This is a genomic window from Enterococcus sp. LX10 (genome assembly GCF_023539285.1).
In the GTDB taxonomy this organism is placed as follows: Bacteria; Bacillota; Bacilli; order Lactobacillales; family Enterococcaceae; genus Enterococcus; species Enterococcus faecalis.
The window spans coordinates 265,172-495,857 of record NZ_CP092784.1 but is presented as its reverse complement, the minus strand read 5'-3'; the positions used below and the strand labels follow the sequence as shown (position 1 = coordinate 495,857).

216 protein-coding genes, 1 tRNA gene and 3 other annotated features (2 of these 220 cut by a window edge) are annotated in these 230,686 nt (G+C 37.9%); of the genes, 54 read left to right on the top strand and 163 right to left on the bottom strand.

Annotated elements, in window-relative coordinates:
- On the bottom strand, positions 1-278 hold the beginning of the coding sequence (uvrB, locus tag MKZ30_RS02440; RefSeq protein ID WP_033601197.1) for an excinuclease ABC subunit UvrB. It extends 1,720 nt beyond the left edge of the window; only the first 278 of its 1,998 coding nucleotides appear in the window; the start codon lies at positions 276-278; its stop codon lies beyond the left edge, outside the window.
- Between the two features lie 278 nt (positions 279-556).
- On the opposite strand from uvrB, the gene MKZ30_RS02435 reads away from it, so the two are divergent.
- Both MKZ30_RS02435 and MKZ30_RS02430 read left to right on the top strand, forming a co-directional pair.
- Complete coding sequence (locus MKZ30_RS02435; RefSeq protein ID WP_016614567.1) at positions 557-2,725, top strand: amino acid ABC transporter substrate-binding protein/permease; 2,169 nt, start codon at positions 557-559, stop codon at positions 2,723-2,725.
- 1 nt (position 2,726) lies between these two features.
- Positions 2,727-3,464, top strand: a complete 738-nt coding sequence (locus tag MKZ30_RS02430) for an amino acid ABC transporter ATP-binding protein (protein ID WP_002355616.1) — start codon at positions 2,727-2,729, stop codon at positions 3,462-3,464.
- A 47-nt stretch (positions 3,465-3,511) separates the two neighbouring features.
- Here MKZ30_RS02430 and MKZ30_RS02425 read toward each other — a convergent pair whose 3' ends face one another.
- The 15 genes from MKZ30_RS02425 to MKZ30_RS02355 all read right to left on the bottom strand — a co-directional run bounded on the left by MKZ30_RS02425 (position 3,512) and on the right by MKZ30_RS02355 (position 19,662).
- Positions 3,512-4,231 carry an MgtC/SapB family protein gene (locus MKZ30_RS02425; RefSeq protein ID WP_002361276.1) on the bottom strand — a complete coding sequence of 240 codons (720 nt, stop codon included), beginning with the start codon at positions 4,229-4,231 and terminating at the stop codon, positions 3,512-3,514.
- A 35-nt stretch (positions 4,232-4,266) separates the two neighbouring features.
- The gene (locus tag MKZ30_RS02420; RefSeq protein ID WP_002391769.1) at positions 4,267-6,171 is read right to left on the bottom strand and encodes a heavy metal translocating P-type ATPase; all 1,905 of its coding nucleotides are present in this window, start codon (positions 6,169-6,171) and stop codon (positions 4,267-4,269) included.
- A gap of 109 nt (positions 6,172-6,280) precedes the next feature.
- Positions 6,281-7,729: a helix-turn-helix domain-containing protein gene (locus MKZ30_RS02415; protein ID WP_033601196.1), complete on the bottom strand. Its 1,449-nt coding sequence runs from the start codon at positions 7,727-7,729 to the stop codon at positions 6,281-6,283.
- Between the two features lie 3 nt (positions 7,730-7,732).
- The gene (locus MKZ30_RS02410) at positions 7,733-8,182 is read right to left on the bottom strand and encodes a hypothetical protein (protein WP_002420007.1); all 450 of its coding nucleotides are present in this window, start codon (positions 8,180-8,182) and stop codon (positions 7,733-7,735) included.
- A 201-nt stretch (positions 8,183-8,383) separates the two neighbouring features.
- A complete protein-coding gene (locus MKZ30_RS02405) occupies positions 8,384-9,478 on the bottom strand; it encodes a WxLIP family cell surface protein (protein WP_033601195.1) in 1,095 nt (364 codons plus the stop codon).
- Positions 9,479-9,553: 75 nt separating this feature from the next.
- Positions 9,554-10,294 carry a WxL domain-containing protein gene (locus MKZ30_RS02400; protein ID WP_010816341.1) on the bottom strand — a complete coding sequence of 247 codons (741 nt, stop codon included), beginning with the start codon at positions 10,292-10,294 and terminating at the stop codon, positions 9,554-9,556.
- A 22-nt stretch (positions 10,295-10,316) separates the two neighbouring features.
- On the bottom strand, positions 10,317-12,416 hold the full coding sequence (locus tag MKZ30_RS02395; RefSeq protein WP_010827169.1) for a lectin-like domain-containing protein: 2,100 nt from the start codon (positions 12,414-12,416) through the stop codon (positions 10,317-10,319).
- 19 nt (positions 12,417-12,435) lie between these two features.
- Positions 12,436-13,215: a WxL domain-containing protein gene (locus MKZ30_RS02390; RefSeq protein WP_002420004.1), complete on the bottom strand. Its 780-nt coding sequence runs from the start codon at positions 13,213-13,215 to the stop codon at positions 12,436-12,438.
- Positions 13,216-13,231: 16 nt separating this feature from the next.
- Positions 13,232-13,963, bottom strand: coding sequence for a WxL domain-containing protein (locus MKZ30_RS02385; protein WP_002383012.1), 732 nt, complete (start codon positions 13,961-13,963; stop codon positions 13,232-13,234).
- Positions 13,963-14,301 (bottom strand): LPXTG cell wall anchor domain-containing protein, encoded by a 339-nt coding sequence (locus MKZ30_RS02380; RefSeq protein ID WP_010715042.1) that lies wholly within the window; start codon positions 14,299-14,301, stop codon positions 13,963-13,965. Before MKZ30_RS02380 ends, MKZ30_RS02385 begins: the two co-directional genes overlap by 1 nt.
- 224 nt (positions 14,302-14,525) lie before the next feature.
- Entirely contained in the window at positions 14,526-15,476 is a 951-nt protein-coding gene (trhO, locus tag MKZ30_RS02375) for an oxygen-dependent tRNA uridine(34) hydroxylase TrhO (protein ID WP_002355603.1), read from the bottom strand.
- Between the two features lie 154 nt (positions 15,477-15,630).
- Entirely contained in the window at positions 15,631-16,341 is a 711-nt protein-coding gene (locus MKZ30_RS02370) for a DUF1003 domain-containing protein (RefSeq protein ID WP_002355601.1), read from the bottom strand.
- A gap of 98 nt (positions 16,342-16,439) precedes the next feature.
- Positions 16,440-17,606 carry a serine hydrolase domain-containing protein gene (locus tag MKZ30_RS02365; protein WP_002419999.1) on the bottom strand — a complete coding sequence of 389 codons (1,167 nt, stop codon included), beginning with the start codon at positions 17,604-17,606 and terminating at the stop codon, positions 16,440-16,442.
- 153 nt (positions 17,607-17,759) lie between these two features.
- The gene (locus MKZ30_RS02360; RefSeq protein WP_002363195.1) at positions 17,760-18,140 is read right to left on the bottom strand and encodes a VOC family protein; all 381 of its coding nucleotides are present in this window, start codon (positions 18,138-18,140) and stop codon (positions 17,760-17,762) included.
- A 130-nt stretch (positions 18,141-18,270) separates the two neighbouring features.
- Positions 18,271-19,662: an L-cystine transporter gene (locus tag MKZ30_RS02355; RefSeq protein WP_033600688.1), complete on the bottom strand. Its 1,392-nt coding sequence runs from the start codon at positions 19,660-19,662 to the stop codon at positions 18,271-18,273.
- A 297-nt stretch (positions 19,663-19,959) separates the two neighbouring features.
- Here MKZ30_RS02355 and MKZ30_RS02350 point away from each other — a divergent pair, with 297 nt between their 5' ends.
- The gene (locus tag MKZ30_RS02350; protein ID WP_002419997.1) at positions 19,960-20,295 is read left to right on the top strand and encodes a hypothetical protein; all 336 of its coding nucleotides are present in this window, start codon (positions 19,960-19,962) and stop codon (positions 20,293-20,295) included.
- 46 nt (positions 20,296-20,341) lie between these two features.
- Here the strand turns inward: MKZ30_RS02350 and MKZ30_RS02345 are convergent, their stop codons facing one another.
- From MKZ30_RS02345 to ptcA, 9 genes are all read right to left on the bottom strand, one after another.
- Positions 20,342-20,728: a DUF1149 family protein gene (locus MKZ30_RS02345; protein WP_002358717.1), complete on the bottom strand. Its 387-nt coding sequence runs from the start codon at positions 20,726-20,728 to the stop codon at positions 20,342-20,344.
- A 112-nt stretch (positions 20,729-20,840) separates the two neighbouring features.
- Positions 20,841-21,272: a hypothetical protein gene (locus tag MKZ30_RS02340; RefSeq protein WP_002355595.1), complete on the bottom strand. Its 432-nt coding sequence runs from the start codon at positions 21,270-21,272 to the stop codon at positions 20,841-20,843.
- Between the two features lie 349 nt (positions 21,273-21,621).
- On the bottom strand, positions 21,622-22,266 hold the full coding sequence (locus MKZ30_RS02335; RefSeq protein ID WP_002419996.1) for a deoxynucleoside kinase: 645 nt from the start codon (positions 22,264-22,266) through the stop codon (positions 21,622-21,624).
- Positions 22,267-22,274: 8 nt separating this feature from the next.
- Positions 22,275-22,973 carry a nicotinamide riboside transporter PnuC gene (gene pnuC / locus MKZ30_RS02330; RefSeq protein ID WP_002355593.1) on the bottom strand — a complete coding sequence of 233 codons (699 nt, stop codon included), beginning with the start codon at positions 22,971-22,973 and terminating at the stop codon, positions 22,275-22,277.
- A gap of 557 nt (positions 22,974-23,530) precedes the next feature.
- Positions 23,531-25,117, bottom strand: a complete 1,587-nt coding sequence (locus tag MKZ30_RS02325) for an amidase family protein (protein ID WP_033600687.1) — start codon at positions 25,115-25,117, stop codon at positions 23,531-23,533.
- A 196-nt stretch (positions 25,118-25,313) separates the two neighbouring features.
- Complete coding sequence (gene arcC / locus MKZ30_RS02320; protein WP_002366182.1) at positions 25,314-26,243, bottom strand: carbamate kinase; 930 nt, start codon at positions 26,241-26,243, stop codon at positions 25,314-25,316.
- Positions 26,244-26,254: 11 nt separating this feature from the next.
- The gene (gene aguA / locus MKZ30_RS02315; RefSeq protein ID WP_002383005.1) at positions 26,255-27,352 is read right to left on the bottom strand and encodes an agmatine deiminase; all 1,098 of its coding nucleotides are present in this window, start codon (positions 27,350-27,352) and stop codon (positions 26,255-26,257) included.
- Positions 27,345-28,721 carry an APC family permease gene (locus MKZ30_RS02310; RefSeq protein WP_249958779.1) on the bottom strand — a complete coding sequence of 459 codons (1,377 nt, stop codon included), beginning with the start codon at positions 28,719-28,721 and terminating at the stop codon, positions 27,345-27,347. The genes aguA and MKZ30_RS02310 overlap by 8 nt, the downstream gene beginning before the upstream one ends.
- 66 nt (positions 28,722-28,787) lie before the next feature.
- The gene (ptcA, locus tag MKZ30_RS02305) at positions 28,788-29,807 is read right to left on the bottom strand and encodes a putrescine carbamoyltransferase (protein WP_002355587.1); all 1,020 of its coding nucleotides are present in this window, start codon (positions 29,805-29,807) and stop codon (positions 28,788-28,790) included.
- Positions 29,808-30,206: 399 nt separating this feature from the next.
- Between ptcA and MKZ30_RS13300 the strand changes: the two genes are divergently transcribed.
- Complete coding sequence (locus MKZ30_RS13300; protein WP_016614110.1) at positions 30,207-31,052, top strand: helix-turn-helix domain-containing protein; 846 nt, start codon at positions 30,207-30,209, stop codon at positions 31,050-31,052.
- 42 nt (positions 31,053-31,094) lie between these two features.
- Here the strand turns inward: MKZ30_RS13300 and MKZ30_RS02295 are convergent, their stop codons facing one another.
- The 8 genes from MKZ30_RS02295 to MKZ30_RS02265 all read right to left on the bottom strand — a co-directional run bounded on the left by MKZ30_RS02295 (position 31,095) and on the right by MKZ30_RS02265 (position 37,969).
- Positions 31,095-31,412: a thioredoxin family protein gene (locus MKZ30_RS02295; RefSeq protein ID WP_002383003.1), complete on the bottom strand. Its 318-nt coding sequence runs from the start codon at positions 31,410-31,412 to the stop codon at positions 31,095-31,097.
- A gap of 139 nt (positions 31,413-31,551) precedes the next feature.
- On the bottom strand, positions 31,552-31,680 hold the full coding sequence (locus tag MKZ30_RS13295; protein WP_002355577.1) for a hypothetical protein: 129 nt from the start codon (positions 31,678-31,680) through the stop codon (positions 31,552-31,554).
- The gene (gene rlmD, locus MKZ30_RS02290) at positions 31,681-33,054 is read right to left on the bottom strand and encodes a 23S rRNA (uracil(1939)-C(5))-methyltransferase RlmD (protein ID WP_002355574.1); all 1,374 of its coding nucleotides are present in this window, start codon (positions 33,052-33,054) and stop codon (positions 31,681-31,683) included.
- Between the two features lie 199 nt (positions 33,055-33,253).
- Positions 33,254-34,342: a diacylglycerol kinase gene (locus MKZ30_RS02285; RefSeq protein WP_002383001.1), complete on the bottom strand. Its 1,089-nt coding sequence runs from the start codon at positions 34,340-34,342 to the stop codon at positions 33,254-33,256.
- A gap of 18 nt (positions 34,343-34,360) precedes the next feature.
- Positions 34,361-35,791 (bottom strand): Asp-tRNA(Asn)/Glu-tRNA(Gln) amidotransferase subunit GatB, encoded by a 1,431-nt coding sequence (gene gatB, locus MKZ30_RS02280; protein ID WP_002358703.1) that lies wholly within the window; start codon positions 35,789-35,791, stop codon positions 34,361-34,363.
- Positions 35,791-37,260, bottom strand: a complete 1,470-nt coding sequence (gatA, locus tag MKZ30_RS02275; protein ID WP_002419989.1) for an Asp-tRNA(Asn)/Glu-tRNA(Gln) amidotransferase subunit GatA — start codon at positions 37,258-37,260, stop codon at positions 35,791-35,793. Before gatA ends, gatB begins: the two co-directional genes overlap by 1 nt.
- Positions 37,260-37,565, bottom strand: a complete 306-nt coding sequence (gene gatC / locus MKZ30_RS02270; protein ID WP_002355569.1) for an Asp-tRNA(Asn)/Glu-tRNA(Gln) amidotransferase subunit GatC — start codon at positions 37,563-37,565, stop codon at positions 37,260-37,262. The genes gatA and gatC overlap by 1 nt, the downstream gene beginning before the upstream one ends.
- 317 nt (positions 37,566-37,882) lie before the next feature.
- Positions 37,883-37,969 carry a hypothetical protein gene (locus tag MKZ30_RS02265; RefSeq protein ID WP_306173767.1) on the bottom strand — a complete coding sequence of 29 codons (87 nt, stop codon included), beginning with the start codon at positions 37,967-37,969 and terminating at the stop codon, positions 37,883-37,885.
- Here MKZ30_RS02265 and MKZ30_RS13345 point away from each other — a divergent pair.
- On the top strand, positions 37,935-38,150 hold the full coding sequence (locus MKZ30_RS13345; RefSeq protein WP_002382998.1) for a hypothetical protein: 216 nt from the start codon (positions 37,935-37,937) through the stop codon (positions 38,148-38,150). The genes MKZ30_RS02265 and MKZ30_RS13345 overlap by 35 nt on opposite strands.
- On the opposite strand, the gene ligA is transcribed toward MKZ30_RS13345, so the two are convergent.
- Entirely contained in the window at positions 38,147-40,177 is a 2,031-nt protein-coding gene (ligA, locus tag MKZ30_RS02260; protein WP_002375948.1) for an NAD-dependent DNA ligase LigA, read from the bottom strand. The genes MKZ30_RS13345 and ligA overlap by 4 nt on opposite strands.
- 125 nt (positions 40,178-40,302) lie before the next feature.
- Positions 40,303-42,561, bottom strand: coding sequence for a DNA helicase PcrA (gene pcrA, locus MKZ30_RS02255; RefSeq protein WP_002363179.1), 2,259 nt, complete (start codon positions 42,559-42,561; stop codon positions 40,303-40,305).
- A 164-nt stretch (positions 42,562-42,725) separates the two neighbouring features.
- Here pcrA and MKZ30_RS02250 point away from each other — a divergent pair, with 164 nt between their 5' ends.
- From MKZ30_RS02250 to MKZ30_RS02235, 4 genes are all read left to right on the top strand, one after another.
- Complete coding sequence (locus tag MKZ30_RS02250; RefSeq protein WP_002368023.1) at positions 42,726-44,285, top strand: ClC family H(+)/Cl(-) exchange transporter; 1,560 nt, start codon at positions 42,726-42,728, stop codon at positions 44,283-44,285.
- 138 nt (positions 44,286-44,423) lie between these two features.
- Complete coding sequence (locus tag MKZ30_RS02245) at positions 44,424-45,176, top strand: DeoR/GlpR family DNA-binding transcription regulator (protein WP_002381250.1); 753 nt, start codon at positions 44,424-44,426, stop codon at positions 45,174-45,176.
- Positions 45,173-46,090: a 1-phosphofructokinase gene (gene pfkB, locus MKZ30_RS02240; RefSeq protein WP_002363177.1), complete on the top strand. Its 918-nt coding sequence runs from the start codon at positions 45,173-45,175 to the stop codon at positions 46,088-46,090. The genes MKZ30_RS02245 and pfkB (MKZ30_RS02240) overlap by 4 nt, the downstream gene beginning before the upstream one ends.
- A gap of 23 nt (positions 46,091-46,113) precedes the next feature.
- Positions 46,114-48,036: a PTS fructose transporter subunit IIABC gene (locus tag MKZ30_RS02235; RefSeq protein ID WP_249958778.1), complete on the top strand. Its 1,923-nt coding sequence runs from the start codon at positions 46,114-46,116 to the stop codon at positions 48,034-48,036.
- A gap of 47 nt (positions 48,037-48,083) precedes the next feature.
- Here MKZ30_RS02235 and MKZ30_RS02230 read toward each other — a convergent pair whose 3' ends face one another.
- Both MKZ30_RS02230 and tig read right to left on the bottom strand, forming a co-directional pair.
- Positions 48,084-48,746, bottom strand: a complete 663-nt coding sequence (locus tag MKZ30_RS02230) for a DUF2238 domain-containing protein (protein ID WP_002366175.1) — start codon at positions 48,744-48,746, stop codon at positions 48,084-48,086.
- A gap of 111 nt (positions 48,747-48,857) precedes the next feature.
- Positions 48,858-50,141, bottom strand: coding sequence for a trigger factor (gene tig, locus MKZ30_RS02225; RefSeq protein WP_002355556.1), 1,284 nt, complete (start codon positions 50,139-50,141; stop codon positions 48,858-48,860).
- A 421-nt stretch (positions 50,142-50,562) separates the two neighbouring features.
- On the opposite strand from tig, the gene MKZ30_RS02220 reads away from it, so the two are divergent.
- From MKZ30_RS02220 to MKZ30_RS02210, 3 genes are read left to right on the top strand one after another with little or no spacing between them, the layout of a single operon-like run.
- The gene (locus MKZ30_RS02220; RefSeq protein ID WP_033600689.1) at positions 50,563-52,779 is read left to right on the top strand and encodes a hypothetical protein; all 2,217 of its coding nucleotides are present in this window, start codon (positions 50,563-50,565) and stop codon (positions 52,777-52,779) included.
- A gap of 54 nt (positions 52,780-52,833) precedes the next feature.
- Positions 52,834-53,571, top strand: a complete 738-nt coding sequence (locus tag MKZ30_RS02215) for a WxL domain-containing protein (protein WP_249958777.1) — start codon at positions 52,834-52,836, stop codon at positions 53,569-53,571.
- Between the two features lie 35 nt (positions 53,572-53,606).
- The gene (locus MKZ30_RS02210) at positions 53,607-54,686 is read left to right on the top strand and encodes a WxLIP family cell surface protein (protein ID WP_033600684.1); all 1,080 of its coding nucleotides are present in this window, start codon (positions 53,607-53,609) and stop codon (positions 54,684-54,686) included.
- A gap of 44 nt (positions 54,687-54,730) precedes the next feature.
- Here the strand turns inward: MKZ30_RS02210 and ptsP are convergent, their stop codons facing one another.
- The 3 genes from ptsP to ykzS form a co-directional block, all read right to left on the bottom strand.
- Positions 54,731-56,458, bottom strand: a complete 1,728-nt coding sequence (gene ptsP, locus MKZ30_RS02205; RefSeq protein WP_002382988.1) for a phosphoenolpyruvate--protein phosphotransferase — start codon at positions 56,456-56,458, stop codon at positions 54,731-54,733.
- Positions 56,458-56,724, bottom strand: coding sequence for a phosphocarrier protein HPr (locus MKZ30_RS02200; protein WP_002355551.1), 267 nt, complete (start codon positions 56,722-56,724; stop codon positions 56,458-56,460). The genes ptsP and MKZ30_RS02200 overlap by 1 nt, the downstream gene beginning before the upstream one ends.
- 170 nt (positions 56,725-56,894) lie before the next feature.
- The gene (gene ykzS / locus MKZ30_RS02195; protein ID WP_002366170.1) at positions 56,895-57,086 is read right to left on the bottom strand and encodes a protein YkzS; all 192 of its coding nucleotides are present in this window, start codon (positions 57,084-57,086) and stop codon (positions 56,895-56,897) included.
- 301 nt (positions 57,087-57,387) lie between these two features.
- Between ykzS and MKZ30_RS02190 the strand changes: the two genes are divergently transcribed.
- Together MKZ30_RS02190 and MKZ30_RS02185 are read left to right on the top strand one after the other, a co-directional pair.
- Positions 57,388-59,628, top strand: a complete 2,241-nt coding sequence (locus MKZ30_RS02190) for an ATP-dependent Clp protease ATP-binding subunit (protein ID WP_010816332.1) — start codon at positions 57,388-57,390, stop codon at positions 59,626-59,628.
- 194 nt (positions 59,629-59,822) lie between these two features.
- Entirely contained in the window at positions 59,823-60,137 is a 315-nt protein-coding gene (locus tag MKZ30_RS02185) for a DUF1827 family protein (RefSeq protein WP_002355547.1), read from the top strand.
- Positions 60,138-60,178: 41 nt separating this feature from the next.
- Here MKZ30_RS02185 and MKZ30_RS02180 read toward each other — a convergent pair whose 3' ends face one another.
- The 6 genes from MKZ30_RS02180 to MKZ30_RS02155 form a co-directional block, all read right to left on the bottom strand.
- Positions 60,179-61,249: a hypothetical protein gene (locus tag MKZ30_RS02180; RefSeq protein WP_010715038.1), complete on the bottom strand. Its 1,071-nt coding sequence runs from the start codon at positions 61,247-61,249 to the stop codon at positions 60,179-60,181.
- Between the two features lie 66 nt (positions 61,250-61,315).
- Entirely contained in the window at positions 61,316-61,963 is a 648-nt protein-coding gene (locus MKZ30_RS02175; RefSeq protein ID WP_002382984.1) for a DUF421 domain-containing protein, read from the bottom strand.
- Positions 61,964-61,978: 15 nt separating this feature from the next.
- On the bottom strand, positions 61,979-62,422 hold the full coding sequence (locus tag MKZ30_RS02170; RefSeq protein WP_002355544.1) for a DUF3290 domain-containing protein: 444 nt from the start codon (positions 62,420-62,422) through the stop codon (positions 61,979-61,981).
- Between the two features lie 175 nt (positions 62,423-62,597).
- The gene (locus tag MKZ30_RS02165; protein ID WP_002355543.1) at positions 62,598-64,172 is read right to left on the bottom strand and encodes a peptide chain release factor 3; all 1,575 of its coding nucleotides are present in this window, start codon (positions 64,170-64,172) and stop codon (positions 62,598-62,600) included.
- Positions 64,173-64,345: 173 nt separating this feature from the next.
- Entirely contained in the window at positions 64,346-65,725 is a 1,380-nt protein-coding gene (locus MKZ30_RS02160) for a hemolysin family protein (protein ID WP_002363168.1), read from the bottom strand.
- A 174-nt stretch (positions 65,726-65,899) separates the two neighbouring features.
- Positions 65,900-67,114: an AI-2E family transporter gene (locus tag MKZ30_RS02155; protein WP_002384914.1), complete on the bottom strand. Its 1,215-nt coding sequence runs from the start codon at positions 67,112-67,114 to the stop codon at positions 65,900-65,902.
- A gap of 75 nt (positions 67,115-67,189) precedes the next feature.
- Between MKZ30_RS02155 and MKZ30_RS02150 the strand changes: the two genes are divergently transcribed.
- Positions 67,190-67,621, top strand: a complete 432-nt coding sequence (locus MKZ30_RS02150; protein WP_002358682.1) for a GNAT family N-acetyltransferase — start codon at positions 67,190-67,192, stop codon at positions 67,619-67,621.
- Between the two features lie 87 nt (positions 67,622-67,708).
- Here MKZ30_RS02150 and bph read toward each other — a convergent pair whose 3' ends face one another.
- From bph to pfkB (MKZ30_RS02125), 5 genes are all read right to left on the bottom strand, one after another.
- Positions 67,709-68,242, bottom strand: a complete 534-nt coding sequence (gene bph, locus MKZ30_RS02145) for a biofilm phosphatase Bph (RefSeq protein WP_002355538.1) — start codon at positions 68,240-68,242, stop codon at positions 67,709-67,711.
- A 188-nt stretch (positions 68,243-68,430) separates the two neighbouring features.
- Positions 68,431-69,408, bottom strand: coding sequence for a tagatose-bisphosphate aldolase (lacD, locus tag MKZ30_RS02140; RefSeq protein ID WP_033600683.1), 978 nt, complete (start codon positions 69,406-69,408; stop codon positions 68,431-68,433).
- A complete protein-coding gene (locus MKZ30_RS02135) occupies positions 69,405-69,866 on the bottom strand; it encodes a PTS sugar transporter subunit IIA (RefSeq protein WP_002382981.1) in 462 nt (153 codons plus the stop codon). Before MKZ30_RS02135 ends, lacD begins: the two co-directional genes overlap by 4 nt.
- Before the next feature lie 26 nt (positions 69,867-69,892).
- The gene (locus tag MKZ30_RS02130; protein WP_002355535.1) at positions 69,893-71,311 is read right to left on the bottom strand and encodes a PTS fructose transporter subunit IIC; all 1,419 of its coding nucleotides are present in this window, start codon (positions 71,309-71,311) and stop codon (positions 69,893-69,895) included.
- Positions 71,312-71,315: 4 nt separating this feature from the next.
- Positions 71,316-72,242 carry a 1-phosphofructokinase gene (gene pfkB, locus MKZ30_RS02125; RefSeq protein WP_033600682.1) on the bottom strand — a complete coding sequence of 309 codons (927 nt, stop codon included), beginning with the start codon at positions 72,240-72,242 and terminating at the stop codon, positions 71,316-71,318.
- Between the two features lie 178 nt (positions 72,243-72,420).
- Between pfkB (MKZ30_RS02125) and MKZ30_RS02120 the strand changes: the two genes are divergently transcribed.
- A complete protein-coding gene (locus MKZ30_RS02120; protein ID WP_002363162.1) occupies positions 72,421-73,167 on the top strand; it encodes a MurR/RpiR family transcriptional regulator in 747 nt (248 codons plus the stop codon).
- Between the two features lie 192 nt (positions 73,168-73,359).
- Here MKZ30_RS02120 and trmB read toward each other — a convergent pair whose 3' ends face one another.
- From trmB to MKZ30_RS02100, 4 genes are all read right to left on the bottom strand, one after another.
- Entirely contained in the window at positions 73,360-74,004 is a 645-nt protein-coding gene (trmB, locus tag MKZ30_RS02115; protein ID WP_033601287.1) for a tRNA (guanosine(46)-N7)-methyltransferase TrmB, read from the bottom strand.
- 72 nt (positions 74,005-74,076) lie between these two features.
- Positions 74,077-74,856: a phosphotransferase family protein gene (locus MKZ30_RS02110; protein WP_002355531.1), complete on the bottom strand. Its 780-nt coding sequence runs from the start codon at positions 74,854-74,856 to the stop codon at positions 74,077-74,079.
- Between the two features lie 128 nt (positions 74,857-74,984).
- A complete protein-coding gene (locus tag MKZ30_RS02105; protein WP_033601285.1) occupies positions 74,985-76,196 on the bottom strand; it encodes an ABC transporter permease in 1,212 nt (403 codons plus the stop codon).
- Position 76,197: 1 nt separating this feature from the next.
- Positions 76,198-76,935, bottom strand: a complete 738-nt coding sequence (locus MKZ30_RS02100; RefSeq protein WP_002363160.1) for an ABC transporter ATP-binding protein — start codon at positions 76,933-76,935, stop codon at positions 76,198-76,200.
- A gap of 215 nt (positions 76,936-77,150) precedes the next feature.
- Between MKZ30_RS02100 and MKZ30_RS02095 the strand changes: the two genes are divergently transcribed.
- The 3 genes from MKZ30_RS02095 (at position 77,151) to MKZ30_RS02085 (ending at position 79,113) form a co-directional block, all read left to right on the top strand.
- Positions 77,151-77,576, top strand: a complete 426-nt coding sequence (locus MKZ30_RS02095; protein WP_033601283.1) for an HIT family protein — start codon at positions 77,151-77,153, stop codon at positions 77,574-77,576.
- On the top strand, positions 77,577-77,921 hold the full coding sequence (locus MKZ30_RS02090; protein ID WP_129225989.1) for a YtxH domain-containing protein: 345 nt from the start codon (positions 77,577-77,579) through the stop codon (positions 77,919-77,921).
- A gap of 163 nt (positions 77,922-78,084) precedes the next feature.
- Entirely contained in the window at positions 78,085-79,113 is a 1,029-nt protein-coding gene (locus MKZ30_RS02085) for a peptidylprolyl isomerase (protein ID WP_010816327.1), read from the top strand.
- Between the two features lie 39 nt (positions 79,114-79,152).
- Here the strand turns inward: MKZ30_RS02085 and MKZ30_RS02080 are convergent, their stop codons facing one another.
- From MKZ30_RS02080 to MKZ30_RS02060, 5 genes are all read right to left on the bottom strand, one after another.
- Positions 79,153-80,097, bottom strand: a complete 945-nt coding sequence (locus tag MKZ30_RS02080; protein WP_033600735.1) for a 3'-5' exoribonuclease YhaM family protein — start codon at positions 80,095-80,097, stop codon at positions 79,153-79,155.
- Positions 80,094-82,805: an ATP-binding protein gene (locus tag MKZ30_RS02075; protein ID WP_033600736.1), complete on the bottom strand. Its 2,712-nt coding sequence runs from the start codon at positions 82,803-82,805 to the stop codon at positions 80,094-80,096. Before MKZ30_RS02075 ends, MKZ30_RS02080 begins: the two co-directional genes overlap by 4 nt.
- Positions 82,802-84,037 carry a DNA repair exonuclease gene (locus MKZ30_RS02070; protein WP_010816324.1) on the bottom strand — a complete coding sequence of 412 codons (1,236 nt, stop codon included), beginning with the start codon at positions 84,035-84,037 and terminating at the stop codon, positions 82,802-82,804. Before MKZ30_RS02070 ends, MKZ30_RS02075 begins: the two co-directional genes overlap by 4 nt.
- Before the next feature lie 155 nt (positions 84,038-84,192).
- The gene (locus MKZ30_RS02065) at positions 84,193-84,534 is read right to left on the bottom strand and encodes a YlbF/YmcA family competence regulator (RefSeq protein WP_002355518.1); all 342 of its coding nucleotides are present in this window, start codon (positions 84,532-84,534) and stop codon (positions 84,193-84,195) included.
- 62 nt (positions 84,535-84,596) lie between these two features.
- Complete coding sequence (locus MKZ30_RS02060; RefSeq protein ID WP_033600737.1) at positions 84,597-86,783, bottom strand: PBP1A family penicillin-binding protein; 2,187 nt, start codon at positions 86,781-86,783, stop codon at positions 84,597-84,599.
- A gap of 342 nt (positions 86,784-87,125) precedes the next feature.
- Between MKZ30_RS02060 and MKZ30_RS02055 the strand changes: the two genes are divergently transcribed.
- Positions 87,126-87,989 carry an RluA family pseudouridine synthase gene (locus tag MKZ30_RS02055; RefSeq protein WP_010827153.1) on the top strand — a complete coding sequence of 288 codons (864 nt, stop codon included), beginning with the start codon at positions 87,126-87,128 and terminating at the stop codon, positions 87,987-87,989.
- A 123-nt stretch (positions 87,990-88,112) separates the two neighbouring features.
- On the opposite strand, the gene MKZ30_RS02050 is transcribed toward MKZ30_RS02055, so the two are convergent.
- The 5 genes from MKZ30_RS02050 to MKZ30_RS02030 form a co-directional block, all read right to left on the bottom strand.
- Entirely contained in the window at positions 88,113-88,667 is a 555-nt protein-coding gene (locus MKZ30_RS02050) for a GNAT family N-acetyltransferase (RefSeq protein WP_033600739.1), read from the bottom strand.
- A 23-nt stretch (positions 88,668-88,690) separates the two neighbouring features.
- Positions 88,691-90,199 (bottom strand): phosphohexomutase domain-containing protein, encoded by a 1,509-nt coding sequence (locus tag MKZ30_RS02045; RefSeq protein ID WP_033600740.1) that lies wholly within the window; start codon positions 90,197-90,199, stop codon positions 88,691-88,693.
- 33 nt (positions 90,200-90,232) lie between these two features.
- Positions 90,233-90,688, bottom strand: a complete 456-nt coding sequence (argR, locus tag MKZ30_RS02040) for an arginine repressor (protein ID WP_002355509.1) — start codon at positions 90,686-90,688, stop codon at positions 90,233-90,235.
- A 141-nt stretch (positions 90,689-90,829) separates the two neighbouring features.
- Entirely contained in the window at positions 90,830-92,347 is a 1,518-nt protein-coding gene (locus tag MKZ30_RS02035; protein ID WP_002419969.1) for an ABC transporter permease/substrate-binding protein, read from the bottom strand.
- Positions 92,348-93,301: an ABC transporter ATP-binding protein gene (locus MKZ30_RS02030; protein WP_002366153.1), complete on the bottom strand. Its 954-nt coding sequence runs from the start codon at positions 93,299-93,301 to the stop codon at positions 92,348-92,350.
- A 235-nt stretch (positions 93,302-93,536) separates the two neighbouring features.
- Here MKZ30_RS02030 and MKZ30_RS02025 point away from each other — a divergent pair, with 235 nt between their 5' ends.
- A complete protein-coding gene (locus tag MKZ30_RS02025; RefSeq protein WP_010816321.1) occupies positions 93,537-94,556 on the top strand; it encodes an acyltransferase family protein in 1,020 nt (339 codons plus the stop codon).
- Positions 94,557-94,738: 182 nt separating this feature from the next.
- Here the strand turns inward: MKZ30_RS02025 and MKZ30_RS02020 are convergent, their stop codons facing one another.
- The 4 genes from MKZ30_RS02020 to MKZ30_RS02005 all read right to left on the bottom strand — a co-directional run bounded on the left by MKZ30_RS02020 (position 94,739) and on the right by MKZ30_RS02005 (position 99,157).
- Positions 94,739-94,972 (bottom strand): hypothetical protein, encoded by a 234-nt coding sequence (locus MKZ30_RS02020; RefSeq protein ID WP_033600770.1) that lies wholly within the window; start codon positions 94,970-94,972, stop codon positions 94,739-94,741.
- Between the two features lie 143 nt (positions 94,973-95,115).
- Complete coding sequence (pepV, locus tag MKZ30_RS02015; RefSeq protein ID WP_002358655.1) at positions 95,116-96,531, bottom strand: dipeptidase PepV; 1,416 nt, start codon at positions 96,529-96,531, stop codon at positions 95,116-95,118.
- Positions 96,532-96,664: 133 nt separating this feature from the next.
- A complete protein-coding gene (locus MKZ30_RS02010) occupies positions 96,665-97,399 on the bottom strand; it encodes a pseudouridine synthase (protein WP_249958776.1) in 735 nt (244 codons plus the stop codon).
- Between the two features lie 108 nt (positions 97,400-97,507).
- Positions 97,508-99,157, bottom strand: a complete 1,650-nt coding sequence (locus tag MKZ30_RS02005) for a putative polysaccharide biosynthesis protein (RefSeq protein ID WP_002364837.1) — start codon at positions 99,155-99,157, stop codon at positions 97,508-97,510.
- Positions 99,158-99,360: 203 nt separating this feature from the next.
- Between MKZ30_RS02005 and MKZ30_RS02000 the strand changes: the two genes are divergently transcribed.
- Entirely contained in the window at positions 99,361-100,887 is a 1,527-nt protein-coding gene (locus tag MKZ30_RS02000) for a UDP-N-acetylmuramoyl-L-alanyl-D-glutamate--L-lysine ligase (protein ID WP_002371461.1), read from the top strand.
- Positions 100,888-100,952: 65 nt separating this feature from the next.
- Here MKZ30_RS02000 and MKZ30_RS01995 read toward each other — a convergent pair whose 3' ends face one another.
- Positions 100,953-101,525, bottom strand: a complete 573-nt coding sequence (locus MKZ30_RS01995; RefSeq protein WP_002358653.1) for an alpha/beta hydrolase — start codon at positions 101,523-101,525, stop codon at positions 100,953-100,955.
- A 30-nt stretch (positions 101,526-101,555) separates the two neighbouring features.
- Here MKZ30_RS01995 and MKZ30_RS01990 point away from each other — a divergent pair, with 30 nt between their 5' ends.
- Positions 101,556-102,530, top strand: a complete 975-nt coding sequence (locus MKZ30_RS01990) for a ring-cleaving dioxygenase (protein WP_249958775.1) — start codon at positions 101,556-101,558, stop codon at positions 102,528-102,530.
- A gap of 112 nt (positions 102,531-102,642) precedes the next feature.
- Positions 102,643-102,816 (top strand): hypothetical protein, encoded by a 174-nt coding sequence (locus MKZ30_RS01985; protein ID WP_002355495.1) that lies wholly within the window; start codon positions 102,643-102,645, stop codon positions 102,814-102,816.
- A gap of 74 nt (positions 102,817-102,890) precedes the next feature.
- On the opposite strand, the gene MKZ30_RS01980 is transcribed toward MKZ30_RS01985, so the two are convergent.
- The 3 genes from MKZ30_RS01980 to MKZ30_RS01970 all read right to left on the bottom strand — a co-directional run bounded on the left by MKZ30_RS01980 (position 102,891) and on the right by MKZ30_RS01970 (position 104,781).
- Positions 102,891-103,361 (bottom strand): C-GCAxxG-C-C family protein, encoded by a 471-nt coding sequence (locus MKZ30_RS01980; protein WP_080279970.1) that lies wholly within the window; start codon positions 103,359-103,361, stop codon positions 102,891-102,893.
- Between the two features lie 52 nt (positions 103,362-103,413).
- On the bottom strand, positions 103,414-104,142 hold the full coding sequence (locus tag MKZ30_RS01975) for a YebC/PmpR family DNA-binding transcriptional regulator (protein WP_002361233.1): 729 nt from the start codon (positions 104,140-104,142) through the stop codon (positions 103,414-103,416).
- A 129-nt stretch (positions 104,143-104,271) separates the two neighbouring features.
- Complete coding sequence (locus MKZ30_RS01970) at positions 104,272-104,781, bottom strand: VanZ family protein (RefSeq protein ID WP_002366143.1); 510 nt, start codon at positions 104,779-104,781, stop codon at positions 104,272-104,274.
- A gap of 127 nt (positions 104,782-104,908) precedes the next feature.
- On the opposite strand from MKZ30_RS01970, the gene MKZ30_RS01965 reads away from it, so the two are divergent.
- A complete protein-coding gene (locus MKZ30_RS01965; RefSeq protein WP_016614127.1) occupies positions 104,909-106,735 on the top strand; it encodes a M3 family oligoendopeptidase in 1,827 nt (608 codons plus the stop codon).
- A 24-nt stretch (positions 106,736-106,759) separates the two neighbouring features.
- Here MKZ30_RS01965 and MKZ30_RS01960 read toward each other — a convergent pair whose 3' ends face one another.
- From MKZ30_RS01960 to MKZ30_RS01925, 8 genes are all read right to left on the bottom strand, one after another.
- Complete coding sequence (locus tag MKZ30_RS01960) at positions 106,760-108,100, bottom strand: MATE family efflux transporter (protein ID WP_002367982.1); 1,341 nt, start codon at positions 108,098-108,100, stop codon at positions 106,760-106,762.
- Between the two features lie 174 nt (positions 108,101-108,274).
- Complete coding sequence (locus MKZ30_RS01955; RefSeq protein ID WP_002355481.1) at positions 108,275-108,925, bottom strand: uracil-DNA glycosylase; 651 nt, start codon at positions 108,923-108,925, stop codon at positions 108,275-108,277.
- A gap of 87 nt (positions 108,926-109,012) precedes the next feature.
- Positions 109,013-110,413, bottom strand: coding sequence for a M24 family metallopeptidase (locus MKZ30_RS01950; RefSeq protein ID WP_033600766.1), 1,401 nt, complete (start codon positions 110,411-110,413; stop codon positions 109,013-109,015).
- 12 nt (positions 110,414-110,425) lie between these two features.
- Positions 110,426-111,187: a DeoR/GlpR family DNA-binding transcription regulator gene (locus MKZ30_RS01945; protein ID WP_002375902.1), complete on the bottom strand. Its 762-nt coding sequence runs from the start codon at positions 111,185-111,187 to the stop codon at positions 110,426-110,428.
- A gap of 129 nt (positions 111,188-111,316) precedes the next feature.
- On the bottom strand, positions 111,317-112,162 hold the full coding sequence (locus MKZ30_RS01940) for a VOC family protein (protein ID WP_033600765.1): 846 nt from the start codon (positions 112,160-112,162) through the stop codon (positions 111,317-111,319).
- Between the two features lie 42 nt (positions 112,163-112,204).
- On the bottom strand, positions 112,205-112,801 hold the full coding sequence (locus MKZ30_RS01935) for a nitroreductase family protein (RefSeq protein ID WP_002355475.1): 597 nt from the start codon (positions 112,799-112,801) through the stop codon (positions 112,205-112,207).
- Between the two features lie 136 nt (positions 112,802-112,937).
- Positions 112,938-113,876, bottom strand: a complete 939-nt coding sequence (locus MKZ30_RS01930) for a LacI family DNA-binding transcriptional regulator (RefSeq protein WP_033600764.1) — start codon at positions 113,874-113,876, stop codon at positions 112,938-112,940.
- Between the two features lie 4 nt (positions 113,877-113,880).
- On the bottom strand, positions 113,881-114,165 hold the full coding sequence (locus MKZ30_RS01925; protein ID WP_002382953.1) for a hypothetical protein: 285 nt from the start codon (positions 114,163-114,165) through the stop codon (positions 113,881-113,883).
- A 290-nt stretch (positions 114,166-114,455) separates the two neighbouring features.
- On the opposite strand from MKZ30_RS01925, the gene MKZ30_RS01920 reads away from it, so the two are divergent.
- Both MKZ30_RS01920 and MKZ30_RS01915 read left to right on the top strand, forming a co-directional pair.
- Complete coding sequence (locus tag MKZ30_RS01920; protein ID WP_033600763.1) at positions 114,456-114,734, top strand: hypothetical protein; 279 nt, start codon at positions 114,456-114,458, stop codon at positions 114,732-114,734.
- Positions 114,735-114,916: 182 nt separating this feature from the next.
- Positions 114,917-115,771, top strand: coding sequence for a M48 family metallopeptidase (locus MKZ30_RS01915; RefSeq protein ID WP_080279968.1), 855 nt, complete (start codon positions 114,917-114,919; stop codon positions 115,769-115,771).
- Between the two features lie 70 nt (positions 115,772-115,841).
- Here the strand turns inward: MKZ30_RS01915 and lplA are convergent, their stop codons facing one another.
- The gene (gene lplA / locus MKZ30_RS01910; protein WP_033627530.1) at positions 115,842-116,855 is read right to left on the bottom strand and encodes a lipoate--protein ligase; all 1,014 of its coding nucleotides are present in this window, start codon (positions 116,853-116,855) and stop codon (positions 115,842-115,844) included.
- 187 nt (positions 116,856-117,042) lie between these two features.
- Positions 117,043-117,660, bottom strand: coding sequence for a nitroreductase family protein (locus MKZ30_RS01905; protein WP_002355466.1), 618 nt, complete (start codon positions 117,658-117,660; stop codon positions 117,043-117,045).
- A gap of 111 nt (positions 117,661-117,771) precedes the next feature.
- On the opposite strand from MKZ30_RS01905, the gene MKZ30_RS01900 reads away from it, so the two are divergent.
- The gene (locus MKZ30_RS01900) at positions 117,772-118,122 is read left to right on the top strand and encodes a winged helix-turn-helix transcriptional regulator (RefSeq protein ID WP_002415976.1); all 351 of its coding nucleotides are present in this window, start codon (positions 117,772-117,774) and stop codon (positions 118,120-118,122) included.
- A 151-nt stretch (positions 118,123-118,273) separates the two neighbouring features.
- Here the strand turns inward: MKZ30_RS01900 and MKZ30_RS01895 are convergent, their stop codons facing one another.
- On the bottom strand, positions 118,274-119,233 hold the full coding sequence (locus MKZ30_RS01895; protein ID WP_033600730.1) for a GDP-mannose 4,6-dehydratase: 960 nt from the start codon (positions 119,231-119,233) through the stop codon (positions 118,274-118,276).
- A gap of 22 nt (positions 119,234-119,255) precedes the next feature.
- A complete protein-coding gene (locus MKZ30_RS01890; protein ID WP_002355462.1) occupies positions 119,256-120,224 on the bottom strand; it encodes a TDT family transporter in 969 nt (322 codons plus the stop codon).
- A 141-nt stretch (positions 120,225-120,365) separates the two neighbouring features.
- Here MKZ30_RS01890 and MKZ30_RS01885 point away from each other — a divergent pair, with 141 nt between their 5' ends.
- Positions 120,366-121,193, top strand: a complete 828-nt coding sequence (locus MKZ30_RS01885) for a LysR family transcriptional regulator (protein ID WP_002355461.1) — start codon at positions 120,366-120,368, stop codon at positions 121,191-121,193.
- 46 nt (positions 121,194-121,239) lie between these two features.
- Here MKZ30_RS01885 and MKZ30_RS01880 read toward each other — a convergent pair whose 3' ends face one another.
- On the bottom strand, positions 121,240-121,650 hold the full coding sequence (locus tag MKZ30_RS01880) for a DUF4809 family protein (RefSeq protein WP_002382942.1): 411 nt from the start codon (positions 121,648-121,650) through the stop codon (positions 121,240-121,242).
- 15 nt (positions 121,651-121,665) lie between these two features.
- Positions 121,666-122,028, bottom strand: coding sequence for a DUF4809 family protein (locus MKZ30_RS01875; RefSeq protein ID WP_002382941.1), 363 nt, complete (start codon positions 122,026-122,028; stop codon positions 121,666-121,668).
- A gap of 167 nt (positions 122,029-122,195) precedes the next feature.
- Here MKZ30_RS01875 and MKZ30_RS01870 point away from each other — a divergent pair, with 167 nt between their 5' ends.
- The 3 genes from MKZ30_RS01870 (at position 122,196) to MKZ30_RS01860 (ending at position 124,376) form a co-directional block, all read left to right on the top strand.
- Complete coding sequence (locus MKZ30_RS01870) at positions 122,196-123,149, top strand: L-lactate dehydrogenase (protein WP_002355458.1); 954 nt, start codon at positions 122,196-122,198, stop codon at positions 123,147-123,149.
- Between the two features lie 131 nt (positions 123,150-123,280).
- The gene (locus tag MKZ30_RS01865) at positions 123,281-123,787 is read left to right on the top strand and encodes a phosphatidylglycerophosphatase A family protein (RefSeq protein WP_010710809.1); all 507 of its coding nucleotides are present in this window, start codon (positions 123,281-123,283) and stop codon (positions 123,785-123,787) included.
- A 139-nt stretch (positions 123,788-123,926) separates the two neighbouring features.
- Positions 123,927-124,376 (top strand): YehR family lipoprotein, encoded by a 450-nt coding sequence (locus MKZ30_RS01860; protein WP_002382937.1) that lies wholly within the window; start codon positions 123,927-123,929, stop codon positions 124,374-124,376.
- A gap of 51 nt (positions 124,377-124,427) precedes the next feature.
- Here MKZ30_RS01860 and MKZ30_RS01855 read toward each other — a convergent pair whose 3' ends face one another.
- The 12 genes from MKZ30_RS01855 to MKZ30_RS01800 form a co-directional block, all read right to left on the bottom strand.
- The gene (locus tag MKZ30_RS01855) at positions 124,428-125,345 is read right to left on the bottom strand and encodes a hypothetical protein (RefSeq protein ID WP_002382936.1); all 918 of its coding nucleotides are present in this window, start codon (positions 125,343-125,345) and stop codon (positions 124,428-124,430) included.
- 355 nt (positions 125,346-125,700) lie between these two features.
- The gene (nhaC, locus tag MKZ30_RS01850; RefSeq protein WP_002419959.1) at positions 125,701-127,107 is read right to left on the bottom strand and encodes a Na+/H+ antiporter NhaC; all 1,407 of its coding nucleotides are present in this window, start codon (positions 127,105-127,107) and stop codon (positions 125,701-125,703) included.
- 124 nt (positions 127,108-127,231) lie between these two features.
- Complete coding sequence (gene tyrP / locus MKZ30_RS01845) at positions 127,232-128,650, bottom strand: tyrosine-tyramine antiporter (RefSeq protein WP_002355453.1); 1,419 nt, start codon at positions 128,648-128,650, stop codon at positions 127,232-127,234.
- 202 nt (positions 128,651-128,852) lie between these two features.
- Positions 128,853-130,715, bottom strand: a complete 1,863-nt coding sequence (gene tdc, locus MKZ30_RS01840) for a tyrosine decarboxylase (protein ID WP_002355450.1) — start codon at positions 130,713-130,715, stop codon at positions 128,853-128,855.
- A gap of 298 nt (positions 130,716-131,013) precedes the next feature.
- Entirely contained in the window at positions 131,014-132,270 is a 1,257-nt protein-coding gene (gene tyrS / locus MKZ30_RS01835) for a tyrosine--tRNA ligase (RefSeq protein ID WP_033600691.1), read from the bottom strand.
- Positions 132,271-132,461: 191 nt separating this feature from the next.
- Positions 132,462-132,676 (bottom strand) — a binding site (T-box leader).
- Between the two features lie 291 nt (positions 132,677-132,967).
- On the bottom strand, positions 132,968-134,413 hold the full coding sequence (cls, locus tag MKZ30_RS01830) for a cardiolipin synthase (RefSeq protein ID WP_002361214.1): 1,446 nt from the start codon (positions 134,411-134,413) through the stop codon (positions 132,968-132,970).
- Positions 134,414-134,578: 165 nt separating this feature from the next.
- Positions 134,579-135,061, bottom strand: coding sequence for a VOC family protein (locus MKZ30_RS01825; protein WP_002382933.1), 483 nt, complete (start codon positions 135,059-135,061; stop codon positions 134,579-134,581).
- Between the two features lie 22 nt (positions 135,062-135,083).
- The gene (locus MKZ30_RS01820; RefSeq protein WP_002382931.1) at positions 135,084-135,959 is read right to left on the bottom strand and encodes an aldo/keto reductase; all 876 of its coding nucleotides are present in this window, start codon (positions 135,957-135,959) and stop codon (positions 135,084-135,086) included.
- A 277-nt stretch (positions 135,960-136,236) separates the two neighbouring features.
- A tRNA-Lys gene (locus MKZ30_RS01815) sits at positions 136,237-136,310 on the bottom strand.
- An 81-nt stretch (positions 136,311-136,391) separates the two neighbouring features.
- Positions 136,392-136,529, bottom strand: coding sequence for a hypothetical protein (locus MKZ30_RS01810; protein ID WP_002383714.1), 138 nt, complete (start codon positions 136,527-136,529; stop codon positions 136,392-136,394).
- 6 nt (positions 136,530-136,535) lie between these two features.
- Entirely contained in the window at positions 136,536-138,686 is a 2,151-nt protein-coding gene (feoB, locus tag MKZ30_RS01805; protein WP_002355363.1) for a ferrous iron transport protein B, read from the bottom strand.
- On the bottom strand, positions 138,683-139,156 hold the full coding sequence (locus MKZ30_RS01800; RefSeq protein WP_002355361.1) for a ferrous iron transport protein A: 474 nt from the start codon (positions 139,154-139,156) through the stop codon (positions 138,683-138,685). Before MKZ30_RS01800 ends, feoB begins: the two co-directional genes overlap by 4 nt.
- 512 nt (positions 139,157-139,668) lie before the next feature.
- Here MKZ30_RS01800 and MKZ30_RS01795 point away from each other — a divergent pair.
- The 4 genes from MKZ30_RS01795 (at position 139,669) to nrdF (ending at position 143,578) form a co-directional block, all read left to right on the top strand.
- Positions 139,669-139,893: a redoxin NrdH gene (locus MKZ30_RS01795; protein ID WP_002355360.1), complete on the top strand. Its 225-nt coding sequence runs from the start codon at positions 139,669-139,671 to the stop codon at positions 139,891-139,893.
- A 1-nt stretch (position 139,894) separates the two neighbouring features.
- Entirely contained in the window at positions 139,895-140,272 is a 378-nt protein-coding gene (gene nrdI / locus MKZ30_RS01790) for a class Ib ribonucleoside-diphosphate reductase assembly flavoprotein NrdI (protein ID WP_002355359.1), read from the top strand.
- On the top strand, positions 140,253-142,412 hold the full coding sequence (gene nrdE, locus MKZ30_RS01785; RefSeq protein WP_002355358.1) for a class 1b ribonucleoside-diphosphate reductase subunit alpha: 2,160 nt from the start codon (positions 140,253-140,255) through the stop codon (positions 142,410-142,412). Before nrdI ends, nrdE begins: the two co-directional genes overlap by 20 nt.
- 200 nt (positions 142,413-142,612) lie before the next feature.
- On the top strand, positions 142,613-143,578 hold the full coding sequence (gene nrdF, locus MKZ30_RS01780) for a class 1b ribonucleoside-diphosphate reductase subunit beta (RefSeq protein ID WP_002355357.1): 966 nt from the start codon (positions 142,613-142,615) through the stop codon (positions 143,576-143,578).
- Positions 143,579-143,617: 39 nt separating this feature from the next.
- On the opposite strand, the gene MKZ30_RS01775 is transcribed toward nrdF, so the two are convergent.
- The 7 genes from MKZ30_RS01775 to MKZ30_RS01745 form a co-directional block, all read right to left on the bottom strand.
- Positions 143,618-144,904, bottom strand: coding sequence for a TPM domain-containing protein (locus MKZ30_RS01775; RefSeq protein ID WP_002381196.1), 1,287 nt, complete (start codon positions 144,902-144,904; stop codon positions 143,618-143,620).
- A gap of 44 nt (positions 144,905-144,948) precedes the next feature.
- The gene (locus tag MKZ30_RS01770) at positions 144,949-145,518 is read right to left on the bottom strand and encodes a LemA family protein (protein WP_002383709.1); all 570 of its coding nucleotides are present in this window, start codon (positions 145,516-145,518) and stop codon (positions 144,949-144,951) included.
- A gap of 299 nt (positions 145,519-145,817) precedes the next feature.
- Entirely contained in the window at positions 145,818-146,519 is a 702-nt protein-coding gene (locus MKZ30_RS01765) for an MgtC/SapB family protein (RefSeq protein WP_002355354.1), read from the bottom strand.
- A 94-nt stretch (positions 146,520-146,613) separates the two neighbouring features.
- Entirely contained in the window at positions 146,614-147,315 is a 702-nt protein-coding gene (gene nagB, locus MKZ30_RS01760) for a glucosamine-6-phosphate deaminase (protein WP_002355352.1), read from the bottom strand.
- A 130-nt stretch (positions 147,316-147,445) separates the two neighbouring features.
- Positions 147,446-148,654 carry an LCP family glycopolymer transferase gene (locus MKZ30_RS01755; RefSeq protein WP_002383706.1) on the bottom strand — a complete coding sequence of 403 codons (1,209 nt, stop codon included), beginning with the start codon at positions 148,652-148,654 and terminating at the stop codon, positions 147,446-147,448.
- 149 nt (positions 148,655-148,803) lie between these two features.
- Complete coding sequence (gene dapF, locus MKZ30_RS01750) at positions 148,804-149,784, bottom strand: diaminopimelate epimerase (RefSeq protein ID WP_002361202.1); 981 nt, start codon at positions 149,782-149,784, stop codon at positions 148,804-148,806.
- A 147-nt stretch (positions 149,785-149,931) separates the two neighbouring features.
- Positions 149,932-150,540 carry a superoxide dismutase gene (locus tag MKZ30_RS01745; RefSeq protein WP_033601174.1) on the bottom strand — a complete coding sequence of 203 codons (609 nt, stop codon included), beginning with the start codon at positions 150,538-150,540 and terminating at the stop codon, positions 149,932-149,934.
- Positions 150,541-150,733: 193 nt separating this feature from the next.
- Here MKZ30_RS01745 and MKZ30_RS01740 point away from each other — a divergent pair, with 193 nt between their 5' ends.
- Positions 150,734-151,543 carry a DUF1189 domain-containing protein gene (locus MKZ30_RS01740; protein ID WP_002383704.1) on the top strand — a complete coding sequence of 270 codons (810 nt, stop codon included), beginning with the start codon at positions 150,734-150,736 and terminating at the stop codon, positions 151,541-151,543.
- Positions 151,544-151,576: 33 nt separating this feature from the next.
- Here MKZ30_RS01740 and MKZ30_RS01735 read toward each other — a convergent pair whose 3' ends face one another.
- From MKZ30_RS01735 to MKZ30_RS01705, 7 genes are read right to left on the bottom strand one after another with little or no spacing between them, the layout of a single operon-like run.
- Positions 151,577-151,996, bottom strand: a complete 420-nt coding sequence (locus tag MKZ30_RS01735) for a PTS sugar transporter subunit IIA (RefSeq protein WP_002363016.1) — start codon at positions 151,994-151,996, stop codon at positions 151,577-151,579.
- A gap of 9 nt (positions 151,997-152,005) precedes the next feature.
- Positions 152,006-152,995 carry a serine hydrolase domain-containing protein gene (locus MKZ30_RS01730; RefSeq protein ID WP_033601173.1) on the bottom strand — a complete coding sequence of 330 codons (990 nt, stop codon included), beginning with the start codon at positions 152,993-152,995 and terminating at the stop codon, positions 152,006-152,008.
- A gap of 12 nt (positions 152,996-153,007) precedes the next feature.
- Complete coding sequence (murQ, locus tag MKZ30_RS01725) at positions 153,008-153,898, bottom strand: N-acetylmuramic acid 6-phosphate etherase (RefSeq protein WP_002361198.1); 891 nt, start codon at positions 153,896-153,898, stop codon at positions 153,008-153,010.
- A 14-nt stretch (positions 153,899-153,912) separates the two neighbouring features.
- Entirely contained in the window at positions 153,913-154,764 is an 852-nt protein-coding gene (locus tag MKZ30_RS01720) for a MurR/RpiR family transcriptional regulator (protein WP_002355339.1), read from the bottom strand.
- Positions 154,765-154,780: 16 nt separating this feature from the next.
- Positions 154,781-155,257 (bottom strand): PTS sugar transporter subunit IIB, encoded by a 477-nt coding sequence (locus MKZ30_RS01715; protein WP_002355337.1) that lies wholly within the window; start codon positions 155,255-155,257, stop codon positions 154,781-154,783.
- Between the two features lie 30 nt (positions 155,258-155,287).
- Positions 155,288-156,106 (bottom strand): PTS system mannose/fructose/sorbose family transporter subunit IID, encoded by an 819-nt coding sequence (locus MKZ30_RS01710; protein ID WP_002355336.1) that lies wholly within the window; start codon positions 156,104-156,106, stop codon positions 155,288-155,290.
- The gene (locus MKZ30_RS01705; protein WP_002358431.1) at positions 156,099-156,902 is read right to left on the bottom strand and encodes a PTS mannose/fructose/sorbose/N-acetylgalactosamine transporter subunit IIC; all 804 of its coding nucleotides are present in this window, start codon (positions 156,900-156,902) and stop codon (positions 156,099-156,101) included. The genes MKZ30_RS01710 and MKZ30_RS01705 overlap by 8 nt, the downstream gene beginning before the upstream one ends.
- A gap of 169 nt (positions 156,903-157,071) precedes the next feature.
- Here MKZ30_RS01705 and MKZ30_RS01700 point away from each other — a divergent pair, with 169 nt between their 5' ends.
- Entirely contained in the window at positions 157,072-157,842 is a 771-nt protein-coding gene (locus MKZ30_RS01700; RefSeq protein WP_225581367.1) for a sulfite exporter TauE/SafE family protein, read from the top strand.
- 43 nt (positions 157,843-157,885) lie between these two features.
- Here MKZ30_RS01700 and MKZ30_RS01695 read toward each other — a convergent pair whose 3' ends face one another.
- Positions 157,886-158,287, bottom strand: coding sequence for an organic hydroperoxide resistance protein (locus tag MKZ30_RS01695; RefSeq protein WP_002355332.1), 402 nt, complete (start codon positions 158,285-158,287; stop codon positions 157,886-157,888).
- A gap of 220 nt (positions 158,288-158,507) precedes the next feature.
- Between MKZ30_RS01695 and MKZ30_RS01690 the strand changes: the two genes are divergently transcribed.
- A complete protein-coding gene (locus tag MKZ30_RS01690; RefSeq protein ID WP_002366111.1) occupies positions 158,508-160,034 on the top strand; it encodes an AMP-binding protein in 1,527 nt (508 codons plus the stop codon).
- A gap of 251 nt (positions 160,035-160,285) precedes the next feature.
- Entirely contained in the window at positions 160,286-160,984 is a 699-nt protein-coding gene (locus MKZ30_RS01685) for a glucosamine-6-phosphate deaminase (RefSeq protein ID WP_033601172.1), read from the top strand.
- 56 nt (positions 160,985-161,040) lie between these two features.
- On the opposite strand, the gene menC is transcribed toward MKZ30_RS01685, so the two are convergent.
- From menC to menB, 6 genes are read right to left on the bottom strand one after another with little or no spacing between them, the layout of a single operon-like run.
- Positions 161,041-162,144: an o-succinylbenzoate synthase gene (menC, locus tag MKZ30_RS01680; protein WP_002373222.1), complete on the bottom strand. Its 1,104-nt coding sequence runs from the start codon at positions 162,142-162,144 to the stop codon at positions 161,041-161,043.
- A complete protein-coding gene (gene menH, locus MKZ30_RS01675; protein WP_002392503.1) occupies positions 162,145-162,969 on the bottom strand; it encodes a 2-succinyl-6-hydroxy-2,4-cyclohexadiene-1-carboxylate synthase in 825 nt (274 codons plus the stop codon).
- Complete coding sequence (gene menD, locus MKZ30_RS01670; protein ID WP_033601171.1) at positions 162,957-164,690, bottom strand: 2-succinyl-5-enolpyruvyl-6-hydroxy-3-cyclohexene-1-carboxylic-acid synthase; 1,734 nt, start codon at positions 164,688-164,690, stop codon at positions 162,957-162,959. Before menD ends, menH begins: the two co-directional genes overlap by 13 nt.
- On the bottom strand, positions 164,690-166,057 hold the full coding sequence (locus tag MKZ30_RS01665) for an isochorismate synthase (protein ID WP_002364946.1): 1,368 nt from the start codon (positions 166,055-166,057) through the stop codon (positions 164,690-164,692). Before MKZ30_RS01665 ends, menD begins: the two co-directional genes overlap by 1 nt.
- Positions 166,054-167,511 (bottom strand): o-succinylbenzoate--CoA ligase, encoded by a 1,458-nt coding sequence (locus tag MKZ30_RS01660; RefSeq protein WP_002364948.1) that lies wholly within the window; start codon positions 167,509-167,511, stop codon positions 166,054-166,056. The genes MKZ30_RS01665 and MKZ30_RS01660 overlap by 4 nt, the downstream gene beginning before the upstream one ends.
- 4 nt (positions 167,512-167,515) lie before the next feature.
- The gene (gene menB, locus MKZ30_RS01655; protein WP_002391106.1) at positions 167,516-168,385 is read right to left on the bottom strand and encodes a 1,4-dihydroxy-2-naphthoyl-CoA synthase; all 870 of its coding nucleotides are present in this window, start codon (positions 168,383-168,385) and stop codon (positions 167,516-167,518) included.
- A 110-nt stretch (positions 168,386-168,495) separates the two neighbouring features.
- Between menB and MKZ30_RS01650 the strand changes: the two genes are divergently transcribed.
- A complete protein-coding gene (locus MKZ30_RS01650) occupies positions 168,496-168,876 on the top strand; it encodes a PaaI family thioesterase (RefSeq protein ID WP_002361187.1) in 381 nt (126 codons plus the stop codon).
- Positions 168,877-168,945: 69 nt separating this feature from the next.
- Here the strand turns inward: MKZ30_RS01650 and apf are convergent, their stop codons facing one another.
- Complete coding sequence (apf, locus tag MKZ30_RS01645) at positions 168,946-169,545, bottom strand: aggregation-promoting factor (protein ID WP_002355317.1); 600 nt, start codon at positions 169,543-169,545, stop codon at positions 168,946-168,948.
- Between the two features lie 813 nt (positions 169,546-170,358).
- On the opposite strand from apf, the gene MKZ30_RS01640 reads away from it, so the two are divergent.
- Complete coding sequence (locus tag MKZ30_RS01640; RefSeq protein WP_033601170.1) at positions 170,359-171,840, top strand: peptide MFS transporter; 1,482 nt, start codon at positions 170,359-170,361, stop codon at positions 171,838-171,840.
- Positions 171,841-171,945: 105 nt separating this feature from the next.
- Entirely contained in the window at positions 171,946-172,146 is a 201-nt protein-coding gene (locus MKZ30_RS01635) for a hypothetical protein (RefSeq protein ID WP_002383691.1), read from the top strand.
- An 83-nt stretch (positions 172,147-172,229) separates the two neighbouring features.
- Here the strand turns inward: MKZ30_RS01635 and MKZ30_RS01630 are convergent, their stop codons facing one another.
- From MKZ30_RS01630 to rhaB, 6 genes are all read right to left on the bottom strand, one after another.
- Complete coding sequence (locus tag MKZ30_RS01630; RefSeq protein ID WP_002355313.1) at positions 172,230-173,066, bottom strand: sugar phosphate isomerase/epimerase family protein; 837 nt, start codon at positions 173,064-173,066, stop codon at positions 172,230-172,232.
- A 1-nt stretch (position 173,067) separates the two neighbouring features.
- Positions 173,068-173,946, bottom strand: coding sequence for an AraC family transcriptional regulator (locus MKZ30_RS01625; protein ID WP_050444158.1), 879 nt, complete (start codon positions 173,944-173,946; stop codon positions 173,068-173,070).
- 251 nt (positions 173,947-174,197) lie between these two features.
- Positions 174,198-174,509: an L-rhamnose mutarotase gene (gene rhaM, locus MKZ30_RS01620; RefSeq protein ID WP_033601169.1), complete on the bottom strand. Its 312-nt coding sequence runs from the start codon at positions 174,507-174,509 to the stop codon at positions 174,198-174,200.
- On the bottom strand, positions 174,506-175,354 hold the full coding sequence (rhaD, locus tag MKZ30_RS01615) for a rhamnulose-1-phosphate aldolase (protein WP_033601168.1): 849 nt from the start codon (positions 175,352-175,354) through the stop codon (positions 174,506-174,508). Before rhaD ends, rhaM begins: the two co-directional genes overlap by 4 nt.
- 27 nt (positions 175,355-175,381) lie before the next feature.
- A complete protein-coding gene (rhaA, locus tag MKZ30_RS01610; RefSeq protein ID WP_033601167.1) occupies positions 175,382-176,668 on the bottom strand; it encodes an L-rhamnose isomerase in 1,287 nt (428 codons plus the stop codon).
- Complete coding sequence (gene rhaB, locus MKZ30_RS01605) at positions 176,665-178,176, bottom strand: rhamnulokinase (RefSeq protein ID WP_025186230.1); 1,512 nt, start codon at positions 178,174-178,176, stop codon at positions 176,665-176,667. The genes rhaA and rhaB overlap by 4 nt, the downstream gene beginning before the upstream one ends.
- Before the next feature lie 119 nt (positions 178,177-178,295).
- On the opposite strand from rhaB, the gene MKZ30_RS01600 reads away from it, so the two are divergent.
- Positions 178,296-179,168, top strand: a complete 873-nt coding sequence (locus MKZ30_RS01600) for a helix-turn-helix domain-containing protein (protein ID WP_002355307.1) — start codon at positions 178,296-178,298, stop codon at positions 179,166-179,168.
- Between the two features lie 147 nt (positions 179,169-179,315).
- Here MKZ30_RS01600 and MKZ30_RS01595 read toward each other — a convergent pair whose 3' ends face one another.
- From MKZ30_RS01595 to MKZ30_RS01550, 10 genes are all read right to left on the bottom strand, one after another.
- Entirely contained in the window at positions 179,316-180,611 is a 1,296-nt protein-coding gene (locus MKZ30_RS01595; protein WP_002355306.1) for a TRAP transporter large permease, read from the bottom strand.
- 35 nt (positions 180,612-180,646) lie between these two features.
- Positions 180,647-181,123 carry a TRAP transporter small permease gene (locus tag MKZ30_RS01590; RefSeq protein ID WP_033601166.1) on the bottom strand — a complete coding sequence of 159 codons (477 nt, stop codon included), beginning with the start codon at positions 181,121-181,123 and terminating at the stop codon, positions 180,647-180,649.
- A gap of 14 nt (positions 181,124-181,137) precedes the next feature.
- Positions 181,138-182,145 (bottom strand): TRAP transporter substrate-binding protein, encoded by a 1,008-nt coding sequence (locus tag MKZ30_RS01585; RefSeq protein WP_033601165.1) that lies wholly within the window; start codon positions 182,143-182,145, stop codon positions 181,138-181,140.
- A gap of 20 nt (positions 182,146-182,165) precedes the next feature.
- Complete coding sequence (gene bglB / locus MKZ30_RS01580) at positions 182,166-183,272, bottom strand: beta-galactosidase BglB (protein WP_033601164.1); 1,107 nt, start codon at positions 183,270-183,272, stop codon at positions 182,166-182,168.
- A 228-nt stretch (positions 183,273-183,500) separates the two neighbouring features.
- Positions 183,501-184,289 (bottom strand): gluconate 5-dehydrogenase, encoded by a 789-nt coding sequence (locus MKZ30_RS01575; RefSeq protein ID WP_033601163.1) that lies wholly within the window; start codon positions 184,287-184,289, stop codon positions 183,501-183,503.
- A 21-nt stretch (positions 184,290-184,310) separates the two neighbouring features.
- Positions 184,311-185,150 (bottom strand): 5-dehydro-4-deoxy-D-glucuronate isomerase, encoded by an 840-nt coding sequence (gene kduI / locus MKZ30_RS01570; protein WP_002355301.1) that lies wholly within the window; start codon positions 185,148-185,150, stop codon positions 184,311-184,313.
- A 12-nt stretch (positions 185,151-185,162) separates the two neighbouring features.
- Positions 185,163-186,170, bottom strand: coding sequence for a sugar kinase (locus tag MKZ30_RS01565; protein ID WP_002419219.1), 1,008 nt, complete (start codon positions 186,168-186,170; stop codon positions 185,163-185,165).
- A gap of 4 nt (positions 186,171-186,174) precedes the next feature.
- Positions 186,175-186,822 carry a bifunctional 4-hydroxy-2-oxoglutarate aldolase/2-dehydro-3-deoxy-phosphogluconate aldolase gene (locus MKZ30_RS01560; RefSeq protein WP_002367887.1) on the bottom strand — a complete coding sequence of 216 codons (648 nt, stop codon included), beginning with the start codon at positions 186,820-186,822 and terminating at the stop codon, positions 186,175-186,177.
- A gap of 160 nt (positions 186,823-186,982) precedes the next feature.
- The gene (locus MKZ30_RS01555) at positions 186,983-187,735 is read right to left on the bottom strand and encodes an IclR family transcriptional regulator (RefSeq protein ID WP_033601161.1); all 753 of its coding nucleotides are present in this window, start codon (positions 187,733-187,735) and stop codon (positions 186,983-186,985) included.
- Between the two features lie 130 nt (positions 187,736-187,865).
- Positions 187,866-188,333, bottom strand: coding sequence for a MerR family transcriptional regulator (locus MKZ30_RS01550; RefSeq protein WP_002383688.1), 468 nt, complete (start codon positions 188,331-188,333; stop codon positions 187,866-187,868).
- Between the two features lie 100 nt (positions 188,334-188,433).
- Here MKZ30_RS01550 and MKZ30_RS01545 point away from each other — a divergent pair, with 100 nt between their 5' ends.
- Both MKZ30_RS01545 and MKZ30_RS01540 read left to right on the top strand, forming a co-directional pair.
- Positions 188,434-189,951, top strand: coding sequence for an MDR family MFS transporter (locus tag MKZ30_RS01545; RefSeq protein WP_002389910.1), 1,518 nt, complete (start codon positions 188,434-188,436; stop codon positions 189,949-189,951).
- On the top strand, positions 189,951-190,655 hold the full coding sequence (locus MKZ30_RS01540) for a DUF4811 domain-containing protein (protein ID WP_033601160.1): 705 nt from the start codon (positions 189,951-189,953) through the stop codon (positions 190,653-190,655). The genes MKZ30_RS01545 and MKZ30_RS01540 overlap by 1 nt, the downstream gene beginning before the upstream one ends.
- A gap of 54 nt (positions 190,656-190,709) precedes the next feature.
- On the opposite strand, the gene MKZ30_RS01535 is transcribed toward MKZ30_RS01540, so the two are convergent.
- The 3 genes from MKZ30_RS01535 to MKZ30_RS01525 are packed head-to-tail and all read right to left on the bottom strand — an operon-like array spanning position 190,710 to position 193,834.
- Entirely contained in the window at positions 190,710-191,939 is a 1,230-nt protein-coding gene (locus tag MKZ30_RS01535) for an ABC transporter permease (protein ID WP_033601159.1), read from the bottom strand.
- Positions 191,936-192,646 (bottom strand): ABC transporter ATP-binding protein, encoded by a 711-nt coding sequence (locus tag MKZ30_RS01530; protein ID WP_002383683.1) that lies wholly within the window; start codon positions 192,644-192,646, stop codon positions 191,936-191,938. The genes MKZ30_RS01535 and MKZ30_RS01530 overlap by 4 nt, the downstream gene beginning before the upstream one ends.
- Positions 192,647-192,655: 9 nt before the next feature.
- On the bottom strand, positions 192,656-193,834 hold the full coding sequence (locus MKZ30_RS01525) for an efflux RND transporter periplasmic adaptor subunit (protein WP_002355284.1): 1,179 nt from the start codon (positions 193,832-193,834) through the stop codon (positions 192,656-192,658).
- A 320-nt stretch (positions 193,835-194,154) separates the two neighbouring features.
- Here MKZ30_RS01525 and MKZ30_RS01520 point away from each other — a divergent pair, with 320 nt between their 5' ends.
- A complete protein-coding gene (locus MKZ30_RS01520; protein WP_002383681.1) occupies positions 194,155-194,793 on the top strand; it encodes an NAD(P)H-binding protein in 639 nt (212 codons plus the stop codon).
- 78 nt (positions 194,794-194,871) lie between these two features.
- Positions 194,872-195,987 (top strand): NAD(P)/FAD-dependent oxidoreductase, encoded by a 1,116-nt coding sequence (locus MKZ30_RS01515; RefSeq protein WP_033601158.1) that lies wholly within the window; start codon positions 194,872-194,874, stop codon positions 195,985-195,987.
- Between the two features lie 68 nt (positions 195,988-196,055).
- Here MKZ30_RS01515 and MKZ30_RS01510 read toward each other — a convergent pair whose 3' ends face one another.
- The 3 genes from MKZ30_RS01510 to MKZ30_RS01500 are packed head-to-tail and all read right to left on the bottom strand — an operon-like array spanning position 196,056 to position 199,449.
- Entirely contained in the window at positions 196,056-197,210 is a 1,155-nt protein-coding gene (locus MKZ30_RS01510; protein WP_002355280.1) for a mannitol-1-phosphate 5-dehydrogenase, read from the bottom strand.
- A gap of 14 nt (positions 197,211-197,224) precedes the next feature.
- Positions 197,225-197,662, bottom strand: a complete 438-nt coding sequence (locus tag MKZ30_RS01505; protein ID WP_002355279.1) for a PTS mannitol transporter subunit IIA — start codon at positions 197,660-197,662, stop codon at positions 197,225-197,227.
- 14 nt (positions 197,663-197,676) lie between these two features.
- Complete coding sequence (locus tag MKZ30_RS01500) at positions 197,677-199,449, bottom strand: PTS mannitol transporter subunit IIBC (RefSeq protein WP_033601157.1); 1,773 nt, start codon at positions 199,447-199,449, stop codon at positions 197,677-197,679.
- A 245-nt stretch (positions 199,450-199,694) separates the two neighbouring features.
- Between MKZ30_RS01500 and MKZ30_RS01495 the strand changes: the two genes are divergently transcribed.
- On the top strand, positions 199,695-199,790 hold the full coding sequence (locus MKZ30_RS01495) for a type I toxin-antitoxin system Fst family toxin (protein WP_015543884.1): 96 nt from the start codon (positions 199,695-199,697) through the stop codon (positions 199,788-199,790).
- Positions 199,791-200,059: 269 nt separating this feature from the next.
- On the opposite strand, the gene MKZ30_RS01490 is transcribed toward MKZ30_RS01495, so the two are convergent.
- Genes MKZ30_RS01490 through MKZ30_RS01480 form a run of 3 tightly spaced genes read right to left on the bottom strand, consistent with a single transcriptional unit; the run spans position 200,060 to position 204,277 of the window.
- Complete coding sequence (locus MKZ30_RS01490; RefSeq protein ID WP_002355276.1) at positions 200,060-200,494, bottom strand: PTS mannitol transporter subunit IIA; 435 nt, start codon at positions 200,492-200,494, stop codon at positions 200,060-200,062.
- A 10-nt stretch (positions 200,495-200,504) separates the two neighbouring features.
- Positions 200,505-202,538 carry a BglG family transcription antiterminator gene (locus tag MKZ30_RS01485; RefSeq protein WP_033601156.1) on the bottom strand — a complete coding sequence of 678 codons (2,034 nt, stop codon included), beginning with the start codon at positions 202,536-202,538 and terminating at the stop codon, positions 200,505-200,507.
- Entirely contained in the window at positions 202,529-204,277 is a 1,749-nt protein-coding gene (locus MKZ30_RS01480; protein ID WP_033601155.1) for a PTS transporter subunit EIIC, read from the bottom strand. The genes MKZ30_RS01485 and MKZ30_RS01480 overlap by 10 nt, the downstream gene beginning before the upstream one ends.
- 183 nt (positions 204,278-204,460) lie before the next feature.
- Between MKZ30_RS01480 and MKZ30_RS01475 the strand changes: the two genes are divergently transcribed.
- Entirely contained in the window at positions 204,461-205,294 is an 834-nt protein-coding gene (locus MKZ30_RS01475) for a Cof-type HAD-IIB family hydrolase (protein ID WP_002383674.1), read from the top strand.
- A gap of 42 nt (positions 205,295-205,336) precedes the next feature.
- Here the strand turns inward: MKZ30_RS01475 and MKZ30_RS01470 are convergent, their stop codons facing one another.
- The 6 genes from MKZ30_RS01470 to MKZ30_RS01445 form a co-directional block, all read right to left on the bottom strand.
- Entirely contained in the window at positions 205,337-205,972 is a 636-nt protein-coding gene (locus MKZ30_RS01470) for a nitroreductase family protein (protein ID WP_002358386.1), read from the bottom strand.
- Between the two features lie 4 nt (positions 205,973-205,976).
- Positions 205,977-206,411 carry a MarR family winged helix-turn-helix transcriptional regulator gene (locus MKZ30_RS01465; protein ID WP_002362972.1) on the bottom strand — a complete coding sequence of 145 codons (435 nt, stop codon included), beginning with the start codon at positions 206,409-206,411 and terminating at the stop codon, positions 205,977-205,979.
- Positions 206,412-206,562: 151 nt separating this feature from the next.
- Positions 206,563-208,008, bottom strand: a complete 1,446-nt coding sequence (gene nhaC / locus MKZ30_RS01460; RefSeq protein WP_161633703.1) for a Na+/H+ antiporter NhaC — start codon at positions 208,006-208,008, stop codon at positions 206,563-206,565.
- An 89-nt stretch (positions 208,009-208,097) separates the two neighbouring features.
- Positions 208,098-208,273: a binding site (T-box leader), on the bottom strand.
- 136 nt (positions 208,274-208,409) lie between these two features.
- The gene (pcp, locus tag MKZ30_RS01455; protein WP_002355269.1) at positions 208,410-209,051 is read right to left on the bottom strand and encodes a pyroglutamyl-peptidase I; all 642 of its coding nucleotides are present in this window, start codon (positions 209,049-209,051) and stop codon (positions 208,410-208,412) included.
- 15 nt (positions 209,052-209,066) lie between these two features.
- On the bottom strand, positions 209,067-210,011 hold the full coding sequence (locus tag MKZ30_RS01450; RefSeq protein WP_002355267.1) for a DUF979 domain-containing protein: 945 nt from the start codon (positions 210,009-210,011) through the stop codon (positions 209,067-209,069).
- Complete coding sequence (locus tag MKZ30_RS01445; RefSeq protein ID WP_002355265.1) at positions 210,008-210,694, bottom strand: DUF969 domain-containing protein; 687 nt, start codon at positions 210,692-210,694, stop codon at positions 210,008-210,010. Before MKZ30_RS01445 ends, MKZ30_RS01450 begins: the two co-directional genes overlap by 4 nt.
- A gap of 192 nt (positions 210,695-210,886) precedes the next feature.
- Between MKZ30_RS01445 and MKZ30_RS01440 the strand changes: the two genes are divergently transcribed.
- The gene (locus MKZ30_RS01440; RefSeq protein WP_002381189.1) at positions 210,887-211,402 is read left to right on the top strand and encodes an HdeD family acid-resistance protein; all 516 of its coding nucleotides are present in this window, start codon (positions 210,887-210,889) and stop codon (positions 211,400-211,402) included.
- Positions 211,403-211,417: 15 nt separating this feature from the next.
- On the top strand, positions 211,418-212,602 hold the full coding sequence (locus MKZ30_RS01435) for an AI-2E family transporter (RefSeq protein ID WP_002383671.1): 1,185 nt from the start codon (positions 211,418-211,420) through the stop codon (positions 212,600-212,602).
- A 186-nt stretch (positions 212,603-212,788) separates the two neighbouring features.
- Here MKZ30_RS01435 and MKZ30_RS01430 read toward each other — a convergent pair whose 3' ends face one another.
- Positions 212,789-213,916, bottom strand: a complete 1,128-nt coding sequence (locus MKZ30_RS01430; protein ID WP_002383670.1) for a 5-methyltetrahydropteroyltriglutamate--homocysteine S-methyltransferase — start codon at positions 213,914-213,916, stop codon at positions 212,789-212,791.
- Positions 213,917-213,976: 60 nt separating this feature from the next.
- Positions 213,977-214,206 (bottom strand) — a binding site (T-box leader).
- Positions 214,207-214,323: 117 nt separating this feature from the next.
- A complete protein-coding gene (locus tag MKZ30_RS01425; RefSeq protein ID WP_033601274.1) occupies positions 214,324-215,709 on the bottom strand; it encodes a PcsB-like coiled-coil domain-containing protein in 1,386 nt (461 codons plus the stop codon).
- Between the two features lie 185 nt (positions 215,710-215,894).
- On the opposite strand from MKZ30_RS01425, the gene MKZ30_RS13340 reads away from it, so the two are divergent.
- A complete protein-coding gene (locus MKZ30_RS13340; protein WP_033601272.1) occupies positions 215,895-216,074 on the top strand; it encodes a hypothetical protein in 180 nt (59 codons plus the stop codon).
- Positions 216,075-216,135: 61 nt separating this feature from the next.
- On the opposite strand, the gene MKZ30_RS01420 is transcribed toward MKZ30_RS13340, so the two are convergent.
- Positions 216,136-218,271 carry a vWA domain-containing protein gene (locus tag MKZ30_RS01420; RefSeq protein WP_033601275.1) on the bottom strand — a complete coding sequence of 712 codons (2,136 nt, stop codon included), beginning with the start codon at positions 218,269-218,271 and terminating at the stop codon, positions 216,136-216,138.
- 74 nt (positions 218,272-218,345) lie between these two features.
- On the opposite strand from MKZ30_RS01420, the gene MKZ30_RS01415 reads away from it, so the two are divergent.
- The gene (locus tag MKZ30_RS01415; protein ID WP_033601270.1) at positions 218,346-219,857 is read left to right on the top strand and encodes a helix-turn-helix domain-containing protein; all 1,512 of its coding nucleotides are present in this window, start codon (positions 218,346-218,348) and stop codon (positions 219,855-219,857) included.
- Positions 219,858-219,996: 139 nt separating this feature from the next.
- Here the strand turns inward: MKZ30_RS01415 and MKZ30_RS01410 are convergent, their stop codons facing one another.
- The 8 genes from MKZ30_RS01410 to MKZ30_RS01375 all read right to left on the bottom strand — a co-directional run.
- On the bottom strand, positions 219,997-221,220 hold the full coding sequence (locus MKZ30_RS01410) for an amidohydrolase family protein (protein WP_002383666.1): 1,224 nt from the start codon (positions 221,218-221,220) through the stop codon (positions 219,997-219,999).
- 24 nt (positions 221,221-221,244) lie between these two features.
- Entirely contained in the window at positions 221,245-222,666 is a 1,422-nt protein-coding gene (locus MKZ30_RS01405; protein WP_002383665.1) for a hypothetical protein, read from the bottom strand.
- Complete coding sequence (gene allD, locus MKZ30_RS01400; protein WP_002413499.1) at positions 222,666-223,727, bottom strand: ureidoglycolate dehydrogenase; 1,062 nt, start codon at positions 223,725-223,727, stop codon at positions 222,666-222,668. The genes MKZ30_RS01405 and allD overlap by 1 nt, the downstream gene beginning before the upstream one ends.
- A gap of 89 nt (positions 223,728-223,816) precedes the next feature.
- Positions 223,817-225,037 carry a dicarboxylate/amino acid:cation symporter gene (locus tag MKZ30_RS01395; protein WP_002361159.1) on the bottom strand — a complete coding sequence of 407 codons (1,221 nt, stop codon included), beginning with the start codon at positions 225,035-225,037 and terminating at the stop codon, positions 223,817-223,819.
- A gap of 6 nt (positions 225,038-225,043) precedes the next feature.
- Positions 225,044-225,982, bottom strand: coding sequence for a carbamate kinase (gene arcC, locus MKZ30_RS01390; RefSeq protein ID WP_033601268.1), 939 nt, complete (start codon positions 225,980-225,982; stop codon positions 225,044-225,046).
- A gap of 134 nt (positions 225,983-226,116) precedes the next feature.
- Positions 226,117-227,370 (bottom strand): MFS transporter, encoded by a 1,254-nt coding sequence (locus MKZ30_RS01385; RefSeq protein WP_033601267.1) that lies wholly within the window; start codon positions 227,368-227,370, stop codon positions 226,117-226,119.
- A 9-nt stretch (positions 227,371-227,379) separates the two neighbouring features.
- A complete protein-coding gene (locus MKZ30_RS01380; RefSeq protein WP_033601265.1) occupies positions 227,380-228,213 on the bottom strand; it encodes an oxamate carbamoyltransferase subunit AllH family protein in 834 nt (277 codons plus the stop codon).
- Positions 228,206-230,686 carry the 3' portion of a bifunctional FdrA/YlbE family protein gene (locus tag MKZ30_RS01375; protein ID WP_002355249.1) on the bottom strand. 531 nt of this gene lie beyond the right edge of the window, so the window shows 2,481 of its 3,012 coding nt (coding positions 532-3,012); the start codon falls outside the window, past its right edge — the gene reads right to left on this strand; it ends in the stop codon at positions 228,206-228,208. Before MKZ30_RS01375 ends, MKZ30_RS01380 begins: the two co-directional genes overlap by 8 nt.

Genomic DNA, 230,686 nt, shown 5'->3' with positions numbered 1-230,686 from the left:
TACTCGACCGCATTATCTGGGAAAAATTCTTTAAATTCCCCGTATAATTGTCCAGCTAGTGTTTTATTATGTGCAATCACTAATGTTGGTTTGTTCACTTCTTGAATCACATTAGAGATTGTAAATGTTTTACCTGTTCCGGTCGCTCCAAGTAAAATTTGAGCTTTTTCTCCACCTTTGACACCGTCAACTAGTTCAGCAATAGCGGCTGGCTGATCTCCGGCAGGCTCATATTTAGAAGCCAAATGAAAGGTATTGGAAGTTTCTCTTTCGATCATTTATAACTCCCCCTCAAAGTGTCTAATTTCTCTTAAATTATCGGCCCATTCTGGCAGAATGTCCACTTATTAGTTTAACATACCGAACATATTTTCGCCACTTTTGCTGTTTCGGACTTCAACTGATCTTAATCTTTTGTTCTTAATTTCTATGTCATATTTTATAACATGAAATGTAAGGAAATTAGAGTTTTTTTCTCTTTTTAGCGTTCAAATACTTGTCAGCTTCCTATTTCTTACTATATAATTGTTCAATATGCAAAACTAGGAGGTATTTTATGAAAAGGAAACACTTTTTACTTTCTTTCTTTGTGATGATGGTAACTCTGCTAACATTCATTAGTGGCACTTCAGCGCATGCAGAAGGAAAGAAATATACAATTGGAACGGATTTAACATTCGCCCCTTTTGAATTCCAAGACTCAAAAGGAAAATACATTGGTATTGACGTTGATTTATTAGATGCGATTGCCAAAGATCAAGGTTTTGAAGTGGATTTAAAACCATTAGGCTTCGATAGTGCAGTCCAAGCGATTCAATCTAAACAAATTGATGGCATGATTGCTGGAATGAGTATTACGGATGAGCGAAAAAAATCCTTTGATTTTTCAGATCCATACTTCGATAGTGGTTTACAATTAGCGGTTAAAAAAGGAAATGACAAAATTAAATCATATGATGATTTAAAAGGCAAAACGGTTGCGGCTAAAGTTGGAACTGAAAGTGCCAATTTCCTTGAAAAAAATAAAGAGAAATATGACTACACCATCAAAAATTTTGACGATGCAACGGGTCTTTATAAAGCCTTAGAAAACGGCGAAGCGGATGCAATCGTTGATGATTATCCTGTATTGGGCTACGCAGTTAAAAATGGTCAAAAATTACAATTAGTTGGCGATAAAGAAACAGGCAGTTCTTATGGTTTCGCAGTGAAAAAAGGCCAAAACCCTGAATTAATCAAAAAGTTCAACGCTGGTTTGAAAAATCTTAAAGACAATGGTACTTATGATAAAATTTTAAACAACTACTTAGCGACAGGCGATGAAACAAACACACAAGACGCTGGCGAACAGATGAAAAAAATCACTCCTAAAAAAGAGAAATATGTGATTGCCAGTGATTCTACGTTTGCTCCGTTTGAGTTCCAAAATGCTCAAGGCGATTATGTCGGAATTGATGTTGATTTAGTCAAACGTGCAGCTGAATTGCAAGGTTTTACTGTTGAATTTAAATTTATTGGTTTTAGTTCTGCTGTCCAAGCTGTTGAATCTGGTCAAGCAGATGGGATGGTTGCAGGCATGACGATTACGGATGATCGTAAAAAAGCCTTCGACTTCTCTGTTCCTTACTTTGATAGCGGCATTCAAATTGCGGTCAAAAAAGGCAATGACAAAATTAAATCGTATGATGATTTAAAAGGCAAAAAAGTCGGCGTAAAAATTGGTACTGAAAGTGCTGATTTCTTAGAAAAAAATAAAAAGAAATATGATTACTCAATTAAGTATTTAGACACAACTGATGCATTATACAGTGCGTTAGAAATTGGCGAAGTTGATGCCATGATGGATGATTATCCTGTCATTGGCTATGGGGTTGCGCAAAATCAACCACTAGCGACACCAATTCCTCGTGAAAAAGGTGGTTCTTACGGTTTTGCTGTCAAAAAAGGGCAAAATCCTGAACTACTTGAAATGTTTAACGAAGGCTTAAAAGAAATGAAACGTACAGGTGAATACGATAAAATTATCGGTACTTACGTGAAAGATGGCAGCGAAACCAAAGAAGAAACAGCTGACGAATCTACATTTGTTGGCTTCATGCAAAACAACTGGAAACAATTGTTACACGGTTTATGGATGACGATTCTATTAACGTTGATTTCCTTCGTACTTGCTTTAATTGTCGGCGTTATTTTCGGATTATTCAGCGTTTCACCAATCAAAGCATTACGTGTACTTTCAACCATTTATGTTGATTTAATTCGTGGAATTCCTTTAATGGTCTTAGCGTTCTTCATCTATTTCGGATTACCTGGTGTGCTTGGCTTTAATATCCCGGTCTTCATTGCTGGGATTATCACATTAACTTTAAATGCCAGTGCCTATATTTCTGAAATTGTGCGCGGCGGAATCAAAGCTGTTCCAGTTGGCCAAATGGAAGCTTCAAGAAGTTTAGGTCTTTCCTATAATCGGACAATGCAAAAAATTATTTTACCACAAGCGATTCGCATTATGATTCCTTCATTCATTAACCAATTTGTTATTTCATTGAAAGATACAACTATCCTTTCAGCAATTGGCTTAATCGAACTACTACAAACAGGAAAAATTATTGTTGCTCGGACATTACAAAGTACAATGGTTTACTTCGTTATTGCGTTAATCTACTTAATTTTAATTACTAGCTTAACTAAATTAGCGAAAAACCTTGAAAAGAAGGTGAACTAATATGACTGAAAAAATCTTAGTTGAACATTTAGTAAAAAAATATGGTGACAACACGGTCTTAAACGACATTAATGTTTCTATTAACGAAGGCGACGTAGTCTGCGTCATCGGTCCTTCTGGTTCTGGTAAAAGTACTTTTTTACGTTGCTTGAATCAATTAGAAGAAGCTTCTAGCGGAGACATTATTATTGATGGTGCGAACTTGACAGATAAAAATACGGACATCAACCAAGTCCGTCAACATATCGGCATGGTTTTCCAACATTTCAATTTGTTTCCACATTTATCTATTTTAGAAAATATTGTTTTAGCACCAACCGATTTAGGTCGCTTGTCAAAAGACGAAGCGGAGAAAAAAGCGTTAGAACTTTTAGAACGTGTTGGGTTGGCAGATAAAAAAGATGCCTATCCAGATTCTTTATCTGGTGGTCAAAAACAACGTGTCGCAATTGCACGTGCGTTAGCGATGAATCCTGATATTATGCTTTTCGATGAGCCAACATCAGCTCTTGATCCAGAAATGGTTGGCGATGTTCTTGGTGTAATGAAAGATTTAGCAAAACAAGGAATGACAATGGTCATAGTTACTCACGAAATGGGCTTTGCAAAAGAAGTGGCTAACCGAGTAATGTTCATTGATGGCGGTAACTTCCTAGAAGATGGTTCGCCAGAGCAAGTCTTTGAAAATCCTCAAAACCCTCGAACAAAAGATTTCTTAGATAAAGTATTAAATATTTAAACAAAAGCACTTGGCGCGCGCTAGCGCCCAAGTGCTTTATTTTATGGTTAAATTGTTTCCGTGACAGAGACAGATTGAACGTGCCCTTTTTCTTTTAAGAGATGGTGCAAGTTGGAATGCCAGAAATCTTCTTTGCCTACATAAGAAATCTTTGCTGTCACTGCCTCTTGTTCGGATTCCAAAGTCAATTCTACTAAGCGCTCCCCTTTTTCTAAAGAAGCTTGAAGTTGTTCATGCAGGCGGCTTTCTTTAATCATGGGTTCCTTCATTTTTACGATAAGCTGCAATCGTTTTAAAGGAGTTTTTCGTTTAAAATGGGCCAGAGCTAATACTAGCAAAGTCGCCACGAGATTGATAAACGCAATGGTTAAAAAGCCCATTCCAATGACTAAACCAATAATAGTAACATTCCACATCATTACTGCTGTCGTTAACCCAGAGACTTTCCTTTCTCTAAAAACGATAATCCCCGCACCGAGAAAGCCTACACCACTAATCACTTGGGCGCCATATCGTGTAATATCCATAGAAATAATGGACGCCAAGGCGCTATTTTGTTTCACCACATCGACTAAAATATCCACCGATTGAATCTGTAAAATGGAAATCGTACAGGAGGCCAAACATAAAATGGCATTACTACTAATACCGAAGCCTTTTCTTTTAATACTTCTTTCTAACCCAATCAAAGCTCCAAAAACCACGGCTAGAGCCATCCGAATGACAACGTCTGTGAGAGAAAGTTCAATCATTTTTAAAGAATTCATCGCTTTCTCTCCTTTCTTGCAAGTGACTATTTGGCTTATTTTGTATTAACTAATAAACGCAAGCCATTAAAAATGACCACTAAGGTACTTCCTTCATGAATAAGTACGCTAAATGCGATATTCGCAATACCTAAAAAGTTCAAGATAATTAACGTTGCTACCACTAACATTGAAAAAATAATATTTTGCTGCACAATTTTATTCAAGCGTTTTGAGACACGGTGAGCATAGCCTAATTTAGAAAGATCATTTTTCATCACTACCACGTCTGCAACATCGATAGCAATGTCTGTGCCATCCCCCATTGCCACTCCGATATCAGCATTCACTAAAGCCGGTGCATCATTAATGCCATCACCAACCATCCCTGTCATTCCTACTTCGCGTTTTAATTGATCAACAATCGCTGATTTTTCCTCAGGCAAAACATTAGCATAAACTTGGTCCACGCCTACTAAGCGGCCAACTGCTTCACCCGTAAGTTTTGCATCTCCTGTAATCATTGTTGTTTCAATATTCTGTGACTTGAAATAATGAATGGCGTTCATTGCTTCTTCATTAGGAACATCCATCAATGCCACTAAACCAATCACTTGTTCATTTTCGGCAAAGTACACTACCGTTTTGCCTTCACTCGCTAATTTCGTTGTTTGCTTCTCAATGATTGTTGGCACTTGTTCGAAACTAGATGGTTTACCAATTCTAAAAGTTGTGTCTGCAATGGTCGTTACTAAACCCACCCCAACAATATTTTCTACTTCTAAATTTAAAGCCGTTGTTTCTGCTTCAAAGCGATTAACAATCGCCGTCGCCAATGGATGATTGGATTTTTTCTCCATATTTGTTAAAACAGCTACTAATTCGTCTTGGCGATCTTCTAAGCCATCAACAAAAAGATAATCTGTTACCTCAGGTTTGCCTTTTGTTAGCGTGCCTGTTTTATCAAAAGCGAGTGCTTTCACTTCAGCTAAATTTGATAAGAATGAGCCACCTTTAAACAAAACGCCTTGTTTCGCTAAATTGGAAATTCCTGATAAAGTTGCCGGAACGGCACTCGCTGCTAAAGCACAAGGTGAGGCAGCAATTAAGAAGACCAAGCCTCTGTAAAAACTTTCAGCCCAAGTCAATTGGAAAAGTAATGCGCCACCTAAAACAATTAGTGGAAAAACTGCTAAAACTAGTGTGACATATTTTGGTTCAAATCGTTTAATTTTGCTTGCAATTTCTGATTGATTTTCTTGTGATTGGTTCACGAGCTGTACGATTTTTGCAAAAACTGTTTCTGAACTATCTTTCGTTACTTCAACAACAATTGTGCCTGAACCGTTCATGGTACTACCAAAAACTGGGTCCCCACTATTTTTTTCTTTGGGAATACTTTCCCCATTAATAGATGATTCATCCACAGCGGTACTTCCTTCAATCACGACGCCATCTGTCGGGATTTGCGCACCATTGAGGACTTGCACGCGGTCACCAATCTTCAATTGTTCAACTGACACAGTTTGAATTGAGCCATCGTCTGTTATCAAGCGAGCTTCTGTTGGATTTAAATTTAATAGTTTTGTAATTTCACGTTGGCTTTTGCCTTGGGCATAATCTTCAAGGAAATGCGCCGCCGCAAAAATCAAAATCAACAATGCTGATTCTTCAAAACTTCCCATTAATGCTGAACCAACTGCAGCTAAGGTCATTAACAAATGAATATTAGGTGAAAACTTTCGATTGTTTTTCGTATCCCGATACGTATCTCCAAAGCCTTCCCCAATAATATGATAACCAGCTAAAATAGCAGCTAACGAGAAAAGAATATTTTTCACTAAGAGCATGTTCCCTAAAAATAAACCGATAAAGAAAAGAGCCAATCCTGTAAAAAAGAGAATAACTGGAACGTTTTTACCTTTTTCTTCATGTGTGTGTGCACCTGTTTGTTTTGACATTGTTATGCGCCTCCTCATTAATGTTTTTCTATTCATATGAATGTATATTCATATTATAAAACACTTGGGTGGTTTTGTAAAGACTTAAACACAAAGACAAGCGATGATTCTATTCGATAGGATCACCGCTTGTCTTTGTTGATTCTTTTTGTTGTTGATATTTTTCTTCTTGAATAGTCAATAATGATTGCGTTAAATTGACCCAATCAATCGAACGAGGTGGATCCAGCCAAACCATAACTTTACTCTGTTCTTCTTGATACAAGTTATTTAAATTGGTAATCACCACATCTGGTAAGGTATCTGATAACGGGTCAATAATTTCTACATTTAAATTCACATAGACGGATAAATTTTTTTTGATGAATTGGTTATACTCTTTTCCATAAGAAAAATCAATTAGGACCTTGGCTGGCTCTGCAATTAAATGAACCGGAACATGATTAATTAGCAACAATAGATAGTTAAAAAACAAACAGTGATTGGCTTTCGCAATTTTTTTATGTTTTGCTGTTAACCAACGAATATATTCAATTAAATAAAAATAAAATTCCGGATATGTTTGCTTAAAAAACTGTAAATCCATTTCAAAATCGTCAAACATATTAAGCGGAAAGTAAATAACATTGAAATGAATAATTGCTAACCCTTCTTCTAGAGTATTCCTTGTTGACTCCTCTAAACAATTAAATGCTTTTTCAAAACTTCCAATGAAAACACGAGTTAGGCTTTCAATCGTAGGATCTTCATGAATGACATATTTTTTCTCTAGTTTGCCATGCAAATACAAGAAAAAAACAATCGTATACGTTAATGATTTTGAGGACAATGCCCATGCCACTTGCGATTTTTTTATTAATTCTTCTGAAAATGTATTTAGTGCACGTGTATCGATCCCTTCCACCGCACGTCCTTCGTTGTTAATCATAATAGCTAAATAATGGAAAAAATTGCGTCGCTCATAGGTGGTGAAAGTATAGTTTAACTCAACAGACTGTAATACACGTTTCGCTTCATTATAGACTTTTACCGAATATAGTTCGGAAATTGGTTGATTGGAAAGCGTGAACAATTTATACAAAAAAAATGAAATTGCTTTTTGATTGCCGACAATTTCCCGTTTACTAAAATAGATCTGATACTCCTTTAAGGCTTTTTTTAGCCGCTGTAAGGTACTATACGCCACAGAGGTGCTGACATGATTACATTCAGCAAACTTTGTCAAACTATAATTTCCTCTAAAGTAAGACAACACTAATTTAAAAGAGAGCGATTCTGTTAAGTATTTCGTGAGCAAAAGTTTACTTGAATAGTTTCCATCAATTTCAAGTGTAACATCTACATCAGAAACGACTAAAGTTAAGCTGTCGCTTAACTTTAGATTGTCAATATCTGCTTTTAATTTTTCTAATGTTTTTTTGACTAAAAAATTCGACATTGATAATTCTTCGCGAAGTGCAATAAAAGTACCTGATAGCGTGGGACTTTCTTCTAAATGCCTTAGCAAGGAATAACTTCGTTGATCTTCTTTATTTAAAAAAATTTCATAATTCATCATTTATCAGTTCTTTCTCCCATAAATAGCCGTTCCTACTAATTCCCGTATGAAATTCAAGTAAAAAGTGTTTTGCCCCTCCGTTCCAGCACCGCCTGTGCTATTTGGTACAATGGTGATATGGCTAGCATCAAATAATTCATCCGTGAAAAATACTTGATGCTGACTTTTCTTGGAAGAAGGCCTTTCTTCATTTGTTTTTGGATTATTGGTTTTCACTTCTTTTTTACTAACGTCTTCGTTACTTTCTTCCGCTTGCGTTTCGCTAGTAATGGTACTTTCATTTGTTTCTTCCATTTTTTCTGGTGTGCCAGTATTCTCAATCGGATAAATTTCTTCTGTTGGATTGGTCGGATTATAAATTGGATTCCGTTCTTCTGCTGCTTGCACATTGGTTACTTGAAAAAACGAGAGTAACAACGTACTCCATAATAGTAAATGTTTGTATTTATCCATTTTTCTCACATATATTGCCAAATACTTTAGCTACATAACAAAACAAAAAATATAACTAGTAAAGTGGTATCAGACGATATTTAACAATACTCCTTCTTATTATTTCTTTTTTTGAGTTAGGTTTGTTGAATAAACTGCATGTTTGATAAGTAAAAACAAACAAAAACGTTGCCGATAATCAAATCAAAAATTAACTACTCTTTATATTTCTCTTTCGTTTTGTTCCTGTTTCTTTTTTCGCCAAATCAACCAGGCAATGATTAAAATCACTATCAATAATAGTAGTAAGCCAATCAGCAAATATAAATTTGAATGATTTTCTTTTAAGGTCACATCTTTTTCATTTAATTCTTTGGCAACTTCGCCATTAATTGTAAAGTCTTTTTCAAATTGCCATTGATTTCTAAAAGATATCGATTCATTGTTTATTGATTTTTTAAATGAGCCTGCAGCATCTTTATTCCCAACAACGGTCATAGACAAATGGTAATCTCCTGGCTTAAGCGGTTGCCCTTTTAGCGCAATGGGAACAGAAAAATTGGTATTTGGTGCAATTTGCATGTTTGCTTTTTCCTCTTTATATAAAACTTCTTCATGCCCCTTTTTGGTAATCTCTGCCGAAAAGGCAACTTGGTTAATATATGTTTTTTGATCATTTTGTAGATTGACTAAAATCACATTTCTAGCATTAATCTGTCCTGGTGAGACTTTTTTCAAAAGTAAATTCGGCTCAACCTTTTTTTTATTTTGTTGCATCAATAATGCAACGACATACGAATATTCATTTTTAATGGATAACCCCTGACTCTTATCGTCTTGGCGTTTACCTTCATCCGACGTTTCTTCTTTAAAAGTGATACCACTAGCTAACACTCCATCAAAGGGGGTATTAGGCATTTTGACGTTAATAGAAACCGTTTGTTCACTTTTCGGTTTTAAACGAACTGAGCTAGGGTATTGAACGTAGTCTTTTATATCAAACGCTAAACTTTGATCTTTTTTCCCCTTATTTTCACCATACTCCACGATTACATTTGAATTGGTAATGGCACTATTGATGGAAATACCTACCTTTACTTCTTTATCTGTATCATTGCGCAAGTTCACTTTCAACTCAGTTTCTTCATTTGGTGCTAGTAATAAATCAAAGTAAGTTTTTTCTTTATCTACTTGTTTTTCTGATGGAATAGGCGTAACCGCAAAATTAAATTCACTGGCAAAACCATTGCTAGATACTAACGCTAAAAAAATTAGTAGTATCGGAAAAAAAAGAAATCGTTGTTTTTTTCTGTTCAAATTATTTACTCCTTTTCTATATGTAGTGAATAGCAGGTAACCATGTTCCCCGCTATTCTTCTTTTTAAAATTCGTTTAATTTCCTGGAGCGTCTGTCAACGTCCATGTTAATTTTGTGGCGTATTTTTCAGCGTATTTGGTTGTAGAACCTGGAACAGTTAACTCAATACTTTTAGCAGCTGTAGTTGCATCTGTTCCCCAATCAAATAAATAAGTTCCTGCACCTTTTCCTTTCGCTGCGCTCATTACATCTGATTGACTACCATCTGAATTTAGCGTGATTGTGGCTGGGCCTGTTGGTTTGCCTGAATCTGAAGCAGTCACTACATTTCCGTTTTTAAACGTGATAGCTGCCCCAGTCAATTCTTTACCAGAAGTTGATTTAAATTGTCCTTCTTGTTTCACTTTTAATGACCAGCCAGCTTCGGTTCCACGGTTATCTGTTACTTGGACATAGTTAGGCCCTTCTTTGACTTCATCGGTTGCGTCTACCGTCTTGTATTTTTGGGTAGCAGCAAAATAAGTCTGATCCTTCGACGTGATTTTTTGAACACCGAAGTCTAGACTTGACGCATAATCAATTGACAACGGACCGTTTGTTCCTGGATTAGGCCCTTCAGGATCTGTTGGGTCAATAGGATCAACTGGATTAGTTGGATCCGTTGGGTCAACCGGATTAGTTGGCTCTTCACTTGGTGTAAATTCTACGATACCATTAGATGTATAACTACCGCCATCTTCTGCAAAGGCTTGAGAAGTCATGCCTAAGCTCCCTAAAATAAATGTGGATAAACATACTGTTGTTACTTTTTTCATTTTCTTTTCTCCATTCTTTTCTTTAATTTCCTGGTACGTCTTCTAACGCCCAAGATAAACGAGCTTTAAATGTTCCAACTCTTTGATAAGCTACAGGAACATTGATTTGAATTCCTTGTTGTTTTGATTCATCAAGTAATGCTGTTAAATCTGTTTCACCTTTCTGATTACTTTCTAAAAGCGTAATTGCCTCATTTGTAATCTGAGAGCTTCCAACAGTTGAAACGAAAGAAAAAACATCTGGCATTACAATTGAATCATTTGTTAACGGTTGCGTTTGCTTTAGTTGCAAGCGCCAATTATTTGCGTTACGTTCATCCACGACTTTGAGTCCTTCGGTGGGATGCCCAAGTTTAATTAGTGGTTGATTACGTATCTTTTCCGTACCAAAAGTAATCTGTTTTGGTGCCTCTTTAAAATATAGTTCCCCTAAACGATAGTAAAAATAAATATCTTTTGTTTCCTCTGTCATTATTCCTTCCGTATTGCCCGAGTCTTTTGTAAAAACATAGCCAGAAATATCTAGGGGTTTTTCTTGATAGGGTGCACCAATTTTCCCTGTAACACTTTTAGGTGGGGCAATATCTTTACCTTCCGCGTCTTTATAAAAAACGGTTACTGTTTTTTCTGTTGGTTTAGGAATAGTAATCGTTACATTATTTGACTTTTGCAGTAAGGTTCCTTCTTCATAATAGTCAAAGTTCATAGTTAAAACTTTTTCGGGCGTATTATCTTGAAGGGTTGTTTTTAATTCAATCATCATGTCCTTCTTTAAAACTAGGTAGTCATTTAAAGCAATTGTTAAGTGATTCCCTGTTTGTGTCAGATCTTTGGCTGCTACCTTTTTACCATCAATCGTTAATGAATTTTCTTCATATGCTAATTCATCAGGTAAGTCAATGCTTACTTGCGGTTGACGATCTTCGATAAAGTCATTGTCAATATTCAACGTATTCCGTAGTATCACCTGATCATTTTTCACTGCTTCAACAGCTGAACTAAACTCCTGACCATTCACGCTAAGGGCTGCTTGTGACGTAACGTTGGTAGGAATTTGTGTCATTGCTAAAGCATTCTCTTGGTATTTGCCACCTGTGGATGATGTAAAGCCCCAATAAACTGTTGTTGCGCCAAATTGTGCATTTAAATCTGAAACTACATACGTATTCGTGCCCACACCTTCTAAATCATATGTTAATGCTTTGGCTGCGGCATTCCAATGAACAGTCAACATGCGCCAGGTTCCATTAGATAGATAGGTTGGCGCAACAGTGACGCCTGAATGCTCCCCTGTATAGTTGTTGTTATTAGCTTTCGGAGTGACAAAAGCTAAATGTCCATTTCCCTTATCTTGTGAAATTTCTCGGTCCATTCGGTTGGAACTACCAGTATTTTTATAGGTATCAAACTCAATCGATAAGGCATTTCTAACGTAGGGTTGACCCGCTTTCGTGGAGTATGCGCCGATTCCCATCCCAGGTGAACCAATGACTTCTTGAGGCATTGTGGACATTCTAGGATCATTCGTTAAGGTAAAGGTCATACCATCACCAGCATTTGCATACTCGTTTCCTAAATACAAATAACTTTTAAAGGTAAAATCCGACAATAAACTGATTGGTTTTTTTGACCAAATAGCGCCTTTTTGTGATTTAACAGCTGGGTTTAGTTGTAATAACTTCCCACCTTCTAAAATACTTGTTGCATTTCCAATTGGCTCTTGAAACACCTTGTCGATTGGAATGATATTAGGATCATCCGGCAATGAAGTAGCGTATGGCGCAGCCAACATGCGCGGCTGTGGTTCAACTATCACCGATTCCGTTGCACTGGTATCGTCATCCTTTTGTTGTTTGCTAGGTTCTAAAGTAGCCGTTGATTGGTCTGTTTCTGCTGGATGATTATCGGTTGTTGTTGTCGTTTCTAGGGAAGGTTCTTGCTCTAATGTTTCCGAGTGAGAAGGAGCGCTAGTTGCCTGATCATTGGCCGATTCCTCCACTATTTCTCGATTGACTTCGTTGATATTTGTCGAAGGATTACTAATCGCTTCGCTAGTAATAGGCGCAAGGAGTAGTAAGAATAAACTACTTGCCAAAAAGACTAGGCTTTGTTTGTTTCGCATCTCTCTTCACCTCTACTTTTTAAATTCCTGGTACATCCGTCAACGTCCACAATAATTTTGTTTGATATTTCACGGCATCTTTAGGGGTTGACCCTGGTACTGATAGCGCAACATCTTTTGTAACATTAACATTGTGTACCGTATTGGTTTCATCGCGTTCTGCAACCACTTCTACTTTTCCCCAATAAGTAGCCCAAGTTCCTGCACCGGTTCCTTGCTTCGCAGCTGCCACCAGCGATGCGGTCCCTGGAACAAGGGCAATCTTATTTGTTGCCTCTGGTTTCACAACATTTTGCGCATTACTATTAACAGTCGGGTTAGCTAAAGAAATTTGCGCACCTGTCAACTGACTGTTTAAAGTCGCCTTTGTTGCTTTAAATTGCTCCTTTTGCGTAACCGTTAAAGACCAACCACTATTGGTTCCTCTATTATCAGAAATTTGCACAAAATTTGGTGTATCTTTTTGATTTTCTTGATATTGCTGTGCTCTTGCAAAATATACTTGGTCTTTATTCGAAATACGATTTTTCCCAAAGTCAAAACTTGAAGCATAATCAATAGACAGCGGTCCTTGGGTACCAGGATTGGGACCTTCTGGGTCTGTTGGATCAATTGGTTTGACTGGCTTTTCTGGATCGGGATTTTCTGGATCAACCGGCTCTGTCGGATCTACGTTCGGAATAAATTCTACTAAACCATTCGAACGATACTCTTTTGGCTCCTCTGCCTTCGCTTGCAAGGACCAACCAGCAACTGCAAATGTACTGCATAGAACGATTCCTGTGAATTGTTTTTTCATTGCTTTTCTCCTTTATTTAATTATTAGCGGGAGTATCTTCTAATGCCCAAACTAACTTCGTTGAATATTGTTGTGCAAGCTTTACTGATTTTCCAGGAACGAATAGTTGGACAGCTTCTTTATTTGTTGCTTCATTTGAACCAAAGCGATAAACCCAAGTCCCAACACCTGTTTCTTTTTTAGCGTTCATCGCTAGATTATTATTTACACCAGGTGTTAAGGAAATAGTACTACTGACTTCAGTAGGTTTATATTTTTCATCCACCATTGAGGCAGCTTCTGCCTTTGTAAACGTTAATTGAGCGCCGACTAGTTCCTCTCCAGTAGCTGTTTTAAATTGTTCAGGTTGGGAAAGCGTTAGTTTCCATCCTGCTAACGTTCCTCTTTTATCAGTTACTTGTACATAGGTTGGTTTTTTTGAACCATCTTTCATTTCATCTGGCGCAGCATAATACGTTTGATCTGCCGTAGAAATCTTTTGTGTGCCAAATTTAAATTTTGAACCATAATCAATTGATAAGGCACCACCCGTTCCTGGCCCTGGAGGATCAATTGGGTCTACTGGATCAGTAGGATCGGGATTTTCTGGATCAACAGGTGGTGTGATTTCGTTATCGCCTGCTTCAAAAGTAATTGTGCCTTCCGTATTGTATTCTTTCGGAAAAGTTTCTGCTGCTGATGCGTTTATTGCTTGAAACCCTACGCCTAAAAGTATGGTTGCCGATGTAAGTAAAATAGTTTTTTTCATTAAATAAGCTCCTTCTCTCGTTTCATTTTATTAATTAAATAAATGACTACCCCCAACAAACTAACTCCTATCAAGGAATACAGCGGATTTTCAGACTCGCCTGTTTTAGGTAAAACTGCTTGTCCAGAAGCAGCTAAATTGTTTCTTCCCTGTTCTTCTGATTGTTGGGTATCCGCTACGTCATTTGACTCTTTTTCATTCTCATAAACGTAGGTGCCATAGAAGCTCGCTTGACCATTTGATTCATAATTATTTTCTTCAGCCATAACGCTTTTTGTTTGCAACCCAATGATCAATAGCCCTAAACATACCAAACTAAACCCTCTTATGATTTTCATCTGAATTCCTCCTTCCCCATTTTCAACATTGACTGGCCCAGCCAATAAACATTATATAAAAGAAATATTTATTAGATTTTTTTATTTTTTTCAAACGCTTTTAAAAAATAAAATGGTTTTAGCTAAGAAAGCTTTAAAATCAACACTTTTAAAGACAAAAAAATAAACAAAAAAAACTTCAAAAAATAATTTTCGAAGTTTTTTTGTTTATTTTTTTATTATTTTTATACTTCAACCGCTTCTAACAAAGCCAAACGTTCAGCAACTTCTGCTTCTGTTAAATTATGTTTTTTTACATAACGGTTGGCAGGATGCTGGCTACACTCTAATGAGCAGCCACCTAAATGTTTATGTTCATTTTCTTCTGAAGTTAAGATTTGACGATTACATTCTGGGTTTGCACAGTTAATGTAGCGTTCGCAAGGTGTTCCATCAAACCAATCTTTCCCAATAACTTTTTTATCAACGTGATTAATTTCGACACTGATTCGGTCATCAAAGACATACATTTTGCCGTCCCAAAGTTCGCCACGTGTTTCTGGATTTTTTCCATAGTTGGCGATACCACCATGCAATTGAGCAACATCTTCAAATCCTTCTTTTAATAACCAGCCAGAAAATTTTTCACAGCGAATCCCGCCAGTACAATAGGTAACAATTTTTTTATCCATAAATTGTTCTTTGTTCTCGCGAATCCATTGTGGTAACTCACGGAAGCTACGGATATCTGGGCGCACGGCACCACGGAAATGGCCTAAATCATATTCATAATCGTTACGAGCATCGATTACAACAGTGTCTTCGTCTAATAAGGCTTCTTTAAATTCTGCAGGTTCCAAATATTTCCCCGTCGTTTCCAATGGATCAACGTCTTCTTCTAAGTTCAACGCCACTAATTCAGAACGTGGGCGAACAAACATTTTGCGGAACGCCATTTCTTCTGCTGGATCAATTTTAAAGAATGTATCCTTAAAGCGCTCATCTGCTTGCATTGCTTCCATGTACTTTTCTGTTTCTTCGACAGTACCAGATAACGTTCCGTTAATCCCTTCTGTCGCTACTAAAATACGGCCTTTTAAATTTAATGATTTGCAAAAAGCTAGATGCTCTTTCGCAAAAGCTTCTGGATCTTCAATTGTTGTATATTTGTAATAAAGTAATACTTGGTATTTCATCTTGTTTTCCCCTTTTGTATAAAGTCATTCTATCCCATTATACGGTGAATAAAAAAGGGAAAGCGATTATTTTGCTTGTGTATTTACACACAATAAAAAAAGTAGCTCGTTGTTGCGTAATAATTATTACGCAACAACGAGCTACTTCTATATACTACTCCTTTTCAGAAGTCGCAGCGAGTTGTTCTTGTAACTCACCTAAAAGTTCAATTTGAATATTTTGGATTTTTACCAAATTTTCTAGTTGATTATTGATAATATAATCCATTTTCTCATGTAATAAATTAATTTCTACTTCTGCTTTTAAGTTAATTTTATAATCATTATTCGCTTGTTCTCTGTCACGGGCTTCTTGTCTGTTTTGACTCATCATAATAATCGGTGCTTGGATAGCTGCTAAACAAGATAAGGCGAGATTTAGCAAAATATAAGGATATTTGTCAAATGGTTGTCCCAATAAAGTGGTAGAGTTAATCACAATCCAAGCAATCAACACGAAGCAAAAGAAGCCAATAAACACCCAGCTACCGCCAAATTTAGCAATGGTATCCGCTGCTCGTTGGCCAAAGGTTAATTTCTTTTCCATCTTTTCATTCATATTATTGGAAATCAGCTTATCTTCTTTGATATGTTGAACCACCAACTCATTCAGTTGTTGGATTTTTTCAGAATCATTTGCGACTAATTGTTTCATGTAATCCAAACGATAATTAAGTAACTCCGCCAATGTAATCATCGATTCAGCTGTCAATTGTGGATTGTTTTGGAGAATAAAAGCTTGCGTTTCCTGTTCTATATCTTGAAGATAAATGTTTTTTTTCGTTGATTCACCAATAACAACTTGTTTATTTTTTGATTGCTTCATCTTCGTCACTCCCTTTGATTGTTCTTCCCTTTATTTTAATATAAAGTCTCTCAGAAGAAACCTAAAAAGGCTTTGGAGTGATCGTCGTTGCTTCTGCTTTAAAATTTCACAGTTAAATTGGTTACATCATGGAACAACGAACCAATTAATTCTTTGTATTTCGCTGGATTCACACAATTAGTTAGCAATATGACCCCGGTTTTCATATCTTTTGAAAATAAAGCTAGGGCTTGTTGACCTGCTTCAACGCCGTGTAAGCGTAAATAATTATCATGAACATAGATGCCCCCATGATAAGAACTTTGCTGAGAAGACGTCCATAATTTTTGCAAAAGTGCGGTGGAAACTAAATGTCCACTCGTTAATTGATGTAAGTACCAATACAAATCACCTGTCGTCATATCCACATTACCAGTCCCAAATTCATGGGCAAAACTAGCTGCGGGAATTGAGAGCACTTGATTATACGAATTGTCTTCTGTCCATTTATAGCTTGTTGAATTATTGGGTTGTTCCAATAAGGTTTCAAAGAAGCCAAAATTCTTTAAACCAGCTGTTTTATGATAAAAATTATTAAATAATTCTTGATAGGTACGTTGATACATTTTCTCTAACATTCCTGCTAAAAGGACAAAATTTACTGGGGAATAATTGTATTTTCCTTTATTGACTTGAATGGTATTTTGTTTAACAAATTGAATAATTTCTTCATCGGTAACGATATTATTAGGCATTGCTGATAACTTTAAACCGCTTGTCATATTCAACATATCGCTAATCGTAATGTCCTCAGCACCTTGAATTTGCGGATAAAACGTAGCGAGTTTTGTATCTAATGTAAGTTTACCTTCTTCAATCGCTTTTAAGATCAAGGTTGTGGTAAAAGATTTTTGAATTGAACCAATCTGAAACCTTGTGTTTGGCGTGTTGGCTTGTTGCTTTTCAAAATTGGCAAAGCCATATCCTTTATTTACTAAAACCTGATCATCTTTAATGATCAAAGCCGAACCAATATAATTTGTTTCTTGAATTTTTTGATCAAGTTCGCCACTATCTGGTGCAACTATTTCTTTCGTTAAATTCGCATAATTATCACTTCGGCGATCTTCTTCCAAGACCACTTTCGATTCTTGACTAACTTGTGAATCTCTAGTGAAAAAGAACGTTTTTATTAAATAACCACTACCACCAATCACCACCAACAAACATACTATAAAAAGCCAATTCACTCCTCCATGTCTTTTCTTTGCATGTCGTTTACGCATACCGCTTACCTCCGCCTATTCTATTAACAGCATTATCATACGCTATATTTTCATGAAAATTACAGATTTTAGTAAAATTTATAAAACTTTCAACTTTTATAAAAAACAGCTTGGCACCAGAATCAATCTAGATTCCGGTGCCAAGCTGTTTTTTTATTTACTTTCTTGCCCCATCACAGCAAAGTAATTATCATCATTATCTGCAAAATTAAAAACTAAGCCTGTTGGCAATTGAACCATTTCACCGACAGTAACGCCAGCCTCTTGCATTTTTTTATAGAGACCAATGATATCATCGCTAGCAAACATTAGAGAAGGGGTATTCCCCGCCACTTCTGGTGAATGTTTTTGAATAAAGGCCAAATCATATAAAACAATAATCGTCTCTGCTGATTCACTTGGCGCAATCTCTACCACCAATGTGCCGTCAACTTCCTCCCTTTCCTTTTCAACAAAGCCAAACGTTTGCCAAAATTGACTAGATTCCTCAACATTATTCACATATAACATAATCTTTACTTGGTTTGAAAACATTCCTTCACGTCCTTTTGAATTTAGTTAACAACTTATTATATACGTTCTTTTAAATAATTACTGCACTTTCGCTTAAAATCAAAAAAGTGTTTGAGCAAGACATTGCTCAAACACTTTTCGTTTTATTGATTTAGATATTTGCATCTAAGACAACGTCGCGATCATTTAAGACATCACGATCTAATTCATGAATACGAGCACTTGTTAACACACCTGCAACCATACTATCGTTAACGTTAACAGCTGTCCGCGCCATGTCAATAAGTGGTTCAACCGAAATTACTAAACCAACAATTGCAACTGGCAAGTTCATTGCGCCTAAAACGATTAGAGAAGCAAAGGTTGCTCCGCCGCCGACACCGGCTACGCCAAATGAACTGATTGTGACAACTGCTACTAACATTAAAATAAATTGTAAACTAAAGACATCAATTCCAACAGTTGGTGCAACGATGGTTGCTAACATAGCTGGATAAACGCCGGCACAACCATTTTGTCCAATAGATAAACCGAAACTACCAGCAAAGTTTGCTGTAGCATCATCGACACCTAATGCTTTGGTTTGTGTTTCAATATTTAATGGTAAAGCTCCTGCACTTGAACGAGAAGTAAAAGCAAAGCTCAAGACTGGAAAAACTTTCTTTAGATACGTAACTGGATTGACTTTTAAAGTAATTAAAATCAGCATGTGAATGGCAAAAACAATGAGTAAGGCCACATACGATGCCAACACAAATTTACCTAAGTTAATAATCGCAACAAAATCACTTGTTGCTACAACATTAATCATTAACGCTAACACGCCATAAGGGGTCAAGCGTAAAACTAAGGTAACAATTCGCATGGTAATTTTATATAAACTATCAATTAAATTTGCAAAAAATTCAGCTTCTTTTGGCGCTTTACGACGAACGCCTAAATAAGCGACACCAACAAACGCAGCAAAGATTACCACCCCAATGGTACTCATTGGTCGTGTTCCCGCAAAGTCAGCAAAGACATTTTTAGGAATGAATGAAACAATTTGTTGGGGAATCGTCAAATCTTGAATCGCATCTTGACGCGTCGCTAACTCGGCAATTCTTGACGTTTCTGCAGCACCTTGCGTGAATTTTGCCCCTTGAAGACCAAACGCTAAGGTTGTTCCAATCCCCACCAAGGCAGCTACTGCTGTTGTTCCTAGTAAGGTGGCTAACACATTAAAGCTAATTTTTCCTAATTTATTGGATTCTTTCATTTTTGTAAATGCACCTACGATAGATACAAATACTAACGGAATTACGAGCATTTGTAGAAACGCTACATAACCATTACCTACAATCCCGATCCATTCCATTGATTGCGTAGTAATTTTACTGTCTGTACCAAAAGCAAATTGAATAATTGCACCTAAAACAATCCCCACGCCCAATGCTGAAAAGACACGTGTTGAGAATTTTAAATGTTTCTTTTGCATTTGGTAGAAACCGAATAACACAGCAATAAATGCAAGGATCACTAATACAGTGATGAATGTTGTCATTTTAGTTCCTCCCTATGTTTTTAATGACAAGTACATCAAAGGAAGTAAAGGTTCCCGGTACTCACTCTCCAGTAAATACCCTGAAAACAGCAAACTGTTTCCAGTGATAGTTCTATTGTACCTTATTTTATAGCAAATAGTGGGATAATTTGCTTACTTTTTGATAGAAAATAACCGCTGTGATAGTTTAAAACTATCACCAAGCGTTGTTTTACTAGTCACTGTAAAAATAAGTTGTTTTTTGTCCTCTTTCTTTTAAGCTGACGTGGTATACTTAGTTCTAGGAGGTGTAAGCGTATGCAAAAAATTTGTTGGATCCTTTCTGTCAACCGTGATGGAGCAATGTTGTATGTTGGGAGCCCTGCAAATGGAGGTCCTTGGCTCTTTTCAAATAAAGAGCAGCAAAACATCAAAGCCTTTTTTCAACCAACCTATGAAATTGACTTTATCAGTTATGATGTTCTTTCAGAGAAAGTACCAGAAGCTGCGTTCATTTTGTACAATGAAATGCTCGCTCCCTATCTTCCCGAAAAAATCACCAAAGTTGGTCAGCCGATTGCTTATGTGGATATCGCTACAAAAAATTATGAACAGTTTAAAAAAGCTTTGGTTGCTAAATCTTCACAAGAATAAAAACAGCGTTTGTAACGGAATCCGTTACAAACGCTGTTTTTAAAAGTTAAGCTTCTTCTGATTGTTGAAAATTCAATTGAACACCTGGACGATCCAGAGCAATTTCAGTTACTTCATAAGATAAACGTTCGACGATGCTAAATAAAGGACGCACAAGTTCATCGACTTCTTCTTGCGAAATATCTTCTTGTTTTTCAATTTTACGATCAATAATGTGATTAATTTGGCTAATCGCCCCTGATAAAACAAATTCGTCAAAGACAATTCGAAATTCTAAGCGAGCAACAAGTGCTGAGCTATTTTCTGGATAATTTTCTTCTTCTACTTCAATTGGTGAAAAACTGACACGTAAATCTGTCTCTACTTCTGAATCAGGTACTCGCATATCATAGTGATACGCTTCAACAATTTCTTGTTGGCGTTTAATTTCCATTGTTTTTTCTCTCCTTTTTTAACAAGATATTCCCCTTTTAGAATATCCAATGGTTTCTTTTCTCAAGTATACCACAAGTCCGAAAGTTGCCTAGACCAAAAAACACAGAAGGTCAGACTTTTTTGATAAATTGATTTTGGCAGTTTGAACAAGTGACTTTGATTGTTCCTCGTCCTTTCGGCGCACGTAATGACTGCTGACATTTTGGACATTTAAAATAACGATACTCTTTCTGAGTCATGTGTCGCTTGCGAAAAGCATGAACCTTTTGCATTAGGCGTTGTTTTCGAAGAATAAACCGTTGATTTTCATTCAATCGCGGGTGAATATGTTTTGAAAAAAAGCGATAATACACGTAGGCGACTGTGATTAAAATCAATAATCGAACCCAAAGATAGCCAGTAAAAATATTGATGAGCGCCAGCACAACACTTGTTAGCAACAGCGTTCGATTCAATTCATCAAACCGGGCATAACGTCCTTGTAAAAATCGTTGCGCTTTTTTGCGCCAACGTAGAATGCGTTCAAACCAAATTTGGCCCATTTATCTTCCTTCTTTCGAGCATTATTTTTTGAATAAATGATTGATTTACAGAAACTTTCAATCAAAATTTACACTTACTAAGTCCAAATTTTGAACAACTGTTGGTTATTTTCGATGGTATACTTCTAGAGAAGTCAGGTCAACCGATGAATGACTTCGTTGATAATAGCTACCGCTATTTTATACAAACTTAAACTGTCGATGGATAGATTATCCGATTTTAACTTAGGGGAAGGTTAAAATCCGATTCTATAATTTAGCACTACACTCCTTTATTTAGTAGCAACTTTAGCCTATCTATCCACATTTTAAGTCAAAAAGAAGCAAGTCCGGACTTGCTTCTTTTTATTTATCTTTCTAATTCTTCAATTTTCTTCTCAATTAACGCCAAGACATATTGACACGCTTCAGGATCTTCGACAAAATCATATTTATCGCCATCAATTTGAATTTTAGGACTTTCATCATAGTCTTCGTACCATTGATCATAACGCTCGTTCAACATTTGATAGTAATCATACAACGTTGAATCTGTCTCAATTTGTTCATAAGGACGGCCACGTTTTTTGATGCGTTCTAACATTTTGGGAAATGAAATACGAATGTGAACTAACAAATCAGGTCTTTTTTTATGCGCAGCATAAGGCAATTCTTGGAGCATGTTTTGTAATAAGTCATCGTACACTTTGACCTCTGTTTCGTTGGCACGACCTAAATCTGCATTTAAATGAAAAAGTAATGAATCTTCATAAATCGAGCGATCCAATACATTATTTTCATGCGTTAATGCTTGTTTAATACTATCAAAACGTTTATTTAAAAAATAAATTTGTAATAAAAATGCGTACTTTTCCGGTTCCGCATAAAATAAAGGTAATACCTCATTATCATCAACTGATTCGTAAAAGGCTTCTGAACCTAAACGGTTTGCAATTAAAGCTGTTAAACTAGATTTACCAGCGCCAATCGTACCTGCTAAAACAATCACTGCCATCGAACTCCCTACCTATTTTTTTCCATTTTATTTTTTATCTTCAACCAATTAAACATACCAAAAATTGAGTTAAAAGTATACATACAATACATAACAAATATCGCATAATCACCACCAGCGTGCGTCCCTGCTCGGAACCATAACAAAATTGAAAAAATATTTCCTAGTAGCCAAAACACGAATTGCGATTGATAACGTTTAATCATCAATAACATTCCTGTCGCTGAAACACTGAACGTGATTGCATCTAATGTTTGTTGCGCATCATTTACAAAGCCTAACAAAATATATGCAGCTACGCCAATGAGCAGCCACGTGAAAAAGGCATACAACCACTGAATACCTTTTAAAACTTTTACTTCGGTTACTTGACCCGAGCCATCTTCGCTAGCCCGAAGCCAAGCATAAAGCCCTGTAATGTCCATAATAATATAGAAGCTTTGTAAAAGAACTTCCGCATATACCCGTGTTACTAACCCAAAATAGCCAATAATCACTGCACTGATTAAGCCAAAAATGTAATTGCTGACTTTTCCTTGGGCAATTAAATTCACACAAATGATGCCGGCTAAACCACCTACTAACGTAATCCAATTCGATGGATTGATAGCAAATGCAATCAACTGTACCCCCACCATCAAAGCTAAAAACAAGTAACTTCTCGTTTCCCAACCTTTAAAATCATTCACCAAAAAATTCTTATTCACGACAAATTTCCGACCTTCCTAAAACCAAACTTTTCTCTGTTGACGTCTCAATAAGAGTACTCCGTTTTAAAAAACAAGTCAATCAGATTTCGGAATAAAAAGAAGATTTTAATACTATATATTGATTAAAAAAATAAAAAGACACTACATATAGTTATTTCTTAAGCTTTCTGATATCTTTTATTGCCACAATATTTTCTTCATCTTGTTTTAATCTTCTATGTAGTCATGGATTTGTTTCCATCTAATAATTCCTGCTGCAGAACCCTTTACGACGGTAGCGCTCCAAATTAATGTTGCGAAAGCGGAAGCAACCACACATATTTATGCTTCAAATACAGTCATCGTTCACTCTTTTTATTGAAATGCTTAAAAATTGACGGCCTTATTTCTCGAATCTGGCCACTTATTAACTTATTACATGAAAACATTCGCCTAAAAAAGCAAAAAAAAAACGACTCACCTAAATAATCGACCTACAAATAATTTTCTTTCATTTGTAGGTCGATTATCTTTATTAGGTTTGATACGGATGTTTCGCCATTCCTAGTTTCCCTTTACTGCTCATCTCTACTTATTTTTTTACTGTTTGCCAATAGCTCGTTGTCTGAAAGCACTATCCGTCCTTTGGTACTTTGTTCAAAGCTGTAAGCTTGCTCAAATAACGTTTGCTCTTTATTGGCAGTTTGTGTAAAAGTCAGCCCATAAGGTTGTCCTTCACTGTTTTTCGCCAAAGGAACCGTCAATTCAGGATATCCTGCCACGGCACTTAAACCCGTACCTTCAGAATCAATAAAAGCATATCCGTCTAATTGTTGTTTTTTTAGCAACGCATCAAACGTTTGCTGTGCTTTTTTAATGGTTGCTTGAATGACTTCTTTATCTGGTTGTTTCTTTTTAACATCTGCTTCTAATAAATCTTGCCCATACTTGGCACGAACCTTTTTATCTTGTTGATTATACGCAATTAGTTCCTCCAGTGTTTTAAATGGTAAATCATAACGTTTCGCAAATTCTTCCAATGCAAACTTAAATTCATTGGAAATAACTTTCCCGCCATCAATCCCTTCCATATCTGGTGTTACCGGAATCACTTCTGCTCCTGCTTTTTGGAGGGCCTTTTTAGCAGTCGCAAATTCTTCTTCAGCACTTGGCATTTCTAGCAACCCAATGCGTTGGCCTTGTAAGTTATTTTTAGTAAATTTCGTTGAATCAATGCTCGGAACCGTGTCTTTCTTAAACGCATTATAGCCTTGTGCAGCATCAACGACACTTCGGGCAATCGGGCCAACTGTATCTAATGACGGTGCCAATGGCAAAACACCTTCGCCACTTACTGAACTGTGGGTCGGTTTAAAACCAATCACTGATTGATGAGAAGCGGGGGAAACAATCGATCCCATCGTCTCAGTGCCTAAAGAGAAGGCGCCGATATTCATCGTCACACTGGCCGCACTCCCAGAACTTGAACCTGAAGGTGTTATTTTGAGTGGCCCATAAGGATTAAGTGTTTGTCCATGTTTGGAACTATAGCCACTTGGTGCTTTCATTGACATATAATTCGCTAGTTCAGATAAGTTTACTTTTCCTAAAATCAAAGCTTGCGCCTCTGTTAACTTCTTAACTACTTCCGCATCTTCCTTAGGCTTGAACGTGCGTAAGGCATAAGCTCCTGCACTTGAAATCATGTTGGTCGTATTTATATTTTCTTTCAAAGTCACAGGAATACCATACAAAGGCTTCTTCGGTGTTTGAGAGGCTTGCTGGTCAAATGCCTTTGCTTCCTTAATTGCTTGCGGATTGATTTCAGAGATGCTGTTCATACCATTATCTATTTGATCGAACTGTAAAATACGGTCCAAATAAAACGCCGTAAGTTCTTCATAGGTCAATGTTCCGTTGGCAATCGCTTGCTGTAATTCAGTGATATTTTTTTCAATAATCAACGGTGCTTTGGTACGAGCTTTTTGTACATCTGTTTCTTTTAATTGGTCTTCAATCGTTTTAACGATTCTCTCTTGATTGTACATTGCTGGGGTTTCTGCCTCAGGAGTGAACTTTTTGAGTATAAACCAATACGCTGCAGCGCCTATTATGACTAACAAAACAGCAATTATTCCGATTACTTTAAAAAATTTAGACATTTTTATCCTCCTATACCATTTAAAGATTATCTTACTATGTTTATTTTTGCATGACAACTAACAGTTTTGTTCGTTAAAAAGACAAAATAAAGAGTAGGACATCCGTCAAAACGACCGATGTCCTACTCTCTAACGATTAAGTTAGTCCGCTAAATGCGTATGTTTTAGTCTTTTGTGAAAGTTAAATACTGAGAATTTATTGTGTAATTCGTGTACCACTTTCTCCTTTGATTGCTTCCGAAGCTAATTCTAAAAGCCCGATAATCGCCTGGCGGTTTGGTTTACTTTCTGCAAAACTGATGGCCGCTTCCACCTTAGGTAACATACTACCTGGCGCAAATTGATCTTCTTCTATATATTGTTGCATTGCCGTAACCGTAACATCGGTCAAAGCTTGTTGATTTGCTTGACCAAAGTTAACAAAAACATGTTCTACTGCAGTTAATACCACAAAAACATCTGCTTCAATGAGTTCAGCCATTTTAGCTGCCGCAAAGTCTTTATCAATGACTGCATCTACACCATGATAGACTGGACCATCATAGGCAATAGGAACCCCGCCACCACCACAAGCAATTACGATCTGTCCTGCATCAACAAGTGTTCGCAAGCTAACCTTTTCGTAAATATCAACTGGTTTTGGCGAAGGAACTACCCGTCGCCAGCCTCGACCCGCATCTTCTTGATAGACGTTCCCAGTTTCCGCCATCAATTGTTTGGCTGTTTCTTCGTCATAATAACCACCAATTGGTTTTGTTGGTTTTGTAAACGCTGGGTCTTTTGGATCCACCACGACTTGTGTAATTAACGTAACAACTGGTTGTTCCCCTAAATTTCTGGCTACTAGTTCTTCATCAATTGCTTGTTGTAAATGATAGCCAATATAGCCTTGGCTCATTGCTGTGCATTCAGGAAACGGCACGACATCTTCTGGAGATTGACTCGTTTCCTCAAAAGCTAAGCGAATTTTGCCAACTTGTGGCCCGTTGCCATGAGCAATCACCACTTGATGGCCTTGTTCAATTAAATCAACAATGGATTTTGCAGCGGTTTGTGCTTTTGCCAATTGTTCTTTCGAAGAATTTCCTAACGCATTTCCACCTAATGCAATCACTATTTTTGACATCTGTTTCCCTCCTAGCGCTTTGGTTCTTGTTGTGTGATACAGTGAATATTGCCGCCCCCATAAACAACTTCTACCGTATTAACGCCGACAATTTTTTTATCTGGGAACATCGTTTGAACTTGCTCTAAAGCCAAACGATCATTTTCATCACCATACTGTGGCACAATCACGCCATCATTTGTAATTAAAAAGTTCATATAGGATGCGATACAAATATCGCCATCTTCTCGTGGCATGGTTCCTTCCACGAAATCAATTTTGAAGGAGCCTTGAATGGTTACATTTTTGACAGGACAGCATAATTTGTGGACTTTTAATTGGCGTCCTTTAGCATCAGTCATTTTAAGCAAACGTTGATACGCATCTTGTGCCGCTTCATAAAATGGGCTATTTTGATCTTCGGTGTAAATACAAGCCACTTCACCAGGTGCAATAAAACAAGCTACATCATCCACGTGACCATTAGTTTCTTCTGGGTCAATTCCATCACCTAGCCAAAGAACTTTTTCAACATTTAAATAGTCGCATAATTTTTGTTCGATTGCTTCTTTTGAAAGTTGTGGATTTCGACCTTCACTTAATAAGCACATTTCTGTAGTCAAGACTGTTCCTTGTCCATCTACGTGGAATGAACCGCCTTCTAAAACAAAATCATCTGTACGATAAGAATCTACATGCTCAATTTCACAAATTTTTTGTGCAACCAAATCGTCTTGGTCCCAAGGGAAATATAAACCATCTACTAATCCCCCCCAAGCATTGAATGTCCAATCCACACCACGGATTTCTCCATGGTCGTTAATGACAAATGATGGTCCACAATCACGGACCCAGGCATCATTGTTTGACATTTCGTAAACCGTAATTTCTGGCGGCAATTGGCGACGGCAATTTTGAAATTGTTGTTGAGAAACCACCACATTCATCGGTGTAAACTGACTAATTGCTTTGGCCACATTAGTAAAAGCTTCTTGGACAGGTTTACCACCATCACGCCAATTATCCGGTCTTTCTGGCCAAATCATCCAAACTTTCTCTTGTGGTTCAAATTCTCCTGGCATTCTAAAGCCATCTTGTTTAGGGGTACTTCCTACAATTCGTTTAGCCATTTTCTTTCGTTCCCTTCTTAATTTTTTTCACGTAAATAATTACTTCACCAAACAGAATAAAAATGATTGCCCCAATTGTAATTGGTAATTTTTCATTTAATGCTGCGGGACTAAAATCTAAAGGTACTGCTGTGAAAATCAGTGAAATAATAATCATAATCATTGGTAAAACCACTAAAACTTTTAAAAATCCTGGTTTTCCGTTAACTTTAAACGGACGTGGTGTATCGGGATCAATTTTTCTAAGCTTATAAAAAGCTGGGAAAACTGGGATATACGATAACAAGAATAGGACGACATTCAAGGAGAAAAAGGCCCAGAATAAATCTTGATTAGGTAAAATTGGTGCTAATACAATGACAATTGATGCCACAATACCATTCATCAAAGCAGCCCCAATTGGCATGTCATTTTTCTTACTACGTTTTTCAAAAAACTTAGGCATGTCACCATTTTCAGCAGCATAACAAGCTGTATTATTGACTCCTAATGACCAAGAAATCATGTTGCCGAACAACGTAAGAAGGAAGAGGAAAGCCATCAACATAATGAACCAACCTTCTGTCGAGCCTGTTAATAGTTTAAAACTATCCATCATACCACTGCCGGTACTAATTTGATCGGTGGGAATCGCTACCCCAATTCCAAAGGCTGAAAAAATATAAATGGCAGCAATGACTAACCCCGCTGCTATAATAGCTTGTGGAATTTGCTTCTTAGGATTTTCCATATCATCTGCAAACGTACAGATGACTTCAAATCCTAACAAATTAAAAATGATTACAGAAATAAAAGATAAACTCCTTAAGTCAAACGTTGGTAGCATTGATTTCAAGGTAAATTCATTGGCAACACCTTTCGTCAAGGCTACATACAATCCTAGCCCACCAATTAAGACTGCTAAAACCATCTTGATTACGGCAGCACCATTTAGAATCCAGATACTGTCGCTGACTGGATAAAAACTAATCCAAACCACAATCCAAATAAAAATTAATTCAACAATAATCATCATCGGTGTTGAAAACTTAATACCTGTAATTGTCGTTAACAGTTCTGGCGTCATAACGGCTAATGAAGCTAGCCACAATGGATAATTAATCCAATAATACCAAGAAACTCTGGCACCCCAACGATGACCATATGCTTTGGTCACCCAATCATAGATGCCCCCTTCACCAATATAAGTTGTTCCTAATTCTGATGAAATTAACCCATATGGCAATAGGAATGCAATTAATAAGAAAATCCACCAAAAAAACTGAGAATTACCAATTGCAGCAACAGGCGCCGCTGCTTCAGCAACGAAAACCACACAGATCACTGATAAAATGGCACTCGTTAAACTAAATTTCTTTTTCCCCTCCATGAAGACTCTTCCTCTCTTTATAAACTGTCCACTGATTCATTTTTTCAATCAGTGGACAGTTGGCCGTTAAATGCTTTGAGTGTCTAAGAAAACTTCTAGTTCTTTTTTCGCTTCTGCTTGCTTGATTAAATCATAAGGATTTTTTGCTTCATAATCATTCATAAGATATACTAATAAGCCACGAATAGATGTTAAACGGTTTTCTGCTTCATCGAAACAAATAGAATTTTTACCGTCAATCACTTCATCAGTTACTTCTTCCCCACGTGTTGCTGGTAAACAGTGCATGAATTTACAATTGGCACCTGCCCGATCCATCATTTCTTGATTCACTTGATATTTTGGATAGAAAACCTTCATACGTTCTTCTTCAGATAATTCCGCTTCGTACAAGCCATACCAAACATCCGTGTACAAGAAATCAGCGCCTTCAACAGAACTTGCATCATCTGTGACCAAAAAGCTACCGCCTGAAACTTCACAATTTTTTGCTAATTTCGCTTGATGCTCTTCATTTAATTGGAAGCCTTCTGGACCGAAGTGAACAAAATTCATGCCCATTTTTGTTGTGATTAATCCTAAAGAAAAACAAACTTGTGTCGCATCTCCGACAAAGACAACTTTACAATCTTCTAATTTTTTGCCTTCTGGTAAATGCTCAACCATGGTACACAAATCACCTAATTCTTGGGTTGGATGATTGTAATCAGACATACCGTTAATGACTGGGATGGTAGCACAATTAGCTAAATCAACAATACTATGGTGACGTTCCACACGAGCCATCAAAATATCTACTAAACGTGACAATACGCGGCTGGTATCTTCAATCGTTTCATGTCCCCCTAATTGAATTTGACCAGGTGCTAAATATTCACCATGTCCACCTAATTGTTCCATTGCAGTTTCAAAAGATACTCGTGTTCGAGTTGAAGATTGTTGGAAAATCATTCCTAAAGATTTGTTTTTTAACAGTTGCGGATAATACCCATTTTTAATCGCTTCTTTAATTTTTAATGATAAATCGACTAAGTAGTGCATTTCCTCTTTCGTATATGTTTCTGTTGTAACGTAATCTCTTTTCATGATGTGTTCCTCCTAAAAGTTGTTTTTGTTTACACATTGACTTTACCAAGTTTAGCGAAGAGTTTACTATCCGCCAAAAGTTAGAAAACGCTTTCTTTTTTTGGCGTGATTTTTCATTAAAAAAAGTTTATTTATGGTTATAAACCGTTGGTACACCAGGGGTTTATAAAAGTTTAGGCGGATTTCTCTCTAATTTCTGACCAATCATAGATTTGAAAATGGTATAATTATTTTGAAAAATCATTCACTTAAAATAAAAGATGAAAGGGGTTTCCAATCGTGACATTTGTTTTTATTTATAACATCTTGTTGATTATTTTATATTCATTTACTTCAACCTTTACCTTAAATCTTTACTTGAAAAATAAACAACCGATTTTTTTATTGCTTCTCTTTTTAATGGTTATTTTTATTTGTGACAATGTGATTGTTTATATGACTGAGTTCATTAATTCGTTTGCAACCGAATATAATCAGACCTTTATGACCGCACCTTTTTTAAAGACCATCATTTTTATTTGTTGTAATTTTGCCTATCTGGCTATTATCAATACTGTTAGTGGTCGTCCTTTTAAAAATTATCAATTTGTCTGGTTATTTTTAATTGGTTTATGGATGCTAGCTATTCCATTTTCACAAAATTCCGCCTTAAAAGTTTGGTTGTACTATTTACCCAATCAGTTATTTTTAATTTACCTTGGTTTCTATGCGCTCTATCAATTACGAATAGATCCTTTATCAGCCCTTGCGAAAAAATATCTTCGTTTTATTGGTTGGCTAAGCATTGGTTTCGGTGTGGCAATTCTTTTGGAAGATACCTTCGTTATTTTTAACATTGACCAATATTCTGATATTGTCTTTAAAATTAACAACCGAAACGTTTCTGAAGATATTTATACAATCATTCTCTCCATCGCCATTATCTACTTCTGTAATCGTGATTTTCCTCTGTCGGTTCTTGAAAAAGACGCTGCTAAATTGGAAGAAAATCAATCAGATGAATCCGTACTTTTGGCGCCTTTTTGTGATGCCTATCAATTAACGCAGCGAGAAAGAGAAGTGCTTTCGTTACTTTTAGAGTGCAAAACAAATCAAGATATAGCCAACGAACTATTCCTATCAATCGGGACAGTAAAAACACATATCCACAATATTTTCGTTAAATTAGAAGTAAACAAAAGAGCAGAAGTTTTTGTCAGTTATCAACTTTTTTCTCAACAACAAACTGAACATTTAGCGAGATAATCAAAAAGGAAGCCTCTCCGTGATCGGTGGCTTCCTTTTTGATTAACTATTTTCTTGTACTTGTCGAACTCTCTTTTCAATTTCTTGAAAGTTAATAATTTTAGCTTGGCGATGAATTTCTTTTCCTTCATAGTATAAGATAATGGTCGGTGCAGAAAAAGCATTTAATTGTCCAATTATTTCTGGACTTTTATCAGCTTCTGCAATGTATGTAGGAAATTCATATTTTGTTGAAATTTTTTCGACAATCGGTTTATCAACTGTACAAACACTACAATTTTTTGCTGTCAAAAAGACGGCTTGTAGACGATTGTCTGTAATTTTTTCTTCTAATTCTTCTAATGTTGTTACATATTCCACTGAATAGCCCTCCTTGTCTTTTGTCTAAAATAACAGATTTACTAGCAAAAGAACAACTTATTTGTTTGGCTAGGAATACTTTAACAAAAAAGTTGCCGCCCATTTCATTAATGGGCGGCAACTTTTTACTGATAACCGCTTATTTATTAAAAATTTTAGGCCCTTTGCGCATGTTTTTACGATCATTTTTGGGAGTTTCCATTTTTTTAGAACGGCCACCACCTTGTTTCTTTTTAATTAATTCTAACATTTTTTCTTTTTCATTCATTTAATCCACCGCCTTTGTTAATAACGTGACAGATTCAATGTGGGTCGTTTGTGGGAAATTATCCACTGGTTGAATTTCTTTTGCTTCATAGCCACCTTCTGTTAATAATGCAATGTCGCGAGCGAGTGTGGCTGGATTACAGCTGACATAAACAATTCGTTCAGGTTGCGTTTCAATTAATGTGTTTACTAATTGACCATCTAACCCTTTCCGTGGTGGATCCACCACCACAACATCTGGTTGCAAGCCATTTTCAACTAATTTTGGCAATAATTCTTCCGCTAAACCAGCCGTGAAAGTGGCATTCTCAATGTTGTTTAATTTAGCATTATTTTCTGCATCTTTGACCGCTTCTTCAATTACTTCAATACCGTAAACTTGCTTTGCATCTTGGGCTAAAGTTAAGCCAATCGTCCCAATCCCACAATAGGCATCCACCACAATTTCATTGCCTGTTAAAGCCGCATACTCTTTGACTTTTTGATACATCACTTCTGTTTGTTGTGGATTTACTTGATAAAATGAACGCGCGGAAATTTCAAATTTCAAATCAAAAATAGTATCTGTAATTTTTTCAGACCCATGTAATAAGATGGTTTCGTCGCCAAAAATGACATTGGTTCGTTTTGGATTTACATTTTGTACAATGCTGACTACTTCCGGAATAGCTTCCAAAATATCTGGCACAATTTTACTAATTGGGAATAATTTCGGTGTTCTCGTAATTAGAACAACCATCATCTCCCCAGTATGGTAGCCACGACGAACGACAATATGGCGTAAGTTCCCTGTATTATCAGATTCGTTATAAGGTTTTACGCTATATTTACGCATAATGTCACGGATTTTAACAATTGCTGCATCAATTTCTGGGTCTTGAATATAGAAATGTTCCATCGGAATTAAATCATGGCTATTTTTCCGGAAAAAACCTGTTTGTAGTTGGTTGTCAATTTTACGCACGGGAATTTGTGCTTTGTTCCGGTAATGCCACGGATCGTTCATCCCAATTGTTGGTAAAACAGGGACTTCTGGCAATTTAGCGACACGTTGCATAACATTTTCGACTTGTTGCGTTTTAAATGATAGTTGGGCGCCGTACGCTAAATGTTGCAACGGACTGATCCCGACTTTTGTAAAGTTTTCATCTTTCACGGGCACCCGCTGTTCACTGCTTTTTAGGACAGTCAATACTTTCCCATAACCAAAACTTTTGCCTGTTTTTAAGACTTTGATTTCAAGTTTTTCACCTGGTAAGGCATTTTCAATAAACAATGGATAATGGTCCACTTTTGCCACGCCTAAACCTTCATGCGTCAAGTCAATGATTTCTACTTCAATGACGTCATTTTTCTTTACTGGATAATTTTTCATAAGTCGCTCCTTCTTTTTATACACTTCACTCATTCTAATGAAAATACCTAAGAAAAGCAACAACGAATTTTCATGGCGATTTAGCAATTCCGTTTGAGCTTTTTGGGTAAATAAAAGAATGAGACCCTTTCCCTTAGTCAAAAAATAGCCAATGAAAGATCTTATCAACTAAATCTTTCATTAGCTATTCACGGACTACTTAGTGCTTTTCTTTTTCGGCAATCTTTCCATCGCCATCAATATCTTCGTCTGTTAGTCGTTCAACTTCTTTGACAAATTCTTTGCTAGCTTCGTTATATGCTTCTTCCTCTTCGTCTTCTGATTCTACGACAATTTCATCGCTGCCAGTTAAGACAGAACCCATAATCGCATTGGACGGCAGTGCATCACCATTTGCAAAAATTTCAATGTGTTGATGCATATTTTTAAAGGTCATTGGAGCATCGCCTCCATATTCACCATCTAAATTAATCATCATTTTATTGTTCTTTTCTAACGTTTCTGCATGTAAATAGCTGGTCTTTGTATAGATTAGTCGATGATCTTCAACATGCTTTCCACCATTTAACATTAACGCAACTAAATGAAGAATCTCAAAAATATTGGCTGTTTTTACAATGATTAATGAAAACTTACCATCATCTAATTTAGCATCTGGTACGATTTGCTCGAAACCACCCACCGAGTTAGTCAGCCCTAGGAAAAACATTGATGCGTTGCCTTCGTACACACCTTCATCATATGTCATGCGCATTTTAATCGGCTTCACTCGCGGCAACATTTCGGCTCCTTTGGCTAAGTACGCTAAGTAGCCAAAAATACTTTTCAACTCTGACGGAACTTCATAAGTCAGTTCCGTTAAATGACCACCCGCCGCAATATTGATAAAGTAATTTTTGCCGGCTTGACCAATATCCATTTTGACAGTTTGATTTTTTTTAATCACTTCTGCTGCCTTAACGATATTATCACGAGGAATCTTCAAGGCCCGTGCATAGTCATTCGTCGTTCCAGCAGGAATAATGGCCATTTTAGGGCGCCGCTTCAACGGAGCAATCCCATTCACGACTTCATTAATGGTCCCATCTCCACCTGCTGCTACTAGTAAATCAAATCCTGCACGCGCAGCACGATGTGCTTCATTGCGTGCTGAATTTTCTTCTGGTGTGGTCGCAAATGCACTAGCTTCATAACCACATTCTTCTAAAATAGATAAAATATCGGCTAAGTTCTTTTTAACTAACTCTTTTCCTGACGTTGGATTATAAATCACTCTAGCTTTTTTCATGGTTTGCCTGCTACTTTCTTATCGTTTTGAAAGCTCTTCTTGCAATAACTTGTTAACCACACCTGGGTTTGCTTGTCCACGAGTTGCTTTCATAATTTGTCCAACAAGGAAACCAACTGCACGGTCTTTGCCGTTTTTAAAGTCATCAATTGATTGTTGGTTGTTGTCTAAAACTTCGTTAATCATTGGTAATAATTGCGCTGGATCAGATAATTGAACAAGGCCTTTTGCTTCGACAACTTCTTTAGCGTCTCCACCGTTTTCAATTAACTCTTTGAACACTTTCTTCGCAATTTTCGAGCTGATTGTGCCATCGTTAATCAAAGTAATCATACCCGCTAGATTTTCTGGTGTTAGTTTAGTATCGGCTAATTCAACTTTTTCACTGTTTAAGTAAGCAGAAACTTCGCCCATTAACCAGTTTGATGCTTGTTTCGCATCTGCACCGTTTGCTAAAGTTGCTTCAAAGAAATCTGACATTTCTTTCGTTAAAGTCAAGACCATTGCGTCGTATTCAGGTAACCCTAATTCACTGATATAACGGGCACGACGTGAGGCTGGCATTTCTGGCAAACTAGCGCGAACTTTTTCAATCCATTCATCATCAATTGAAAAACGAGGAACATCTGGCTCTGGGAAGTAACGGTAGTCACTTGAGCCTTCTTTAACACGCATAAGCAACGTTGTACTAGTTGCTTCATCAAAGCGGCGTGTTTCTTGTTGAATTTCGCCACCAGATAATAGGACTTTGGCTTGGCGTTTTTCTTCATAAGCTAAACCTTTTTTTACAAAGTTCATAGAGTTCAAGTTCTTTAATTCCGCTTTAGTACCAAATTCTTCTTGACCATACGGACGTAAAGAAATATTGGCATCACAACGCATAGAACCTTCTTCCATTTTCACATCAGAAACTTCTGTAAATTGGATAATTGAACGCAATGCTTCTAAATACGCATAGGCTTCTTCTGGTGAACGCATATCCGCTTCTGAAACAATCTCAATTAAAGGCGTTCCTTGACGGTTCAAGTCCACATAAGAGTACCCATCTGTGCCATGAATGTTTTTGCCGGCATCTTCTTCTAAATGCACCCGTTCAATGCGAATTTTTTTCTTTTTGCCTTCGACTTCAATTTCAATCCAACCATCATGTCCGATTGGTTGATCAAATTGAGAAATTTGATACGCTTTAGGATTATCTGGGTAGAAATAGTTTTTACGATCAAAATGTGTTTCTTTTGAAATTTCACAGTTCAAGGCAAGTGCTGCTTTCATGCCAAATTCTAAGGCACCTTTATTCATGACAGGTAAAACACCTGGGTAACTCCAGTCAACCACATTTGTGTTGCTGTTTGGTTCTGCTCCGAAATGCGCTGGCGCAGAGGAGAAAATTTTAGAGTTGGTTTTCAATTCTACGTGGACTTCTAATCCAATGACAGTTTCAAAGTTCATTAATCGTTCCCCCCTAAAATGACTGGTTTTTTCGTATGGAAATCTGTCGCTTGTTCAAAGGCGTACGCTGCTTTGTACATTGTATGTTCGTCAAAATGTTTCCCGATAATTTGTAAACCAACTGGCAAGCCTTCTGAGAATCCTGCTGGAATTGACATACCTGGTAACCCAGCTAAGTTGACAGGAATGGTTAAAATATCATTCATATACATTGTGATTGGATCATTGATGTTTTCCCCTAGACCAAAGGCAACTGTTGGTGTGGATGGGCCAATGATTAAGTCATAATCCGCAAAGACATTCTCAAAATCTTGTTTGATTAGTGTACGGACTTGACCAGCCTTTTTAAAGTGCGCATCATAATAACCAGCACTTAAAGAGAAGGTTCCTAACATAATCCGACGTTTAACTTCTGTTCCGAAACCTTCAGAGCGTGAATTAACATAGACATCTTCTAGATTTTGGACATTTTCGGAACGGTACCCGTAACGAATGCCATCAAAGCGTTGTAAGTTTGAACTTGCTTCTGAAGAGGCAATAATATAATAGACCGCTACGCCGTATTTAGAATGTGGCAAACTAACTTCTTCCACCGTTGCTCCTAAAGATTTAAATGTTTCTGCTGCTTTTAATACCGCTTCACGAACATCCGATTGTACCCCTTCACCTAAGTATTCTTTTGGTAAAGCAATTTTCATGCCTTTGATGTCGCCAGTTAAATCTGCCGTAAAATCAGGAACAGAAACACCTGCAGAAGTGCCGTCTTTTTCGTCATAACCACTAATTGCATTTAAAGCTAAGGCATTGTCTTTAACATTTCGTGTCAATGGACCAATTTGGTCTAAACTTGAAGCAAAAGCAATCAAACCAAAACGAGACACACGTCCATAAGTTGGTTTTAGGCCCACAATACCGTTGAATGCGGCTGGTTGGCGGATACTACCACCTGTATCGCTCCCTAAAGAAACTGGGACTTGTCCGGCTGCGACAGCAGAAGCTGAACCACCAGAAGAACCGCCAGGAACTTTGGTTTGATCCCAAGCATTTTTTGTTTTCTTGAAGTAAGACGTTTCCGTACTTCCGCCCATGGCAAATTCATCCATGTTCAATTTTCCGACTGGAATCATATCTGCTTGATAGACTTTATCCATCACGGTCGCATCATAAATTGGGTCAAAATTGTGTAACATTTTTGATCCAGCTGTTGTCAAAATGTCTTTTGTGACAATATTATCTTTAATCCCAATTGGAATTCCTGCTAAAGGATTACTTTCAGTGATGCCTTTTAAGTCAATCGCTTTGGCTAATGCCATTGCTTTTTCTTCACTAACTGTGATAAAAGAACCTAGTTGTTCTTCTGTATCTTGAATACGATTTAATGTTTCTTCGGTTAAATCAACTGCAGTGATTTCTTTTGAGACCAATAAATCATGTAACTCTGTTAACGATTTGTCGTATAATTTTTCCATTAGGCTCCTGCCTCCCCGTTATCCATAATTGCAGGCACTTTAATGTAACCATTCTCTGATTCCGGAACATTCCGCATTAATTCTTTACGGTCCATTCCTGGTGTCGCTACGTCTTCACGCATGACATTGATTGATTCATTCACATTTGAAGTAAAAGGAACCCCTGTTGTATCTACTTCTTCTAGTAATTCCACCATATCAATAATTTTATCTAGTTGATTGGTAAAGTCCGCTAATTCTTCTTCGGAGAAAGATAATTTTGATAATTTAGCGACATGTTTGACTTGTTCTTCTGTAATTGCCATAGATACCCTTCTTTCTATCATTTACTGAAATTTTCATTTTCAGATTAATCAATTGGATTGTATTTCTTTAAACAGCTTAGCACAGCTGTTCACTCTGTTCCCATTCTACCATAAAATGGTCGGATATTTTAGATGAAACCTTGAATTTCATTGATAATTTGTCGCTCGCAAAAATGACGGAAATATGTTATTATGAAAATGAAAAGAGAGATATGCAGGAACATACCTCTCTAATAGCCACTACCAGTTATAAGAACTGGTGGCTTACTGAGTTATTGGTTTTATTTCAAACGCTTAACCGTTCAGCTCCTCAAAGCTTATGAACGGTTATTTTTGTTGTCTAAGACAAGCGCTAAGATACCGAAGATAATGGTCACAACAAGCGTTGCAAAACCAATCATCAGTCCTAGCGCTGCTTCAACGGACAAAAACATTGCTCCTTTCGTTAAAGTAAGAAGAATTGCGCATAAGCATCAACCTCCTTTCTCAACTCAGAAAGTCCTCGTTCATATAACTTTTATGACTAAAATAAGTATACCATCAAATTACTACATAAAATCTGACAACGTTAATTTTTCTTCTTAAAAATGACTTGCATCTAACGCATCGACCATTTCTTGTTCATTCCAAACGGTCACGCCTAAGCTTTCAGCTTTGGTTAATTTACTGCCAGCATCTTCGCCAGCAACCACAATGTCAGTTTTTTTCGAAACGCTCCCTGTAACTTTTCCACCAAGATTTTCAATTTTTTCTTTAGCTTCTTCGCGAGTGTACTGCGTTAATTTCCCTGTTAAAACAACTGTTTTGTCTTTGAAAGGTGACTCCACTTCTGCTAATTGTTCTGTCCGGAGACCTTTATATGTCAAGTTCACTTGGGCTTTTTCCAGTTCAGCCATTAATTCATGAACTTCCTCATTTTCAAAATACGTCACAACGCTGTCGGCGATTGTTTCACCAATTGAATCCAAAGCCACAATTTCTTCCGCAGTTGCTCGACTTAAGGTTGATAAATCACCAAAATGCTCCGCTAAAATTTTCGCCGCTTTCGCCCCCACATGGCGAATCCCTAAGCCAAAAATCAAACGTTCGACAGAGTTTTCTTTACTCCCTTGAATGGCAGTATAAATGTTGTTTGCTGATTTTTCTTTGATTTTATCCAAAGTCATTAACTGTTCTTCTGTTAAGAAATACAGATCCGCTACGTCTTTCACTAATCCTTTGTCATACATTTGTGCTAACACTCTTGGCCCCAAGCCATCAATGTTCATTGCGTTTCGTGAGACAAAGTGATTCAGCCCTTCTTTAATTTGCGCAGGGCATTTGGGATTAATACAACGTAACGCCACTTCCTCATCTAAATGCACCAACTCACTATGACAAATTGGACAATGTGTCGGCATTTCATAAGGCTGACTATCGGCTGCACGTTTTTCAACTAGGACTTGCGCTACTTCTGGGATAATATCGCCGGCTTTGTAAATAATAACATGATCATTTAAACGGATATCTTTCATTTGAATAAAATCTGCATTATGCAAACTTGCCCGACTAACCGTGGTTCCCGCGACTCGTACAGGAGCCATGACCGCAGTAGGAGTGACCACCCCCGTGCGCCCAATTGTCCATTCAATATCTTCCACTACTGTTTCTGCTTCTTCTGGTGGAAATTTGTAGGCAATCGCCCAGCGAGGTGCTTTGACAGTGAAACCTAATTCATCTTGTAACGCAAATTCGTTCACTTTAATCACAATTCCATCAATTTCGTATGGCAAAGTGCTCCGCTTTTCATGGTATTCTTCAATGTAGGCCCAAACTTCATCGATTGACTGACATAATTGCCGTTCGGGATTGGTTCTAAAACCAATTGCAGAAAGCTCTTCTAATGCCTCAAACTGCGTCTTCGCTTTCATTGGTCCAAAGTCAGCAACTGTGTATAAAAACGTATTTAAGTTCCGTTTCGCCACAATTTTTGTATCTAATTGGCGCAAGCTGCCCGCCGCTGCATTCCGAGGATTGGCAAAAATATCTTGGCCATTTTCTTCACGTTCTTCATTCAATGCGACAAAGGATTGTTTAGGCATGTAGCACTCGCCACGAACTTCCACTGAAATAGGCTCCGTTAAGCGCATTGGTACAGAGCGAACCGTTCGTAAGTTCTCTGTAATGTTTTCACCAACCGTTCCATCGCCTCGTGTTGCTCCGCGTACAAACACCCCGTTTTCATAACGTAATGAAATTGCTAACCCATCAATTTTTAACTCGCAACAGTAAGCAACAGGTTTACCAATCGCCTTACGAACACGTTCATCAAAAGCAAAAATGTCTTCCTTGCTAAACCCATCATTTAAACTATACATTGGAATGTCATGCGGAGCTTTTTCAAAACCAGATAAAACTTTGCCACCTACACGTTGTGTCGGCGAATCTGGCGTGATTAAATCAGGAAACTCCGTTTCAATATCGACTAACTCTTTATACAAACGATCGTAAACATAATCTTCTACGGATGGTTGATCTTTGACATAATATTCATGGGAATATTGATTGAGTTGTTTTCTTAATTCTTGCGCACGAGTTGTCGCCGCCGTTAATGTTAATGGTTGTTGTTCCATCGTAGAACTCCTCCTCATAAGTGTAATGCTCTTATCGTCTTTTTAACACATTTACACTAAGATAGAAAATAAAAAGAATTTATCTAATGATGATTTCTCATTAAATCGCTGACCTATTTTGCATGTTAAATTTTTTCAATTGGTGCAAATGCCGCTAACAACCGTTTAATGCCTTTTTCTGGGAAAGCAATGTCCAACTCTAAGTCTTTGGCCGAACCGCCTACACGAACGACTGTACCAACGCCCCATGCTTTATGTTGGACCTTATCACCTGCTTGCCAAGAAACTTTTTCCCCACCACTTGCCACTTTGTTGCTAACTGATTTTGTAGCTGGCTGTGTATAAGCTGGTTTACTTGCGCTGGGCTTGAATACTTTAGGATCAAAGGTGCGCGCTGGAGCTTTCTGTAAATTGGCCGCCGCCCCTTGTTTCATTAAACGCTCCGCCTCAATTTCTTCTAAAAAGCGACTTGGTCGATTATATTGCGTGCGACCATATAATGTTCTCGAATAAGCATTCGTTAAGAACAGGGCTTCTTCCGCTCGTGTGATACCAACATAAGCCAAGCGCCGTTCTTCTTCCAGTTCACTTTCTTCTAGCATGGCACGTGATAATGGGAAAACCCCTTCTTCTAAGCCCATTAAAAAGACCACTGGAAATTCCAGCCCTTTGGCCGCATGCAACGTCATTAAGGTTACTTGTGAAGAGCTCTCTTCTAAATTATCTAAATCAGAAACCAAGGCTAAATCTGTTAAGAAATCTGCCAATTTTGTTTCTTCGCCATTTGGATCGTCGTTATTTTGCGCTTCAAAACGTTTATCAAATTCTTGAGTCACAGATAAAAATTCGTCCAAGTTTTCTAAGCGAGCTTGAGACTCTAAATTATTTTGCGCCATCAAAGCTTCCCGATAACCACTACGTTGTAAAGTTTCTTTCACCAATTCTGTAATCGTTAAATAGGGCACTGTTTTCGTTAAGTCTTGAATCATCATGCCAAAATTACCAAGCTCTTTACCCGCTTTTCCTGAAATATTTGCCAAATCAACATTTTGGGCAGCTTCCAGCAAAGCCCAACCATGCGTATCCGCAAATAGCCGTAATTTTTCAATTGAACTTTTACCGATTCCTCGTTTTGGTTCATTGACAATTCGTTCAAAACTAATCGAATCATCTGGATTGGCAATCAAACTTAAATAAGCCAAAATATCTTTAATTTCTTTACGGTCGTAGAATTTATGTCCGCCCACCATGGTATACGGAATATTAGATTTCAAGAGCATTTCTTCCACTACACGGGATTGAGCATTGGTCCGATATAATACCGCAAAATCACCATAAATTCGGTCATTTTCCCGCATTTCTTTTTGGATTTGGCTCACAATAAATTGTGTTTCATCCCGTTCTGTGTCTCCACGATAATAGACAATCTTTTCACCGTCTATATTTTCTGTCCACAGTTCTTTCTCGCGGCGGTTACGGTTATTTTTGATGACATCATTCGCAGCCGCCAAAATGTTTTTGGTGGACCGATAATTTTGTTCTAGCAAAATTACACTGGCATCTGGATAATCTTTTTCAAAATCCAAGATATTTTGCATATCCGCCCCGCGCCAACCATAGATACTTTGGTCGGCATCACCTACGACACACAGATTTTTGAAACGTGCAGCCAATAAATTGACTAAGGTATATTGTGCATGATTGGTATCTTGGTATTCATCCACATGAATATAGTGAAATTTATTTTGGTAGAAAGCTAACGTATCTGGTTGTTCATTGAATAAACGAATCGTATTCATAATCAAATCATCAAAATCCATACATTGGTTTTTGCGTAATTCTTTTTGATAGGCTTCATAGCATTTTGCGACAATTTCTTCATATAAGGAACCTTGCATTTCAGCAACTTTTTCAGGCGTTTGTAATTCATTTTTGGCATTGCTAATCGTACCTAAAATTGAGCGAGGATCATATTTTTTTGAATCAATATTTAAGTCGTTTAAGATGCGTTTCATTAATGTTTTTTGTTCCGATGGGTCAATAATTGTAAAATTACGGTTGTAACCAATCTGATCCACATCACGACGTAAAATTCTTACACACATGGAGTGAAAAGTGGAGACCCATACATCTTCGCCACCCGTTTCCAGTAATTTATTTACACGCTCTTTCATTTCTTTAGCAGCTTTATTGGTAAACGTAATCGCCAAAATATTCCATGGATTTACTTCTTTTTCCTCAATTAGATAGGCAATTCGGTGTGTTAAAACCCGCGTTTTTCCACTACCAGCACCAGCCATGACTAACAGTGGTCCTTCTGTATGCAAAACGGCTTCTTCTTGTCGAGGATTCATTCCCTGAACCAAGGCATGTTTTTGTGTCATATTAAACGTCCTCTCTCTTTTTTCAATCTTATACAGTATACCAAAAATCCCTTTGAAGTTCTTTAGAAAAGAACAAAAAATCTTTTTCTTTTTATATGAAATTTTCTTGTAAATCAAGTCAAACCGCAGTACATTAGTAAGTAGTGATGGAGGCTAAAAATGAAATGAATAATGATGTACATGAAATTAAACAATTAGATGGTACCCGAATCGGCTTTATCCTTAAAGGCATCGTCGTCGGAATCCTGGTCGGCTTTGTTGTCAGCTTATTTCGCTTAGGCATTGAAAAAATTGGCGAACAAGTCGTTCATCTGTATCAAACGTTTCACGAAAAACCCTTTTGGATGATTCCTTGGTTCTTATTTTCTCTCGTACTTGCTTATTTATTAGGACGACTGATTAAGAGCGAACCAGCAATTAAAGGCAGTGGCATCCCCCAAGTGGAAGGACAACTCCAAGGTCAATTAGAAATTCACTGGTTTCCAGTGCTTTGGAAAAAATTTATCGGTGGGATCTTAGCGATTAGTCCTGGGCTATTTTTGGGACGTGAAGGTCCTTCAATTCAACTAGGTGCAGTGGTTGGACAAGGCTATAGTCAATGGCGGCAAAGCACCAAGTCTGAAGAAAAAATTTTAATCAGTAGTGGTGCCAGTGCTGGTTTAGCCGCCGCTTTTAACGCACCAATCGCAGGACTTTTATTTGTTCTAGAAGAGGTTCACCATTCCTTTTCACCTTTAGTTTGGTTAACCTCTTTTTCTGCGGCCATTTCCGCTAACTTTGTTTCTTTGCATTTCTTCGGATTGCAGCCAGTTCTTTATATTGGTCCGGTTAAATCTTTGCCTTTAGAGTACTATTGGACATTAGTCCTGCTGGGCGTTTTGCTAGGATTATTAGGTTGGATATATCAAAAAACATTGTTGTCCTTACCAAAAGTATATGGAAAAATCAAAGGCCTTTCTTCTAATTATTATGGTTTTATTCCTTTTATTTTGATTTTACCGATTGGTTATTTCTTTCCACATTTACTTGGCGGTGGGAATCAAATTGTTTTAGCTTTAGGCAATCAACCGGCCACGATTTGGGCTTTAGTCGGCTTACTGGTTTTACGTTTTGTTTTTTCAATGGTTTCTTACGGATCGAATCTCCCTGGTGGTATTTTCTTGCCTATTCTAACTTTAGGTGCCATTATCGGAACATTGTATGGTAGTCTACTTGTCCAATACGTAGGGATGGATCCAATTTTTGTGAAAAACTTTTTAATTTTTGCCATGGCTGGTTATTTTACTGCGATTGGTAAAGCACCGTTAACAGCGATTATTTTAGTAACAGAAATGGTCGGCAATTTTTCTCATTTAATGTCTTTAGGGGTTGTTGCTTTAGTTAGTTATATTACCATCGATAGTCTTGGCGGCAAGCCAATTTATGAAAGCTTATTAGAACGTTTGGTTCCTTCTAAAGTAAGTAATATTCGTGGCCACAAAACGATTATCGAATTACCTATCACTGCAGAAAGTTCCTTAGATGATACGATGGTACGTGATTTTGTCTGGCCTAAACAAATGTTGCTCACTTCCATTCGCCGTGGCGAATCGGAAATTTTAACACATGGTGATACTGTTATGCATGTTGGCGATGTGCTCATTATTTTGACCGATGAAAAACTCGCTTACCAAGTCAAAAAAGAGATTTATCAAAAAACTTTACCGAATGATTTAGTGAATTAAAGAAAGCTGCTGAACTCAGGTTCAGCAGCTTTCTTTTTTTCTTATGACTGTTTTTTAATTTTTTTGAATGTTTTTGACCGTTTTAGATTGATTAGCGTTTTCATTTGTGCTATTATATCCATGAAATGAGGGATGAAAATGCTTACGGAAGAACGACATCAAAAAATTTTACAATTGTTAGATCAAAAATCAGTCGTCAAATCACAAGAACTTGCTAGCTTATTCAATGCTTCAGAATCCACAATACGCCGCGATTTACAAGAATTAGAAGACGCCAATTTGTTAGAACGCATTCACGGCGGCGCTAAGCGTATTCTTAATTTAGGCTTTGAACAAAACATGACGGAAAAATCAATCAAAAACACGCACGAAAAGCAAAAGATTGCTTCTTTAGCCGCTAGTTGTGTACAAGATGGCGATATGATCTATTTAGATGCTGGTTCAACCACGTTAGAAATGATCCCTTTTTTAGTTGGGAAACAAATCCATGTAGTGACGAATTCCGTACATCATGCTGCAAAACTTAGCGATATGGAAATTCCCACTATTATGCTTGGTGGTACTTTGAAGCTCTCCACTAAAGCAATCATTGGTGCCACTAGTATGGAACAGCTACAACATTTTCGTTTTAACAAAGCTTTTTTAGGAACTAACGGCGCACATTTAGAGTTTGGTTTAACAACGCCTGATCCCGAAGAAGCAGCGCTAAAAGCCTTGGCTATTCATCAAGCAGAAACAGCCTATGTTTTACTGGATCATACAAAATTTAATGAAGTAACGTTTACCAAAGTGGAAGAATTAGAGTCAGTTACTTTACTAACTGACTACTGCCCTGCTGAATCACTTCAAGGATTCCAGCAAAAAACTATTTTAATGGAGGCAAACAAATGATTTACACAGTGACTTTAAACCCTTCTATCGACTTTATCGTTCACGTCGATCATCTACAAATTGGTGATTTGAATCGGATGACGAATGATTTTAAATTACCTGGCGGCAAAGGAATCAACGTTTCACGTATTTTAAAACGTATGGAGACAGAATCCACTGCCTTAGGTTTTTTAGGTGGTTTTACAGGCTCATTCATTGCCGATTGGTTGAAAAAAGAAGAAATCCAAACGAATTTCACTCCCGTGTCTGCTGATACACGAATCAACATTAAATTGAAATCAGATACTGAAACAGAAATTAACGGCTTAGGACCTGCTCTAACAAACGAAGAAATTCAAGAACTAAAACAAGCAGTTAGTCGTGTTCAGGCTGGTGATATTGTTGTTCTTTCAGGAAGTACACCTGCTTCTCTACGCAAAGGATTTTACGAAGAATTAATCCAAATTGTGAAGGAAAAAGGCGCAGAATTTGTTATTGATACGACAGGTGAAGATTTAATGAACGCTTTGTCACAAAAGCCTTTATTGGTCAAGCCAAATAATCATGAGTTGGCAGAATTATATCATACAACCTTTACAAGTGTTGAAGACATTTTACCTTATGGACATCGGTTACTAGAAGAAGGAGCACAACACGTAATTATCTCAATGGCTGGTGATGGTGCATTACTTTTCACAACAGAAGGTGTTTATCGTTCCAACGTTTTAAAACGTCCACTGAAAAATTCTGTCGGCGCTGGCGACTCAATGATTGCTGGTTTTATTGGCAACTTTTCAAAAACACAAGATCCTTTAGAGGCTTTCAAATGGGGTGTCGCTTGCGGTAGCGCGACCGCTTTTTCTGATGATTTAGCCTCAGAAGATTTTATCCAAGAACTTATTCACGAAGTAACAATTGAAAAAATTTCAGAATAAATCCACTAAGGGAGGAAAATAGAGTGAACATTAATGATTTATTAATAAAAGATGTCATGATTATGGATTTACAAGCTACTGATAAAAAAGGCGCGATTGATGAAATGGTCCAAAAATTATACGATGGTGGCCGCATCTCTGACATTGACACTTACAAAGAAGGAATTTTAAAACGCGAATCACAAACATCGACTGGTTTAGGCGACGGCATCGCTATGCCTCACGCAAAAAACAGTGCCGTAAAAGAACCGACAGTTCTTTTCGCTAAAAGTAAAAAAGGGGTTGATTATGAAGCACTAGATGGACAACCTACTTATCTATTCTTCATGATTGCTGCTCCAGAAGGCGCTAATGATACACATCTCCAAGCGCTTGCGGCCCTTTCTCGATTACTTATCGATCCAGACTTTGTTGGCAAATTGAAAGAAGCGGAAACTCCAGAAGCAGTCCAAGCTCTTTTCCAAGCAGCAGAAGATCAAAAAGAAGCGGAAGAAAAAGCAGAACAAGAACAAACAACGCCAGCACCAGAAAGCAATCGTAAATATATTATTGCTGTGACTGCTTGTCCTACAGGAATTGCTCACACTTACATGGCTGAAGATGCACTGAAGAAAAAAGCAAAAGAAATGGGCGTAGACATTAAAGTAGAAACAAACGGTTCAGAAGGAATTAAAAATCGTTTGACTGCTGAAGATATTGCTCGTGCTGATGGCGTAATTGTCGCAGCCGATAAAAAAGTAGAAATGAATCGTTTTGATGGTAAAAAATTAGTCAATCGTCCCGTCAGTGATGGAATTCGTAAAACCGAAGAACTAATTAACTTAGCCATTAGTGGTGAAGCTCCTACTTTCCATGGCGGTGACTCGGCTGCAAGCGACCAAGAGGATTCAGCGGAAGGTTCAATCGGTTCTCGTATCTATAAAGATTTAATGAATGGTGTTTCTCATATGTTACCTTTCGTTATTGGTGGCGGAATTGCCATTGCTCTTTCCTTTATGATTGATCAATTTATCGGAGTTCCTCAAGATCAATTAGCCAACTTAGGTAATTACAATGACGTAGCTAGCTGGTTTAACCAAATTGGTGGCGCAGCATTTGGCTTTATGTTACCTGTCTTAGCTGGTTTTATTGCTTCTAGTATTGGGGATCGGCCAGGCTTAGTTGCTGGTTTCGCCGCTGGTGCGTTAGCAAACGCTGGAGGCGCTGGGTTCCTTGGGGCCCTAATCGGTGGTTTCTTAGCTGGTTATGTAGTGGTTCTTTTACGTAAAGTCTTCAAAGGCTTGCCAAAATCATTAGATGGAATTAAAACCATTTTATTCTATCCAGTTTTTGGTTTGATTATTACGGGCTTATTAATGTTAGTCATTAACATCCCGATGAAAGCAATTAATGATGCGTTAAATCATTTCCTACTTGGCTTAGATGGCACAAATGCAGCTTTACTTGGTGCTTTATTAGCTGGTATGATGGCCATCGACTTAGGTGGACCAGTTAACAAAGCTGCTTATGTTTTCGGTACAGCTACGCTAGCAAGTACTGTTGCAGAAGGTGGCAGCGTGGTCATGGCTTCTGTAATGGCTGGCGGAATGGTTCCTCCATTAGCAATTTTCGTAGCAACTCGTTTATTTAAAAATAAATTTACAAAAGATCAACAAGATGCCGGCTTAACCAATATTGTAATGGGCCTTTCTTTTGTCACTGAAGGAGCAATTCCTTTTGCAGCAGCTGACCCATTACGTGTGATTCCAAGTTTCGTGGTAGGTTCTGCCTTTACTGGTGCGTTGGTTGGTGCGTTTGGTATCAAATTATTGGCACCACATGGAGGAATCTTTGTCGTATTCCTATTAAGTAATCCATTACTATATCTATTGTTCATCTTAATTGGGGCGATTATTTCAGGAATTGTCTACGGACTTTTGAAAAAACCTGTCGAAGTACCTGCTTAAAAAAAACAGCAAAAAAGCGATTCAACCATGGTTGAATCGCTTTTTTATTATTTTCTCTTTATCGCATAATTTTCTAAATACTCAGGATTTCCTTTGCTTCTGATATACGTATACACGCCCATCACAAAGGCCCCAAGGGTATTGGTAAATAAATCCCCCATCGTATCCATTAAAGCAGCACGCCCAATAAACGGTTGACCGTTGGACATATTATAGCGTTGTAAATTCATGTTCCCTAATGAATCGCAGATAAATTCCCAAAATTCCCAGAAGACGCCACAAAGCCCTGCAAATGCAAACCCAAATAATAAAAATAACCACGGGGAAACATCGGCGTACTTCGTTTTCTTCAATAGGAAACCAGCAATACCATAACCAACAGCAGTTAACAGCATCGGACTAACAAAGTGTAAAATTTTATCCCAGAACGAAATGATTGAAATCATATGCAACGAGGTTCCTAGGAATACTGAAATAAATAAGAAAAACCAGTAAAAATAAACGATGGTCGGTGGCATAATAATTTTTAAAAATTTATTGACAAGATCCGGTAAAAAGATCAGCCCAATTCCAAGTAAACATTCGATAACAAACGTCACACCTTGTTTTGTTGAATACTTGGCCGTAAAAAATTCCCAGAGATTGTACGTCAAGCATAAGATGCCAAACACCACTAATCCATATTTAATTTTCGAATAATTTTTATCCATTTTGACACACCCTTTCAAAAGTTATTTTATATGAAAAAAACTGTAGATGAAAGACACCTTCCATCTACAGTTTTAGAAAACTCTATCGAATGAAGAGCTTATTAAAAATGTTTATTTTTCAACAGCTGTTTCAGTAATTGTTTCAACAGCACGTTTCATACGAATATCGTGTTCTAACATGTCGTTGTTTAATACTTTACGTACTTGCGCTTCAGGCATGTTGTATTGTTCTGCTAAATCTTTCACTTCAGCATCGATGTCTTCTTGTGTTACTTCGATGTTTTCAGCTTTGGCAACTGCTTCAATCACTAAGTTTGTTTTTGTGCGTGTTTCTGCTTCGCCTTCAAATTGTTTGTGTAAATCTTCTTCTGTAGAACCAGTTAATTGGTAGTACATTTCAGGAGAAATTCCTTGGCGTTGCATGTTGTTTAAGAATTCATCCATTGAACGGTGAACTTCGTCGTGAACCATTACGTGTGGTAATTCAACGATTTCAGCATTTTCAACAGCTAAACGAATTGCTTCTTCGTCTTTTGCTTCTTCAGCTGCTGCTTCTTTTGCTTCTGTCAATTCTTTACGGAATTTTTCTTTTAATTCGTCTAATGATTCTACTGAATCGTCAACGTCTTTTGCAAATTCATCATCCAATTCTGGTAATTCTTTTGCTTTTACTTCATGAACAGTTACTTTGAAGACTGCTTCTTTACCAGCTAAATCTTCTGCTTGATAATCTTCAGGGAAAGTAACATTTACTTCTACTTCTTCGCCAGCTTTTTTGCCAACTAATTGGTCTTCAAAGCCTGGAATAAATGAATTAGAACCTAATTCTAATGAGTAATTTTCGCCTTTGCCGCCTTCAAATGCTTCGTCGCCTAAGAAGCCTTCAAAGTCGATAACTACAGTGTCGCCATTTTCAGCAGCGGCATCTTCTTTGATTACTAATTCAGCTTGAGATTCTTGTTCGCGTTTCAAACGTGCTTCCACGTCTTCATCTGTTACTTCACGGTCTTGTTTAGACACTGTTAAGTTTTTGTATTCGCCTAATTTTACTTCAGGTTTTACAGTTACTTCAGCAGTGATAACCCAGTCTTCCCCTTTATTCATGCTTTCAACATCAATTTTTGGTTGTGCTACTGGTTCAATTCCTGCTTCTAATACAGCCGCTTCATATGCTTCTGGTAAAACAGCGTTTAACGCATCTTCGTATAACGCTTCTTCTCCATACATACGGTTAAAAACAGTACGTGATACTTTTCCTTTACGGAAACCAGGTACGTTTAAGTTTTTTTTCACTTTATTGAACGCTTGCGTTAATCCTTTTTCGATTACTGCTTGTTCGATTGAAAAAGTTAATACACCATCATTAGTGCCTTTTTTTTCCCATTTCGCAGACATTTGTTTCCCTCCGAATAACATTTAATTTTATACATCAAACTTTATTTATGCATACCTTTAAATAGTACACTATCCCTAGGAAAATGTAAATATTTTAAGTGCTAAGAAGTGAAAGAAAGACTCGATTTTTAGCAAACTATCAGTTTTTTAATTTTTTCGGATTAAAAAAGCATAGAATTTCGAGAAATTTCCTTCTTAAAATCCTAAAAGATTGTGAACAAAATATCTTGTTCATCGTCGGATGTAATCGCTTTACTTTATGAATGGCCCATTATAGAATGTATGTACTCAATATTTACGCATTATATATTTTCGTCATTATACATATAATATCAAAAAAGGAGGGGATGTTTTGAATAAGTTCGTCTGGGGAATCTTTTCTTGCATCATATCATGGCTTTTTTTATCGCTGACTCAACCTTTGATGGCTCATTCTGAAACACTGAACCCTACAACTCACGCCTCTACTTTTAGTGAAACATTTACCTCAGTTTCAACAGAACAACAAACAACTCAAGCAACCGATATCGTGGAACAAGAAACCGAGCAAACCCATGCTTCCTCTGAAAACGATGAACCTATGGCACCTATGCCAGCTAGTGTTTCTGTTGGTAATAGCACCTTGAAAAGTACCTTAAGTACGGGAACGTATAACCAAGATATTATCACACTTTCATATGAATACAGTGTGACACTTATCGGCTTAGCAATTAATGATCGGCCGATTATTGCTATTCAACTTCCTACAGAAATTTCAAGCCAGTTAGATAACGACACTCTAAAGCAACAAGATTTTCTGACTCTTTTAACAGGGACCGTCAGTTATCCAGGAACAGCCACTCAAGATATTCACAGTTCAACTAACGGCGTCAGTCTCTCTTATAGTAGCACTTATCATTCTGTTTATCTGACTTTTCCAAGTAGCACCTTGGTGTTACTTCCCGGAACCAAATGGTCTGCCGCCATTTCGTTTGATGTGGGCGCACTTTATAAACGAGGAATTTCAATCCCTCCTGCTCTTAACGGCAAAGACTATCCGATTCGAGGAACCTTTACAGATGTCGGCACTGGATTAGGTGCAATTAATATTATTATTGGAAACAATACAAAAACAGGCGTAATTAGCAAAGCTCAACTTAGTTTAGGGAATTACCCCGTTCCTCAAGTCACACCAGCCAAACTAACTCAACCAAATCATCTGGACACTACTGTAACAGGGACCATTCAACAAGTACAAGACCCAAACTATAACTACTCTGTTCAATTAACCTTGAACCGCCATGATGGCACCACTACCCCCATTGTGGTGAAAGGGATTTCTGTCGATGCAGCCGGAAATTTCTCGACATCTTTAGCTTCACCATTAGAATATGGCGACACGCTCTCTACAATTGTCTTTGCTCGTTCAAAAACGTCAACCGACTATATTCAAAGCAGCCCCTCAGCTGACCAAAGTGTCAATTGGTCAATCCAACCAGTCACAAACGTAGTCGCTAATGCCGGATCAACTCAACTTTCAGGTAAAGCTTCTCAAGCATCTAACGGAACCTATCAAGTTAAAGTACAAATAAATGGTGGTTCTATTTTCACAACGTCCTTAGATTCCAATGGCCATTTTCAATTTGCTAATTTACCCACTTTCCAAGGGGGAGAAACGGTCAGCTTGTGGGTCCAAGGTCTCAGCAATCGCACTGGCCTGCCTTTGCTAACCAGTTCTACTGTTTCTCAAACAGTTGCTTATCCTGTGCCTCAACTAACGGTCACGCAAACCATTGAGCGGAAAAATGCACAAGGGCTCTGGGAAGCTGCAAACTCTGCCGTAAGTGGTCAAATCATTCGTTTCACGTTAATCACACGTTTAACCAATCAACCAGCAACGTGGATGAATCAGCAATTACGAGCAACGGTGCCTAAAGGACTGGCTCAACTTTCAGCTGCTACATTAACAAAACAATCAGCAGCAGGTTTAAGTACGCCAATAGCTGGGCTTCAACTTTTAACTGATAGTTCCACTGGTTTGCCGTATTGGAGTTATCATAATTCGCTGCCAGCAGATAATTTTACGGAAGCCAATACACAATTCACCTTACAATATACAGCAACGGTTACAGAAGAATGGATAAACCAATTTCTTTTATTTTCTAGCACGGTTACTGGCAATGATGGTGGCGGAACGCCAATTACGCCAATCACTAAGGAACAGTCTTTACCTATCAAAAACGGTACCCTCCGTTTTGTGCAGATGCCAACTACAGTTTCCTTTAAAAATTTGCCTTTTCCCAGCAAACGAACCCTCTACTCACCATCGACCATCAGCGCTCCTTTCCTCATTGCCGATGGTCGTGTTGCAAAAACACCATGGCATTTGTTGGTAAGAGAGAGTCAGCCCATGCATTCAACTTCTACAAATAAAACGATCCAGCAAGCTTTCATTTATCGAAAAAATGGCAGTGATTTCCCTATCTCCTCTTTAGCAACCGAAGTTTATCAATACACCGCAACGGACGATAACAATGTAGAAATTCCTTGGAACCAACAAAATGGACTTTTTTTAAGCGTTGCTCCTGACCTTAATTTAACGGTCAAAGAATCTTACACTGCCGAATTACAATGGATTCTTTCTGATACACCCCTCTAATTAGGATTTAGCTTTTTTAAAAGTTAAAAATAAACAAGAAAGAAGGAATAAAAAATGAAAAAGATCGTGCGCATTTCAAGCATTTTGTTCGTTGCAACGCCTCTTATGCTTTTAAATAGTCCAAAAGTTGAAGCAGCTCAAGTCGCTTCTATTCAATCCAACGCTGATATTACGTTTGTTCTTGATAATACTGTCACGCCACCTGTCAACCCGACGAACCCTTCTCAGCCTGTGACACCTAATCCTGCTGATCCTCATCAACCTGGTACAGCCGGACCCCTTAGTATTGACTATGTTTCAAATATCCATTTTGGATCAAAACAAATTCAAGCCGGAACAGCAATCTATTCGGCACAACTGGACCAAGTACAAAATAGTACTGGCGATTTAATTAGCGTGCCAAACTATGTTCAAGTAACTGACAAACGTGGTCTAAATCTTGGCTGGAAATTATCAGTTAAACAGAGTGCGCAATTTGCTACAAGTGATTCAACACCCGCTGTTTTGGATAATGCATCCTTGACCTTTTTAGCAACAACACCCAATTCAACACAGTTACTTTCTTTGGCGCCATTAACGGTCCCAGTAACCTTGGATCCAACTGGTGCCGCTACTTCTCCTGTGGCGACTGCCGCTCTTTCAACAGGAATGGGCACTTGGACATTAGCTTTTGGTAACGGAGCGACCGCTGCTCAAGGCATTCAATTAACTGTTCCTGCGACAACGAAAAAAGTTGCAGCTAAACAATATAAAACAACGCTTACTTGGATTTTGGATGATACACCACTTTAAAAGAAAACAAACAAGGTATTGCATGAAACAACTTCATGCAATACCTTCTTATAAAAAATTGTCAAAAAGGAGTGCACACTATGAATCAGCAGCTTTTTAAATGGCTCCATGCTATTAGCGTCATCATTTTTTTATTTTTTATTGGCTCTTATTCTGTAGAAGCAAGCGAAATGACTTTTTCTGTAAAAGCCATTTTACCCGACAATCAACGAACCAAAGAGACAAGTTATTTTGATCTACGTGTCGCTCCAAACCAAACACAAAAGCTACAAATCGAACTAACGAATCAAACAGCCAACGACATTACCGTGCTAGCTTCAGCCAATGCAGCGATTACTAATGATAATGGCTTGGCAGATTATTCTCATGCTGAAACAAAAAAAGATCCATCTGCACCTTTTACCTTTAATGAGATTGCGCAATTACCAAAAGAAATCTACCTACCTAAACACTCAACCAAGACTGTTGAATGTCAGCTTACTTTACCGGAAAAACCATTTAATGGTTATGTTTTAGGAGGACTCTACTTTGAACAAAAGTCAGATGAACAACCTGCTCACTCAGAAAACGGCGTGGCCATCAATAATCGTTTTTCTTATGTAGTCGGTGTCTTACTTAGTGAAACAGATGAACCTGTTCAGCCAAAATTATCTTTAAATGAAGTAAAAACCGATCAAGCTAACGGTCGTAACCGCGTATTAATGAATCTCCAAAACAAACAAGCGGCTATGATTAAAAAATTACAAGTCGATGCCTCTTTATATTATGAAAAAGAAGCTAAACCTCGCTACGAAAATCACCAAGAGTCGTTAACAATGGCCCCTAATACAAATTTTAATTATCGGATTGACTTAAAGGAACAACCTTTTGTTCCTGGAAATTATACTGTAAAAATCAAAGCAAACGATGGCTATCAAGACTATTCGTGGGAAAAACACTTAGTCATCCAAGAAAAAGAAGCTAAAAAATACAATGCTACCGCCGTCAACCTCCCACCTGAAAAGCACACCAATTTCCCTTGGAAACTGGTGTTTAGTATCACGCTAGTTTTTCTATTCATTTTGGGAAGCACGATTTATTATTTCAAGAAAAAAATACGTGAAGCGCAACAGTAAAAAAGCACATCGACAATTGTCGATGTGCTTTCATAATCGCTTAATTATTTTGTATATTCTTCAACTAATGCAACGACTTCTTCCATCGTGTCGCATTCTTTTAATGCGCGGTCAGCAAGTTCAGCCATTTTAGTTGTGTCTAGACGTTTCATCAAGCTACGTGTTTTAAGGATAGATGTAGCACTCATTGAGAACTCATCTAAGCCCATACCCAATAGTAATGGAACAGCTGTTTGATCGCCCGCCATTTCACCACACATACCAGCCCATTTACCTTCAGCGTGTGCTGCATCAATTACATTTTTAATTAAACGTAAGATTGATGGGTTGTATGGTTGGTATAAGTAAGAAACGCGTTCGTTCATACGGTCTGCAGCCATTGTGTATTGGATTAAGTCGTTGGTTCCAACACTAAAGAAGTCTACTTCTTTGGCAAATTTATCAGCTAATACGGCAGCTGCTGGAATTTCAATCATAATACCTACTTGGATATCGTTTGAAACTTCAACACCTTCGTTGACTAATTTTTGTTTTTCGTCTTCAAAGATTGCTTTCGCTGCTCTAAATTCTTTCAAAGTAGCAACCATTGGGAACATGATACGTAAGTTACCATGAACAGACGCGCGTAATAATGCACGCATTTGTGTACGGAACATGCCATCACCTAGTTCTGATAAGCTAATACGTAATGCACGGTAACCTAAGAATGGGTTCATTTCGTGTGGTAATGTTAGGTAAGGAAGCTCTTTGTCCCCACCAATATCCATTGTACGAACCACAACTGGTTTTCCTTCCATTCCTTCAAGAACTGCTTTATACGCTTGGTATTGGTCCTCTTCAGTTGGAAAGTCAGATGAATCCATGTATAAGAATTCTGTACGATATAAACCAACAGCTTCGCCGCCGTTTTTGTGTACGCCTGCTAAATCTTTTGGTGTACCAATGTTTGCAGCTAACTCAACATGTTTGCCGTCAGCTGTCACTGTTTCTGCATTTTTTAGTTTATCCCATTCTGCTTTTTGATCTGCATAAGCTTTTGCTTCTGCTTCAAATTCAGATTTTTCAGCATCTGTTGGGTCAATAATAACATCCCCAATGATTCCGTTTACTGCTAAAATATCGCCTGCTTTTACTTTGTCAGTAATTTCTTTTGTACCAACGATTGCAGGGATTTCTAACGAACGAGCCATGATTGCTGAGTGAGAAGTACGTCCGCCGATGTCTGTAACAAAGGCTTTAACATACGTACGGTCTAATTGTGCAGTATCACTAGGTGTTAAGTCATGGGCAACCACGATTACTTCTTCGTTAATCATTGAAGGATTTGGAAGAGTCACACCTAATAAATGTGCTAAGATACGTTTGGCAACGTCACGAATATCTGCTGCACGCTCTTGCATGTAAGCATTATCGTCCATTGCTTCAAACATACCAATATACATATCCGTAACTTCTTTCAAGGCAGCTTCTGCATTGACTTTGTTGTCTTGGATATTTTGTTTGATTTGACCAACCATTTCTGGGTCAGATAAAACCATTAAATGAGCATCGAAAACTTGCGCTTCTGCTTCACCAAGGCTTTGAGCTGCTTTGTCACGAATTGCTTGCAACTCTTCAGTAGATTTTGCTAAAGCATCGTCTAAGCGAGTTGCTTCTGCTTCAGTATCTTCTACGGAAGTTTTGTTGAAAGACAAGTCAGGTTGAACTAGCAGGTAAGCTTTAGCAACAGCAACGCCATCACTTGCGGCAATCCCTTTTAGCATCTCAGACATTATTCAGCCAATCCTTCTTTTTGTAATGTTTCAACGATTGCTGCCATTCCTTCAGCTTCGTCAGCACCATCAACAGTGATTGTTACGTCAGAACCTTGACCAACGCCTAAAGACATAACGCCCATGATTGATTTTAAGTTAACAGATTTACCTTTGTATTCTAAGTTAATATCTGAGTTAAATTTGCTTGCAGTTTGTACTAATAAAGTAGCTGGACGTGCGTGAATTCCTGTTTCTGCTACAATGTGAAATTCTTTCTTTTCCATATAAATCGGTCTCCTTCGTAAATAAAAAATTTTTATGTTAGGGTTTTCCTTTCTTGATACGCTAAAATCAAACGTCTACTCGAAAAAAGACCCTTTCAGTTTCTAAGATTACCATTTTTTTCTATCTTACACAACACTTTTTACTTAAATTTCGTGATGTTTTGCACTGACTATTCTTCCTCTTTTTGGTAACGATAAATGATTCGTCCATTTAACCCCGCTTCTCCAACAATTTCCGCGCGGTCAGGCAAAGAAATCCAAGCATCACGAAATTGGAAAAATTCATTTTGCTCCACGATTAATTCAGAGATTTCTCCAGCTTTTAATGAAGCAATTTTTTCTACAAAAGGATTTTCAGCCATTGATTTCACCACTCTTTCTCTTAAATATCAACTCTTATAGTTTACTTGAAAATGGCGCAATTGTCTGTAAAAAAATCGAATCTTTGCCTTTTTTTAAACAAGGTCTTTTACTTGATTCTCTTACAAAAAATGCTATAATAACCTCAAAGGTCAAAAATGGTCAAGTGGTTTTATAGACAGAATTTATTCTTGCTATCTAGTACTTGGCTGGTTTGAGGAAAAATGGTCTGTTTACTAGAAATAATAGAGCAAACAGCTATTTTTCTGGCCTCAGTTATTTTGAAAGGATGTGTTTCATTCAATGATTTGTCAAAATTGTCAACAAAATGAAGCAACAATTCATTTATATGCAAATGTGAATGGTCAAAGAAAACAACTGGACTATTGCCAAAGCTGCTATCAAAAATTAAAAAATCAAGCAAATAATTCCCCTCAAAATATGGGACAAGACCCTTTTGGCTTTGGGAGTTTAGACGATTTATATCGCTCTCTTTCTCGCCAAATGCAACAAGGGAATCCTTATGAACAACAAACACCACCCACTCAATTTGGTGATGGTGGTAATGGCGGTCAACCCCCTCGCGGAGGCGCTGGCGCTGGTCAAGGTTTACTAGGCGAGTATGGGATTAACATCACCGAAGCGGCACGCCAAGGAGATATCGATCCTGTGGTAGGACGTGACCAAGAAATTAAGCGTGTCATTGAAATCTTAAATCGCCGTACAAAAAACAACCCCGTTTTAATCGGTGAACCAGGTGTTGGTAAAACAGCCGTTGTCGAAGGTTTAGCCCAAAAAATTGTCGATGGCGATGTGCCCCAAAAATTATTGGACAAAGAAGTCATTCGTTTAGATGTGGTTTCACTTGTTCAAGGAACTGGTATTCGCGGACAATTTGAAGAACGGATGCAAAAATTGATTGAAGAAATCACTGAAGCTGAAAATGTCATTTTATTTATTGATGAAGTCCATGAAATTGTGGGTGCTGGTGCTGCTGGTGATGGCAATATGGATGCTGGCAATATTTTAAAACCGGCCTTAGCACGTGGTGAATTACAATTAGTCGGTGCCACAACTTTAAATGAGTACCGTATTATTGAAAAAGACGCTGCCTTAGAACGTCGGATGCAACCAGTCCAAGTAGATGAGCCAACCGTTGCCGAAACCATAACGATTTTACATGGTCTGCAAAAACGTTATGAAGATTATCATCATGTCAAATATACAGATGAAGCGATTAACGCAGCAGCAAACTTATCCAACCGTTACATTCAAGATCGCTTTTTACCAGATAAAGCGATTGACTTGTTAGATGAATCTGGTTCAAAAATGAATCTAACTATTCAACTCGTCGATCCAAAAACAATTGATAAAAAATTAGCAGAAGCGGAACAACAAAAACAACAAGCTTCCGCAGAAGAAGATTTTGAAAAAGCGGCTTACTATCGTGATCAAATCAATAAATTACAAGCAATGAAAGAAAAACAAATCAGTGATGAAGAAACACCCGTCATCACTGAAAAAGATATTGAAGCCATTGTGGAACAAAAAACTGGCATTCCTGTCGGTGACTTAAAAGAAAAAGAACAAACCCAATTGAAAAATTTAGCTGTTGACTTAAAAGCTCATGTTGTCGGACAAGATGATGCCGTCGATAAAGTAGCTAAAGCGATTCGTCGCAATCGTGTAGGCCTAGGCAAACAAAACCGCCCAATTGGTTCCTTCTTATTTGTTGGGCCAACAGGCGTTGGTAAAACAGAATTAGCAAAACAATTAGCCTTTGAGCTATTCGGTTCAGAAGATTCGATGGTTCGTTTTGATATGAGTGAGTATATGGAAAAACACAGTGTTTCTAAACTGATTGGTTCTCCTCCAGGCTATGTTGGGTATGACGAAGCTGGACAACTCACAGAAAAAGTCCGTCGTAATCCTTATAGTTTAATTTTATTGGATGAAATTGAAAAAGCGCATCCTGATGTTTTACACATGTTTTTACAAATTCTCGACGATGGTCGTTTAACAGATGCACAAGGTCGTACAGTCAGCTTTAAAGACACCATCATTATCATGACAAGTAATGCTGGAACAGGAGCTGTGGAAGCCAACGTTGGCTTTGGCGCTGCCCGTGAAGGTGTGACTAAATCCGTTTTAGGTCAATTGAACAACTTCTTCACCCCCGAATTCCTTAACCGTTTCGATGGTATTATCGAATTCAAAGCATTAAGCAAAGAAAACCTGATGAACATTGTTAGCTTGATGTTAGAAGAAGTAAATGGCTTATTAGCTAAACAAAAATTACACATTGAGGTTCCAACAGAAGTCAAAGAGAAACTCGTTGATTTAGGTTATGATCCTGCAATGGGCGCTCGTCCTTTACGTCGAACAATTCAAGAACAAATTGAAGACGGCATTGCTGAATACTATCTAGATCATCCTGAAAATCATCAATTAGTCGCAACGTTAGATAACGAAGGTAAAATTATCGTAACTGGCGCACAAGAAGTGACTAAAACAGAAACTTCAACATCTGACCAAGCAGAATAATCAAAAATCCACACGCATTAATAACAATGCGTGCGGATTTTTTTATGCTTTTCACTTTTTATTTTCATCAAAAAAAACTATAATAGAAGAAAGATATTCGTATACTTGTTCCTCATAGAAAAAATTCAATCTGGAACTCCTGTACATAATTGGAAACGCTCTTTTGCAGCACACAACTATAATGAGGTGATAAAATGAAATTAGTGAATGTGACCAATAGCTACAAACAATTAGTAAATAAACAATTGGAAAACACGGATGCTTACTTTGTAAAAGTCTACTCAGCAGGAAACACGACCGCTGTCTATTCAGAAGCAGCTCACCATGTGGAAGTTCTGATTATGAATAAAAATCGTCGCATTCGTCCGACAGAAGTAAAAGAAATTTTAGCAAAACTGTTGAAACGATTACCTAAAGAGGCTTATGACCCAGATGAAATTTCTATCATTGAATTAAACCATGTGACCGAAGTGTCTGTTCCATTAAAAGTTTCCCTCATGGAAAACTAAACAAACTGCCGAAGTTTCCCCACTTCGGCAGTTTTTTTTATTTATTGTGACGTTATTTTTTTTACAAGACTTTGATAATTTTCCGACCAGGCTTCCTCATTTGTCGGACTGACTAATTTATTTTCCTCGATTGCTTTTTTTCTTAAGTCATCCACTTCTTTTTTGAAATTTTCTCCCGATTTTTGAGCATAATCTTTAGAAAAATATTTTGATTGGCGAGAATAAGCCTTCAGTTTCGCATCTTTAATCTCTTCTTCTGTATCTGCAAAATATTCATCATAACGAAGATCGGTTATTTTCCCTGAATCTTTTAACGTAATAACAGTTAAACGTCCAGAAAGCCCCTCTCCAAAATCTTCTGTTAGACTTGTATAATGTTCTTTTGAGGGTTCTTTGATTTCCTTAGCTAAAGCCCTAGCAGCAGGAAGATAGCCATTATTAGCGCTATTGGATTGGCCTTTGGCTGTCTGGAAGGCACCATCTAGACGATTTTCAGCAACCATTTGATTTTCTAAAAAAGTCATCGTATTAACAACGGTCACTAACGATTGATCGGTTCGGGCGTTGTTCGCTTGAAAATTTGCATAGCCGGATAAACGTTTTGTCACTCCTGCCCATTCTTCAGAATAATAGTTTTTAGGTCCACGTTCATCAAATTCCACTAACTGAATTTGTTGATCCTTAACAACGACATCAATTAAAGCCGTATAGCCGCCATCAAACACGACTTCATGATGATAATAATCCCCTTGAACTTCTCCGATTTCTGGACGACCTGACCAATACATCTTCTGGGCTTTTTCTTCTGGGCTAATTCCTGATTGTCCATTATTAGCTTCTACTGTAGCGCCAGAAACAGCATCAACTTCAAAGGTATGTCCATTACGCTCATAACTCACTTTGGCAGCACTCTCCTTCGGTTGATCATTCGTGTTTGCCTGCTCCTCCTGCTTTACAGAAGTGGCATTAGTGGCTTCCGAGGCACCACTCGTTACTTGGCCTGCTTCTGCTTCAGTACTTTCTTTCATTTTTTCAGTTCGTTGATCTGGTTGGCACCCCATTAAAACAATCATTGAACAAAATAACCCGACAACTATCTTTTTAGTTTTCATTTTTCCTCCTTTTAAAGCTCATTGAATTACCATTCAATTCTAATATAAGTAGGATAAAAAGTATAGCTAAGTAATCGTTTTTTCTTCATATGGCGATAAACTTAACTGCCCAGATAAATACTCACCTAGATAGATTTCCTGTAATCTTTGGAATCCTTGTTCTTGGATTTGCGTTAATAGCCAGTGCTCATCCTTTTTAATTAACTCTAGGACATCCATGTTGGCTTGACCGTCCACAATAATCGGGTAACGAATACTTTCATCGCCATATTCGACGATTGTTAATTGACCATTTTGTTCTAAAACCGCCCGTTTAACAAGCTGGACTTCATAAATACCATTTGCTCGTAATTTAAACATCAGATCATTTGCAGAAATACCATTTTTCAAACATTCCTTCACCACAACCTGTCCATCCTTGATTAAAGTAATGGGTTTACCATCCACAATTTGCTTCACATAGCGATTGTGTTCTTTTGCAAATTTTAAAATTAAGACTAATAATGTCCACAAAATTAACACTAATACAAATTGAAGCACCGTAATTGAATCATTATAAATAACACCACCAATAATGCCCCCCAATACATAGTTTTGCACTTGGTCCATGGCCGATGTGGGCGCCAAATTGCCTTTTCCCATCAAATTAATTTGGACAATTAAACAAATAATACCTAAAGCAAATTTAATAATAATTGGACTATAAAACTGCATTAATTTTCCCTCACTTTACTTTATTATTTCAATCGTTGGTGTTAATAAATACGTTTCTTGTAACGTATAAGACTGCTGATCCGTACTTAAACTCATTTTATAAAACACTTCGTCAATTTTAACTATGGTTCCGTCAGCCAATTGTGTACCATTGACATAAACTTTTTCTGGAGAAACCTTTTTTTCCTGTGCCACTTGTTCGACAAAATGTACCATTTGTGAAGATTGTGAATGCTGATTTTGGTTCAGTTGATAATTGGAATATTGAACCCCTAAAACAAATAATAATGATAAAAAAATAATAATACTTAATTCACGATATTTCGTTTGAATTTGATGTCGCACATAAAAACTAAACACAATGACTAGCCCGATTAACAAAGCAAAAATAAAAAAATACTTTAAGTAATCATTTAAATTAGATTGGCTTTTTAAATACTCGATGCCATAAAAATTCATGTTCTTGTCCACTCCTTGATAGGTTCGTTATAGTAAGTATTCTATCTCAAAAAAAATAATCACGCCTGCTTTAGTGCCTTATAAGAAGAAAAAGCTCAGCGCAATCATCTTGAGAATGATTGCGCCGAGCTTCAATCTTCTAAAGATTCAGCTACTGATTGATTACAAATTAATTTTACATCAAACTTTTCAGTTCAACATCTGGATATTTATCCGCAAACCAGCGTTCCGCAAATTGGTTTTCAAATAAGAACAATGGTTGGTCGAAGCGGTCCCGTGCCAAAATGTTTCGGCTAGAGCTCATGCGTTCATCTAAATCTTCTGGATTAATCCAGCGGGCAATTTTAGAACCCATTGGCGTCATTACTACTTCAGCATTGTATTCATTGGACATTCGGTATTGGAAAACTTCAAACTGCAATTGACCTACGGCGCCAATGATATATTCTTCCGTTAAATATGTTTTATATAATTGAATGGCTCCTTCTTGAACCAGTTGGTAAATTCCTTTATGGAAAGATTTTTGTTTCATCACGTTTTTGGCAGTTACTTTCATGAATAATTCAGGGGTAAATGACGGCAACTCTTCATATTGAACATTCATTTTCCCTTCATACAAAGTATCGCCAATTTGGTAATTTCCTGTGTCATACACGCCGATAATATCGCCTGCAACAGCTTCTGTGACGTTTTCGCGGGCATCCGCCATAAATTGCGTCACGTTACTTAATTTGACTTTTTTGCCTGTTCTACCTAAAGTCACGTCCATGCCTCTTTCAAAAACACCTGAACAAATTCGAACAAAGGCAATTCGATCACGATGGGCTGGGTTCATATTCGCTTGAATTTTAAAGACAAAGCCTGAAAATTCTTTTTCGTAAGGACTTACTTCGCCACCCTCTTCTGTTTTATGCGCATGTGGCGCAGGCGCAAATTGTAAGAAGGTTTCTAAAAATGTTTGAACCCCAAAGTTTGTCAAAGCAGAACCGAAGAAGACTGGCGTTTGATCACCACGAGCGATTTTTTCCTCGCTAAATTCATCGCCTGCTTCTACCAATAACTCAACATCTTCCAACACTTGTTGATAAACGCTGTTATTGTGCAATGGTAAATCGCTTGGGATATCGCCATCTTTTAAAGGAATAAAACGCTCCCCGCCATTATTTTCTGGACGATATAATTCCACACGTTCATTATAAATATCGTATAGACCTTCTAGGCCTTTTCCCATACCAATTGGCCAGTTCATTGGATAAGATTCAATATCCAATAGTTCTTCCAATTCTTCTAAAAGTTCCAATGGTTCCCGTCCGTCACGGTCCAATTTGTTAATAAAAGTAAAAATTGGAATACCACGTTTTTTAACAACTTGGAAAAGTTTTTTCGTTTGTGCTTCAATCCCTTTGGCACTGTCAATAACCATCACAGCACTATCCACGGCCATTAAGGTCCGATACGTATCCTCTGAGAAATCCTCATGCCCTGGGGTGTCCAAGATATTAATCCGTTTGTCTTGATAGTCAAATTGCATCACAGAACTCGTTACCGAAATTCCCCGTTGTTTTTCAATTTCCATCCAGTCAGATTTGGCAAAGTTCCCTGTTTTTTTCCCTTTGACTGTTCCAGCTTGGCGGATGGCGCCCCCAAATAATAATAATTGTTCAGTAATCGTTGTTTTCCCAGCATCCGGATGGGAAATAATCGCAAACGTACGGCGACTATCGACTGCTTCTTTTTGATTGATCGTCATAAAAATCTCCTTATCACTTGTGATGTTTATTTATTTATTTTCTTCAGCATAATTTTTGATTAACCTTTGCTAGTATATCATGTCAAGCCTTGAGAATAAAGAGCTGCTGTTGGCTGTTTTTTAAAAGGAAAACCTGCGACATTAGTCAAAACGACTGATGTCACAGGTTATTTTTAACGTCTTGGTTCGTCATCTTCCATTTCTTTACGGAAAAAACGACGATTTTCTTCTGGTTCTTCATCGACAGTTTCTTCATCGTAGAAATGAACGCGTAAGACTAGCAAACGTGTGCCTTCCATTTCTTCAGCAGTTAACTTAATATTGCCCACTTCAAAAGAAGGTTTTTCCCCTTCATCAGGAATGGTTCCTAATGCTGTGATTAAGTAACCTGCCATTGTATCAACATCGCTCATGTGTAAATCTGTTTCAAATACTTCATTAAATTCGTCAATTAACATGCGCCCTTGAACCAAATATTCATTGTCGGCCACTTGTGTATATAAATTTTCTACTTCATCTGTTTCATCGTCAATTTCACCAACGATTTCTTCTAGTAAATCTTCCAGTGTTGCTAAACCGACAACACCGCCATATTCATCTAGTAAAATCGCCATTTGGTTTTGTGTTCGTTTTAACTCATAAAGTAAATCATCAATAAAAATGGTTTCTGGGACAAATAATGGTTCTTGGATGATTGCGCCTAATTCAATGTTTTCAAAGCCTAAATTACGTGCAGCTTTTAGTAACGTTTTGGTATGTAAAATACCAACAATTTTATCTTTGTCTTCACTATAAACAGGAATCCGAGAATAATTTTCTCCTAAAATTAAATTGATGTTTTCTTGGACATCATCTTGGATATCAACCATGAATGCGTCTGTCCGAGGAACCATTACTTCTCGTGCCACTTTTGTATCTAATGAAAAGACACCTTGTAACATTTCTAGTTCTTCGTTTTCCAAAACACCTTCTGTTTCAAGCATGTAGCGCATTTCATCTCGTGTCATCTTCGAATCGGCATCATCGAAAGTCATTGGTGTGATTTTGGATAATAAATCGGTCGAAGCCGATAGCAACCAAACGAAGGGACGCGCGATAACTCCTAAAAAGCGGACTGCACCAGAAGTCAATTGAGCGACTTCTTCTGATTTATTCATGGCAATTCGTTTAGGATATAATTCACCAAATACAATGGAAACGTACGTTAACAACGCTAAGATAATGATACTGGCAAGACTCTTAGCTGCGGCGCCGCCACCTAATACAGGGGCCAAACGACTAGATAAAGTCTCTGCTAATGAAGCACCAGATAGGATATTAACCAAAGTAATCCCTACTTGGATTGTGGATAAAAAGTTATTGGGGTCTTGCAATACCTTAAGCAATTTTTGAGCTTTTGCGTCGCCGTCTTCCGCTTTTTGTTCCACACGATTCTTGTTAACAGATACGACTGCAATTTCCGCCGCTGCCAAAAAGGCATTGATAAACGTCAACACGACTAATAATAGAAGTTGCGCAATTAGCGACTGACTCTCAGGGTCAGCATTATTCATAATGTTCTCTCTCTCCTTAATTGTTGATAATTCCGAGGCTGTACTTTCGTACTCTTTTAACGTTCTTCCTCTTTTTATGGTTAGGCTTAGAAACAGACACAATCAGTATTATGACAGGTTATTTTCTATCCTAATCCATAAAATCATAGCACGAAAGATTAGCGGATTCAATCATTAACCGTTATTTTCTTTCGTATTTGTTTCATTCCCTAAAAGAACGGCATTGGTAACTTTTTCACTACGACCCGCTTTGACCATATCAATAACATAGTAGATAATGGTCCGGCAGATTGCGTAAAATGGGACACCGAGGAAAATACCTAGCAAACCTGCTAAATTTCCTGCTACCAATAAAATTAAAATAATCGTTAACGGATGGATTTTTAGAGATTTTCCGATAACGTTTGGATAAATAATATTTCCGTCCAATTGTTGAACCACTAGCACCACTAAACAACATAAGGCTGCTTTGACGGGTTCATTAAAGATGGTCACTAAGACAGCGGGCGCTAATCCTAGATAAGGGCCTAGATAGGGAATCAAATTCGTAAAGCCGGCAATGACACCAAATAAAAAGGCATAACGAACGCCAAGCAATGAATACCCAATAATCGTAAATGTACCGACAAATAAACATTCAATCGCTTGTCCACTAATATAACTGGATAAGGTTTGGTTCAATTGTCCTAAAAGATCCACAATATCATCTTTTCTTTTCTCAGGTAAAAAGCGTTGGATCGCTGGTACTAGCTTATCTCCATCTTTTAACATATAAAATAAAATAAATGGCGCAGTGACCAAAACAATAGTGGTTGACGCCACCGTTGATACGATTGAACCTAAGCTACTTGATAAACTACTTAAAAATTGTTGGATAATATTGGCATAAGAAATATCCATTTTTTCAATATAGCTTGTTAAATCAATTTGTTTAAAAATAGGTAACTCCGCAATCTCATAAATCCAGGTCTCCACTTGTTTAAAGAAATCCGGCATACTTGATGCTAAACTAGCTAGCTGATCTGCCAACTTAGGGATAATTGTTAATAAGATCAGAACTAATGCGATGATTAGTAATAAAAATACCAGTAAGACGGCATAAATTCGTTTCATTTTCGTCTTCATTAGTAGATTGACCACAGGATTTAGTAAATAATACAAAAAGCCTGCTACTAAGACTGGGGCAAACAACGTTGAGAAGAATGTCCCAATCGGTGCAAATAAGAAATTAATTTTCGAAGCAATAAATAATAGCATGGCCACGACAAGTAATTCAACTGACCAGAAAAATAATTTCGATTCTTTAAATCGATTAATCACAGCAGCTCCTCCTTTATTTTTATTCAATTGTTGCTGTTTTATTTTATCACACCTTCCCCCCTCAGTCATTGAGAATACTTCATTTCTAGAACTTTTTCGTGGTATAATAAAATAGAAACAGATTCTGAACTTGGGGGTTTTTCTATGCATGTAGCTCAAACAAAAGATACCATGAGTGATCTTTATTTAGATGCTGTCCGGCTTCGTCAACGCGTATTCGTAGCGGAACAAGGGGTACCAGAAGAGATGGAAATCGATGAATATGAAGCACGTTGTATTCACTTTGTTTTGTACACGGATCATGTAGCTGTCGCAACTTGTCGCTTGCTTCCACTAGAAAATGGCGTTATGAAATTACAACGAATGGCCGTTGAAAAAGCTTACCGTGGCGCCGACTATGGACGAGTGATTATGGAAGCGGCAGAAAATTTTGCCAAAGAACAAGGCTACCACAAGATTACTCTAGGCGCGCAAGTCACCGCTGTAGGCTTCTATGAACGTTTAGGTTATCAAAAAACAGGGGCACCTTTTATGGATGCTGGCATTGAACACTACGAAATGAATAAAGAACTATAACACCAATTAAATCGGAAAATTTAGAGCTTGGAGCATTAGCCATTTTGGCTAATGCTCCAAGCTCCTTTTGTGGGCTGTTTACATCGGCTATTTTTTTGATAGCTGTTGATAACGTTGATACCAGATATCTACATATTCGGGCGAGAAGGGGCCTTTTTCGTTATTAATCCAATCCACTAAAGTCTTGACATTTTCTTTTAAAATGAAGTCAATATCTTCTGGATAATCCATTAGTTTGCTATGAAATTCATATTCATCAACGTCTAGTAAACGTTTTTCACCATCTGGAAAAACCTTGATATCTAAATCATAATCAATATACTTCAATGCTTCGTCATCTAAAACATATGGCGAAGCCAGATTGCAGTAATACGAAACCCCCTTTTCTCTAATCATTGCTATTATATTGAACCAATATTTCTTGTGAAAATAAACAATGGCTGGTTCACGAGTCACCCACCGACGTCCGTCGGATTCCGTTACTAACGTGTGATCGTTCACACCAATTAAAGAATACTCGCTCGTTTTTAGTACCATCGTATCACGCCACGTTCGATGTAAATGTCCGTCATGTTTATAACTCTGAATGGTTACAAACTCGCCTTCTTTAGGAATTCCCATAATACCCCAACTTTCCCCAAATAAAGTAAAGCACTGTTACTTTTTGGGTGTTCATACATCGATATCAAAATAATTATATCATATCTTTTGAGTTTGCGTACATTGAGTTCACTTAAAGAAGACGATTTCTGAAAAAATTTAATTCAGATGACCAAATAGTTTAAATTCAGTATATATTTTCAGCTTAATTACTGAATTTTTTCAAAGACTGATACTGCGCTCTCTCTTAAAACATGATTTAATTCGTCAACATTTGTTTTACCAGTTGTTTCAAGCCACGCAACGGCTGCTTCAGAACCTTGTTGAACAAATGGAAGCACGCCGTCTGCCCAAGTTGCGCGACCACATAAGACTCCATTAAACGAGGAACCTGCTTTTTTTGCAAATTTCAATGTTTCCTGAAACATCGCAGCACTAACCCCTGCACTCAAGAAAATAAATGGAAGTTGTGTTGCTTCACTTTGCATGTTGAAAAAGGCCTGCGCTTCATCTTGGCTATAAAGACTTTCAGTGCCAAAACCTTCTACAAAATTCATATTCACAGGGACTTCTACTTTTAAAACATCAACATTATAGCGATCCTTTGAAAATTCTTTCATCGCTTCAATTACTTTGTGCGGTTTTACTTTAGCGTATTCTTTTGAATCACTATCCGAATTGTTTGCATCATAAGAGACAATTTCTAAAAAGAATGGAATTTCTTCGGCTAAACACTCTGAACCAATCCGTTCTATATAAGCTTTCTTTCGTTCATTGATTGCTTCACTTTCGTCAACATCGTAATAAAGTAAAAATTTACACGCGTCTGCGCCCGCTTCTTTTAAACGCTTAACCGACCAAACATCAAGACTATCGGGTAACCGTCCTGGTGTCGAAGCATCGTAGCCCGTTTTTTCATACGCAAGTAACAAACCTGAAGTTTGTGCTCGATTTTCAGCAGCAGCTAGGCCATATTCTGGATCCAACAAAATTGCTGAAGTCTCTGGTGTTAAGCAACGAGATACTAATACTTTAAAGTCACTGATTTCTTGCGCAGTCACCTCTTTGTATTTTCCCATCATGCGTTTTAAGGCCCCACGTTGATCAATGGCTAGTGCGCCAATAATCCCTTGATCATCTACCAGATTTTCTAAATGTTTACGTTTTTGTTCACTAATTTTTTTCATTCTGTTTCCTCTCCTAATTGATTATTTAGTAACGTAGCAATTTCAGCTGGCGAACTTGCTTGTTTCAGTCCAGAAGTAACTTCTTCTCTTAATAGGAGGCGCGCAACGGAAGAGAGTAATTTCAAATGTGTCGTGCCAGCTTCGGCATCTGGAATAAACAGCGCAATCACAAACTCCGTTAATTGGTTGTCAAGGCTCTGCCACTCAACACCTTGGTCCAAGGTAACGATGATAATGGCCGCTTGTTGAATCGTTGCTGCTTTTGCATGAGGTATCGCAAATCCATTCATCATCCCCGTTGTTCCTTCTTGTTCTCGCTCGTTCAGTTTATCGAAAACTTCCTGTGCGTCCTGAGCAACTTCCAATTCTGTTGATTTTTTTGCTAAAAAGTGAAAAACATCCTCTTGCGTTTGTAACTGTTGATTTAAAAAAATATGATTTTCTTTAATAAAAGCCATTCCATTCACTCCTAATTCCTGTTATTTCATTTTTTTGATAACGATTGCTCTTGTTTGGCGATTCTACTTTTTTGTACAAAACCTAGCAATAAACCGCCTACCAATGAACCAGCTAAAATTGCCAGAACCCATTGAACAGCGTGAGTAACAACTGGTAAAACAAGAAATCCTCCATGAGGTGCTGGCACTTGTACCCCAAACATATACGTTAGGACTGCCGCAATTGAAGATCCGAGCATCATAATTGGTAAAACCTTCAAGGGGTCTTTTGCCGCAAACGGAATAGCGCCTTCTGTAATATGTGTGGAGCCTAAAATAAAGTTCACTAGCCCCGCATTGCGTTCATTTGTGTCAAAGTATTTTCCAAAGAATAATGTAGCAAAGCCTGTAATTAAAGGTGGCGCTATGCAGGCAGCAGAAACTCCTGCCATAAAAGAAGTATTGCCTTGAGCTAAGAGTGCCGTCCCAGTAACATAGGCCGCTTTATTAACTGGACCTCCCATATCAAAGGCACACATACAACCCACAATAATTCCTAAAACCAACGGACTGGAGTTTTGGAAACTAGCTAAAAAGCTCATCATTCCTTCGTTAACAGCTTTCATCGGATCTGCTAATAAAGACATAGTGATACCAATAACTGCAACGCCAATGACTGGATAAAGGAAAATTGCTTTTAAACCATCTAATGATTTAGGCAAACCTTTAAATACTCTTTGTAATAAAAGAATGAAATACCCAGCAAGGAAACCAGATAATATCCCTCCTAAAAAGCCAGTACCACCAGTGTTAGCAATCAAACCACCGACAAAGCCCACAACTAAACCAGGTCGTTTCGCAATCCCCTCTGCGATATACGCAGATAAGATTGGCACCATCATTCCCATTGAGGCATCACCAATACTTTTTAACATAGCAGCGGTAGCATTATACTGACTACTTTCTGGATCAAATGAATAAATGCCCCAAATAGCAAAAGAAAGAGCAATTAAAACGCCTCCTGCTACTACAAACGGCAACATGTGAGAGACGCCATTCATTAAGTTTTTATAAATACTATGTCCAACATTTCCTGAAGAAATTTGTGTCTCCTGTTCAAGTTCGTCCACTGCTTGGTTTTCGGCCGCAATCGATCCTTTGCCTGCGAGTGCTTCTTCAATTAAGCGATCTGCTTCTTTAATCCCCACACTGACAGGGACATCAATGATTCGTTTCCCAGCAAAACGTTCTGCTTGAACGTCTTTGTCGGCGGCAATAATGACTGCCTCCGCTCCTTGGATTTCTGCAGGTGTTAACTCGTTTTCTATACCAATCTGACCATGTGTTTCAACCTTAATCGTAATACCTTTACGTTTCGCAGCTTGTTCCAATGCCTCCTGTGCCATATACGTGTGCGCTATTCCCGTCGGACAACCTGTAGCAGCTATTAATTGATACGTAGCCATCTGTTTATTCCTCCTCTTGAATCTTTATTTGTTGCTCTAACTCCTGAACATCTGAAAAATCTGTCAATCCTTTGCGAAATGCTGTTGAACTACCTGCTGCAATACTTCTTTTTAAATTTTTTTCCAATGATAGTCCTTGATGCCAACCAGCTAAAAAGGTACCTAACATTGCATCCCCTGAACAAGCTGTATTCACAACCATTCCAGTTGGTGAATTACCTGAAAGAACCTTTTCATTGTTCATAAATAAAGCCCCTTCACTACCTAAAGAAAGTAAAATATTTTTGGCTCCCCGCTTCAGTAATTCTTGTCCGTAAAAAATGTAATCATCCTTAGTCTGCACTTTTGCATGAAACCACTCTTGAAGTTCTTCTTCATTTGGTTTCAATAAAAATGGTTGATAAGGCAAACAATCTAAAATTTCTTCATAACTACTGTCTAAAATTAAGAACACATGCTTTTCAAAACAAATTCGGCTAATTTCAATCAAAATACTTGGCGAAACCCCTTGTGGTAAACTTCCTGATACGCACAAATAATCCCCTTTACGTAACTCTGAAATTTTTTTCAAAAAACGTTGTACATGTTCTTCAGATAATTTTGGTCCTTTATTGACTAATTTGTATTCCTTTTGATCTTGGGTAACTTTTGTAAACACATTGATTCTCGTTGTGCCAGTGACTTCGATAAAATCAGTGGTTATCTCTTTTTCTTTTAAATAATCTTCGACATAGTTCCCAGTGAAACCAGCTTTGACTCCCAAAGCGGTATTATCAATCCCTAACATCTTTAAAATTAGGGAAACATTGACTCCTTTCCCGTTTGCTTGAATATCATCTTCCTTCGTGCGATTCACGACAAAAGGAACTAGCTCTTCTGTTTCGATAAATAAATCAATGGCTAAATTTAATGTACATGTATAAATGGTCACTGTAGTTCCTCCTTTCTCCTCTTTATTATGTCTCAAAATACCATGTAAAGGTTTTCATTCTTTCGCAAAAATATAGAAAACATTTACAATTTCATAATTCCTCTAGCTTTTTTATTTTTTTTCATTAAAAATAGGCTTATAAATGTTTTTTTAGTGAAAGAAAGAAGGGCTGGCCATTATGGAACAAAAATTGAGTGAGTCAGAGCAATATCTCTGGCATTTTATCGAAACACATATTTTAGAAATCCCTGATTATTCCATTGTAAAATTAAGCGAACGAGCCAACGTATCAACTGCGACGATTGTAAGAACCATGAAAAAGAAAGGCTATGAAGGTTTCACATCCTTCAAGCATCACTTGAAAGATAAAGAAAACCAAAATATAAATTTTTCAGCATTAGAAAAAGTAGACCGAGGAATTCGGACAGCCATTTTAAAGAATGAAGAAGAAGTAACTCGTACGATTAACATGATTGAAATTGGTAATATCGAAGATGCGATCCAAAAAATCAAGGCTTCTCGACGGATTATTATCTTTGCTAGAGGTTTTTCAGAATTAATTGCTCAGGAAATGATGGTTAAGTTTCAATTGGCTGGCAAATACTGTGAGCTGCATACGGACCCAGAAATTATTAAAAATATTAGTAAAAAGTTATCAAAAAAAGATGTGGCTCTTTTTGTTTCTTTAAACGGAGAAACTCAAGAATTAGTTGTCGCTGGTAAAAACTGTTACGACTCAGAAATTGGGACTATCCTTTTAACTGCAAGCAAACACTCTAGTTTAATGAAATATATTGAAATTCCGTTCGTGGGCTTCAAATCAGAAGGCTCCTTTTTCCCCGATTATGAAGTGCGTTCACGGTTACCACTATCCATTCTGGCAAGAATTTTATTGGATGCCTATGCTCTAAGAACGACAACTTAGGCTTTCTTAAATAATAAAAAAAGCGTGGGACAAAAATCACTTTGGATTTTTGCTCCACGCTCAAAAACTGATAAACGGCGGGAACAGAACCAACTCCTTCGGAAATAAGCCGAAATTCTCCAAAAATTAAAGAGCAATTTTTGGAAATTTCTTCTTATTTCTCGGAGCTAAACGGTTCTGTCCCGACCTCTTTTATTTTGCAACAAAACGTGCTTCTACTCGATAAATTCGTTGACCACGACTAGAAAATTTTTCTTCGTATTCTGTCATAATGTTGCCTTCAAACTCGCTATTATGCAAATCTAGCCATACACGTTCAATAATCATGCCATATTTAGAAAAGCTACTTAATGAGTATTCGAAGAGCCCTTGATTATCCGTTTTAAAATGAATTTCTCCATTTGGTTTTAAAATAATTTCATCTGTCGCTAAAAAGTTTTTATACGTTAAACGACGTTTTTCATGTTTTTTCTTTGGCCAAGGATCTGAAAAATTTAAATAGATTAAATCTACTTCATTTTCAGCAAAATATTCTGTTAATGCTTCGCCGTCTACTCGCAATAACTGTAGATTAGGTAACGGCTTGGCCACTAGCTTATCTAATGCAATCGATAAAATACTTAATTGCATATCGATACCAATATAATTAATTTCAGGATGTGCTTTAGCCATTTCATAAATAAAACGACCTTTACCTGAACCAATTTCAATGTGGATGGGATGATTATTGCCAAAACGTTCTTGCCATTTCCCTTGCCATTTTTCAGGACCTTCTACCACATATTGTGGATATTTTGCCATATATTCTGCTGCTCCGGGTCTATTTCTTACACGCATATTTAAAATTCCTTTCTTTTAAAAACAGACTGGTGAAATTCGCCAGCCTGTGTGGATGTTAAATGAATTAGTTTAACTACTAAACATTCGTTTTAATTGTAAAATTTCTGCAGTCATTGCTCTTCTTTCGCCCTCTTGGTGATGACGAACAATCTCTTGTAAAAAGCTAAATAAACCATACCAATAAATTCGTTGAACTGTACTTTCATTAGGAATTAAACCATAAGATAGTAACCATTGATTCCAACCGGAACGAGGCACATAATGACTCAAAATCATTCCTAAATCTACCGCTGGGTCCGCGACCATCACAGAATCCCAATCTACTAAATAGAGATAATTATTCGAGACTAACCAATTCCGATGATTCACATCGCCGTGGACAGCCACATAGCTAGTTTCTGGATATTCTGGTAAATGATTATATAAATAAGTGATTACTTCTTTTAAATAACTGTTTCGTTTTAATTCTTTAGGTAGTTGACGCTTATACTCTTTCAACATTGTTAGCGGGGTACAAACTTCGCCACCAATTTTTTTCAACATGTCTTTCAGCAAATTAGAATGATGCAATTGGTATAACACGTCAATCACGTCATTGCGTTTGCCAATTTCGTCCGCATGTAATAAACGTCCTTCCAGCCATTCTTGGGCTGTTAGTACGTCGCCATTCGCTGTCCGCTTTGTCCAAATCATCTTCGGGGCTAACCCTTCTTTAGACAATGCTGCAAGAAGTGGAGAAGTGTTTCGTTTAATGAACACTTTCTCTGTTTCTTTTATTCCCATGTATGTTTGACCAGTTGCGCCCTTTATCGGCTGCAGACGCCAGTCTTTATCCAACTGAAATTCCATGGAAATTATCTCCTATCTCAACACAATTTTATTGCAATTTTTACAGCAATTACCATTTTAGTCGCCAAACCTTGCTTCGTCAAGCTTCTATATGGTTCTTTTGTAAATTTTGCTGGGTTTTCTCATCTTTATAACTTATTCAAGCGCATTGGAACATACATTTTAGTGAAAATCACAACTTCTACAATTAAGGCACCCAGAATGAGCAAGCTATTTTGCAAATTGCCTAAACGAAGGCAGACAATCCCACCAAAAATAATGGCCGCAACAGACAATGCGCCGCCAATTAACCGGCGAATTGCTGCTTGTTTTTTTTCTATTGAAATTGGATATAGCTGTGTCATCACCATATAATCAAATTGCGTGTACATGGGAATCGACTGGAACCCGATTAAATAGACAAACAATAAAGCAACTACCAACGCAATCCAGAATTCTTGTAAAAAGAAGAGTAGCACGCCACCAACCAAAATTAAGCGAAACAATAGGCCACTATATTCGCTACCTCGTAAAAAGCTCCGAATGAATAAGTAAGCATACGTGTTCTCAGATGTTTTTTTGACTACTCCGAGGAGAGGATCTAAGTATTTACGACGTTTTACTGTACTACTCACTTCAGGAATATCTGTAAACAACTGAATGAATTTATAAATTCTATGCATTCTGTTTTGTTCTTTTTGGATCATTTTTTCCCAATCCAAGAAACTCTGTTTCATCTTATTTTGCCAAATACTCGATAAACAAACGACCAGAATGATGCTACCAATCACACCAACCCAAGGCGTCCAGTAAATGGCTCCCGTCATAATCAAGAGACTACTGATCAACCAAACGAACCACCAACTACGGTAAGTGGTTGACGAAAGATGATAGAGCCCGTAGCTTTGTAAACTAAGATGTGTATAAATCATACAAACTAGCATGACCAAAAATAAAAAGAAGGTTTGAAACGACCAACCCGTTGTGACTACAATCAACGGCATCAATAGGCCACTTCCTAGAAAGCTGACCACAATCGGTAAAATTAAAGAGTAGCGCAGCGCCCGTTTCAGATAAGCAGCGAATTGTTTTTCTTTTGGTAATAAAAACACCTTGTCGGGCTCTTCTGTCAAAGTAGCCAACTTACCAACTTGAATGAGTAGCAACCAGCTCAACAGAATTAACGGTCTGCCCCAAACAAAATCACGAGGTAATTCTTTTAACAACTGGGAATAGTACAGACCTAATCCGCCTAATAAAAACATACAGACTAAAACAAAATGATCATTTAAAATATAGCGCAAGTACTTGGACATTTTTTTGAAATGCCGTGACAAACGTTGACTAAAAAATTCGCCCATGTTACCCCACCTTTTCTTCCTTCGTCAAGGCAAGATAAATATCATCTAAAGAAGACTCTGGTAAATTAAATTCTGCACGTAATTCAGCCATTGTACCGTTTGCCCGTAATTTTCCTTCGTGTAGCACCACAAAGCGATCACAATATTTTTCAGCTGTTGCTAAAATATGCGTGGACATTAAAATCGCTGCCCCTTGCTTACGCATCGTATCCATTAATTCTAATAAAGCATGAATTGCTAAAGGATCTAAGCCTAGAAAAGGTTCATCAATAATATATAAACTCGGTTCAATTAAGAATGCACAAAGTACCATGACTTTTTGTTTCATGCCTTTTGAAAAATTAGCAGGAAACCATTCCAATTTATTGTCTAAACGGAACGTTTTTAGTAATGGTTCTGCTCGTTTGAATGCTTCTTCTAATGGAATATCATAAGCCAAGGCCGTTACTTCGATATGCTCTTTCAATGTTAATTCTTCATATAAAGAAGGTGTTTCCGGAATATACCCGATTTTTTTGCGATATTCTTCAGGGGCTTGCTGCAATGTTTCCCCGTCAATCATAATTTTGCCTTTTTGCGGCGTAAGTAACCCAATAATATTTTTGATGGTGGTGCTTTTCCCCGCACCATTCAAGCCGATTAAACCAACCATTTCACCAGACTTGACGTCAAAATTAATATCTTTTAAGACAGGAATATGGCCGTAACCTCCTGTTAAATGTTCAATTGTTAAGCTCATTTCTTTTGCCTCCAACCTTTTCTCTCTACCATTATTAAACCCTAAGCGAACCAAGAATTCAAAAATTACTCCCTTAATTAAATGGATTTTTTTCTTTCTCTTATTATACACGAAATGAAACGAACTTTTTAGCGAACTCACGTACTTTTTCATCCACAGAGAAATCAACTTGTGGTAAAGTAAAGGAAAGAACCTAGAGAAAAGAGGAATTTTTCATGAATGATTGTATTTTTTGTAAAATTATCAACGGCGAAATCCCAAGTTACAAAGTCTATGAAGACGAGAAAGTCTACGCGTTTTTAGACATCACACAAGTGACCAAAGGACATACCTTAATGATTCCAAAACAACACGTTGCTGATATTTTTGAATATAATGACGTTTTAGCAAGCGACGTCTTTGCTCGTATTCCTAAAGTAGCACGAGCATTAGAAAAAGCTTTTCCAGAAATGAAAGGATTAAACATTTTAAATAACAATAAGGAAGTGGCTTATCAATCCGTTTTCCATTCCCACGTTCATTTGATTCCCCGTTATTCAAAAGAAGATGATTTCTCTATTCATTTTGGCAACCATCAAGAGGACTATTCCGCCGAAGCGATGCAAGAAATTGCTGAGACCATTGCAAAGCAGGTGAACTAAATGAAAAAATTTATTAAAGGCCTCTTTTTTGGCGCAGCTGCCGGTACCATCGGCGGTTTGTTGGCTGCTCCAAGAAGCGGGAAAGAAACACGCCAACATTTAATCAATGAGCTAGAAGATTATCGTTCACTGAAAAATCAAGTCACGAATGACTGGGATCAGGTGCAACGAAATTTGGCAGTTGTCGAAAAAAACGTTCCACTGGCAACTGAATTTTCAAAAGACCTGCAACAAGAAATCACTGATTTCAAATTCCAATCGGAACCTCGGATTGCTCAAATTAAAGAACAAATTGCCAAAATCACGGCTGAATTACCTGACACACAAACTAACAAGCAAAAGTAAAGTCTTTGATGTTAATTATTTCTTTTGTTATTAAAAAAATAAAAAGTGTGACGTAAATACGAATTTTGTTTGAAACTATGCCTGAGACTCTTTCTTTTTCAAAATGAGGTATGGTATAGTTATAACAGAAATAAAACTAAAAAAAACAGGAGTGCATAAGAGAATGAAGAAAAAACTAATCTTAGCTGCAGCGGGCGCAATGGCCGTTTTTAGTTTAGCAGCGTGTTCAAGCGGTTCAAAAGATATCGCAACAATGAAAGGTTCAACAATTACTGTTGATGATTTTTATAACCAAATTAAAGGGCAAAGTACTAGCCAACAAGCGTTTAGCCAAATGGTTATCTATAAAGTCTTTGAAGATAAATATGGTAATAAAGTCACTGATAAAGATGTTCAAAAGAAATTTGATGATGCTAAAGAACAAATGGAAGCACAAGGTGCAAAATTCACTGATGCTTTAAAACAATACGGCTTAACTGAAAAAGATTTCAAAAAACAATTAAAACAAACTGCTGCTTTCCAAGAAGGTATGAAAGCACATCTTAAAATTACAGATGAAGACTTAAAAACAGCTTGGGCAAGCTTCCATCCAGAAGTAGAAGCACAAATTATCCAAGTTGCTTCAGAAGATGATGCAAAAGCTGTCAAGAAAGAAATCACTGACGGCGGCGATTTCGCAAAAATTGCCAAAGACAAATCAACCGATGCTGCAACGAAAAAAGACGGCGGTAAAATTAAATTTGATTCACAATCAACAACTGTTCCTGCCGAAGTTAAAGAAGCAGCCTTCAAACTAAAAGATGGCGAAGTATCAGAACCAATTGCTGCAACAAACGCACAAACGTACCAAACAACTTACTATGTAGTGAAAATGACGAAAAACAAAGCAAAAGGCAATGACATGAAACCTTATGAAAAAGAGATCAAGAAAATTGCTGAAGAGACAAAATTAGCCGATCAAACATTCCAAGCAAAAGTTATTAGTGACGAATTAAAAGCGGCCAATGTGAAAATTAAAGATGATGCCTTCAAGAACGCTTTAGCAGGCTACATGCAAACTGAATCTTCAAGCGCTTCTTCAGAGAAAAAAGAATCAAAATCAAGTGATTCTAAAACAAGTGATACCAAAACAAGCGACTCTGAAAAAGCAACAGATTCTTCAAGCAAAACAACAGAATCTTCTTCTAAATAAGTATAAAAAAGAGAGTGGTCGATTGACCACTCCCTTTTTTTATTTATCTTTTGGAACATAGAAACTGCGGTTATCTAAACCAAAGATTCGTTCCGTATACTCCCCAGGCTGTGTTTGACGAATGGCCCCTAGCATCATTTGAATGGACGCATCCATGGTATCAATTTGATGTAAGATTTCCGCTTCCATAATTCTTGGTCGCACAGGTGAGCCATATTCCAACAATCCATGGTGGGCTAAGACCATGTGCCGAAGAACGACAACGTCTTCTTCTCGATCATCAATTTTTAAAGCCAAACACGCCTTGGTAATTTCCTCATCCACCAAAATTAAATGACCAATTAAGTTCCCTGCCACCGTATATTCTGTCGTAATAGCGCCAGATAACTCTAAAACTTTTCCTAAGTCATGTAAAATAATCCCCGCGTATAATAGTGACGTGTTAATTTCAGGATATTCCTTAGCAATTGCTTTGCCTAGGCGCAACATTGAGACAGTGTGGTAAGCTAAGCCATTCGCAAAAGCATGATGGTTCCGTTTGGCTGCAGGAAATTCATAAAATTCTTGTTGGTATTTCGACATGAGATAGCGCACAATACGATTCCAATGAGCATTGGTAATCTCAAAAATTACTTGATTGATTTCCTCGACCATCTCTTCTTTTTTCAAAGGCGCTCGTTCCATATATAAACTTGGCTGGCTTGGTTCCTCTGCTGTCGCTAAACGCATGTGTAAAATTTTTACTTGGGGTTTGTTTTGATAAACTTCTCGTTTCCCATTCAGTAAAACAACGTTTCCCGCAGTAAATCGTGTAATTTCATCCTCAGAGGCGTCCCAATATTTTCCGTCAATCGTACCAGATGTGTCTTGAAAGGTAAAGGCAATAAACTTTTTCCCATTTTTAGCTACACGCACATCGGCATTTTTAATTAGAACAAATGATTCAAAAAGTTCTTCTACTGTTAATTCACGTAATTTTTTCACTTGACGCTTCCTCCTTCTAACGCAATTACTCTTTGTTGTAAGTCCTGATAATAGCTTACCATTTCTTGGTCAGAAGAAAAACAAATGACTTGCTGTTTTTGACCAAACTTAGTAAATAATTCAGCTAATTGGGCTTTTCTTTGATGATCATAGTGTAACCAGCCATCATCAATGATAATTGGACAAATCAGTTGCTCGCCTTGGACTGCTAAAAAAGCAAAACGAACAGCCATCATCAATTGATCTTTAGTGCCAGTTGATAATTCATGTAAATAAAACATTTCTTGCTCTTTCGTCACCGCAACTAGTTGACCTTCGGCTACTTGGATTGATTGATAACGCTGATTTGTTAAAAGTGCAAAGTAGCTTGATGCATACTGTAATAAGCTGGGCAATTGTTGTTCCGAAAGCTCTGTTAATAGGTCCATTAACAGTTGTCCCGCTAGTTGATACCCAGACCAACGTTGAGCTAGTTCTTTGATTTCCGCTTTTAAAATTGCTTGTCGTTGATACAACTCATCTAAGGTACCATCCGTCATTAATTGTTGTTTTTCATAAATCAACGCTTGATACTGTTCTTGTATTTTATTTAACTGACTTTCTTCCAGTGCTTGTTGCTGCGCCAGTTGTAAAGAACGGTCTTTTAACGTTGCCTCTGTTACCGCTTCTGGAAACAGATTGCCTAATTGTGTCGCTAATTCTTGCCCACGACCAACTTGAGCTTGCTGAGTCGTCAGCTGTTGAATCCTCATTGGAACATCAGCGATTGATAGAATCCGATAACGAATTAGTAAAGGCTGAATTCGTGTTAACGCTTCTTGCTGTTTAGTTTTCAACTCTCGTAACTGCTGTTTGAGATAGCCATCTGCTTGATACTCCTGAGCAAAGCGAACTTTCTCCATTTCTTCAGCAAATCCTTCTAAAAAGTGTAACTTTTCGGAAAGGCTCTTTCCTTGTAAGGGTAACTGCGTCATCAATGGGAAGACTTGTTCTTCAAATACTTGGCGTTTTTGTTGATTTTCCTTCAATTGACTCATGAGTTCTTCATTTGTTTGAACAAGCAATAAATAGCGCGTAATCAATTCCCGCTGATTCATTAAAGTATCAATTTGTTGCATTTTTCCTAATTGATGGACTTGGGCTTGCTCCGCTACTGCTTGTTCAAGTTGTTCCACTTTCAGTTGTGCCTCACGTTCTTGATTCAGCGCTTGTTGGAACTGTTCATTTAAATAATCTAGTTGCGAAAGTTTCGTCTGCCATTCTTCTTTCACTTCATCTGAGGACGCTTCTTTTCTAGTGGCGTAGCCAATCACTTCTTTTGCGATAAGACTAACTCCCACGAGAACTAGGCCCCATTTTAAAGGGCTCGGCAAAAAGAAACCCAGTAATGCAAGGATACTTCCTAGCAATAACCAAAGTGGTTGACTTGTTTTCTGCGCTTTTTGGGCACGCGTCGCTTCACCAAAAAATGCAGCGTGCTCTTTTTCAAAGTCCGTTAACTGGTCTTCCAGATTTTCAATTTGAGAAGCCAAGAATGCTTTTTGTTCTTGGCCTTTTTGAAGAGCTTGCGTATACGCAACTTGTTGTTGGCGCCACTTTTGAACGGTTTCGTTGTCATAAAAAAGCTGTGGTGGTCGTTCAGGCGACCATGACCATTCGTTCTCTAAAAGGACCATTTCTTGACGATTTTGATCAAAGGTTTGGGTCATCCATTCCGATTCCGTCATCAATTGTTGCATATCATAACGTTGATTCAACAATTGTTGAATTAATGCTTCTTGTTCTAGGTAAAAAGCATAGCCTTCTGGAACATCGAGCGCTTCTGACTGAAGAGATAACTCTTTGCTCAAACGTTGTCGTTCTTTGTCTAGGTACATATATTCTTGAAAGGTTTCTTCTAATTGCACTTGGTCTTCTTTTACTAAAACAACGTTCTCTGTTTCTTCAGGCAGCGACTGCCATTCTTCGTACAAGGGAAAGTGACGTTGCTGTTCCGCAACCTGTAACAAGCCCTGTTGCGTTTCTTTTAATTGCTGTTGCAGTGTCACTCGCTGTTGTTCTGTTTCGCGAATCGTTTCTTCTAATTGTTGAAAAGTTTGTTGCTGCGCTTCTTTCTCTTGAATTTGCTCTTTTAGTTCTTGATAAGCCGCCAACTTCTGATTGAGTAATGGCTGCTGTCCTTTACCTTTAAAGATTTTTTGTGCTTCTTTAAAGTACGCATTTCGGTAAGTCAAAAGTTGTTGACTACCAGAAACACCAATGGCTAACAAGGATGTTTGCAGTTCCTCTTCTGTCAACTTGTCACTCGTAATTAATTGTTCTTGTTGGAAAGTAAAAACCTCTTGAAATAACTTTTTCGTTAGCGGATGTAACATTTGCTGTAAGGTTTTTTCATCCCCCATTTGTTGTTGATAATAAATGATTGCTTGCCCTTTATTTTTTTCTTTAAAACGCTCGACTTGAACTTCCCCAAACACAGGATGTTCCAACCACAAACGACCACCATAGGAACCACCATTTTTAGGTGCGTAATCGCGTTTTCTTTTGCCCTTTGTGGGAAAACCAAACAGCATTGCTTGAATGAATTGATACAATGTGGACTTGCCAACTTCATTTGCGCCGTACAGCAATTGATTACCAGATTCAAATGTAATTTTCTGTTGTTGCCATTTTCCAAAGCCCACAATCTCTACTGCGAGTAATTTCATAGTGGGTCCTCCTGAATAGTAAAGTCTTCATTAATTTGCTCATGTGCTAGGTCCAAGCTCTCTAATCGCCACTGCTCATCCATTGAAAAAATTCCAGCAAATTCTGGATAACGTAACAATTCCTTGGTGGTATCTTCAAAAATAACTGGATCTAAGTATGTTTTTTCTAATGCCGTTAATAAGTTGGGACTAGCGGCTAAATAGATCGGTTCTTTCGTTGGTTCCTCTGCTTGCAATATTAGACGATAAACAAAAAAATCACCTTGCGTTTTTTGTAAAAGCTGCTGCTGTAAGTAGCTTAATAGTTCGCCGTTGACAATGGCTTGCACCACGGTCACATCCAAATGTTGCGTTTCTTTCAGTGTCAACGCCATCAATTGCTGTTGCTGATGCGCATGCCACTTCGTCAGCAAACTGGTTTCAAGATAAGACAAAACGCTTTGGGTGTCACGGCATTGCGCCAGAGATATTTCTTCATTCGTCCAATCTATTTCTGCGACTTTTTCAAATTGAACAGTCGCTTGATTTTGGGAAAGTGTGACCACTGCAACTCCTTGTAAAGACTGTTCTTTTTTCGTGTGCCCTTGAGGTGTTCCAGGATAAACAATTAGCGGTTGTTCACTAACAATTTGCGGTTGATGAATGTGTCCCAATGCCCAATAATTATAGCCAGTGGCTTTTAAATCCTTCCATGTAAACGGAGCATAATTTTGTTGCGCTTTCCGGCTGGTGTCTCCATGATAAATCCCAATATGAATGTCAGATTCTGCTTGTTTGATAGGAAATTCTAGTGCTTTATTTTCATCAATCCAGGGATGCTCATAACTAAACCCTGAAACAGCCACTTGTTCGCCCGCTTTCGTTTCAAAATACAGTGTCTCAACCATTTCTTTTTCAAATAAAAAGACATTGTCCGGAAAAGAAAACCAATAACGGTCTTTTTTATAGTAATCATGATTCCCAAATGTTAGAATCACAGGGATTTCTGCTTGTTTCAACTGTTCTAATGCGGCCATCAATTGGGCTTGCATTGAAATAGAGGTCTGACTTTGATGAAACGTATCTCCTGCAAAAATAACCAAGTCCACCGCTTCTCGAATGGCAACTGTTACGATGTTCATTAACAATTGTTGATTAGCTTCTCTTAAGCGCTTCGCTAAGGCTGTCGGGATCCCAGTTAACCCTTCAAAAGACCGATCCATGTGTAAATCAGCTGTATGCAATAGTTTCATCGTTTCCCCTCCTTTTCTCCTTCCTTTATCATATCATTTTCTGCCAGCTTGGTCAGTAAAAACATACGAAAATTTGTTCGTTTTTTTATTTTCAGTAAAAGAAAAACTCTGACAAATTGTCTTATAGACAACTTGTCAGAGTTCAATTACGTAAATTAATCGTTATACATATCACGCACAGGAGTCATGATAATTCGGTTTAAATCATTGACAACTAAGCTAAACGCTTGTTCTTTTTGCATTAATTCGTTGATAACTGCTGTTTCTTGCACTTTCGTTGCAATGCTTTGTGCTTTTTCAGCATCTTCATCCGTGAATTCTTCGCCGCGCATTTGTTTTTCTTGTAGTCCTTGTTGGAATCCTTGGAATTCTTTAAACAATGTGTAAGCTGCTTCGTCTGCTTTTACTTCTTCATACGCTGCTTGTAATGCTTTAAATTCGTCTAACTCACGTAGTTCACGTTCAATCTGATTGGCTGTATCATAAATGTTACTCAATGGAATCCCTCTTTTCTCAATAGTTTCATCTTTATTGTACCATTTCTCTTAGGTTTTCCCAACTAATTTCCTAATAAGCCTCCGAAAATTCCTTCAATCTTGTCTTTGACTTTTTTCGCGCCGTCTTTAATTTGTCCCCCAACTTCATTCAATGTATCTCCGAAATTGCTAGCGCCGTCTTGAACAGAATTTCCAAAGTCTTTCAAGTTATCCCGCCAATTAGAATTGGCACCACCAGTTAAACTATCGTTGCTATCAACAACTTTCCCACCTGTGGCATAAGCATCCGCGACAGGAAATTGTGCTTGTTTGACTTGTGGCAAGATGCCACTGGCTTGACTGTTGAACACCTGTGAGGCATACGTAGCGCTACTGCCTTCCAAATAATGGGTTTTACTGGTTTCTTGAAAGCCTAACCAAGTAGCAATGACAACTTCTGGTGTATAACCAATCACCCACTGATCGTTCGTTTTACTACTATCGAAGTTGGTTTCTGTCGTACCTGTTTTACCAGCCATTACGTAGCCTGCTGGTTGTGCGTTGACCCCGCTCCCAGAACTAAAGACCCCTAGTAACATACTTGTAATCCCGTCTGCAACATCTTTGGTAATGACTTGTTCTTTCTTGACTTTAGTATTATCAACTACAATTGCGCCAGTTGAGTCGACGATTTTTGTAATTAAATGCGTTTCAGTTTTATAGCCTTCATTGGCAAAGGCACTATAAGCTCCCGCCATAGTTAGTGGCGAAACACCCGTTTGTAATCCTCCAAGGGCTAAACCATAGTACCGATCTTTTTCTGATAACGGAATGCCAAATTTCTCTGTTTTTTCATAGCCTTTATCTAAACCAATTTGATGTAATAACCATACCGCTGGTAAATTTAAGCTTTCTCCTAAGGCTTGGTACATAGGAACTTCTCCACTGTACGTGCGGCTATAGTTTTGCGCTGGATAATAATCTTGTGGTTTATCTTCTAAAACAGAGTCTGGTTTATAGCCAGCCTCTAAAGCTGGTGTATAGACAGAAATTGGTTTTAAGGACGAGCCTGGTGAACGTTTTGTTTGCGTTGCAAAGTTAAAGCCTCGATAAACGTGTTCCCCTCGACCGCCCACCAGTGCTTGCACGCCGCCGGTTTTCGGATCAATGGCTACAGAACCACTCTGAACCATGGCACCATCTTCTGCATTGGGTGGAAATAGTGCATCATTTTTATAAGTTGCATCCATCGCATCTTGATACCCCTGATTTAAAGAAGTGTAAATCTTGTATCCTTTATTTAAAATATCTTCTTCTTTAAATTTATAACGATTGACCGCTTCATCAATTACCGCATCAAAATAATATGGATATTTGTAACTATTTTCGTCGCCAACATAGGTGTCATTTAATAGACTCGCTAAGTTAACACTCGCTTCTTGATTGGCTTCTTCTTGAGATAGTTTTTTATTGTCGACCATTAGTTGTAAAACGGTATTCCGTCGCGTTGTGGCATTGTCAATGTAATCAATTGGGTTATAGATTCCTGGCCCTTTTAACATACCTGCTAGCGTTGCGGCTTCCCCCACTGTCACTTGGGATGCATCCACGCCAAAGTATTTACGAGCTGCATCTTGCACGCCCCAGACACCATTACCAAAATAAGAATTATTTAAATACATTGCCAAGATATCTTTTTTCGAATATTTCTTTTCGATTTCAATCGCCAAGAATAATTCTCTGGCTTTCCTATCTAACGTTTGCTCTTGCGTTAAGTAAGCATTTTTGGCTAATTGCTGCGTAATTGTACTTCCGCCACCACCGCCACCGATTTTCCCGAAGGTCAATTTTCCAACAACCGCACGGGCAATCCCTTTGATGGAATACCCTTTATGTTGATAAAACGCGCGATCTTCAGTTGAAATAACCGCATCTTGAATATAAGGAGAAATATTATCCAGTTCCACAAAAGTCCCTTTTTGCCCGAATAATTTTCCGACTTCCTCTCCTGATTCGTCATAAACGCGTGTTGATTCACTTAGCCCCGATTTTAGGGTCTCAACGTTTGCGGACTTGGCTAAGTAAAATAAATAAATACTGGCACCTAAAGCGACTACCAAACCAATTAACAAGAAAATTTTATTGATTTGATACTTTTTCCAAATCCGCTTTCTGGCTTGATGGAATTGTATTAAATAAGGCTTTATCCACGTCCAAAAATGACGTAATCCGACACCGACTTTACTAAAAAATTGTTTAAGATTATCCATAGTACTCCCTCTGTTTACGTTTCTTGGCTAAGTCTACCATATTCTTGCAGGTACGGCCTAGGTCTAAAGCATGAAAAATTCTTGAAAAACAATTTCAATGGTCTTTTCGCTGTAGCAAAGGAAATATGGCCTTCACTAGAGGTAAATAATTGCTTACACTTAGAAACGAGTCTTTATTTAGCCTCTATTCTATCATGCTTTTCTTCGTTTTTTATGTAAATTTGTTTAAGAATCTCTCAAGGAACTGCCTTTCTAACAAATTTCAGCTTTTTTTCCGTTCTGACTTGACCTTTTGAGCAGCTTTGTTACACTAAATAGCGAATCAGTGAAAGGTGGGATTTGGTGGAATATTCAATGAGATTACCTGAAAATTTTTCAACAATGACTGTAAAAGAACTATTAGAAAATGAGTGGCTAGTCCCTCGAAAAGTGCGCCATTTTTTACGCACGCGAAAAAATGTCAAAATCAACGGAGAAACAGCTGCTTTTCATTTTCCAGTCCAAGCTGGCGATTGTGTCACCTTAACGTTTGAAGAAACCGATTATGTGCGTCCCACTATTCATTTGGGTGACGCAACGCGTGTGAAGGTTTTATATGAAGACGAACATTTAATGATTGTAAATAAACCTTATGGCATTAAAACCCATCCAAATCAGCCACAGGAAACAAACACCTTGTTAAATCATGTTGCTGCCTATTTAGCTGAGAAAAATCAGGTCCCTTATGTCGTTCATCGATTAGATAAAGAAACCAGTGGTGCGATTGTCTTTGCTAAAAATCCTTTTGTCTTACCTATTTTAGGGCGTTTATTAGAAACAAAACAAATTTACCGTCAATATCAAGCGATTGCGGCTGGTCACTTTAACCAAAAAGAACAGACAATCAATCAGCCGATTGGTCGTGATCGGCATGATCGCCGGAAACGACGGATTGATCCTCAAAAAGGGGATTCAGCGATTACACATGTCCAAGTGGTCAAAGCTCTTTCTAATAATCAAACCGCAGTTACCTGTGTTTTAGAAACAGGTCGGACGCACCAAATTCGGGTCCATTTAGCTAGCGAAGGGCATCCAATTATTGGTGATCCGTTATACAACCCAAAATCGCAGGCAGCTCGTTTAATGCTCCATGCTTCACAACTTCATTTACTCCATCCGTTTACAAAAAAACAAATCGTTGTGACTGCAGCGCCTGGCCTATGGTAAAAAAACAGAAGAAATCGGACGGTAACCGCCGATTTCTTCTGTTTTTTTATTTTACCGCACATTCACTGCTGAGAATGGCATATCTGCGTTTGCTCAGTGTCTTGGTGTTAAACAGTTCCTGAGCTAACTCTCAGCCTTAATCATTTGTAGCCACTCTTTTTGTAAAATTCCGTAATTGTAGATATCTAGCCATTGGCCATCTTGAAATAACGCTTCTCTATCAATTCCTTCTTTTTTGAAGCCTACTTTTTCATAAACATGAATCGCTTTTTGATTGTTACTATTGACAGCTAATCTGATTTTGTGCAAACCCAATTCATAAAAAGCAAATTTACAAATTAAAGACACCGCCTCAAAGCCATATCCTTGACCTCGTTGCTCTTTTTGTAAAATAGCAATCCCTAAATTGGCCCCTCTATTTTTCAACTGTATATCAGACAACGAGACCCAACCAATAAATTTCTCTGTCGTATTTTCTAAAATAGCAAATAGAAATCGATCATCTTCTCCTTTATTAATCGTGAAATCTTTCCATTCTTCAAGCCCCCACGGATGTAAAGCATCCCAGCTCAAATGCCGAAGCAATTCATTATCCCATTGCTGTTTTGCAATATGTTCGATATATTCTTCTCTAAAATGAGAAAAGCCAATGTGTTTTCCTTTTAAGACATTTTCCATAAGAACACCTTTAATTTCTTAGATTATTTTTCTATTTGCTGACTATCTATTTCCTCGTATTTTTGTAAAAAAGTGGCAATTTTTTCGATGACACACGCATTTTTATCGCTTTGGTCATTCTCTACCTGAAGAACAAGCAACGGTTCATGCAGACTTAAGCGTAGTAAAAACCAACCACTGCCATATTGACCAGACACGTTTCCCCGAACACCTTCTTGGTTTTCACGGTCCACAGCAAAGTCTGCTTGATTTTCTACAAACAATTCAAAGTCTCGCAAGACTTGTTGCCCATAACAAGTAACATTCTCCTCAGTAATTTTAAAGCGAAATTCGTTGGTTTCTGCTGGTTGCTTCAATGTAGCAATTAGATCACCTAACGTTTGATTGTTTTGTTTCAATTCTGGTAACAACATTAAAATTTTCGCCACGACATATGCACCATCATCCAGATTGTAGTTTTCTTGAAATGCTGCATGACCACTGGTTTCGATGGCTAACGGTGTCTGAAAGCCCCCATGATTCAATTCAATCATTTTATTAATGACATTTCGGTAACCAGAAATATAACGAATCTGTTGGCCGCCTTTTTCTTCAATAAATGTTTTTAAATGACTTGAGGTTGGCGAATTTGTCACAATATAACTACCAGGCGCTTCTTTTAAAACGATTGCCGCTAAAACAGCAATTAAATTATTTCGGTTTAGTACCTCACCTGATTGGTCCACCACAGCCGAACGATCTACATCTGTATCAAAAATAATGCCCAAATCTGCTTGATTAGCTAAAACAGCCGTTTGAATACTTTTCATTGCTTCAGAATTATCTGGATTAGGTACATGATTAGGAAAATGCCCATCTGGTTCTAAAAACTGTGATCCCGTCGTATCAGCGCCCAAAACTTGAAGAACCTGCTCCGCAAAGAAGCCCCCAGCCCCATTACCCGCATCAACGATAATTCGAAAGCCCTGTAAAGGTTTCTCTTCGGGCGAATGAATTCCTTGGCGGATTTTTGCCACCAAATGCTCCGCATAAATTGGCAGTAACTCTTGCTTCATCAGTGTGCCATTTTCATTGGCTGTCAGCGGATCAGTATGAGATAAAATATACCGAATATCTTCTTTCTCTGCTCCACCTTCTGCTGTGAAGAACTTCAAGCCATTAAAATAGTAAGGCAAATGGCTAGCTGTAATCATAATCGCCGCATCACATTGAAGCGTTGGAAATTGAGTAGCCATAAACATAGCAGGCGTCGTAGCTAAACCAACGTCAATCACCTGAATACCTAATGAAAGAAACGTATCTACTAATGCTTGCTTAATCGGCTCCGCCGTTAGACGACTATCATGTCCTATTGCAATTGTCAGGCGCTGTTGTGCCTTTCGTGGCAGCTGTTTTTTGTCCTGTAACCAACGAACCACGCCCACCGCAATCTCGGCTACTGCTGTTACGGTTAATGTTGCAGTTTGTTCTTCCGTATCCAAAGCAATTCCCCGAATATCCGAACCATTTTGTAGCGCTTTCAATTCTACCAAGAAAAAAACTCCCTTCTATTGATGCTTTCAATTTTAAAAAATCATATTTTCGATGCGTTCGATAAAGTGTTCCGCATCCTCTTCTGAACGTGTAATCACAATAATCGTATCCGCACCAGCCACTGTACCCGCCACTTCCGGATAAGCTACTTCATCTAAAAAGTTACTCACCACATCGGCATTTCCCATCTCTGTATGCAAGATGACAATAAATTGTACTCGCTCCATTCGAACAACTGAATCTTTCACTGATTCTCGTAATTTCTCTTCACTGCTTGTGCCTTGTGCTTGAGAAAAAATTGCATATTTGACACGACCATCTGCACCATGTGTTTTAACAATACTCATTTCACGGATATCTCTTGAAACAGTCGCTTGAGTGGCTCGGACGCCAAGTTCTTCCAAACGAGTGATTAATTCATCTTGTGTTTCAATTTCTTGTTGCATAATTAATTGTTTAATCAAACGTTGACGTTCTGCTTTTTTCATATAGACCACTCCTCTCCATTCATTTCTTTTATTATATCCAAAAATGAGTAAAAATACAGGTACTTTTCACATTAAACTCTTTATTTATCTGAAAAAGACTGGATAAATGTTTATATACCAGTCTTTTTCAGTAAAAAATACTTATTTAAGAAGATTCTTTTCTTTTAAATAGTCTTTCGCCACTATGCTAGGATCTTGCCCTTCCACATTGACTTGATAATTCATTTCACTCATTTCTTCTTCGCTAATTTTTCCTGCCAATTTATTCAATATTTCTGCTAATTCTGGATATTTTTCCAACGTTGCTGTTTTAATAAGTGGTGCTCCTTGATAAGGCGGAAATAGCGCTTGATCATCTTCTAACGTTACTAAATCGTATTGTCTCAATTCACTATCCGTTGAATAGGCATCAATCACATTTACCTCACCATTATTAATCGCTTGATAGCGTAGCGCCGGTTCCATCGATTGAACATTCAGATTTAAATGATATTTTTCTTGTAATCCCTTATAACCATCTTGCCGATCAATAAATTCTAACGTAAAACCTGCTCTCAACTGATTGCTAATTTTCTGTAAATCACTAATCGTTTTTAATTGATGCGCTTTTGCAAATGAGCGCTTAACTGCGACGGCATACGTATTTTCATAGCGCATCGGTTTCAGCAAAGTAAGGTTTTCTTGTTTTTTCAAGCCAGCGCGTGCCGCTTCATAGACTACTTGAGGTTGATTGTCTAGCTGAGGAGGATTTTTTAAAAAGGTCTCGATCACTGTTCCTGTAAATTCTGGATAAAGATCGATTTCATCTGATTTCAAGGCATTATATAAAAAAGTAGTCTTGCCAAAGTTTGGCTTTAACGTCACCTGAATGTCGCTATTTTCTTCAATTAAGGCTTTATACATATTAATAATAATATCTGGTTCCGCTCCTAATTTGCCAGCAATTGTCAGCTGTTTTTCCTTTGAAGAAGTTTGTTGATTCCAGAAAAATGAACTACCTAACAAAAGGCCTAAAATAGTACCGCCAATGATTAGTCGCCGCCCATTCGCTTTTTCCAACCAATGAATTCCATAATTAAACAAGACTGCTAGTGCAGCCGATGAAAGGGCTCCAATAAAAATCAACGATAAATTATTTCGATCAATTCCTAATAAAATGAAGGTCCCTAAACCACCTGCTCCAATTAACGCCGCCAACGTGGCCGTACCAATAATTAAAACGGTAGCCGTTCGAATCCCAGAAATAATAAATGGTAACGCCATTTGTAACTCAAACTTAAACAATTTTTCTTTTTTACTCATACCAAATGCTTCTGCGGCTTCTTCTAACGAGGGATCAATTTCCGTCAAACCAGTATAGGTGTTTTGTAAAATTGGGAATAAGGCATAAATCACTAGCGCAACAATTGCCGGTGGTCGACCAATACCAATTAACGGAATCAATAAGCCTAGCAAAGCTAAAGAAGGGATTGTTTGGAAAATCCCAGTCACTTGTAACAGACTTTCCGCTAACTTGCGATGACTCGTTAAATAAATGGCTAAAGGAATTGCAATCAACGCAGCGAATAATAACGAAATAAAGGACAATTGCATATGCTCGATTAACGCTTGCAGATATTCTTCTTTTCGAGCGAAAAAAGTTTCAATCAGTGCTTGCATCTACTGTTCCTCGCTTTCCAACAGCTGTTCCATAAAACGAGTAATCGTTTTTGAGGTGATACACCCTAAAACTTGTTGTTTTTCTACTAAATTTGCTTTCTCTTGCGCATTAATGAGTTGGACAATCTCTTTTAAATTGGTTTCCATGAAAACAGTCGGCACTGGCTCAATCGTCTCATCTGCGGCTTCTAAAAATGCAGTCAAGTCAGCGCCACAATAGTTCGCTAGTTCTGGCGAAGATTGTTTAAAAAATTGACCGACAAAATTATTTTTCGGATGTTTTTGAATGGCTTCTGGCGTATCAACTTGAATAATTTTACCAGCGTCCATAATACAGATGCGCTCTCCTAACAGTAAAGCTTCAGTCATATCATGGGTCACAAAAACAATGGTACTCGCTAATTCCTGATGAAGTTCTTTCACCAAACGTTGAAGATGATGTCTTGAAATCGGATCTAGCGCGCTAAAAGGTTCATCCATTAAAATCACTTCTGGTTCGGCTGCAATGGCGCGTAAAATCCCGATACGTTGTTGTTCGCCTCCTGAAAGCGCTGCTGGCTTACGATGCAGATATTCCTCAGGATCCAGCTGAACTTTTTTCAATAGTTCAATGGTTCGCTCTCTGCGTTGCTCTTTGGGCCATTTTTTCATTTCAGGAATCAACTCAATATTTTCCGCCACGGTTAAGTTAGGAAATAAGGCAATTTGCTGAAGAACATAGCCAATTTTTAGTCGTAATTCACGTAAAGGATAATTGGTTACCGCTTGTTCATTGAGAGCCACTTCACCTGTCGTTGGCTCAATGAGCCGATTAATCATTTTCAAAGTCGTCGTTTTTCCACTACCACTCGGCCCTACTAATACAAAAAATTCGCCTTGTTGGATTGTTAAATTCACATCAGACAAAACGGCATTTTCTTGATATACTTTTGAAACATTTTGAAATTTTATCATTTATTTTCACCGCATCTTTCACTTCTTAATAAACAAAATCTTTGGAGGATCGTCACTCTTTCAGTATAATTTAAGACTAACATCCTGCCTAATTTTTTGTTTTAAGCGCAAGTATGTGGGGCTCATTTAACGGCTGCCGGTTCGTATCTACAATTATCTACTCAATGAATGGAAAAATTGTCCTCTTCTGCCTTAAACAAAAGTGAACTGTTTTCTACTAAAAGGAGTGATCGTTATGGAAAACGACAAGCGAATTTATAAATGGGACAACGTGAAACTTTTTTTAATTTTCTTAGTGATTTTTGGGCATATTTTAGATCGTGAAGCTTCTCCTTCACGACTCATGGAAACGATCAACTTTTGGATCTATTCATTCCATATGCCAGCCTTTATTTTTGTCTCTGGACTCTTCAGTAAACATGCCATTAAACAACGAAAATATCTCCGTTTACTTTCCTTTGTTTGGCTTTATCTCTTAGCGAAGTTGTTGATTACGCTTGCTAATTTCGCCTTTGCAAATAAAATGAATTTTGATTTACTGAACGAAACGGGCGTTCCTTGGTACTTACTTTCCTTAGCAAGTTTCTACTTAATTACCATCTTTCTTCAGCGCGTTCAGCCGAAAATCATGTTGCCAATTATCGTTGTTATCGGCTGCGCCTCAGGCTATTTACCTGTGGAAGGTTTCTTGTCTTTAGGACGGACTCTGGGCTTCTTCCCTTTCTTCTATTGTGGCTACTTAATGGATATTCAAAAGCTGCAAACCTTTTTAGATCATCGCAAAGTCAAATGGGCAGCGATAGGTGTAATTTTAAGCTCCTTTTTATTTGTAAATAGTCAATGGTCATTGGCAACGAAATTTTGGGGCTTCTTAACTGGTTGGGCTTCCTACGCTGAAATTAGTCCGGCCTTTGAATACAGTAGTTTCATTCAGCTGTTCTTTTACGTTGCTGCAGCATTGGTGTCTCTTTCTTGGTTTGCATTATTGCCGAAACGAAAGTTACCTTTAAGCGCCCTAGGAAAAGATACCCTTTACCCTTATCTCTTGCATATGCCCTTAATTATTCTGTTGGAAAGTGGTTTACAATTAGACACACTCTTTAAAGAATGGTTTACTTTCCGAATCCTGGCACTTTTCTTCTTAGCCCTCTTCATTTTAGCTATTACGAATATGCCTGTGGTGAAACGGGGAGCGGATTATCTTTTTAATCCAATTGCATATGTGTTGCCAAAACAATGGTTAAAAGTTAAATAAAAAAAGAAGAGCGTGGGACAAAAATCACTTTGGATTTTTGCTCCACGCTCAAAAACTGTTAAACGGCGAGAGTTGCAATGTTTCACTGTGAAGCATGAACAGATGAAATCATCGTACCTACTTGGTTCTTGGAGCTAAACACTTTTGTCTCAGCCTCCACTTTTATCTCAGATTTTTTCCAACTATTGAAACAATCCTTTAATTTTATCAAACAAACCATCGGTCGTTGTATCAGCTAACATCGCTGTAATTTTATGATAGTGTTCGCCTAATTCATCTTTATGTTCTTCAATGAATTGTTGCGCATGTTCCACGTTGCCTTCTCCAATTAAATCTTTTGCTTTTTGAACTAATTCTTCTACGTTCATCTTCACACGTCCTTTGATTAAATAGTTAACAATAAGTGTTCCACTCATTGCGTTTTCTCCTATTTATCGTATCGTGGGATCCCTTGATTTGCAAGAAATTTTCAGTAAATTAACGGTTCTGATTTTGGGTTTTTAAAAGGCAAAAATTGCAAAAAAAGCTGTTTTCGATTTTCGAAAACAGCTTTTTTACTTTACTTCGCTAAACGATAAATCGCATCTGCATAAATAGCAGCTGCTCGGAATAAGTCATCTAATTCCATAAATTCGTTGGCTTGGTGCATTGTGTCTGTGTAGCCAGGGAACATTGCGCCATAGGCAACACCACGTTTTAATAAGCGGCCATAAGTACCGCCACCAATGATTTGTTCTTGGCCTTTTTCGCCTGTATGGTCTTCGTAAACTTGTAGTAACGTTGCCACCAATGGATCATCAACTGGTACATAATGCGGTTCTTGGTTGCGATCTCCTTGTGTTGCAGTGACCGTTTCACCGACTGTTGCTTGAACTTTTGCTTGTAATTCTTCTGCTGAAGTTCCTTTTGGATAGCGGAAGTTTAATGTTACTAAGCTATTTTCAGGATTTTCTGGATCAAAGTTAACAATCCCAGCGTTCATTGTCAATTTACCCATTTTTTCGTCTTCAAAAGCCACGCCTAATTTTTCACCATAAAAATCTTCATGGATAAATTCAGCAATGGTATTAATAAAGCTATATGCGCCTTCTGCAAAGCTGTAATCATTTAAGAAAGTTGCCAAGAAAGTCGCTGCGTTAATTCCAGATTGTGGGCTAGCACCGTGAGCACCTTTACCAACTACATGGAAAGTCACTGTTTTATCTGAAAGTTCTGCGTTACCTGAAATTTTTGCTTCTTGTTTGATGAATGTTTCAAAGCTAGCAGCTAGTGAAGCCGCTTCGTCTGCTGAAGCAGCCGTTACAACAGCATCTGCTGTTCCCGGAACCATGTTTTCACGTAAGCCAGATTTGAAGCTTTCTAATTTATAATCAGCGCCGTTACCGCCTCGGAAAGTTAAACGAATAGTCACATTTCCTTTTTCCCCATTAATAATTGGGAACTCAGCATCTGGTGAGAAACCAAAATCTGGCGCTTCTTCATGTTGGAAATAGTAATCCATATCGCCCCAGCCGCTTTCTTCGTCACTTCCTACTACGAAACGGATTTTTTTAGACACGGGTAAGCCTAATTCTTTGATAATTTTCATTGCGTAATAAGCAGCCATACTTGGGCCTTTATCATCGCTTGCACCACGTGCATAAATTTTGCCATCTTTAATGACTGGTTCATAAGGATCTGTTTCCCAACCATCACCAGCAGGAACAACGTCCATATGACCAAAAATCCCTAATGTTTCGTCGCCTTCGCCATATTCAATGTGTCCAGCGTAATTGTCGACATTTTTCACCGTAAAGCCATCACGTTCACCATACGCTAACATGTGTTTTAAGCCAGCAACTGGCCCAGGTCCAAAGGGCGCTTCAGGTGTTGCTTGTGCATCATCACGTTCACTGTTGATCCGTAATAAGTTTTGTAAATCTTCTAATAAGTCGTCTTTACGTGCTTCGACTTCTTTTGTCCAATCAATTGTCATTTGTTGTCACTCCTATTCATAAAGTTCTACATAGTCAATCATACCATTTTATGCAGAAAAAGAAAGAAACCCGACACTATTTTTCGAGAAAATTTTTATCTTTTCCGCAGAAAGTGCTGGGTTTTTGTTTATTTTAATTGAGGTATGATTGTTTAGGTTGTAGTTGTTGCAATTCGTCTTCTGTTAAGGGCCGATATTCCCCTAGTTCTAACGTTTCTTCTAACCATAGTTCGCCCATTCGTAATCGTTTTAAATACGTCACAGGTTTGCCTACAGTGGCTAACATCCGTTTGACTTGATGGAATTTTCCCTCTTGAATCACTAAACGAACTACGGAAGTCCCTTCTTCCTCATTGATCGTCTCAATGACTAAACGACTTGGTTTAACCATTTCTCCATCTTTCAAGGCAAATCCTTGCGCAAACAGTTGACAATCTTCCGCTGTCACAAGTCCCTCAACTTCAGCTAAATATTCTTTATCCACATGCTTTTTGGGCGATAATAATTGATGCGCTAACTGGCCATCATTTGTTAATAGAAGCAAGCCTTCGGTATCTTTATCCAAGCGACCAACTGGGAACAAGTCGGCACGGTAATCCTGATCAGTTAACAAGTCAATTACCGTTTCATCTCGCTGATCTTCCGTCGCAGAAATGACACCTTGTGGTTTATGCAACATGTAATAAAAGAATTTCTGATACGTAAGAATTTCTCCCATCAAGGCAATTTGATCTGTTTCTTCATTTACTTGTGTTTTGGCTTCTTTTACGACGTCACCATTCACCGTAACGACTTTTTTCTTTAACAATTGTTTGATTTCTTTACGACTACCGATACCAACATCGGCTAAAAATTTATCTAAACGCATCGTCATTCCTCTTTCCTTTAAAAAAATAGCTTGGGACATAAATCGAATCGATCGATGTCTCAAGCCTTGTCTCTTAAGAGAATCTGCTGAAAGGAGTTCAATCAGCTATTATTTAATATTGAATTTTGCACGTAATTTTGCGGCATTTTTCCCTAATAAACGATCAGCTAAGCGAATCTTCAAGACCGAATAGCCATAAAAAGCGCCTCCTGCAGCAGCCACAATTACAACGATAATGAAGGCTTGGAAACGTCTAGTTGGATCTAAAAATAGATACAAGAACTGACGGAAAATCAAAGCGATAATCATCATGATGACTGTAATACAGAACATTAATAATGTTCGCCGTAAGGTTAATTTGTAATTAAAACGTGTCACTTGACGAATTCTTCTTAGAATCAATACGCAAGAAACCGTAAAGCCAATCATCGTTGCTAATAACGGACCGTAAACTTCAAATAAACGGATTGCGGGGAATTGCACGATTAATTTCACTGCTAAACCAATTCCTAAATAACGCATTGCGTCACGATTTTCATACATCCCCATCAACATATTTGACACTAACATATACAAGCCCAAGAATAAACTAGCGTAACAAGCTTGCACTAATAAAGAAGTGCCTAAAGCATCTGGCATGTAAAAAACAGTGTATAGTGGTTGCGCTAAAACAATCATACCGAACGTTGCTGGCAACATTACAAACACAAAAAGTTGTAAATTATTACTAATCAAACGCGCTAACTCACGGTGATTTTTTAAGGTGACCGCTTCTGTGATCAATGGCAATCCAGTAGCCGAAATCGAAGTCGCTAAAGCTACGACAATCATGGTTAATTTGTCTGGATTGGCATTAAAAATACCGAAAAGCTCTCGTAATTGGGTATCTGAATAATCCGTAAACAAACGCATAAAGTTTGAGAAAGTAAACTGATCGACAAGTTTAAAGACCGTCACACCTGAGCCAACTACGATAAAAGGAATCGCCTCTTTAAAAGTTTCAATCAATAACTCTTTTGGGGCAATCTCATGTTCATTGGCGCTGTGTTCTTCTAAATAATCAAATAATGGTTTTTGTTTGTACATGTAATAACCTAAAACCGCAAAACTTGCGAGCATCCCAATAAATGCCGCAAAAGTGGCTTGAGTCACCGCTGTAACGTAATTACCTTCAAAGACTTTCATGATAATAAAAGCGGTTAATAACATGTAAAAAACTCGTGCTACTTGTTCAACAATTTGTGATAAAGCAAAGGGCATCATTTCTTGATTTCCTTGGAAATAACCGCGAATGACACTCATGCTTGGGAAAACTAAAACGGCTAAACTTAATGAACGCATTGTTGGAACTAATTCAGGACCTCCGCCAGACAAAGCTGCTAATGCCGGAGATGCCAAATACATCACAATAGCAAAAACCACACCTAAGCCACCCATTAGTTGTAAGGCACGATAAAAAAGCTGTCGACTAATTTTATATTCGTTCAATGAATTATAATGCGAGGTCTGCTTGGCAATCGCACCTGGAATTCCGGCGGTAGAGATCATTAGGAATAAGGCATAAATCGTATACCCCATTGAAAACAAACTGTTCGCTTCGTTTCCGTGCTCGCCCATCCAAGCGTACCAGGGGATGATGTAAATCGCCCCTAACATGCGGGAGATAATATTACTAGCTGTCATCCAAGCTGAGCCTTTGACCATTTTTTCTTGGTTCGTCAGGATTGGTTGATCAACTGAATTTGGTTGATTGATCATTTTGTCCTCCAATATTCTTTGAGTATGCTTTCTTTATTTTAATTGTTCATCTTGGGATATGCAACGACTTTCTCGAAGAATTATCCTATTTTAACATTTCTCATGGATTTTCTCACGCTAACGAGATGGTTTTTTTAAAAGAAAAATAATGCTATAATGACATCAGTTTTGAAATTTCGTTGAAACGTTTGGAGGCAAAAAAAGTGACGATTTCATTATTCGCAATTCGCGATTGCTTAGAAAAAGAAGATTTATTAAAAGAATTTATTTCACCAGAAGGCTGGCACTTGACCCTTTCCGACACGTTAGGTCAACGAGAAGTAACGGCTCTTTCTTACGATTCGAGAGACGTAACAGCAGAAACACTCTTTTTTTGTAAAGGATTAAACTTTAAAGAAATCTATTTAGAAAATGCTGTAAAAGACGGCCTAGAAATTTATGTTTCTGAGGTGCCTTATGAGGTTCCGGCGCAACTAGGAATTATCGTGACTGACATTAAAAAAGCAATGGCTGTGTTAAGCATGGCTTTTTATGATTATCCACAAAATAAATTAAAACTGATTGGCTTTACTGGAACCAAAGGTAAAACAACAGCGGCTTATTTCACCAAATATATTTTAGATGTTGCTACACAACAAAAAACAGCCTTGCTTTCTACCATGAATTCGACATTAGATGGCAAAACATTCTTTAAATCTGCATTGACTACACCCGAATCTTTGGACTTGTATCGAATGATGGCAACCGCTGTTGCTAACGGGATGACTCATTTTATTATGGAAGTTTCTTCCCAAGCCTACAAAACTAATCGTGTCTACAAGCTGTTTTTTGATGTCGGCATTTTTTTAAACATTACCCCCGACCATATCAGTCCAATTGAACATCCAACCTTTGACGATTACTTTTATTGCAAACGTCAATTGATTACACATTCTAAAGTCATTGTGTTGAATCACGAAGCTGATTATTTTCCATTACTTAAAGAAACTGCACAACAGCAAAAAGTCCCAGCCATTGTCTATGGCAGTCAGCCGGCTCCAGAAGTAGACTATTCATTCGCTGTTTCTTCAGAGGATTCCTTACGTTTTATCGTTGAAAGTCCTGCAGATGCGTTAGGATTGGCCGGCTCTTATCACCTTCGTTTAGGTGGTGATTTTAACAAAGGTAATGCGTTAAGTGCGGCGATTGCTAGTGTCCTTGTGGGAGCTTCAAAAGAAGAGTGTCAACAAGGAATCGCAGCAACCACCGTCCCTGGCCGGATGGAATCTTTAACGAATACCAACGGTGCAACCGTCTATGTTGATTACGCTCATAATTATGACAGTTTGAAGAATCTTTTAACCTTTGTCCGTGAAGAACATCCTGACGGCCGCTTAATTGTTCTTGTCGGTAGCACGGGAGACAAAGCGATTTCTCGCCGCAAAGACTTTGGTAGGGTTCTTTCTGAATTGGCTGATGTTGCAGTCCTAACAACCGATGACCCAGCCAGTGAAGATCCAGCAAAAATTTGCCAAGAAATTCAAGCCCATATTACCAAAGAAATGCCTGTTTACACCGTTTTAGATCGTGGCGAAGCAATTGCTCACGCATTATCTTTAAGCACAACGGCTGATGATGCGATTGTCTTAGCTGGTAAAGGTGCCGACCTTTATCAAAAAGTAAACGGCGTAGATGAACCTTACGCAGGAGACTTTGCCCTTGCGGAAGCTTTCATTAATAAAAAGAACTAAATCATTTAAACACACATGAAAAAAACAAGCTGCAACCACTTATCAACAGAGGTTGCAGCTTGTTTTTAAAGAACTTCTTTTATTTTCGTTACTTCTTCTTCCGATAAACCATGACCGCCATCCACTAGTAAAAAGTCGACTGGAAAATGTTTCTTTAATTGATTAGCTAAAGAAAGAACTTGTCCCGGAATACTCAACTCATCCTGAGCCCCTGTTGTGACAATCACTTTTGTCGCAAACTCACCAGATACATATTGATAGCCTAAATTGCTTGGATGCAGTAAAATAACAGTGTTAGCAATAGTCGGGTTCTTTTCTAACAGGCCTAAAATAAAATTGGCACCGTTAGAGTACCCTATAAAAATAACTTCATCGTATAACTTTTGCGGTTGCCAAACTTCTTCTAGAAACGCAGTCACTCGCTCATCAAAGTTAGCACGAGGTAAGGCTCCATTAACTAATGGCGCAAAAAAGCGTCGCTGTTCGCCTACACCTTCTGTCCCTAAGTAACTTAGAACACTCGCTTCTGGATAAAGGGTTGCGATGGTCGTTAATAATTGATATTCATTGCCACCAGTACCATGGAAAGCGACAACTAATTGATTAGGTTTCGACCCTTTTTGAAAAAATTGTTTCATTTAATAAACCTCCAAGAAAGGAATTTTACTATGTATGCACAAATTCATCACATCTCTATTTTAAATCGATTGATAAAGCCTACATTTGACTTCTATCATAATACACTGGGATTAAAATTACTAATGAAAACGATCAACCAAGATGACCACACCATGTATCACTTATTTTTCTCAGATAATGAGCAACGAACAGGTACCGAATTAACTTTTTTTGAATTGAATGATGGCCAAGATCAATCATTTGGGACAAATACAATTGAACGAACTATTTTAAAAGTACCAACGCGCGCCTCTTTGGATTTTTGGTCAGAACGTCTTGAGCAAGCGGGTATCTGCCACTATGGTGTGGAAACATTTAACCAACACCCAATTTTGCGTTTTGAAGCGCCCGATAATACACAAATGGCGCTTGTTCCGTTACGTGAATTTGAAAATGCGGAAGATTATTTTCCAGCTGAGCATGCTGAAATTCCAGTAGAACATGCAATTTTAGGCATTGATGCAATTCAATTACGCGTCCAATATGCCGCAGCTACCAAACAACCTTTAGTGGATTATTTACATTGGCATGAAAAAGAAACAGTACCTTTTTTTGAAACTGCACATGAAGTAACCGTTCTGGAAAATCATCATCCACAGTTTTATCAAGAGGTGCATATCATTGACGACCGTACCAATCCGCTTGCCATTGAAGGAATTGGTGGCGTTCATCACGTCGCCTTTGGGGTGGAAGATACGCAAGAATTAACGCAAGTTGATAGCCTGTTGGATGAAAAGAATTTTACAAACTCAGGAATTAAAGACCGTGAATTTTTCAAATCATTGTATTTTAGAGAACCGAACCACTTATTATTTGAAGTAGCCACACAAAAAGGCCTGCTAGATGCCGAAGCCTATGAAAATCAAAGTTCAAACTTTGATGAAATCCCCCTTTATTTGCCTCACTTTTTGGCAGATCAAAGAGAACGAATCGAAGCGATTTTAGCACAACAACGCCTTGAGTAAACAAAAATAGCGGTTAGAACCGCTATTTTTGTTTTTTAATATCCTATTATTGCCCTTTTTTAAAAAAAAGGAGTACACTAATAGTAGATGAACTGCGCAAGGAGGTGAGTACATGTTATCTAAGGAAGAAGTTCTACACTTATTGAACGAAGCAAAAAAAGAAGTCGATCGTTTAGAAACAAACCGCCAAGAAGATTTAGGTAATTCAATCAACTATATTGAAAATGAATTACAGCTCCAACGTGTCTTATCTCAAGTGGAAGCTTATGAAAAAGTGCTTGGTTAATTGATTACGCATTAGATGAGAGAGGAGCAACCAGATTCATTCACCGAATCTGGTTGCTCCTCTCTCATTTTTTACTAGACTAATTCGTAAGCAAGTTCTCGTGCAATAATTTTTGCGGTTGTTTCAGCGATTTCCCCAGTAAAGCCAATGCATTGTTCCATATGATCAGGTGAACCCATCGTCATTTTACTTGTCAAAATACTGCAGCAAACCACTCGATGCTTTTGTCGAAAACTTTGATGCAATTCGTTGGCTAAAGCCATCGTTTTATTTACTTGTTCTCCTTTGGCTTCTGTCCGACCAAAAAAGTAGCCCAGACACATAACCCCGCCTGAAAGAGCACCACAAATACACTTCGCTCCTCCAACACCTACAGGAAACCCAGAAGCCATGGCCACAGCTTCAATGGGAATCTCCGCATCGAAGTGTTGCCGAATGGTCGCCACAATCGCTTCCGAGCAATAAAAATCACCGTTACGATAATAGGCTTCCGCTTCTTCCCTGATTGCTTGTAAACAAATTCTCTTTTTCAAAATGCCCTCCATTCTGTATCCGCTTTCATTTTATGAATAAAAGGACGCCAAGCATCCCTTTATTTTATAGATTTTCTGCAGAGGTAAATACTTCTGACACATCATCATCGTCTTCTAACTTGTCAACCAAGCGCTCTAATTGCGCTTTTTGTTCATCGTTCAAGGTTAGTAAGGTTTGCGGAACCATTGTTAATTCAGCTTGTGCTAATGAATAACCTGCTTGTTCTAAAGCATCACGAACCGCTGTAAAATCTTCTGGTGCTGTGTAAATTTCAAATACTTCTGGTGATGTTTCTAAATCCTCGCCGCCTGCTTCCAAAACGACTTCTAGCATGTCGTCTTCCTCAATTGCATGATCTTCTCGCTTAATGACAATATAGCCTTTACGATCAAACATATAATTAACCGAACCCGTTTCACCTAAAGAGCCACCATTTCGAGTAAACGCGACGCGAACATTGGTGGCCGTTCGGTTGCGGTTATCTGTTAGTGCATGAACTAAAACTGCCACGCCACCTGGCCCGTATCCTTCATAAGTTACCTCGTCATAATGTTCCCCTTCACCAGCACTACTGGCTTTTTTTATGGCGCGAGCAATATTATCATTGGGCATATTGGCTGACTTAGCTTTATCGACTGCTAAACGTAAAGCAGGATTCATTGCGGGGTCAGGGCCACCTGCTTTTGCCGCCATATAGATTTCCCTTGAAACTTTTTGGAAAATTTTCCCACGTTTGGCATCTTGCGCATTTTTACGCCCTTGAATGTTGCTCCATTTGCTGTGTCCTGACATCCTTGATTCCTCCTGACTTTTCGTTACTATTCTCCTTTATTCTACTCTTCTTTTCAGTTAGGAACAAGCGCTACAAAAAAAGACCCTCGCTTACCCACCGTTCTGACGAATAAACGAAGCTCTTCTAAATTAGCGTCTTCTTTTTTTATTTTTCTTCAAACCATGAACCACCAAACAAATAACGATGGCTGTCAAAGCACCCATGGCATCCAACATAACATCTTGAAAAAGAGGGGTCCTTCCGCCTGTGATCATTTGATGAAATTCATCTAAACCTGCATAGCCAGTAGCAGCTAGCCAGGAAACAACAGCTGTTAAAAACAGGCCTTTGATCCTTGGCACTAATCCAATGAACCAACTACCACCTAATAGAAAATACGTACCAAAATGGGCTCCCTTACGAATAAAAAATTCAACAAATTTACTATAACCACTAGCTTGAATGCTCACTTCACTGCCAGCATATTGAAAAGAAATATTTTTTAATTGTTCTTCAAAAGGATGACTGCTCAGAAGTTTATCTAAAAGACCAACTTGTGATTGCTGTTCATATGTCTGTGATGAACTGAAAAATAAAATGGCCATAATAACAAACGCAATGACTAAATATAAATTGCTATCTTTCAAATAATTTTTCATATAATCCTCTTTTCTTGGTTTCAAGTTGCCCCGTGCCTGCCACGGAAAATTCTTTTTTATTATAGTCGGTTTCGAGGGAAAAAGAAACAACTTCTCTTAGGTCTTATGATATACTGAAAAGAAAAAAATGAAAGAAGGATTGGATATGACCTATTCTATTACATGGGATTTAGACAGTATTTTCCCCAATGGGAGCGAGTCCAAAGAACTTAGCCAACGAATGACTCAATTAACCGAACAAACAAAAGAGTATCATCAATTAATCACAGAATGGACACCAGAAAGTGCCCAAGGCAAAGAACAATTTGCTGAAATCTTAACGTTACAAGGGAAAATCTCAAATGGCTTTTCACAATGTAATAGTTTTTTAACTGCTTTAATATCTGCTAATACTAATGATACCAAGGCCAAAATTTTATCAGGCGATTTATACAATCTGTTGCCAGCGATTCAATTAGCTGAAACCATTTTTACTAAAAAAATCACCGAGATTTCAGCAGAACATTGGCAAGCCCTGTTAGCCGAAGAACCGTTTAAAACAATGGCTTTTCGCTTAAATGAATTACGCCGTGATGGAAAAAAACTGCTTTCCGAACAAGAAGAAAATATCATCAATACGCTTTCTCTAGATGGTTTAAATGCTTGGAGTACACATTACGATACGATTGTTGCTTCCATTGTGATTCCTTTTGAAGAAAAAGATGGCTCTGTGACAGAACTATCTGCAGGCCAAGCCTTTAACCGCATGATGGGAGATCCTGACAAAGAGGTTCGTCAACGTTTGTTTACAGCCTGGGAGAAAGCTTGGAGTAGCAAAGCTTCAATTTTAGCAGACACCCTAAATCACTTAGATGGGTTCCGTTTATCTGATTACAAATTGCATGGCACTACAGATTATTTAGAAAATCCCTTAAACTATAATCGAATGAGTCAAGAAACATTAACGGTTATGTGGGAAACCATCCAAAAAAATAAACAACCATTCGTCGACTTTCTAACGCGCAAAGCGCAATTATTCGGCAAAGAAAAAATGGATTGGCAAGACCAAGATGCACCAATTATTTTAGGTGATTTAGAAGAAAAAACGTATTCCTTTGATCAAGCCGCTGCCTTTATTTTAGAAAATTTCCGTAAATTCAGTCCGAAAATGGCTGATTTTGCCCAAATGGCTTTTGAAAAAAGTTGGATTGAAGCTGAAGATCGTCCAGGCAAACGTCCTGGGGGTTATTGTACAGAATTACCTGAAACACAAGAATCGCGGATTTTCATGACCTTTGGCAATTCAATCAACGAAGTAGCTACTTTAGCCCATGAATTAGGTCACGCTTTCCATAGTAGCGTGATGTGGGATTTACCTTCATTGAATCGAGAGTATGCCATGAACGTAGCAGAAACGGCTAGTACCTTTGCAGAATTGATTGTTGCTGACGCCACCTTAAAAGAGGCCAAATCAGACGTTGAAAAGATTAACCTTTTAGACACAAAAATGCAAAATGCCATTGCTATGTTTATGAACATTCATGCGCGTTTTATCTTTGAAAATAATTTTTATCAAGCGCGCCAAAAAGGTTTAGTAGCGGAAGAAGATATTACTGAATTAATGTTAGCGGCGCAAAAAGAAAGCTACAAAGATAGTCTTGGCAGTTATCATCCTCATTTCTGGGCGAGCAAATTGCACTTCTTTATTGATGATGTGCCTTTCTATAATTTCCCATATACTTTTGGCTATCTATTCAGCATGGGTATCTATGCGTATGCCAATCAACAAGGCAGCTCTTTTGAAGACCAATACATTGCGTTATTAAGAGACACTGCTTCGATGACAAGCGAAGAATTAGCGAAAAAACATTTAAATGTTGACTTAACAAAACCTGATTTCTGGCAAGCCGGCATTGATCAAGTCCTAAAAGATGTGGAACAATTCATGACTTTAACTGAAAACTATGTAAACTAAGCAAAAAAGAAGCAGTAACCAACATCAGGTTACTGCTTCTCTTTTTTTCAAATAGTTTCGATACGCAAGATAGCCCACAAGCATTAGTCCAAACGTAACAAATTCAACTACAGGCATGGCTAACCAAACACCAGTTAATCCTAGTAATTTCACCAAAATAAATAAAACTGGCACAATTAAAAAGAACCCACGCAAAGAGGAAATCATTAGCGCCATTTTCGGTTTACGAACTGCCGAAAAGTAATAAATCCCCATAAAATTCAATCCTGTAAACAAGAAGGAAATCGCATATAAGCGGATGGCTGTCCTAGCAATTTGCGCCAACTGGTCGTTCCCTTCGCTATTAAAGACCTCAATAATTTGTCCCGTAAACACTTGACTGATTAAAAAGAACAGGAAGCCGGCAACCAAATACGTAATAAAGCTAAGTTTAACAAATTTACGCAACACCTTCGTTTCCCCTAAACCATAGTATCGGCTGAGTAATGGTTGCGCCCCTTGCCCAATCCCTGTAAAAATGGCAATCACAATAATATTGAGATTGGCAACAATCGCATAAGCTGAAATCGCCACATGACCAACTAAGTTTAACAAAACAATATTAAATAAAAACATGACAAAGGCCGAAGAAAATTCATTTAAAAAGGAAGAAAAACCAATCGACATAATTTCTCGAACATCCTGAAATTTCACTTTAAACTTTTCAAAACGTAAAACTCGTTGCGGCGACCACTTATGCAACGTAATCAGGATTAAGCTTGTTAAAGGTGACATCACCGTTGCAATGGCCGCACCTGCCATGCCCCACCCAAATTGATAAATAAAGACATAATCCAAAATAATATTGACAATTCCCCCACTGACAAAAGCAATCGTTGCCAAACGAGGATTATGGTCATTTCTTAAAAAAGTAATCAGGCAATTGTTTAAAATAAATAATAATGAACAGCTAAGGTAAATCATATAATATTCCTTTGCCAAACCAAACAAGACACCGGTCCCCTGAAGTCCCCGAATAATTTGATCGGAAAAAATCAAGCTCGCTAAAGTAAAGAGACTCCCTATAACGAAAACTAACCCAATCGTTAAACTAAAATACTGATTGGCTTTTTTGATTTCTTTTTGCGCAACCGTGGTCGAAAACAACGTAGCGCCGCCAACGCCAAACATCCAACCTAATCCATTAATAATATTAACGAGTGGCAAGACAATGTTAAGCCCCGCCAACGCCTCGGTGCCGATTCCATTTGCAATGAAAAATGTGTCCGCCAAAATAAAAATTGATTGCGCCGCCATACTTAAAATTCCTAACAGAACATTTTTATAAAACAACGCAGTAAAATGGTTTTGCTGTGTTTGCTCCATACCCAAATCTCCTTCTAACAAAAAAAGGACTCATTCTTTTTGCTTCAAGGCTTACGCAAAAATCAGAATCCTTCAATTATTCAACCCAGCGATTAAATAATCTGTCTATTTATTGATACTTCTAGGGTAGCATTCTCTCTTCGAAAAAACAACCATCCTTTTATTTTTCTCATTTTAAACTTTCTTAAGCAGTTGCAGTTGTTTTTGAACCACTTGCCAATCTTCTTTCACGACTTCTTTTAAACGATAATTATAAAAGACAGCCGCTGGATGGAAGAGTGGAATGATTTGATAGGTTTTCTGCGTCCAATGATAGTTTTGTGATTGCTCATCAAATGTTTGAATGGGCGACTGAATGACCGTTCCGTGCACTGCAGTGATTGTTGGCTTTGGTCCTAAAAGTCGTTGCAACCCAATATTCCCCAGTGTCAAAATTAGTTCAGGTTGGCAAACAGCGATTTCCCAATCAAGCAAAGGTGCAAAAATTTTGATTTCTTCTTTGGTTGGCGTTCGATTAGGAAATTTGGTTACTCTTTCTCCCGTTTTTGCAATCTGCTTCGTTTTTACAGAAAAAGGCCGACTCCTAACCGCACTGGTGATATACACCGTTTCACGACTTAAGCCAACTTGTTGTAATTGTTCCATCAACAATTGACCTGAACGCCCTATAAATGGTACGTTTTCTTTAATTTCTTCTTTTCCAGGGGCTTCCCCAATCAGCATCACTTTTGGCTGTTGCGGACCTTGCCCTTCCACAAAACCTTCTAATGGTAAGTCTTTCGCTTTAGCTAAAACTGCTTTTTTCAGATGTTCAGGATAGTGCATTTACCATCACGCCTCTCTTCTGGTGTTCTTCCTTCGCTATATTGATTATAAATAAGGCCCAAAAGAAACTCAAAAAAAGGAGCCTATTCATTTAAGCGCTGGTTTTTCTACACACAAAGCTTTGTCTTTAGCTAAATAAAAAGGCCGTAAGTAACCAACTAAATTAGACATTGGTAAAACCTCCGTTGGTAAGTCAATCTTCAATGTCTCCTTTAAATAGGCTCTGCGTGTCGCAATCCGTTGCCACATGTCTGGATAAGTTTGCCGAATCTCTTTTTGCAATGTTTCATCAGCCAAAGCCACACATTCTTCTGCACTCACCCCTGTATAACCAGGTACAGAAGGAATAATATCCACTTGAAAGAGCATGCCACTTTCCAAGCGAATGGCTGAATCTGGATAAATAGGCGACGACATCCATTCATCATCCGAAACTAAATGCCCAGGATTCAAATGCCAGTGATAGATTTCTTTTGGTAACTGTTCTTCAATCGCTTGGTACATTTCTCGCCCTAACAGTCCGATTCGAATGGTTTCAAGCCAGTGAACGACAGCTTGAAAATAGGGTTTTGCTACGCGTTCTAAATAATCACGTTGCGCTTCTGGCAATTGCTGCTCGTTTTCAATAACAAAACCTGTTCGGCTAGACAATCCGCCTTTGTAACCTGTAGTTAATGATAAGGCATCACCTAACTGAATTTCTTTGGCAGTCGGATACATGTTTGCATATTCAAAACGTTGTCCAGTTGCCGCAATGGTTACTACCGTCGGCGTTTGACCTTCATCATTTAACAAAGCCCCAATGTCCGTTTCACGCTGTCCTACTTCAATTGCATTTAAGGCCTTTAACATACTGCGAGAAGCCAAATTCGCCCCATATTCATAGTGCGCCAATTCGTTGGCATTATTTGTTGTGCGGGCCCCCTTTGCTCCAATCAATAAGTGGGTCCCATTTAGTAAACGAGCTTCTTTCGGCAGCGCTTTTTTCAGTGCTTCGACAATAAAATGTGGCACATCAAACATAGTAGCAGGTTCTTGCTGTTGTGTCGTAAACATTTTCCACCCAACGATACCTATTTTTTGAGCAGTTTCATCGAGAAGCGTTTCAAAAATCTGCGACAACTTTTGTTCCCCAGCCATTGGTTGATTAGGTAGTGAAAAAGCTGGATAATGAATTAAATCGGCTGAGATGCGGGCATGTTGGCACAGTTTTAAATTTTCATTGCCTAAAATAAGTGTCGCCGCACCATCCTTATTTAACACAAGGAGTCCTTCTTCAAACCTCGGAATAAAGCCAGTTAAGTATTCAAAATTACTGCCATGCTCTTTGTCTGCATAGAAAACCAATTGATCGAATTTTTCTGTTTCCATTCGTTGTAATACTTTCTGCTTGCGCGCCATCATCGCTTCATTCGTCAAATACGTTGGAAAAACATTCTCAAAAACAGTAGGTTCAGCAATATGTGTATAATTAATTTTTCGCTTCATTATTATCCTCCATTATTCATCTGCGACAATCAACGTTACGCCTGCTTGCGCTAACTGCTCACAGAATTTTTCATCAGGTCGTGTATCTGTCACTAAACAATCAATTTCTGTTAATTCGCAAATTTTAAATAAACCCGTTTTGTTTAATTTCGTTTGGTCGGCTAAGGCAATGACTTGTTTGCCTTGTTGAATCATTCGCCGTTTGACTTGACCTTCTTCTTCTGTGTGAATAAATAATCCTTGTTCAGATAACGCAAACACACCTAATAATGTATAGTCGGGGGCAAATTCCCCAACCTTAGCGACTGTTTCTGCCCCAAACAAAAAAAGTTGTTGTTTATGCAGTTGCCCAGGTAGTACTGTAATTTTTGTCTGATCCATTTGCGCTAGAAGTAGCGCATGACTGAGAGAGTTCGTGATCGCGTGAATCGGACTATTTTCCATCGCTCGAATAGCTGCTTCCACCGTGGTTGATGAATCAAAAAAAATGGACGCTTGTTTGGGAATATTTGCCCAAACTTTTTGGGCAATCGCTTGTTTTTTCTCTGGATGCTTCATTATTCGTTGAGCATAATCATAAATAGTTGCTTCAGACTGCACTGAGATAGCGCCACCGTGCGTTCTCTTTAAATGTCCTTCCTTTTCTAAACGAATTAAATCTCGTCGAATAGTATCTTTTGAAACGGAGACTTGCTCCGCTAACGCTTCCATGGAAATACTTTTTTGTTCATTCACTATTTTTTGAATCTTGGCTAAACGTTCTTCAATCAACATGCTTCCTCACCTCTTCTAAGTAAAGATAGCATCTTTTGCATTATTTTGCAAACAAATGCAAAATAATGCAAACAAGACAAAAAAAACTAGTCCTTCATTTTCTAACGAAGGGCTAGTTTGAGAGTGGTTTTAATAGGTAAATTGAATAATCATGCCGCTAGGATCTTCTAACGCAAGTAAATGATCTTTGGCAATAAAATGTAACTTTGCTTCTTCCGCATTGGCTTGGACGATCTCTAAATCTGCCGCAGTTGGTAAACGGAAGGTGTAATTTTCTAAGCCAAATTGATTTTCTTGAATCGTTGGCAGCTGTTTGCCGCTCCATGTATTTGTCCCAATATGATGATGGTACTGACCCGCTGCAAAAAACTTCGCTTGTTGACCAAAGTTAGACTTTAAGCCAAACCCTAAATTTTTATAGAACGTTTCAGTGGTATCTAAATCGGCCACTTTCAAATGAATGTGCCCAATTTTAGAACCTTCGGAAATTCCTAGCCAGTGACCGTCAGCTTCTGCAGCTAAACTATCACCGTCTAATTCTTCTGTCACACTGATAATTTCACCATTTGGACGAATATCCCAGACTTCTTCTGGTTTATCCCAATAAATTTCGATGCCATTATTTTCTGGATCACTTAAGTAAAGGGCTTCACTATAGCCATGATCTGCTGCGCCAATTTGCACATTTTCCTGCAAAAGCCACAGCAACATATTGCCTAAATCTTTGCGGGTTGGTAGCAGGAAAGCAATATGGTACAAGCCAGTGGTACCCTGATTTTCTTCCCCAGCTGTTAGTTCTTTTAAGACAAGAATTGCATCGTTGGTGCCTTGTGGCGCTAGCCAAGCACGTCCCTCTCCTTGTTTTAAAAGTTTTAAGCCAATTGTTTTCGTATAAAAGTTTACCATTTTATCTAAATCAGCCACTTTCAAAGTGACTTGTTGAATCCCAATATTACTTGGTAATGCTTGAACCATTTGCTTTCACTCCTTTCCTCTTCATTTTACTAAAGCAATGATTTAGTTGAATTCTTTAAAACGAGCACTATCTTCCATGTATTCTTTTTCGCCAGCTGGCGCTTCAATGGAACCAATGACCATTTGTGCACGCAAATTCCAGTTTGCAGGAATTGACCATTCTGCAGCAACCGCTTCGTCAATGACTGGGTTGTAGTGTTGTAAGTTTGCTCCAATATTTTCTTGCGCTAAGGCAGTCCAAACGTTCGCTTGTGTTAAACCAGTTGCTTGTTCAGACCAAACAGGGAAGTTATCCGCATATAATGGGAAGCTATCTTGTAAGTTTTTCACGATATCTGTATCTTCAAAGAATAAAATTGTACCCGCACCAGCTGCAAAACCTTGTAATTTAGCTTGTGTGTTTGGAAATGCTTCTGCTGGAGTTAATGGTTTTAAGGCATCTTCAGTCATTGCCCATAATTTTTTGTGAGCATCGCCGAATAAGAACACCACGCGTTGTGTTTGAGAGTTAAAAGCTGTTGGACTTTCTCTAACAACTTCTTTTACTAAAGCAGTTACTTCTTCTTTTGAAATTGGTAAGTTTTCTCCTAAAGCATAGATTGAACGACGGTTTTTCATCATTTCAGTAAATTTTGACATAATATGTTCATCCTTTCGAATTTCCTCAGTAAATTCATTTAATTTTGTTTACATGCTTACTATACTACCTTACTAAAAGTAAGTAAAGCTTTTTGTCTTACTTTTTGTAAGTTTTTTTATTTTTTAGTGAAAAACCTTATTCTACCAAAGAAAAATCTGGTTGTCGATTAATAAATGTAGAAGTCAATTGAATCGTTTTCGGCCGTTTTTCTTGAAATAAGTGTGTGGCTTTTTCCCCTAACTCCATTAATGGATGACAGATTGTTGAAAAATTTAAAATTTCACTTAATAAAGTTTGTTCCTGTCCCACTAAAAAGAGTGGTCTTTCAATAACGGCTTGAATCCCTGCAGCAATTTCATCACCGTTGGTCACAACCGCTTGGAGCGTTGGATCTTGCCCACAGTGTCGTCCTACTTCACACCCATCTTCATAGGTTAAACAGTCCTTAAATAACCGATTTTCAGGAATCACTCCATAAATTTCCTGATATGCGTCAACTAAATAGCGTGCGCTTGTACTTTTTTCTGGTGCACGGTTAATTGTAATTGCCACTTCACTACATCCTTGTTGTTTCAATGCTTGGAAGACCCGCCGATAAACGGTTAAACGATCGATATAGATACTAGCATAACTAGGGTCTTCTATTTTTTCACAAAAAACAACTTGCTCTTTATACGGAGCAAACACACTTAAAGGATTTGCCTTTGACAAAACAATCATGCCATCAAACGCACCCGTGGCCATTTTTTCCAAGTAACTTTTTTCAACTTCTTTATCATAATCCGTTGGTAATAAACTGACCATCATACCTTGCTGAAATGCTTGGTGGATAATCCCACTTAAAATAGCATCAAAATAAGGTTGATTCGTATAAGGAACCATGACACCTAATGTATTACTTTTCCCAAAGCTAAGATTTCTCGCTAATATATTGGGCTTATAGCCCAACTCATCGATAATTGCTTGGATTTTCAGTCGTTTTTCTTCAGAAACATACGGATGATGATTAATCACACGCGAAACAGTCGTAACTGAAGATCCTGAAAGGCGCGCAATTTCTCGAATTGTTGTCATACTTTCACCTCATTACTTTACAAAATTGAGTTAAATAAGGCACAATCCCTGTCCCGTAATCAACAAAACGATAAAAGGTCTCCTGCCAAGCAAAAGAAATTTCCTGAATATCCTCCTGCTGTGTCAAGTGCCACTCCGTTATCTGATGGTACGGAATTTCTTGATGCCAAATCTTATAGTATTTTTTGGGACTATCTAACTGCAGACTTTTGGCCGTCGTAGTCACCGAGACAAAATAGTAATCCATACCAAGTCTATCGCTTATCTCCACTATAACATTCATTTTCATGCCCTCCAATATTTTGATACACCTAGCTTACCTTATGAAACGCGTACCAGAGCAAGAGGAAAAATAAAAAAAGTGAGACCATGTTATACTAGATGTATCATATAAAAGCAAAGGATGAGTGCAATGGAAACTGTTACAGTAGCAACAAAAAGCGACTTACTAACAAATTTGAACAAGCAAACTCTTTTATAACTTTTAAGATAATCAGCTGAACAAAAGTAGCTCCTTCGGAAATAAGCTGAAATTCCTCGAAAGTCAAAAAGCAACTTTCAAAAATTTCTTCTTATTTCTTGGAGCTAAACACTTTTGTCTCAGCCTCGGGGGCACTTGCACAAGAAATTTACCCCTTAAAAAAACAACAATTAACCGAAACGGAAGAAATGGGCTTTTTAGTGGGCAGCCAAGGCGCTGGCTCATTTTTAACCTATTTAATCGAGAAGTTATCCTATATAAATTCGGAGCTATCGCCAGAAGAACAAAAAATTGAACATGCGATTTTGCGTTTGTATGTTATTAAAAAATTAACTCCAGAAACTACTTTATTACGTCTAAAACAGTTAGATTATTAAAATTTTATTTAATCAAGATAGACCAATTCCCTGCGTACAACGAGTCCCTTTCATTAATCACTTGATATAATTGCCTTTATTCAAGTTCCCACCTTTGTCATTATCGATTAACCAATGGTATATTAGAAGTAACAGATAAGTCATTTTATTTGAAAAAGTGTTTGGGAAATGTTTGGGGAGGAATGTTTATGTGTCAACCGCAGGAAAAAAAGAAAGAAATTTCCGTTGCTAAGTTACGTTATCGTTTTGAAGTACCAATGATTATCATTGGTTTTGTTTTATTGTTTTTCGCATTGGGGTTAGTTGCCTTATTAATATTGAGTGATTTGCCGATTCCTGACTGGTTATTAATTGTCTTAATTGCACCAATTGCGCCAGTCATTGCTTTTTTTACCATTCGTTATATGTACATGGACACTGCTTCTAACGGAGTGGAAATTACAGAAAATCAATTACCAGAAATTTATTCCTTGTATATTGATTTAGCAAAAGAAATGGGCTTTGGCACTAAAAAATTAAGGATGCCACGTCTTTATTTAATCAACGGGAATGGTGTCTTAAACGCTTTTGCGGCAAAATGCTCTTTACACAGACGCTATGTTGTCATTCACAGTGATTTGTTGGATATCGCGTACAATACAGGCGATTTTTCGCTGATTCGCTTTATTTTGGCACACGAGCTAGGACACCATAAATGTGGGCACACTAATTTATGGCGGCTAATGTTATCCATTATTTTGAAACCAGTTGCGTTAGATAAAAGTTTTACAAGAACGCAAGAATATACCGCTGATCGCACAGGTTTATACTACGCAGAAGAAGGTGCTTTAAGCATGATTTATTTATTTTCAGGAAAATATATGGGCAGTCGTGTGGATTTAGAAGAATACTTTCACAGTATTGATTTACATGATGATACCATCTGGCTTAAATTGAGTAACTTCTTATCCGATCATCCTGTTGGCTTCCGTCGAATGCAAACATTGAAAAAAGCCAAAGATACTGGCAATTGGGACGTTCATGGAAAATTTTTCTAGCAAGAGCCAACCATCATTAAATAAACGTGCTGGGACAAAAGATTCTTTAACTTTTGTCCCAGCACGTTTATTAATCCACCAATAAATGAACAAATTCTTCTTTGGTGATATTTACAAAGTAGTCTTCAAAGTTAAACGCTGCTAATGCTTGCCAAATTGATGAATACTGATAGTCCACACCTAATAAAGCCGCAACGATTTCCGCTGTTTCTTTTTTGGCAAAGTAATCACCATAAATCGTTAACTCAATTATTTTACCTTTTTCAACAGTCAAACGTGCATCCACGATGCCACCTTTAAACTTTTCTTCTTTTTTGATCGTAAATTTAGGCGCTTCACCAAAAACCCAAGCTTCATTGCCATACACTTCAGCGACCAATTTCCTAATTTCCTGCTGATCTGCTTTGGTTAGGACATATTCTTTCTCCGCAATTTCAGTTAGAGATTCGACATCAAAGAGCTCCATCAGTAAACGATTGCGAAATTCCTCAATGGTTAATTTTTGATATTTTTCGTCTAAGTACGGCCGTAAATTGGTTACGCGTCCCCGAACAGATTTTGTCCCTTTTGATTCAATTTTTTTCTTAGAAACAGTTAAGACACGTTGAACTTCTGCCAAATCAACATCATACATCAAGGTACCATGAGTATACATCTTCCCCTTTTTTGTATACATGGCATTGCCAGAAAATTTTTTCCCATCAATTAATAAATCATTGCGACCGCTAATCTCGGCCCCCGTTGCGCCCATTTTATGTAATGCTTCAATAATTGGTTTAGTGAACGCTTTAAAATCCCCAAAAGCTTGGTGTCCTTCCTGAACAACAAAACTAAAGCTGACATTCCCGAGATCATCATAAACAGCACCACCGCCCGATAAACGGCGAGTAATAACGATTCCCTTCTCTCTAGCATAAGCTAAGTCAATTTCTTCATAAGCATTTTGATTTCGGCCTAAAATAACACAGGGTTCCTGAATATAGAACAATACTAAGGGCTCTTCAAAAGAGAGAGTGTTTAATAGATAATCTTCCGTTGCTAAATTTTCACGAATATCTCGTGACTGCATTATGACATAACGCATAAGGTCGCCCCACTTCTTTTTCTTCTAGTGTATCACTTTCTTTCAAAATTGGTTCACTAAACGTCTTCTCTGGCCATTCTCAAAAGCGGATGATCAACAAAAAAACGAACGTGGGACAACAATCACTTTGGATGTTTGTTCCACGCTCAAAATCTAATAAACAGCAATTACAGAACTGTTTAGCTTTTTAGTCTAACCAAGTTACTACTTCTGAAACATCTCGTCGGACTGTTTCAAAGCCGGGTGTTTGAGCTTTGCCAATCGGAATAATCAGTCCGTTCACTAAATGATCTTCAATATTAAATAACTTGCGAACCGCTTCTGTTTCAAAACCAGACATCGCCACAGTATCATAGCCTCGATCTTTTGCAGAAAGCATCAGCTGCATTGCAACTAAGCCTTGGTCTAACATTAGCCACTCTCTTTTTTGTTCTTCGCTAACATCATAGTACCAAGAAACATTTTCATTAATTCCTTGACGAATTTCTTCCGTCATCGTTCCTTGTGCGACAGCTTTAGCACTGATTTCATCTGCATTTGCCACTGTATAAGCAGTCAAATCACCTAATAAAATAATCACCGCCGCTGCCCCTTTAACTGCTGGTTGTTGCATCGAAACTTCGTAAAGGGCCTCTTTTTGTTCTTTTTCTGTGACAATTAAAAAACGCCATGAATTTAAATTGGTACTATTTGGCGCGAACATCGCTTCCTCAATTATGGCCATTAATTCCTCTTTAGGAATCTCAACATCTGGCATAAAATCCCGAACTGAACGGCGGCTGCGAACAACATCTTGATACATCATATTTCTTCTTCCTTCCTCTTACCTTACTTGACATAGTTATTATTACTCACTATGATGGAGAAAAAAAGTACGCACTTTTTATTCACCTAGGAAGAAAAAAGTAACCATTACGTGTCACAAGGAGAAACTATGACAACTGATAAACAAACCAGTATCAACTTAGCCCTTTCCACCATTAACGGCAAATGGAAATTATCATTAATGGATGAATTATTCCAAGGAACCAAGCGCAACGGTGAATTGATGCGTGCGCTCGACGGAATCACTCAACGCGTCCTGACAGATCGCTTGAGAGAAATGGAAAAAGATGGCCTAGTCCATCGAGAATCCTTTAACGAACTGCCCCCGCGTGTGGAATATACGCTCACTTCGGAAGGATATGCTCTTTACGATGCCCTCTCTTCACTTTGCCATTGGGGCGAAACATTTGCACAAAAAAGAGGTCGGGACAGAAGTGTTTAACTCCGAGAAATAAGAAGGAATTTCCGAAAATTGTTCTATAATTTTTGGAGAATTTCGGCTTATTTCCGAAGGAGTTGCTTCTGTTCCCGCCGTTTATCAATTTTTAAGCCTGGGACAAAAATCCAAAGTGATTTTTGTCCCAGGCTCTTTTTTATCTATTTTGGGTATTATGGGTAAACTTAAGATATTTTTGAAGTCCTTCTTGAATTGAATAAACGGGTGAAAAACCTAAGCCTTTCAAAGCAGAACTATCTGAAAGAGAATATTTTATATCGCCATCTCGTTCCTTTTGATAAGAAACTGGCAAAGAAAGTCCCACTAATTGGTTCATTTCTTCAATTAATTGATTAAGGGAAATGGCAACTTCGGTACCCACATTATAAACATGTCCCAACGCTTCACTTTTGGTTGCTACTAAATTTAATGCAGTTAGGACATCCTCAATGTAGATAAAGTCACGTGTTTGCTGACCATCTCCAAATATTTGAAATTGGCTCGCTTGCCCTTGCTCTAATTGGATATAACGATCCATCAAAATGGACAGGACACCAGAATAGGGTGAAGCAGGATTTTGATTGGGACCATAGACGTTAAAGAAGCGAACTGCACTCGTGGGTACCCCATGTAAATGGTATTCATTGAGAACATAACGTTCAGCAGCAAACTTATCAATAGCATAGGGACTCAAAGGGCAAATCATCGAAGTTTCTCTTTTAGGCAACGTTGGCTCTGCACCGTAAACGGCTGCCGACGAAGCAAAAACAAAACGTTTGAGCTCTTTTTGATATTTTTTTATTGATTCCAATATTTTCAATACACTTAAAAAATTGACCTCATGTGTCTCTAGAGGCTGTGCCACAGAACTTGCTACGCTTGCCACGGCCGCAAGATGAAAGATATACTCAAACGAATGCTTTGAAAGTACTTCGTCCAATAATTGCTGATCCGTCACACTTCCTTTAATAAAAACCAACTGCTCAGTTTGTTGCAAATTTGACACTCGCCCCATGGACAAATCATCAATCACAAAAACTTGATACTGTTGACTATAAAAATTAGCCAAATTAGAACCAATAAAGCCAGCTCCTCCAGTAATTAATAGTTTCTTCACCTCTTTGCTTCCTCTCTTTTTTTTAATTTAATTCCACTTTTTTCGTGTTATTTTCTCTTTGGAATAAAAAAATGCAATATCGAATGAACACATAACTTACAATAGCCACAGCTAATAACAGTTCAAAAGTAGACAAAATATTTAACAGACTCGTTAGGCCTACCTTTTCTGCAAATAAAGGTTTAACTTTGACTAATGCTGTCGCAGAAATCACTAATGGGAATGTAAAGGCAGCATAACTTGGATAGAATGTCACTTGCATAATTTTATATAGATTCACAACTACAATCCCATAAATACATTGAGACAAAATTAGCAAGAAAACAACTAATGGCATATACAAATGACCACCCATTGAAATATAGCCAGCTAAACATAACGAACCTGGCGCTGTCATAATCGTCAATAAAGGAATGGTCGATTCAGGCATTTCTTTCGACTTCGTAATTCTCTTGATTAAAATTGGTAACAAGAGTAAATAAAAGAACAACGCTACCCAAAAAACAATTTTTCCCAACTCATTGATAAACAATTGAGAAGTATTAGGAATAACGCCAATGCCGACAAACGTAATAAACCAGCTTGGATAAATATGTTCCAGTTCGATTTTTGTTGGAAAAATATGCACCGCTACAAAATAAATCATTAAAATAAAATGTAAAATCACTGCGCCAATCCACAACACGTTAATCCAAGCAGCATTGGTAAATATCCGATCTAAGAAAACACAGATAACCATTAAAGCCATTGTAAATGTTGGTGATACCGAAGCAATAATTGGATCATCTAAGGTGCTTAATGCATGTTTCATTGTAAAAATAATTTTTAAAATAACTAAAATCATTAAGAGACTGCCAAGTACACAATAAATGGTCCCAATTGTTGCATATCCCAAGGAATAAAGTAAATTCCCCAAAGAAACCATCCCTAAAATTAGTCCACAAATGGGAATCGGGACTTTCCGCAAGAATTTTTTCGCACTTTCTACCATTATGTAGTCACACTCCGTCTTTATTTATTATTATTGATATTAATCAAAAGTATGTTATTATACTAAATGAAATATTTATATTTGTAAAATAAATATTTGCAATACCAACTATTAAGATAGTAAATAGAAAGAGGCGATTTTATGTTCGAATGGATCAAAACATTTATTGCTGTGTATGAAACCAAAAATTTTAGTGCGGCGGCCAAACAATTGTATATTTCTCAGCCAACTGTTTCTTTGCAAATCAAGAAATTAGAGCAACACTTTTCGATCAAGCTGTTCTATCGTAATGGAAAACAATCGGTTATTCCTACCAAAGAAGCTGATTTTTTATATCCAAAAATGCTCTCGATTATTGAAAGCTTAACCACTTCTTTTGCGCAAGCTGCAGAAAAAGAGAACTTTAAAGAAGACTGCATTATAGCCTCTTCAAATACAGTTGCTATTTATTTACTGCCAGATATTATGGAGAGTTTGGTTACCGCTTTTCCACTCATCAACTTTTCGATTCAACTGATGAATTCAAACGAAGTCGTGGATATGGTTCAAAATAATCATGCCCACATTGGGCTAATTGAAAAACCCATTGAAACCAAAAATCTACACAAAGAAATTGTTTATGAAGACCAACTAGTTCTAGCAGGAGATGCCGCTTCAAAATTTTGGCTCTTAAGAGAAAAGAACTCTGGCTTACGTTTTTTCAATGAGCTTTATCTCAACGAACACAGCATCAACTTACCAATTATCGAATTAAACAACAACGAAGTCCTGTTACAATTGCTAAAAAATAACATTGGGCAATCAATTGTTTCTCGATTATCTATTTCCGATGAGATCCCTTGGCAACCAATTGATCAGTCCTTTGCTTCTCGAAAAATTTTCATTGTCCAGACCGATCACCATGCCAATACTTCCTTCTCTGAAGTTTATAACCGAATCGTTGAAAAAATTCGTGAACGACAAGCCTAAAAAACAGGAGAACGACTTAGCTTTCGCTAAATCGTTCTCCTGTTTTTTATTTATCAGTTTCCTCTACCAATTCAAATTCAAAAGGTTCTAACTCAAATAGTTGGTGTAAAATTTGCTGGGTTTCTTGGAACACTTGTTGTGGCTCTTTACACAAAAGAGTGCTTTGAATGGTCTGTTTTTTTGATTGAAAAAGAATTCTCGTTTCCTCTTCCTTGAATACAACTTGATGAGGTTCCCTTTCAAACACCGTATATTCTTCGAACATTTCCATAACTAATTTTTGACGAAACCCTTCTTTGAGTGCTAATAAAGTTACTAAATCTGCAACGGTTAGTGTTTCTAACGCAATTGTTTCATCTTCTACATGAACAAGATAATTCGTACACTTCACATTCGGACAGGCATTGCAGCCGCCATTAATCAAATCTGAGGTAGTTGTTATTTTCACCTGTTTCATCTTAATCCTTCTTTCCTACTTTTCGAGAAAAACACAAGGGGTCTCCTCAAAAATATTCAATAAAATATGATTAACTTCTTGAAAGACTTCTTCGTGATTCCGGCATTGTTTTTCCATTACTAAACGCAGATCATTCACAACAAAAGTCAACGTCGTCGCTTGTTGGGAAACATGTATACAACGGTTGCCTTTAACAAAACATTCTGTTTGTTCTTCAATGAATGGTTCTTTTTGATAGCCATATGCTGAAGCGACACATTCCAGGATTTCGTAGATTTCTATTTTTGGAAGTTCATAGCTAAAGCTACCGATAACTAGTTGAAAACAGTTCGGCTGTTTTTCATTATTGCTTGCATAATACACTGTTGTCGTTGTCATTTTGCCTCCTTATCTTCTCTATTTTCCTACTCTTATCATAACAAAAAAAGCACGCTTCCCTTATTTAAATTGTTAATAAAGACTATTACAGATTGGTATAACCACACCCGAAAAGTTAGTGATATAATTCACTAAGAAAGAAATATTACAGAAAGAAGAGATGAACGATGAAAGTATTTAACAAAAAAGTCGCAATTATTGGTACTGGTTTTGTTGGCACAAGTATTGCCTATTCCATGATCAACCAAGGGATTGCGAATGAATTAATCTTAGTTGATATTGACAAAGCCAAATCTGAAGGCGAAGCAATTGACTTATTAGATGGTGTGTCTTGGGGTCAAGAAAATGTAAACGTCTGGGCTGGCGACTATCAAGACTGCCAAGATGCCGATATCGTCGTGATTACAGCTGGCGCTAATCAAAAACCTGGGCAAAGTCGTCTAGATTTGGTTTCAATCAATGCAGAAATTATGAAAACAATTGTTAACAATATCATGAAATCTGGTTTTGATGGAATTTTAGTGATTGCCTCAAATCCTGTCGATGTACTGACTTATGTGGCTTGGCAAGCTTCTGGTTTACCTGTCTCAAGAGTAATTGGAACTGGTACAACTTTGGACACAACTCGTTTCCGCAAAGAACTGTCTCAACGTTTAGCGATTGATCCACGCAATGTTCACGGCTATATTATTGGCGAACACGGGGATTCTGAAGTGGCTGTTTGGTCTCATACCATGATTGGTACCAAACCTATTTTAGAAATTGTGGATACGACAGAGCGCTTAACTAGTGACGATTTACCAATCATTTCTGATAAAGTGAAAAATACAGCTTATGAAATTATCGATCGCAAACAAGCGACCTATTATGGGATTGGTATGAGTACTGCACGCATTGTTAAAGCCATTTTAAATAATGAACAAGCTATTTTACCTGTCTCAGCTTACTTAGATGGGCAATATGGGCAACAAGATGTATTTACAGGGATTCCTGCAGTCGTTGGCAATCAAGGTGTGACTGACATTATTGAATTGAATCTAAATGCTTCTGAAAAAGAACTCTTCCAAAAATCAGTGACACAATTAAAACAAGTGATGGCATCGTTACAACCGAACGCTTAGTAATTTTTAACTAAAAATAACACTTCAACTAAATTATTCTCTACCAAAATAGATTCTAATTCCCCTTTATCGTTCTTTTTGGTACCATGAAAGAAGAACTTCAACTAAAGCAGAAATTAGGAGGACAAAAAATGGTAATCCAAGGAGATACGTTAGAAAATAGCGCACGTCGTTTATTGCAAGAACGTGGCGTAACAATGAATGATTTAGCTGAACTTGTGTTATTTTTACAAAAAGATTATATTGATAATTTAACATTAGATACTTGTTTAGAAAGTATTGATGCAGTGTTAACAAAGCGTGAAGTACACAACGCGATTATTACAGGTGTCCAACTGGATATTCTGGCAGAAGAAAACAAGCTACTCTCACCGTTACAAGAAATTTTAACGGAAGATGAAGGGCTTTATGGCATTGATGAAATTATGGCGCTCTCCATTGTAAATGTTTATGGATCTATCGGTTTTACGAACTATGGGTATATCGACAAGGTAAAACCAGGCATTTTAAAAGAGTTAAATGCGCATGATGGCGAACATGTCCACACATTCTTGGATGATATCGTGGGCGCAATTGCGGCTGCGGCTGCCAGTCGGTTGGCTCACTCACAACCAGATTTAAGTGATATTACTAAATAAAAAAACTTGCCTCTTCATTTTTATGAGAAGAGGCAAGTTTTTTATTTGCTGGACTTCTCACAAGCTTTCTACTTAACAGTAATTATTTGCCGTGTTATGTTACAGTCAAGAATAAACAGCTAAAGGAGGTTATCTAGAAATGAAAAAGTTTTTACGCGTATTTTTAATTTTTATTGGGGTATTTTTTCTTGCAAGTTGCGGTTCAAAAATAGAGACAAAAACCTTTGTAGGTTCGCCACAAGATGGGATTGATTCCACCTTAACCTATACGTACCAAGGAGATAAAGTCTTAACGCAAACGGCTAAAAACATTGTTTCTTATGACAAATTGGGGATTACAAAAGAAGAGGCAAAAACAGCGTTGGAACCCGTTTCTAAACAATATGAGGACATCAAAGGGCTTAATTACAAACTGACCTATGAGGACAAACAAGCCATCGAAAAATTGACGATTAATTATGAAAAACTTGATTATGATAAAGCCAAAAAAGTAGATGGTATCCAGATTGATGGAGATTCTTCTAAGGGAATTAGCATGAAGAAAAGCCAAGAATTGGTGGAGTCACAAGGTTATACAGAACAAAAATAATAAAAGAAAGCGTGCGACAATGGGCATTGTTGCACGCTTTCTTTTGATTATTTAAATCGATGTTGCCATCTTCACTGCTTGAATTGGGTCAAAATGATGGACAGAGTAAACGACTGTACCGGCTTGCCAAACTACTGAGTTTCGATTATAGTCAGTGGTTCCTGCCACGTTCAGTGTGATTTGACCAACGGTATTCGGTGCTGGCAACGTTTCTTGTTCCAAAATGTTGACAACATTTTTCGCTAAATCATCAGGCGATTCACCATTGATATTTGAGGCCCGTACGACTAAACTCCAATTGCCTTCTTGCCAAGATAAGTAACTAGAACCTGCCGCCCCTTGTTTATACCCAGTAATATTGTAACCTAAATCTACTGGTTGACCGCCATTGTCAATGATTTGGTTCACTGCATTTTTTGCTTCGGCATCAGAGCCATATGTTTTTTTCTCAAAAGAACTAATTGGCGTTAACTGATTGACACGTGCATCATTCACTGGAATCGCTTCTTTTTCTGCATAATATAAAACACGGAAATTGTTTTGATCCGCTTGTGAAGTTGTCGCTGCAGTTAAAAAGTTATTCGTTTGACTCGTTAAAATTGCCTGCGGTAAGCCTTGACCAGGAAACATGTTTGCTAGCTGGTTAAGCACTTGCTTGGCTTGGTCATCTGGATTCGCATTTTTCGCTGGTGATTGTTTTTCTGCTGAGCCATTATTTGCCACTTCCTTCGTAGAAGAAGCTGTTGCTTTCGAATCAGCTGTCGTTGTTCCTGACGGTTTCGCATCACTAGATTTTGTTGCTGCTTTGCTACTTGATTCTTTTGTAGCAGATGCTTTTGTACTCTCGACTGTGGTACTTTCCGCAGCACTGGAACGACTATCCGTATTTTCTGTACTTTTTCCGCCGCCGCATGCTGCTAAAGCAAGGGTTAAAAGAAAAGCACTAGAAATAAGCCCTATCTTTTTCATAAGAATTCCTCCTTGTTTTCCCTACCCCTATTGTACCTTAATCATGTGTATCCGTCACTTGTTTGTGTTTCGTTCTAGTTGGTTTAAATAACAGAAAGTGGACGGTAGGATTCGAACCTACACCTCAACATTGAGCAAGAATAAACTACTGTTAGTCTCTATGAGTTTAACACCACGTTCATCCACCTATTTGATTGATCCTTTGTATCATAACTTAGAATAATTAAATTGCCTTTAAGGAGCTTCAAAGATTATATGAAGAATTGTAAAAAATCTGTGACGAAAAAACGATTGAACCAATCAGCAGAGACACTGAGGTTCAATCGTAACCAATTGTTTAATTATCTGAAAAAACTCACAATTCAACGTTAGTCCCTGGTGCTTTTTTGTTTTCCCCTTGTTGTTTTTTTAAGAATATCCCCAGAATGACGGTAATAATAGGGCAAAGCAATGGGAAAAAGGCATACGGTAAGTATTCTAGTGCACCAACTTTTAACGTTCCCATAATGAAGGTACCACTAACTCCCCAAGGAATTAACGAGTTGACTGCCGCCCCAGCATCTGCCAAAGTACGAGTTAAATATTTTTTATCAATACCTAAACGAGTAAATGAGGATTTAAATGTTTCCCCTGGTAAAATAATTGACAAATATTGTTCGCCAACTAGTAAGTTAATTCCCACAGAACTTAAGGCAGTTAAAGCGATTAATTTGGCTGGATTATTCACATAGCCTTTAATTTTATCAATTAAAGTAGCCACGATGTTAAACTTAATCAACAAGCCGCCCAAACCTAATGCCAAAATAATCAACGCAGCAGAACCTAACATGCTTTCAATCCCACCACGAGATAAAAGTGTATCAATACTTTGGTCCCCTGTATCTGCCACATAGCCACTCATTAAAACGGTAGAAACTTTCGCTAAACTTAGGTGATGATCATTTATAAAAGCTAAGATGACCGCCACTGTAGAGCCGACTAATAACGTTGGAATAGCCGGTACCTTTTTCCAAGCGAATAAGAATAAAACCGCTACTGGCAACAATGTAATCGGTGAAATCCAGAATCCTTGATGTAACGTTTGGACCATTGCATCAACCGATTGTAAATCCGCCGAGCCAGATTGATGCCCCAAGAAGATATAGCCGACAATCGAAATAATAAACGCCGGAATAACAGTGTACATCATGTTTAGTATATGTTCAAAAAGGTTCACGCCACCAATTCCAGCAGCTAAGTTTGTTGTATCAGATAACGGTGAAATGTTGTTCCCCAAAAAGGCACCTGAAACAACTGCACCAGCTGTCATCGCATTGTCGAATCCAAGAATATGTCCAATACCTAGAAAGGCAATCCCCATAGTTGAAACAGTCGTAAAGGAGCTCCCTACCGTCACACCAACTAGTGCACAGACCACAAAAACGGTTGGTAAGAAGAACTTCACTGAGATAATTTTAAAACCATAGACCATAATTGTTGGAATCGTCCCAGACAAGATCCAAGTAGCAACTAAGACACCTATCAGCAAGAAAATAATAATCGGAATGATTCCTGGTTTGATCCCTTCCACAATGCCCTCGTGGATCTCATCCCAAGAAAATCCTTTCCATTTGCCATAAAGCAACAACAACATGAATACAAAAAGAATCGGTATGTGAGGGGTTAATTTTTGACCAATAATTAAGTACCCGAGAATCGCTAACAAGGCAATCAAAATGCCTAAACTTTCAGCGAACGAAACAGTGGGTTTCGTTGATTTCATATGAAAACCTCCTTTTATGGAAAGCGAAAACTGAAGCAATAATCGAACTTGCTTCAGTTTCCAAACGACAATTTACTATAGTCATCAGATGAAGAGGCACTCAGCAAAATAATTGCTAGCCTTTTTATTCACCTAAATCTTCTTTTACTTCCGTTGCCCAACTTGCTTTTTTAAAGCGATTAATGATTAACGGAATCACAAACATGACAATAGTGATTAATGCAACTAAGACTGCATCAGTCACGGTTGTTGTACCTAATGTGGCGAAAATAACAATGATAACACTAAAAATTAACATTGCTGCCACTAAATAAGCTAAGCCATTACCTTTTTTACCAATTCGGTAAGGACGTAGTGTATCTGGTTGAGATTTACGTAATTTAATTAGGGAAATCGCAATCAATACATACACAATACTATAAATAATTGTTGTTGCATTTGTTAAAGTTAAGAATACAGCGTTGACATCATCCATTACCCCATAAAGTAAAGCGAATAATGAGATAACCACAGATTGTGTTAACACAACGTTACGAGAAACGCCATATTTATTTTCGCGATGGAAACCAAATTTTGGTGGCAATAAGCCATCACGAGCAACTTGAATAATTGTTTTTGATGGTCCAGTAACCCAAGCAGATAATTGTAATAACACACCTAAGAAGACCATGAAACTAAAGATATTACCAATAATTGTTGGTAAACCTAAAACGTCACAATAAAGCAAAATTGGTTGTGTAATGTTAGACAATTCCATTTTGCCATTTGGAACAATATTAGCAACAAACATTGCATTAATAACGTTTAATAAAACTAAACCAATTAATGAAATGAAAACGCCTTTTGTATAATTTTTTGTTGCATCTTTCAAACGAGGAATATAAACAGAAGACATTTCAATCCCAACAAAGATAAACGCAATCCCTGCTAGATATTTAAATGTGTCCATATTTTCTAAGTTTGGTAAAACTTTTGACCAAGAGAAGGCACCTAAATAGCCGCCAGGTGTTAAGCCTACTTTAATCATTGAAAGAAGACCTAAAACAAACATAACTAATACTGGGATGTAAACACCTAGCCAAACACCAATATTTCCGCCAACTTTCGCCATATCAAATTTCAAGTTCAAGATTGTAATAATCCAGTAAATCACTAAGATACAACCTAATACGAACCAATGATTTTCACCTAAATGAACATTACCAAATGTATTACCTAGCAAAGGGCCTAATGTAGAAGCAACCATTACCATTCCTGGGAACATTTGCACCCATAGTAACCAAGCGACAACAAAACCCCACTTGCTACCTAAGGCAGTTTTAACCCAAAGTTGAGGGCCACCTTCTTGAGGAAGCATCGTAGATAATTCACCAGATATCAATGCGATTGGACCAGCAAAGAATAAGACCGCGAAAATTGTGTAAGAAATTAATGTCCAACCAACAGCAGCAAGTGTTGGGATACTACGTACAGTTGCACACAATGCCATTGTTAAACCGATAAAAGTACCTAATTCAATTTTTTTAACTTGTTGTTTATCCAATTTTGTACACTCCTTATAAGATTTTGGATAAGGAGCATGAATGACTGTTATACGCTGAGTAAAACAGTCATTCGACTGCCTCTTACCCAGACAAAGAATTGGTTAAGAGGTTAGCCGTCTGATTGATTTATCTCTTAAATAAATCAATCAGACGAACGTTCCCTCATTCGGTTACCATTTCTTTTTTCCGTTTAAGATTCAATTATTTTACGTCGTAAATTTGTTCTAATTTTTCTTGTAAAGCAGCTTGAATCTTAGGAGCGTAAACATCAAATTCTTCTTTATCGTTCATGTATGGAGTCATTACAGCAGCACGTAACACAGTTACTTTACCTGCACGGTTCCATTCTTCGTCACTAAATCCTAAGCTGTTTACAAATTTTAATGGGCTGTTGCCATAATCTGGAATAGCAAAGTCAGTATGTGAAGTAATGAATTCGTTGTTGTAAATATTTCCTTTAACGTATGATGCATAGTCATATACATCATGGTTTAATTTGTTCATTGCTACTAAATCATCGTTGCCTTTTTCTTTAAACACATAGTCAACCATGTTGAAGTCTGGATGAGTCAATGTGTGGACTTCGATTTCTTTGTCGCCAACTTTGAATGTTAAATCATTCAAGAAGTTATAGAAGTGATGTGATCCTTCAATTGAAGCACCAATTAATTTACCATAACCTGCAACGTTTAAAGGTAAAACGTGATGTGCAGCCCATACAGAAGCAGCTGTTGCACCAGCTTTTGAACCTTCAAGGATATAAGCACCTAGTAACGCAGGAATATCGGCACCTTTTTCAAATACGTAAGTTGCGAAGTAAGAAATAACGTCGCGCATACGGATATCTTGGATAACGATACCACCAGCTGAATAAGGGATATAACCCATTTTATGAGGGTCAATTGTTACTGATTCTGCTAATTCGATTGCTTTATATGCATCGTACACTTCTCTTGAAATGTGTTCTTTTTTCTCTTTGAAGACACCGTATTCTTCGTGAACATCTTGTAAATCTTCGTAAGGGATGAAGTTGTTGTCTTCGTCTAAGAAGATGGCACGTCCATAACCACCATAAGCAGCATCAACGTGTACATAATAGTAAATACCGTCTTTCATTAATTCATCGCGTAAAGCAATAATTTTATCGATTGAGTCAACGGCACCTTCTTCAGTAGAACCAACTACACCGACAACACCTAGCACTGGAATTTGTTCTTCTGCTAAGCCACGAACGATTTTTTCTAATTCGTTGATATCCATACGGTAGTTATGGTCAACTGGTACTGGGATAACTTGATCTAAACCGATACCGATAATATCAGCAGCTTTTAACCAAGAATAGTGTTTAGTTTGTGGAACTAACCATTTACCGATTGCTTGTAAATGTTTACCTGAACGAGCTGAATGAGCTTTGATTTCATCAATTTCATCTTCAGCTGATTCTAATAAGTCCATAATTTCTTTTGTTGGCATGTTCAATAGTTCCCAATCTGATTTGCCAGCAACTAATTCTGGTTTTACTTCTTTCATAGCAAATGGTAATGATTTAATGTTACGGGCATACCATAAGCCTTCTAAGTTAGCTAAAGAACCATCAGCAACGATGTGTCCCCAACCATTTTTGTAGCTCATTAAGTGAGCAAATTCATGTCCTACTTCTTCTTCCATTTGAGAAGTTGCTGGAGAAGATTCATAGGCAACGTTGTTCCCGTTCCATAGCATTGCAAAGTTGTAAGCTAATAGAGAAGGCATTAATGTTTCTGAGTTCATATGTCCCCAATATCTACCTGCTGTATGCCATGGAACTGAATGTGTACGCATGCGAGAAGAGATTTCATTCAATACATCTTTCATATGGTTGACAGTTTTTTCGTAGCTTTCAGATGTGCGTTCTTGAGAAGAGATAACTGGCATGTCTTGTGGCATGTAGTTTTGACGCCATCCTAAATGTTCATCTACTAAGTCGATCAACAAGTCTTTATATAATTGTCCGTTTTCGGCTTTGTCCCCAATGAATAGTGCATTAAGGTTCATTTCGCCTTTTGCTAATTTTTCGTTTTTCATACGAAAATTCCTCCTTACAAATTTTAATGAATTAGATTTTGCATTCACAACTTACACCCAAACGGCTAAAGTGTAAAGAAGAAAAATAACAATGGTTATCATAGCTCTTTAATTTTATAATTTTTTCACAAGGTGTCTTGTCAGAACCATTATATAAAAAAATAAGAGTGGGATTGTGTGTACAATCCCACTCTTATTAGGTGTATTAACGGTTTCACCACTACCTGTAAGGAGAAATAGAATTTTAACTTTGATCAAATAATCACACGTCTTCTCTTCGTGAAATTATTATCAATTTCTAATCCATTACTTTTGCTAAAAAGTAATTTTTCTTCCCTTTCCGTACAACAACGAATTTTCCATCGAAATGTTGTGTTGGATCGACTGCAAAATCTAAATCGGTAACTCGGTCACCGTTAATACTTATAGCTCCTCCGCTCACATCTTCGCGAGCTTGACGTTTTGATGGTTCGATTTCTGTGTCAACTAACCAATCTACGATGTTTTTAGCATCTTTGGTAATTTCAACAGTTGGCACATGTTCTAACCCTTGCTCGATTTCCTCAATCGTTAAGTCTTTAATATTGCCTGAGAAAAGAGCTTCTGAAATTTTTTGCGCTTCTTCTAATGCTGCATCATCGTGAACAAATCGTGTCACTTCTTCAGCTAAGCGTCTTTGTGCTTCACGTTTACCTGGTTCTTTTTCAACTTTTTCAGCTAACGCAACGATTTCTTCTTTATCTAAGAAAGTAAAGAATTTCAAGTATTTGATGACATCACGATCATCTTGGTTTAACCAGAATTGGTAGAATTCAAATGGTGAGGTTTTCTTAGGATCTAACCAGATAGCGCCACCCGCTGTTTTCCCAAATTTTGTACCATCTGCTTTTAGCATTAAAGGAATAGTTAACCCGAATACTTTGGCTTCTGGTCCTTCTTTTTTACGAATCAAATCTAATCCTGCAGTGATATTGCCCCATTGATCAGCGCCACCAATTTGCAATTGAATATTATGTTTTTTATGCAATGTGTAAAAGTCAATTGATTGAAGAATTTGGTATGTGAATTCTGTAAAGGAAATGCCACTTTCTAAACGACTAGCGACAATGTCTTTTGCCAACATCGTGTTGACATTAAAGTTTTTCCCGTAATCTCTTAAAAAATCTAATAAAGATAGTTCTGATAACCAATCGTAGTTGTTCACCATTGTTACCTCAGCATCTTTACCAAATAATTTTTTCATTTGATTTGAAAGACTGTCCACATTATGTTGCACAGCTTCCATCGTTTGTAAGACACGTTCGGTTGTTCGTCCACTTGGATCACCAATTGTTCCAGTTCCGCCACCAATTAAAATGTATGGGTGATGACCTGCTAATTGGAATCGTTTCATCATCATAAAAGGAATTAAATGTCCAATATGCATGCTATCTCCAGTTGGATCGACACCGCAATATAGCGAAATGCTCGTATTTTCTGTAAGTTCTCTTAATCCTTCTTCGTTTGTTTGTTGATTGATTGCATCACGCCATGCTAGCTCGTCAATGATATTCATGTTATCACCCTCCATATTTATAATTATCTCTTTATAGGAAATCGTTCATTTAAAGAAATAAACGATTAACACACTTGTTTTTACACGATATTCCGTGTTTATTTCTATGTATACACGGGTTCACGAAATTTTCTTTGGTCTGCCACGTATTCAAAAAAAGAATACAAAAAATCCCTAAGCCGTCGAAACGACTTAGGGACGAATTTCTCGTGGTACCACCCAAATTTATACATAGTTTAGTTTATTTAAAATACTATATACCTCTTAACAAATAACGCTGTTACCCGTGCCCTGTAGGCAGAAGCTCAAGAATGTAATTCGATAAATAACGTGTACTAGTTTCCAGCGCCACTAGCTTTCTGTAACAGTGGTTATTTCTCTACTGCTTTTCTGTCATTGCTTTGTATTTAACTTGTACATGTAGCATATTCCTTTTCGTTTTTTTTGTCAACACTCTTTGCTTAATTTTTTTTACTTTTATAAAAGATGTCCCTTTTTCACAAAAATAAAATAACAAATTCACAATAATATTTATTTGTTTTAACAGCAACTACAGATAAAAAAATAACGAATAAAATAAAAAAATATTCTTTAAAATTTTTTTGACTTTTTTTGTGATTTTCTATACTTTTATAAAATTCCCGAAGAAAAATGACGAACTTCGGATCAGAAGTTCGTCATTTTGTGAAAAACAGTTTTAAAGAATTGGTGAGAATAATCGTGAAATTTGTTGTTTAAAAATCAACCATTTTGACATGTCGCGAACAACTTCTGGAGTCATTGTTGTACATTTTTTTCGATCTTCTAAGAAAATTGCTTCTAATTGATCAATGATTTTTTTATCATATAACACAGCATTTGCTTCAAAGTTTAATTTGTAACTTCGGATATCTTGATTGGCTGAACCTACTGTGCAGACTTCATCATCCATAATCATTGTTTTCGCATGTAAGAAACCACCGTTATAAATTAAAATTTCAATATTTTCTTTCATCAACAAGCGCCCGTAATACTGTGTTGCTCGATAAATAAACGGATGGTCGGGCTTATCTGGAATCATAATTTTAACATCTACTCCTGAAGCCGCAGCAACCTTTAAAGCCGCCAAGACACTATCATCAGGAACTAAATACGGCGTTTGAATCCAGACTCTTTTCTTGGCAGAAGTAATCAATTTAATAAAGGCCAATTTAATTTGTTCACGGTCACTATTAGGACCACTGGCAATCATCTGAATGGATGTATTTGCCTCTGGCACCAACGCTTCAAGTTTAAAGAAATAATCCAATTGATACGCCACACGATTTTTCTCAGGGGAAGAGACGTTCCAATCCATTAAAAAACGCATTTGCAGTAATGAGGCTGCTGGCCCTTGAATCCGTAAATGTGTATCCCGCCAATAGCCAAACTTTTTAGTCGTTCCGGCATATTGATCGGCAACATTAAAGCCGCCAATGTAGCCTACTTTCCCATCAATAACAACAATTTTCCGGTGATCATGATAATTCAAACGAAACTTCAAAAGTGCTTTTTGAGAAGTAATAAACGTTTGGACAAAACCGCCGTTTTTTTTCAATTCATTCAAATGATGAACCTTGGTGCCCTTTGAGCCAAAGGCATCGTAAAGCAACCGCACTTCAACCCCTTCAGCCGCCTTTTCTTCTAATAAGTTCAAAATTTTGGTACCGATATGATCCGTTACAAAGGCATAATATTCAATATGAATGGAGTGCTGAGCTTTTTTTATGTCCGCCATCAACGCATTGAATTTTTCCGTACCATCCGTAAAAATTTCAACATCATTTTTCTTAGTCAGGGGCATCCTATTTAACGAGGAAAAAAAGTCTGTAAACTGTTGTTGCTCCTCCGTCGGCATCTTTTGACTATAAAGTTCAAAACTTTCTTCTTGGAAGTTCTGAAAATTCTCTAATTCCCGTAAATCACTTTGTTGCAAATAAAATTTCTTTTTGTCGGTTAAACCGCGCCCAAAGAATAAATATAAGAAAAAACCAAAAACGGGTAGAGCAATCAGTACGAGTAGCCATGCCCAAATTGCTGCTACATCTCGAGGTTTTAACAAAATGGTAATTCCCGCAATAATTGCATTAATAAAATAAATAACTGTTAAGACGCTAAGAATCAATTGTCTTCCTCCTTTATTTGTTACGTTTTAGTATACCATCAATTACGGATTTGGAATATCTTTTCTTTAGCGACTTCTGTCTCAAAAAATAAAAAGAACCCCCATTCTAGTTAGTGATACTAGAATGAGGGGGTCTTTTTGATGTTTGTTTGAAAGTCCTTTAACTTAATTTCGTGTAAATGGACCTTTAGGAGCAATCAATTCTAAATTTGTACCATCTGGATCGGTAAAGTAAGCGACACCTGTACCAAAACCGCTCTTCAAGCCATCTTCTTCTTGGAATGTAATCGGTTCTCCATCAGGTTCTACGCCAATCGCTCTTAAACGTGCAACAGCTGCATCAATATCTTCCACTTCGAAACACAGATGCATTGCACTAATTTGTTCGTTGGAATAAGAAGCTTTTTCTGATTTTGGTTTAACATATTCTAATAAATCAATATTGATGTTTTCTAGATGCACATTGGCATACTTGATTAATGTATCATCTAACCCTTGTGTTTGGGCCATCCGTTTTCCACCAATTTCATCACGATTTGCGATTTTTGTTCCTGTTAATGCTTCATAAAACTTTACTGATTCATCCAAATTACTGACTGTAATCCCCACGTGGTTGACTACTGAAAAACCTTTAACTGCTTCACTCATTGTATCTTCTCCTAGTTAATTTTTAGAAATCAAACGTGTCTGGATCTGGTCCCACACGTAACGATTCATTCAATTGGTTAATTTGCGCCATTTCTTCTGCACTTAGTTCAAAATCAAAGACCGCTGCATTGCTAATCATCCGTTCTTTGTGGACAGATTTCACGGCTAATAAGATATCTTGTTGAATATCCCAACGTAAAATCACTTGCGCTGCTGATTTATTATGGTTCTCAGCAATCGCCAAAATAGTTTCATTCGATAATAATTGACCTTGCATCAATGGTGACCAAGCTTGGACTTTGATATCATGTTTTTCACAGAAATCACGTACTTCTTTTTGATCCAATTTTGGATGTAGTTCCACTTGGTTAATTACCGGAACAACTTTTGCATAAGAAAGTAAATCTTCTAAATGATGAACTTGGAAGTTGCTGACACCAATCGCTTTCACTTTTCCTTCAGCATATAAAGTTTCTAAAGCTTGCCATGATTCTTTGTAAGAATTATTTCCTGGCCAATGAATTAAATACAAATCTAAATAATCTAAACCTAAACGTTCCAAACTATCATTGAAAGCTTGAATTGTTTCATCATAGGAAATATGCGCGTTCCAAACTTTCGAGGTAACAAATAAGTCCTCACGGTTCAAGCCAGCTGCCGCTAAGCCTGCTTTAATTCCCGCTCCTGTGCCAGATTCATTGCCATAGATTTTCGCTGTATCGATTAAACGATAACCATTGGTAATCCCTTCTTCGACTACTTTTGCTGTCTCTTCATCTGGTATTTGGAATACTCCGAGACCCATTCCTGGAATTTTAGTGCCGTTGTTTAATGTTACTGTATCTGCTAGTGATGTAATCATTTGATTCGCTCCTTTAACGTTTTCTGATATCATCATATACCGTGCCGTACATGCTGCATAGTACGTACTTTTTCGTTTCATAGGAACCAAAAAGTGCGCTTTTTGTTAAATTCGCTTTTTTAGCCTGAAAAAATTTTAACTTTTTTATATAACGTACTTTCTCGCTCTTCTAAGCGTAGCATTCTTTAAATGATTTAACTAGTGTATCTCTCACGACACTCGACATTTTATGCAAAAAAAGAGAACGCGTACTCCGTCTTCGAAACGTCCTAAGACGCCGACAGAATACCGTTCTCGTGGGTTTGGCACCCAATGGGGGCATAGGGATTCGAACCCTAGACCCTCTGATTAAGAGTCAGATGCTCTAACCAACTGAGCTATGCCCCCGTTGTATAAAATGGCTTTTCAGCTACCTCAATATTGTAGCACTCCGCTATTATTTATACAAGAGGGAATTTTTTTCAGTTGTTATTCTTGTGAAGATTGTTCTTTTTTTACAGGACAAGCTGTTTGACAATCTTCACAACTTCGCCCTTTTTTGATTCGTCGATAGGTGATGATTCCTGCTGTTCCAAAAATTAAAATGGATAAAATAATTGTTGCCATCCGTTATTACCCTCTTTCTAAAGAAGTGATTGCTTGGACACTTTCTTTGCCTGGCTTTGGTTTTCTTATAAGGAAGTAAAATCCAGCTAAAACAACGCCCATCGCTAAAAAAGTCCCCAGAGTTAGTGTACCTTTTTCGACTAACACATGGCCCAATTGATAAATCACAAAACTAACCATATAAGCCAAACCGCATTGATAACCAATGGCTCCTAATGTCCATTTAAGGTCTCCCATTTCACGACGAATTGCGCCAATTGCAGCAAAACAAGGTGCACATAATAAGTTAAAAGTTAAGAACGAATAGGCCGCGACTGGCGTAAAAGTGTGTTGCAGTGCGCCCCAGACTTCTACCCCGTTTTCAGAAACATCTTTCACATTGCCAAATAAAATGCCTAAGGTACCAATAATATTTTCTTTCGCTATCAATCCTGTAATTGTGGCAACTGCCCCTTGCCAATTCCCCCAGCCTAATGGGATAAATAGCACCGCCAACCCTTTACCTAGAAATGCTAGAATACTTTGACTTTCTGGAACGGGTTGAAACGTCACAGAATAATGTGACATGAACCAAATGAGAATACTGGAAACAAAAATAATCGTTCCTGCTTTTTTTACAAATGAGCGACATCGTTCATAGGCATGTCGAACCACACTTCTAAGCTGTGGCAAATGATAGGCGGGAAGTTCCATAATAAATGGTGCTGGATCTCCCGAAAAATGCTTGGTCTTTTTTAAAGCAATCCCTGATAACACAATGGAAGCAACCCCTAAGAAATAAGCAGAGGGCGAAACCCAACTTTGGTTAGGAAAAAATGCACCTGCAATCAGAGCGATAATTGGCAACTTCGCCGAACACGGCATAAAAGTCGTGACCATAATAGTCATTCGCCGATCGCGTTCGTTTTCAATCGTTCGACTAGCCATCACGCCTGGGACCCCACAACCTGTCGCAATTAACATCGGAATAAATGACTTACCAGATAGGCCGAATTTCCGAAACAAGCGATCCATGACAAAGGCAATCCGTGCCATATAGCCACAATCTTCTAAAAAACCTAAACATAAAAACAGGACGGCCAGTTGTGGTAAAAAGCCTAACACAGCCCCAACACCTGCAATGATCCCATCTAAAATTAAACTTTGCATCCATGGCGCTACTTGCCATTGCGCCAACCAATTTCCTACAAATTGAGGAACCCATTCCCCAAAAAAGACATCATTTAACCAGTCTGTCCCCATTGTACCAACCGTTTGAATAGACAAGTAATAGACCAACCACATCACAAACGCAAAGATTGGCAACGCCAACCACCGATTGGTTACCACTCGGTCAATCTTATCACTGTGAGTAAATGTCATTTCTGTTTTTTTCGTCGCACACAAAGCAATTAATCGAGCAATAAAGGCATAGCGTTCATTGATGATAATCGCTTCACTTTCATCTTGAAAGATTTTTTCAGTAATTTGAATGACTTCTTCAATTTCTTTTTCTTGAAAAGAACTCAATAATAATTGCTCTTTGGTTCGAACATCTCGTTCAAAAAGTTTTAAACTATACCAACGCTGTTGCGTTTCAGGAACAGTATTCCCTAAAATATCAACAATTTCAGCAAGTGCTGCTTCTAAGCGATTATCATAAGAAGGATAAATAACCTCTGTCTCTATGGCATTCGCTCGCTGCTTACTTTGTTTTAAAGCATGATCCAACCCACGATTCTTCAAAGCACTAATCTCAACGACAGGCACGCCTAAGCCATAACTTAACTTTTCACTATTCAATGTTTGGCCGTTTTTTTCCAACAAATCCATCATGTTTAACGCACAAACAACCGGTAATCCGGTTTCAATTAATTGTGTTGTTAAATAAAGATTCCGTTCCAAATTGGTCACATCGAGAATATTCAAAATCACTGAAGGTTGGTCCTCCAAAAGATAATCTCGTGCTACAATTTCTTCAGGCGTATAAGGAGAAAGAGAGTAAATCCCTGGCAAATCTTGAATAATGAGTGTCTTATCTTTCTTTGCCACCCCCTCTTTGCGTTCCACAGTCACCCCTGGCCAGTTTCCAACATATTGGTTGGCTCCTGTTAACATATTGAACGTTGTCGTTTTACCGCTATTAGGGTTACCAGCTAGTGCAATTTGCTGAGTCATTCGCTTTCCTCCTTCTCAACCAAGATTAGTTCCGCTTCACTTTTTCGTAACGTTAGTTCGTAACCACGTACATTGATTTCAATTGGATCGGCTAAAGGAGCTACTTTACGAATAAAAATTACTGTTCCTTTTGTTAAGCCCATGTCCATCAACCGACGTTTCACCGCTCCTTGTCCGTGGATCCCTACTATTGTAGCGCGTTCTCCAACTTTCAAGGTATCCAAGGAGACCCAAACTTTCTCATTCGCCGAGCGCTCCTCCACATGAATCGCTTGTAAAATCGTATCTGTCAGCGCAATTCGACTATTATGTAATAAAACAATACCATTTTGATTCTGATAATTGACAAGGACAACTGCTTGGCCTGCAACGACACCTAAATTGTTCAGATGTTTCTTTGTCTGAACATCTGCTTGGACGCTTTCGACTGTATAGACTTTCCCAACTTCTGCCTGCGCTAACGTAATCATTTACTTCCCTCCATGTGAAAAAGTTTCAAACGAAAATGAGAATCGTTCTCAATTAAAAGAATACGCTTGCTTACACGGAAAGTCAATAAATTTCTGGATGTATCTCCTGTTTTCTTCTATTTTCCTTCTATATAGAGACACTTTTTTCAGATTACCATTTTTGAAAAAAGTCAGCTCTTGTTTTTTATGTTACTAGCTACTGTAAAATTCCACTCATTCAATAACAAATCCGCTTATTTTTTCTTCTTGTGCCTAACTCAAATGTCAACACAATATTTAGTGTTTTTTCACTAAATGTTCTCTTTCAAAATTTTAATTTTTTTGTTTGTCAAACACTGACCAATGTGTTTTTTCTCCCAAAAACGAGGATTCACGTGTTTTCATTTTTCTTTCAAAAACACAAAAACTAGTATTATGAGAAAAACGCACCACAATATATAGTGTTAAAGTGTTGACTTTTTTCTACATAGATTTATACTAGTCTATGTAGAAAAAAAGAGGAGGAACTTTCAATGAACGTAAAAATCTTTTCAAAAAATAACTGTATCCAATGTAAAATGGCGAAACGTTTCCTAAGTGAAAATAACATCGCTTTTGAAGAAATCAATATCGACGCACAACCAGATGCTATCGACTGGTTAAAAGAACAAGGGTTCCAAAGCGTACCGGTAATTACATCTGAAGCAACAACCGTTGTTGGCTTCCGTCCAGACCAATTAAAACAATTGGCTAGCTAAGATGAAACTTGTTTATTTTTCAGTCACCGGTCAAACAAGGCGCTTTATTAAAAAATTGGATTTGCCTGCTTATGAACTTGAGCCAGCGAATCCTTTTTTTGAAATAAATGAGCCTTTTATTCTTGTCATTCCTACCTATGATGCAGAAATTACAGAGGTAGTGAATGACTTTCTTGATTATAAAAGTAACCAAGAACTGTTAGTTGGTGTAGCTGGTGGGGGCAACCGTAATTTTGCTGAATTATTTGTCTATACCGCTAAAGATATTGCCCGCGATTATCACGTTCCGCTTCTATACTCCTTTGAGTTTAGCGGAACAGACGAAGACGTGGAGACCTTTAAGAAAGTAGTGGAAGAAATTGAGTCTAAAAGAAATTAAAGATGTCAGCTATTTCAAACTGAATAACGAGATTAACCGTCCTGTTGATGGTCAAATCCCTTTAAATAAAGATAAAGAAGCACTCGCGGCCTTCTTTAAAGAAAATGTAGAACCGAATACACGTAAATTCAGCTCTGCTGAAGAAAAAATCAACTTTTTAATGAAAGAAGATTTTATTGAAACTGAATTCATCGAAAAATATTCAATGGACTTTATTGAAAAATTATATGCTTTCTTAGATGAACAACATTTCCAATTCAAGTCTTTCATGGCGGCTTATAAATTTTATTCTCAATACGCTTTAAAGAACAACGCCGGAACAGAGTATTTAGAAACATATGAAGATCGGGTTGCCTTTAATGCCTTGTATTTTGCGGATGGCGATGAAGAGTTGGCTTTAACATTGGCGGATGAAATGATCCATCAACGGTATCAACCAGCCACACCTTCTTTCTTAAACGCTGGGCGTAAACGTCGAGGTGAATTGGTTTCTTGTTTCTTAGTTCAAGTAACAGATGATATGAATAGCATTGGGCGTTCAATTAATTCTGCCCTTCAATTATCACGAATCGGCGGTGGCGTAGGGATTACTCTTTCAAACTTACGTGAAGCGGGCGCACCAATCAAAGGTTATGATGGCGCAGCAAGTGGTGTTGTCCCTGTTATGAAATTATTTGAAGATAGCTTTAGCTACTCTAACCAACTAGGTCAACGTCAAGGTGCTGGTGTGGTTTATCTAAACGTCTTCCATCCAGATATTGAAATGTTCTTATCTGCTAAAAAAGAAAACGCTGATGAAAAAATCCGTGTAAAAACGTTGTCTCTTGGTGTTATTGTTCCAGATAAATTTTACGAATTAACACGTAACAACGAAGATATGTATTTATTTAGTCCTTATAGTGTGGAACGTGAATATGGTGTGCCTTATTCCTATGTAGATATCACCAAAGAATATGATAACCTAGTGGCCAATCCAAACATACGTAAACGTAAAATTAAAGCCCGTGACTTAGAAAATGAAATTTCTAAATTACAACAAGAATCTGGCTATCCTTATATCATCAATATTGATACAGCTAACAAAAACAATCCGATTGATGGCAAGATTATCATGAGTAACTTATGTTCTGAAATTCTTCAAGTTCAAACGCCTTCTGTTATTAATGGGAAACAAGAATATGAAGTTTTAGGAACAGATATTAGTTGTAACTTAGGTTCAACTAACATTGTTAATTTAATGGAAAGTCCTGACTTTGGAAAATCTGTCCGCGCTATGACGCGTGCGTTAACTTTTGTAACAGATGCTTCTGAAATTGATGTCGTGCCAACTATCCAAAATGGAAATCGTTTAAGCCATACAATCGGACTAGGCGCAATGGGCTTACACACCTTCTTCGCTAAAAATCATATGGAATACGGCTCTGAAGAATCATTAGACTTTACAGACATTTATTTCATGTTATTAAATTACTGGACTTTAATGGAAAGTAACCAAATTGCGAAAGAACGTAACCAAGTCTTCCACAATTTTGAAAAATCAGATTATGCTTCTGGTGCTTACTTCGATAAATATATTGAAGGCAACTTTACACCAAAATTTGATAAAGTGAAAGAAATTTTCAAAGACATTCAGATTCCAACGGCTGAAGATTGGGCTGCGTTACGTGATGCTGTGAAAAAAGATGGTCTTTATCATCAAAATCGTTTAGCCGTAGCGCCAAATGGTTCAATTTCATATATTAATGATACTAGTGCCAGCATTCATCCAATTACTCGCATGATTGAAGAACGTCAAGAGAAGAAAATTGGTAAGATTTACTATCCAGCGCCTTATTTAGCGAATGATACAATTCCTTACTATACTTCTGCTTACGACATGGATATGCGCAAAGTGATTGATGTCTACGCAACAGCGCAACAACACGTTGATCAAGGAATGAGTTTAACCTTGTTTATGCGTTCAGAAATTCCTGAAGGCTTGTATGAATGGAAAGAAACACCAAAACAAACAACCCGTGACTTGAACATTTTACGTCATTATGCGTTCAACAAAGGGATTAAATCAATTTACTATATTCGTACATTTACAGATGATGCTGAAGAAATTGGCAGCAATCAATGTGAGTCTTGCGTGATTTAATGAAAAGCACTTAAATAAGGCGTTCTGCTTGAGCGTCTTATTTTTTAGGAATGTTCTCTTTTTAAACAGGACATTTTCAGATATACTGGACAAAGAAGAACGGCTGCACGCTCCTATTTGGACTCTGTAGAACGTTTTAAGCGAAGAAACGAGACAACTAGTCAAACAGACTGCTGTCCCAGCATACAGGAGGAATAACCATGGCAACGTATTATGAAGCAATTAACTGGAACGCCATTGAAGACGTCATTGATAAATCCACTTGGGAAAAATTAACCGAACAATTTTGGTTAGATACACGGATTCCGTTATCCAATGACTTAGATGATTGGCGGACTCTTTCCGATTTAGAAAAAACTACTGTCGGCTACGTTTTTGGCGGTTTAACTTTATTAGATACCGTTCAATCAGAAAGCGGCATGGATCAACTGAGAAATGATGTGCGGACGCCCCATGAAGAAGCCGTCTTAAATAACATCCAATTCATGGAATCTGTCCATGCCAAAAGTTATTCTTCTATCTTCAGTACATTAAATACAAAAAAAGAGATTGATGATATTTTTGAGTGGACAAATACCAACAAACATCTGCAATATAAAGCAGAACGGATTAACGAAATTTATAAAAACGGTACTCCGTTAGAGAAAAAAATTGCTAGTGTATTTTTAGAAACGTTTTTATTCTATTCTGGGTTCTACACTCCTCTTTACTATTTAGGAAACAATAAACTAGCGAACGTCGCTGAAATTATTAAATTGATTATCCGTGATGAATCAGTGCACGGCACGTATATTGGCTATAAATTCCAATTAGGATTTAATGAATTACCAGAAGATGAGCAAGATAAACTAAAAGATTGGATGTATAATTTACTTTACGAATTGTACGAAAATGAAGAACGTTATACAGAAGAATTATATGATGACTTAGGTTGGACCGAAGAAGTAAAAACCTTTTTACGTTACAACGCCAACAAAGCTTTAATGAACTTAGGTATGGATCCCTTATTTGCGGATACAGCCAATGATGTGAACCCGATTGTAATGAATGGTATTTCGACAGGAACTAGCAACCATGACTTCTTCTCTCAAGTAGGAAATGGCTATTTACTAGGAACAGTTGAAGCCATGAAAGATGATGACTATCTTTACGGTTTAGATAAATAGCAAAAAGCTAGAAACGATCAACGTTTCTAGCTTTTTATTTTACCAACTTCCAGAGGCACCGCCACCGCCGAATGAGCCGCCACCGAATGAACCACCACTGCTGCTACCAGAACTACTATGATTAGACGGATTGTATTGTGAGTTTAAATAAGCATACGTCAAAACACTACCATCATAACTATATAAAGTATCTCCTACTAATAAACGCCCAAAAGATTGTTTTTTTGCATTTGGATATATACTTAGTAAAGAACCACGCTTAGTGGCACGTCTTATTTTCCCTTTTGTGGCAAATAACGTTGCTCCATTAAGATATAAACAATAAAAAGAAGTCTTTTTCATCTTATTTAATACTTTCTTTGTCTGTTCTGAGTTATTTAGGACAGCCTTTGTTGGTAAACAATTCAAATAATCTTGATACATTTTTTTAACAAGTTTTCTTGTTCTTAAAATTTGTAAAATATAAACAGCACAAATGAGCATCCCAGCAATACTTGCCATTAAAAGAACATTTCTTTTCGTTGTGTTAGTGTTTAACTCTGTTTGTATATTTGTTAATTCATTATCCACTTGTGCGGTTTTTGAATTGATTGCAGCCGATACTTGATCAATAATTTTATTGAGACCTGTATTATAATCCTCGTCTCTAAAAGCCTCTTTTACTTCTTCATTATTAATAATATCATCCGCATAGCTATCCGTTAAAATACTCTCTAAGCCATATCCAACTTCCAAGCGAGACTCGCGATCCTCAATTGCCATTAGAAAAACCACACCATTATTTTTTTCACGATCCCCTACACCTAATTGATTAGCAATCTTATTGCTGTAAGATTCAACAGATTCCCCACTAGGTAACGCAGGAACGGTAATAAGCATAAATTGTGCGCCATTCGCATTTTCCAACAATTGTTGATTCAATTGAAACATTTTCTGTTTAAGTTGATTTGAGACAATACCTGCATTATCTGAAACATAGATATTAGCATCATTAATGTTCAACTGCCCATTCGTTCCAGTAATTGTCACTAATTCATTTTCACCAGTTATTTCTTGTTTAGAAAAGTTATTTATTGTTGTCTGGGTTGACGCTTCAGTCATTTTCCCTGCTAAGATATCGTCTCTCTTTTTTTGTAAGGCATGTTGCTTCTCTCTCAGTGCAGTTTGTTTTGCTTCATAAGAGATTCCCTTTCCTTCATACCAAGCAGCCATTCCTAATATTAAAATCATACTTAAACTAATTACCACAACAATCGTTGTATTCCGCTGATGCTTTTTATAAAACAAACGAACTTTTTCTTGAATTTTTTCGACTTTTTTATCCAACCTTCCTCACTTCTTTCTTTTTAACCCAAATTTTCTATAAATTTTTATTTAAATTTTACTTGTGGCACTTCTTTTCCCTGCTCTGTCGCAACATAGTTAGTTTTCTTCTCAAATCCTAAAAGTTTTGCAATTATTTTATCAGGGAATTTTGAAATCTGTTGGTTATATGTTTCAACAGCTTGTATATAGTTACGGCGTTCAACAGAAATTCGATTTTCAGATCCTTCTAATTGAGTCATTAAGGTTTTGACATTTTCAGAAGAAGCTAACTTTGGGTAATTTTCATTCAATACTGTAACAAAATTACCTAATCCTTTTTCAATTTGCTCATTTGCTTGCCCTTTTTCAGAAGAAGATTTTGCTCCTGCGTATGCTTTACGTGCTTCCGTTATTTCTTTTAAAACTTCTTTTTCTTGAGTCATACTGCCTTGAACACTACTGACAAGATTCGGAATTAAATCAGCACGTCTTTGCATTACATTCTCTACTTGTGACCATTCTGCTTCGACTTTATTATCTAAAGTAATCAATTGATTATAAGCTTTCATCACAAATGCACCAATAATCACAACGACAACAACAATAATACTAAGAAATTTATTTTTTTTATTCATCTTACTTATCACCTTTCTTTCTAACTCGTAATACAATCATAACTCTTTTGTAATCTTTTTGAAATATTAAACTTAAAAAATCAGTCCTAGGTCCTAGAAGAAAAGAGCGTGGGACAAAAATCACTTTGGATTTTTGTTCCACGCTCAAAACTGATAAACGGCGGGAACAGAACCAACTCCTTCGGAAATAAGCCGAAATTCTCCAAAAATTAAAGAGCAATTTTCGGAAATTCCTTCTTATTTCTCGGAGCTAAACGGTTCTGTCCCGACCTCTTGTCATTAATTATAAATAGATGTTTCTACACATTAATCAATCGTAATTTTGTTACATTATTTGAAACAGATAGATCTTCGATAACATCGGCATACGTTAGGCCTTTAGGCAAATCAATAGTATAGATATTCGTATAGATTTTTGTATCATCCACCCAAGAAACATTGAAGTTCACATCATAAATTTCAATATGTTTTTCTTCAAAATACTGATTAATAAATTCTTTGGTTTCTTGTTTATGTTGATAGCGAATTTCTAATTTTTTGATTGTTGGTACGTGAATAATTCGTTTGACAATGGTTAAGGCAAATAATACACCGATAAAACTTGTTAAGGCAATCGTATAGTAGCCCATGCCCACCGCAATCCCTAAACCAGCAACGGTCCATAGTGACGCGGCTGTCGTCAATCCTGTGACACTTTGTTTCGTTACAATGATGGTTCCAGCACCTAAAAAGCCGATTCCACTTACAACTTGTGCGATCAACCTTGCTTGATCTGAACGAATGACCCCCGTCAAAGCCGGATTAGCTAACGCATCTTTCAATGCATTGATTGCAATTTGCGACTGAATTAACGCAATAATAGCCGCGCCCATACAAACTAAAATGTGAGTGCGCATCCCTGCTGGGCGATTCTTATATTGTCTTTCAAAACCAATTGCTCCACCCATCACCATCGCTAGGACTAACCGTAAAATAATTTCTGGAATTGTTAGCTGTAACATCCTTTTCACCTCTTCTTCTATTACTTCCAGTATAACAAAAAAGGACTTGAAACATAAGAAAATCCTTATGTTTCAAGTCCTTTTTCATCAATGATTATAATTTACTTGCAGCTGCATCATCAATGATTACAACAACATCTTGATGGTTTTGTAATGCACTTGCTGGCATGTCTGTTGTTACTGGTCCGTCAATCATTCCTTTAATGGCCTCTGCTTTTGCTTCGCCATAAGCCATTAAAATCATTTTTTTACCTTTCATGATTGAGCCAATCCCCATAGAAACAGCACGTGTTGGGACATCTTCTACTTTGTCAAAATAACGTTTATTTGCGTTGATTGTTGATTCAGTCAACTCAACGACATGTGTTAAGCTATCTAGAGGTGTGCCTGGTTCGTTGAAACCAATGTGTCCATTTTGACCAATACCTAAGATTTGGATATCTACTGGATGTGCATCGATAATTTTTTCATATTCTGCGGAAGCAGCATCTAAATCTTCTGCTTTACCATTTGGTACAAATGTTTCTTTAAATGGTTTTTTGTCAAATAAGTGTTTGTTCATGAAATAACGGTAACTTTGCTCATCTTCGCCACCTAAACCAACATATTCGTCTAAGTTTACAGAAGTCATTTCTGTAAAGTCGACATCACTTGCTGTCATTTCTTTATATAATGTTTCTGGTGTACTACCTGTTGCTAAGCCTAAAACTTTCGCACCATTGTTCATACCTTCTTTAATTAATTCAAACGCTTTTTTGCCGCCTTCTTCTGCATTTGCTACACGGATAATTTGCATTTTGACACGCTCCTTACGGTTTATTTTGGTATAGTCCAATTATAACACCTTCTGAAAAAAAATTCTAGAATAAAAGAAAAAAACTTCTATTTCCCATCAGAAATAGAAGTTTTCGAGCTTGTTTAACAGATTAATATTGTGGTGCGTTGGGATCCACATACGTATTTGGATCAGCATAAGCGTTTGGATCTGTGTACGTATTTGGGTCAACGTACGTATTCGGATCATAGGCTCCTTCTGCTGCTTGTTGCGTATTGCCGTTGTATTCTGTTTGACCGGCTGTGGTGTCCGCTGTGCTACTCGAACTAGTAGAGCTATTGGCACTTGAATCACCAGATTCACCAATCAGTGCAGTATCTGTAACAGCATAGCTAAACTGATTATAAAAGGCTAAATCTTTTTCACGTTCAGAAGCATGTTCTTTTAAACCAAGTTGTTTTCTAAGTGTTGTTTGTGTTTTGTATAAACTATTTGGATCTAGGACTTGATAATAAATATCATCAATAGTTGCACTGTATCCTTGTAATTGTTCAGAGTCAATTGTTTTAAAGGCAGACAAATATTTTGATTGGATGTCCATCATATCATCCCAAGTTAAGTCTGTTTTTACGTTGGCTTCAACAGCATCAAGAATTTTTCGATATTTTGAAACACCATCAAAACTCATGACTTTGCGCACGATTTTCTCAACAACTTCTCGTTGGCGGCGTTGACGACCCACATCTCCTTCAGGATCTTCGTGACGCATCCGCGCATAAGCCAAACCTGTCGTGCCATCTAACTTGATTTTACCTGCTGGAACAGTAATACCGTCCAACGTAAATTCACCAATCGTATTATCTACTTCAATACCGCCTACCGCATCAATCAGGTCTTTTAACCCTTTCATATTGATGGATACATAGTGATGGATGGGAATATCCAGTAATTCTTGGACTGTATTAATCGCCATTTCGGCGCCACCAAATGCATAGGCATGGTTCAATTTGTCTTGTGTGTCATTTCCAACAATATCTGTTAGAATATCTCTATCCAAACTGATCATTGTGGACTTGTTTTCTTTCGGGTTGATGGTTACAACCATTGTAGTATCTGAACGACCTTGTTCTGTTCGGCCTAAATCGCCTGTGTCAATCCCCATTAAAAGAACAGAGAATGGTTCTTGCGCATCAATATTGGCCGTGGCTCCTTTATTGGACTTACGGTTAACTGATTGATAGATCCCATTAATTGTTGAATTGGCATCTGAATACATCTTAATCCCGTAAGCACATACCCCAGCTACTACCACTAGCAAGACGCTCAAGAAGCCCAGTACTACTTTTTTCCATAGTTTCATAAGACACTTCCTCGTTTATCTAAGAATAATTCTTAATTCATGCCCTTTATTTTCTCATAGTTTGCTTATTCAAGCAATATTTTTTATTTTTTGGAACAAGAACTTAACACAATTGTAAAATAAAAGAGCGCTTTATCAAGGAACAATTGTTATTTTTGAGAAAGTGTTTGCAGAAATTCTTGATAATGTTTCTGTTCATTCGTTTCAGTGATAGTTATTTTCTCAAATGCACCATTTAGTAAATCAGTCAGTGATCCTTCAATCAAATGCGTAATCGTGGCATTCCCAATTAATTCCATCCAATAACTGCCATCTGACGTTTCGTGGACGACTGTTTTCACCATACCTCCAGCATTTTTGACGGTTATTTCTTCATAAAAAACACCATCTTTCAATAACGTATAAAGTAAACTACTTGCGCACATGGCTGTCCCACAAGCACTTGTAAAACCTACACCACGTTCATACGTTCGAACAAATAGTTGATTTTTGCCAAGAATTTCAACAAAACTCACATTTATCCCTTCTGGAAAATATGGATTTTCATTATTTACATAGGTAGCGATTCGTTCAAATTCTGGCCCATTTAAGGTTTCATGATCCACAAATGCTACAAGGTGCGGATTAGGCACTGCTACCGCTGTAAAGCGAATGGTGTTAGATAAGGCTGGTACGATTTCATCAATTAATGTTTGGACCCCTAAATGCATTGGGATAGTCACTGCTTCAAAACTTACTGGCGAAATTTCCACTTGGTAAGTCGCTACTTCTTCAGCTAAATTGGGGGCTTGACGTACTTTCAAATCTGCAAACATTGTTTCAACTGTAAATGATTTTTCTTGGTTTTTTTCAGCTAAATAACGGGCAACCGTACGCAAGCCGTTCCCGCACATGCTTGCTTCACTACCATCGCTGTTAATCACTCGCATTCTAGCATTGGACGTGCCGTGAGTCCCTTCTCCTACCAAAAGTAACCCATCTGCTCCCGCCAATAATCCTGTTTCCCGCGAACATAACTGGATGCGCAATTGCTCAATTTCCTCAGCGGTTAAAGAACGCTCAAACTGTGTTTCATCCAATAAAAAGAAATCATTTTCTGACCCGTGTACTTTTTGCATCATAACATTCATTTTTTTAGCTCCTTCTTTATGTATCCGTTATCTTTCCCTACTTACTTTAGTATGCCATAAACGAACAACTATTTCGACCCTGGATTTGTAAAAGGAAAGAGTCAAATGACAGCCGTCATTTGACTCTTTCCTTCACAATTGGCAAACTTATTTTGCTACTGCAAAAAGTTCGTTTACTTTATCCCAGTTAACAACGTTCCAGAATGCTTCAATGTAATCTGGACGAACGTTTTTATATTTTAAGTAATACGCATGTTCCCAAACGTCAAGACCTAAAACAGGTGTTTGGCCATCCATTAATGGTGAATCTTGGTTTGGTGTTGAAGTGATTTCTAATTTACCGTTATTCACAACTAACCAAGCCCAACCTGAACCAAAGCGGCCAGTTGCAGCTGTTTTGAAAGCAGCTTTCATTTCATCAAAGCTACCAAATGTTTCATCGATTGCTTCTTTAATAGCGCCAGTTGGTTGTCCACCAGCATTTGGTGCCATAATTTCCCAGAAGAATGTATGGTTTGCGTGGCCGCCACCATTGTTACGAACGGCTGTGCGGATATCTTCAGGAATAGCATTCATATCTGAAATTAGGTCTTCTACAGATTTTTCGCCTAATTCTGGATGTTTTTCAATCGCTGCGTTTAAGTTAGTCACATAAGTGTTGTGGTGTTTATCATGATGTAAGTGCATTGTTTCCACGTCAATGTAAGGTTCTAATGCATCATAAGCATATGGTAATTCTGGTAATGTGTAAGTCATTTTTTAAATCCCCCTATTTTTTAGTATGTAACATACGTCTTTCATACAACTATTATGATAACAGAGTGAACCGCTTTCTACAAAATAGTTTGCTTGCCAAAAGAAAAGTTTTACAAAAGAGGGAGATTACCTTGTGTTTCCCTCATAAATTCGCTAGAATGACCTGTAGAAGAACGATGTGAGGAGTAAATAAATGAATACATTGCAATTATTTAAGCAGGCCTTTTTTTCAGTTTCAGAATTACGGCATGCGAAAAAAATGGCGTTTTGGAAAGTAATTCTCTATGCTGTTTTTTTAAGTGCTATTTTAGCACTACCTATTACCAAACAAGTCTTTTCTGTGCTACAAGAGGTGCAACAAGATGGCCAAAAAATTGCAGAAAAGTTGCCTGACTTTTCTATTGAAAATGGCACGTTGCAAACAAGGGCCAAAGAATCTGGCTTTATTTATCAAACCGACTCGATTATTTTTACGTTTGATCCAGATGGAAAGCGTACAGCCGCTGATGTCCAAAAAGATTTAATTGGTAATGCGTTTGGTTTAGCTTTTTTACAAGATGAATTTGTAGTCGCCTTACCAAATTCAGGCGCAACTGAATCAATTCTAGGCACCGACCAATTTATCTTCCCCTATAGTAAAGGAACCTTAGATGGCGTTAACGCTCAGAGTATCAAGACTGCGCTAAGTGAAGCAGCGATCCCCTGGTGGACAAAACTCATTGTCTTTTTAGTGGCTATCTACCCTGTTCTAATCGGTTTAGTTTTAGACTTACTGATTGCCGCTATCGGTGCATCTCTCTATTCAAAATTACGTTTTTATTCTTTACGTTTGATTGATTGTTTAAAAATTATTACGTATTGTGCTACCGTGCCAGTTATCTTAAGTGCTATTTTAAACTTCGTAAATCCGATGTTTAACGATGGCATCCTAGTTATTTTACTAAGTCTGTTCTTTTTCTTTGTCACAACCAAAAACGAACCACGGAATATCCCTGGTTCTTAAAAAAGGTGTTGTCTTTGAGACAACACCTTTTTGCTATTCTTCAAATTCTTCTTCATCTGTTAATTCAGGTAAGTCAATCGTGGTCACCGCAGATTGGCCAATTTGCGTTAAATATGCAGCTAATTCATCCACATTTTCCACAGGTGACACGGCTGCTTCAATTGCCATTGCTAAATTAAGTCCGGCGACTACTCGTAATTGCGGATAAGTGCCCATGGCCATCATAGCCACATTACAAGGTGTTCCTCCTTTTAAATCAGCTAATACAAGCGTCGGGACATTGCCAGCTTCTTTTAAGATTGCTGCCAGTTTTGCTTGCGTGCCGCTCAAGCCATCTTCTGCGGTCATTGACACAATCGCAGCATCTGCTAATTCCCCGACAATCATTTGAGTAGAAGCTAAGGTTTCTTCTGCCATCCGTCCATGGCTCATTAAAATTAATTTTGGTTTCATCATTTCCTCCTAAAAATACTGCTGATAAATTTTTGTTCGTGCTTTTAAAAAGCCACGTTCTTCACGAGTGGGATGAACCCGATTCGTTAACAAAATTAGGGCTTCTTTGGTTTCTTTTTTCATACCAATCGCCGTTCCAGTAAAGCCAGTATGATACAAATAGTCTACCCCAGCTTGCGTCTTTTTCACTTCCCAACCAAATGTACGTCCCCCTTGGTTCATAGACCAGAGAGCATCGAACATTTTTTCAGAAAATAATGGTTTGCCAGACGGGTAGCGATTGTTCATAAAACACTGAACAAAAGTGAGTAAATCTGGTAAAGTTGCAAATAAACCTGCACTGCCGATTGGCGCTTTCAGTTGATAGGCTTTCGAATCGTGGACCACTCCCTGAATAACGCCGCGTTGTTTTGTAATCTCTGTGGGCACTGCCTGGGCAAAATCGCTGACCGTAAAACTTGTATGCTGTAGGTTCATTGGTTGAAATACGTATGTTTGAAAACTCTCTTCTAATGAGCAGCGATCCAATACTTGAATAATTTCTCCCAATAAGTAATACCCTAAATCAGAATAAGTGGTTTTCCCTCGTTCAGATAACGAATGCGTCAAAATGATTTCTTGCAAGCTTTTTTTTGTGACATTTTTCTTATCAGCAACATCAGCTGGCAGTCCGCTCTGATGCAGTAGAAGCTCCCCTATCGAACAAGATAGCCCTTGATAAGCAGATAGGATTTCCCCCACAGTGGTTGAAAAAGCAAGCTGATTTGTATCGATTAATTGTAACATTCGATTTGTTGTCCCAATAACTTTCGTTAAGGACGCTAAATCATACAGGCTAGCTGATGAAACCTTTTGTCTTGCAAATGGACCAGTATTACCTAAAAAGCCCGTATACTGTTCTGATAAGCTATCTTCTGTGATCGTCCCCCAAGCGACACCCGGAACGACTTGCTGATTAATCAGTCTCTGAATTGTTTCTTGAATTGCGATTTGATTCATTGTTCACCACTTCTATGCTAAAACTTCTGAAATCCGTCCGTCATGTTCTGCTAATAGTTGTTTGGCTTTTTGAAAATCAACGTGGGCTTTCGCCATTACAATAGCTGGTGCCACTTCTAGCTGCGCTGCCTCCAAATATTCTTTGGCTTGCGATTCCTCGATTTCTGCTGCTTCTTTAATGATATTCGTGGCACGTTGCATTAATTTTTCGTTCGTTGGTTGTACGTTGACCATCAAATTTTGATAGATATTCCCTACTTTAACCATAATCCCTGTTGAAAACATATTTAACACCATTTTCTGTGCTGAACCCGCTTTCATTCTAGTTGACCCTGTAATGACTTCCGGTCCGACAATTGGCGCAATCCCAATTTCCGCCAATTGATTCATCGGACTTTGATTATTACAGGTCACGGAGATGGTTAGAGCGCCCACTTTTTTTCCGTATTCAATTGCAGAAACGGCATATGGTGTCCGACCACTAGCAGCAATCGCAATTACAACATCTCGGGCGGTCAATTGATGTTGCGTTAAATCTTCGATGGCTAATTCTTTCGAGTCTTCAGCGCCTTCAATTGCTTGATACATTGCTTTTTCACCACCAGCTAAAATACCAAATGCGCGTTCTGGCGACACACTATATGTGGGCGTTAATTCAATCGCATCCAAAGCACCTAAACGTCCAGACGTTCCTGCACCACAATAGATTAAACGGCCCCCTTTTTTAAATCGTTCTGCCGCTGCATCAATTGCTGCAGCAATCTGCGGAAGCACCTTTTCAATTGCTTGTGCTACCTTTTGGTCTTCTTGATTTATTAAAGTCACCATCTCTAATGTTGACACTTGGTCAATCTTTTTAGTCGCTTCATTTCTGGCTTCTGTCGTTAATCCTTCTAAATTCATTTGCTTGCACACCCCTACTTCTCTTTTAGACGGCTGACAAGTTGACTCGTTTCAATCATATTACGTTCAATTTCTGTGTCTAAATCATCTTGAATTGAACCTAAATACAGAACATCGCCAATTGCCATTGACGAAGCAATCGATGAAATAGCCCCAACTCGAATGAGGTGCTCATTATTGGGGACTAAAAGAACTTCATCGCTCAATGATCGCACGTTTTCTCCATCGTTACTGGTAATAAAAATAACCGTTGCGCCTCTATTTTTGGCAATTTCACAGGCAATTAAGGCTTCTTTTGTCAAACCACTATAGGAGACCGTGATCAAAATGTCTTGTGCCGTTGCATAATTTAAAAACTCCAACATCATGTGACTATCATAATTAAAAATTGCTTGGCGACCAGCGCGGTTAAACTTGTGATAAAGATTATAAGTCGTTAAAGAAGAGGCACCAATTCCAACCAAATGAATTTTTTCCGCTTTTTTAACATGCGCGATTGCTCGTTCCAAGGCTTGTTTATCCACTGTATAAAACAAATCCTCAATCGTAGCATTTAATAAAGATTCCACTTTCATACAAATAGTATCCACCGAATCATCTGCCGCTACAATTGGATCAATATCTTTTTTACCGTTACTGGCAGCTTGTACCGCTGCAATGGATAGTTTTAACTCTTCCCAGCTGTCAAATCCTAATTGTTTAGAAAAACGGGTAACTGACGCTGGAGAAGTTTCGCTATTGCTAGCAATTTCGTTTGCTGTTAATGAGAGAAGACGGGTCGGATCCTTCAGTATATAGTCTGCGATTCTCTTATTTACTTTGGAAAAGTCCTTATATTTTTGTCTGATTGAACGGATTGGCTCCATCTTCTCATCTCCATTTCTATTTTATGAAAGTTAAAATTGCTTCGTTTGGTTCAGAAGGGATCATCTGTGCGGTAATAGTCACCCCATTATCTGTTAAACGACGAACGGTTTGAATATCTTCATCGGTTAATGCAACAGATTTTTTAATTGCTCGACTGCCTTCTTTTTGAGAAATATTGCCGACATTGAAGCTCTGTAACGGAACACCGCCATCAATTAAAGCCGCCATGTCTGCAATGTCTTTCGTAATTAAAAAGACTTTTTCTTCATCATAATTGCCTGCTAAAATTTTTTCAATCGCTTTACGTTTTGATAAAATGGATAATTTAACTCCTGCAGGCTTAGCCATTTTTAAGGCACCAATTTGTAATTGATCTTTGACCGCGGCATCATTTACTACCATGATTCTTTGTGCGCCAACCGTATTTGTCCAAACAGTTGCAACTTGTCCGTGAATTAAACGCTCATCTACTCTTGCATGTACAATTGTCATAATAAATCTCTCCTATTATATACTATTTTTTTAAAATAAACCGCCAACCCAAGCCAACATTGGTTGTAAATTGCCTAAAACCATGCCAATTAAAATTAAAACAAAGATTAGCCGTGTTGAATTCATTTTCTTTTTCCCTAGTAACCAATAGGATAAAAGAACAATCCCTAAAGGAATTAATGCGGGTAAAATTTTATCCAACATTTCTTGAACAGATAATGTTACATCTCCCATTTTATAAGTTAAATCTAATTTGTAAGTAATTACCGAAGGAATCAAACCGCCGACCACCGTTAAACCTAAAATAGCTGCACCTTGCGTAAACAATTTCATTTTATCCGCAAATTCTGTCGCAATTTTTTTCCCTTGATGGTAACCAATCCAAGTGAATTTATAGCGAACCCAAAGGACCACTGCTCCGGCAATTAACGGGATCAGTAACCCAACAACCTGGCCCCCTTGCGCCATGTAAGCTGCAATCGAAAAAACAATCGCACGATAAATCGCGATAAAAATGGTATCACCAACACCAGCAAACGGACCCATTAGACCTGTTTTCAAACCAGTAATGGCCGTTTCATCTTCAATGCCAACTTCTTCTTCCAAAGCCATATCAGCTCCGACAATTAAATGTGACATGGCTGGCGTCGTATTCATAAAGCCAAGATGTGTCTTCAAGGCTTTCTTCATAGCTACTGGATCTTCACTGTATAGTCGCTTTAATGCAGGCATCATCACCCAAGCGTAACCAAGTCCTTGCATTTTTTCATAGTTCCAGCCCCACTGATAGCCAAAAAGATTACGGACGTAAACTTTATTAATATCCTTTTTTGTTAATTTGTTAGTCATCAATCTCAACCTCCTCATCATCTTCGTAAATAACCGTGCCACTTGTTGTAGCTGCGCCGCCTTTGTTATGATTCATCACATAAATCGCTGCTAAAGCCAAGCCAACCAGTGCGACACCTAAAACTGAGAAGAATTGGGCCCCATAAGCAAGTAACACGAACCCAATAATAAAATAAGGCCAGTATGTTTTAATTGGCAAGTAACGCATTAAAATAGCAATCCCCATCGCTGGTAAAATAGCGCCTGCTGCTTTTAACCCATTCATCACCCAAATAGGAATCCAATTGTTGATAGCGTTTACAACTTGTTCACCAAAAGCTAGGCCAATAAAAACTGGGATGACACGAGAAATCGTCCAAGGAAAAATTCCTAAAACATTGCAGCGCTCGACCCCTTTATAATTTCCTTCTTCCGCATAGCGATCTGCTTTATGTTGGAAAAACGTATTAGCCATTCTGCCTAAAATATCTAGTTGTGTTAATAATAACCCAATCGGAACCGCAACTCCGATACCATACTCTGCCCCTTTCCCTGAAATGATTGCATAAGCCGTTCCCATAATGGCCCCTGAAAGAAAGTCTGGGACTGTTGCTCCTCCATAAGTCGCTACACCTAATGTCATCAATTGAAGCGTTGCCCCAATCATCAAACCTGTTTGAACATCCCCTAAGACTAGGCCAGTAAACGTTGCAGCAAACAATGGTGTATATGGACCAATCTGAATAGAAATTTGGTCAAGTACACCAACAACTGTGTAAAGACATAAAATCAAAATAATACCAATCGATACTGTCATGCTTTCTCATCCTCCTTGAATGCGTTTTCTTTTTTGTATTTGTAGAATACCATTAAAGAAATATCATTTCAAGTTCTTTTTAAAAATATTTTTAAATGAAATTGCATTTCTTATATAATTTTTGTGCTATACTAAAAGAAAACGTTTTAGGAGTGATTATGTGCGGGTTTTGCTGATTTATTTCATAACTATTTTTCTATCCAATACAGTTGGGGCGCTCTCTGGGATGGGTGGAGGCGTCATTATTAAGCCTGTTTTGGATTTTCTTGGGTTCCATTCGTTAAATAGTATTGCGTTCTATTCAAGTGTCGCTGTTTTTGTCATGTCCATTTCTTCGACTTATAAACAGTATCAAAATGGTGTCCAAATTGAATGGAAAAAAGCCGCGAGTATTTCGTTTGGTTCCTTAGTCGGCGGCATGTTAGGTGATTTACTTCTTAATCAGGCGATTGCACTAGCGCCAAATGAAGAAAAAGTACAACTAATCCAATATATCATCATGTTGCTGACCTTGGTTTTGGTTCTTCTCTACAATCAATTTTCCAACTGGCACTTACACCTCAACGGATTGAGCATTTTTCTGATTGTCGGATTAGGCTTAGGGATTCTATCAACCTTTTTAGGCATCGGTGGCGGTCCCATTAATGTAGCTTGCCTTATTCTCTTTTTTGGAATGGATATCAAATCAGCAACTGTCTATTCCATCATTACTATTTTTTTCTCCCAACTCGCCAAACTTGGCAATATCGGCTTGACCACAGGGTTTGCGGTTTTTGATTTGACAATGCTTTGGGCTATTATTCCTGCCGCTTTATTCGGTGGTTATGTCGGCGGTCTTTTCAGTAAAAAATTATCTCAACAACGGGTCGCCCAAATTTATAGTTTAGTTGTTTTTTTAGTTATTTTGTTAAATATGTATAATTTGTGGACTGTTATCTAAAAAAGAAGCGCTTTGTCTATACGACAAAGCGCTTCTTTTTTAATTAAATCACAGTTAATTTAACATCTATATTATTTCTTGTTGCTTTAGAATATGGGCAAATTTCGTGGGCTTTTTTAACAAGTTCTTCTGCTTTAGCTTGATCTACCCCATCAATATGAACTTCTAATTCAGCACCAACGCTAAAGCCATCTTCTCCTTGGAATAAGGAAACACGTGCGGTTACTGTACTTTTACCTTCGACTTTTTCTTGATCCATCACTAATTCTAATGCACCGTTAAAGCAAGCACTGTAAGCCGCTGCGAATAATTGTTCTGGATTTGTTGTATTTTCTTTCTTGACACCTGGCGAAGCAACCGCATAAGAAAATGATTTATCCGGTGAGTGAACTTCTCCTGCACGTCCACCCGTATTAATGATAGTTGTTTCATAGATTTTTTTCATGTAAATTCCTCTCCTTTGTAAAGTTTTACACTTCTGAGAACTTGTTACTTACATAATTATTGTAGGAAACTTTGTCAGATACAGCAAACGTTGTGCTTGTGAATAATAAAAAATAACATTTAATGTTGTATTTTTGACGTAGAAAAAGAACCCATTCTATGATAGGATAAAGTGAACTTGTACATTTGTACACAAACTATTTTACAAAGGAGACTTTCCCTTGACACACTTACTTGATTATCAACCATTAAACCTCTACACAAACTATCAAGAAGCCGCAGAAAAAACACCAACTGTTCCAATTATTTTTGATGAATCCTTGCCTGCTTTTCCTGCACTTGGCTTAGAAACAACTTATGGTGAAAGCCATCAAGAAATTTTGAAACGGGCATATCAATTAGCCGCTTTAGGTGTAAAAAAAGGCGACAAAATTATTATTTATAAAAGTCCTAAATTCGACACGTATTTACTAGCTGTTGCAGCCTCATATCTAGCAGCCGTTCCTGTAATGGTTTCATACCATTTACCTTTTGAAACAATTGAAGTATTCGTTGATCGTTTAGAAGATCCTTATATTTTATTTGATGATGTGACTGCTGAAAAAGTTCAAGCTGTTCGTAACAGCTCTGCCAATAAAAAACTTTCGGTTGCTTCTCTTTTAGAAGCTGATGCCACGGAAGTTCCTCAAGACGAACTGACTAAAGACGAAATTGCCTACATGACCCACACCTCTGGAACAACAGGTATTCCTAAACTTATCTGTCATTCCAATCACTCTATGGGTTGGCGTACAAAATGGCAAAAAACCATTTTTACAAAAATTGCTGAAAAGAAATTAGTTGGCTTTCATATTTCGCCAGTTCATTCTCGTTTTAACATTGGTGTGTCTTCTTTAATGGCCATGGGCTTCCCTATGATGCCTTTAGCAAATGCTTCGAGCGAAAAAGTCGCTGAAATGTTCAGCACCTATCAACCAATCGCTGTAGAAACACACCCCAATAACTTCGTTCAATGGGTTCGTTTGGCCAAAGAAAAACCTGAAGCTTTCGCTAGTGTCCATTATTATCATTCTACTTTTGATGCAATTAACAACGCTACAATGGTGGCTTTCTTAAAAGCATCTGCTGCCAATGAACCAATTTTCCTACAAGTTTATGGACAAAGTGAATGCGGGCCAATGATCTTACGAGCGCATACTTTAGACTCCTTAAAAGATTCAGATGCTCGTGACATGGGTGTTGGTTTAGAGGATTTAACACAAGCTCGAATTACCGATGAAAAAGGACAAGTTTTACCTGCGATGACGGATGGCCATATCCAATTCTTATCAAAAGGACGGGCCTTAACGTATTACAAAGAAGATGCCCGCTTTGCAGAAAATGTCTACGGCGAATGGTGGGACAGCGGCGATTACGGAATGTTAGATGAACGCGGCCACTTATTCTTGAAAGATCGCCAAGTAGATCTAATTGAAAACATCGACAGTAATTTAGCTATTGAAGATCATTTATTGGATGCATTAGATTTCTTAGAAGAAGTGATTATTGTCCGTGGCAAAGAAAATGAACCTCAGCCAATTTTAGCGGTTGTCCCTGGGGAAGAAATGGATTGGGACGCTTGGTGGACACAAGTAGCCGATTTACCACATTTAAACGAACCTATCATTATGGCTTTTGATGAAATTCCTCACACAGCTACTATGAAAGTGCAACGTTTACAACTAGAAAAATGGTTAAAAGAACAATAAAATAAGATTCTTTGTCAAATAACGTTGGTCAAAAGAACGTTTAGGCCAGTGTTGGAGCAAGTGGAACAGAAAGCTAAAAAGTTAACTCGTTGTAGGTTATCTTAAGCTTTAAAAAGAGGGGCAGTCGTCGTTTTGACGGCTGCCCCTCTTTCTTTTGTCTACCGTTAATTAAATCCTTTTTGTGAAGAACTTGACATGGGATGGTTCCCACAAATTATACTTAGCTTATTCAAAGAATGGAGTGTGCAAGTATGAAAATTTTAATTAAACAAGATTTCGACACGATGAGTGAATGGGCAAAAATGTTACTTCTAAGCACGATGAGCCAAGATAAACGAGTGAATTTATCAATTACCGCTGGTAAAACGCCAGCACTTGTTTACCAAAAATTAGCCTCGATTGTGAAAAATTCATCTGACTTTGATAATGTTCATTATTATAACTTTGATGAAATCCCCGTTCCTCATCAAAAGGAAGGCATTACTCTGACAGATTTGCGAACGCTGTATTTGACACCTGCGGAAATATCCGAGCAAAACATCCATCCATTAACTGTTGAAAACTTTCAACAACAAGAACAACGGATTGCTGACGCAGGCGGCTTAGATTTGATGTTAATTGGCTTAGGAGCAGATGGTCATTTTTGTGGGAACATGCCCACTACCACTCATTTTAAAAACGAAACCTATCAAGTGACCGTCACTGGTTCAGAGCCTTGGTTTGTTCCTGAAATGATGCAGCCAGGCATGACCTTTGTTACGATGGGGCCAGCCAGCATCATGAAAGTTAAGCATCTTGTCCTAATTGTAAATGGTGAACAAAAAGCTCAGATGGTCAAACAAGTGCTCCAAGGACCTGTCACAGAAACGTATCCTGCCTCTATTCTTCAACTCCATCCAAAATTAACGGTTCTCTTGGATGAAGCCGCAGCGAGTCAATTAGAAAAATAAAAAATTGCGCCTAGATTATGCTTCTCTGCATAGTCATAGGCGCAATTTTGTTATCATTACATGATTTTTTGATACTGACTGTATTTTAGCAAATTCGTCTGGGAAAGTGTAACACCAATACCAAGTCCCTGAGGCACGGTCATTGTCCCTTGCTCTAAAATAAAAGGTTCCGTGATGATATCTTCATAAAAATAGCGTTCCGTTGCTGAAATATCACCTGGAAAGGAAAAGGTAGGCTGTGACGCAAATTGCAAATTCAATGCGCGACCAACACCAGACTCAAACATGCCACCTAACCAAACCAATAAATCATTTTCTTGGCAAAATGTGGCAATCTTCAACGCCTCGTGAATCCCACCTACACGAGGAATCTTCAAATTGATACTACGGCAACTGCCCAATGCTAACGCCACTTGGCAGTCTTTGAGACTACGAATATTTTCATCCAAACAAATTCTTGTCTTCAGTTCTCTTTGTAATTGTGCGTGGTCTAAAAAATCATCTGCAGCAAAAGGCTGTTCAATCATCGCTAATTGATAGTGATCTAAACGTTGCAATTGAGGCAAATCTGCCAATGTATACGCTGAATTTGCATCGACCATTAAAGGCAAGTTAGGAAAATGCTGACGAATCAAAGCAACAGGTTCCACATCATAACCGGGACGAATTTTCAGCTTCACTCGTTGATACCCTTTTTCTACAGCTAACTGAACTTGTTTAAGTAATTGAGGTAAGTCTTCTTGAATCCCTAAACTAATCCCTACAGGAATTTTCCTCCGCGTTGGTCCAAAAAATTCAGTTAAACTCTTCTGTTGCCGTTTGGCATATAAATCCCAGATGGCAGTTTCTAACGCAGCTTTTCCCATCCAATGCCCTTTAACTTCTTCAAAAATTGTTGAAACCTCTTGCGGCTGTTCAATCGCTTCTGTTAAAAGTAACGGAATTAAATGCTGTTGGATGATGAAGCGTTCGGTTACCAACGTTTCTTGCACATAATCAGGTTGCTCAAAAGCCACTAATTCGCCAAACCCTTGATTTCCTTGCTCATCCGTTATTACAAATAGATCAAACGCTTTTTCTTCCAGGCGACCATAGCTCGTGACAAACGGCGTTTTTAAAGGCAAACGAACCTGATAGGTTTCAATTGATTGAATGTTCATTCAGATAGCTCCTTCCAATAACGCTGTCACCTTTTCATAGAAAATCGTTGGTTGTTCCAAATGGATACAATGTCCTGCTTCAGGAAAAATTGTCAGCCTCAACAACGGTTGACGTGCCTGCATTTTTTTCGCAATTCCAATAAATTTTTGATCTTCGCCGCCTACCAATAAATCGGTAGGAATCGGCTGCAATTCTGCTAGACGTTCCCAGTAACTCTCTTGCGCTCCTGTGCCCATATACCACAAACTACTAGCCAATCCAAAGGCCGATTGGCTCAAACGTTCCTGACGAATGGCCATTTGCTGTGCCACAGACAAGGCTTTTTGCGTTTGAAATAACGGTAATTCTTGCCAAAAATCAATAAAATCCACCAGCGGTTCCTCTAAAAGACGTTCCGCCAAACGATGATCTTGACAGATCCGAGCCTGACGTTCTGCGGCAGTGGCCAAACCTGGTGATCCACTTTCCAATAAAAGATGCTGTACCTTTTGTGGATAATGTAATGCAAAACCTAAAGCTGTTCGAGCGCCCATTGAATAGCCTAATAAACAAAAGCAAGGCAAATTTAGCGATTCGGTTAGTTCAGCAATATCATGGCAAACCTGTTTCATGGTATAACGCTCTGGTGCTACCAAACTAGCAGTCGCGCCATGCCCAGGTAAATCAATGCCTAAAACGTTATAAGGTGTTTGACTGGGAAAAACGGCTGCAAACGTGGCTAACGTTCCTGTGAAACCATGTAAACAGACTAGTGTCGTTCGCTTTGCATCAAAAGGTGTTAACCATTGATAATGGTACTGCATCCCCCGAATTAACCGTTCCATGAAATCCCCTGTCTTTCTACTCGTCTACCAATTTCAGCTAAAATTGATTCGTACAAATGAACATTCTCTTGACGATTTCCTTTGACTTCGATCACTTGAAATTGTGGTTCTTCAGCCGCTGCTTGTAAAGTTTGCTTGAGCTCCGCGATTGTTTTGACTTCTTGATACGAAGCACCGTAAAGTTCAGCAACTAACGAAAAATCTAAATCAAGCGGTGTTCCAAATAAAGGCTCGAAATCGTCCTCACGTAAAGTTCGTTGAGATAGAAAAGAGAAAATCCCGCCACCATTGTTATTTAATAAAACAATTGTTAACGGCAACTGATAACGTTTAGCCAAAAATAAACCATTCATATCATGATATAGCGCTAAATCACCAATCAGTAGAACGTTTTGCTGTGTCGGTGCTACGGCACTCATTCCTAAAGCAGTTGAAACAATCCCATCAATCCCGTTGATGCCGCGATTTCCAAACATCCGATAAGGGCGACTATCCATAAATCGATCTAAGTAGCGGATAGCCATACTATTAGATACAAATAACTGACCGTTCTCTTTCATTGTTTGGTGAACAGCTAAGCTGGCTGTTGTTTCATTTAATTCTGTCGCGTTCAGCGTTTCTAGAAGAACTTCAGAGACCGTTTTTTCCAGCAGGAGCCATTGTGCTAACCAAGTCGCTTCTGTTGGTTTGACAACCGTTAGCAGTTGTTCTACAAACGTGGTTTCCTTTGCCTGAATAACTGTTTGTGATTTTTTCAATTGCTCTTGCCATTGCCCATTTTCGTCCACAAAATAAAAAGCAGTCTCTGTCGTTGCTAAGCGTTTCAACCATAACATGATGTTTTTAGAAATTGGCAGCGAACCAAAACGCACTACCACTTCTGGTTCTTGTGGCAAGGTTGCCACATTTAGAAACAGATCACTATGTGCAATAACAACTTCACTATTTTGCCCATGTGTCACAATGTTTGCTAAAGGATCCGCTAGTAACGGCCATTGCAAAGCTTCGGCTAATTGAATAAATAACGCCGCTTCTTCCTCTGTATGACTGCCACCGACAACCAAAACGCCGTTTTTCTGGTACCATTGATCCGCTAACTGTTGCACTTGTTCTGTAGAAAGGATTGATTGACCAGCGAATAAAGCCGTTTGTTGAGAACTCTTTGTTTTTCTCTCCAAGTCAGGTAATAATGGTTCCCGCAAAGGAAAATTCAAATGAACAGGTGCTGCAGGCGTTTGTTGCGCGAATGCTGCTCCTTTAGCGCCTTGCCAATAGGCGTAATTCAACATCTCTTCTGTTGCTTCTGGCAAAGCCATTTCAACAAATAATTTCACGTGATTTTGATACATTTGTAATTGCTCCATGGCTTGAGGAGCGCCAACTTGACGTAACTCATGCGGCCGATCTGTTGTTAAAACGACTAAAGGCACATGGCTAATATTGGCTTCACAAATTGCTGGATAATAGTTTGCAGCTGCTGTTCCAGAGGTACAAAGTAAGACCACTGGTTTTTGACTCGCTTTACTTAATCCTAAAGCAAAAAAAGCAGCGGAACGTTCATCGACATCGACAAAAGTTTGGATTGCGGTTTCCCGATGAAGTAATAAAGCCAGTGGTGTGGAACGGGACCCTGGACTAATGACTGCTTGTTCAACCCCACTATTTTTTAAGCCTTCAATAAAGGCCATTAAATAATCGGTCATTGTTTCTTGATGATTCATTAAACCTGCCCTCCAATTCCTCGTAACATCGGTTGAAATTTTATTTTCGTTTCTTCTCTTTCTAGCTCTGCTTGGGAATCCGCAACAATACCACAACCTGCATAAAGAACGCCTTGCTGACCAGCAAAGACACCTGAACGCAAGGCCACAGCAAACTCGCCACTATCATCATTCCCTGAAATCCAACCGATTGGCGCACCATATAACCCACGACTCCCTGGCTCATATTGTCGAATCCATTCGACTGCCAACTCTTTGGGCTCACCGCCTAAAGCTGGCGTTGGGTGTAACTGCATCACACTTTCCAAGAACGAAATTCCCGGTTTACGTTGACCCGAGATTGGCACATAAAGATGTTGTACATCTCGATTTTCCAAAATAATGGGTGCTTGAATACTGTTTTCAGAAGTCGTCATCTTCGCCAACTCTTTCGCTAAACGTTCCACCACAATTTGGTGTTCTCCGGTATTTTTGCGGTCTTGTAAAAGTTGTGCTCCTAAAGTTTTCGTTTCTTCTGGTGTTTGACCCGTTTTAATGGTTCCTGCAATACAAGCGGTCGCAAACGTTTCTTTAGTACCCAACAGAAGTCGTTCTGGTGTTGCACCAATGAAACTTGTGTCTTTGGCTTCTAAAGCAAACAAATACGTATTTTGTTGTTGTGCCATTAAATTAACGAGCACTTGGTTACTTCGAATTTTTTCAGGACTGCTCACAGCAAGTTGTCGAGCCAAAACCACTTTTTTTAAAGGGCCATCTTCTCTTAAGACTGCTACGGTTTCGTTGACAGCTTGTAGCCATTCAGTCACGGCAACTTCTTCCTTGTCAATCTTTGTTTCCGCTACAGCTGGCAACTCCTCACAGGTAGCTAACAAGCGATCAAACTGAGCCACCAAAGTCGACCAACGTTCCTCGACTTCTTGTTCACTAGAACCTGAAAAGTTCAGCGTTCCATAAATACGTGAACCTGAAAAAGTAAATAGAATACTTGGTAGATAAAACCAACCTTCCCCTAACTCTCCCCAGGCCTCAGTAGGCGTTTGTTCTGTATCAAAAGGCAAACCGCCAAACAGAAGAGCCCCTGTACCAGAAATAGACATATTTTGAAAACGAGTTGCCGCCTCTTTTTTTAAAAAGTTGTTCAATTGATGCGTTTCTGTTTCTGCGCCTTTTAAGATAGTTTCATATCCGAAGCCAACCAAAGCAAAATCTTTTTTCGGCGTTTGCCAAAAAAAACGTTCTCCTTGGTATGCCTTTTCACCAGCGGCAAAAATTGCCAAGGCTGTTTGTTCTGTTTCTAATGGAAAAACCCAACTGAACTGACGGGCATTCTTCTGATAGGCTTGTCGTAATTCATCAGGCAATTTCATCTGATTAAAAACGCCTCTCTTTCTTCTGTCATGAAACGATGTTTGGCAATCTTTCCACTTGCTGTTTGCGGGAAAGAATGACAAAAATAAATGCGTTTCGGTCGTTTATATTTTGCCAGTTTTCGTGAACACTGGTCTTGAATTTGCGCTAAGGTGATTTCTTGGTCACTAATCACATATGCAACTGGGACGGCTCCCCATTGCGCATCTGGTTCTCCTACAACTGCCGCTGCTTTAATTCCTGTTATCGCCTGTAACACCTGTTCAACCTCAGTGGGGTAAATATTTTCACCACCAGAGATAATGAGTTCACTTAAACGACTAACCAAATACAGGTACCCTTGTGCATCTAAATAGCCCATGTCGCCTGTTTTAAACCAACCATCTGCTGTCCATTTTTCAGGTTGACGCTGGTTAAGGTAACCTGAAACAACGTTTGGTCCCTTAAGTAAAATTTCCCCGACTTGCTTTTCTGGCTGTTCTTGTCCTAGTTCATCAACAATTTTGATCTGCATATCTTTTAACGGTTGCCCAGCAGAGCCGATTTTCAGTGCCGCATCTTCAAATTTCAAGGCAACAACTTGCGAACACGTTTCCGTCATCCCATAAGATTGAATGACTGGAATCCCTTTTTCCTCACACTGCGCTAATTTATCCGGTGCAATCGGTCCGCCGCCCAATAACATTCCTTTAAAGCTGACGCTGTAGCCAGCTTCAGGATAGACAGACAATAATTGTTGTAACATTGTCGCAACCACTGAAATGACGGTGCCACGGCCTTCTTGTAAATCTTGTGTCACTTGCTGTTCATCAAATTTATCGTAAAGGCGAATACTACAACCTAAGACGAGTTGTCGAAAAACAATCGACAATCCGCTAATGTGAAATAATGGGACTGCACACAACCAACAATCTTCAGCAGTAATCCCCATATTTTCTTGAGTGCCTCTAGCACTGGCCAAATGATTTTTAAACCGTTGCAAGACCCCTTTAGGTTGTCCTGTAGTTCCAGATGTATACATAATAGAAGCCACCGACTCTAAGTCACTTGGCTGTTGAAACTCCTGACGTAAAAGACTATGCTGTTTTTTAACCATTGGCTGAACGTCGACAAAAGAAATCTCCTCTAACAAAGCCTGCGTTTCAGGCGCACCAATAATCGTTTTAACTTGCGCATCTTTTAACTGAAAAGTCAGTTCAGCAAGTGTCAAATGCGTATTTAAAAATAATAACTCTTTCCCCAATTCCCATAAGGCTAGAATTGAAAAATACAACTCTTTGCTGTTCTTACTGAATAAAGCCACACGTTTTTCTTCTGGTGCAAGCACCTGTTGATATGTGGCTACCCAATGGCTGACTTCTTGTTGCACTTCTAAAAACGTCCAAGATTCATCCTGAAAATAAAAAGCAGGATGATCGGGACGTTTTTGTACTTGTTTATTTAACCAAGTCATTGGTTTATGGGAATTTAGGGAATTGATCGAAATCTGGTGTCCGTTTTTCTTTAAATGCATCTCGGCCTTCTTGTGCTTCAGCCATTGTATAGTAAAGAAGTGTCGCATCACCAGCTAATTGTTGCACACCAGCCAAGCCATCTGTATCGGCATTTAAAGAGGCTTTAATCATCCGTAAAGCAATCGGGCTTTTGGTTAACATTTCTTCTGCCCACTCCATTGTCACATCTTCTACTTGATCCAATGGAACAACTGTATTAATCCAGCCCATATCTAAAGCTTCTTGAGCAGAATACTGTTTACACATAAACCAAACTTCTTTCGCTTTTTTATGGCCGATAACGCGCGCCAAGTAACCTGAGCCGTATCCACCATCAAAGCTACCGACATTTGGTCCTGTTTGCCCAAACTTAGCATTTTCAGCCGCAATTGTTAAATCACAAACTAATTGTAAAACATTGCCGCCACCAATGGACCAGCCTTTCACCATTGCGATGACTGGTTTGGGAATGACACGGATTAACCGTTGTAAATCTAACACATTTAAACGTGGAATGTTGTCTTCGCCAACGTAACCACCATTACCTCGAACTTTTTGATCGCCACCAGAACAGAATGCTTGGTCACCTGCGCCTGTTAAAATAATAACCCCGACATCTTCTTTATCACGACTAATGTTGAATGCATCAATCATTTCCATGACTGTTTTTGGTGTGAATGCGTTGTGAACATGCGGGCGGTTGATAGTAATTTTTGCTACTTTGCCTGCTTGCTCAAATAAAATTTCATCATATTCTTTAATTGTTGTCCAGTTTCTCATTAGGAAACCTCCTTCATTAATCTCATCTTTTCTATTATACACAAGAATCGGCACTTTAGAGAAAAAGTCGCTTGAATTTTAAGAAAAAACATGGCTATTTCAAATTTTCTTCATTCCTGTATAATAAATAAAAAACCTTTTATTCTCTCTTTTATTAGAAAGGACTGATTACTATTCATCTTTTAGAGTATTTAGGCATCACGATTCAACATGTTTCTGCTGAGAAATGTCAGCTTACTTTAGCGGTAAAAGACGTGCATAAACAACCCTATGGCCTTGTCCACGGGGGCTTAAACGGCGTCTTAATTGAAACTGCCTGTAGTTTAGGTGCGAACGAAAACGTTCCTGAAAACACTTTTGCTGTCGGCATAGACTTACAAGTAAATCATCTTCGTAGTGTCCATGATGGTAGCCTTACCGTGATTGCGACGCCCGATCACTCGGGAAAGACCCTTCAAGTTTGGGAAGCAAAAATATATAACGCAGACCACCAATTGACGAGCGTGGGGCGTTGTACCTTAACAAATCGACAAAAAAAACAGTAATCTTTACAGGTTACTGTTTTTTTGTTTATGGTTTTTAATAAGTAATTAGATTACTTCGTTTATTTAATTTTAGTACCAACCATTTGCTAACCAGAATGATTTAGCTGCATCCCATGAACCATAGCGACCTGCTACGTACTGATCTGCCACGCGTTCTTGGTTGGCAGGTGAATAGTCACCATTTAAATAAGAGGCAGATAATTGGTAACGACCGATATACTGACCGTTTGTTGCATCGTAAGAACCACTAGATTCACGTTGTGCGATCCATTCTTTTGCATCACTGCTTGCGGCAGGTGCTGCTGGTTGCGCTACTTCTTGAGCAACAGGTTGTTGTACTTCTTGTTGTACTGGTTGTGCAACAGGTTGTTCAACTACTTGTTGAACTGGTGCAACTTCTACAGCTGGTGCTGGAGTATTAGCAACTTCTTTTTCTGAACGAATAACTAATTGTTCTCCTTCAAAAATTAAATCAAGGTTTGGCAATTTGTTATCAGAAGCAATTTTTTGAATTAAGCTATTGTCTCCTGCAAATTGATGAGAAATTGTTGATAAAGTATCTCCTGCTTTAACTGTATATAAGCTTTCTGCGTTTGCGTCTGTTCCTAAGAATAATCCTAAACCTGCGGCCAAAGTTGTTCCAAGTAAAATCGTTTTGATTGATTTCATGTATGTTTCTCCTTTGTAATTAAAAATATTTGATTGTTGCTCTTAGCACTCGGCAACAACCACGTCTGCTTCGCTTTATCGAAACGACTTCACATACTTTATCATCGAATGGCCGGCCGTAGGTGAATATCTCGTGACAATTTATTACTAGAATGTCGGTTTTGTTACATTTTGTAATAAAAAGCTGCTGGAAGCTTGATATTATCCTGTTTATATTTTGCAAAAAAAAGTTAAAAAAACAGGATTTTATTTTTGAGAAACCGTTTTCTAACCCTTGATTAGCCATTAAATGTCGGTTTTTTTACATTCGTTTCAGTCAAAAAGTAACAAAATGTTAAAGATACTAGACATGAGAATGTTTTTTAAAAACTCACGCCTAAAAAGAACAGGTGTTTTCTTTGAATTTTTTTATCATTCACTATATTTATTTTTCCTTCTATTATATAGATAAATTTTTTGTCGTATTCATTTTTCGATTCTGAAAAAACACTAAGCACTTCCTATTGAAAAAAAGAGTTAAACAAAAAAATCTTATATTTTGCTTGTTATTTATTCATTTTAATCTTATTCAAAAAAAGAACAGCTAAAACGACTGTGAAAACAAAGTATTGAAAATAAAGCAGAATAAATATTCATTTTTATCATAATTCACGAATAAAAAACAAACAATCGCTCGAACGATTGTTATTTAAAAACATAATCAGTTTTTTCTCTTTCTATTTTCCAATCTATGAGTAATAAAATATATGAATCTACATTTAAGTCATTTTATTATCAAATATTCTGAATATTATAAGAATTGGAGTTTTATCTATGAGTGACAAAGAACAACTTGAGAAATTAGACAAATCCTTTCTGGGACAACCGAAAGGACTAGCAACACTGTTCTTCACAGAAATGTGGGAACGTTTCAGTTACTACGGCATGCGTGCTATTCTAATGTATTACATTTACGATACCGTAGCCAATGGCGGTTTAGGTCTCCCCAAAGCAACTGCCTTAGCCATCATGTCCATTTATGGATCAATGGTTTTCATGTCCAGTATCATTGGCGGTTGGGTCTCTGACCGTGTCTTAGGTTCAAGGAAAACTGTTTTTATTGGTGGTTTGTTAATCATTGCTGGACATATTGTTCTCGCTACCCCATTTGGTGTCCCCGCCTTATTCGTTTCTATTATGTTAATTGTATTTGGGACTGGGATGTTAAAACCAAACGTTTCAGGGATGGTTGGCCATCTTTATTCAAAAACTGACTTACGTAGAGATGCAGGCTTCTCCATTTTTTACATGGGGATTAATATCGGAGCCTTAATCGCTCCCCTTGTTGTCGGAACTTTAGGACAAGAATATAATTATCATTTAGGCTTTTCCGTTGCCGCAGTAGGGATGTTCTTCGGGCTACTACAATATTATTTCCAAGGACGTAAATCTCTGGCTGGAATTGGTCAGGCCCCAACTAATCCAATGTCTAAAGAAGAGCAAAATAAATTTGCTAAAGCATTTATGCTGGCAATTATCGTTGCTTTACTTATTTTTGGTGGCGCCTATGTCACAGGACATTTAACAATTGATTTCTTTATTAATACCATCAGCGTGTTAGGAATCCTGTTACCTGTTTATTATTTCAGCAAAATGTTAACGTCTAAAGATGTCACTGCTGAAGAAAAACCAAAAGTTCTGGCTTACTTGCCATTATTCTTAGCAGCAATTGTTTTCTGGTCATTGGAAGAACAAGGTTCGTCTATTCTTGCTCTATTTGCAAATGAACGGACGCAAACGAGTTTGTTTGGCTTCCCGATTGCCGCTAGCTGGTTCCAATCATTAAATCCTGTATTCGTAGTTATTTTGACCCCTATTTTTGTTACATTATGGACAAAACTAGGTAAACGTCAACCATCAACAGTTGTGAAGTTTTCACTAGGGCTAGTCTTTGCTGGTCTTTCCTTCGTCTTATTAATGTTGCCAGGTATACTTTATGGTACCGAAGGACGGGTGAGTCCACTTTGGTTATTCTTTAGTTTCTTCATTATGATTGTCGGAGAAATGTGTTTATCTCCCGTTGGCTTATCGATTACTACAAAATTAGCACCGAAAGCTTTCGAAGCTCAAACCGTTGCTATTTGGTTATTAGCAGATGCCGCTTCACAAGCCATTAACGCTCAAATTGCTCGTTTCTATACACCCGGAACAGAGTCAGCATATTTTGGGATTGTCGGACTTGTAGCTGTCGTTGCTGGGATTCTCTTATTCATTGTGAAAAAACCAATCCAAAACTTAATGGGTGACGTCCGTTAAACCGTCAAAAAGTTGCCTTTCTCTTTTTTGAAAGGCAACTTTTTTATACAGCGTTTTGATAACGTTTTCATCAAGTGGTATACTAAATAGAAGGAGGACGAGGACATGCGTTACTTAATTGGCGGTATTTTTTTATTGATTAGTATCTGGCAATTCATTGTTACTGGACGGACATTTTCCTACTTAAAGAAAGAGAGCGGCAAAAGAACCTCACCATTTATTCTGTTAGGACTATGGAGTAGTTTAGTGTTTGCTATTATTTCATTTGCTGTGGCGATTGCTTCTTTCTTTTATGTGAGTTTTTAAGGCAAGTATATTTTATATTTTGTCTTATTAAGCAACGAAAAACATCTCAAAAAATCGAGATGTTTTTCGTTGCACATTTTTATCTAAATGGAATGATATTGCGAAACTTTTTGATAGGCACTTGCTATTTTTTCAAATGGTGTTTCCTCAAAAATAGTGAACAGTCCGGGCTTATGTTTATTCAAAAATTGAATGGTTTCTTTAAGAGGTACCTGCCCTTCGCCAATGGCTACCGGAAATATCTGCTGATTTCTTATAATGAAATCTTTCAAATGAAAAGCAACGATTTTTTCACCAAAGCACTCAAACGCTTCTTCTACTATTTCCAAATACGTTTTATCTATATCTACTCGAATTAAGTTGGTAGGATCCAAAATAATGCCTAAATTAGTTGAAGCAACCTCGTCAATCAATCGTTGCATTTTTTCAATTGTATGAATTGGATGATTGATTCCTGGTTCAATCCCAACAATTATCCCATACTTTTCAGCTTCTCGACATAATCTTCTAACAGAAAATAAAACTTCTTCGTAGGCTTCTTCTGTATAATTATCTTCAGTGTAATAAATCGTTTCATATATACTGCCTGTTTCAGTTGCAACGATTTTTGCCCCAAACATTGAAGCGTAACGAATGTATGTTTCAAATTGATGCAGTCGTTTTTCTCGCTCTTCTAAATCTGGATGAATCAGATTAATATAACAACTTAGGACACTAATCGTAATCTTTTCATCTTCGAAAATATTCTTCAATTGACTTCCTAGTCCTGGAGATAGAACAGCAGCACTTGCATATTCTGGATAAGAAATACCTAAGGCAAATTGAATTGAAGTTATGTTCGTTTCAGCAATTTTTTTAGCCAATTCCACAGGAGATATTTTGGTGCCAACATCATGGGCACGTACTGCAAGTGTCAACATTTTATTCAAGCCTCACTTTCTTTATAGATTCTTCGTAATGATCAAAATGAATGATCTGATTATTCTTATGTTGCGCCAAAAATTCTTTTGGTGTCATATTAAACTCTTTTTTAAAGGATTTCAAAAAGTGTGGATATGATTTAAATCCACATTTCAGGTAAACATCACTAGCACTGCGATATTCTTTTAATAACTGTTTAGCGTAAAGTAATTTCTTTTTCAGCACAAATTGATGGAAAGTAAATCCTGTATGTTTCTTAAATTCCCGCGTTACATAATACTTAGTCACAAAAAAATTTTTTTCCATCTGTTCTAAGGTTAATGGTTGATCCAAATTTTGAGAAATGTAGGTAATCATTGCTTCAATTCGTTCATTTTCAATCATTTGTTTTGGTTGGCTCTCATTCTCTTCTTTCAGAACTAATTGATTTAAGTAAATTAAAAAGTCTAACAGTTGTTGTTCATAACGAACATCCGCACCATATTCTTCTGGCAAAGGAGAATGATCTAACGGGGTCAAGTAGTTTGCTAATTTTGCTACATCCACTTTGATAACTTTACTACGACGCTGACCAAAATGTTGAAAACAAGCAGACAAGTTTGTCCGTTTACTAGATCGTTGTTGTAAAAAATCAGGTGTTAAAAAAATATACATCCGTTCAAAATCATCAGTACTCTGCTTAATAATTCGATGTAAATCATGATAATGAATGAGTAAAACGGTTCCTGCTTCAACATCAAATTGATGTCCATCTAAAAAGAACGTTGCTACCCCTTTTAACGTACAATGGACTTCATAAAAATCGTGGTAATGATAGATGGTTTTTTCTGGACTAACCATATCTTTTACATGAAAGATCTCATATTGATCTGAAATCATACTATTTACTTGTGATTTCCGGATTTCTTTTACACTCTTCAACAAGATTCACCTCTTTTTTTAGAAGTTAAATATTTTTTGAATACACAGTTACAGCTAATGTTGGCACAATTTATTACTTTCTGGAACAGGCGTTACCACAAAGGCTTTCTTTGTAAGTTCCAGAACAATTTCTTAAAATCAACTCCACTCAAGTAAGTTGTTTTGTGCACAACCATACGATTCACTATAACAAACTGTTCTATTTTAAATTATAGTTCAAAAACTTTTTTTAATTCAGCCGTCACCGGCGAGCAATCAGGATTTGTTTCCATAATATCTTCCATATAGTTCCACCATTTTTGATTGATTGGTGTCAGTGCTATTTGCTCCCAGCGAGCTTCATCTTCTATTTCTAAATAGCCAAAAAGTGTACTGGTTTCAGGATTTAAAAAAATTTGATACTTAATTGCCCCATGTTCTTTCAGCATTTGACGCATTTCTGGCCATAACTCCTCATGACGTCGTTGATATTCGGCATGTTGATCAGGATATACTTGCATACAAAAGGCTTTTTTTATCATAGCTTTCTCCGTTTTGATACTTTCTCTTCCAAATAGCCAACTTTCGGTGTCACACCAAACGCTTCTGCTAAGCGCCATAAATCTGCATCTGAAATTGTTTGGCGAACGCCTCCTTGCGCACAAACATAAGTGTACACTTCAGCGGCTTTTTCGGCAGTTTCAATTAAACCAAACACTTCATCCATATCACGGCCAGTACCATAAATACCATGTTGCGGCCATAAAACCAAACGAGATTCTTTCATTTTTTCAGCCGTTGCTACACCAATTTCATTCGTTCCAGGAACCAACCATGGAATAATACCAACACCGTCTGGAAATACTACTAAACATTCGGTACACATTTGCCATAATGTTCTAGTAAAGACTTTTTCATCTAATTCGTGGGTAAAACTCATTGCTAATAAATGACTCGCATGATTATGCATGACAATGCGATTTTCTGGATCAACAGCTAAACGAGCAATATGGCTCATAAAATGGCTAGGTAATTCACTCGTTGGCACAGCTTCATCTTCTAAGCCCCACAATAGTTCTAATTCCTGGCCATTTTCACTAACTCGTAAAATCCCTAAGTTTTCGCTTGGTGCATCACAGACATTTTTAAAATATTTTCCTGAGCCTGTCACGATAAAATATTTTCTTGCTAATTTCGTTGCATCAAATTTCATTGGAATCTTTCGGAGCACTTGTGTTGGATTTAGAAAAGGTAAAATCTCCTCCTCTTTTAATAAATACGAAATATTTCCGCCATTTCGTTCATCCCAACCTAAACGATATAAATTTTTGGTCGTTTTGACCATTTCTTCCACAAATGGTGCTTGTAACACGTTCATTTTTTTCATTTTAGAAGTTCCTCTCGTTTGTTAATTTTATGAAAAACGACAACTATCTTTACCTGTTGGCAATTGACGAGTTGGTAAAATCACTTTTTCGTATTCTTGAACATCCGTTAACCAATCTAAGCCGATAGGTACGTGATTTTCTTGACAGTAGTAGTTCCAGATATCGGCAAATGGAAAGTCTTTTAACTCTTCCGTTAAGGCTAAACGTGTGGTAAAATCTCCTATCAATTCAGCTTTTTTTAAGACGTTTGTTGGCTCAAGCATCGCTTTCATTAACGCTTTTTGTGTATTGCGGGTGCCAATCACCCAAGCGGCAACACGATTGATTGTGGCATCAAAGAAATCTAAGCCCACGTGTGTTTTTCCTAATAAATCATTGCGAACTAATTCCTTGGCAATTTCTTGCAATTCATCATCCATAATGACAACGTGGTCACTATCCCAGCGAACTGGACGACTGACATGTAATAGCATTCCTTCGCCAAATAAGGATAATGAAGATAACTTATTAGAAATCACTTCTGTTGGATGAAAATGACCAGCATCTAAACAAATTAATTTATTCCGCGTTAAACCGTAGCCCATATAAAATTCATGAGACCCAACTGTATAGGCTTCTGAACCAATCCCAAAGAGCTTGCTTTCCACCGCATCGACTGTATAAGCTGGATCAATTTCCTCTGAAAAAATTTCATCTAGCGAAGCCATTAACCGCTTTCTCGGCGTTAAACGATCAACTGGGTTATCTTTAAAGCCATCTGGCACCCAAAAGTTATTGACAGCTACTTGTCCTAATTCTCTTCCAAAATATTCAGCAATTCTTCGTGAACGTTTCCCATGCTCAATCCAAAAGTCTCGAACTTGCGGATTCGGATGAGCTAAAGTAAAGCCATCGCGGTACATTGGATGCGAGAAAAAGGTTGGATTAAAGTCCAATCCTAAGCCATTTTCTTTTGCCCACGTTACCCATGGTTCAAAATGCTTTGGTTCCAGTTCGTTTAAATCCACCCTTTCCTCTGTGTCTAAATAAATAGCATGCAAATTCAATTTGTGTTTTCCTGGAATTAAAGAAAACGCTTTTTCTAAATCTTGACGTAGTTGCTGGGGACTTCGAGCAACGCCTGGATAATTCCCTGTAACTGAAATGCCACCAGAAAGTTCATCCTCACTTAAGAAGCCTCTCACATCATCTCCTTGCCACACATGCATTGAAATTTTGACATCAGCCATTTTTTCCAATACAGCTTCGGTATCTACGCCAATACTGGCATATTTTTCTTTCGCTTCTTCATATTTTTGTGTAATGGTTGTCATAATGAGCTCCTTTTCATAAATGCTTGATAGCGATTTTTTATTGTTGAATCAATTGGATTTGCTTGATAGATTTCCGTGGGAAAAGATGTTTGGATACAAGTACGAGCTGCTGGAATATCTTTAAGTTCACCTGTTGCAATCATCTGCATCAAAAGATTACCTAAAGCAGTTGCTTCTCCAGGTCCCGCTTTCACTGTAACATTAGCAACATCAGCAGTTAGCTGGTTCAATAAACGATTATTGGAACCACCACCGACAACATGTAAAGTTGTAATTTTCCGCTCGATTCCTATTAATTGAGCTAATTTTTCTAGTTCTACGCTGTAACACAATGCTAAATTATCATAAATACAGCGAGCGAGTTCACCAGGGCTTTCAGGAACTGTTTGTTGTGTTTCACGGCAATAAGCTTGTAATTCAGTAATCATATTTCCTGGATTTAAAAAACGAGGATCATTTACATCAATAAATTGTTGAAATGCTGGTTCTTTTTCAGCTAAGGCGGCCAATTCAGCATAGCTATATTGGTAGTTTTGGTGCCGTGCCACTTCTTGAATTAGCCACATACCCATAATATTTTTTAAGAAACGAATTGTGTTCTGGGCGCCCCATTCATTCGTGTAATTTTCTTGGAAAGCTTCAGCAGAAATTGTTGTAACAGTAGTTTCAATGCCTAATAAAGACCAAGTACCACTGCTAATGTACGCCCAGTCATCGCCAATGCCTGGCGTACCTAAAATTGCTGAAGCTGTATCATGACTAGCTATCGTAATCAACGTTGCATTTGGTAAATCATAGTCTGGAAAAGCCGCTGTTTGCAGGTCGCCTAAAATCGTGCCCGGCTCTACTAATGTTGGAAATAGTGTTTCATCAATTCCTAGGAAATCCAGTAATTCACTTTCCCATTGTTTCGTTCCAGCATTCAACAGTTGCGTGGTGGAGGCGTTGGTTGCTTCGATGACTGCTTTTCCAGTAAAGACATAACCTAAGTAATCAGGGATTAACAACAATTGACTGGCTGCAGCCAAACGTTCCTTTTCCTCTACAAATAACTGAAAAATGGTATTAAAAGGTTGAACTTGAATCCCCGTTTGTTGGTACAATTTTTCTAATGAATAGCCTTTTGAAAAATTTGTTACAGCTGCTTCTGTCCGTCCATCTCGATAAGCAATCGGTTCGTCCAAAAGTTGTCCAGATTGATCCAGCAGACAATAGTCAACACCCCAAGTATCAATTCCAATAAAGCATTCCTTGATACCTAATTGTTTAACTTTTTGCAGACCAAGCAGTAACTCATGAACTAAACTAGCCATATCCCAACGCTGATACCCATCTTTTTGATGAAAACCATTTTTAAAACGATGAATTTCTTCTATTGTTATCTGACCATTCGCTAAGCGTTGACTTTTCATTATGCGACCGCTAGAAGCGCCAATATCAACCGCTAAATAGGTTCGTTTCTCAACTTGTTCTTTTTTCACTTTGTTGATAGTTGTCAATCCTTTCACTATTTTTATTTTTTGTACGTTAGACTAACTTTATGTATTCATCATAAACAAAAAATAGCGCTTTCACCTCTCACAATTTTGAGATATAATTGTACTATCTTGGTAATTAGGAGGTTCTTATGGATTATTGGGAAAAAGCCGACTACTCTTGGTCAGACGATTCTAAGCGACATATTTTGACACCTAGCAGCAAAAGTCGCACACTTTTTTATTACATACAGGAAATTGGACAGTTTAAAGCCTCGCGCCCTTATTATACGGAGCGGGCACATTTACCATCATACTTAATTAAATTCACGCTAAATGGTACTGGGGAATTACGCTATCGTTATCATACATACAGCTTACAGAGAGGTGATTTATTCTTTATTGACTGTCGGGATTATCAATACTATCAAGCAACCAGCGAAGATCCTTGGGAAATGGACTGGATTCATTTTGAAGGAGGAAATTCTGGTGCTTTTTTCCAAGAATTTATGAAAAATGGTTCACCAGTTTTCTCCACTAATCAGCTTCCAGAAGATAATCCTATTCATTTAATCATTCAGCAATTATTACAATTACAAGATTTACAACATGCGCAAACTGATTACCAATCTTCCGTCTTAATTCATCAATTACTGAACGAATTATTGTTGCAAAAGTATCGTCAAGACTTTACCTACGAAACGATTCCATCATTGGTTTTGGAAATGAAAGCTTACATTGATCAACATTTCAAAGAAACAATTTCTTTAGAAGACTTGGCTCAACTCTTTCATTTAAATAAATATCAATTGAACAAAGAGTTCTCCAAATACATTGGATTACCGCCAATTAAATATCAAATTAGTAAAAAAATTTCTTATTCAAAAGATTTACTACGCTATTCTAATCAAACAGTGAAAGAAATTGCTGTAGATGTTGGTTTAGAAAACTATGCCTACTTTAGTCGATTATTTAAAAAGCGAACTGGATTAACTCCTAGTCAATACCGTAAAAGTGGCTTCTAAAAAATCTCTCTATGACACATAACGTCATAGAGAGATTTTTTATTTCTATGCCTCCTAAACTCAATATTTTATAGTAAATTACCAAATCTAGTTGATTGAACAACTTATGTTTCGCTCAATTGGGGTTGTTAGACAATTTGTATTGAATTAAGAAATTAGATTTGGTAACCACATGACAAGTTCAGGTACATATGTGATTAAAAGTAAAATTGCTAAGATTACCAGATAAAATGGAACTAGTGGTTTCAGCATTTGCTCAGCTTTAACACCCCCAACACTAGCACCAACATATAATCCTGTTCCAACAGGTGGTGTAATTGAACCAACACACAAGTTCATAATCGCAAATAAACCAAAATGAACTGGATCCACTCCAACATTCATAACAATTGGTAAAAAGATTGGCGTAAAAATCAAAATAGCTGGACCAACATCCATAAACATTCCCACAAACAATAGGACAACGTTTACTAATAGTAGAATTAAGTATTTATTGTCTGTGATTCCTAAAATAGCTGTACTGATTGCTTCTGGTATCCCTGTAAAAGCCATCGCAAAAGACATCATTGAAGAAGTTGCCAACAAGAACATAATGGTTCCACTCATCAAGACAGCCTCTTTTAACATTTTAGGTAAATCGTTTATTTTCACTGTTTTGTAGTAAAACATTGAAATCAATAATGAGTATGCGACAGCAATTGCTGATGCTTCAATCGCTGTAAATAACCCCGTCAAAATACCGCCAATAATAATGACAATTAACAATACACTGGGAACCGCTTCTCGCAGAACCTTGCTGACTTCTCCTTTTTTTGCTTTTGCCACAGTAGGATAATTATGACGTTTTGCAATAACATAGGCTACCACCATAATTCCTAACGCCCACAAAGAACCTACCAAATAACCTCCTAAAAATAAAGAAGAAATAGAGGCCCCACCAGCCACCAACGAATACATAATAAACGCTGTACTTGGTGGAATAACCATTCCTGTAGGAGCAGAGGCAATATTTACAGCCGTTGCAAATTTCCGATCATAGCCCTCATTTACTTGTTGCGGAATTAGCACGCCACCAATAGCAGTAGATGCTGCAATTGCAGAGCTAGAAATCGAACCAAATAATGCGTTCCCTAACACATTAGTATGTGCTAGCGCGCCGGGAACACGACCAACAAATAACATAGAAAAATTTACCAACTTTTGGGCAATTCCCCCATTATTCATAATCACACCAGAAAAAATAAAAAACGGAATTGCTACGAGAGAGAAACTATTTAAACTAGAGACCATTTTTTGAGCTGAGGTAAATGCAGCTGCTTCAAAAGGAATTACTAATAACAATGTTGCAATTGAAGATGCCGCAATGCTCATACCAATTGGCATACCAACTACCAATAAGACTGCAAAAACTACAAATAAGATAATGCCTGCTTCTAAAGCCATATTTTTACTCCTATTCTTTTTCTTCTATAAACGCATTAAGAATCTTTTGATTGCGTGAATAACTCTAGCAAATTCATCAAACTATAAATAAACATCAAAACACCTGCCACTGGAACGGCTAAATAGACATAACCCATAGGAATTGCCAAAGATGGTGAAATTTGTCCTAACGTAATTACTACACCATTCCAACCGCCAAATATCATAATCACTCCTGCAAAAAGTAGGAACAACAATTGAACAATAAATTCTAAAAAGCGTTTTTGTTTCCCTTGTAATTTTTCACTTAACAAAGTTACTGCTAAATGTCCCTTTTTTCCAACCACATAAGCAGAAGCTAACATCGCCAGCCAGACCAATGCAAAGCGAACAAATTCTTCTGTTAAGGTACTAGGATTTTTTAACACTGTCCGGGCAAACACTTGGTACAAAACGACCAAAACCATTGTAGCAAGAATGATTGATCCAAGTATTTCTAAAAGTCGATTTAAAAATTTTCTAAAACCTTTCATAATTACCTCCTTAATTAGTCCGCCAACTGGCGAATAGCCTGATACAGTTCGCCATATTCTGAGCTATTTTTGAATGATTCATGCAACGGTTGAACGAGCTTTTGGAATGGCTCACTGTCTACTTGATTGAACACAACGCCATATTCTGCTTGTGCTTTTTTCTTTTCTTCTTCAACCGCTTCTTTAAAGACCGTTTTTTCAAAAGCGGTCGATTCTTTTGCTGCTTCTTCAATCGCTTGTTCTTGTTTCGCTGTCAAACGTTCTTTTGTTCCCTCGTTCATAATCACAATATCTGGCACTCGAGTATGCTCATCATAAGAATAATACTTAGCCACACCACCATGACCAGCTGTATATAAAACGAACTCATTATTCTCTGCACCGTTGATTAGATTAGATTGTAGAGAAGTATATACTTCCGAACTACCCATAGGTACTGGCGAACCCCCTAAAAGTTCTACCATTTTGATGGCGGTTTCACTTTGCATGACCCGAATTTTTTTACCTTTCAAATCATCTGGAGATGTAATAGGCCCTTTGCTCATATAAAAACTTCGTTGACCAGAGTCATAATAAGTTAAACCAACAAATCCTAATTTTTTTGTAGAATCATACACTGGTTGCATTAGTGCTTGATTATCCATTACTTTAAAAAAATGTTTTTCATTATCAAAAATATACGGAATGGCAAATACAGAATAATCTTTAGAAAAACTTTCTAATGCTGATCCACTGACCTTTGCAAAATCAATTGCACCTGTTTGTGTTAATTCAATTAGTTCTGTTTCTCCTCCTAATTGACCATCTGGAAAGTATTCAATTTGAACTTTACCATCTGTTTTTTCCTCTACCAATTCACCGAATTTCTTCATAGAATCGATAACTGGTTGGCTATTACTAGCATACGCATAGCGCAAGACTACCGTATCATTTGCCAAAGCTTCTGTTTTGCCGCAACCACTTAGCAACTGTAATCCTGCCAATACCATAACTGCTGTAAATAAAACCTTTCTTTTTTTCATGAACTTTTCTCCTTACTTTTCTAGCAATAAGAAACAAGCAATTCAGTCAAACATAGGATTGTTAATGATTGACCATAAGGCATCGCTGTCATTCCAATTGTGCGATAAAAATCTAAATTATCACCCATTCCTGTACCAACTGACACATGTTGTACTTCTCCCGTTTCATCAATCTCATTTAGTAAGCCAGCAATTGCTTTGTTTGCCACTTCTTCATATTCAGAAGAAATATATTTTTTATGAATCGCTTTTAAAATCCCATAAGCGAATCCCGCTGTAGCAGAAGATTCTAAATACGAATTTGAATCATTAATTAATGTATGCCATAAACCAGATTCATCTTGGTATTTCGCTAAAGCTGCCACTTGCGCATTGAGGGTACTTAATAAAAATTCCCGTAAACTATCTCCTTTTGGCAACTCTAAGATTTCAATAATTTCTGGAATAGCAATCGTAATCCAGCAGTTCCCTCTTGCCCACAGTGCTTCCGCATAGTTATGATTTCCCTCAAAAGTCCAACCGTGATACCATAGACCACTTTTTTTATCTTGTAAATATTTAATATGGATTAAAAATTGATGCTTTGCTTCTTCCAAATAATCGAGTCGATTCAACAACTTACCAATTTTTGCCAAAGGTAAGACAGTCATCATTAACGTATCATCCCATAATTGATTTTTATTTTCTGGTCCATATGTCGCATGTTGCAAGCCCCCTTCATTCGTTCGGGGCATTTCTTCCATCACCCATTCCGCCCATTGCTCTAAGTAAGGTATATATTTAGAGTCTTTAGTGTCTTCATATAGATAAGCCATTGTTAAAAGCGGAGCCATCGTATTCACATTCTTAGGCGGCGCGCCTTCTTGCATCCGACCTTCAAACCAGTCGTTAACTACTTGTAAAGCTTTTTCACTTTTAGTATTTCGATAATTCTTATATATACCATACAACCCAACGCCTTGCGGCCAGTTCCAAATCGTCCAACTTTTGTCATCAACTTTTAAACCATCAAAATCTAACAGAAATTCACCTGTGTTATCTTTAATCGTTGTTAAATTTCTAATTAATAAGTCAATCGTTGTTTCTACTGTATCTTTTGGTATGAATTGTTCCTGTTTAATAATCATCGGCAATCAAAACTCCTTTTCCATCCCACCAGCGCAAATGAAACGCTTTCATTTTTTGTAATTTTAGTTTAGCAAGGAATGTTAGCAAATTATATAGTTAATCTTGACGAATTACTGTCAAAAATTGACTTTTTTTAAAAATTAGATACGGTTTTTACCAATTCAATCAATGAGTAAATAACAAAAAACGGACATCCTTTTTAGGTATGTCCGCTTTTTGTTACTTATTTATGGTTGTTTTCCAATATAAGCTAAAATCCCACCATCAACATATAAGATATGTCCGTTAACAAAGTCAGAAGCGTTAGATGCTAAGAAAACTGCTGGGCCAGCTAAGTCTGCTGGTGTGCCCCAACGATTAGCAGGTGTTCGTCCCAAGATGAATTCGTTAAATGGATGCCCTGGTTCTCTTAATGGCGCCGTCTGTGGCGTTTCAATGTAGCCAGGTCCAATCCCATTACATTGAATATTATATTGTCCATATTCAGAAGCAATATTTTTCGTTAACATTTTTAGTCCGCCTTTTGCTGCCGCGTACGCACTAACTGTTTCACGACCTAGTTCACTCATCATTGAACAGATATTGATAATTTTGCCATGACCCTTTTCAATCATATCTGGAATAACCGCTTTTGCCATAATAAATGGCGCATTCAAGTCAACATCAATCACTTGACGGAACTCTTCTGCTGACATCTCCACCATTGGAATTCGTTTAATAATTCCCGCATTATTGACTAAAATATCAATAGAGCCGACTTCTTCTTTAATCTGAGCAACCATCGCTTGAACTTGCTCTTCATCAGTGACATCACACACATAACCACGTGCTTCAATCCCTGCAGCCCGATAATTTTCCAAGCCTTGTTCAACTGATTCAGGAGATAAGTTATTAAAAACAATTGTTGCTCCTGCTTCATCTAGGGATTTCGCAATCTCAAAGCCAATCCCATAAACAGCACCTGTAATTAACGCTACTTTTCCATCTAATTGAAAATCATTCATTTTAAATTCCATGTTTTCTCCTCTTTCTTTGGTTTATTTTAATTGATCCATTGCAACCATATCCATGTCTGTGTACGTAATATTTTCTCCGCACATGGCCCAAATAAAGGAATAATTACTTGTACCAACCCCAGAATGAATTGACCAGCTTGGTGAAATGGCTGCTTGTTCATTACTCATTACTAAATGTTTCGTTTCATCTGGTTTACCCATCATGTGGAAAATCCGCGTATCTTCTTCCATATCAAAATAAACATACGCTTCCATACGACGTTCATGTGTATGACAAGGCATTGTATTCCAAGCGCTACCTGGTTCTAAAATGGTGTAGCCCATTTGTAACTGGCAACTTTCACAAACGTTCGGATGAATGTATTGGTAAATTTTACGTTGGTTCAATGTTAATGGATCACCCGTTTCCATTGGGGTAATTTCATCAATACTAATTTTTACGTTGGGATATTTATGATGTGCTGGCACACAACTAATGTAAAATTTCGCTGGATTATCAGGGTTTTCTGAAGAAAAACGAACATGTTTTGTTTCTTTCCCAATATAATAGCCATCTTGTTTTTTCATTGTTTCTTTGGCGCCATCAATTTCAATAAAGCCTGGTCCCCCAATATTAATAACCCCTAGTTCACGGCGTTCTAAGAAATAGTCAACCCCTAATTCTTTGTCCAAAATAATTTCTAATTCTTCTGTGGTCGGTGTCACACCACCAAAAATCATCCGATCATTATGTGTGTAGGTTAAGCTGATTGCACCTGGAATAAAAACTTTCTCTACTAAAAATTCATCTCTCAATTGTTCTGTTGAATAGTGACGGATATCCGCCGGACTATGTGTATAACGTGTTTCCATATTTTGCATAACTAAAATCTCCTATCTATTTATTTTTCCTGAGCCCGTTGCCAAAAAAGCAAGGACTTCTTTTTGACTAAATTGATTACAATCACCATGGACAGTATGTTTTAACGCACTAGCCGCTGTCGCAAAATCAATGCAGGTTTGTGGATCATAGGCAGCTAATAAACCATGTAAAACCCCACCAGCAAACGCATCACCGGCACCGACACGGTCAACAATCGGTTGTAATCGATGACATTTGGACGTATAATACGCACCTTTGTACCATAGCGTTCCGATTAATTCATTATCTGTCGCTGAGTGTACTTGACGTTTGGTTGAATAAAATACTTGAATGTTGGGATAACGTTCTTGCATTTTTCGGTAGTACCACGTTAATGCGTCTTCAAGTTCTTCCTCTGGTTCTGGAATCTCCAGTAAATAACGAGCATCTAATACCCCAGCTGAACAAATATCAACAAATGGAAGAATGGCCTTCAATGCCACGCTCGCTTCTTTCTGGGACCAAAGTTTCCCTCGATAATTAATGTCAAAACTTACTTGGCACCCTGCTTGCTTCGCTGCTTTAACTAGCGCAACCGTCATACTTTGCCAATTTTTTGATAACGCCGCTGTAATCCCTGAAATATGAAAGATCTCTACTCCTGAAAACAGCTCATGTAAGTCCCATTCCATTTCTTCGATTTGAGCAAAGCTTGAATAGGCGCGATCATAGACAACACTGGCTGCTCGTTCTCCTGTACCAGTTTCCAAGTAATATGTTCCTAGGCGTGTTCCGCCAGTTCGTACAAATTCCGTTGAAACCCCATAACGACTTAAATGCTTTTTGGCGGCTTCTCCTAATGAATTATCGGGCACTTTACTAGCAAAAGTCACTTGGTGGCCATAGTTCGCTAACGAAATCGCTACATTCGCTTCCCCACCGCCGTAATGTACAGCAAAATTTTCTGTTTGTGCTACGCGTATTCCGACAGGCGTGGACAAACGCAACATGATTTCTCCCAATGTTACGACTTTCCCCATGTGCCTACACCCCTTTGATTGCTTGGAATTTTTCCATATAGGCTTGGGCAACCTCACGAACTTTTTCAAAATCCCCAGTTGCTGCTGGCGCTAACAGATTGCCACCAACACCGACAGCCGTCACACCTGCAGCAAACCACTCGGCCATATTTTCCAAACTGACACCACCCGTTGGCATAATATTTAACTGAGGCAATGGCGCTTTAAATGCCGAAATAACACTCGGTCCATAAACACTTCCCGGAAATAGTTTAATAATATCTGCTCCGCTTTTCAGTGCTTCTTTCATTTCTGTGATGGTCATACAGCCTGGCAAGTAAGGAACTTGATATAAATTGCAAATTTTAGCGGTTTCTTCATCGAAGCTTGGACTCACAATATATTCAGCCCCTGCTACAATAGCTAAACGAGCAGTCGTAGCATCCAAAACTGTCCCCGCACCAATGACTACGTCAGGATTCTCTTGGTATAACGCAACTAATTCCTGAATCACTTCTGTTGCTTGAGGAACAGTAAAGGTTAACTCAATCCCCCGCATACCGCCTGCTACAATGGCTTGACTAGCTTTTAGCGCTTCCTCTTTTGTCTTTCCGCGAACCACAGCAATCACGCCAGCATTTTCTAATTTTTGTAAAATTGATACTCGCTTCAACAGACTCCCTCATTTCTTATTTAGAAATATATATTTATTATAAAGAAATTCACAACTTCATTATACAGATAAAAAAAGAAAATGCAAACGTTTTTATAAAAATAAAAAAAGAAAGCCAAACAAAAATCTCAATCGACTTTTGTTTGTCTTTCTTTTTCTACTATAATTTCGCTTCAATCGCTGCTTTTGTCGCTAAAAGGGCTTGATTAATCGTCGTTTTATTTTCCTCTGTCAAACGATATTTCGGCATGCTTACACTAAAAGCACCCGCAATTTCGCCATCTTTCATTAAAGATACTCCGCTACAGAAAATATCTTGTTCAATTTCTTCATCATCGTAAGCAATCCCCGTTTGTTGCACTTGTTTTAATTCTTTTTTCAAACGCAAGGGATTGGTAATCGTATTTTCGGTATAGGGAATTAATGTCTGCGTGTCTAAATATTGTTGCACTTGTTCTTCCGAAAATTCTGCTAAAACGGCTTTACCCATGGCCGAATTATACAACGGCCGAGTAATTCCCACTTTCGAGGACATACGAATCGTTTGATTTTTCGGTTCTAATTTATTGATATACAGAATTTCATTATTATTTAAAATCCCTAAATGAATGGTTTCATCGACCGTATTTTGAAGGTTTTCTAAATAAGGTACCGCAATTTCAGCTAAATCGATTTGCTCCACACTTTGATTCGCATAGCGAATCAATTTTGTTCCTAAGCGGTACGTTTTGTTCGTGTCTTTTTGAACATAGCCAATTAATGTTAAGGTTTCTAAAATTTTGATTGCCGTTGATGCCGTCATTTCGGTATTCTTTGCAATTTCCTGTAAGGTTTGATCGGGTTGTAAACTTAGACAGTCCATGATTTTAGCCGCTTTTAACAAGACTGTTCCGTAAGGTTTTGTTTCTTTCATCGAAACCCTCCTTTTCCATATAAGAAATTATATAGAAAAATAAAGAAATTGCAAGAAAAAAAGAACTCGAAGATTCATTCAGTAACGTTTTACTTTCACTTCAGGTCTTTCTCCCAGTCCTATTTCATTCTTATTTTCTTTTCTTTAACTCATCAGAAACATCTGCATCCTTAGGAATTAAAAGATACTCACTGACTTCTGTGGTTTCATTAAATACGACATATAATTTTTGTTCTTCATCGAAATCGCCCAAATCAATCGCTACGTAATTGGGACAAACTTCTGAGATACCATGAAACATTTGACTAAAGATTTTTTTCGTCATCCCCACATTACGATGCTGCTCTTCTGCTTTTTCCACCGCACTTTGTAACGTATATCCTTCATCTAAAAAACGCTTGATCCAATGCACTTTGACGACTGTATGTAACCGATATTTCCGTGGACCGTTTGCGTCTTTCGCAATAGAAGAAATATACCCTTTTTCTTCCCAATAACGAAGTTGACGTGGCGAAACTTCAGCAATTTCACTTAGTTCACTAATTCCTATCAACAAATTTTCTTCATTTAATAAACGCTGAATCATTTTTGACCACATTAGTTTAACTTCCTTTCCCTTATCCTTTCCTTAATTGTAGTTTTTTTTACGCCTTTGTCAAGTAAGTTGACAAAGATTCTAATTAGTTGTAAAGTAGTTAATGCAATTTAATTTGAAACTTACAGAAAAAGGAGCGATATATGTGACTTCACAACAACCTGTGGATATTCACGGAAAACCTTATAACCGGTCGTTACTAGTCGGTGTTTTACTAATCGGAACATTTTGTACGATTTTAAACCAAACACTTTTAACGACGGCCTTACCTACATTAATGAAAGAATTTGATATCTCAGCTTCAAGTGTACAGTGGCTAACCACTGGATTCCTACTTGTGAACGGCATTATGATTCCCATCAGTGCTTGGTTGATTAACAAATTTAGTTCAAAAAAATTATACATAACAGCGATGTCAACGTTCTTAATCGGAACCATCATCTGTTTTGTAGCGCAAGACTTCGGCATGTTATTGACTGGACGTCTTGTTCAAGCCGCAGGGGTCGGCGTATCTATGCCTCTTTTACAAACAATTATGCTTTCAATTTTCCCGCCTGAAAAACGTGGCGCTGCCATGGGCACAACGGGAATTGTTATCGGATTAGCACCCGCTTTAGGTCCAACATTATCTGGTTGGATTATTGATTCTTATACATGGCGTGACCTTTTTGGGATGGTCATTCCAATTGTCGTTTTAGTCCTAATTTTGGCTTCATTCTTAATGAAAAATGTCATCCAATTATCTAATCCAAGTATCGATGTCTTATCGGTCATTCTTTCTACTCTCGGCTTTGGTAGCTTACTTTACGGCTTCTCAAGCGTTGGTGATAAAGGTTGGGGTAGCCCGCAAGTCTATGGATTCTTAATTGTTGGTGCGATTGTTTTATGTCTTTTTACATATCGACAATTGCATTTAGAACAACCTTTCTTAGAACTACGCGTTTTTAAATCAAAAGTCTTTACTGTTGCGGCCATTTTATCTGGCGTAACCAACATGGCAATGATTGGTGCCGAAATGGTTTTACCTTTGTATATCCAAAATATTCGTGGCGAATCTGCCTTCCATTCAGGGTTAATGCTTTTACCAGGAGCGTTAGTCATGGGACTTATGATGCCAGTAACTGGTCGCATTTTTGATAAAATTGGTGCCCGTCGTCTTGCGATTACCGGGATGTTTATTTTAACAGCTGCAACGTTACCGTTTGCTTTCTTAACAAAAGCAACACCTATTATTTATATCATTGTCCTATATGCGATTCGGATGTTTGGTATTTCGATGGTCATGATGCCTGTGACAACTTCTGGCATGAATGCTTTACCAATGAATTTATTAAGTCACGGAACTGCTGTAAACAACACCTTCCGACAAGTAGCCAGCTCAATTGGAACAGCTGTTTTGATTAGTGTTTTAACAAATGTTACCAAAGACGGCTTACCTGCATCAGACTTATTAAAAACAGCCCCACTCGCTTATCGCGATCAAGCAACAAACGCAACATTAAACGGCTATCACGCAGCCTTCTTCGTGGCAACAATCTTTGGCGTTCTCGGCTTGGCGATTACTTTCTTCTTAAATAAAAAAGAAGCGATGCCGGTTAAGGAAGTAGGTGCAATGAAATAATGATTATTTTTCTTTTAATCCTTTGCGTGTTAGGCTTTGCCTACACAAATGTATTTGGCCGAAAAGTCTGGCATAAATTCTGTATGGTTATTTTTGGTTTAGGCTTCTTAGCTTCGTTAAGTCTTATCGTTTTAAACGATAAAGATCATTTTGGTATGACCGAAGTTACTCAGGACAAAACGTTTGAACTAAAAAGCAGTAGCGCAAGCAAAGATGGCCCCAACATGTTATTGTACCAGCCGTTGGGCGATGGTTCCGAAAAAGTTTATTTATATAACACACCAGATAAAAAGAAACTACAAAAAACAGGAACGGAAAACGTCACAAACACAGTTCAAAAAGATGCTCAAAAAGCCACATTAGTCCAAAAAACGACGAAATGGTCCTATCAAGAGTCTTGGGCCAAAACACTATTTGGCCTTGCTGACAACGATAACCAATTTGCAAAACAAGAAAACACCTTCAACGTTGCTAGTGACTGGCTAGTTTTAAGTGCTGATCAAGCCAAAAAATTAGGCGAATATATGGAACAACATGCCGCTGATATCAAAAAAGAAGGTACTGAAACAGTTGGCAAAAAAATGATGGCCGCTATGATGGCGAATCCATCAATGTCCCAAGAAGAACAAGCGAAACTCACCGAACAATATACCAAAGAGTTTCAACAAGAATTGATTCAGAAAATTCTTAGTGACATGAAATAAAAAAGCGAGCTTGATAGGATCATCAAACAAGATGTGACTACCAAGCTCTTCTTTTTAATTATAAATCGCTTTAATCGGATCCATCCTCGAGGCACCAATTGCTGGAATAATCCCGAAAAAGATACCTGTGAAGACAGAAACCAATGTTGAAATGGCAAAGATGGACGGCGTAATAATTGGCGTAATCGAAATATACCCACCGACCACAGTTGCCAATAAGTAGCCGCAGCCGACACCAATCAAACCACCAATCAATGTGATAAACGCTGCTTCCATTAAAAATTGGAATAAAATGACTCGTGGTTTAGCACCAATGGCCCGACGAATCCCGATTTCTCGTTTCCGTTCCGTGACGGACACATACATGATGTTCATGACGCCAATTCCCCCGACTAATAGGGAGATTGCAGTAATTGCCATCAGAAACATCGTCATACCCGTGACCATTTCTTCCATTTGTTGTTGGAGTTGTTGGTCTTGGTCATTTTCTTTAAACGTTCCTTTCACTTCAGGATGATTTTCACTTAAAATGGTGATTGCCTGTCCTAAAATTGCTTCACGGTCCGCTCCCTCACGAACCTTAATATTGATGCCACTAATTGCTTTTGTTTTCGCTAATTTATTGTATGATTCTCGAGAAACAAAACTGCTCATAGCAGTTGCCCAATCATCGTTCATGCCAAAACTATCTAAATCTTTTGGTGCTAAAATACCAATCACCTTGTACATATAACCACCAATTGAAACAGCTTTTCCAATGAGTTGGCTAGGATCATCAAGCCGAATTTGCGCTTCAAAGATATCATGATTTAAGACAATCGCATCTGTATTTGCATCGCTCGGTTGAAAATCACGACCATATAAAATATCATTCTGCCCTTTAGTCGACGTAATGGATAAATTCGCTTGCGCCCCAAAATAATCCATTGGTACAAACAAATTGTCTCCGCCCCCCATCATTGATTCACCATATTGAGGATAAATACTTTCAATTCCTTGAATGTCTTGTAATTTTTTCAAGTCCACTCGGCTAAACGTATAATCTGGCTCTTCGTAGGACATAAAATTGTCACTGCTACCATCCGACATTGTATAATGAATCTTCAAAACATCCGCGTTCACTGCACTGGATGCCTTCACAACTTGGCGCTTCATCCCTTCACCTAGCGCAGAAATCGTTACGACTGATGTAATCCCAATAATAATCCCGACCATCGTTAAAAATACCCGCAACTTATGTGCCTTTAAGCTTAAAAAAGTACTAACAAATAAATTAGCAATCATCTAATCACCTCTTCTTCCAAAAAGCGACCATCTTTCATATGAATCACTCGTGAGGCATATTTTTTCATATCTTCATCATGTGTCACCATGACAATTGTTTTGCCCTGTTCATTCAATTCTTTCAATAATTCCATAATTTCTGTACCCGTTTCACTATCCAATGCCCCAGTCGGTTCATCAGCCATAATCAATAATGGATCATTCACCAAGGAACGAGCAATGGCTACTCTTTGTTGCTGTCCTCCAGAAAGTTCAGTAACTTTTGATTTGGCTTTTGTTTCCAAACCGACAATTTTTAGGTATTTTTCAGCAATCGCTTTTTTCTCAGCGCGGCTTTTTTTCCCTTCATAAACACAGGGCAATTGAACATTTTGACTAACATTTAAAGAATTAATCAAGAAAAATTGTTGAAAAATAAATCCTAGATATTCATTGCGAAAGGCTGATTTTTTATTTTCAGACAATTTTGAAACATCTGTTCCTGAGAAATGATAACTTCCGTCTGTTAAGCGATCCAAGAAACCAATAATGTTCATCAGCGTTGTCTTACCGCTACCGGACTTCCCCATGATTAAAATGAACTCTCCTTGATGGATGGTCAAGTTCAATTCTTTTAAAACATGTAGTTTTTCCTTACCTACTGGATAGAACTTGTTAATGTCCCGCAATTCAATGAGGGGTTGATTTGTATTGTTTGCTTCCACCATCAAGCCCTCCTATTTCGACGCATCTGTCATTGATTCGTTGGTTGCTGATTCATCAGAAGCAATCGCTGCATCTGATTCCACAATATCACCGACTTTTACTGGTTTTTTTGAAGAAATAACCACTCGGTCGGCTGATTCTAAGCCAGATTCAATCGCCATTTTGTCGCCATTTTCTTGCCCGACTTGGACATCACGACGAATGATGGTTCCAAAATCATTCACTAAAACGTAGGCCTGTTCACCCTCTTTTTGAATTGCTTTTTTCGGTAACTCAATCGCCCCTAAATCGCCTAAATCAATGGTTGCTTGCATATGATAGCCATTTTTGACTTTGTCTAAATTGGCCAACGCAATTTTGACGCTATAACTAGACATCGTTGTGCCGCCCTCTGGATTGCCACTCGCGGCATCGCTGTTGCCTTCAGGAGGATTATCATCGATGTAAGAAATTGAGCCATCCACAACCACATTATTGGAAACAGAAGTTAGTTTAGCTTTTTGCCCAACACTAATTTTAGTCAAGTCCTTTTCATTCACTTTCCCAGCTAAATAAAGATCTTCTGAAGTTAACCGTAAAATCGGTGAGTTGGCATCTTTTACTTCTGGAATTGATACGCGACCTTTGAAATTAGCCTTTGTGGAAATATATTGCTTCGCTCCTAAATCCGCTAAGGTTTCATTGGTGAAGGTAATCTCTTCATCTACTGCATCAACTTCTGTTTGATATTGTTCATTTAAATCATCCCCAGACATCGTGCGGTCTTCTTCTTTAGTTTTATTAAATTTATCAATGGCCCGATTCCACTTATTATAGATATTCGCCCGCTTCGTTTCTAATTTGGCTAAGCTATTTTGTTGTGCCTCAATTTCTTTTGTGACCGCCTCATCTTCATAAGTAAATAATTCTGTGCCTGCATCTACGACATCGCCGTTTTTCACCTTAATCTCTGGATCCTTTGTTATTTTTTGATCGCGCGCAAAGGCTTCCATTTGTTCCGGTTGGATGACACCATTAATATAAATTTGCTGCAAGTCAGGAACGTCAAAATAGTCAATTCCCCAGTCATCTTTAGGCGCTTGCTTGACAGCTACTTGTTGTGCATTTTTATTTAACGCATTCACAGTTACGATGCCCCCAACCGCAATTACCGCAACTGCCCCCAATATAATTATCGTTTTCTTCTTCATTTTCTTCGTTTCATCTCCTCATTCTGTCTATTTTCCCCAACAAACTAAATTGCTCGGTCGTTCACTTATACCTATTTAACCATGCTTGAATTCAAGAAACAAGGGCCTTTCTCTAGGCCTTTAGTCTGATTTATTTCATTTTTGTTCATTTTTTTATTTATTTCACGACAATAAACAACCATTGTTGGGTCTTTGTGTTTCAACAATCAAAAAAGGTTATTTTTATGTTATTTATAACTAAACTATGCGCAATCGAGATTTTTTGCTTCTTTTTTTATTTAAGGTACACTAGAAGAAACAATTGAAAGTGAGGGCTTGCCATGAAAGTCATTATTTTTGGCGGTAGCGGTTTTTTAGGTCAACAAATCGCGAAAATTTTAGTTCAACGCCAACATCAAGTCATCAGTGTTTCACGTCATGGAAAGCCTACCACGCTCTCCGCATCTTGGAGCCACCAAGTGCAGTGGGTATGCTCCGATGTTACTCGTGACACGAATTGGCAAGAACAAGTCCAGCGTGCTGACTGGGTCATTGATACAGTAGGTATTTTATTTGAAAATCCACGAAAAAAGAAAACCTATCAACGGCTAATTCTGACGCCCGTGAAAAAAATCAGCTCTTTTTTAGCACAACAAAAAAAGCCAGCTAAGTTTTTATTTATTTCAGCCAATACTGTTCCTTTCCCTTTGAGAAAATATATGGATGCCAAATTGGCAGCGGAGGAACTAATCCACCAAGAAGTCGCCGAAGCGGTGATTTTTTATCCTAGTTTACTTGTAGGTCAAGAACGTACCGGCACCATACTTTTTAGTAAATGTATTTATTTTTTTAAGAAAATCCCCTTTTTAAAGAACTTATTTATTGGCTATGATCCCGTGCCTGTGGCAGAAATGGCACAAGAAATTGTTCACGTTTTAGAAGGCGGCAATTCTATTTATACACACAGAAGGACCCGCTAACAATTTATCTCTCAATCGTCTCTGTCTAGAGGCGGTTTTTTTGTGTTACAATACAACTGTTCGAAGGAGAGAAGAAGCATGAAAAAAATTGCCATTATTGGCGGCGGCATTATCGGAATGACGTTAGCTAATTATTTAGATCCACAAAAATTTGACATTACCGTTTATGATGAAGGGCTCGGCCAAGCGACTAAAGCGAGCGCCGGGATTATTTCCCCTTGGCTATCCAAACGTCGGAATAAGAAATGGTACCAATTAGCGCGAGAGGGCGCTGCCCTATTTCCAAAGCTAGTCAAAGATTTTCAGCTGACGGAGGATATTTATCGTCAATCAGGGACTGTCATTTTGCGCCCGGCAGCCGCTTTGGCAGACTTAGCCCATTTGGCAGAAGAGCGTAAGCAAACTGCACCTGAAATTGGAGAAATCACGATGTTGTCAGCAGTTCAAACAGCGAAGTTCTTACCGCTACTTAAGGAAACTCCCTCACTTTTTATTTCTGGCGGCGGTCGCCTAGATGGACCAGCTTATCTAAACCATCTTCAGAAACGCGCCGAAGCCAAAGGGGTCACTTTTTGCTCACAACGGGCGCACTTTCGACAACTGAATCAAGGGTGGGAAATTGTCACAAATTCAGAAAAAAAGAGCGTTGATTTTCTCGCTTTAACACCTGGTCCTCATTTAAAGGAATTACTCGCTACTTTAAATTTATCTGTGGACATTCGTCCCCAAAAAGGACAATTATTAGTTTTCGAGACCCCTTTTACAAACAGTCAGCAATGGCCTGTTGCTATGTTAGATGGCGAAGCCGATTTAATTCCTTTTAATCAAGGGAAAATTTTATTAGGTGCCACCCACGAAAATGATCAAGCCTGGGATTTAGAAGAGACTGTTAGCGCTTTTCAACAACTAACTTCTGGGACTGCGCCATTTCTAAAAGAAGCAGAGCAGCTTTTTAAGCAACCCATGCATTACCGCGTCGGTACACGTGCTTATACATCCGATTTCGCTCCGTTTTTTGGCCCTTTGCCAGAAATGCCCCACCTTGTGGTTGCTAGCGGACTTGGTTCATCAGGACTCACTACTGGCCCATTCATTGGTTACCAATTAGCTGAATACTTCAATACAGGTGCCTTCAAAGGAGAGCTTTATCAAAAACCACTTAGTCAATATGTAAAAAACAACCCCTCACTTTAATCAGTGAGCGGTTGTTTTTTTCCCTTTAATTAAGAAATGTGAAGTATCTTGGTAGAAGGATTTTGTTATTATGCTACTTGTGGTCGCGCATAGCGTTCTACGTTTTGTTTAATATTTTTAACCGTTTCTGGATCTTCAATGCCCGTTACTTCAGCGATCACTGTATCAACACTTTCTTGGTCAAGCATTTCCTGTAATTGACGGCTTTGTTCATCTTCTGGATCATGATAATTAAAGACAATACCAATCATTGCTAATAAATGCGGCGACACTAGATTGCGTTCCTGTAATTCACGGATTGGTCGAATAAACCGTTCTTGCGCACCTAATTTTCTGATTGGTGTCCGTGCTACACGTGTAATAGCATCTGAAATATATTTATTTTGGAAACGTTGAATAATTTTTTCAATATAGGCTGCATGTTCTTGTTCATCAAAATTCCATTTGGCCACTAAAAGTTTACCGGTTTCCTGCAAAACTGATTTGAGTTGTGCTACCACTAAGGCGTCCTGCATCGCTTCGTCAATGGTTTGATAGCCTAACAACGCCCCTGTATAGGCAACTGTAGCATGGCCAGTGTTTACACTAAATAATTTTCGTTCAATATACGGCTCTAAATCAGCAACGTAATGAACGCCTTCTAACTGAATCTCTTTGGCTTTTCGGTTGGTATCATCAATGACCCATTCACAAAAAGGCTCAACTTGAACAAAAAGTGGGTCTTCATGTTTTTGTAATGGAACAATCCGATCAACCGCCGCATCAGGAAAACCAATCCATTGTTCAGCATAAGCTGGATTTTTCAAATATTTGGCCACTTCTTCTGCTAAAAAGGTTGAACCACCAATCATATTTTCACAAGCGATAATATCCAGCGGCTTTTGGCAATTTGCTTCGGCACGTGCATCAATTCCTTGGGCAATTAATTCAGCAATTCTTGGTAAAATATTAGGACCAATCGCCGTCGTGACTAAATCGGCTTCCGCAATTGCTTCTACTACTTTTTCTGGTTCTGTCATGTTATTTAACCCAGTCACATTTTCAACGTTAATTTGTTGATGTGAGGCATCAGCCAATTCAATTGTATAACTTTTACGTTCTTTTAACGCTTGAATGATGGTTTCATTAACATCCACAAACGTAATATGAAACCCGTTTTTAGCTAAAATTTCGCCGATAAAGCCGCGTCCAATATTTCCTGCTCCAAAATGTACTGCGTTCATTCTTATTCTCTCCTTTAAGCAATGGCTAAATTTTCTGTTATTTCTTCTTTACTTAATGCATCGGCAAGTTGCACCACGTTATCCATATCACTACAATAAAGTGCAATTTGTTGGACTAATTGCAAATGTTCTTCACCGACTCCGGCAATCCCAAATAATACGGTAGCAATTTTTTCATCTTCTTCGGTGCCAAAATTAACGCCCTCTGGGACTTGCACTACACAGATTCCTGATTTTTTCACTAATTTTTTGGCTTCTTCTGTTCCATGAGGAATGGCAATAAAATTCCCCATATAAACAGATAGCAATTGGTCTCTTTCAATCATTGCTTCGATATAAGCGGGCTCAACACAGCCTGCCTCGACTAGTTTTTCGCCGCAAAAGCGAATAGCTTCTTCTTTTGTATTAAACTGTTGATTTAATTCAATTGAAATATTCGTAAGATTTTCCATTGTTTTCTTCCTCTCTAGGCACTTTCTTTTAAGAGCGAAACCACTGTTTCATATTTTTGGGGATTAACCATACTTTTTACTGATAAGTGTGTCGCTTTCGGTGCTTTTTTACGGGCTTGTTCCGTTAGTTCAGCTTTTGTGACAATTAAAGCCTGTGTTTGTTGAGTTAATTCATTAATATTAATTTTTCGAATCGGCATTGAAATTTTCTCTTTATCTAAAATTTCTTCTAAGACTTTCATTCCCATCGTTGCTGACCCGACACGGTCATCGTGAACCAAAAGAATCTCATTGACATTTGCTAAATCTCCCTCAATTTCAGAAGCAGGTGTTGCTTTGAAGGCTGTTGGTTGTGCGTCGTTTTTTTCTTTGGTACCTGATAGTTCAGCCACAATTTCATCATAACGTGGTGAGTTCAAGAAATTTTCAACTGCTACAAAGGTTGCATTAGGTGCTTTCTGTTTAGCCCGTTCTTGCAATTCCGCTTGTGTGACAATCAATGTATTTCCCTCATCGGTCAAATTATTAATAGCCCGATTCGTCACAGTTTGTATTAAACCAGCCTCTTGGACCTTTTTCCGTAAGATAGACGCCCCCATTGCACTAGAGCCCATCCCAGCATCACAAGCAAAAATAATTTGTTGAATTCCTGACAATGAAGCACTACCATTTGCGACAGTTAATCCTTTTGATGCTGCTTTAGCCGCTTGGGTTTCTTTCACTTTTTGGGCAAATTCATCACTTTCTTCTTTCGCATCTGCTTTTAAAATGACTGCGGATACTGCAAAGGAAACAGCAGTTGCTGCCAAAACACCTAAAATAACTGGTAAGTAAGAACCCATTGGTGTCATCGCTAAAATAGCTATAATGGAGCCTGGTGAAGCGGGCGCACGTAAACCAGCATCTAACGTTTGGAAAACCAAACTACCTGTCGCACCACCTGCAATAACCGATAAGAATAATAACGGTTTCATCATTACATATGGGAAGTAAATTTCGTGGATACCACCAAGGAAATGAATAATTATTGCTCCCGGCGCAGAAGATTTTGCCGCACCTTTTCCAAAAAACATAAATGCTAATAAGACACCTAACCCAGGACCAGGGTTTGCTTCTAATAGGAAAAGAATTGATTTACCAGCCGATAAGACTTGTTCTGTCCCTAAGGGTGTTAAAATGCCATGATTAATCGCATTGTTTAAAAAGAGCACTTTTGCCGGTTCAATAAAAATACTCGTTAATGGAATCAAATGAGCATTTAAAATGATTTCCACACCACGTGCCATTGCAGCAGTCAGCGCATCGACAATTGGGCCAATCGCTGAAAAACCAAGTAAAGCTAACGCAAAACCAATTAATCCAGCTGAAAAATTGTTTACTAACATTTCAAAACCAGCTTTAATCCGATGTTGGAAATACTGATCAAATTTCTTAATTGTAAAGCCACCAAGTGGACCCATAATCATGGCACCTAGCATCATCGGAATATCGGTTCCCACAATCACGCCCATTGTCGCAATTGCTCCAACTACGGCACCGCGATCACCTGCAATTACTTTCCCACCAGTGTAGCCAATTAATAATGGAATTAAATAGGTCAACATTGGGCCAACCATCGTGGCAAAGGCTTTATTTGGCAGATATCCATCTGGGATAAATAGCGCTGTCAAAACGCCCCACGCAATCAACGCCCCGATATTGGGCATCACCATGCTAGATAAGGTACTGCCAAGTCTTTGGACTTTTGCTTTAATTGATACTTTATTTTTTTCTGGTACTTGTTCCATTTTTATTCCCCTTCTCTCAAGTAACTTTTCTTGTTGACTAAATTGTATCCGCTTTCCGAATCTGGAAAAAGTCGTACTTTGGCACAAACCATTGTGCCAAAAGTTGAAAGAAAAAAGCACGTGTTCTCTAGTTACGAAAACCAGAAAACACGTGATTATTTCATTTCTAATAATCCCAATAATAAATGAACAACTTTTTATGCTATACTCAAATTGGCGACTTGCCTCGAAAGGAGGTGCATCACATGTACGAGATTGTCACAAAAATTCTTGTGCCGATTTTTGTCGGGATTGTCCTGAAACTTGTAACCATTTGGTTGGAAAAACAGAACGAGGAATAAACAAGTTGCTTCCAACCGCTGCTGTCTAAACAGCAAAAAAAGACACCCTACCGCAATAGGGTGTCTTTTTAGTGCATCCATGCACGACTTTGTCACAAGTTACCTTAAATTTATCATAGGGCCTATTTTTTGTCAAGGAATCTTCTTATCCTTTTTGTTTAATCTCTTAAATAAAAATATTTTAATTTTTATTATAAAATTATTTCAATAATTATTGAGCATTTCAGAATGAATTGATTTTTTACTACCAATTTTTTCCAGATGTAACTTTAGGCTTGAGCCAGAATTTTTTGCGCTTCATCGATTGTTTGACAATCACTGAGCCGCTGAATGTTTTCGAGATCTGAACAGAAAAAAGCTAATTCTTGAAGCATGCTTAGTTGCCGTTGACTTTTTAGAGCAACGACAAATAACAAAGTAGCTATTTTTCGATCTGCTTCCGTACCAAAGTTGACCCCATCAGGCACTTGAATAAAGCAAATCCCTTCTTTTAAAACTTGTTCATCTTGTCCTTCCGCATGAGGCAATGCCACGAAGTTACCGATATACACGCTGACTTTTTGTTGGCGTTGATACATTGCTTTGACATAGTCAGGCGTGACCAACTGATTTTTTAGCAGTAATTCACCAGAAGCTGCAAGTGCTTCCTCCCAACTAGCATACGATTGATTCAACATTATTTGCTCCGCTGTAATTTCAAACATCTCTCAACACCTAGCCTTTCATTTCTTCAATTAATAATGACGAAAGCAACTGATAAACAATGGCTTCATTTCCTGAATGAAAAATTTCTGTATTTAAATCATTCATAATAATCGCACCACTGATTTTTCCTAAAATTTTCCCGATCGTTTCATCAATCGGCATCGGCGCTAGCATGAGTAACATACGTTGTAACTGCATCGGCTTTTTATCCATACCTTCAATCATAAGTGGCTGGGCCAGATTAAAAATACAAAAAACAGGCTGTGTCACTGCTGTACTTGAGGTATGGAATAAGGCCATTTCCGTCTGAGGAATCCCAATAGGCGCTTGCTCGTAACGTTTCATCAATTGCTGACAAACGATTGCACTATCGGTGATTAAATCTGCGGAAAGTTGCGCGAGGGCTTGTTGAACGGTTCCTGCCAAATCCGCTTGATTATTTAAATCTGCTATGAAAAATGTTTCTAATAGTTTACTAATTTCTTCCATGAAAGCGACCACTGTTTCGTAGCTTTCTTCGCCACCTGTTTTTTTCACAGGTGCTTTCCTAAGCGAGCGTTTTTCGTGACTAATCCGCTTAAACTCTTCTTTCAATTGGCGGATTTCATCGTCTAAAAGTAACGGTGAGATCAATTTATATTTGCCATTGTATCCTGGTAATAACGAAGTGGAAATCACTAAGTCATAGTTTTCCTCAACATTCACCTTACCTAAATCCGCAATCCGAAAAAAATGAATCTGGTTGATAAAAGGAAAGTAGCGCCGTAATCGCATTTCCAACATACTTGTCGAAGCCAAACCGCTAGGAGAAAAACCAGCAATATCAACTTCCATAATTTTGGGACTCCGTTCTAAAGAATTAGCAAAATGAAGTACCATGTAGGCAATTTCCTCTTCCGATAGATTCTTTTGCGGAAAAATTTGCGGCAACGCTTGGCGTAAAGCCGCAGCTATTTCTTGATATTGATTCATGATCCGTTCTAAAATGGGATTCGTTAAATCTTCTTCTTGTAAAACCGCCCGAGAAAAAACACCTGATAAATGCGTCAACAACATTTTATACAAATTGGTATCTTCGAAAAAATTAACTTCCGTTTCTTGACTTACTGCTTCAATCAGTTGTTTCACTGCATAAGCCAGCTGAGTGTCAAAATGTTCATCAAAAAAATCTTCATCAAAAGAATTAGAAAAATCACTTAATAAGCTAGCAAAAAAAACAATCTCACTGACAGCGTATAGTTGTTTCGTTTCAGCAGCGACTTTTGAAAAAAGTCGTTTAGAACAATTTAGAAAAGCCTTATTCATCTGCCCAGTATAGGTCTCATCAGCTAAATAAAAACCTGCAGTGACTCGATCCATCGCAATTGTTAACATTAAAATCAAATGTTGTAATTTGCGATCACTTAATGCTGGAAATAAAGTTTCTACTTCTGGCTGAACAATTTTTTGTGCAAATGCTAAATGTTCTGCATGAATAAACTGAAAGAAAAAATGGTCGCTTGTTGTTAATTCGGTAAAATGAAAAAATTGGTACTCATTAATTTCCATACTTAGAATATTCGCCATTAGAAGACGGCGATATTTTTCAGAACCAGTCACTTCATAGCCTTGATTCCGAGAAATCGTCAACGGAATCCGAGCAATCCGTGTTTCTAATTGTTTAATATCGGCATAAAAAGTCGTATTACTAATACAATACGTTTCCAGAAAATAATGCATAGAGACTGGCTCTTTTGTTTGAAGTAATGTCAATAAAATCGCATGTTGCCGCGCCAAAGTAGAAAGTTCCTGTGTCTCTTCTCCTAAAATAGCAGCCTGAATTTCCGTCATCGCTGCTTCATCTGCTTGAATCGAAAAGCGCCCACGAGCTACTTTTTCCAACGTCGCGCCCATCGATGCTAGCGAGGTTTCTAAATTTTCTAATTCACGATATACCGTCCGGCGGCTAACCTTTAACAAATTCATCATGCGGTTTACTGAAACGGGGGTAGGACTATTCACTAATTCCGTTAATAGAACAGTTTCTCTTGTCGTTAAAAACATCTATCAGCTCCTCCTTCCAGCCATTCTTGATACTCTTTCTTATTCAAAAAACTAGTAACTACGTATAAATTTTGTTGCGTTAGATCTAAATGATAGGCTTGCGCCAGTTCACGAGTCACTACGTAGGTTGTCTCCTTGGTAAAAAAGACTGTTTCCAGTGGCTCTTTAGATACTTCAATCGCGACTCCTTGTTTCGCCGCTTGTTGCCGCAATAATTCCATTCCCATTGTTTGCGATCCTCGAACATTCTCGGCATATAAAAAAACAAGCTTCTGTATTTGTTTTGTCGGGTTCGTTTCAGTAGACTCTGAACCAAGTGAAGATTGCTCTTGAGAAGAAGCAGTCAGTTTGGCTAAAACTTGCGGGTAATAGGATTTAATTTCTAAAAAATTTTGAACACTCACCATATCCTTTTCTGGGACGTACTTTTGTGCTAACTGTTTCAATTCTGCTTGAATCACCACTAATGTCTTAGGCTGCCACTTCATCTGATGAACGGACTGGTAAGTCACAGGCATCTCCAAGTTCACCGCTTTTAATTGTCGGCTTAGCAAACTAGCCCCCATGGCACTTGAGCCCATTCCTGCATCACAAACAAATAAAATTTGCTGATAGTTAGGTGTGACTGTTTCCACTTGGTCTTCCTCCTTCTCCTTCATCTTTATCATTGAAACTGGTTCAGTTCCTCGTTGACGTTTTAATAACAAGCTTGCTATTGCAAAAGAGCACAGAAAGCTAACAAAAATTCCACTAAAAACCGCCAGCCTTGCCTCAGTCGGGGCATTGGCTAAAATCGCAACCAATGAACCTGGCGAAGCAGGAGCGCTTAACCCCACATTAAATATTTGAAAAACAAGCGTACCACTCATTCCTCCAGCAATTACTGCTAAAAATAAGCGCGGATCCATCAAAACAAACGGAAAATAAATTTCATGAATACCCCCAATCAATTGAATCATGGTGGCGCCTCCTGCTGTTTTTCGTTGTCCTACAGGACCAAACAGCAGAAAAGCAACCAAAACGCCCACGCCTGGTCCAGGGTTTGTTTCCAATAAAAATAAAATGGATTGACCTGTTTGACTAGCACCTTCTAAACCTAGAGGCGTTAATAAGCCATGATTAATCGCATTATTAAAAAATAACACTTTTAAGGGTTCTAAGAAAACGTGAACCAATGGTAAAAGATTGGCTTCAATTAACCAAGAAGAAAATTGATACAGCCAAAAACTAGCGCTTTCAACAGTAGGAGCTACAACCAGAATACCAAAACAGCAAAGCAGTCCTCCCACAATTCCTGCTAAAAAGTTTTTAGTCAGCATCTCATAGCCTTCTTTAACTTTCGGTAAGAAAATTTGTTCAATTTTGGCGAAAGTATATCCTGCTAAAGGGCCAATAAACATAGCACCAAACAACTGTGGAACATCTGTGGAAACAATCACGCCCACTGTCGCAATAGCAGCAACGACGCCGCCACGTTGTTCCTCGAACATTTTTCCGCCTGTAAAACCAATTAAAATCGGTAAAACAACTCGAATCATTATCGTTTCGACTTCAGAAAGAGCTAGCCGTAGATTCCCAGTCGTATAGCCAGCCACCAAAGACAATAAGCTCCACGCAATAAAAATACTCAAATTTGGCATAATCATCCCACTCAAACGATGACCAAAACGACGTAAATAGGGAATTACTTTCACAAACTTATGTTTAAAAAAGAGCGAATGCATTTCTTTTTCCTTCATATTCCTTGTCCCTCGCTCTCTATGTAGATAATTAGAATACTTCTATTATATGAAATTTCACAAAAAAATAGTATAGATTTTTGTAAAATAATTCTTTTATACACCTCACAAGAGAATCCGTTTACATTAATAGAAAAAACTTTTATACTAAAAGAAAGAAACTCTTCGGATTGGAGGCCAATTATGGCAATCAAAGCAATTGTAATGGATATTGATGGTACCTTGTTAACTTCAGAAAAAAAGATTTCACCAAAAACGCGACAAGCACTAGTAGCTGCACAAAAGCAAGGCCTCTCACTGATTTTGGCTTCTGGCCGCCCGACTAACGGTATGCGACCCTTAGCAGATGAATTGGAGATGGCTCATTATAACGGACACCTACTTTCCTATAACGGCGCTTGTGTCACCCATCATGGCAGTCAGCAACAACTATTTAACCAGACAATTTCAAAATCATTGAGTCAACAAATTTTAGAGCATTTGAAACAATTTGACGTAATTCCAATGATTAATGATGAAACATTTATGTATGTCAATGATGTTTTTCATCACACCTTACATTTAGAGACTGGTGATTTTAATATTATTGAATATGAATCACGGGGCGGCAACTTTCAATTATGTGAGTGGCATGATTTAGCCGCCAGACTAAACTTTCCCTTGAACAAAATTTTAATTGCTGGTGAACCCGCCTATTTACAAAAATATCATGAGGCCATCTACGCGCCTTTCAAAGAAACCGTCACCGCTGCTTTTTCCGCTCCTTTCTATTTTGAATTTACCGCAAAAAATATTGATAAAGCGCGTTCTTTAGAAAAACTAACCCTACAGTTAGGTATAGCTGCTGAAGAAGTAATTGCTTTTGGTGATGGGCACAACGATTATACAATGTTGGAATGGGCCGGCACGGGGATTGCTATGGAAAACGCCGTTGAAGAGCTTAAAAGCATCGCAACGGAAGTCACTTTATCCAACGACAATGACGGCATCGCTGTTGCATTAGCCAACTTTCTTTAAGATCGTTGGTTGATACAAGCGTACGCCGTCATTTTTTATTGCCTATTCAAATGTCGTGATTTTTTCTGGTGCTAAACGAACAGATTCATAGCCAGTTTCCATGCCCTTACCCACAGATAAAATCATTACTGGGACATAGCGCTCTTGATCTAAACCAAATGTTTCGGCTAATTTTTCCGCTTCAAAACCACCGATTGGATTTGTTTCATATCCGTGAGCTCGTGCCACTAACATAAATTGCATAGCTGCTAAACTCGCATCAATTTTTACGATGTCATTCATTTGTTCTCTGCTTAAACTTTCATAATGGGGAATAATTGCTGCTAATTGTTGGTCCCGCACTTCCTTAGGCATTTTACCACTAGCATAAGCTTGATTGTAAATTTCCTCTCCTCGCTCATGGCAGTTTAGATCACCAAAAATTAAGAGCATTGCAGAAGATGTTTCATTTTGACGCGTATTAAAGCGAATTAAGGGTTTTAATTTTTCTTTGCCTGCTTCACTTTCTACTACGACAAAACGCCATGGCTGCATGTTAACAGAAGAAGGGGCGGTGGTCGCTTCTTGAATCATTGTTAACATTTCTTCATGAGAAATTTTATGGGTTTCATCGTACACCCGAACCGATTTGCGGCCAAAAACAATCTCTGAAAAATCATTCGTTGTATATGTTGTCATTCTATCATACCTCTTTCGTTGTAATGCTTTGATCTAGTTTTGTCAAAAGTTCTTTTAATTGGCGACAGTCGTCCTTTGTAAATGTACTGGGAATAATTTCTGTTACCGTTTGTTGCTTGGCTGTACATTGCTGCAGTTCTTGTTGTGCTTTTTCTGTTAAATGCACTAGCACTTCCCGATTATTTTCTGGATTTCGCTGTCGTGTCACATACTGTTTCTCTTCTAAAATTTTCAAATGGCGAGTGACCGCACCACTATCGATTTTTAAGTGTTCTTGAATCTCTGTTTGAAGACACGGCTGACGTTCTTTTAAAATCATCAGCAACTCATAACGAGTCAAACTCAAGCCAACTTGCTCTTCAAAAACTTTGGTAATTTTTTGATCTAATACCTTTAACTGACATAATAATTGGCTGACTTCCCGTAATGATAACGACATAGTTTCCTCCTTAAAAAGATGACTCGTCAACAATTGACTAGTCAACTATAACTGTTTCTTTCTAAAAATGCAACCTTTTTTACAAGAAAAATAGAACAATTGACAGAGAGAAACTACAGTATTCCCCATCAACTGTTCTATTTTAATCAATCTATTTTTCGGTAACAGGTTCTGCTGATAACCGCTTAATCCCTAAACCAGTAAATGCACTGACCATTGAGAAGACAGGCGATAATAAGCTAAAGAAAACAAATGGTAAGTAAGTCAACGTTGGTACGCCAAAGGTCCCCGCTACGAAGCTACCTGCAATCCCCCAAGGAATGAGGTAGTTAATAACCGTCCCACCATCCTCCAAGGTTCTGCCTAAAACAGTCGGATCCAAGCCTTCTTTTTTGTAAACTTCTTTAAAGGCATTCCCTGTTAAAATAACCGATAGGAATTGTTCACCAATAAAAATATTTACGCCAATTCCTGTTAATAACGTTGATAAAATCAATTTCGGTGTACTGCTCATTTTCTGCGAAACAACTTCCATGACCGCAGAAATCAATCCTAATTCCATTAATAAGCCACCTAGAGACAACGTTAGAATAATAAGTGCCACAGTCGGCATCATACTCATAATTCCGCCACGACTTAGTAATTGATCAATTTGTGCGTTCCCCGTTTGAGAAACAAACCCATTTTCCAACGTGTTTCCTAATGCCTGCAACGATACTTTCGGATTTTGAATAATAATCATAATTACTGCCACAATAATGTTTAACAAAATCGTGATAATCGCTGGAATTTTGCGCCAGGCACAGATTAACATTAAGGCTAATGGTAACAATGACCAAATGGAAATGGTAAAGTGGTCTTCCAATACTTGAATAACTTGAACTACTTCTGTCAGACTTGTATTCGCGTACGTTTGCCCTAAAATCATAAACAAGATTAAAGAGACGATAAATGCTGGTACAGTCGACCACATCAAGTTTTTTATATGTTTAAACAAATCCGCTTCAACAATCGCTGCGGCTAAGTTTGTTGATTCTGATAAAGGCGACATTTTATCACCAAAAACTGAACCAGAAACAATCGCCCCCACAACTAAAGCAGGATTTAACCCTAAGGTACTGCCAATACCGAAAAAGGCAATTCCAATTGTTGACATCACTGTAAAAGCACTACCTACTGCACTGCCGACAATCGCACAGACAATAAAAACTGACGGCACAAACCATTTAACACTAATCATTTTAAAACCAAAAACCATAATCGTTGGAATAATTCCTGCTTGAATCCAAACGGCAATCAATGCACCCACTAAAATGAAAATAAAAATTGGAATAATCCCTGGCTTCAAGCCATCAACAATCCCTTTATGCATTTGATCAAATGGTACTTTACGAAACATTGCGTAGCCTAAAATCAATGCAATCACAAACAAAATAGTAATATTTGGCGATATCTTTAAGCCAATTACTCCTGTTGCAATAGCTGCCACAATAATTAATAACACGATACTTGCTTCTCGAACACTCACGGTCTTCTTTTTCTGTTTTTTTTTCATTTCGTTACTCTCCTCTAATCTTTTTTCTGAATACTCTGACATTAAAGGATCTTATGATAACGAATAACCCCTCCACAACTCATTGAAAACGCCTCCTAAAGCTACATAAAAAGAGAGATTCATCCTTAAAGAATAAGGACGAATCTCTCCGCGGTACCACCTTAATTAGAAGCTTACTTGCTTCTCGCTTATGTATTATGTAATTGTTACTACTTATTAGTGTAATTCACAAATAGACTTGATCGATTCGCAGCAACCATCGACTTTCTGAACAAAACATCTATTTCCTACTGGGCTAATAATTTATGAATCTCAATATACCAAGAAGAAACCGACTTGTCAACGAAAATAGTATAAAAAATTTTTTCACACGCCAACAAAAATTACTTTTTCTTTTTGTAAAAATAGAAAAGCGCCTCCGTTCTCACGAAAGCGCCTGTTAATTAGTGGGTTGTGCCACCTTGTAGTTGAATATCTTCTTGCGTTTTTACCGCTGCTTCAATCATATAGAACAAAGAATCTGTGATTGCTTCTAATGACATAGAAGCAAACGTTGGTTTATCAATTGTTTGTTCTGGTAGGAACGGAACATGAATAAATCCGCCACGAATAGTTGGATATTTAGTGTTAATTAAGTGTAGTAAGTGATACATAATATCATTACATACAAAGGTTCCTGCTGTATAAGAAATCGCTGCAGGTAATTGATGGTCATGACAATTTTTTACCATCGCTTTAATCGGTAAATTTGTAAAATAGGCTGTTGCTCCATCTTCAACCAACGGCACATCGCTTGGTTGTTGACCTGCATTATCCGGGATACGCGCTTCCGCTAAATTAATCGCTACTTTTTCAACAGTGACTGTTTGACGGCCGCCTGCTTGTCCAACACAAATCACCATATCTGGTTGATGGGTTTCAATTGCTTCAGCCACTTTTTCACCACTAGTGCCAAAAACAGTTGGCACCTCCACTTTAATAATTTCAGCTCCTGCAATTTCAGCAGGTAATTTTTTGACTGCTTCAAAGGCAGGATTGATTGCTTCTCCTCCAAATGGATCAAAGCCAGTAACGACAACTTTCATTTCGATCATCCTTTCTTATTTGAATAGAATCATATAAACAATTTGGAAAATTAACATGAAAAGTGCAATCGGCAATTGATTTTTAATGACGCCGTACTTATCTTTCATTTCCAACATGGCTACAGGTACGATATTAAAGTTCGCAGCCATCGGTGTTAACAGTGTACCACAAAAACCACATGTTAAGGCAACCATCCCAACTAATGCGGGATCTGCACCTAAAGAAAAGACAAACGGCACACCAATTCCGACTGTCATCACGGTTATTGCTGCAAAGGCATTGCCCATGATAGCCGTAAAAATAACCATTCCCACAGCATAAATAATAATCCCTACATTGACATTTCCTGCTGGTACTACGGCACTAACTCCTTTTGAAATAATCTCACCAACACCAGCGCTAGTAAAAACAGCACCTAAACAAGCTAATAGCATTGGCAACGTACTAAGCGGACCGACTGTCTCTAACATTTCCGCCGCATCATCAAAAAATACTTTCGGCGTATTATTTTTAGAAAAGAACATCATGATGAAAATCGCTACAAAGACACCAACACCGACACCGACTAAAGCCCCTAAAGTAGTCAATGTGGCAAAAAGAATTGCAAAAACCCCGATACTTAGTGCGGGAATAAAAATCTTCATTCCTAATTTTTGAGACATTTTTTCCATGTATTCTTTCGAAGGTAAGCGACTTTCTCCTTTTGTCACTTTTTGAAGAATTGCCGGAATTGTCATCACAAAAATAAGTACGCCACAGGCAACTGGTGGAATAAACCGACCAAAACCGATTAAGATCCCTAAAATCCCCCAGAATAAACTAGTCCCATACGCATGTTGATTGGTTTTATCACGAAAACTACGAAAACTTGTATATAACAAGATAATACCCATAAAAATATAAAGGACTTCCAATAACTTTGCACTCAAATCAATACTTGGATCTGTGAAAAAACTCATTTCAGTCCCTCCTGTCCATAATATTTTTTACGTAATCTTTTTTCTTTTAAAGTAAAGTAAATACTTGCCGAAATTAAGGCAACTAAGGCGACTGGTACTTCCACTAAAGCCAATTTACCTAATGTCACTTCATAGCCTAAATCTTTCAATGTTGATTGAACAAGCAATGCCCCAGCCCCACCAACAAACAGAACTTGACCAAAGAACCAACAGATATTTTCCATGGCTGAAGCCATCCCTTTTAGTTCTTCTTCATACTCTGGCACCATTGGTAAATTTTTTGATTCAATTGTTCCTAACGCCATTGGCAAAATAATCGGACGCACAAAACCTGCTACCCCACCGAAACTTACGTTAAAAGCGGCGAAGATAATCCGAAAGACACCATAAATGTCAATAATCACACCAGCAGATACCTTTTTGAATCGTTTAATCAACGTAGCGGCTGACTCTTTCAAGCCATTTCTCTCTAACGTTCCTGTTGCTAACATAATAATAATAAAGATAGCCATGCCTCGATTATTCACAAAGGTTGTTCCTAGTGTTTCTAGCATTGATGTCAAACCAAGCCCGCCAGTAAAAGCCGTCACTATTAAAGCAACCATCACAATCAAGATAGCATCAAATTTCAATGCGAAGCCGACAATGACGATCAATACGCCTAATAAAGGTAATAAATCCATCAAATCTCTCCTTCTTAAAATAAAATTTCACTTTCCATTATATGCCAATTTTCGCTCATTTGTAAGACTTTTTTAATTTTTAATGTTATTTTTTCTAAAGACACAGTTTCCAACACTTTTTAGAGCTACCACTCGCACTTTTTTCTTTTTTCCGCTAGAATAAAAGAAACAATAACATTGAGGAGGATTTTTATGTTCCAAACTTTTAGAGAAAATTTTCGGCGCCATACCCTATTGCGCGACGCCGTCTTTATCGTTATCGGAAGTGCCATTGTCTTTAATCCCGGTGCTTTCTTCCAGTTCGTCGGTTATTTAATTGCTGGTTATTTGATGCTTTTAGGGTTAATTAATATTTATGATGACTACAAAATAAAAAAACAAACGGGTAGCTGGGGACTTGGTTTCGTAACAGGTTTAATCTTTGTCGTCTTAGCAGTAGCCTTTTTATTTTTTGCACCAGTGATCGTTTCGATTCTGCCGTTTTTATTAGGGATTAGCATTGTTATAAACGGCCTCGTTCAATTGACTTTTGCTTTAAATACTCGTCAAACAGGCGCGCTTATCTACAGTATTCTGGTTTTAATCGCTGGAGCTGTTTTAGTTTTCAACCCCTTCAAAAGTCTCTTAGTTTTGATGCAAGTCTTTGGATTTATCCTGATTTTCATGGGTGTCATTGAAATTATTGGTCATTTTAGAAATAAAGCTTAACGAAAGGAGCAACTTATGGATAAAGAAAGTACCAAGTGGATCCGCTTTTTAGGTGGGAAAAATTTACTTTACACATTAACTATCCTTTGTCTAATTGCTGTAACTATCTTTTTATTCAACACTGTTTCATTTATCTTTAAACCAATTTTTGTTATTTTTAGTGCCGTCTTAGGCCCGGTACTTTTTGGTATTATTCTATTTTATTTGCTTAATCCAATGGTGAAACGCCTTGAGAAAAAAATTCCCCGTGTTTGGGCGATTGCGATTCTCTATGTCTTAATTATTGCATTACTAGTGTTAGCTGGACTGCAACTTTTCCCAATTATCCAAGACCAAACGGAAGAATTAATCAAACAATTCCCAAGTTTTTGGAAAAGCACGCTCCAAGCAGTACAAGAATTTATGGCTAAAACACCTTTTGCAAAAGATTTAGAATCCGCTAATGAGTCGATTAATCAGCTCTGGGGCAAACTTGCAAACTCCTTTAAAGACTTTGCAGGGGATTACCTACAAACAGGCGCACAAGGTCTGGGAAGCGTCTTTTCTGCAGTCTCTTCTACTTTCCTAACCTTGTTTACAGGACCTATCATCGCCTTTTTCCTTTTAAAAGACAAAGAAAAGTTTTATCGCTTTGTAAAAGGCATCATTCCCCCAGCTTTTCGTCCTGATTTTGATGAATATAGCCAAATTGCCAACATTCAAATTGGCGATTATCTAAAAGGTCAAGTCATTGCTTCCTTGGTTTTAGGGATTATGTATTGGCCAGCTTTTCTATTAATTGGTTTACAATTTGGTAGCATTTTAGCTTTAGCTGCGGGTATTTTATGTATTATTCCTTATATCGGGCCATTTATTGCCTTTATTCCTGGATTGATTATTGCCTTTCAGGATTCCACATTTATGGTAGTAAAATTTGTTATCGTCTGGTTTGCCATCCAATTGATTCATGGAGATTTTGTTATTCCTCGTGTGATGGGCGATAAATTAAAAGTCCATCCGATTACTATTTTACTTGTCTTGTTAGTTATGGGTGAACTGTTTGGTTTAATGGGCGTTATTTTTGGGATTCCAATGTATTGCCTAGTTAAAGTGACAGTCATTTATTTATTCCGCAAATTCAAACAACGCTATAACCGCTTTTATGGTGACAATGGCGAGTATGAACACACGAATTTTACTAAAGATCAATATTTAAAATAATACAATGAAAAAGAGCGTGGGACAAAAATCACTTTGGATTTTTGTTCCACGCTCAAAAACTGATAAACGGCGGGAACAGAAGCAACTCCTTCGGAAATAAGCCGAAATTCTCCAAAAATTATAGAACAATTTTCGGAAATTCCTTCTTATTTCTCGGAGTTAAACACTTCTGTCCCGACCTCTTTTTTACCATACTTCTCTAGCAATTTCTTGAAGTAATTGAACTTTGCGCCATTGTTCTTCCTCCGTCAAACGATTTCCTTCTTCCGTCGAAGCAAAACCACATTGCGGACTAATACTTAAGTTTTCTAAAGGAACAAACTGTTGGGCTTCTTCAATTCGTGCTTTCACTTGTTCAGTCTCTTCTAATTCAGGAAACTTAGAAGTAACTAAACCTAAAACGACTTTGCTGCCATTATTTTGCCAATGTCTTAATGGTGAAAAGTCCCCTGCACGATCTGAGTCATATTCCAAGAAGAAACCATCATAATTCGTAGCAAATAATTCTTTTGCTATCGGTTCATAACCACCTGAAAATAACCAAGACGAAGCATGGTTCCCACGGCAAATGTGTGTGGTTACAGTTAAATCTTCTGGCTTGCCAGCTAAGGCTTCATTAATAATCGTGGTACACACTTGTGCAATTTCTTCTGGCTGTATTCCTTTCGCTCGTAATTCTTCTTGTTTTGTCTGATCCGCTAGAAACGCCCAATTTGTATCATCAAATTGCAAATAGCGGCAACCTTTCTCGTAAAAGGCCGCAATTGCATCTTTATATGTTTGTGCTAAATCCTTATAAAAAGCACCAATCTCTGGATAAATTGTTTGAATGCGCGAGGTGCCGTCGTTGGATAAAATTTCTTGACGTAAAATCATGGTTGGACTAGGGATCGTTGCTTTGGCTACCGTGCCATCACCAACTTCCACCACCTCTTTTAAAAATGAAAAGTCCTCTAAAAATGGATGTTGCGCAGGAAAAGATATTTTATCCACTACGCGGATATTATAGGCCGGAGCTGCTTTTCCATGAAAGGTTTGGTTATACCCCGTTTCTGGAATATAGCCTGTCACGCCATTTAATCCTTCTAAGAAATCAATATGCCAAAAACCGCGACGAAATTCACCATCTGTGATTCCCCGTAAGCCGCCAGCTTTTTGTTTTGCTACTAATGCTTTGATTTCTTCATCTTCAATAAGACGTAGCTCTGCTTGAGATAAAGCACCTGCTTGGACCTTTTTCCGTGCTTTCTTAATTGTTTCTGGACGTAAAAAACTTCCCACATGATCAACTGTAAAAGGAATCTGACTACTCATTTGCCTCACTCTTTCCTATTTTTATTTATAAAAAAACGCCCTTTTACTAGCCGTAACTAGTAAAAGGGCGATTATTATCGCGGTACCACCTTTTTTCGGAAAGATGACTCTTTCCCTTCAACTGACAATCATAATCAGCGGTCTTGTTAACGAAAGACATTACGTTTTTGCCTACGTTTCGACAAAAATTCCTCCTAGGCCATTTTTCGATACAGACATCTAACTTTTTTCACCAACCAAAGTCTCTCTACCAGCTGTCTTGCATTTACTTTCCTATTCAACGGAAATTATTAGATTATAATTAGAATACCACGTTTAGCAAATTTGTCAACGGAGACGGATGAAATAGTAACGAAAAAAGCAGCTTCTTTTCAGAAGCTGCTTACGTCTATTTTTATCATTGCTGATTAGGCAGAGTGTCCTACAATTGTGCTACCTGAGTAACCAAAACCGACACGTGTAATACCTGGGTTAATTTCCCAATCACGGTGACCGCTACCTGAAGCTGTTACCATGTTTGTTTCATTGTACCACGCCATGATTACTGAGTTACCTGGAGCCCACATAATTGCGATAACTTCATCTCCGCGAGACCAGTGATCATTTGGGATACCACCTGCTTCAACTTGTGCTGCACGAGCAGTTGCAGAAGCTGCTAAACCTGCATCCCATACTACTGGACGTAAACCTAATGATTGACGTAGAACGTTCAATGCATTGATTGTTGGATCAGCAGAAGGTGTTGGTGTTGGTGGTGTTGGTTTCTCCGGTTCTGGTGTAGGTTCTGGTGTAGGTGTTGGTGTAACTGTTCCACCACCAGTTTGGCCACCATTATTTCCATTATCACTTGGTGTTGTAGGTTGTACTGGTTGTTCTGATGAAGAAGAGCCAGTATTTTCTGTTGCACTATTATCTGTACTTGGTGTAGTTGTTTCAGTTGTTTGTTGCGTGCTTGATTCAGTTGCTGAGCTTGAGCTTGCTGGTGCTTGTGCTTCTGTTGTTGATGAAGAGGCAACTGGTGCTTCTGCTTTCACTTCAGCTTTAGCTGGTTTTGCAGCAGCTTGTTTGGCTTTTTCAGCTGCAGCTTTTTGTTCAGCAGCTAAACGTGCTTGCTCTGCTTCAGCAGCTGCTTTTTGTTTTTCTAAGCCAGCTTTAGAACTTTCAGCAGATGATTGTTCTAATGCTAATGAAGCTTTCATTACGTTTAATTCAGATTGTTTAGAAAGTAAATCTTGACGTTTTGTTTCTAATTCAGCTTCTGTTGCTTCAAGTTGTTTCATTTTTTTCTCGTTTTCAGCTTTTTTATCAACAACAGCTTGCTTGTCTTCTTTTTGTTGTTGCATTAAGTCGTTGTTGGCATTTACGATTGTTGAAACAGCTTGAACACGGCTGATTGCGTCTGCAACTGAGTCCGCATCTAAAACTGCATCTAGCATTGTTGTGCTTTGTCCATTAACTTGAACATCGCGTGCTTGATTTTTGATTGCTTCGTTACGTTTTTCAATACGTTGATTCAAGTTTGTAATTTCTTGTTGTAATTGTTCTGATTTTGCTTTTAGTGTTTGCTTTTGTTCACGTAAAGCCATGCTTTCATCAAATACTGAAGATACTTCTGCTTCTAAAGAAGATACTTGTGAAGCTAAATCCCCTTGTTTTGCTTTTAATGATGAAATTTCTTGATTTTTTTCTTCAATTTTTTTATCAACATTGTCCGCCAAAGCGATGCTTGGGGTAGCAATTGCTGATAGCGTTAATGAACATAGTAATACTGATGCAAATAGACGTTTCTTCACTTGTCATTCCTCCGAATTAATTTCTAAAGTTTATTTAAAATATCTTAATCTTTTCTTACGACAAAAACATTCTACCACACCCATATTTCAATTAAGCAATAGAAATGTTACAAAAACATTTCAGATCATTCCTTCTTTCTTCATAATAGGTAAACTTACCTTTTGTAAGGTTTTTGCACCTTGTCATGACTGGTTTTCACGTGTTTTCAATTGTTAAACAATTCTTCGATTTTTTTTCATATTTTTTCTTTTTTTATTCAAATTTTGCTTCTTTTTTGTCGATATATGCTTTTTTTCGTAAAATTAATCATTTTTCCTTCTTTTTATCAAACCTTTTTGTTACAAAATTCGTTATATTTTGGTAATGAATCAAGAAAAAGGCCGCTTCGTTGAGCCGCCTTTTATTGCTTTATTTAAAGAATTATTTTAGTTTCTCTGCTTAAGTAAATAGAATCCAGATAAACCTACCAATAAACCACCTAATAGTAAGAATACTCTTTGAAATTTCTGGGTTTCGTTTGTTTTTGGTAAATGTGTGTCATTGGGTGTAGCCTTCGTTATTTTTTTTGCTGTTGTGTTCGTCTCTGCTAAGAAATTATTATCCTTGAGTTCTGAGGTTGCTGTGGTAGTTTCTACAACAATTGGTTTTTCAGCACTCGAATTTGTCGTAGCAGTCTCAGAACTTAAAGACTCATTCGTACTTGTATCTGTTGTGCTGGAAACAACTTCTTTACGACGATTGGTAAGGATAAATTCATCCTTTGTCTTTGTCATTATACTGTCAAATTCAGATGGCACGTTCACTTCTTCTATCTGATATATAAAGTCTTCACCTCTGTTATTAAACTTTGGTAATACTACTTCTGCGCCATTAACCGTTACTTGATTAATCAGCTTTTGATAGCCTTCTTTTTTGGTTAGTTGCATGACTTCTGAAGTAGACCAAGCAGCTTCTTCTGTTGTCGCTTTTCGAGTTACTTGATATTGAATTGCTTCTGGAATTTCTTTTTCTGCAATATTTTCCCAGTTTTTAATCAATTTTAATTGTACAGTAGGTGCTTTAATTGCTGGAATCGGAAAATCAACTGCTTCTTCTTCTGGAGTTGGCTGTAACGTAGTACGATCATTACATAAAAACCATGTATCTCCTTTAAAATCATTTGTTTCTGTGTTCAATCTAATCTGATAAGTTAATGTTAAACGTTCGTTCTTTCCTAATGAAATAGTAGAAATATGGAGCACTTGATTTTCTTCTGTAACTACGACATCAGTCAATAAGTCACTAGCCTCTAACCATTCACCCGTTGGTATTTTTCGCCAACCTTTTAGTTGGTAGTTATCTTCTGTGAAATTCCCAGCACCTTGTAAAAGAATATTTTCTCCCATCGGATCGATAATGAGCCCCTCATGGATAGTATTATTGATACTCCCAGCTAATTCTTTCAGCGCAGTGCCCAAGCCAGATAAATTTTCATCAATAATCAAATAATTTTTAGGATCAGAAGCTATATTCCTACTAATATACTCTCCTCTTAACGAAGGATTAGCTGCAATTGAATAATAAGTATCTCCTGATTTTTTTAGAGAAACAATGGTTCCTAACGTATTATCTGTCACTGTTGTACTGTTTGTTTGGATAGCGTTAGCATCAGTAGAAGCACTGTTACTTGTATAGTACTGATTGGATTCTGTTTGAAACTCTTCCATGTAGGACGATGTATGGTAACCGTTGTAATCGATAATTTCACCATTATTGGGATAGATTTGAGCATTTTCTCTAGGTAAAAAACTAGCATTTGCACTCCCATCACCAATATGAACCAACATCTTTTTTGCATTTGGACGACTTTTTTCAGCCAATAAACGTTGCCCTTCTAGCAAGCCTTTTTGCATAAATGTACCTGAATGTGGTTCGGCTGTATTTCTTAAAAAGTCTTCTAAGTCATTCATGTCTGTAGAAAAATCCGCGGTGGAGTAAGTTAGTCGATTATAGGCAACAATACCAATTCGAACATGACCATCTGTTAATGAATCTGAAAGTTCTTCGCCGAATTGTTGCAAGCCTTTCAAAGCGTTGTTTAATTTTTCACCTTTCATTGATGAAGAATAGTCAATCACTAACACTAGATCAATGGGGCTTTCTGTTTGATTTCCTTTTACATCTAAAGTCACATTAAAAAGCCCTTGCTGGCCTGTTACAGCCACCACGCTTTTCTTCAAATAAGCTTCATCTCCATAATTCACATATTTTTCTTCGTCAAATGTCGCTTCAGGGGCATGACCATAATCATAATTGTATGTATCTCCCTCACTAATTCCGTTCGTTAAATAATGACCTTGTTCGTCATTTTTATAGTTAAAATTGTATGTTTCTGCGGAAACGTCTATACTAAAAATAATCATTAGGAAAAAGAACATAAATAAAAATAAGGTTGTTTTTTTCAATTTTTTTAACTCCTTTGTGGTAAGTAATTTCTCATTCAAATGAAATTTGAGCGATATATGTAACTTACTACAGAAATAACTTTTAAGGAGACAAAAAAATGTACTTGCTAAGTACATTTTTTTAAACAATCGAATAAAAAACAAGTTATACTTATTTTAACAAAAAGAATCGAACCAATTGGAGAAGAATAATGGAAATATTAGACACTTTTTTCGGCTCAGAAGTTAAAAAGGAATTGGATTTACTGCGTTTGTTGTACCATAAAAAAAACTTTATTCGTATTGAAACACTTAGTCAATTGTTACAAATGGATCGACGTTCAATTAATAAATACTACGAATCCTTAATTAGTAAACCTTATGTATTGGCTAATAATTGTTCACATATTTTCTCTGCCGAGCGAGGTAAAGGCTATTGTTTCATGGGATCAAAAAAAGAATATAAAATTTTGACGAAGCAAATTTTGCAAAGTAGTCCGTATTTTACATTGCTCGAAAAACTATTCTTTGAAAGCAATGTTCATTTAACAAAATTTAGTATGGACCAATTCTTATCCGAATCAACTGTTCGGCATAAGGTTGCTGAGTTAGATACCATTTTAAAAACCTTTGATTTTTCGATCCAGAGAACCAAAGGCGAGATTCGTTTAGTTGGTGCTGAACCACGCATTCGTTTTTTCATGATTGCTTTCTATTGGCGCGTTTTTTCTGGTCTCGATTGGCCATTTGCTGACGTCTCGCAAACAAAATGTGAAACCCTTGCGAAAGAGCTGATTGCTTTAGGCTATTTCCCAGCCAATCAATTGAATATGAAACTTATTTGTTATATTTTAGCGGTAAATATTATTCGTTATCGAAAGGGATTCCAGATAAATTTCCTGCTTTCTGAATCTATTTCTTCTTTATCTGATGAAGATCAAGAAGTACTGCTTCAATTTGTTGATACTCATCATCTACTAAAAGAACATTTAGAAAATCAATTAACGAACGCCTTTCTGTTACCCAAGAGTGAAAGCCAGCTGATTTTTTTATTTCTATTAACAAATACAACAGTACAACTCTCGAACAAACATTTTATAGATTTAATCGAACCTAACCAACCATTTTCAGAGACGAATTCTTTTATTAAAAAGATTCTTCACTCCCTTGAAACAGAAAACCCTCATGCCTTTGAAACGACAAAAAACAGGGGCTTATTCACAAAACAATTAGTGGCTGGTCTTCTTTTCGTAGAGTTATTTGAACAAATGGATTTTACACTTACTGGCTACAATATTAAGAAGTATTTATTACAAAATTTTGCTCATTTATTTGAGCATGCACAAAAGATAGTCGCCAAGCAAGACATCTATGTTTCGAACCCAGCTAAACAAACTGGCTTAGGCCTTCAATTATCGATGGCCTACACGTTAATTACTGCTCCAACAGCTTTCAATCAAACAATTCACATAAAAATAGAAACAGACTTACCTACACCGATTGAAGCGATTATCATTCAACGAATTCGTGAAACGTTTGCAAGTTTCTATCACCTTGCAATTAATCAATTGTCTGAAGAAGATAGGTACGACCTTTATTTAAGCACTACGCCTTTGCTCCAAGTAAAACAAGCTGCACCATTTTTATTAATTAATGCGCAAGTTTCTTTACCTGACTTACTAGCGATTCAAGAACAATTAGATCGGTTGGTAGCAAAGAAATGATTTAATTCTGTTATAAATAGAACTCGAGGAACAAAAAAATAACTAAAACAGGATCAATCAAACACATCTTCACCTTTATCAAAAAAAGCTCAAAAAGTTAGTTGCGCAAACTAACCTTTTGAGCTTTTTGATTTTTTTCTTAACGAATGATTTCGACTTTTTTGTCTGTCTTGACTGTAACACGGCCGTTTTTAATAACATATAACCGTTCTGGAATATCAATAATCGCATGTTCAACCACTTTTGTGTCTAATAAGACTAAATCTGCTTTATTCCCAACTGCGACACCGTATCCTTCTAGTCCCATCGCACGAGCAGGACTTGTTGTTACCATTGGTAGCACTGTTTTTAAGTCATCCGCTCCACCTAGGTGCCCAACAGGAATGGCTAGCATCGCTGTTTGAACAATATCCCCTGTGCCATATGGTGTAAAAGCATTGCGAATATTATTTGTAGCAATACAGATATTCACGCCACCATCGCGTAATTTACGGATTGGCGTAACCGCACGTCGAACATTGTACTGATCACCGCGAGCTCCTAAATGTAAATCCGTTGCTGGTAAAGCCATCACGCTAATATTTGCTTCCGCCATTTTTGCAATAATAGGCGCCAATTCTGCTTCAGGTAAGGCGTGCAATGCCGTTAAGTGGCCCACTGAAACACGGCCTTGGTAGCCTTCAGCGATAGTTTTTTCACATAAATATTCAATACTCATATCATCAGCTTCATCGGCAAAATCTTGATGTAAATCTACATCTTTATCATATTTTTTAGCAATTTCAAACACTAAATCAATATGTTCTTTCGCTGGTGCATCATTATAAGGAATACCGCCGACAACGTCTGCGCCCATATCCATTGCTTCATACATCATTTGTTCTGTTCCAGGGGCTTTAAAAATTCCTTCTTGCGGAAACGCAACTACTTGCATGTCAATTAACTCTTTATATTCTTCTTTCAAACGCATAATTGTTTTGAAGCCAGTAAAACCTTGCGCTGGGTCAAATTCTGCATGCGTTCTTAACGCCGTGGTTCCATGAACGATTAACATTTCTAAGGCACGCTTAGCACGGTCATAAATGTCTTCTTCGGTAAATGTTGGTTTTAATTCCGCGGTTACTTCAATCGCTTCTTTCAACGTACCTGATTTATTTGGTTTACGATCAGCGATTAATGCCTTGTCCAAATGTAAATGGCTTTCTACAAAACCTGGGATTAAAACACGACCATCTGCTTCGATGACTTCTTTGGCATCGCCAGTAATAACTGGGGCGATTTCAATGATTTTTCCTTCTTTAATAGCTACATCTTGTAATGCTTCACCGTCTTGAAGACGAACTTGTTTAATTAATAAATCCATGTTTTCCACTCCCTAAATTGTTTTTTATCCAAAGATTAAACCGATAACTAATAATAGTACAGAGGCAATACTTAACCATTTCACGTTTCCTTTAACTACATCCAAAATTGGAATTTGGAAGCCTGAAGATAAAGCTTGCATAGTAATATTAACGAAACTCATTTGACTACCTAAACCAACACCCATTGCTACAAAACCTAATGCTAACGGCGGGAAGTTCAACGATACAGCAACTGGTAGCACTAAAGTTAAAACAGAACCTACGTAGGCCCCAGCTGGAATCCCAATTAAAATCCCTGTTAAAATGGCAACTGGCACGACAATAAAGGCTGGTGCATTTTCAGCAACACCTGCGATGACAGCAAACGTTCCTGTTTGTGCAATAACATTAATAAAGGCTAAGAAAATCCCTACTTGGAATAAACGAGTCAAAATATATGTAGACCCATCTACCATCGCTTCGACAGATTTGTTCATTGAGAAATCTGTACATAAGAAAATTAAAACTAATGTTAAAATCATGTATACAAGTGGCGTAAAGAAGGCAAAACCAATTAAATCATTCACAATTGGTCCAAAAATTACAGCAAACAATAAGAAAATGGCTGGCAAGGTAATTTTAAATAATTCACCATTGCTCTTTTTATCAAATTCATCATCTGCCGACTCTTTAAAGCCAACATTTCTATGTTTCGTTCCCCAAAAGGCTAAAACAATCGCTAATGCTACGAAGAATAACCAGTAAGGTCGCATGGTTGAAACATATGAACCGACACTGATATCGCCTAATTTTGAAACAATACTTGATTCTAATGAAGCGGGTGATGTTGTAAATGATACCGCAGCAGCTAAAGACATTGCTGCAATTAATTCAGGAACAACGCCAACTGCAGCAAAGGCCAATGGCGCAATAACCATCGCACTTCCGCCACCAATTCCTGACATATATGTGGCTGCGGCTAATAAGATAACAATAAAAGCTGAAACATACTCGACTTTTCCTTTTGTGCCTCGTTTGGCTAAAGTTAATGCAGCTGAATAACTACCTGCTTTAAAGACCGCCATCGCAACAGCTGAATTAATGATGGGAACGGTAATTCCTAACATCATCGGGATAGCTTCCAACATCTGTTTATTCGCTTCTTCTAGTCCAATGCCACCAATCAGCATCGCTAAGACGCCACCAATTAAACCAGCAATAATCATATCGACTTTCATAAACAATAGAACCAAAACAACAATCAACGGAATAATCACAACTAATGCCATGATTCCTGTCGGGGCAACTACATCCCCAATCTCATCAGCAAAGGCCGCAACTGGCACAAAAATACTAACTAAAAATGCAAAAATAAGTGCTACTTTTGACGATTTTTTCATTTTACTTTCCTCCAATAGAAAGAAGGCGAGAGCAACGCAGCAGCGAATACTCTCTGCGCTCCTCATTATTTGGCAAAGGCACCTTGCCCGCCATATTTATCGTAATGTACAATCTCACTAACTAAATAATCATAAATACTTTGTGGAATTTCAATGCCTTCTGACATGGCTTTTTGATAGTTTAGCTGACCAATTTCTCCTGGATAGTAAACTTGTTGAAACCCTTCTGCTGTAGGCACACTATGAAGTTCTTCCACCATTTGATTAATATTTTCTTTAAATCGTTCAGAATCTGTAAAGCGGCTTGGATCAATGACTAAGAACATCTGACCCAGATTCCGTTTCTCCGTTAAATCCGCATACATGGAGCTGACATGTTTACCAAAAGGTAAGCCTAACAACGAACCAGCTAAGACATCGACCATCATCATTAGTCCATATCCTTTTGGTCCTGAAATCGGTAATAAACCTCGTACTTCATAAGGATCAGTCGTTGGCTGGCCTTTTTCGTCTACTGCCCACGTGTCGGGAATTTCAACATCTCTTGAACGTGCATCTAAAATTTTCCCCCAAGCCTGTACTGTCGTAGCCATATCAAACACGACTGGTTCATGACCTGCTCTAGGTGCTGCAAAAGCGATTGGATTTGTCCCAAAATAATTGCTTGTACCACCAAACGGTACCACCATTGGATCAGATTGACACATCGAAAGAGCAACCATGCCTTGTTCCGCTGCTTTTTTAACATAATACGATAACGTCCCGCTATGACTCGTTTGAGAAACACCAACATATGCTAACCCTGATTCTTTGGCTAGATCAACTGCAGCAGCTAATGCTTCGTTACAAACAAATTGACCCACGCCATTATCGCCATGAAAAATGGCAGTGGACGGTCCAGTTTTTTCAAATGATAATTCGGGGTCAATCGTGATCCCGCCTTTTGCAATCCGTTCCGCATAATAATCCATACGAACCGCCCCGTGTGAATGAATACCGCTAGCATCTGCAAAAGTTAAATGTCGAGCAACTTCTTCGGCATGTTCAGAATGTAAACCAGCAGCTTCTAATTTTTGCTTCATCAGCTTTTCTAATTTTTCCGGTGTAACGACAACCATTTCTTCCATTGCGCTTGCTCCTTTATCATTAATCTTAAAAAAGGGAAAGAAAACAAGTGATTTTCTTCTTCGTCCTTGCATTTCCTCCCCTTTTTTCACTACTTATTGCTACTGTTAAAGACAGTATAGTCAATTTCATCCACTGATTTTGCAACTAGAATAGCAGAGTAAACATCTGAATTGACATTTAAAATTGTTCGCAACATGCCAACAAACCATTCGACGCCTGCAAAAATTGCAATACTTTCAATGGGTAAACCCATTTGCGGAACAATCACTGCCAGTGAGACTAAGCCCGCACCGGGAACAACTGCGTTTGCTAGTGAGACAAACGTTGCTGTAATTGCTAAGTAAATCATTTTCGTAATATCAAACTCTAGCTGATACATCTGAGCGATAGTCATTACAGTAAAAGCCATATGCATCGCTGAACCGTTACTGTTTAACGACATACCTAACGGCAACACTAAGTTAGTAATTCGCTTACTTAAACCTAATTTTGTTTCTGTTTCTTCCAAAGCTACTGGTAAAGTAATTGCTGAAGAAGTTGTCGCCAAGGCCATCACAGACATATTTTTCATGTTTGTAATTAAACGTAGTGGACTTACTTTACAGTACAATGTGATAACCAAAATCCAGATGCCCAAAAATAAAATAGTTCCTAATCCATAGACCAATAGATACTTCACTAACGGTAAAATAATTTGAAGGCCTAAGTGACTAATTGTTGAAGCAATTAAAGCAAAAATCCCCAGAGGTGCTAGATACATGACGTATCGAATGACTGTAATGATAACTTCATTAAAGTCCACAATTATTTGGAAGAGTTGTGTCTCTGGATGGCTTTGTAAGTATTTATTCAGTGCTAAACCAAAAAATAATGCAAAGACAATAATTTGAATAATCGATCCTTGAGTCAGTGAATCAAAAATATTTTTCGGAACGAAATTTAAAATCGTATCAGTGATTGAGATTTCTTGCGCTTTAATAGAAGCATCTTGGAAGCCAGTCATTTTAACACCGTATCCTGGATTAAAAATGACTGCCATTAGGACGCCCCATAAAGCGGCAGCTAAGGAGGAAATCCCGAAAACAGCGATTGTTCTACCCCCAAGGCTCGTTAGTTCTTTTGGATTAATACTGCCAACTGCTTGGACAATTTGCCCTAAGATCAAGATAGGAATAGCCATTTGCATCAGTCGCAAAAAGACATCTCCAACTATTTTCAAGTAATTGCCGCTAGCAGGAATCAAGAGTCCTACGAGGATTCCTACGACAACAGCAATTGCAATTTGGGTGATCATGGACGGTTTTTTCATGGTAAACTACCCCTTTTGACTGATCACAGTTCCTGCTTCTTTATCGATGTTTTCTAAGTTTTCGATAGAAGTAATGATTGCTTTCCGTTTGTCATCACCTTTTACGAAGTCTAAGGCAGCTTCGATTTTTGGTAGCATACTACCAGCAGCAAAGTGACCTTCTTTAATGTATTCTTCTGCTTCGGCTACACTGATTTGTTCTAATGCTTTTTGATCTGGTTGATTGTAATTAATGTAGATGTTATCAACGCCTGTCAAAATAATCAAACGGTCTGCATCAACGTTTTCAGCTAAAACACGTGCAGAGAAATCTTTGTCGTTAACCGCTTCCACACCTACGTATTGTCCGTCTTCTGCTACGACAGGAATGCCCCCGCCACCAGAACAGATAGTTAAAACGTCCGCCTCTACTAAAGCACGAACCGCCTCTTTTTCAACAATTTCTTTAGGCATTGGTGATGGAACAACTTTTCGGTAGCCACGGCCAGCATCTTCCACATACGTAGAGCCATCTTTGGCTGCTTCCGCGTCAGCTTCTTCTTTTGTATAGAATGGACCAATTGGTTTTGATGGTTTTTTAAACGAAGGATCTTCTTTGTCCACACGCACTTGTGTAACTACAGAGATAACTGGTTTAGTAATGTTACGTTTTTCAAACTCATTAGTTAAAGCATTTTGTAACCAGTAACCGATGCTTCCTTGTGTCATCGCAACACAAGTATCCAATTTCAACGCTGGATTTTTTTCACTTTCTCCTGCTTTTTGTTGTAAAAGCAAATTCCCTACTTGTGGTCCGTTTCCGTGACAGACAATGACTTGTTCCCCTTTGGCAACAAATTCTGCAATATATTTGGCCGCGTGATTAACGACGGCTTTTTGGCCTTCATCTGTTGGATCCGTATCTAAAATAGCATTCCCACCTAGGGCAATTACGTTTAAACTCATTGATTGATTCGCTCCTTTTTAGTAAAGCAAAGACAAAATCTTTTCAGTATCGACGGATAAGAAATAATTTGTTTACGAAATGAAAGATTTTGTCTTGCTCATTTTGATTGTTTCAGTCATTATCGAAGGGATAATTAACCTAATTTCGGTTTACTTTCATCTTTAGCTAAGAAAGCAAAAGCTAGTAAACCAATAACTAATAGTACACAAGAAAGATAGAAGCCAACTTGCATTGAGCCTGCTGTATCTGCTAAATATCCTGTGACATACGGTGCTAGGATTGACCCTGACATCCCGATAAAATTATAGGCACTTAACGTTGTTCCTAAGGCCGCTTTTGGTGCATGTTTAGTAACAAAAGTCACCATAATTGGATCTAACGCTAATTTCCCTGTTAACCCATAAAGAATTAAAACAGAAATTAACAATGTCCGATTTGTTACAAAAGCAATCGCAAAGACAGATAGGATTGCTAAAGGTACTAATGTAAAGACTAATTTTTTCGTCGCACCTGTTTTATCATTCAAACGAGCGAAGATTAAGGCGCCTGGAATAGAGGCCCATGGTACAAGTGATGAAATGAAACCAACGCTCGCTCCTGTAAAGCCACGTTCAGCAATTAAAAATTGTGGCAACCAAGTAATAATGACAAAGTTTGCATAAATACTTGTGAAACATAAAATAAATGCGGCTAATAAATTACGATTTGAGAAAATTTCTTTTAATGAGATCTTTTCTTGTGGTCCTTCTTCAGCAGCTGCTTGTGCAGCTTCTTCACCAGGACGAATCACTTTTTCTTTCAAAATTGTATAGAAAAGAATTCCTACGATAAACGTTGGAATCGCCATGATAAAGAATGGTTTGCTCCAATGTTCACCATTTTCTAAAACCAACTTACTTGAAAGTAAGTACCCACCTGATGTACCGAAGGCCATCCCACTATTGATGATGGCATTACCGATGGTCCGTTTACTTGCTGGAATCGCTTCTGTCGATAGCGCATATTGCGGGCCATAGTAAGCGCCTTGACCAATACCAGCAATTGCACGAATGACTAAAAACATAACAAAGGTTGTCGCTAATCCACTAAAATAAGTAGAAATAGCAAGAACGATAAACCCAACAGCAATGACTAATTTCCGCCCAATTTTATCGCCAATCATCCCAAAAGGAATCTGTGCAACAGCATAGGTTAGAAAGAAGATACTATTGGCTAAACCAAGTTGTGTGTTACTTAGACCAAATTGTTCTCCAATGACCCCCATCACTGGATTAAAAATAGTTCGTGTTGCGTACATTAAAATCCAGCCTACGAAGAAAATGGCTACGACTTTAATCCAGTAACTATTGCTCACTTGCACTGCTTGATTTTTTTTACTATTCTCCATGTCTTCTCCTCACTTCTCATCTAACTCTACAGATTGTAAAGCTAGTAACATTCCAAATGACATATCTTTACCAGAGGAATGTCCGATTTGTATAATTCTGTCAATATTTTCGTCAACTCTATTATCCCGATGGTTCTCCAAATCCAAGAGTAACTGATACAACAATGAATTTACATATCCTTTAGCCGAGCTTGCAATATAGCCTTTACTAACATCTGTTGTGGATAAATTTGCTGCCGAAAGAGTAGCGGCTAACGCCGCAGCTCTTTCATCAGCAAGTATGAACAGAATTGTTTGATACGCTACTAAAATGTCATCACCACTCGGGGTTAACCCTTTGCCCCGACCAATCAGATAATTCGTTACTTCTTGCCATTCCGATAGTGTCCAAACTTTTTGTTTTTGGCTCATTTTTTTGAAAATATGCTTTGCTCGTTCGTCTAAAGGCAGGCCAATTCTACGTTCTAAGTTTCTCGCTAATAAGCGGTCTCGCAACAAGCGTAATTGGTCTTTTTCTAACTTGAAATGAGTAATGTTTAAAGAAACGACCTCAGCAGGTGTGAGTTGGACCGTTTTCACGCCGACTGTACTGTAAAAGGTCAACTGATTTTCTGTGATTTTGACTTTATTACCTTGTTGTACATACGGAAAGATTTCTTGAAACAATTGATCTGGCAAAAACATACCAAAGCTTGATAAATAATTATGGAAGTTCGCAACATTGATTAATTGATCCTGGACTTTCAGATTAAATGAACGTTCAAAAACACTGTGAATGGTTCCCATCTTGCCATATTGGTGGATAGGAAAAATGTAGTCACTAATGACTAGTTGGTTATTCAACCGTAATGCCTAGTTTCTCAGCATACGCTTCTAGGGCTTTTTCAAAACAGCCTAGAGGTGCTCTAACTGTCCCTGCACCAATTTGACCAACACCGGCATTTTTGTGTGCAATCCCTGTATTGATGATTGGTGTAATTCCTAATTCCACCACTTTACGGATATCAATTCCTAAACAAGTTCCTTGGAAATCCCAAGTTGGAATTGAAAATGTTGGGTTGTGTCCTTCACAGATTTTTGCCATTTCATTTGAGGTTGCTAACGCATCTTCAAAGCCACCTGCACCAACAAACCGTGTTACGCCAGGTGCAGCTACCATAGCCATTGCTCCAACGCCTACTGTTTCAGTAATTGCACTATCCCCGACATCAGGATTTCCGTCTTCTTCGCTGAAACCAGTGAAGTAAAGACCTTTTGGTGTATTTACTGGTGCGGTATGCCATTGATCGCCTGTTTCTGCAATCCGGACCCCAAAGTTCACGCCGTTACGAGTCATCGTTGTGACAATCGTTCCGTTGGTATCTTTACGGGCACCATCAACAATTGCTTTTCCAGTTGCCATCATGACATTTAAGAAGAATTGATCTGTGTCAGCTAAGAATTTGATTACTTCGTATTTTTGATCTTCTGGAATATCTGTTTTGATAATTAATGGAGACAATTCTTTTAAGAAGTTCAAAGATGCGGCAATATTTCTTTGGTGGAACTCGTCACCCATTGTAATAGAGCGCGCAATCAATACGTTTAAGTTCAAGCCTTCTTCAGAAAGTTTCAAAGCTTTCGCAATAGTTGGTCCTAAAACATCTTTAATCCAATCTAAACGATCAACCACTTCTTGTGAATAAGCACCAAAACGCAATACTTTACCGATACCTTCATTCAAGATACAGTATGCTTCGTTACCTTCTAAGCGATTTTCTACAACAAAGACTGGCATATTACCAGAAGTAATACCGCCCATTGGTCCAACTGCTTTTACATGGTGACAAGGAATGAAACGTACTTCGCCAGCTTCAAAAATCTTCAAAGCATCTTCTTCGTTGTCTGCCCAACGTTCGAATAATGCTGCACCGATACAAGCACCTTTCATTGGTCCAGTCATTTCAGACCATTGGATTGGTGGTCCAGCATGAAGTAATGTTTTTTGTGCGTCATCATTTAATTCTGGAATCACTGATTTTGCAGGTACCACATCTACTAAGAATGGTTGTGCATTTTTAATTTTGTCTGTTACTTTGTGATTTTCAGCTTCGATTTGTTCACTGTAATCTTCCAAAGCATCCAAAATTTTAATCATTTTTTTATTGCCGTTGGCACGCGGACGCCAGTTAAATTGAACAGTTTCGCCACCGTAATCAACGATTGATTCTGTAAAGCTTTGCAACCCAACGTTAATGATTCTTGGTTTGGTTGTTAATAGTTCCATTACTTTTTCGCCTGGTTTTGGTACATCGACAGTTGGTCCGTTGTAAGCAACCACTTCTTTATCATCTTCTGAAATTTCGATTCCTTTTAGTAATAAGGCTAATTGAACAGCTTTAGCATTGCTTTCTGCAACTAAAACGCCGCCTTCTTTCAAACGATCAACCGACGATTGGTAATTTTGCGGATCTTTCGTCGTCCCACAAACAGTTGCAACAAAGTAAAGATCACGTCCGGCTTCTTTGGCTGTGGCACGCGCTTCTTCAATTGCCGGTAACAATGCACCAACCATGTCTTCATGAGCACCGTAGCCTAACACCACATCGAATAAGATAATCCCCGTTTTTTCATCTTGTGCGTATTCACGAATTTTTTCGATACGAACATCTGGGTCAATCATTGGGTGGGGACGACCTTGTGTATACATATCATCGCCTAAGTCAATGACTTCATAACCGTGAGATTTCAAGACATAACCTTCTGCTTTCACTAAACCGCCAAGGTCTAAAGCTTCAGAAATTAACATACCTGCTTCAGAAGCTAATGTACCACCTGAATATAAGCCTTTTACAACTTTATCTTCTGGTAATGTTGGTACAGCTGGTTTTGCTAATGCTTCAAAGTAATTTTTCTTCACGGCCACATCATTTGCTAAATCAACAGCAATTTTAGCTGTTTCTTCTAATGTATGAGCTAGATAAACTTTGCCTTCGTGACTTGTTGGTTTTTCTCCTAAGAAAATCGCAACGACTGGTTTTGAAATACTTTGTAATAATTCAACCACTTCATCACGAACTTCTTTTGCAGGTGGTTTAGAGATGACTGTAATCACATCGGTTGGTTCGTGATTTTCTAAGGCCACAATAGCATCTTTCACAGTGATAGCGCCTACTTTGTCGCTTAAGTCACGACCACCAGTACCAATGGCGTGAACAACTCCGCCACCTAAGCGGTCAATAATCGTTGTAACTTCTTGAATCCCTGTTCCTGAAGCACCAACAACGCCAATGTTTCCTGGAGAAACAACATTTGTAAAGGCGATTGGAATACTTGA

Bases quoted from the DNA above. Each gene is read 5' to 3' on its own strand.
- MKZ30_RS02435 (WP_016614567.1), top strand. From the start codon at position 557: ATGAAAAGGAAACACTTTTTACTTTCTTTCTTTGTGATGATGGTAACT.
- MKZ30_RS02430 (WP_002355616.1), top strand. From the start codon at position 2,727: ATGACTGAAAAAATCTTAGTTGAACATTTAGTAAAAAAATATGGTGAC.
- MKZ30_RS02425 (WP_002361276.1), bottom strand. From the start codon at position 4,231: ATGAATTCTTTAAAAATGATTGAACTTTCTCTCACAGACGTTGTCATT.
- MKZ30_RS02420 (WP_002391769.1), bottom strand. From the start codon at position 6,171: ATGTCAAAACAAACAGGTGCACACACACATGAAGAAAAAGGTAAAAAC.
- MKZ30_RS02415 (WP_033601196.1), bottom strand. From the start codon at position 7,729: ATGATGAATTATGAAATTTTTTTAAATAAAGAAGATCAACGAAGTTAT.
- MKZ30_RS02410 (WP_002420007.1), bottom strand. From the start codon at position 8,182: ATGGATAAATACAAACATTTACTATTATGGAGTACGTTGTTACTCTCG.
- MKZ30_RS02400 (WP_010816341.1), bottom strand. From the start codon at position 10,294: ATGAAAAAAGTAACAACAGTATGTTTATCCACATTTATTTTAGGGAGC.
- MKZ30_RS02395 (WP_010827169.1), bottom strand. From the start codon at position 12,416: ATGCGAAACAAACAAAGCCTAGTCTTTTTGGCAAGTAGTTTATTCTTA.
- MKZ30_RS02390 (WP_002420004.1), bottom strand. From the start codon at position 13,215: ATGAAAAAACAATTCACAGGAATCGTTCTATGCAGTACATTTGCAGTT.
- MKZ30_RS02385 (WP_002383012.1), bottom strand. From the start codon at position 13,963: ATGAAAAAAACTATTTTACTTACATCGGCAACCATACTTTTAGGCGTA.
- MKZ30_RS02380 (WP_010715042.1), bottom strand. From the start codon at position 14,301: ATGAAAATCATAAGAGGGTTTAGTTTGGTATGTTTAGGGCTATTGATC.
- trhO (WP_002355603.1), bottom strand. From the start codon at position 15,476: ATGAAATACCAAGTATTACTTTATTACAAATATACAACAATTGAAGAT.
- MKZ30_RS02370 (WP_002355601.1), bottom strand. From the start codon at position 16,341: ATGAAGCAATCAAAAAATAAACAAGTTGTTATTGGTGAATCAACGAAA.
- MKZ30_RS02365 (WP_002419999.1), bottom strand. From the start codon at position 17,606: ATGCGTAAACGACATGCAAAGAAAAGACATGGAGGAGTGAATTGGCTT.
- MKZ30_RS02360 (WP_002363195.1), bottom strand. From the start codon at position 18,140: ATGTTTTCAAACCAAGTAAAGATTATGTTATATGTGAATAATGTTGAG.
- MKZ30_RS02355 (WP_033600688.1), bottom strand. From the start codon at position 19,662: ATGACAACATTCATCACTGTATTAGTGATCCTTGCATTTATTGCTGTG.
- MKZ30_RS02350 (WP_002419997.1), top strand. From the start codon at position 19,960: ATGCAAAAAATTTGTTGGATCCTTTCTGTCAACCGTGATGGAGCAATG.
- MKZ30_RS02345 (WP_002358717.1), bottom strand. From the start codon at position 20,728: ATGGAAATTAAACGCCAACAAGAAATTGTTGAAGCGTATCACTATGAT.
- MKZ30_RS02340 (WP_002355595.1), bottom strand. From the start codon at position 21,272: ATGGGCCAAATTTGGTTTGAACGCATTCTACGTTGGCGCAAAAAAGCG.
- MKZ30_RS02335 (WP_002419996.1), bottom strand. From the start codon at position 22,266: ATGGCAGTGATTGTTTTAGCAGGTACGATTGGCGCTGGTAAATCTAGT.
- MKZ30_RS02325 (WP_033600687.1), bottom strand. From the start codon at position 25,117: ATGTCTAAATTTTTTAAAGTAATCGGAATAATTGCTGTTTTGTTAGTC.
- arcC (WP_002366182.1), bottom strand. From the start codon at position 26,243: ATGTCAAAAATAGTGATTGCATTAGGTGGAAATGCGTTAGGAAATTCT.
- aguA (WP_002383005.1), bottom strand. From the start codon at position 27,352: ATGGCTAAACGAATTGTAGGAAGTACCCCTAAACAAGATGGCTTTAGA.
- MKZ30_RS02310 (WP_249958779.1), bottom strand. From the start codon at position 28,721: ATGGAGGGGAAAAAGAAATTTAGTTTAACGAGTGCCATTTTATCAGTG.
- ptcA (WP_002355587.1), bottom strand. From the start codon at position 29,807: ATGAAAAGAGATTACGTTACAACAGAAACATATACGAAAGAGGAAATG.
- MKZ30_RS13300 (WP_016614110.1), top strand. From the start codon at position 30,207: ATGGTTATTTTTATTTGTGACAATGTGATTGTTTATATGACTGAGTTC.
- MKZ30_RS13295 (WP_002355577.1), bottom strand. From the start codon at position 31,680: ATGAATGAAAAAGAAAAAATGTTAGAATTAATTAAAAAGAAACAAGGT.
- rlmD (WP_002355574.1), bottom strand. From the start codon at position 33,054: ATGAAAAATTATCCAGTAAAGAAAAATGACGTCATTGAAGTAGAAATC.
- MKZ30_RS02285 (WP_002383001.1), bottom strand. From the start codon at position 34,342: ATGAAAAAAGCTAGAGTGATTTATAATCCAACGTCAGGAAAAGAGTTA.
- gatB (WP_002358703.1), bottom strand. From the start codon at position 35,791: ATGAACTTTGAAACTGTCATTGGATTAGAAGTCCACGTAGAATTGAAA.
- gatA (WP_002419989.1), bottom strand. From the start codon at position 37,260: ATGGAAAAATTATACGACAAATCGTTAACAGAGTTACATGATTTATTG.
- gatC (WP_002355569.1), bottom strand. From the start codon at position 37,565: ATGGCAATTACAGAAGAACAAGTCAAACATGTCGCTAAATTATCAAAA.
- MKZ30_RS13345 (WP_002382998.1), top strand. From the start codon at position 37,935: ATGGTCACAACAAGCGTTGCAAAACCAATCATCAGTCCTAGCGCTGCT.
- ligA (WP_002375948.1), bottom strand. From the start codon at position 40,177: ATGGAACAACAACCATTAACATTAACGGCGGCGACAACTCGTGCGCAA.
- pcrA (WP_002363179.1), bottom strand. From the start codon at position 42,561: ATGACACAAAAACATGCCTTGGTTCAGGGAATGAATCCTCGACAAGAA.
- MKZ30_RS02250 (WP_002368023.1), top strand. From the start codon at position 42,726: ATGAATAATGATGTACATGAAATTAAACAATTAGATGGTACCCGAATC.
- MKZ30_RS02245 (WP_002381250.1), top strand. From the start codon at position 44,424: ATGCTTACGGAAGAACGACATCAAAAAATTTTACAATTGTTAGATCAA.
- pfkB (WP_002363177.1), top strand. From the start codon at position 45,173: ATGATTTACACAGTGACTTTAAACCCTTCTATCGACTTTATCGTTCAC.
- MKZ30_RS02230 (WP_002366175.1), bottom strand. From the start codon at position 48,746: ATGGATAAAAATTATTCGAAAATTAAATATGGATTAGTGGTGTTTGGC.
- tig (WP_002355556.1), bottom strand. From the start codon at position 50,141: ATGTCTGCGAAATGGGAAAAAAAAGGCACTAATGATGGTGTATTAACT.
- MKZ30_RS02215 (WP_249958777.1), top strand. From the start codon at position 52,834: ATGAAAAAGATCGTGCGCATTTCAAGCATTTTGTTCGTTGCAACGCCT.
- MKZ30_RS02210 (WP_033600684.1), top strand. From the start codon at position 53,607: ATGCAATACCTTCTTATAAAAAATTGTCAAAAAGGAGTGCACACTATG.
- ptsP (WP_002382988.1), bottom strand. From the start codon at position 56,458: ATGTCTGAGATGCTAAAAGGGATTGCCGCAAGTGATGGCGTTGCTGTT.
- MKZ30_RS02200 (WP_002355551.1), bottom strand. From the start codon at position 56,724: ATGGAAAAGAAAGAATTTCACATTGTAGCAGAAACAGGAATTCACGCA.
- ykzS (WP_002366170.1), bottom strand. From the start codon at position 57,086: ATGGCTGAAAATCCTTTTGTAGAAAAAATTGCTTCATTAAAAGCTGGA.
- MKZ30_RS02190 (WP_010816332.1), top strand. From the start codon at position 57,388: ATGATTTGTCAAAATTGTCAACAAAATGAAGCAACAATTCATTTATAT.
- MKZ30_RS02185 (WP_002355547.1), top strand. From the start codon at position 59,823: ATGAAATTAGTGAATGTGACCAATAGCTACAAACAATTAGTAAATAAA.
- MKZ30_RS02180 (WP_010715038.1), bottom strand. From the start codon at position 61,249: ATGAAAACTAAAAAGATAGTTGTCGGGTTATTTTGTTCAATGATTGTT.
- MKZ30_RS02175 (WP_002382984.1), bottom strand. From the start codon at position 61,963: ATGCAGTTTTATAGTCCAATTATTATTAAATTTGCTTTAGGTATTATT.
- MKZ30_RS02170 (WP_002355544.1), bottom strand. From the start codon at position 62,422: ATGAATTTTTATGGCATCGAGTATTTAAAAAGCCAATCTAATTTAAAT.
- MKZ30_RS02165 (WP_002355543.1), bottom strand. From the start codon at position 64,172: ATGACGATCAATCAAAAAGAAGCAGTCGATAGTCGCCGTACGTTTGCG.
- MKZ30_RS02160 (WP_002363168.1), bottom strand. From the start codon at position 65,725: ATGAATAATGCTGACCCTGAGAGTCAGTCGCTAATTGCGCAACTTCTA.
- MKZ30_RS02155 (WP_002384914.1), bottom strand. From the start codon at position 67,114: ATGACTGAGGGGGGAAGGTGTGATAAAATAAAACAGCAACAATTGAAT.
- MKZ30_RS02150 (WP_002358682.1), top strand. From the start codon at position 67,190: ATGCATGTAGCTCAAACAAAAGATACCATGAGTGATCTTTATTTAGAT.
- bph (WP_002355538.1), bottom strand. From the start codon at position 68,242: ATGGGAATTCCTAAAGAAGGCGAGTTTGTAACCATTCAGAGTTATAAA.
- lacD (WP_033600683.1), bottom strand. From the start codon at position 69,408: ATGAAAAAAATTAGTGAACAAAAACGTAAACATTTAGAAAATCTGGTA.
- MKZ30_RS02135 (WP_002382981.1), bottom strand. From the start codon at position 69,866: ATGGCTTTTATTAAAGAAAATCATATTTTTTTAAATCAACAGTTACAA.
- MKZ30_RS02130 (WP_002355535.1), bottom strand. From the start codon at position 71,311: ATGGCTACGTATCAATTAATAGCTGCTACAGGTTGTCCGACGGGAATA.
- MKZ30_RS02120 (WP_002363162.1), top strand. From the start codon at position 72,421: ATGGAACAAAAATTGAGTGAGTCAGAGCAATATCTCTGGCATTTTATC.
- trmB (WP_033601287.1), bottom strand. From the start codon at position 74,004: ATGCGTGTAAGAAATAGACCCGGAGCAGCAGAATATATGGCAAAATAT.
- MKZ30_RS02110 (WP_002355531.1), bottom strand. From the start codon at position 74,856: ATGGAATTTCAGTTGGATAAAGACTGGCGTCTGCAGCCGATAAAGGGC.
- MKZ30_RS02105 (WP_033601285.1), bottom strand. From the start codon at position 76,196: ATGGGCGAATTTTTTAGTCAACGTTTGTCACGGCATTTCAAAAAAATG.
- MKZ30_RS02100 (WP_002363160.1), bottom strand. From the start codon at position 76,935: ATGAGCTTAACAATTGAACATTTAACAGGAGGTTACGGCCATATTCCT.
- MKZ30_RS02095 (WP_033601283.1), top strand. From the start codon at position 77,151: ATGAATGATTGTATTTTTTGTAAAATTATCAACGGCGAAATCCCAAGT.
- MKZ30_RS02090 (WP_129225989.1), top strand. From the start codon at position 77,577: ATGAAAAAATTTATTAAAGGCCTCTTTTTTGGCGCAGCTGCCGGTACC.
- MKZ30_RS02085 (WP_010816327.1), top strand. From the start codon at position 78,085: ATGAAGAAAAAACTAATCTTAGCTGCAGCGGGCGCAATGGCCGTTTTT.
- MKZ30_RS02075 (WP_033600736.1), bottom strand. From the start codon at position 82,805: ATGAAATTACTCGCAGTAGAGATTGTGGGCTTTGGAAAATGGCAACAA.
- MKZ30_RS02070 (WP_010816324.1), bottom strand. From the start codon at position 84,037: ATGAAACTATTGCATACAGCTGATTTACACATGGATCGGTCTTTTGAA.
- MKZ30_RS02060 (WP_033600737.1), bottom strand. From the start codon at position 86,783: ATGGATAATCTTAAACAATTTTTTAGTAAAGTCGGTGTCGGATTACGT.
- MKZ30_RS02050 (WP_033600739.1), bottom strand. From the start codon at position 88,667: ATGGAAAATGTCTTAAAAGGAAAACACATTGGCTTTTCTCATTTTAGA.
- argR (WP_002355509.1), bottom strand. From the start codon at position 90,688: ATGAAAAAAGCAGAACGTCAACGTTTGATTAAACAATTAATTATGCAA.
- MKZ30_RS02035 (WP_002419969.1), bottom strand. From the start codon at position 92,347: ATGCAAGCACTGATTGAAACTTTTTTCGCTCGAAAAGAAGAATATCTG.
- MKZ30_RS02030 (WP_002366153.1), bottom strand. From the start codon at position 93,301: ATGATAAAATTTCAAAATGTTTCAAAAGTATATCAAGAAAATGCCGTT.
- MKZ30_RS02025 (WP_010816321.1), top strand. From the start codon at position 93,537: ATGGAAAACGACAAGCGAATTTATAAATGGGACAACGTGAAACTTTTT.
- MKZ30_RS02020 (WP_033600770.1), bottom strand. From the start codon at position 94,972: ATGAGTGGAACACTTATTGTTAACTATTTAATCAAAGGACGTGTGAAG.
- pepV (WP_002358655.1), bottom strand. From the start codon at position 96,531: ATGACAATTGATTGGACAAAAGAAGTCGAAGCACGTAAAGACGACTTA.
- MKZ30_RS02010 (WP_249958776.1), bottom strand. From the start codon at position 97,399: ATGCGTTTAGATAAATTTTTAGCCGATGTTGGTATCGGTAGTCGTAAA.
- MKZ30_RS02005 (WP_002364837.1), bottom strand. From the start codon at position 99,157: ATGATCAATCAACCAAATTCAGTTGATCAACCAATCCTGACGAACCAA.
- MKZ30_RS01995 (WP_002358653.1), bottom strand. From the start codon at position 101,525: ATGAAACAATTTTTTCAAAAAGGGTCGAAACCTAATCAATTAGTTGTC.
- MKZ30_RS01990 (WP_249958775.1), top strand. From the start codon at position 101,556: ATGTATGCACAAATTCATCACATCTCTATTTTAAATCGATTGATAAAG.
- MKZ30_RS01985 (WP_002355495.1), top strand. From the start codon at position 102,643: ATGTTATCTAAGGAAGAAGTTCTACACTTATTGAACGAAGCAAAAAAA.
- MKZ30_RS01980 (WP_080279970.1), bottom strand. From the start codon at position 103,361: ATGGAGGGCATTTTGAAAAAGAGAATTTGTTTACAAGCAATCAGGGAA.
- MKZ30_RS01975 (WP_002361233.1), bottom strand. From the start codon at position 104,142: ATGTCAGGACACAGCAAATGGAGCAACATTCAAGGGCGTAAAAATGCG.
- MKZ30_RS01970 (WP_002366143.1), bottom strand. From the start codon at position 104,781: ATGAAAAATTATTTGAAAGATAGCAATTTATATTTAGTCATTGCGTTT.
- MKZ30_RS01965 (WP_016614127.1), top strand. From the start codon at position 104,909: ATGAAAGAAGGATTGGATATGACCTATTCTATTACATGGGATTTAGAC.
- MKZ30_RS01960 (WP_002367982.1), bottom strand. From the start codon at position 108,100: ATGGAGCAAACACAGCAAAACCATTTTACTGCGTTGTTTTATAAAAAT.
- MKZ30_RS01955 (WP_002355481.1), bottom strand. From the start codon at position 108,925: ATGCACTATCCTGAACATCTGAAAAAAGCAGTTTTAGCTAAAGCGAAA.
- MKZ30_RS01950 (WP_033600766.1), bottom strand. From the start codon at position 110,413: ATGAAGCGAAAAATTAATTATACACATATTGCTGAACCTACTGTTTTT.
- MKZ30_RS01945 (WP_002375902.1), bottom strand. From the start codon at position 111,187: ATGTTGATTGAAGAACGTTTAGCCAAGATTCAAAAAATAGTGAATGAA.
- MKZ30_RS01940 (WP_033600765.1), bottom strand. From the start codon at position 112,162: ATGGTTCAAGCATTACCAAGTAATATTGGGATTCAACAAGTCACTTTG.
- MKZ30_RS01935 (WP_002355475.1), bottom strand. From the start codon at position 112,801: ATGTCAAAATTTACTGAAATGATGAAAAACCGTCGTTCAATCTATGCT.
- MKZ30_RS01930 (WP_033600764.1), bottom strand. From the start codon at position 113,876: ATGACAACAATTCGAGAAATTGCGCGCCTTTCAGGATCTTCAGTTACG.
- MKZ30_RS01925 (WP_002382953.1), bottom strand. From the start codon at position 114,165: ATGAAAATGAATGTTATAGTGGAGATAAGCGATAGACTTGGTATGGAT.
- MKZ30_RS01915 (WP_080279968.1), top strand. From the start codon at position 114,917: ATGTTTATGTGTCAACCGCAGGAAAAAAAGAAAGAAATTTCCGTTGCT.
- lplA (WP_033627530.1), bottom strand. From the start codon at position 116,855: ATGCGTTATGTCATAATGCAGTCACGAGATATTCGTGAAAATTTAGCA.
- MKZ30_RS01905 (WP_002355466.1), bottom strand. From the start codon at position 117,660: ATGATGTATCAAGATGTTGTTCGCAGCCGCCGTTCAGTTCGGGATTTT.
- MKZ30_RS01890 (WP_002355462.1), bottom strand. From the start codon at position 120,224: ATGGTAGAAAGTGCGAAAAAATTCTTGCGGAAAGTCCCGATTCCCATT.
- MKZ30_RS01885 (WP_002355461.1), top strand. From the start codon at position 120,366: ATGTTCGAATGGATCAAAACATTTATTGCTGTGTATGAAACCAAAAAT.
- MKZ30_RS01880 (WP_002382942.1), bottom strand. From the start codon at position 121,650: ATGAAACAGGTGAAAATAACAACTACCTCAGATTTGATTAATGGCGGC.
- MKZ30_RS01875 (WP_002382941.1), bottom strand. From the start codon at position 122,028: ATGACAACGACAACAGTGTATTATGCAAGCAATAATGAAAAACAGCCG.
- MKZ30_RS01870 (WP_002355458.1), top strand. From the start codon at position 122,196: ATGAAAGTATTTAACAAAAAAGTCGCAATTATTGGTACTGGTTTTGTT.
- MKZ30_RS01865 (WP_010710809.1), top strand. From the start codon at position 123,281: ATGGTAATCCAAGGAGATACGTTAGAAAATAGCGCACGTCGTTTATTG.
- MKZ30_RS01860 (WP_002382937.1), top strand. From the start codon at position 123,927: ATGAAAAAGTTTTTACGCGTATTTTTAATTTTTATTGGGGTATTTTTT.
- MKZ30_RS01855 (WP_002382936.1), bottom strand. From the start codon at position 125,345: ATGAAAAAGATAGGGCTTATTTCTAGTGCTTTTCTTTTAACCCTTGCT.
- nhaC (WP_002419959.1), bottom strand. From the start codon at position 127,107: ATGAAATCAACGAAACCCACTGTTTCGTTCGCTGAAAGTTTAGGCATT.
- tdc (WP_002355450.1), bottom strand. From the start codon at position 130,715: ATGAAAAACGAAAAATTAGCAAAAGGCGAAATGAACCTTAATGCACTA.
- tyrS (WP_033600691.1), bottom strand. From the start codon at position 132,270: ATGAATATCATTGACGAGCTAGCATGGCGTGATGCAATCAATCAACAA.
- MKZ30_RS01825 (WP_002382933.1), bottom strand. From the start codon at position 135,061: ATGAGTGAAGCAGTTAAAGGTTTTTCAGTAGTCAACCACGTGGGGATT.
- MKZ30_RS01820 (WP_002382931.1), bottom strand. From the start codon at position 135,959: ATGATGATATCAGAAAACGTTAAAGGAGCGAATCAAATGATTACATCA.
- MKZ30_RS01810 (WP_002383714.1), bottom strand. From the start codon at position 136,529: ATGGCAACAATTATTTTATCCATTTTAATTTTTGGAACAGCAGGAATC.
- feoB (WP_002355363.1), bottom strand. From the start codon at position 138,686: ATGACTCAGCAAATTGCACTAGCTGGTAACCCTAATAGCGGTAAAACG.
- MKZ30_RS01800 (WP_002355361.1), bottom strand. From the start codon at position 139,156: ATGATTACGTTAGCGCAGGCAGAAGTTGGGAAAGTCTATACAGTCGAA.
- MKZ30_RS01795 (WP_002355360.1), top strand. From the start codon at position 139,669: ATGAACGTAAAAATCTTTTCAAAAAATAACTGTATCCAATGTAAAATG.
- nrdI (WP_002355359.1), top strand. From the start codon at position 139,895: ATGAAACTTGTTTATTTTTCAGTCACCGGTCAAACAAGGCGCTTTATT.
- nrdF (WP_002355357.1), top strand. From the start codon at position 142,613: ATGGCAACGTATTATGAAGCAATTAACTGGAACGCCATTGAAGACGTC.
- MKZ30_RS01770 (WP_002383709.1), bottom strand. From the start codon at position 145,518: ATGAATAAAAAAAATAAATTTCTTAGTATTATTGTTGTTGTCGTTGTG.
- MKZ30_RS01765 (WP_002355354.1), bottom strand. From the start codon at position 146,519: ATGTTACAGCTAACAATTCCAGAAATTATTTTACGGTTAGTCCTAGCG.
- nagB (WP_002355352.1), bottom strand. From the start codon at position 147,315: ATGCAAATTATCCGTGTAGCAAATGCAGAAGAAGGCGGCAAAAAAGCG.
- MKZ30_RS01755 (WP_002383706.1), bottom strand. From the start codon at position 148,654: ATGAAACTATGGAAAAAAGTAGTACTGGGCTTCTTGAGCGTCTTGCTA.
- dapF (WP_002361202.1), bottom strand. From the start codon at position 149,784: ATGAATGTTATGATGCAAAAAGTACACGGGTCAGAAAATGATTTCTTT.
- MKZ30_RS01745 (WP_033601174.1), bottom strand. From the start codon at position 150,540: ATGACTTACACATTACCAGAATTACCATATGCTTATGATGCATTAGAA.
- MKZ30_RS01740 (WP_002383704.1), top strand. From the start codon at position 150,734: ATGAATACATTGCAATTATTTAAGCAGGCCTTTTTTTCAGTTTCAGAA.
- MKZ30_RS01735 (WP_002363016.1), bottom strand. From the start codon at position 151,996: ATGAAACCAAAATTAATTTTAATGAGCCATGGACGGATGGCAGAAGAA.
- MKZ30_RS01730 (WP_033601173.1), bottom strand. From the start codon at position 152,995: ATGAATCAAATCGCAATTCAAGAAACAATTCAGAGACTGATTAATCAG.
- murQ (WP_002361198.1), bottom strand. From the start codon at position 153,898: ATGAATTTAGAAGGATTAACGACAGAAGCCAGAAATGAAGCGACTAAA.
- MKZ30_RS01720 (WP_002355339.1), bottom strand. From the start codon at position 154,764: ATGGAGCCAATCCGTTCAATCAGACAAAAATATAAGGACTTTTCCAAA.
- MKZ30_RS01715 (WP_002355337.1), bottom strand. From the start codon at position 155,257: ATGACAATTGTACATGCAAGAGTAGATGAGCGTTTAATTCACGGACAA.
- MKZ30_RS01710 (WP_002355336.1), bottom strand. From the start codon at position 156,106: ATGACTAACAAATTAACAAAAAAGGATATTAATAAAGTTTACGTCCGT.
- MKZ30_RS01705 (WP_002358431.1), bottom strand. From the start codon at position 156,902: ATGACAGTATCGATTGGTATTATTTTGATTTTATGTCTTTACACAGTT.
- MKZ30_RS01695 (WP_002355332.1), bottom strand. From the start codon at position 158,287: ATGAAAAAAATCTATGAAACAACTATCATTAATACGGGTGGACGTGCA.
- MKZ30_RS01685 (WP_033601172.1), top strand. From the start codon at position 160,286: ATGAAAATTTTAATTAAACAAGATTTCGACACGATGAGTGAATGGGCA.
- menC (WP_002373222.1), bottom strand. From the start codon at position 162,144: ATGAACATTCAATCAATTGAAACCTATCAGGTTCGTTTGCCTTTAAAA.
- menH (WP_002392503.1), bottom strand. From the start codon at position 162,969: ATGGAACGGTTAATTCGGGGGATGCAGTACCATTATCAATGGTTAACA.
- menD (WP_033601171.1), bottom strand. From the start codon at position 164,690: ATGAATCATCAAGAAACAATGACCGATTATTTAATGGCCTTTATTGAA.
- MKZ30_RS01665 (WP_002364946.1), bottom strand. From the start codon at position 166,057: ATGAAATTGCCTGATGAATTACGACAAGCCTATCAGAAGAATGCCCGT.
- MKZ30_RS01660 (WP_002364948.1), bottom strand. From the start codon at position 167,511: ATGACTTGGTTAAATAAACAAGTACAAAAACGTCCCGATCATCCTGCT.
- apf (WP_002355317.1), bottom strand. From the start codon at position 169,545: ATGAAATCAATCAAAACGATTTTACTTGGAACAACTTTGGCCGCAGGT.
- MKZ30_RS01640 (WP_033601170.1), top strand. From the start codon at position 170,359: ATGAGTGACAAAGAACAACTTGAGAAATTAGACAAATCCTTTCTGGGA.
- MKZ30_RS01635 (WP_002383691.1), top strand. From the start codon at position 171,946: ATGCGTTACTTAATTGGCGGTATTTTTTTATTGATTAGTATCTGGCAA.
- MKZ30_RS01630 (WP_002355313.1), bottom strand. From the start codon at position 173,066: ATGTTGACACTTGCAGTACGTGCCCATGATGTTGGCACCAAAATATCT.
- MKZ30_RS01625 (WP_050444158.1), bottom strand. From the start codon at position 173,946: ATGATTTCAGATCAATATGAGATCTTTCATGTAAAAGATATGGTTAGT.
- rhaM (WP_033601169.1), bottom strand. From the start codon at position 174,509: ATGATAAAAAAAGCCTTTTGTATGCAAGTATATCCTGATCAACATGCC.
- rhaD (WP_033601168.1), bottom strand. From the start codon at position 175,354: ATGAAAAAAATGAACGTGTTACAAGCACCATTTGTGGAAGAAATGGTC.
- rhaA (WP_033601167.1), bottom strand. From the start codon at position 176,668: ATGACAACCATTACACAAAAATATGAAGAAGCGAAAGAAAAATATGCC.
- MKZ30_RS01600 (WP_002355307.1), top strand. From the start codon at position 178,296: ATGGATTATTGGGAAAAAGCCGACTACTCTTGGTCAGACGATTCTAAG.
- MKZ30_RS01595 (WP_002355306.1), bottom strand. From the start codon at position 180,611: ATGGCTTTAGAAGCAGGCATTATCTTATTTGTAGTTTTTGCAGTCTTA.
- MKZ30_RS01590 (WP_033601166.1), bottom strand. From the start codon at position 181,123: ATGAAAGGTTTTAGAAAATTTTTAAATCGACTTTTAGAAATACTTGGA.
- MKZ30_RS01585 (WP_033601165.1), bottom strand. From the start codon at position 182,145: ATGAAAAAAAGAAAGGTTTTATTTACAGCAGTTATGGTATTGGCAGGA.
- bglB (WP_033601164.1), bottom strand. From the start codon at position 183,272: ATGATTATTAAACAGGAACAATTCATACCAAAAGATACAGTAGAAACA.
- MKZ30_RS01575 (WP_033601163.1), bottom strand. From the start codon at position 184,289: ATGGAATTTAAAATGAATGATTTTCAATTAGATGGAAAAGTAGCGTTA.
- kduI (WP_002355301.1), bottom strand. From the start codon at position 185,150: ATGCAAAATATGGAAACACGTTATACACATAGTCCGGCGGATATCCGT.
- MKZ30_RS01565 (WP_002419219.1), bottom strand. From the start codon at position 186,170: ATGGGGAAAGTCGTAACATTGGGAGAAATCATGTTGCGTTTGTCCACG.
- MKZ30_RS01555 (WP_033601161.1), bottom strand. From the start codon at position 187,735: ATGAAAGAAACAAAACCTTACGGAACAGTCTTGTTAAAAGCGGCTAAA.
- MKZ30_RS01550 (WP_002383688.1), bottom strand. From the start codon at position 188,333: ATGTGGTCAAAAATGATTCAGCGTTTATTAAATGAAGAAAATTTGTTG.
- MKZ30_RS01545 (WP_002389910.1), top strand. From the start codon at position 188,434: ATGCAATTTAATTTGAAACTTACAGAAAAAGGAGCGATATATGTGACT.
- MKZ30_RS01540 (WP_033601160.1), top strand. From the start codon at position 189,951: ATGATTATTTTTCTTTTAATCCTTTGCGTGTTAGGCTTTGCCTACACA.
- MKZ30_RS01535 (WP_033601159.1), bottom strand. From the start codon at position 191,939: ATGATTGCTAATTTATTTGTTAGTACTTTTTTAAGCTTAAAGGCACAT.
- MKZ30_RS01530 (WP_002383683.1), bottom strand. From the start codon at position 192,646: ATGGTGGAAGCAAACAATACAAATCAACCCCTCATTGAATTGCGGGAC.
- MKZ30_RS01525 (WP_002355284.1), bottom strand. From the start codon at position 193,834: ATGAAGAAGAAAACGATAATTATATTGGGGGCAGTTGCGGTAATTGCG.
- MKZ30_RS01520 (WP_002383681.1), top strand. From the start codon at position 194,155: ATGAAAGTCATTATTTTTGGCGGTAGCGGTTTTTTAGGTCAACAAATC.
- MKZ30_RS01515 (WP_033601158.1), top strand. From the start codon at position 194,872: ATGAAAAAAATTGCCATTATTGGCGGCGGCATTATCGGAATGACGTTA.
- MKZ30_RS01510 (WP_002355280.1), bottom strand. From the start codon at position 197,210: ATGAACGCAGTACATTTTGGAGCAGGAAATATTGGACGCGGCTTTATC.
- MKZ30_RS01505 (WP_002355279.1), bottom strand. From the start codon at position 197,662: ATGGAAAATCTTACGAATATTTCAATTGAATTAAATCAACAGTTTAAT.
- MKZ30_RS01500 (WP_033601157.1), bottom strand. From the start codon at position 199,449: ATGGAACAAGTACCAGAAAAAAATAAAGTATCAATTAAAGCAAAAGTC.
- MKZ30_RS01495 (WP_015543884.1), top strand. From the start codon at position 199,695: ATGTACGAGATTGTCACAAAAATTCTTGTGCCGATTTTTGTCGGGATT.
- MKZ30_RS01490 (WP_002355276.1), bottom strand. From the start codon at position 200,494: ATGTTTGAAATTACAGCGGAGCAAATAATGTTGAATCAATCGTATGCT.
- MKZ30_RS01485 (WP_033601156.1), bottom strand. From the start codon at position 202,538: ATGTTTTTAACGACAAGAGAAACTGTTCTATTAACGGAATTAGTGAAT.
- MKZ30_RS01480 (WP_033601155.1), bottom strand. From the start codon at position 204,277: ATGAAGGAAAAAGAAATGCATTCGCTCTTTTTTAAACATAAGTTTGTG.
- MKZ30_RS01475 (WP_002383674.1), top strand. From the start codon at position 204,461: ATGGCAATCAAAGCAATTGTAATGGATATTGATGGTACCTTGTTAACT.
- MKZ30_RS01470 (WP_002358386.1), bottom strand. From the start codon at position 205,972: ATGACAACATATACAACGAATGATTTTTCAGAGATTGTTTTTGGCCGC.
- MKZ30_RS01465 (WP_002362972.1), bottom strand. From the start codon at position 206,411: ATGTCGTTATCATTACGGGAAGTCAGCCAATTATTATGTCAGTTAAAG.
- nhaC (WP_161633703.1), bottom strand. From the start codon at position 208,008: ATGTCAGAGTATTCAGAAAAAAGATTAGAGGAGAGTAACGAAATGAAA.
- pcp (WP_002355269.1), bottom strand. From the start codon at position 209,051: ATGAAAGTTGTCGTTACTGGCTTTGATCCATTTGGAGGAGAAGCAATC.
- MKZ30_RS01450 (WP_002355267.1), bottom strand. From the start codon at position 210,011: ATGAGTTTTTTCACAGATCCAAGTATTGATTTGAGTGCAAAGTTATTG.
- MKZ30_RS01445 (WP_002355265.1), bottom strand. From the start codon at position 210,694: ATGGATTTATTACCTTTATTAGGCGTATTGATCGTCATTGTCGGCTTC.
- MKZ30_RS01440 (WP_002381189.1), top strand. From the start codon at position 210,887: ATGTTCCAAACTTTTAGAGAAAATTTTCGGCGCCATACCCTATTGCGC.
- MKZ30_RS01435 (WP_002383671.1), top strand. From the start codon at position 211,418: ATGGATAAAGAAAGTACCAAGTGGATCCGCTTTTTAGGTGGGAAAAAT.
- MKZ30_RS01430 (WP_002383670.1), bottom strand. From the start codon at position 213,916: ATGAGTAGTCAGATTCCTTTTACAGTTGATCATGTGGGAAGTTTTTTA.
- MKZ30_RS13340 (WP_033601272.1), top strand. From the start codon at position 215,895: ATGACTGGTTTTCACGTGTTTTCAATTGTTAAACAATTCTTCGATTTT.
- MKZ30_RS01420 (WP_033601275.1), bottom strand. From the start codon at position 218,271: ATGTACTTAGCAAGTACATTTTTTTGTCTCCTTAAAAGTTATTTCTGT.
- MKZ30_RS01415 (WP_033601270.1), top strand. From the start codon at position 218,346: ATGGAAATATTAGACACTTTTTTCGGCTCAGAAGTTAAAAAGGAATTG.
- MKZ30_RS01410 (WP_002383666.1), bottom strand. From the start codon at position 221,220: ATGGATTTATTAATTAAACAAGTTCGTCTTCAAGACGGTGAAGCATTA.
- MKZ30_RS01405 (WP_002383665.1), bottom strand. From the start codon at position 222,666: ATGAGGAGCGCAGAGAGTATTCGCTGCTGCGTTGCTCTCGCCTTCTTT.
- allD (WP_002413499.1), bottom strand. From the start codon at position 223,727: ATGGAAGAAATGGTTGTCGTTACACCGGAAAAATTAGAAAAGCTGATG.
- MKZ30_RS01395 (WP_002361159.1), bottom strand. From the start codon at position 225,037: ATGAAAAAACCGTCCATGATCACCCAAATTGCAATTGCTGTTGTCGTA.
- arcC (WP_033601268.1), bottom strand. From the start codon at position 225,982: ATGAGTTTAAACGTAATTGCCCTAGGTGGGAATGCTATTTTAGATACG.
- MKZ30_RS01385 (WP_033601267.1), bottom strand. From the start codon at position 227,370: ATGGAGAATAGTAAAAAAAATCAAGCAGTGCAAGTGAGCAATAGTTAC.